Origin of the sequence: Gimesia alba (assembly GCF_007744675.1) — a bacterium.
Lineage (GTDB): Bacteria > Planctomycetota > Planctomycetia > Planctomycetales > Planctomycetaceae > Gimesia > Gimesia alba.
The window spans coordinates 6,943,259-7,173,944 of the sequence record NZ_CP036269.1 but is presented as its reverse complement, the minus strand read 5'-3'; the positions used below and the strand labels follow the sequence as shown (position 1 = coordinate 7,173,944).

Genomic DNA, 230,686 nt, shown 5'->3' with positions numbered 1-230,686 from the left:
ATGGCCGCGAGAAAGATATTCTGATTTATCGCTATGGACTGAATGCCCGAAATGAACCCCAGACACTTGAACAGGTTGGTGATCGTTTTGGTGTGACCAAGGAGCGGATCAGGCAGTTGGAGTCTCGTGCTCTGAAAAAATTACGGAGAATTACACAGGTAGAACGAGTTGAAATTCCGGGAATTTAAAGCAGGCTGATCAAGACCGGTTTTTCTGGTCTTATTAGTGAGTTCTCCCCTCAAACAGGCATGGTTCACAGAGCCATGCCTGTTTTTTTGTGACTTCCCTGAATACCGATCTTTACTGTTGTGAAATCGGTGGCTTGGGTGAATGCTGCTTTTGTTCTTGGTTTTCTTGAACTTAGAGGCAGAAATTGTGTCTTATCACTCACGTAGTCGAAATCAACCTTCTCTATGATGAAAAGCAGATTGCGTTGAGATGGAAAATCATAGGCCGTATAGGCATACAGCATTAAGAAAAGATAACATTTTTTGGAATCAGCCAGTCGTTCACACTTGCAAGCAAGTGCCTGATTGCTATATTGAGCTGCTTACTGAGTTTCGGCGGGGAAAGTACCTCTTTAGCCAGGCGAGTCGTTCAGGTTGCATGAGGCTTGAAGCCTGCTAGCTTAGTTTTAGATTGACAGGCTAGCGTAGCTCAATCGGCAGAGCATCGGTTTTGTAAACCGAAGGTTGTGGGTTCGATTCCCACCGCTAGCTCTTTAACCTGAAATTCTGGGCCTTTCTTTTTACTTAAAGTGGGTTCAGTGAACGGCTTATGATATCCAGCTTCGGCTGGTTGGGAGGGGGAATTCCCGAGCGGCCAAAGGGGTCAGACTGTAAATCTGATGGCTATGCCTTCGCAGGTTCGAATCCTGCTTCCCCCACTTATGAGTTGGAAATTGACTGAGTCACGGTTTTGCGGGTGTAGCTCAATGGTAGAGCCCCAGCCTTCCAAGCTGGTTGTGAGGGTTCGATTCCCTTCACCCGCTTTTTGATATAAACGCGTTTGGTTTTTAAGACAGAAAATGCTGCTGTGGCTCAGTCGGTAGAGCGCGTCCTTGGTAAGGACGAGGTCATGGGTTCAAGTCCCATCAGCAGCTTTTTTGAGTGAATTAAAATGTGGTTTTCAGGAGGTGTGTGCCTCTTGCGTGCGAGGGGTTACTCCTGTTTTTACCTCGCTATTTGTTTTGTTGGTTTTATTGTTTGGGTTTGGTTGTATGCCAGGCCTGAAAAAGGGGTTTTAAAGAGAGATGGCTAAGGAAGTCTTTGAGCGAACAAAGCCGCACGTAAACGTAGGTACGATTGGACACATCGACCATGGTAAGACAACCCTGACAACCGCTTTGCTGGCAGTGCAGAGCGAAAAGGGCCTTGCCCAGATGAAGAGTTATGCTGATGTTGCGAAGGGGGGAACCGTTCGTGACGATACTAAGACTGTGACAATTGCTGTGAGTCACGTGGAGTACGAAAGCGACACTCGTCACTACGCTCATATCGACTGTCCTGGTCACGCTGACTATATCAAGAACATGATCACCGGTGCTGCCCAGATGGATGGTGCCATTCTGGTGGTCTCTGCTGCTGACGGCCCAATGCCTCAGACGCGTGAGCACATTCTGTTGGCTCGTCAGGTAGATGTGCCTTCTCTGGTCGTCTTTCTAAATAAGTGTGACCTGGTCGACGATGAAGAGTTGCTCGAACTGGTTGAAATGGAAATCCGTGAGTTGCTGACCAAGTACGGTTTCCCCGGCGATGACATTACGATCGTTCGTGGAAATGCGAAAGGTGCACTCGATCATCCAGCTGATCCAGAATACAACGCCTGTATCGGCAATTTGATGGATGCTCTGGATGCTGACATTCCTGCTCCAGAACGTGAAGCAGACAAGGCGTTCTTAATGGCGATTGAAGACGTGTTCTCCATTGCTGGCCGTGGTACTGTTGTAACTGGTCGTATCGAGCAGGGTAAGATTACTGTTGGTGACAAAGTGGAAATCGTTGGTCTGCGTGATACGCAGGAAACGACTTGTACCGGCGTCGAAATGTTCCAGAAGACTTTGAATGAGGGTCTGGCTGGCGACAACGTGGGTATTCTGTTGCGTGGTACTAAGAAGGAAGACGTGGAGCGTGGTCAGGTATTGGCTGCTCCTGGTTCAATTCCTCCGCACACCAAATTCGAAGGTCAGGTTTACGTCCTGAGTAAAGAAGAAGGTGGTCGTCATACTCCGTTCTTCAACGGTTACCGTCCTCAGTTCTACTTCCGTACAACTGACGTGACTGGTTCTACAACATTGCTGGGTGGTGCAGAGATGTGTATGCCTGGTGATAATGTGGAAGTTGAAGTCGAGCTTGGTAAGCCAATCGCTATGTCAGAAGGTAGCCGCTTCGCGATTCGTGAAGGTGGTCGTACTGTTGGTTCTGGTGTTGTTACCAAGATCGTTGAGTAGTTAAAGAGTTGCTGCTTTTTGTGATTTACACGGTGTCCACTCTGTCTGATGACGGAGTGGACACCTTAAAGTTATAGTAGGTTTGTTGTACTGTTGTCCGTTGGGACCGAGGGCTGTTATGGCACGTGAATATGTTTGGTTAGAATGTACTGAGACCGGAATGCGAAATTATCGGGTCAGTAAGGAGACTCGTGGCACGGAACGGCTTTCGCTGATGAAGTACTGTCCCAAGTTGCGGAAGCATACATTGCATAAAGAGTCTCGCAAGAAGTAGGTTCTGCTGGCCTGGATTTTGTGACTGGTGTCAGGTCTTTGAGTTGCTTCCGGTGGTCAAAATGTTTGGTCGGTTCATGAGTTTGAACGGGTGTAGCTCAATTGGCAGAGCACTGGATTCCAAATCCAGCGGTTGGGGGTTCAAGTCCCTCCGCCCGTGTTTTTGTGTTGCATCTGCTGCGGGGCAATGAAGAGGTGGTTGCCTCTTGCTCTTTTATCTTAGTTTTTAACGGCAGGTTTGCGATTTTTAGTTCGCTTCTGTTCCTTATATTATTTAGTAAATTGGTCCAATGGCTAAATCCAAGACAGGACAAGCGTTTTCTGCCACTTTGGTGAGTGGTGGTTTGTATAAACGGAATCAGGGGCGTCTGGTGCGTCAGCTGACAGCAATTGGGCTGGTTGCGGTGGCCATTTTTGGTGCCTATTCTCTGTATAATGTTTTGCCGCTGGGGATGTCCGCCGGGGTGCAAAAAGGGATTGCGGTAGCAATTGTGGTTGTTTCGGCTTGGCTGGCCTATCGGGTGGTTAATTTCCCCCGGTTTGCTGACTTTCTGATTTCGGTGGAAGCTGAGATTAGTAAGGTGACCTGGGCGACCTGGGATCAGTTGTGGCGTTCGACGGCAGTTGTGATTGTCTTGATGTTTTTTCTGTCGTTTCTGCTCTTGGCATATGACATGTTCTGGCAGTTCCTCTTCAAGTGGAAATGGATCGGTTTTCTGCAGATTTGAGGAAGTAGCGATTCGGCTTTCGGTAGATAACAGAGATTTTTTGATCTCTGCTTCTTGAATAAATTGTGATTCCTGCTCATTATGGGCGATTCCTGCTTTTGGCAGTCGCTATTATTGTAGCTTCAGGGTAATTGTCAGGTGTTCGTATGTAACGGATCCTGTTGAAGGTGTCTCATGAGTAATGATTCGGGTTCTGATCTTGCCTCTGAAAATCCAGAGGGCTCTGAAAAACGCCTATGGTATGTGTTAAAAGTGCAAAGCAACCGCGAGAAATCAATTCGGGAGGCTTTGCTAAGAGGGATTAAGCGAGACGGTCTGGAAGAATATTTCGGAGAAATAATTATTCCGACCGAGAAGGTTGTTGAAACAAAGGGTGGTAAAAAGCGGGTTTTTGAGCGAAAGCTTTATCCTGGCTATCTCATGATTCAGGTGGAGCTGAATGATGACAGCTGGTACCTGGTTCGATCCACAAATGGAGTGGGGGACTTCACTGGCGCGGCAGGTAAGCCGATTCCCATGCAGGAGCACGAAATTGCTCGCATGCTGGGCCGTGAAGAGACCAAGGAAGAGACTCCTGTTAAGATTAAATTAGATTTTCAGACCGGTGATGTTGTCAAAATTAAAGATGGTACCTTTGAAGGGTTTGAGGGTACGATCGACAATATTGATGAGGCCAGTGGCAAGGTGACTGTTCTGATTGAAATTTTCAGCCGTCCTACTCCTACAGAGTTAGAGTACTGGCAGATTGAAAAGGTCTAATCGGGCTTTCGGGCTCCGTGTAAAATAGTTTGATTCACGTGTTTATAAAGTGTTTTGAAAGTCGGTCAAATGGCTAAGCAGCTTGTTGCAGAAGTAAAAGTTCAAATTCTCGGTGGTCAGGCAACTCCTGCTCCTCCTGTGGGTACGGCACTCGGTCCACACGGTGTTAATATTGGTCAGTTTGTCCAGCAGTTTAATGACCGAACCAAAGATATGGCCGGCACGACTGTTCCGGTTGTGATCAGCATTTTCAACGATCGCTCTTTTGACTTTGTTCTGAAGAGTCCCCCTGCTGCGGTACTCCTAAAGCAGGCTGCTCAGATCGCCAAAGGGTCTGGAAATCCTAAGAAGAACAAAGTGGGTAAAGTGACCGTCGACCAGTTGAAAGAAATTGCCAAGACCAAGTTTGAGGATCTGAATGCTCCCAATATTGATCAGGCAGCCAAGATTATTGCTGGGACTGCCCGTAGCATGGGGCTCGAAGTCGAGAAATAATCATTTGTCTTAAGGGCAAAGATTATTGGTGCCGGGTTCAGGCGATATTAAATAAACATAAAACGTTTTTCGGATAGAGAGTCATGGGAAAACAATCCAAGCGAACTAAATTTTATAATGAAAAGCTGGCCGGGCTTAGTTCTGCTGGTCTGGAAGAGGCTGTGGAGGCTTTAAAGTCTCTGGAGAGCGATCTGCCTGCAGCAATCAAGCCAGTGAAAATGGACCAGACGGTTGAGTTGGCTGTGCGATTGGGTGTCGATCCTCGTCAGGCAGACCAACTGGTGCGTGGCTCGATCATTCTGCCGCATGGTATTGGTAAAACACAGCGTGTTGTTGTGTTTGCCCAGGGTGCGAATCTGGAAGCAGCCGAGGCAGCCGGTGCTGATGCAGCTGGTGGCAAAGATCTGGCAGAGAAGATCAAGGGGGGCTGGCTTGATTTTGATGTGGCGATTGCAACACCGGATATGATGGGTGTTGTTGGTCCGCTGGGTCGTGTTCTGGGGCCACGAGGTTTGATGCCTTCGCCCCGCGCTGGGACTGTGACTCAAGATGTCGAGAATGCCGTGAAAGATTATAAGGCTGGTAAGGTTGAGTTTCGTGTGGACGCTGGCGGTAATGTGCATTGTCGCGTTGGTAAGCTATCGTTCGAAGCCAGCCAGTTAGTGGAGAATATTCAGGCGATGTTAAAGTATCTGGAATCATTGCGGCCTTCTTCTGTGAAAGGCGCTTATGTGCGGAATATTGCTATTTCGTCAACGATGAGCCCTGGAATCGGAATTGCACTTTAAAATCGTAAACACTCAGATTGTATTTGTAGCCAAAAATATTAACGAATAACTGTTTTCGGCGTTTAATGAGCTGGAAGAGATCTAATGAGTAAATTTGTAAAAGAGCTGATCATCTCGGAGATCGAATCCCAGATTGGCGAAGTTCGAGATTTCGTTGTTGTGGATTCTGCAAAGTTGGATGCGATTACCGATAACGGTTTTCGTCTTAAGTTGCAGGAGAAAGGGATTTCGACTCTGACGGTGAAGAATTCTCTGGCCCGTCGTGCCTTTGCCAACGCTGGCGTTGAAGGGTTGGAAGATGTCTTAAAGGGGCCTTCGACTCTCGTGTGGGGGGGCGAAGATATTGTCGCTCTCTCAAAAGAGATGTCGAAATGGGCTTCAGATATCGAAAATCTGGCGATCAAAGGCGGGTCCACAGAAGGAACCGCACTCACGTCAGATGATGTGACAAAACTAAGTAAGAGCCCTGGTCGAATGGAATTGATTGGCGAAATTGTTTCCCGGATCCTCGGACCTGGTGCACAATTAGCAGGGGCAATCAAAGGTCCCGGCGGGACCCTTGCCGGGCAGATTAAGACAATCTCTGAAGGGGATGAGTCATAAGTCGTTGACCCGTTTCAAGGCTTGTGGTTTGTGTCTTGAAATTTGTAGCAACTGCTGCTGAGGCAATGCAGCGTTGATTTGATTTACACTATTGAGAGATTCTATTTTACGCATTCGTGCGAAAGGAAAGAGAAGATGGCGACAGCCGAAGCAACAACTGAATTTGGTGAAGAGACCAAAGAACTGGGCGACAAAATTGCTGGATTGACATTGCTCCAGGCTAAAGAATTGGCTGAATACCTTGACGAAGTCCACGGTATCAAGGCTGCTGCCGGTGGTGCTGTCATGGTGGCTGGCGGTGGCGGTGGCGGCGATGCCGGCGGTGAAGCTGCTGCAGAAAAGACCGAATTTGACGTCATCCTGACTGGATTCGGCGACAGCAAGATTCCTGTGATTAAAGTCGTTCGTGGCGCAACAGGACTCGGTCTGAAGGAAGCAAAAGATCTGGTTGAAGGTGCTCCTAAACCACTGAAAGAAGGTATCTCGAAAGAAGATGCTGAAGCACTGGCTAAAGAAGTTGAAGAAGCAGGTGGTTCTGCTGAAGTAAAGTAAGTCGTCGTAAAAAAGCCATCTTAAGTTCACCTGTGCTGAGGCATCGTTTTGGCACAGGTTAGCTTCTGCCTGTACGGGTGGATATTTTTGGTTTTTTTTCGCGTGCAATTGAAGTGTTCTGTATCACCGTTTAGAATAAGTGACCGGCTGCTGTCTGGTGATTTTGTATCGGACGCAGCGATCATTGTTTGTGACTGTTTCTGCAGACGTGATTTCACTATTGCATGTTGTACTACTGCTTTATGTTTTTTGTAAGTTTATCTGCTTCGATCAGTCATCGTTTCAGTCCCATTTGGTCTAAGCAATCGACTCATTGCACTCTCTTTTGAATAGCAAAGTAGTATTGAGCGATTTATCAGGCTTTAATTTAGTCGAGCGATCCGCTCTTAATACAGCATTCGGGGCTGTAATCTCTCGAGGTACGCGCTGTTGTTCCTCGCTATTCTTGGCTTGTGCTCTGTCAGTTCGACATTGTCAGTTACGCAGGGCATTTCCACATCTGGCACCAGGTAAGTAGAAAAGATCATCTTAATGCCGATTCCAGCACAGCGAACGATCCCCACTCAATCCGTCAAAAATTTTGGTAAGATTGAACACAGTTTTGAGCTGTCTGATTTAACACAGATTCAGACAGACTCTTATGCCACTTTTCTTCAAGCTGATAAATCTCCTCGTGAGCGAAAGAATCAGGGGCTTGAAGAGATTTTGCGCGAAGTATTTCCCATTGAAAGTTATCAGGGGCAATATCAGCTAGAGTACGTAAAGTATGAGTTAGGAAAACCTCGCTACACGCCGACAGAGTGCCGTCAGTTACGATTGACATACGGTCGCCCCTTCCGCGTTTGGTTGCGTCTCGTGAAAGAGCAACCAATTGAAGAGGAAGTCTATCTTGGCGACTTGCCTGTCATGATTGGTGGCGGCGAATTCATCATCAACGGAGCCGAGCGTTGTATCGTCAGTCAGTTGCACCGTTCTCCCGGCGTTGACTTTGTGCTCAGTTCTGAGCCTGGTGAGAAGAAAGAGTATTCCTGCCGCGTGATTCCCGAACGGGGAAGTTGGATCGAACTGGTCGTCGGTAAGAAAGACACACTGGGCGTGCGGATTGACCAGAGTGGTAAATTCTCGGCCATGACGCTGTTGCGTGCGATGTCGAAAGATTACTCCTCAGACACGGATCTGGTAAAGCTGTTTTACGAGACCAAATCAGAAAAAGTGGCCTCGGGTGCTTCTGCTGAAAAACTGGTTGGAAAAATAGTCGCTGAAGATATCGTGTATCCCGCCGGCCACGATCGTTGTGGCGAGGTGATTCTGGATTGTTGTGGAACAATTACTGAAGAGCTGGTTGACGAAATCATTGACACCGGTCTGAAGAAAATTGAAGTGGTTGCGGAAGTCAACGACTTGCTGGTTCTGCAAAGTATTGCCGAAGATCCGACAGCGACTCACGAAGAAGCATTGCTGCGAATCTATTCACGTTTACGTCCGGGAAATCCACCGCAACTGGAACGGGCCATTGATCTGTTCAAGGAAAAATTCTTTGACGTCAATCGTTATCGATTGGGGCGCGTGGGGCGTTTCCGTATCAATCGCAAGTTCAAACAGGATGTGCCCGATACAGAGATGACGTTGCGTCCGGAAGACTTTATTAACTCCATTCGTTATCTGGTCCGTTTGCGGATTGGTGATGGCTCCGCTTATGTAGACGATATCGATAACCTCGGTAACCGTCGTTTGCGTACGATTGATGAATTGGCTTCCGATGAAATTCGTAAAGGATTCCTCAAGCTGCGTCGAACCGTACAGGAGCGTATGACACAAAAAGATGTCGAAGAGATGTCTCCCCGTACGCTGATTAACCCCAAGAGTGTCTCGGCGGCGATTGACTTCTTCTTTGGTCGTAGCGAATTGTCGCAGGTGGTTGACCAGACGAATCCACTTTCGATGTTAACACACGAACGTCGTCTGAGTGCGTTGGGGCCCGGTGGTTTGAACCGGAAACGTGCCGGCTTTGAGGTACGCGATGTGCATATTTCTCACTACGGACGAATTTGCCCGATTGAAACACCTGAAGGTACCAACATTGGTTTGATTTCCAGTTTGAGTATTTTCTCGAAGGTAGACGATTATGGGTTCCTGGTGACGCCCTATCGTTTTGTAAAGAATGGAAAGCTGACCGACGAAGTGCACTGGATGCGGGCCGATGAAGAGGCCGAAGTCCATGTGGCACCCGCCGACACACCCGTTGAGAACGGTAAATTCAGTGAAGACCGCGTGATGGCGCGCTTCCGCGATGACGTGGTCTGGATTGCTGCCGGCGATGTCGATTACATCGATGTCGACCCCGCACAGATGGTGGGGATTTCCGCTGGTCTGATTCCCTTCTTGGAACACGATGATGCGAACCGGGCTTTGATGGGTTCTAACATGCAACGGCAGGCCGTGCCTCTGTTGATCGCAGAACCGCCTCTGGTGGGTACCGGAATGGAAGTCGCTGTGGCTCAGAACTCAGGTATGGTGGTCAGAGCTGAAAAAGCCGGTAAGGTGACTTACGTTGACGGAAATGTGGTTGAAGTCAACGGTAAAAAATATCGTCTGCGAAAATACGAAGGTCTTAACGAGCGTACCTGCTTGAATCAGACGCCTGCCGTCAAGGTCGGTGATTCGGTCAAGAAAGGTCAGATCCTGTGTAACAGTGCTGCTGCATCAGACGGATTACTGGCGCTGGGCCGTAATGTGCTGGTAGGCTTCATGTCATGGGACGGTTACAACTTTGAAGACGCCATCATTCTTTCTGAGCGTCTGGTAAAAGAAGACGTTTACACTTCGATTCATATTGATGAATTTGATGTTGAGATTCGTGAAACGAAGCTGGGTCGTGAAGAGTTCACACGTGATATTCCCAATGTCAGCGAAAAGGCGTTGCGACATATTGGTGAAGACGGAATTATCAAAGTGGGAACTCGTGTTCGCCAGGGCGATATTCTGGTCGGAAAAGTTTCGCCGAAAGCCAAAGCTGAGTTGACACCGGAAGAAAAACTGTTGCACGCGATCTTTGGGCGTGCCGGCGAGGATGTCAAAAACGAATCGTTAGAGGCCTCCAGTGGTGTGGAAGGGATCGTAATTCACACCGAAAAATTTGCACGCCGCATGAGTCTGACTGATTACGAGCGTAAGCAGTATGATGAAGAACTCAAACAGGTCGAAGAAAAAGGTGACCAGGAAATCGCTGCAGAGTTCCGTGAGTTCCTGAAGACATTTGAAAGTGCATTAGGTCAACCTCTGGTTGATGATGATGGCCGTAAGATTCGTGACATTCTTGAGGATAAATTTGTTTCTCAGTATGCTCATGATTTTCTATCGCATTTAGATGATCTGGATATTCGAAGCCCGCAGAAAAAGGCAGACTGCCGGGCTGTGATCGATGATCTCTGGTCCAATGTGGAAGACGTAATTGATACCTGCGACCAGCGTGTTAACAGTATGAAACGTGGCGAAGAATTGCCGAACGGTGTGCTGCAGATGGTTAAAGTCTATGTCGCATCGAAACGTCAGATTTCCGTGGGTGACAAGATGGCTGGTCGTCACGGGAATAAAGGTGTGATTTCCAAAGTTCTGCCGATTGAGGATATGCCTTTTACGGAAGATGGAACTCCGATCGACATCATGTTGAATCCACTGGGGGTTCCGAGTCGTATGAATGTGGGGCAGATTCTGGAGACCCACCTTGGCTGGGCAGCCGAAAAGCATGGTTTTCGTGCTGTTTGTCCGGTATTTGACGGTGCAATGGAATCATTGATTCACGAGTATCTGGATTCAGCTGGTCTGCCTAAGGATGGAAAAGCACAGTTGTTTGATGGTCGTACTGGTGAACCCTACGAGCAGAAAACCACAGTGGGGCAGATTTACATGTTGAAGCTGCATCACCTTGTGGATGACAAAGTACATGCCCGTTCGACAGGTCCTTACTCTCTGATTACTCAACAACCATTGGGTGGTAAAGCCCGGTTTGGTGGTCAGCGATTTGGGGAAATGGAAGTGTGGGCTCTGGAAGCGTATGGTGCTGCTTATATTCTGCAGGAACTGCTGACAGTGAAGAGTGATGATGTCGAAGGCCGTACTAAGATTTATGAATCGATGGTGAACGGTGAAAATACATTAGAGGCCGGTACGCCAGCCAGCTTTGACGTGCTAAACAACGAAATTCGTGGACTTGGTTTGAATCTACAGCTGGAAAAAAATCCCGCTTGATGCGTTCTCAGGGATTAGAGAGTTGTGTCGAGGGTGGTTTTTTTTCAGGATCAATGTCTGATCATAAATAGTTCAGAAAATAAGGAGCGTGCACAGTGAGTGTTGCACAAACAGCTTACGAGCGAATTAACGATTACGGTTCCGTAAAAATTGGATTGGCCAGTCCACACGATATTCGGAGTTGGTCATTCGGCGAAGTGAAGAAACCGGAAACGATTAATTATCGAACCTATCGTCCCGAACGTGATGGATTATTCTGCGAACGAATTTTCGGTCCTGAAAAGGACTGGGAATGTGCCTGTGGTAAATACCGGGGTATGAAGTATAAAGGCATGATCTGCGACCGTTGTGGCGTCAAAGTGACACATAGTCGTGTTCGTAGAAAGCGTATGGGGCACATTGAGTTGGCAGCACCAATTGTGCATATCTGGTTCTTCAAATCGATGCCCAGCCGTCTGGGGGCGTTGTTGAATATGAAGACCACTGCTCTGGAAAAGGTGGTTTATTTCCAGGACTACGTCGTGACCGATCCCGGCGATACGCCGCTGGAAATGTGCCAGACGATGACTGAAGAGGAAGCACGTCAGAATCAGGCCAAGTATGGCCCCGGTTCGTTCGAGATTGAGATGGGGGCCGAAGCCATTAAAAAGCTTCTGATGAGCCTGAATCTTGTTGAGATTTCGGAACGACTTCGCAAAGAGTTATTTGAAACCGCCAGCCAGCAGAAACGCAAAGACTACATCAAACGTTTGAAAATCGTAGAGTCATTGCGTGACAGTGATAACCGTCCTGAGTGGATGGTGTTGGAAGTGATTCCGGTAATTCCACCCGACTTGCGTCCGCTGGTTCTGCTGGATTCCGGTAACTTCGCAACCAGCGATTTGAACGATCTTTATCGTAGAATTATCAATCGTAATAACCGTTTGAAAAAACTGGTTGATTTGAACGCTCCCGAAGTGATTGTGCGTAACGAAAAGCGCATGTTACAGCAGTCGGTAGACGCTTTGTTCGATAACAATCGTTGTAAGCGTCCTGTGCTGGGTTCTTCTAACCGGCCTCTGAAATCATTGACTGATATGATTAAAGGGAAGCAAGGACGTTTCCGTGAAAACCTGCTCGGGAAACGTGTCGATTATTCTGCACGAAGTGTGATCGTGGTTGGTCCGGAACTGAATCTGCATCAGTGTGGTCTGCCCAAGAAAATTGCACTCGAGCTGTTTCAGCCTTTTATTATTCGTCGTCTGAAGGACAGCGGGCACGCTGATACGATCAAATCAGCGAAGCGCATGTTGGAGCGTAAAGATGAGGACGTATGGGATATTCTCGACGAAGTGATTCAGAATCATCCCGTGCTTCTGAACCGCGCTCCGACGTTGCACCGTATGGGGATTCAGGCATTTGAGCCGATTCTTGTGGAAGGAAACGCGATCCGCGTCCATCCACTGGTGTGTGGTGGATTTAACGCCGACTTCGATGGTGACCAGATGGCGGTTCATTTGCCGCTATCAATCGAAGCGCAGGTGGAAGCAACAACTTTGATGCTGGCTACGAATAACATTTTCAGTCCGTCCGATGGTGCACCGATTATTCGTCCTTCTCAGGATATCGTGATGGGTTGCTATTATTTGACCTTGAAGAAGACGGAGCGGATGGGTGAAGGCATGATTTTCTCCGGTGTGAACGAAGTTCATGCCGCATTCCAGCAACGCAAGCTGGACCGTCATGCCATCATCAAAGTGCGAATGCCTTCCGATAAACGGATAAAAGGTGACGGCGCTGATGATTTCAAGATGGGAGGCTTAGTTGAAACGACGGTAGGACGTGTCATTTTCAATGATATTCTGCCTAAGAAGATGGCCTTCTATAACCTGACGATGAAAGGTCGCGATCTTTCAAACGTGATTTCTGACTGTTATCTGGAGCTCGGTCGTCGTGAAACGATTAACCTCCTCGACAAGATGAAGGAAACCGGATTTCGTGAATCTACGGCCAGTGGTCTTTCTTTCGCAACCAGCGATTTGAAAACGGCTCCCAATAAAGCCAAGGTGATTGGTGATTCGGAGAAAACAGTTCTGCAGAAGTCCAAGCTTTATGAACGTGGTTTGATTACATCTGAAGAACGTTATAACGAAGTGCTTGACACGTGGACGAAAGCTCGCGAGTTGATTACGACCTCCATGATGCATGAGTTGGAAAACGACTACCGTGACGAAGGTAAGTATGTGAATCCGATTTATCTGATGTCGAACTCCGGTGCTCGTGGTGGTATCGAACAGATGCGTCAGCTTGGTGGTATGCGTGGGCTGATGGCCAAGCCGAGTGGAGAAATTATTGAAACTCCGATTAAGGCAAATTTCCGTGAAGGATTGACCGTACTGGAGTATTTCAGTTCGACACACGGTGCCCGTAAAGGATTGGCCGATACAGCTCTGAAAACCGCAGACAGTGGTTACCTGACACGTAAACTGGCAGATATCTGTCAGAACGTCGTTGTAACAGAGCATGACTGTGGTACTGCTCAGGGTATGACACGCGGCGTTGTTTATCGTGGTGAAAAAGTGGAAATGAGTTTGACTGATGCGATTCGTGGTCGTGTCAGCCGAACCAACATTGTCGATCCGATTACCGACGAAGTCATCGTTCGCGAAAACGAACTGATCACCGTAGAAATTGCACGTCGCATTGAAGCGATGGGGCTGGAAAAGATTCAGGTCCGCAGCCCCATGACTTGTGAATCTTCACTCGGGATCTGCCGCCTGTGTTACGGGATGGACCTCTCAACCGGTTCGCTTGTCGAAGAAGGGTTGGCAGTTGGGATTATCGCCGCACAAAGTGTGGGTGAGCCTGGTACTCAGTTGACGATGCGTACGTTCCACATTGGGGGGACTGCTTCCCACGAAGTGGAAGAGCATGAAATTAAGACCCGCCGTGCTGGTAAAGCAACATTTGCACGGATCAGGTCTGTTGTGAACAATGAAGGTTTGAGCGTTGTATTGACGCGAAACGGTGAAGTTGTGATCAACGATCCTAAAGGTCGTGAACTGGAACGTTATACGATTCCCAACGGTGCAACTCTGATGGTGAATGAGGGAGATGAGTTGGCAGAAGGTCAAGTGATCTGTCAGTGGGACCCTCACTCGATCTCCATCCTTGCAGAAGTGGGTGGTCGTGTACGATTTGAAGAGTGTGTGGAAGGGAAGACCATTCGCACCGACAAAGACCCCAGTGGCCACATCCGCCGTTCGATTATTGAGCATAAGGGGGAGTTGCATCCACAAATTATCATCGAAGATGGTACAGGCAAGATTCTGGACTTCTATTATCTTCCTGAAAAGGCAAGTATCGAAGTAGAAGAAGGCCAGCAGATCACTGCAGGGACAGTTGTCGCCAAGAACCCTCGGGAATCTGCGGGTACCCAGGATATTACCGGTGGTTTGCCTCGTGTGACTGAGTTGTTCGAAGCAAGACGACCGAAAGATCCTTCCGTTCTAGCCGAGATCGATGGCGAAGTCGAATTCGTTCCTGAAAAGAAACGTGGAAAACGAATCGTTATCGTTCGCGGGGAAGATGGAACCGAAGTCGAACATGTGATTCCGCATGGTAAGCACCTTCTGGTTCACGCTGGTGATCTGGTCAAAGCCGGTGACGCTCTGGTGCGTGGTCCTCTGGTACCGCACGATATTTTACGTGTCAGTGGTACAGAAGCAGTTCAACAATATCTGCTGCACGAAATTCAGAGCGTGTATCGTGCTCAGCGTGTGACAATCGACGATAAGCATCTTGAAATCATAATTTCTCGCATGTTGAGTAAAGTAATGGTCGAAGATGTGGGTGATACAAACCTGCTACCAGGAATTGTCCTCGATAAGTTGACTTTCCAAAGGATCAATGAAGAGACGATTGCCTGCGTAAAAGTGGTTGATTCCGGTGATACGGACTTCCAGCCAGACGACCTGGTGCCACTAGCAACAATTGAAGAAGTAAATGCCCAGGTGGAACTGGCAGGTCAGGCTCCTGCCAGCTTTACCAAGCCTAAGCCGGCATCTGCCAGCTCTCAGCTGTTGGGGATTACCAAAGCCTCAGTGCAGAGTGAAAGTTTCATCTCAGCAGCCAGTTTCCAGGAAACTACAAAGGTGTTGACCGAAGCGGCACTTGCCGGTCGTGTCGATTATCTGGTGGGGCTGAAAGAAAATGTGATCCTCGGTCACCTGGTTCCAGCGGGAACCGGGTTCTATCAGCACCAGACTGCAGAAGTTCGTATTCGTCCAGAGGCTTTGGAAGAGCTGAAGGCTGAAAAAGAACGTATTCTGGCAGCACGGATGAGCCTGTTGAATGAAGTTCAGCCTGATAAACCCGTTCCATTGGGCGGCGGTCAGGAAACCGAGGAATATGGACAGGGGGGCGCGGATCCCTCAATGGAAAACGCTCCGCCAAGCCCTAATCCCTTTGATGAGTAAATAGAATGATCCGGCCTGGTTTCTGGTTGAAATCTCTTGACCTGGTTCCTGAAATGGACTTGTTGTGAGACTTGACGGATCAGATCAGGCTGGATACATTGTCTCGTTCCTCTCACTGCTGAGGGGCGTGAAAAGAGTGCGAAACAGGTGGCCATATGTATTTTTGGCTGCGTTTGAATAAAAGTGTTTATTGTAAGTTCATGATTTGAACGAAGATGGGTTGTCTCGATGCCAACGATTAATCAATTGATTCGTAAGCCAAGAAAAAAGCAGATTTCCAAGAGTAAAACTCCTCTGTTGGAAGGTTGTCCTCAGAAGCGTGGGGTCTGTTTACAGGTTAAGACAGTGACTCCGAAGAAGCCAAACTCCGCTCTGCGTAAAGTGGCTCGTGTTCGTCTTTCGAACGGAAAAGAGTTGACTGCTTATATCCCCGGTGAAGGCCATAACCTGCAGGAGCACTCGATTGTGCTCGTGCGTGGTGGTCGTGTTCGCGACTTGCCTGGTGTTCGCTATAAAGTGATCCGTGGTGTGCTCGATACGCTTGGTGTGAATGATCGTCGTCAGGCACGCAGCCGTTATGGTACGAAACGCCCCAAATAATCGTTCATTTAATTTTATTCATTAGTCAAATATTTGATTACATCTGTCAGTGTTCTTTGAGAGCATTGAGATTAAAGTCAGAGGAAATGTTGGAATGGGCAAGAAGTTTACTGCCAGTGCGACACAGCTAAAGCCGGATCCTCGGTTTAATTCACTGTTGGCTTCGAAGTTTGTTAACTGCTTGATGCATGATGGCAAAAAAAGCGTTGCACAAAACGTTTTTTATGATGCCTTGGAACGTATCAAAGAGCGTGTTCCCGATGTGGAACCGATCGAAGTCTTTACGCAGGCTGTCGAAAATGTAAAGCCCAGTGTTGAAGTGCGGTCAAAGCGAGTGGGTGGAGCAACCTATCAGGTTCCGACTCCCGTGAGCCCTAAGCGTCAGCAAACTCTGGCAATTCGCTGGATTCTGGCTGCCATTCGCGGGAAAAAAGGGCGTCCCATGGAGGTTCGCCTGGCTGATGAGATTTTGTCTGCTCATAAGCGGGAAGGTACCGCAATGACAACTCGCGAGAACATTCATCGAATGGCTGAAGCGAACAAGGCGTTTGCACATTTCGCCTTCTCTCGCTAAGGCAGTTATTACGACCATCTAGACGCACTGGTATGGCTTTTGGGCTATTACTTCGTGCGTCTTTTTTTTTGATATTGTAGATTCAGACTGATTTGTAAACGATATAGTCTACGGCGATAAGGTGTGGCACTGTTTGTGCTTGGTTTTAGTCAGAAATGTCTGTTTGTCTGAGTGCCGTTACGTTGATGATTTTGCAGATGGGATTGTAGGGAAAGATGTCAGCTTCAATAGAGAAAATCAGAAACATCGGCATCATTGCTCACATTGATGCCGGTAAGACGACAACGACCGAGAGAATCTTGTATTACGCAGGTGTGGTGCATCGGCCCGGTGGAGTCGATGAAGGTACGACTGCGACCGACTTTGATGCGGAAGAAGCGAAGCGTGGAATCACGATTTATTCAGCTGCGATTACCTGTCATTGGAAAGGGTATTCGATCAATATTATCGATACGCCCGGGCACGTGGATTTTACAGCTGAGGTGGAGCGCAGTCTGCGGGTTCTGGATGGTGCCGTTGTTGTATTCAGCGCAATGGAGGGTGTGGAAGCCCAAAGCGAAACAGTGTGGCGGCAGGCGGATAAATATAATGTGCCGCGCATCTGCTTTATTAATAAGATGGATCGTATTGGTGCCAGCTTTGATCGTACATTTCAGGAGATTAAGAAGCGGCTGCGAGCCAATCCCGTAGCATTGCAGATCCCCATCGGTGAAGGCTCAACTTCAACTGGTGTATCGTTTGAAGGGGTGATTGATCTGATCAAAATGAAATCCCTGTATTATGACTCGGAGTCAATGGGGGCGAAATTTGAGGTCGGGGAGATTGCAGACGAATATCTTGAGCAGGCTCAGGAATGGCGCAGCAAAATGTTGGAAGCGGTGGCAGAGCTGGATGAAAAAGTGCTCGAGCAATATTATGAAACCGAGGATATTCCCGAGGAAGACCTGTTGCGCCTTTTGAGAGAGGCGACGCTCAATGGGACTCTGCAACCGACGTTCTGTGGCTCTTCTTTAAATTATATTGGTGTGCAGCCCGTGCTGGATGCCGTTGGAGAGTTTTTGCCCAGTCCTTTGGATCGTCCGCCTGTGGAGGGGATTAATCCTCAGCCCAAAAAACGCAATGCAGAAGCGGGTGAGCCAACGTCGCGGGCGCCATCTGTGGATGAGCCGATGTGTGGGCTGGTCTTCAAGATTCAGGCCGACAAGCATGGCGATTTGTGTTTTATTCGCGTTTATTCAGGGCAGCTGAAAAGTGGAAGTCGTTTGCTGAATGCACGCACCGGCAAAAAGGAGTTGATCAGTCAGTTGTGGCGTGTGCATGCAGATGCACGGGAGAAGGTGGAGACCGACTGTATTGATGCGGGTGACATTGCCGGCGTGATTGGACCGAAAGAAGCCGTTACGGGGGATACGTTGTGTGATATTAAGCATCCGATCCTGCTTGAAAGTATTACGTTTCCTGAAACGGTGATTTCGATGGCGGTGGAGCCTGAGTCCAGTGCGGATCGAAAGAAGCTGGAGGAGACATTAAAAAAATTGTCCAGGCAGGACCCCACTTTTAAGGCAGTTACAAATGAAGAGACCGGGCAGACGATTGTCTCCGGGATGGGGGAGTTGCATCTTGAAGTTCTTCGTAATCGAATGCAAAAAGAATTCAACTTGAGTGTGCGGGTTCATAAGCCGCGAGTCAGTTATCGTGAAACGGTAACTGCGGTGACGGAAAAAGAAGTCGAATTCAATCGCCCTTCTTCAGGGGGAGATCTTTACTTCAAGGTGAAGCTGCGGTTGGAGCCTTTTGAGGGGGATGTACCCGTTTCAATTCTCAGCAGCCTGAAGCCGGGCGAGTTGGATCCTGAGTTGCATAAAGTGATGATGGAAACATTGAAAATGGGGGTTGAGGGCGGCGGCCAGGTAGGTTTTCCGCTGATGAATGTGCAGTTTGTTGTCCTGGATGCCCGGGTTCATGAGGGGGAAACGAATGAGGTGGCTGTGGAAGCCGCGGTCTCAGAGGCGTTGCATGGATGTATTAATGACGCAAAGATTCAATTGCTGGAACCGATCATGAAAATGGAAGTGGTGACGCCCGATGAATTTCGTGGGAACATTCAGGCGGATCTTAGTTCCCGGAATGCTGCTGTGTTGAATACGGAATGGCGCAGTGATTTATGTGTGATGGAGGTAGAGGCGCCTTTATCCCAATTGTTTGGCTATTCTACCCAGATTCGGAGTCTGTCTCAGGGACGCGCCTCGTTCTCGATGGAGCCCTTAAAGTATGCGGCGGCTCCTGCGAACGTGTTAAAAGAGATGATTGGATAATTTTTTAAAAATCATAGGGTTCTACGCTTGGTATCCAGTGGGGGAGAGTGTAACTTGTCTCCTCTGCGAAATTGGGAATCTGGATGCAGGTTTTCAAATGAACAGTAAGTGGTGTGCTTTTCTTGTGAGACTGTCAGAATTTCGAAAAAAGCGTTTTAAGCTTTGTTCGGGTTGTTGACAAGCGGAGAAGGTGTCATTACTATTGCTCGCTTCCCTGTTTGGGGGAAAGTGTCTAAATAGGGTAAGAGTCTAATTTTAGCGAAGGAATTTATTGGTGGCCGTTGCGAGTCAAGAGCGAATTCGAATTCGCATGGAAGCTTATGATCACTCCGTGTTGGACCAGTCGGCAGCAGATATTGTTGATACGGCGAAACGAACCGGTGCGATTGTGCATGGCCCCATTCCATTGCCGACGAGAGTTGAGCGATATACGGTTCTGAAGGGACCTCATATTGATAAAAAGTCTCGTGAGCAATTTGAAATTCGGACTCATAAGCGTTTGGTTGATATTTTGTCTCCAACCGGTAAGACGATTGATGCTTTGAATAAATTGTCTTTGCCTGCTGGGGTTGATATTAAAATTAAGGCGTCCGCTGGCGGAAACTAGTCTTTGTAGGTTTTCGTTATGATGCTCGCAGTTCTGGTGTATTTCCGGTTCTGCTTGATTGGTTAGGGATCCAGCGTTAGCTGGTGGTGCTATGCTTCTATCTGTCCTGGCGGGCAGGTTTCGTAGGAGCTTTGTTCCCGTTGTATTAAGGGTGATGAGTATGCCTGTCGGTCTACTGGGTAAAAAGGTCGGGATGACACAAGTTTATGATGATGGGGTGATGGTTCCCGTCACCGTGATTCAGGCTGGTCCTTGCCATGTTCTGCAGGTTCGTACGGTAGACACAGACGGGTACGAAGCGGTTCAGGTAGGTTTTGGTGACAAGCCTCGCCGGTTGTCAGCCCGAAGTGAACGTGGTCATGTTGCTGCTCTGGATAGTAAGCGGCAGAAGAAGCGTACCGAATCGGGTGTGGCGACCGTTGATAAAGCTGGTTGTGAACCGAAGCGATTTATTAAAGAATTTCGTACCGACGGCGAAGATCATGGCTGTGAAGTCGGAAATGAGCTGACGGTATCAGTTTTTTCTGACGTATCTCACATTGATGTGATCGGTACCAGCAAAGGACGTGGTTTTGCTGGTGTGATGAAAAGACATAACTTTTCTGGTCAACGTGCTTCACATGGTGTTAAGCGAGTGCATCGCCATGGTGGTTCGATTGGTCAGAGTGCGGATCCTTCACGGGTTATGAAGGGGACGCGAATGGGTGGTCGATATGGCGGCAAGCAGATTACTGTCAGGCATTTGAAAGTTGTTCGCGTTGATGAGGAGAATGGTCTTCTCTTGGTGCGGGGAGCAGTTCCAGGACCCAATGGTGGGGACTTGGTGATTCGTCATACTAATAAGTATTAGTTTTTGGTGTTTGAAGTAGTTATCTAGTTCTGCCTTAATAAATGGTGTCAAAATGATTTCTGTTGCAATTCAAGATAAATCTGGCAAAGAAGTGGGCAAATACGAGTTTGAGTCCACTGAGTTGGCCCGTGGTGTCAATCGTCAGTTGTTGCACGACGTTGTGGTGATGTACGAGGCAAATAAGCGGATTGGCTCTTCCAAAACCAAAAGTCGTGGCATGGTAGTCGGAAGTACCAAGAAGTTGTATCGGCAAAAGGGGACAGGTCGTGCCCGTGCTGGCGCTGCTCGGACTCCCGTTCGCCGTGGTGGTGGTCATACATTTGCGAAAACTCCTAAGGATTGGAGTTATCGCTTGCCTAAGAAGGCCGTCAAGCTGGCGACCCGGATGGCAATTTTAAGCAAATTTGAAGATGAGCAAGTGACGTTGATTGATGAATTAGCGTTGCAGGTTCCAAAGACAAAAGAGATTACAGGCGCATTGTCTGCATTAGGTTTGTCAAATACGACTTGTCTGTTGACGACCGGTGGACACGATCCCATCGTTTGGAAATCAGCTCGAAATATTGCAGGAGTGCAGGTTTCACCTGCCAGTGACTTGAATGCTTATGATGTCTTGCATCAGCGGCAAATGGTGCTGACCAAGTCTGCTTTAGATCAGTTACTTGGTCGGACTGAAGGTTAGTTCGGTAAGGTTTGTAGTTTAGTCATCCAGTCTGAGTATTGAGGTTAGTTGTTATGTCGGATGGTTCAAAAAAAGGCGTTCAGCTGGAGCCGTATCAGGTCGTCATCCGGCCATTGGTGACAGAAAAAGGGACTCATCTATCTGAGTCTTATAATACATATACGTTTGTTGTTGATAAGTCGGCTACAAAAACAGACATTAAAAAAGCTGTGTCTGACTTATGGAATGTACGAGTGGTTTCTGTTCGGACTCAAAACCGATTGGGTAAGCCACGACGTCATAAATATAAAGTTGGTTATACAAAGTCATGGAAAAAGGCGATTGTCGAGCTGCATGAGGATGATCGAATTTCATTCTTTTAAGCCTTGTTTTGTGTGAAGACTTACGCGAAACAGATTGATCTCCGGTTTTGAAACCAACAAAGTATTGAGGAACTAAATTATGGGAATCCGATTCTACAAGCCTGTCACACCAGGTCGGCGTGGTGCATCGGTGAGCGATTTTGCAGCGATTACAGATCGTAAAAAAGCTCCTGAGAAATCCCTGTTGAAACGGTATAAGAAAAAAGGCGGACGGAATAACCAGGGTGTGATTACTGCCCGGCATCGTGGTGGTGGACACAAGCGGATGTACCGTTTGATTGATTTTCGTCGTAATAAAGATGGTGTGCCAGCCAAGGTGAATGGTATTGAGTACGATCCCAACCGATCTGCTCGAATTGCGCTGTTGCATTATGTTGATGGTGAAAAACGATATATCCTGGCTCCGGAAGGTTTGGCTGCTGGGGATACCGTGATCAGTGGAGACAAGGTTGAACCTAATGTTGGTAACTGCATGCCTCTGGCAAGCATTCCCTTGGGATCGGCGATTCATAACATTGAAATGCAGCCTGGCCGAGGCGGTCAGCTGTGTCGGAGTGCCGGCACTTCAGCCGTACTGAATGCACGTGAAGAAAATTGGGCTCAGGTGACTCTGCCTTCTGGGGAAGTCAGACGTATTCCAAGCTCTTGTCGGGCAACGATTGGTGAAATTGGTAACTCAGAACATACAAAAGTGGTGCTGGGTAAAGCAGGTCGTAAACGTTGGATGGGGCGTCGTCCTCATGTTCGTGGAACTTGTATGAACCCGGTTGCTCACCCGATGGGTGGTGGTGAAGGTCGAAACTCAGGCGGCCGTCATCCCTGTAGCCCAACCGGTAAGCTTGCCAAAGGCGGAAAGACACGAAAGAAAAAGAAAGCTTCATCAAAGGCAATCATTCGACGTCGTAAATCACGTCGATATGGTCAGCTGAAGCTCTGATTATTGTAGTTTGAATTTAAAAGAATACGTATCTGTTTTCGATAATTGAGGACAAGTTTTATGGGTCGCTCTCTGAAAAAAGGGCCTTATGTTGATGTGAAACTTCTTAAGAAGATTGAGAAGTTGAACGAGTCGGGTAAAAAAGCACCGATCAAGACATGGGCTCGGGCTTCAACAATTGCTCCGGAATTTGTAGGTCATACATTTCTGGTGCATAACGGGCGCGCTCACCTAAGCGTGTATGTCACGGAAGAAATGGTTGGTCATAAGCTGGGTGAATTCTCACTGACACGTACCTTCCGCGGCCATACGATGAAGAAGAAATAAACGTTTGTGTTTGTTGTTATTTCGGTCGAGACGGCCGATAACCGATAAGAATTATGCAATAGTGAAGTGGAGTAATTGTCATGGGGCAAGTTCGAGCAATGCATCGATTTGCACGAATTTCAGCAACTAAGGTTCGTCCTTTTGCAGACCTGGTTCGTGGTATGACAGCTTCTGAAGGCTTGGATTCGTTGAAGTACATTCCAAACCGTGGAGCACGTTTCCTCGAAAAGGTAATCAAGAGTGCGATGGCCAATGCTGAAGACAAAGGTGCTCGGAACGTAGAAGGTTTGAAGATCACAGAAGCACGCGTTGATGGCGGGCCGATGTTCAAACGCATTCAACCCCGTGCACGAGGGATGGCCTACACGATTCGTCGTCGGATGTCACATATTCATGTTGCTATCGAAGCTCCTGAGCTTCCGTAGAACTGATTAAACTACTTTACATCACTGTTGTTAAAATTAGTCATTACTCAACCAGAAATACTTAAAGGATAACCTGTATCATGGGGCAAAAAGTTCGACCAACCGGATTTCGAGTCGGCGTGGTAGAAGACTGGAGAAGTCGCTGGTATGCCTCCAAGAAAGATTTTGGGGCATTGCTGGTTGAGGATCAGAAAGTACGGAAATTCATCCAGACCAAATATAAGTTTGCCGGCATTCCAAAGGTCGAGATCGAAAGAACTCGCGATCAGGTAGTCGTGCACTTATTCACAGCTCGCCCCGGGATCATCATTGGTCGTAAAGGGCAGGAAGTGGATCGGCTCAAGGCTGAATTGGAAGACCTGACCGGTCGTCGGATGGAATTGAAAATTATCGAAGTTGATAATGCACTGCAAAGTGCAGCATTGGTTGCAGAAGATATCGCGCAGCAGTTGTCAAAGCGTGGTAGCTTCCGAAGAACAATTAAACGTGCCCTGGACCAGGTAATGGAAACGGGCGTTCATGGAATTAAAATCGAGCTTTCCGGTCGATTGGGTGGAGCAGAAATGTCACGGCGTGAAAAAGCAAGCCGTGGTTCGATTCCACTCTCGACTTTGCAACGACATGTTGACTACGGATTTCGTGAGGCACACACCACCTTCGGAGTCATCGGAGTGAAAGTTTGGATTGACCTTGGTGATTATTCAGATGAGGAGAATCGCGATGGCTCTAATGCCAAAGCGGGTCAAGCACCGCAAAAGCCAAAGAGGACGCATAAAAGGTAATGCGACACGTGGTAACACTGTTGCCTTTGGTGAATGGGGCTTACAATCTCTGGACCCTGGGCACATAACAGCACAAACCATTGAAGCATGCCGAATTGCAGCGACACAATATGTTCGAGGTGAAGGTAAACTTTATATCCGGATCTTTCCTCAGAAGTCGGTCACGTCCCGTCCTCTGGAAACCCGTATGGGTAAAGGGAAAGGGGAGCCGGATCACTGGGTTGCCGTGATCAAGCCTGGAACAGTTTTGTTTGAGCTGTCGGGAGTTTCACACGAAGCGGCAAAACGTTGTTTCGCTCGTGTGGCACATAAGTTACCGGTTAATGTGAGATTAGTCGAACGTCGACCTTCCATTTAGTCTGGTCGATGACGGGTAGTAATAATTTTAAAACACTTTGGTCTGGTTTGAGTAGTTTCAGCCGGTCCGAAAAACATCATTGGGTTTTACTGATGACCAAAGCCAGCGAATTACGTGAGATGAATGATGAGCAATTATCATTTGCTCTCCAGGAAACACAAAAAGAGTTGTTTCAGTTGCGGTTTCAAGCAGCAACGGAACGTCTCGATGCACCGAGTAGCATTAAGCGGTTAAGGCGTGAGATTGCACGTGTTCAGACCATTCGTCGTGAACGTGAATTAAGTCAGCAAAAAGATGCTTAATCAGGCTCGTTGAGGTAAGAAAATGCGAAAAAAACTGACCGGTACCGTGGCTAGTGCCAAGATGGACAAGACATTACGGGTAGAAATTCAAAGACGATATCGTCACCCGATGTATGGTAAGACGGTTCGTGGACGTACTGTCTGTCACGTGCACGATGAGAAAAATGAAGCAGAAGAAGGGGATACTGTCGAAATTATCGAAGGTCGTCCTCGTTCGAAAACAAAGCGTTGGGATTTGATCCGAGTTGTAGAGAAGAAGAAAGACTAGAGTCTTTCAAAAGTGAACTTCAAATTCGGTTACTTTTATGTAGTACAAAGATAAGGTTAGCCTCATCTTTGGGTTGATAAGGAACAGGCAAAGCCATGATTCAGATGCAAACCGATCTGGATGTATGTGATAACTCGGGTGCTAAAGTCGCGCGTTGCATTAAAGTGCTGGGTGGAACAGGACGTCGGACTGCAGAAGTCGGCGACGTGATTGTTGTCAGTATTCAGAAAACATTGGCCGGTAGTAATATTAAAAAAGGTCAGGTTTTACGTGGCGTGATTGTTCGAACCAAGTATCCATGTCGTCGCGACGATGGAAGCTATGTAAAGTTTGACCGTAACGCGATGGTTTTACTGGATGGTGAGGGTAATCCTCGGGGAACACGTATTTTTGGCGCCGTCGCCCGAGAGCTTCGCGAACGCAAATATATGAAAATTATTAGCCTGGCAAACGAGGTAGTCTGAGAATGAAGATACGACGTGGCGATTCAGTAATTGTGATTACGGGCGCAGATGCAGGCGATACACCTCGGCGCGTGTTGAAGGTAGTAGCCGGTGGTCAGAAAGTAACCGTAGAAAATGTCAATCGTGTATTTAAGCACGTAAAACGCGGGCATCCCAAAAGTCCTCAAGGGGGACGTCTGGAGCTCGAAATGCCGATCGATATTTCCAATGTGAAATTTTATTGTGAAGCATGCAGCAAAGCGACCCGCATTGGTTACCGCTATGCAGACGATGGAAGCAAGGAACGGTTTTGCAAGTCCTGCAGTGCCGCTGTGGGAACCATCAGTCCTGCGAAAGCAAAATATCAGAAACAGTAATCAGATTTTGTAGTTTTCAGTAAGGAAGATTGTTCCGAAGTTCGGACAATCTGAAACAAAACAATGGCAATACCAACATTATTAAAACAATATCGTGATGAAATTGTTCCCGTCCTGAAAGACAAATTAGGACGAGCCAATGTGCACTCACTGCCACAAATTGAAAAAGTTGTGATCAGCATGGGGATTGGCTCTGCAAGTCAGGATCGGAAACGGCTTGTTGAAGTCGCCGAGCATATGACTCTGTTGGCCGGACAGAAAGCTCAGATTACACGTGCACGTAAATCAGTTGCTGGTTTCAAATTGCGAGAAGGCCAGGAAATTGGTTGTCGGGTGACTCTGCGAGGCACACGGATGTACGAGTTTCTGGAACGGCTGATTTCACTGGCATTGCCTCGTGTGCGTGACTTTCGCGGCGTAAATCCAAAAGCCTTTGATGGTGCCGGAAACTATAGTCTGGGTTTGAATGAACAAATGGTCTTCCTGGAAATTGATCCGGATTCCGTGCATTATACCCAGGGAATGAATATCACAATTGTGACCACCGCTGCCAACAACGAAGAAGGTTTTCTGTTGTTGAAAGAATTCGGCATGCCGTTTCGCAAGTAGTCGGTTTTGAATTGTCGCTGAATTATATAAAATACCAACCATATAGTAGATTAGTCGGAGAAAAACAGTGAGGGTAGCCAGCTAATGATGACAGACCCTATTGCAGACATGCTGACACGAATTCGTAATGCACTGCAGATTGAACGACCTTATGTAGATATCCCTGCCTCAAAAATTAAAGTGGCTATTGCTGCTGCTTTGCAACGTGAGGGATATGTTTGGGATTACGAAGTCATTGAGGACAGCCCGCAAAATGTGTTGCGAGTGAACTTGAAGTATGGTCCCAATGGCGAACGCGTGATTCAAAGAATCGTTCGTGAAAGTAAGCCTGGACGTCGTGCTTATCAGGATTTGCGGTCCATGCCGGAAGTTCTGCAGGGATTGGGAGTCAGTATTCTCTCAACCAGCAAAGGCGTGCTCAGCAATCGTGAAGCAAAAAAAGAGGGTGTCGGCGGCGAGTTACTCTGTACGATCTGGTAATTTAAAAGTGTATACAGGCTGGCTTGTTACGAGTCATGCATTTAATTTAACTGGAATTTGAACTTATGTCTCGAATCGGTAAAAAACCAATTCCTGTTCCCAGCGGAGTGGAAGTGAAGATTGATGGCGGCTCCATTTCCATCAAAGGAAAACATGGCGAGTTGTCGTTTACATACCATCCTTCCATGCAGGTGGAATTAGATTCGGAAGCTAATGTAGTCAATGTCATTCGTCCTAATGAAGAACGACAAAGCCGTGCTCTGCATGGTTTAACTCGCGCATTGATTGCGAATATGGTTCAGGGCGTTGAAACTCCTTTTGTGAAAAAACTGGAGATTCAAGGTGTTGGTTATCAAGCGACTTTGAATGGTCAGAAGCTGAGTCTCCAGGTGGGATTTGCCAATACGATCGTTCTGGAAGTTCCCAAAGGGGTCACCTGCGAACTTCCCAACAGTACAAACATTGTTGTGACCTCGGCAGATAAACATGCTGTTGGTCAGTTTGCTGCGAATATTCGTAGCGTACGTCCTCCTGAACCTTATAAAGGTAAGGGAATTCGTTATGAAGGTGAATATGTACGGCGTAAAGCTGGTAAAGCCTTTGCTAGCTAATGGCTTTCAACTGCCTGTTTAAGCAGTCTGTTAGCGGTCTGGCCTTGTGGCTGAACTGTTTTTAGAAAATGACGGTAAAATGAAATTAGAAAAAACCCTGAAAAAGCAGAAGAAACGACGTTCGTTCCGTATTCGCAACACGGTTCGCAGAACTGGTCGTTATCGACTCTCTGTTTATCGAAGCAACAATCATATTTATGCTCAGTTGATCGATGATACGGCAGGTGCCACATTGGTTTCCGCCAGCACAAAAGACAAGAGTATTGCTGGTGAAATCAAAAATGGTGGAAACATTGCTGCCGCCGAAAAAGTGGGAAAATTGATTGGCGAACGGGCCGTCGAAAAGGGAATTAAAGAGGTCGCTTTTGACCGTGGACCTTATCGATATCATGGGCGAGTTGCTGCCCTGGCTGATTCTGCCCGACAAGCGGGATTGGATTTTTAATAGAGACAACACTCAATACGGGTTGGAGAAGATACCGTGTCAAAAGAAGGTACAAAGCAAACGCCAGAAACAGTCATTCAAATCCGTCGCTGTGCCTGTGTGGTCAAAGGGGGCCGTCGGTTCAGCTTTACGGCATTGGTTGTGGTTGGCGACAAAGAAGGTCGTGTTGGCTGGGGATACGGAAAAGCCATCGAAGTACCTTTGGCAGTGGATAAAGCCGTCAAACAGGCCAATCGCAGTATGATTCAAGTGCCAATCGTGGAACACACCGTTCCCCACGAAGTCGTCGGACGATATGGATCTGCTCGCGTATTGCTCTTACCAGCTCGTCCTGGTACCGGTATTATTGCCGGAGCCGGTGTGCGTGCCGTTGTAGAAGCTGCCGGCATTACCGATATTTATACAAAGAGTCGTGGTTCCAATAATCCAATCAATGTGGTCAAAGCGACCATTGATGGACTCTCAAAACTGCGAACCCGAGATGATGTTGCACGCTTGAGAGGAGTAGAAGTCTAATGATTATTGATGACGTACACCGCGGAATTAAAAAGAATAAAAAACGGAAACGAGTTGGCCGTGGTCCTGGTTCAGGGCATGGTAAAACTTCGACCCGTGGTCATAATGGTTATGGGAGTCGTTCTGGTTCTTCACGCCGTACCAGCTTTGAAGGGGGACAGACCCCATTAGCGCTGCGTGTCGCCAAGCGAGGATTCAATAACAAACAGTTCGCCAAGAAAGTGGCTGTTGTGAATGTCTCTGCCTTGGAGCAGGCATTTGAAAGTGGTGCTGAAATCACCCCGGAAATTCTGGCTGCCAAAGGTCTGGCAAAAGGACGTTTCGATCAAGTGAAAATTTTAGGTAACGGCGATCTCAGCAAAAAGTTTTCTGTGGCCGCTCACTTGTTTTCCCAGTCAGCTGAAGAAAAAATTCAAGCTGCCGGGGGCACTGTCAGTCGAATTTTGTCATAAGTGGATTCATTCAAGGACTTGATTTCAGCAGTAAAAATACACGTTATTTTCGTTTGAAACGGATCTAAAACAGATCAAACCAAATCTTCTGCTGAATTATGACACAAAGGATCGCTACCCATGCTCGGTAAATTATTAGTTCTGTTCAAAATTCCCGAGCTGCGTAATAAAATCCTGCTGACACTGGGATTGCTGGCCGTCTATCGCATGGGGTTCTGGATTGCCCTCCCTTTTGTGGATCAGGCACAGCTTGCCGAAACGCTCAAAGATTTACAAAGCCAACAAGGCGGACTCGGGCAGGTGATGCAAGTCATCTCTTTGTTCTCTGCTTCTAATATTGGCCAGAGCACAATCTTCGGCCTGGGCATTATGCCATATATCTCAGCTTCCATTATCTTCCAGCTCATGGGGACGGTTTATCCGCCTCTGGAACGCCTTCAGAAAGAAGGCGAAGCAGGCCGGAAGAAAATTAATGAATATACACGGTATGCAACAGTCATTATCTGTCTGGTGCAAAGTTACTTCTGGATTCGAACACTGGCGGGCGGCTTTGGCTCCGGGACCAGTCTGATTCTGGATGGCTATCAGGGCTTCTATTACCAGATCGTGGCGACAATCACCATGACCACCGGTACCGTCTTTTTGATGTGGATCGGCGAACAGATCGACGCCTACGGAATTGGGAATGGGATCAGCTTATTGATTATGGCCGGGATTCTGGCGCGGATGCCTCAAGCGGGCTGGAGCCTGATTGAACCTGCCTTCGAGAAGGGAATCGCACTCGGTACTGATACCGGAATTGACCGGCTGTTGATCCTGGCACTGGTGTTTGTGTTCGTGGTGGTCTGGGTGATTGCGATCACTCAAGGTCAACGACGGATTCCAATTCAAAGCGCCAAGCATGTTCGTGGACGACGCGTTTCTGGCGGTCAACGTCAGTCGCTTCCACTAAGAGTCAATCAGGCGGGCGTGATGCCGATTATCTTCGCATCCAGTCTACTGATGTTCCCTTATTTTCTGTTCCATGCCATCAGTGAGTATTTTCCGACAATCACGTTTTGGGCGATGCTCGATGAAGCCTTCCAGCCAATGAGCCGTGGCTTTGTTTACACAATGTCTTATGTGGTATTGATTTACTTCTTCTGTTATTTCTGGACGGCGATTACATTTAACCCGAAAGATATGGCAGAAAATCTGAAAGATTACGGTTCTTTCATCCCCGGTTATCGACCAGGGGCTAGAACTGCCGCTTATCTCGAACAGGTAATGGTACGAATTACTTATGTAGGGGCAGCGTTTCTGTCACTGGTCGCGATTATTCCGACTCTGGTTTCGACCTGGTTGGGTGTCGACTTCCTGGTGGCGAGTTTTTACGGTGGAACCGGATTACTGATTGTGGTTTCTGTGGTGCTCGATCTGGTCAATAAAATTGACAGCCATCTGGTAATGCGAAACTATTCAGGACTACTTGAGAGCGATCTGTAAAGAATAAACGGGCCAGTCATCGCGAAATTCACCAAAAAAGGGGTGTTTCGCTTGTCGATTCAGGCATGCGACGTTTATAATTTCCTGATTCGCTCCGCTTCGGAAATTGTACAGGTTTGATACGAAGCCGGAGTTTGCTCATTTAATGAGCGTAATTATTTAAATTTACACGAGTTACACTGGGAGAGCAGTTCAGAATTGCTCTTTGTGTTCTCGAAAATCATGAACCAAAGTAATAGAGAAATCGTAGTACGATGAAAGTCCGAGCTAGTGTTAAGCGGATTTGTGAAAGCTGTAAAGTCATCAGACGGAAAGGTCGCGTTTACGTGATCTGCTCTTCCAACCCACGTCATAAGCAGCGACAAGGGTAATCGTCTCGAATTACGTCTTTTTGATTTGATCTCAGTTTTTACATCCAGCGGAGTGAAATAAAATGCCTCGTATTCTCGGTGTTGATATTCCGAATGATAAGCCTGTTTATGTTTCCCTGACCTACTTGTATGGAATCGGAAACGTGACTGCACTCAATATCTGCCACAAATTAGAAATCAATCCTCAGCTCAAAGCAAAAGACTTGACCGATGATGAGTTGAGTCGGATTGTGAATCTGCTGGATACCGAATATTCAGTGGAAGGGCAATTGCGTCGAGCCACACAACAGGATATCGCCCGTTTGCGAGATATTCAGTCCTATCGCGGCATTCGTCATCGTCGTGGTCTGCCTGTTCGAGGACAGAACACGCAAACCAATGCCCGCACACGCAAGGGTGGGAAGAAAACCGTTGCCGGTAAAAAGGGTGTTAAAGACGCCCGACACTAGGCCTCTGCGTTTTGAATACGCCGGACCTGGTTACTACGAACCGATCAGAAAAATAAATAGAATGTCGCTGTAAGTTTCCGCGACGTGATTTAACATCCCAAAATAATGAGTTTCAGTTTCTGAATCCATGCTGACAGAAACATCAGGAGTTGCAGAGTGGCTAAAGTCAAACGAAAAAAAGTGAAACGTCACATCACAAAAGCGATTGCTTACATCAAAGCAACGTTTAACAACACCACTGTCACAATTACCGATCTCAACGGCGATGTGCTTTGCTGGGCCACTGCGGGAACTTCTGGTTTCAAAGGCAGCCGCAAAAGCACACCGTTTGCCGCTCAGAGAGCAGCAGAAATCTGTGCAGAAAAAGCATCCAAGTTTGGTGTGAAAGAGATGGAAATTCGCGTCAAAGGACCTGGCTCCGGTCGCGAAAGTGCGATCACCGGTCTGCAGACAGCGGGCATTGCCATCCGGGCAATCGAAGATATCACGCCGCTGCCTCACAATGGCTGCCGCCCACCGAAAAAACGAAGAGTCTGAATCGTTACGTTGCAGACGATATAAAACAATTTTTGCGTAAGCAAAACAGGTTGGATTACAATAACTCACTAGAATGATGATTGCAAAATCAGGTTCTAATTGCTGTGTTCTTTGGAGATTATTTCAATGCGAATCCGTTGGCGAGGACTGGAATTACCAAGCCGTGTCATCCCTGACCGGGACTCAATGACATCTACTTATGGTATGTTTGTAGCCGAACCATTCGAGCGTGGATTCGGTGCAACAATTGCCAACAGTTTACGACGTATTCTGCTTTCCAGTCTGGAAGGCAGTTCTGTGACGCGTGTGAAAATTCAAGGCGTCCAGCACGAATTCACCACGATTCCCGGCGTCGTCGAAGACATCACCGAGATCTGTCTGAACCTGAAATCATTGATCGTCAAGAACTCCAGCTCTACCTCCAAAACACTGCGGATTGAAAAGCACGAGCGGGGCGTGGTCACCGGCGCTGATGTCATTACCGACGATCAGGTTGAAGTCATCAACAAAGATCTGGTGATTGCCACCATGACCGATGACGTTCCACTCAACATGGAACTGACTGTTGAGAACGGCCGCGGCTACTCTCCTGCTTCAGAACATTCACAGCACGAAGTCGAAGTCGGCGTCATCCCTCTGGATGCGACCTTCTCTCCCGTCGTTCGTGTACGATACCGCATTGAAGATACCCGCGTCGGTCAGCGTACCAACTACGATAAACTGATTCTGGAAATCTGGACCAACGGAACTGTCAAACCAGACATGGCTCTGGTGGAAGCTTCCAAGATTCTCCGGAAGCACCTCAATCCGTTTATTACCTACCGCGAGCCAGGTCCGGAAATGCCGCCCGAAGGTGGTCTCAAGGGAATGCTCGATACAACCGGTTACGCTCCCATCGATCTGGAACTGGAAGAAAAACTGAACCAGAGCTTGGCCGAGCTGAACCTTTCCGTGCGTGCAACCAACTGCCTCGAATCAGAAGGCATCAATACCGTTCGCGATCTGGTTGGCAAGTCGGAAGATCACCTGTTACACGTACGTAACTTCGGGGAAACAACACTGGTTGAAGTTCGCGAAAGACTGAGTCAAATTGGTCTGCGTCTGGGAATGAAAATCCCGAACTCATCATCACAATCGCGTTAATCCTGATTGATTTCGCGTTATCAGAATATAAACAACGAGTCATTTACTCTTAGCAATCAGAAGAATTCAGAGTTAAGACATGCGACACCGAATGAGAGGCCGAAAACTCGGCCGCAATGCATCACACCGTAAGGCTATGTTCCGCAATATGGCGGTAAGCCTCATTAAGACCGTGCGAATTGATGAGGAAGCAGAAAACGCTCCTAAAGTCTCAGGACGGATTACAACCACCGTTCAAAAGGCAAAGGAACTGCGTCCGTTCATCGAAAAGCTGATCACACTGGCTAAGAAAGCACAGCCGCATATTGAAAATGCAGCTCAGTTCGCGACCTCGGCTGATAAGAATTCCAGCGAGTGGAAAACCTGGCGTGAATCGGATCAGTGGAATCAGTGGAACCAGGCCATGGCTCCCGCGCTGAACTATCGCCGCCGTGCATTCGCCGATCTGCGTGATAACGAAGCCGTTGATATTCTGTTCGATGAACTCGCAGAACGATTCGCAGAACGGACCGGCGGATACACTCGCATCGTTCGTCTGGCAACCGTGCGTCTCGGCGATGCCGGAGTGCAGGCCATTATCGAATTCGTCGGCGAACGTGATCGCGTTAAACCAACTAGACGATCCGCCTCACTCGACACCAGCTCTGAAGCAGCCACAGAAGAACCTGAAGCCGCTACGGAAGAAGCTCCTGCCGAGGAAGCAGCAGAAGAATCAGCCGAAACCGCTGCCGAAGCCCCTGAAGGTGAAACTGCAGAAGCCGAAGAAGAGAAAAAAGACGAGTAATTCGTCGCAGCAAAGATTCGGCTTTGCTGAATCCGGCTTTCCCGCTAAAATTCTTAAGCTAAGAGTATTGTCAAATCTGATCATGCTCTTAGCTTTTTTTACGTCCGGAGAAATGATGATCAGCAATGCCCGGCTCAATCCGGACGGCAGGCAGACTACGGCTCGAACGCGAGTCGTTGTAACGTTGTAGCGGAAAGGATTCTGGCGCAGCATGTCTTCAAAGCAACCTTTTAATTTCAGTCATGCGATGTACGATCTGTGTGTCGATATTTCACGTCGGCTCCCGGAATTTCATCACGTCGATATGGATCGTATCGCGGTCGCCTTCGCGCAGGCCCGCCGCAATGTGCCTTACGGCATGCAGGCCAAACTCACGCCGCTCCGATTCGAAAACGGCGATCTTCAGACAACCCGTTACGGACGCAAGTGGACCGTGCAACGCATCTATCAGGATCAACAGGAAATGTTGTATATCCTGACATTTTACTTGCCCCGCTTTCTAAATCATTCGTTGGAAGAAAAACTGATCACCGTCGTCCATGAACTGTATCACATCAGCCCCGCGTTCGACGGCGACATCCGCCGCCTGGAAGGCCACTACCACGTGCATTCACACAGTCAGAAAGAATACGACGCCCACATGGCCGTCCTGGTGAAGCAATATTTAAAACTGAATCCGCCGCCGGCGTTGTACTCGTTTCTGAAATGCCGGTTCTCCACGCTCCAGAAAAAACATGGCGGCGTTGTTGGTCTACAGATCCCGATTCCCAAACTGATCCCCGTCGACGAATCGCGGTCCGCGTAGCGTTTCTCAATGTCACCGTTGATTTCAGGAAGAGGCCGCGCATGGCAACTCGATCACAGCTCGCAAAACAAATCAAAGACTCTGCGCAACTCTCGGGAACATTCACACTCCGTTCCGGCGCCACCTCAGACACATACTTCGATAAATATCTGTTTGAATCCGACCCGGTTTTGTTGAAGCAGATTGCCGAACAAATGGCTGACCTGCTTCCTCCCGAAACGGAAGTACTCGCCGGACTGGAGATGGGCGGGATTCCCGTCGTCAGCGTCTTGAGCCAGGTAACCGGTTTGCCCGCCGCCTTCATTCGCAAAGAAGCCAAAACATACGGCACCTGCAAATATGCAGAAGGCATCGACCTGGCCGGCAGAAAGGTCGTGCTGATAGAAGACGTCGTTTCCTCAGGCGGTGCGATTCTGGACGCGTTGACCAAACTCCGCTCCTCCGACATCGAGCCGGTGTGTGCCGTCTGTGTGATAGACCGCCAGACGGGGGGAGCCGAAGCGCTCCAGAATGAAAATCTGGAACTGCGGTCAGTGCTGACGATGCAAGACATCACAGGCGTTGCATAGGTACCGGGGTGGCTCATGCGAATTCCCGGCTGAACGAATCGCATAGAAGCGTCATTGTTTGTCGCATCTCGGTCCTGTAAACAGCCGGCTCGATTTTTAAGGGTTCCCCAAAAAGCCCCTGTTTTGTAGTGTTTGAACGCTGCTTGACAGTGCCGCGCCGATCCCGAACATGCGGAGATAGCGTCGCGTGCGCGAGCAAACAGATTTTTCACTACTGAAGAAACCGCACCCTGAAGAAATTCGCACCATAAAAGTCCCTGTGTAGAGCCACATTTCTCCAAATTCAGTCCGACTACTTCCCAATGCACCCCATCGCATCGATCGTCTTCAGAAGACATGAGCGACATCTCATGAGAGATCACACTGTGATCAGAGGACTTCATAAGTGGCCCCTTTTCCAATTCCAACTTTCCCCCGTCGCGGCCTTCCCCAAGATACAACGCCACCACAGTCAGCCAGCAAACCCACCAGACAAAAACAGAAACTGCATCCATGACAAAAACTCATCCTGCAAAAAACAACGCCATCCCCAAAGAGATCCAGAACAGGCCCGGCTTAAAAAAGCAACCTCTCCCGGAAACGAGGAAAACCTTCCTCTAAGGAACCGGCAAAGAATCATACCCGAGTGTCACGAAGCAGGGGAGCTACACATCGCGAACCGAGGTGCATGAGTCAGCACCATCAGCAATAGAAAAAACAGAGACGCATTTCCGAAGCGATCAGGCAGGATATCAGAAACAGCTCCAATTTGGTTCCGGACACCTTCATCTGTCCGGCAACGGAAATCGATGATGTTTCTTCCTCCGGCATCGATTAGAATGGAATCAGGTCGAAAGCCACTTACGAACGAAGATCAAGTACACGGAACTTTACAGATGTCTGAAATGAAACTGTTTCAGCGTTTTTCCTGGAAGCTGCTTAAGCATAAAGCTGTAATCACTTTTTTGCTGTTCGTCCTGCTCATCTACACGGCTGTCTCTTACACGTTTCTGGGTTACTTCGTCCCCGGTTGCGTGTTGTGGAGACCGCTCGAGTCCAAGGCAACATATCTCATTCGGTCCATTCTGTTTCTGAGTCGCGAATTCAAACATTCGCCGGACAGGTACCGTGCGTACGTGGATGAATTAAAAACTTTGGAATGGGTCAATGTCAGGGGAGAGCTGATGCCCCGTTATCTGAGATGCTCTCCGTTTATCGGTTCCCGTTCCATGTTTTGTGAGAAAGACATGGTTCGTCTCTGGCCCAGGGAGTTGAAGGCGGAATGCGAAGCGATCATCGCGAAACAGGAGCAACACCCGACGTTGACGGAACGCGAGTACTTGAACATTCTCTATTTACACTTCGATCTGTGCAGCAGCACGCATCCACGAATGAAGGAAGTGGTCTCAGGCAGTGATGCCAGCGAAACCTGTCTGAGAATCAGGGAGATTGTCAATCAGAAACCCTTCAACAAGGACGATTACATTTATAACGATTACATCATTAGGATGAAAAGCCTCATAGAAGATGTCTGCCCCACCGCAGTGGAATCGATGGGGAGCGCACCCGCCAGCGTATTACTCTCGATCTATCTCATCCGCCTGCAGAAGCTGGAATCAGGCACCCCCAAACCACCCGCGCAGGTAACAGAACGCATCTGGCAGCTGATCAGCCGTCTCTCCGAATTGGACGAATCAGAAACGATCACCATTGAGAACGAAGCCGGTGTCACCAGATTTGTCGTGGCAAAGACAGGCGAAGTGATCGCCGAATTAGAGAACAACAGACAGTAAACGCCCACCAACCGGGTAGCCCCGAATGCAATTCGGGGTGAGCGCAGCGAACAGGAAACCGTCAGAGTACTCCTTCGAACGCTCCTTCGAAAACCCCAACCCTCCAGACAAAGTCCCGGGTGCCATCTGTCGGCTTGCCCGACAGTGCTCAGCTGACCCACGCCCCAAACAAATTGACATCAGCCCCCCACCCCCACATAATCAAATTCATAAACCATCCTCCGTCACAAAAAACGCAAAGCTCGCTCACATGAACACACCCCTCCTGAAATTCGCACTCCTCATCTGCCTCCTGGTCATCACCGCCCCCAACTCCCTTCGCGCTGCACCCCAAACAGAAACCTACGGCCCCGCGCTGACTCCCCAAAAGGTCAACGGGATCGGCGCCTGCCAGGCCGTCGCTGTGGCAGGCAACCGCCTCTATGCCACCGGGCGCGGCAAGTTCCATGTGCTCGACATCTCCCAGCCCGAAAAACCGGTCCCGCTCGGCGAACTCTCCGGCCTGGGCAATACCCGCCAGCTCGTGATCAAAGACAACATCGCCTATATCACCGCCCGCCAGGATGGACTCTGGCTCGTCGATGTTTCCGATGCCAGCAATCCACAACTGCTGAGCCACTACGACACCGTTGAAATGGCCACCGGCATCTGTGTCTCCGGCTCTCTGGCCTTCGTCGCCACGCGGCAGTACGGCGTTGAAATCATTGACGTCTCCAACCCCCGCGCCCCGCAACATGTCAGCATGCTGAAAACGGGCGAAGCCCAGTCCTGCTGGTCCCGCGACGGCATCCTCTATATCGGCGACTGGGCGCCCCGGAAACTCGTCATCGCTGACGTCCGCAACCCGCGTCAGCCTAAGATCATCAGCGAAGCCCCTCTCGACGGTTTTGGCGACGGCGGCTGCCTCCGCGGAAACTATTGCTTCGCCGCCACCGGACACCATTCGCGGGCGAGCCGCGATGACGGCAAAGGGCACGGACTCGAAATCTTCAATGTCGCCGATCCCGAAAAGCCGACCTTCGTCTCCCGCGTCAAGTTCCCGGCCTCCTATCACATCACGAACGACATGTGGACCGCCCGCGTCGCCGGCGATCACTGTGTTGTCGCTGATACCTGGAACGGACTCTTCGTCGTCAACATTCACGACATGAAACAACCACGGATCGTCGCCCACGCTGTCCTGCCGCCCCGGTTAAAGAGTGACGACACGCCCGACCCCGTCGGCGGCATCGCCCTCGGCAAGGGAGTGATCTACGCCGCCGGCATCTTCACCGGACTCTACGTCGTCCCCGCGCCCGGTCTCGCCACTCCGGTCGTCCCCGAACAGGACCGGGCACCCGAACTGAAAGCCGCTTCAGACCAGGCCGGCGATCCCCGTTTCCTCACCTACCAGCCCGGCGGTCAGGTCCGTTCTGCGACCGTCGTGGGCGACATCGCCTGGGCCGCCTGCGGCAGTGCCGGAATTCATGCGGTGCAGCTCGGCAAAACGCTGGAGTCGGTCAGCGTGACCAAAGGTAAAGGCGAGGTCATGCACCTGGCCGTCTCCGGTTCGCGACTCTACGCCGCCGAGAACGACGCCGGGCTCGCCATCTACGACATCGGCCCCGAATTGAAACTGACCGAAATCGGTCGCCTCAGGTTGAAGAACCGCAATGTGAAACAGGTCGCCTGTCCCGCCCCCGGGCGGTTCGCCTTATACCACTGGGGCAGCTCCGCCGTCGAGATTGCCGACCTCCAGGATCCGGCCCACCCCCGTGTGGTCTTGAAGGATTCGCAGGTCGGCCTGTTCTACGGCGATCAGCTGGTCCCCGAACTGTTGGGGGGCCGTTACCTGGTCGCCTACTGGCACCGCAGCGGACCAGCCTGGTACGACGTCTCCGGCGAGAAGCCCGTTTACCAGGGCAACACACCCGACGAGCGGCGTTACAGCTTTACTGACGGTGCCTGTCTGCTGGGCGACCAACTGCTGCTCGTCAAACACGGCAAGCTGCAACTGTTAAACCCCGGCGACCAGCGCGAAGTCAGCCAGCTGCCCGCCATCACAGTCCCCGGCCATCGTCTCCGCGGCCGCCCCAGCACCAACGGCAAACAACTGGCCCTCTCCCGCCGCCCCGATCAACGTGTAGAACTCTTCGACATCACCGACCTCCAACACCCCAAACCCGTCGACGAATATGATCTCAAAGGCCACCCCGGTGCCTGCCGCTTCTGGAACAGCCAACTCCTGATCCCCGCGGGATATCAGGGGGTGTTGCTGGAACGAAAACCGAAGCCCTGAGAGGTGTACTTCCAAAAAAATTAGCTACCTCAAAATTCTATCCTAGTTTCGCTGGGTGGTTTTTTTGGGCTTGCTCAACGGTGTGAAAGAATTGACCTCTGCGGGAAAGTCAATCGTTTCCTATCGCCTCTACGATGGTGGGATCTCAGCGCTCCATCTGATGAATTCAATCAATTATTGTTTGAATGGCGAATTAGCAGTGGTATACATATGGGTTTGTGCGTATGTTTGTACCTGTAGGGGGGAGGCTTGGTTTTACATTTGACGTTTTTCAAGCCGTTATTCTCAGTTAATTATATGGTTAAAAGACTTATGTCAAAACGAAAATCATTCTTGGACATTACACAAAAATGGTCAGTATCAATGGATTCAGTTTTCAATGATATTGTTCATCTGCCTATTTGTGATAGGAGTGTTTTTGAAGACAACAATATGAGACCATTAGGTTTTCAATTTAACAAAGTCCGAAGTGAAATTACTGAGTTTGGTCGCGCCGATTTTACTGAAGGTTACAGCGAAGGTGATCAAATAATATCCGCAGATGATAAAGTACTACTTTACTGCTTCCTGCATATGAGGGGCCATTTTTGGTCGACATACGCTAATGATCTGCCCCTACGGACGGTACCAGTTGTAATGTTACAATTTTAAGTTGTTATCAGTGTCCGTATTTGCCAGTTGGAGCGTAGCGGAAGCTGGCAAATACGGGGCAATTGTTTCCGGGGCCGGTGGCTGATAGCCCAGCGAACTATGCGGCCTGATCGTATTGTATTCTTTTCTCCATCGTTCGATCAACACCTTCGCCTCCAGCAAAGTATCAAACATTTCTCCATTCAGCAGTTGGTCCCGCAAGGTTCCATTGAATGATTCCACATATCCATTCTCCCACGGACTTCCCGGCTTAATAAACAGAGTCTTCACATCGACACGTTTTAGCCACTCCCGCACTTTCTTTGCCGTGAACTCGGCTCCGTTGTCACTGCGAATGTAAGCCGGGGTTCCACGCAGAATGAACAGGTCGCTAAGTCGCTCCAAAACGTCTTCACTGTTGAGTCTGCGAGCGACATCAATCGACAGACATTCTCGACTGTATTCATCCATGATCACCAGCATCCGAAAACTCCGGCCATCAGAAGTCCGGTCCTGCACGAAGTCATAGCTCCACACATGGTCTTTGTAACGAGGACGCAGTCGAACACAGGAACCATCATTCAACCACAGTCGCCTCCGTTTTGGCTGTTTCTTAGGCACTTTCAGTCCTTCACGTCTCCAGAGTCGTTCAATTCGTTTGTGATTCACTTTCCACCCTTCCAGACAAAGTATCCCCCAGACTGTCCGATAACCATAACGGCCATACTGTGTTGCCAGTTCAATCATTCGTTTTACCAGTCGAGGTTCGTCATCAGGTATATAAGGCTCCCTTCTCTGAGTAGAACGAGGTTGCCCCAACACGCGGCAGGCCCGGCGTTCTGAAACGATATCAGGCCCCAGGGTATTACGAACATAACTAACAGCCTGACGTCTCTTGACCGGGCTCAAAAGTTTCCCGAAGCGGCTTCTTTCAAGATTGCCTTATCCAGTTCCGCATCTGCCAGCAGCCGCTTTAAGCGTGCATTTTCCTTTTCCAGGTCTTTGAGTCGTTTGGCCTGGTCGGTACGGATTCCACCGTATTCCTTACGCCAGCGGTAGTAAGTCTGATCGGTGATTCCCAGTTGTTTGCAGACCAGGCCAATCGTCTTACCATGAGCCAGTTCGACTTCCGCTTCACGAAGGTTCTGAATAATCTGCTCAACAGTAAATCGTTTTCTCGGCATTTCTCACTCTCCCTAAACAAGGCCCAAAATCGAAATGTTACCACATTTCAGGTGGACGCGGTTAAGGGGGCTAGATCACTAATTTACGAATGTGGAAGAAATATTTGTCAAAGGCGTTTACTGATTCCAATGTGTACTTTGTAGATATTGGATGTGGGCCTGGTACATCGGGACTCGCTTTTGCTGAATTATTTAAGGAAACACCATTTAGATACGTTGGCATAGATTTATCAAACAGTATGCGAAAAAAAGGCAAAACTTTACTTAATGCACTTAACGAGAAAACTAGCCATCAAAACATACTTAAAATTTATTTAACAAAAAGTATAGAAAAACTACCTGAGAACTTTCCTAAAAAAGCGGCGATAATATTCAATTTCTCCTTTTTCTTTGGTAGTAAATTTCTCAATAACGACTTATTAAAAACGTATGCAGAGAAAATCCTCAAAATTGTAAAAGGTAAAAATCAACCACGTGTGTTTATAAGTTACACTAATTCTCAATACTTGACTCATAGTAAGCGTTATTTTGAGTTTCTCAAATTACTTGGATTTGAGCAATCAAATGAAGAATTTATATCAGATTTGCAGAAGGTCACTATTAGTTACTACACTCGTAGAAAACTACTAGCTACTAAGAAGGATGAGACATTCTACAGAGAACTATTTGAGATGACTTAATTGATGAAGAATAAGCAACTACTACTATTTTCAGATTATGACAAATTATCAAATCAAATTCATCGCAACTATCTAAATGTCCCGGGTTTGATTTATTACGAAAGTTTTCTCGCGCCATCAGAACAGATAATTTGTCTTGAGACGCTCGATTGTCATACATGGCTAGGGGACCTTAAACGTCGAGTTCAACATTATGGCTACAGATATGACTATAAGGCTCGTCGTGTAGATCCATCTATGTATGTAGGACCATTGCCACCATTTGCAGCGAAGATTGCAGAGAAACTCGTTTTAACTGGCTTAGTATCTAAGAAACCAGATCAATTAATTATCAATGAATATAGACCAGGGCAAGGAATTGCTCCTCATGTAGATTGTGAACCTTGTTTTCAAGATGAAATTGCTACCATAAGTCTTGGTTCAGTTTATGAAATGGAACTGAGCGAGATCTCAACAGGGATCACGAAAAAAGTTGATCTTGAATTAGGAAGTTGTCTGGTTTTTACAGGTTGTTCTCGTTACGCCTGGAAACACGGGATTAGGCCACGTCTAACCGATAGAGGACGGAAGAGGGCGCGTCGCGTATCTCTGACATTCAGGAAAGTGATATTGGATGAGCGAAATAGAAAAGAGGTAGATGGTTAGATTATGCACACGAAGAGTCTAAGTAAGTAAGCAAGAAATCATACAAACAAAAATACTTTTCGGGTCATTGGATCAGAAAAGTCTTTAAGAGCATACCGTGGAAAACATTAAATATCACTTCTATCCTCGTACGGAACCACCACCCAGATTTGTAACTCAAATCATTAGAGGTTGTCTCATAACGTCAAAAAAAGTGAACGGTTTGGCGCGTCTTTTGCATGAAGTGTTCTCCTGAAAGGAGAATTTCTTATGTATATGACGCTGGTCTGGTGGCCCAAACGAAAACGGGTTTCCACAAAAACAGCGTCCAGGACGGAACGCCCGGTCGTTTTGACCGATAAACAATGGTCTTTAGTCGCAAAACTGTTTCCCTGGACTCCCCCTTCCAAAAAGGGAGGACGTCCAAAAGCCCATCCACGAGATTGCCTGGAAGGCATTCTCTGGATTTTGGTGACAGGAGCACGATGGAAAGATTTACCAAGAGAGTATCCCTCAAAAGCGACGTGCCATCGACGTTTCCAGCAATGGACGATCGAAGGGCGGCTCTTATCTGCCTGGCAAATCATCTTGGAACGAATGGATGATGCTGGCCAGATTGATTTCTCGGAAACCTTTGCTGATGGCACTTTTGCCTCGGCAAAAAAAGGGGTAGAAGAGTTGGCCCGACTCGTCGTGGCAAAGGCACAAAGGTCATGATTTTTGTCGATCGTCACGGGACACCTGTGGCGATCGACACAGAATCGGCCCGTCGTAGCGAAGTCAAGCTGATCGAACCGCTGCTTGAAAAAATCACATTGCAAAATCGACAACCCGAGCGACTTGTTTATGACAAAGCCGCCGATTCGGACTCGTTGCGCAAACGGCTGATGGAAAAGAATATCGATCTGATCTGCCCGCATCGAAAATCGAGAGTCAAACCGCCGACGCAAGATGGTCGAAAGCTTCCACGCTTCAAACGACGTTGGATTGTGGAACGCAGTATTGCCTGGCTCCACAACTATCGTCGCATTGTCACGCGCTGGGAATATCACGATTACCTCTACGAAAGCTTTGTAATTCTTGGGTGTTTATTTACACTATTAAAAAGGTTTTGAGATGCCCTCTAGTGCCTTTGAGAAACACTTACCAGAAATATCGACGGTCAATTTAAAAAAAGGACTCACTAGTGACGAAGTACTCACAAAAATACGTCCCGATTTGATTGATATTGGCTTTGAAGTTGAGAGTGGTAAGTCTCGAGATCAAAAGATTGAACGTCCTGTGTTTTATGGTGAGCAAGGACAACCAACTCTAAAGTATGAGATAGATGCATATCATGCTGGTTGGCGATGTGGTCTTGAAGTGGAAGCCGGGAGAGCTTGGATGGGAAATGCTGTTTATCGTGATCTAGTTCAAGCCATGGTCATGGTTCAAGTAGATATTTTGTCACTCGCAGTCCCACTTAGTTACAAATATAAATCTGGTGGTCGAGAGACTTCAAGCAGTGATTTCTTCAATACAAGGAATGTTGCAGAGGCATTGTTCGGACATTCTCGATTTGCGTTGCCATATAAATTATTACTAATCGGTTATTGAGAAGGATAAACTCAAGGTCCCATAATCTATTATTTTGGTTTTACATCCATAAATAGCAAATTAATCTGAAACTAAAGTGGGTTCATTTTATTCTTCGGTCGTTAGCTAAATGGGAATCTCCCAGGTATGTATTCGCTATTAAGTTCTTGAAGATATTCTGTTTGTTTTTTTTCAAGTTTATCTAAATGATCAAAATTAGAAGGTAATGCACGACGTTCAACTTCCAACATATACCAAGACACTGCATACAAAAATTTACGAGCCATTGCAGCAGTAATCCCCACACGAGTGCCTTCGTTTCCCTTCCACCAAGGACATCCTCCTATAAGTTTTTTATCAACAATACCATCGTTGTGAGCAATGCAATTTCGTAAACGACTTAGATGATAGAGTTCATCCCGAACCGTATCGTCCACTGGTCCATCATAGCCAAGAGAAGACAATACAGCTTCAAAACGTCCTACACCAGACTTAAGAGCCCCAGTACAATTTGCCTCAATTAATTCATAAAGATAATCTGCTTGCTCTTGGTTCGTCGTGTTAAGGAAATCAACGATAGGAGCTTTCAGTTTAGAGAATTCTTTACGCTGACGGACTTCAGGAACGTGTTCAATTACGTGACAGGAAATATCACGGATATAAGCTTCAAGGATTGACCAAAGTCGGATTGCAACCAAAGCATAGAGATCGTAGAAGTTCGGCGACTGCTCTTCAGCGTACTTCTCAAGAGGACTGGTGGATGGCTTCTCCTTAGCGATCGTCTTTAGAACAGGTATGTAATCACGTCCCAAACGAGCAACTTCAGCAAGCAACTGAAGGCGCCCAATTGCGTGCGCGTGTCTAAGATGAATCGCACTTATCGCATTGAGATGATTAGCGGCATTAGTTTTAGTATCGATGGGTTCTAACTCCCTGAAAATCCTGCATTGCAGTCTAACTTTATCTTATGGGATTGCGAATGTGTTTCTCAGAAGGAAGAAATGTAGCTGGACTTTATTGCATCCGAAATCTTCTATTTCATCCTTACTATAACCCTTTGAAGTATTCTGGTTGACCAATTGGTTGCATATTATTCAGATCCCAGCCAAACAAAATTAGATTAATACCAGAGTGTAACTGACTATTTACTTTGACCCCCTTAATTCCATGGGAAATCGCTGTTTTTGCAATAAACTGAGTAAGCAAATATGGCTCTGGATTTCCTTTTTTATTTTGCTGGACCAGCCCATCGCACCATAGTAATCCAGCAAACAAATCTGGTATCCATGATTTTCGAAACGAATCCGTTCGCAATGAAGGAGCTACTAGATCCACAATCGTATCAATTTTTGTAAGGTCGAATTGGAGAACCCAGATCTCCTCACCTAGCTTTTGATACTTCTCTGCTTCTGCAACAGCAGACTCTCGGTTCGATGCTAAGTAAAATGTAGGTTGGCCTGGGCTATTAAATCTCCCGTTACTCTGGGATGGTTCTGTTCGTGGAGAGAGTCGTTTAACTATTGGAGGACAATCACATTCAGGAATAGATTGTGCTCGCCACCAATGTCCTGATACTTCACATGTGGGAAATAATTCAAGCTGCTTGAATATTTCTTTACCAACATCATGCTTGGTTGCAATCTCTGGAGAGTGTTTTAAGACGTTAACAAATTCGTTGATTCGCTGATTATTTTCAGCAGCCCAATAACCGAATCTCTCTCCGGCATACTCATCGACTTGGATCTCAGGCGAGTCGATAACAATCAAAGTACATAGGTCGAGTTTATTTCCACAACTACAGGAGAGAAAGTGTGTTGTATCTTCACATAATTCCGCTGGAACGTAATTTTCTTCAAGAAATTCACCAAGTGACATATAACTATTCATAGCTTCATGGTATTGGCAAATCTCGCAACCATTAATGCGATCTCCCAACTCATTTGCCCAGCTTTCAGGATTTTTATCTCTCGGAATCATTATTTTTTACCTGAGTATTCTGTCACCCGTTTTGAGCCCAATCCTACAAACAATTGTAACTCACTGAAGGAGTAAAGTCACAAAACTCCTTTATCAAATCTATCTATTCTCTTATGTCGTCGGGGTTTCTGTGTTTCAAATTGTTGTTTTATAGGAAGTCACCATTGAGACGTTGGGAAATATCAATCCTGATATTTCTATTTGTTTTCGACCTGATTAAAATAAAGATTTATAGCAGAGTGTGGGTGTAACCGTAGTGTCTGCAAACGCTGACACTAAACCTATCACATCGGTTCATTAAATCCCCACCCCAAATTCCCTCCCCACAGTTGCCACCCGCCCCAATTTCGATTCTCATAGAACCACAGACACAATAATTCCCCCAGTCAGAAACCACGTGGCGACGCGTTGCCCCGTGCGTCTCTGCCTGCCCCCTGTTAATCGACTCCGCCTGAGGAACCCTATGATGCAGCTGTTACGGTCCACGTTGATTCTGTCTCTGGCCCTGGTCGCCTGCAGTCCTGACCTGTTGGCTCAGCAAACCGCAAAATTCGCTCCGGTGAAACCCGCCGGCGATCCGGCCACCTTCGGTGCGAATATTCAGCGGACGATGACGTTGCTGGCGACCAGTACGCCGGAGAAACGGAATCGGGTGCGGATTCTGTTTTATGGTCAGTCTGTGACCCGCAATCCGTGGTGGCAGGATGTGGCGGATGACCTGCGTCAGCGGTTTCCGCACGCCGACCTTGAAATCGAAAATCGGGCCATTGGCGGTTACGGAGGGCCGGTGCTGATCAACACCGCCGAATTTGATCTGTATCCTTTCTACCCGGATCTGGTGATCTTTCATGTCTGGGCCGGGGTGGAAAGCGGTCACCAGGAAAAAATCATCCGCCGCATCCGTCAGCGGACGACCGCTGAGGTTTTGCTCTGGACCAGTAATCTGCGGTGGCCGAAGACGGTGCCGCCGGACGGCGACCCGCAACATCCCGACGTGCTGGCCAAAGACGCGCAGGATCAGGCGATTTCCGATCTCTACCATCGTCTGGGGCGGGAACTCGATTGTGAAGTGGCCGACGTGCGGACCGGTATGCAGGGCTATCTGAAAAAAAATAACCTGGTGGTGAAAGACACGCTCCGCGACACGGTGCACCCGAACAAATTAGGGAACTTCCTCATCGCCGAACTGGTCAAGCCGCATCTGCGTTATGATGCCGGTTTTCCTGATGACAAATGGAAAGACCTCGTTACCGATGTCCCCGTAAATGACCCGCGTGTCCAGCACAAAGACGACGGCTCTCTGACGCTGAAGTTTAAGGGCAACCGCATCGACGTGATCGCGGCTCCGGGAGACGCGGCCCAAGCAGCCGTGCTGCTGGACGGGAAATCTCCTTCGCGGTTCCCGGAGCTCTATTATCACACGCGTCCCAGCCCGACGCCGGTCGCGGGACGTCCGGCTTTCAATCGCATCGATCATCGGGCCCCGCTGCAGGTGGAAACCTGGACCGCGCGCATCCTCGAATGCGATCTGGAAAAGGATGTGTTGCGGTATGAAGTCAGCGGTTCCCAAACGGGCCCCGACGGCACGGGCGATCACAAAACACGTTTTGTTTCCAACTCCGGTCGCGTGGTGATTGAACCCCGGATGTGGATGGTGAACTGGTCCCTGCGTTATCGCAAACAGAGTCTGCCGAAAGATTATAAGGTCACCTGGGAAACCAAACCTCTGTTTGTGGACGTCTGGGAATCGCCGACGGTCACAGACCCTGCCAAAGAATATTCCACGATGCTCGCGCAGGGCATGAAAAACGGCGACCACAGTCTAACCCTCACGCCAAAGGCCAAAGGCAAACTGCCGATCAAAGCCTTCCGGATCTACCGACCGCCGTTGAAAGTATCCACCCCGGAATAAAGGGGGGCGTGAAAAAAGTGGCAGGTTCATTTATCTTTGAAGCTGATACTTCCATTCTCTCAAATCCAGGGTTCATTCCACACCGGTGTCTCAATATCGGGCAGGAAGAAGGCGGGGATGCCGTCGCAGGTGGCGAAGGCAGTTTGGGGGCCGCATTGTCTGGCGAGGTTTTGGGCGATGCGGATGATGAGTGTGATGTCGCCGTGAAAGCTGAGAGACGGGCTTTGGTTTTGGGGATGGAGTCGTTCGATGCTGACGGATTCCTTCGGGCTGGTGTGGGTGCCGGCGAAGGCTTGGTTCATGACGGGATCGGCGGACTCGTATTCCCAGTCAACCGTTTCGATTGAATCGACCTGGGCGTGGAAGTCGTCTTCCGTGCCTTTTATCTGGAATGTGAAGCCGTCCAAGGATTCCAGTACCGCGGCGAGCTCGGCTTTGGTGACTGACCGCCCGTGGGGCGTCTCCAGCGAAATCGGCACGCCGCACTGCTGTCCCCATTCGAGAAATTCTTGTGTGACCGGGGCAAGAATGTAGCTGAAACTCATGCGGCATTCCCATTACTGGATGGTTGGATGACCAGACTCTTGTTGAGAGGAATGAGTATTGTATGTGGTCGTTAAGGCGTGTTTCAAGTTTTGTCTTGATGAGTGACCGAACGCGGTACTTGTCGGGTATATTGTCCTGAGCACTGTTGGCAAGCCGATGGTGCCATCGAACCGTGAATCGCTTTGCACAGCCGGTCGAGCCAGGCCTACCCAAAATAGTGGATAGGTGTGTTTTCTTTTCACCGTTGGGCAAGCCAACGGTGCCACCCACCGTGGCACATGGATGTGTTGTCTGGAACTGAAAATCGAAACTGTTCGTTTTTATTACTACGAAAGCGTACCTACTGTGAGCAGAATGGCGCTAGCCACCGTTTTTGTACCAGGAAACCGACCACAACAATGGCGGCTAGTGCCGACCCGCTCATGGTTTGTGAACGGATCGCTTCGAACAGAATCCGGGCTGTGGTTCATGGTTCTTTATCTACCACGAAAAGCACGAAAGGGCACGAACGGTTTATTGTGGTTCCGTTCGGAGATTTAGACAGCGTTGTGTCTCGACAGGCGGGCGAGCACATAGACTCGCCCCTACGAGGAAGTGAGATGTCACATCAAGGTCGGAATGGATGAACGTCTTTTTTATTTCTACCGTTATTCGATGGCACTTTCGCAATCACTCTTGCTCAGTTAAAGTCGAATCTTGAGAAACGAACATCGCTGGAACTGATTTGAGGTTTGCAGAATGCGGGAACTGAAACTGATTCAGATTAACGAATATGAATTAAGTGATCGCCAACGGTCTCAAATTCTGTCACTACTCAATGATTGTTTTCCCGGCTATTTCGAAGAACGGATTTTCTTTAAACAGATGTCGCAAGAAAGGCTCTTAGCCTATTCTGACGGAGACCTCGTCGGACATTTGGGGCTTGAGCATCGCGCGATCAGGATTGGCGATCAATGGGCTTCCATCTTTGGCATCGTCGACCTGTGTGTCAAAGAAGAAGCACGACGACAGGGAGTGGCGACGGAATTGCTGAGAGCGGTCGAGGAAAAAGCAGCCGCAAACGGCATCCACTTTTGTTTGCTGTTCGCCGATGAGCACAAACTGTATCAGAACGCTGGTTACACATTATTTCAAAATGATTGTGTCTGGTTCGGAATTGATGAAGGTCACAGTATTGGGTTGATCAAACGGAAATTGACGGATTGCATGCTGGTAAAGCGAATCTCTGGAGACATTCCCTGGGATGAAACACATATCGTCGATCTGTTGGGGCATCTGTTCTAAATCGAGCGGAAATTATTGGGGGCGTGAATTGCTTTGCACGGCCGGTCGGGCCGGACCGTGGCATACTGGTTTTTTCTTGGTTCAGTTGGTTTTCTTTTCACCGTTGGGCAAGCCAACGGTGCCACCCGACGTGGCACACGTTTTTTACTACCATGAAAAGCACGAAAGGATACGAACGGTTTATTGTGGTTCCTATTGGAGAGTCAGGCCAGATTGAATCTCACCAGGCGGGCGAGCACTTAGACACGCTCCTACCATAAAATTGTTGTTTTCTATTTCAGCGCATGCGAAAGCCGATGATTCTTTCACCCGGTTAGAATCATCGGCTTTGCTGGTGGGTAGTTTTGGATTCTGCTGGTTGATCAGCGAATCATGTTTTCTCTGATTTCTTATTCGGACTGTGGTCCGGCACAGCGGATCAGGTGGTCGTGGTCGATGTAAACGACTTCTTTGGTCTGATCGGTGTTCGAGAAAGGAACGGGCCAGTCTGAACGGATTGTTTTGTCGTAGTACACGGTGCACTTGTAGTGACAGTGGTGCTGGCGAGCAGGTCCGACCATGGGGTAGAAGCGGCATTCGCCAATGCGGTCTACAATAGGTTCGACCACCATGCGGACGTTATTGCGAGTCGTTTCTGCCAGGAACCAGACTCCGCCACCAGTTTTATCTGGCAGTGCTCTGATGACTTCATCAGGACTGGGAGGATCGAGACAGAACAGGGGAGCGTGTTCGCCTTCGACCGGATCCAGGATCTGGACTTTGTCGTAGCGTTCTTCTTCCCAGTATGTGTCTTCAATCAACTGTGACCAGTAGGCCGTCACAGGGATTAAAGGAGTGGTACGCCAGAAGACTGAGCCGGCGTAGGTCACTTCGATCGCACCTTTGAGCAGCGTACAACCGCTGGCATTCATTGTTAACAAGCAGGCACAGCCCAAAAGCAAAGCACGGCTGAATTGCTTCCCGATTTTGAACATCCTTCTTCCTCCGGGTGATTTTAACGAAGTTGATTTCAAAAGGAGAACTCCGTTTTCAGTGTTAGAGAGCATCTTGCTCTGGTAAGGAGATGTCATGTTCTGTCTCTTGGCATCCTGCCTGTTTCGCAAGAACATGATTCCATATTCTTCTTATCGGACTGTCTGTTCGACAATCTTGTGAGAATTTGACGATTTTAACGATTTAAAGGATAAATCTTGTGCTGAGTGTTGTTGGGGGAAAACGCGACTCAAGCCGCGGCTTCCGCCTATAAAAAAACCTTCCGGATGAGAGTTTCATTCCGGAAGGCTGTGTTATCTGATCCGTAAGCTGGTGATTACCAGTTTTTCGGATTCATGAACCACCACCAGCGATCGGTGCGTGGTCGGAAGTTTAATTTCCAGGATCCATCATCCCATTCGAGTTGAGCCTGTCGCCATCCCAGTGGAACTTGTGGGTAGGGATAGAATGGCCCGATGTAAGGGAATGCACTCGCACTGTATTGGCTTGGGTAGGCAACCTGTGCATAGTTTGGATAGTTTGCATAGGTCGGCCAAGCTGTTTCAGGCAGGTGAGGACTGTTGTAAACATTGTTTGCTCCCCCAATTCCAGGTTGAGGCGCCATTTGAGGTGCCATCTGTGGAGCTCCGGCTGGGCCGGGGTGAGGAGCCTGGTAGTTCATGTAGTTAGTTGGTTGAATCATGGAGGCCTGTCGGGGAGCTGCCTGCATCAGTTGCAGACGGTTTTCCACCTGTCGGACACCTGGAACCCGCTGGGCGATTTGTGTCGCCATTTGCTTTTCCTGAGGGCTGCCGATGGCTCCCTGAAGAATCGCAGTTCCATTTTTGAACCGAATTTCCACATCATGAGCTGAGGCCAGAGCTGGTCCCAACGCTTTTGCCAGCTGTTCTGCCATTTGCTGATTGTTCGCAGCACGGGCAGGAGCAGCCTGATAGGAAACAGGTTGAACGTTTGAACGTCGATTTTCAACCGATTGTTCAAACTGTGCCTGTTTCAGTCCACTTTTCAGAAACGGATCAGAAGCAGAGGCCTGAGTGATTTCCGCTGGTTTGCGGAACGGATTCAGACTTGATTTTCTAGATTCGGTTCCCAGAGTCGGCACCTGTCTTTGAGCCACATCCATGACTTCCAGTTGGTTGTCAACGCGAGAGACGCCGTCGATTCTTGAAATCAAGCTGGTTGCCTGAGCTTTTTGAGCGGCAGTCGGAATTTTACCCGAAAGTACTGCGACCCCTTTATTGTACTCGATTTCCATGTTGTAACCGGTCAGCCGGGCTTTTCGCAGAACGTTGGCAATTTCATTTGCCACTTTCTGATTGTTAGTAACACTGCCGGATACAGCGGTCGAACTAGACTGATCAGATTTCTTGCTGAAGAAATCCAAGGGTCCGGCCATTGTGATACCGGGAGTCACCGCCATGATCCCCAGCGTTAAGACCCACTTACGATACCGTTTCATGAACAACTCCGTTCCCAATTGAGTTTTGTGTTTTCGTCCATTACATCAAAGCTATATCAATTGTCTGGTTCACACGGTGAGTCATTCCTGCTGCGCAAACGAAACAATTAGATTGCTATCATGATTGATCGGTCATCGAGGTCCGGTTAAATAAGTTATTCTGATTATTTCGAAGAAATTGGTTAAATGTTCTTTATGGCTGCAGGGGGATGGACGTGGTAAGTTACTATTATATATAAAGATAGTGCTGATTTTAGTCTTTTGAATTTGTTGACAGACAGAATCGAGCACTGGAGCGTGGCTTGGTGGGAATGTGTCTGTATGTATATGGTTGGTTCAGTCAGAGCCTTGAGCTACTGATCGATTTAAGACGTGGTCAACATGGGACGGGGGTGTAGGAAGCTCATTTTCGAGTTCGAAATGCAAAAAAATGCGTTCTTCATGCACAGAGGAGTTCCTTGTGCGTAGTCATTCCAGAAATGAAATGTTATGCTAACTGGCTCAGGGGGTTCCCATTTCAACAATTAATAGAGTTCTATTTTACTAAAGAATAAACAATGGCTCGAAAGTCTCCAAGTCGTCTGGAAATGCGGCGTCAGGCAGAAGCTGCCGAAGCAGAAGAAAAAGCATCTCCGAAGAAGAAAAAAGCCGCCAAAAAAAAGAAGAAGGCTACTCGCAAGAAAAAAGCCGCCAAAGCGGAAGTCCGTCGTCGGTTGTTTTGGGGTGTTTTCACAGGCAGCATGAAAGAAGAGTCTCGTTTTCCTTATGATCAGCGAAGTGCTGCCGAGGAACGTATAGAGCAATTACGTGTGAAAAACGCGAAGAAGCTGTACTTCATTCAACCGATTAAAGAGCCTCTGGATGGGGAAGTTGCGGTTGCAAAAGTTCCCGTTGATGATATCGACGAGGAAGAAGAAGTCGCAAAACCTGTTGATGAAGCAGAAGCTGACGTAGACGAAGTCGACGACTCTGATGAATTGGAAGTAGAAGATGTCGATGCGGTCGATGACGAAGATGATCTCGATTAGGGGAAAGATATTGAAGCAATTCCGCTTTCCCGTAGTCATACAAAACAGATAAAATAATCCCTGCGATTCCGCTTTGCATCGCAGGGATTTTTTTATGTCCAGACTCAAATCGATTCATCACAGGTTGTTCACTCTTATTCGAGTTCAGAGAAAGTTCAGGGTATGACGGTTCTCATCAACTCCATTCGCTTCAAGGCCAGCCTGGCCTGTTTTATGCTCATCGCATTATTCTCAGGCATTTCTGCCTGTTCTCAAAGCCCTGCGCGGGAGGGGGAAGCCCAATCAGCTGAAACGGAAAGCAAGGCTGCCGGCGCTGTGGCTGTACAGGATCAGGAAGTCTGGCAGGTGATCTATGTGAATAACCAGCGAATCGGTTATGCCTATTCTCAAACTCGTGTTGATGACCGTGGGGAAAGCAAACGGATTCACAATCAAAATAATTCTTACCTGAAACTGAAGCGTTTCGGGCAAACGCTCAATATGGAGACGCATTTATCGACGACGGAAACGGCGAAGGGGGATCTGCTGTCTTACACATTTCAAATGAAAAACCCGCCGGCTGACTCGACTGTTTCAGAGGGTAAAGTCAAAGATGGTCACCTCACTGTCGAAACCAAAGTGGCCAATCAGGTGAATCGATCTCAGCTGAAGTGGGAATCGGCATTTCACTCTCCCAGCTATCTCGATCAAATGTTTAAAGCCGCTCCGATGCAGCCGGGGGAAAAGAAATCGTTCTCGATGTTGTTACCCGAATACAACAAAGTCTCGAAGGTCAGCCTGACGGCGCTCGATTATGAAACAGTAGAACTACATGGCGGCGTGGAAGAGAAATGTTTGCACGTCAAAATGAAGCAGGAACTGCTGCCTGGAATGGTCGTCGATTTGTACGTCACGAAAGAGGGGGAGATTCCCAAAACGGCGGCGGATTTTCTAGGGTCCTCCATGCTGACGTATATTGTCAGCAAAAAGGTCGCACTCGAAGAACTGTCGGGTGGGGAACTGGATCTGGCGGTGCAGACGTTGATCAAAGTCACGCCGATCCCGGGTGCGCATGATACGGAAAAGGTCGTTTATCAACTCACTCTGGACGACGGAGATCCTGCAGAGTTCCTGAAAAATGGCGATACCCAACAGGTAAAAAAGCGGGGGGAGCGGAGTGTGGAGCTAACCGTGGTGAAAGCGACGGTTCCCACCGAGTTTCCTGAAGCGAAAGTGGATGCCGAGTATGTTGGTCCAACTCAGTTTATCCAGTCGGATGACCCACGCGTGGAGAAGTATGCCGCCGACGCGGTCAAATCTGAGCAGAACCCCTGGAAACAGGCTACTTTGATGGAACGCTACGTGCATCAAAACCTGAAGAAGAAGAATTTTTCGACCGCACTGGCGTCCGCAGCAGAAGTGGCCAAGAACATGGAAGGAGACTGTACCGAGCATGCCGTCTTGCTGGCGGCGATGTTACGGGCACAAAAACTGCCTTCTCGTGTGGCGGTGGGCCTGGTTTATATACCAAGTCGTTCCAGTTTTGGCGGCCATATGTGGACTGAGGTATTTCTGGACAACCGCTGGATTCCCCTGGACGCCACTCTGGGAAAAGGGGGGATTGGCGCAGGACATATTAAACTGGCCGATTCAAGTCTGTCTGACAACGCCCCAGCCCCGCTGGCGATCTTTCTCCCCATCTTACAGGCGGTGGGCAAACTCTCGATCGAAGTGCTCGATATTGAAACGAAAACGACGCGCTGAATCGATGTCTGGCCGCTTCAACCAACAGACCTGGGTTGTAAGTCTTACATTTCACGGTTCAATCTCCCGGTTTTCGCTTTGCAAGAATTGCAATTTAACTTGTTGCGAAAAAATGCCCAGGGAAATCAAAAAAAGAATGCCCCTTGTTTTCAAGCGTTTTAGACCGATTGACGAAAAAAGGGGCAACGTTTCGAACTGATTGGCACGGTTGCTGCATTATGTCTGCTCTGGGTAAAGAGAGAGACCCATCGGATTTTAAAGAGTTGAGAGACTTTGAAATCCTAGAGAAGAGAGAGACAATCCTTCCGACCCGTGGAGGCGGGTCAGCCCACCCTGGGCCACTCCAACACATCATCCCCATCTTAGAGCCGAGAGAATTCCCGTATTCTCTCGGCCCTTTCTCATTAATAGGGGCGCGAAAATCGGGGCGCGAAAAGAAAACCCACATCGGAAGGTGTGCAAGCGGAGCAGGCAATCTCAGGCGTTGTCCGGGAGTGTCGGCAGTTCCCATTCTTCGTCGGTTTCATCTTCATTCATGCGCAAGGCATTGAAGGCGGCCCGCTGCTCTGCTTCTTTTTTGGTGGAGCCCCAGGCTGGCTCATATTGATGCTCGCCGATAATGGCGGAGACTTTGAAGAACTTGGAATGATCGGGACCTTTTTCATCCAGCAATTCATAAACAGGGGTCTGCGAGAACTTCTTCTGTGAATATTGCTGCAGCAGACTCTTATAGTTGAAACCATGTACAGAGCGAGATGCTTTCGCATTCTCGCGTTCAATCAGCGGGTCGAGAAAGTTGTGTACCGGCTCGATGCCGCCATCCAGGAAGATACCAGCAATGATGGCCTCAAACATTCCTGCTAATAACGATTCGGGGAGGGTCTCGGTCATCGCCAGCCCCTTGCCTACAAAAATAAACCGATCCAGTCCTTTTTCTCGTGCCAGTTTGGTACAGGTATTTCGACTGACGACGGCTGATTTGATTCGCGTGAGTTCTCCCTCAGGAGAATGGGGGAACTGGTGGAACAGTTTTTCGCAGACGATCGAACCGAGAATGGAGTCGCCCAGGAATTCGAGCCGTTCGTTCGAATCAATGCGTGTTTTGGCGGCAGAGGTATGTGTCAGGCAGCATTTTAATAATTCGCTATCCGAGAAGCGATACCCGAGATTTTGTTGACACTCTTCAAGGAGTTGATCGATCTCTGCGGGGCTGAGATCGTAGAGCATGCACATCGCCTCCTGTTAAATGTCGTTGAGGAACATCAAAAAATGAATCGATTTGTTTCAGAGAGACGGCCCGCAGGAAGGTATAAGGACCTTTCCTAAGTCTCTACAAATATTAACATTAGCATCGATTCGAAGAAAACAAAAAAGGGGAGATTCAGGGAATTGGGTGAAAAATATTCAGGTTTTCAGGGGTGAATTGGTTGCAAGTTCAGATTTTAAGTCGAGTTGACGGAGAGAAAATTCCCACTTTTTTTCCAAGCGGCCCCAACATATTCCCTGACTTGGCTCGTAGTATTAATCAGTCCAGCCGCTTGATGAATATGCAACGTTCAAAGATGTGCACACAGCAAGATCATATTTTCTAACTTTAAGGCAGATATGATCTTCGTAATTTTTGTAACAGAGTGATTTTTGAAAGGCAGATTTGGGATTTGAGTCAGGTGTCTTTTTTAGTATTAATTCCATAAAAGTGATGGCCTCAGGAATATCTTTAAGCCATTAAATGTAGGAGGTAATTTTGATGAAAGCGTTAACAGGAAATCGAAACTGGATGTTCGCTATCATAGGTAGCGCATGTCTGGTTGGCGCAGCGGTGGGGGTGGCTCAAAAAGATACGAGCACTGATATTCCCACGGCGGCGACCGTCAATGAATTGTCGAATGTATTCCGTGATATCAGTCGCAGAGCAATGCCAGCGATTGTCTCAATTGAAACGGTCAGCAAGACTTCAGAAGTCGCTGATTCAAAAGCGATGCCCTTTGATCAAAATTCACCCTTTCAGGATCTGTTTGAAAATGATCCCCGTTTCAAGGACATGTTCAAACAATTCCAGAACCAGCAAAATCAACCTCGGCGTCGGGCACCCCGAAAAATGGGAACTGGTTCCGGATTTATCATCAATAAGTCTGGTCTGGTGATGACCAACTCGCATGTGGTGAATGGTGCCGACGTTGTCAAAGTGACCTTGAATGATGGTCGTGTCTATACCGCAAGTGACATTCGGATGGACCCCCGTTCTGACGTGGCCGTGATTAAAATTGATGCACCAGATCTGAAAGCACTTCCCATGGGCGACAGTTCTAAAATGGAAATTGGTGACTGGGTGCTGGCGATTGGAAATCCCTTTGGGATCGGAATGAGTGTCACGAACGGGATCATTAGTGCCAAAGGTCGTGGACCGGGTATCAATGACCGCGAAGACTACCTGCAGACTGATGCTGCCATTAACCCTGGTAACAGTGGTGGTCCGCTGTTGAACTTGCGTGGTGAAGTCATTGGTATCAACACTGCCATTTCCAGTCGCAGTGGTGGATACGATGGTGTTGGATTCGCGATTCCTGTGAATATGGCACGCTGGGTCTCCGGTCAGTTAATTGATCACGGAGTTGTGAAACGCTCCTTCCTGGGTGTTGGCATTCAGCCAATCAGCAATGAACTGGCGAAATCCTTTGATATCAAAGTCGGCCAGGGTGCAATCATCACACAGGTGATGGAAGGTTCTCCTGCTGAAGCAGCCGGTTTGAAAACAGGCGACATTATTCTGAACTTTGCGACTAAGGATGTCTCCGGACCTCGTAACCTTCAGGGAATTGTGGAACAGTTGGTTGTTGGTAAATCCTACATGATGGAACTTTTAAGAGATGGCAAACGCATCAATAAAAATATCACCATGAAGGAAATGCCGAAGAGCTTCTCAGTCGCGAAAGATGAAAAACCTCTTGATGGTAAAAAGACAGAGAAGCCGAAAACGAGTGTCAATGAACTGAAGATTGAAGTTCAACCTTTAACCGAAGAACTGGCGAATCAGCTAGGCTACTCGGATCATGTGAAGGGAGTGGTGATCACTTCCGTCGAACCTGGTAGTGCTGCTGAAGAAGTTGGTTTAATGAAAGGTATGATTATTGAAAAGATTGGGACAACTGAAGTCTCTTCGATGGATCATTTCAATCAAGGATTGAAAGAAGCAAAAGGTAAGGACAGCGTATTGCTGCTGGTCAGAAACCACAGCGGTGCCCGATTTGTTGTGGTTCCTAAGAAGTAGTTTCAGGAATGTACTCTCCTGAAAGTGACTGGTGCAAGTCTCCGTCACAGGAGGCTTGTGCCAGCACCAGTAGCGGAAAGAGCCGTCCTCATTGATAATTCCTCACCGCATCGTATGCGGTTCCGCGTGACGTCTCGGTGGTATTCTTGGAGTACCATCGAGGCGTTTTTTTGTTGAAGTCAACTGGTTGCCTGCGGTGTTTCCGTTTCAGAAGGGGGTTCTGTTTCGATCTGATCGCTGTTGAATACGACTTCGATCAGCGTCGTCACGCCGCGATGCGATTTGGGATTGTAGCCTTTGCGTAGCTGGAGTCTCCAGACGAGCTCGCCTTTCAGATCATCGATTCCCGCTTCATTCGTGGCGACATACGTTTCGAAACTTTCACCCGGCTCCAAATTTTGTGGTTTCTCTTCCTGATTGATATTCTGATCTTTCAGATTCCATTCCCAAGAGGGGGGCATATCGTAAACCAGCACACGTTTACCGTCGGTCCGCTTCTGATCAACACGACTGACAAAGTTGTTCGCACGCAGTTGTGACTCCTGCGTCTTACCAGAGACACGCGTTAAAAGTAGTTTCTGGTCGAGTGGCTCGAAGGTCTGATCAGTTGAGACATTTTCGAATCGCAGGTAAAGCTTCAATACATCTTGCGAAGGTTTGCGGGTTTTGGTGGCGTCGCCGGTATAATGCTCGAACTCGAGTGGGCCACGCGTGACACGCAGCGGAGTCACCAGAATATTGCCGAACCGCCGCCCGGGGCCTCCCAGTATTAAAGTGTGGCCGGGAGGCAACTCCGCGTTTTCCGGAACCAGCTGCAGTGCGATTTCATCATTTTTGATTGGTGGTTTGAGATCGGGCAGGCTTTCCAGTTGATGTGGATCACCAAGATACTTCGCATATAACAACATCGCGACCATAATGGTGGCGGCGATGGCGTAGGTCAGTGTCAGCGTGAATAATCTTTTGGAGACAACTTTTGGTTTGCGGTAGTCTGCCGGCGCGGCCGGGCTTTCCGGTTCAGAAGCGGGTTCCTCTGTCTCCGCCGTTTCTGTTGTGGATTCTTCGGGTGCGGTTTCTGCTGCGGATGTTGTCTCTTCTTCCGGCGTGGATTCGGCGACTTCTGCGGAGTCCTCTTCTGCTGGTGTTTCGATTTCCTCTTCAGGATTCTCCGTTTCTGAAGTGGTGGTCGCTGACTCAGCTTCTGTGTCTGTTTCTTTAGACTCCTCACTTTGATCGGGAACAAAGGAGAACGGAGCCGATGATTCTGCTTCGGGCGCTGTCTCTGTCAGGTCGAAGTTGTCTTTGTCCTCTTCTGAGTTCAGATGTGCGAAAGCATGCACCGATTCCAGGCCGGCATTTTCTTCCGCTGTGGTTGCCGAGTCATTGTCTATGTCTGCGGTTTCGTCTACTGCGGCTTCGTCTGTTTCAGCTTCGTCTGCAGTGGCTTCATCTGCTACGGTTTCAGCAGCATCATCGGAACCGCCAGGCAGGAAGGAAAAGTTGCTTGCCGGACGCTTGGGTTGTTTCTTACTGGAATTGTTTTCATTCGCCCCAGGAAGAAATGCAAACGGTGAGGCTGCTTCACTGTCGGCAGAAGTCGCTTCCTCTGTTGACTGATCTTCCGTTTCTGCTTCCGCCTCCGTGATGGCAGGCGTGTCGGGATCCAGGGCTTTCGTTTCTTCTGTCTCCTCCGAGACCAGGACTGGTTCTTGGGTTTCCGGGTCGACTTGCAAGTGCTTCTCACAGAGCGGGCAGGCAACAACTTCTGCGACCTCTTCGATTTGGATGGAACCCCCACAAGCGGGGCAGGTAACATCAATACTCATCCATTTCTCCGGTTGATTTCATTACATATTAGGAAGGCGGCTGTGCCAGCAGACGATCAGGCAGAAATTCCATCTGTAGATCTCTGGTTTCAGACAGCCATGATCTGGTTGAGACATTGGCAAATCAGGAGTGCTCCTTGGCAAGCTGTCTCCAGTCTATTCTGTCCTGAGTCTGGTGGTGAAGCAAGTTCGACTGCCAATCAAAGGGGACAAAAGATAAAACGGGCACGGTTGTCCATTGTTGTATCTGCGCCGCATTTGAAGTCCGCGATTCATCGCTGAGTTCGGGATCGACGTCATTCAGAATCAGTCCGGCGATTGAAAAGCCGCGGTTCTGCAAGACTTCGATGGTTAACAGGCTATGATTGATGGTACCCAGGCCGGCACGTGCTACAATCAGAATCGGAAAGTTCAATGCGGCTGCGAAGTCAACAACCAGCAGATGTTCTGACAGAGGGCAGAGGATGCCGCCCACACCTTCGACGACTAGAAAGTCGACCTGGTCCTGCCACCAGAGGGCTCCCTGGCGTAACAACGCTTCATAAACCAGTTTGCCCTCTTTTTCTGCGGCGACCGGTGGTGCCAGTGGGGCGTGGAATGTTTGAGGGCAGATACGTTCTGCAGGAAATGTGCCACCGATTGCTTCAGTCAGCAGGGTGACATCTTCCCAGTATTGCTCTCCGGTCTGTTCTGCAGTGAGACTGCCGCTGCAGGCTGGTTTATATGCGCCTGTGCGTATTCCCTCGGACGTCAACTGTCTGGCGATGGCACTGGAAATATACGTTTTACCGACGCCCGTATCGGTGCCGACAATCATCAATCCGGGTATGCTTGGTGAGGTATTGTTCACGTTTTTTCCTGGTTTGTTCAGACATCTTGCCCGTATTATGGAACAACCGCTGGTCCCTGCTTGCGATCCGGTGGGTTTCGCTTTTATGATTCTATTATACAGAAGCCAGCGCTATCTGCATGGGGTGTGGAGTCAGTTTTCCGCACATCCGCAGACGCTGCAAGTAAGGCAAACTGGCATATACTCGAATTTCTTGAAGAGAATTCAGATCGACCAATGAAACGTAAAAGAGGATCCTCCGGCGGTGCCAGTCTCGATTCACTGCTGGATACGATGACGAATGTGGTTGGCATTCTGGTAATTCTGCTGACGGTGACTCAGTTAGGAGTCGGCGAGGCAGTCGAACGCATCAAAGAAGCGCTGCCAGAAATTACCGATGAAGATATGGAACGTTCCAAAAAAGAGGTGGAAGATCTCGATTCCCTGCTGAAGCTGGAAAAAGAGCAGTTGCAGACAGTCAAAGAGCTGACGCAGCAGAAGAAGGTCGTCAATATTGACGAACAGAAGAAGCTGGCGGAAAAGCTGAAGCAAGAGCTGGAGAAATTAAAAGAGATTCAGCTTAATATTGAAGAGCTGAAGAAGCAGATCGCGGAACGGGACAAAAAAGTGAAAACGATCGAGGAAACGATCGTTACGAAGGAAACCGAGCTTGCTGAGATCAAGGCCAAACTGGCCAAGACACCGGATCCGGGACCGACGCCGAATGCCAAGATTGTGAATCTGCCCAATCCCCGCGATGCACCCAAAGAAGCGAAGCCCGTGGAATATGTCTGCCACAATGGTCGGGTTTTGCGTGTGGAGATCCCGCTGCTACAGGCATTAGCGTTGAAAGCCATTGCCCAGAGCCGACTTGTGACGGCCCAAGAGCAAGCGGTGGACTGCGACAAGCTGGTCAAATTATTTGAAAACAAGAATGTAGGGAACCGTGACTGGCGCATTAAACTCAAGCCCGCCGGCGGTGTGCCTTACCTGATTTTGGAGCCACGTGAGGGGCGCGGGGATACATCGGAACGGCTCCGAAAACCATCGGCCCTGTTTCGGCAGGAACTGAAGCGAATCAATCCGCGGCTGTTTTATCTGAATTTTCGCGTTTGGTCGGACAGTTACGACGCCTATCTGGTTGCGCGGGAATATGCTGATCAGCGTGGTGTACTGGCGGGGTGGACAGCCTTGGACAGCAACTCTGAATTCCGGGTTCCGCTGGGGGGCAACCTCAAGCTGACTTGCGAAGGGTATGTTCCGCCCAAAACAACACCCAAGCCACCTGAGCCGGATTTGCTCCCCCCTCCCACAGAGCGGAAGCTACCTGGCAATAAAATCGACTAAGGTCATTTCAGGGAGCTTTGCCTTTTCGATGCGCGGTTCAAACTCCTGACTTTATTACTGCATGCGCTTTTCAAAAAATCAATGAACAGATTCGTACTGCTAGTCAAATATCTGCTCAAGCCCCTCCCATAAAGCAGGGGAGGCTCGGGCTGAGGTGTTTCCTTTGTTAACAAGGATCTACAAAGCTTTTGATGGGGAAGGCTTTTCTGTTTTCTCTATTTTAAACCGAAGTGCCCCGCTTTATGCTTCTCTAGATTTGCTAATCGTTACAGAGTCATGGTCGATTTGTGTTCGAAACCATCAGTCATTTTTGATCAAAAAGTAACTCGAACGTTTTCTCATGCTGCCCTCAACAGTCGGTCGATTCAGTCCTATGTGGCACTGAAAAAGAGCCCTGAGGAATCACAAAGTTCCTGTCTCAACACGAGGTTGAAAAGTCTGTGGTTGTAGAATCTTCCCACCAGTATTCTCTGGAAATCACTAAGGGAAAAACAAAATTTCCCATCCGTCCTCTTCAGGGGACTCGTCTGACGATTGGAGCAGGCACATGTTGTGGTCTCCAGTTAGCCGGCGATGGCATGCCGATCCTGCATACGGTAGTGCATCTTGAACCGGGGGAAGTCAAAATCGAAGCCATCGCTCCTCAACCAAAATTATTACTGAATGGGATCCCAGTTCAAACATCAGTCGTATCTGATGGCGATGTGATTACAATTGGGGCAATCGAATTTGTATTTCGTCTGTCCAGCCCACAAACAGCAACGCGCATTTCCACCGCTAGATTATCTGGCTCGCCGCTTGAGACGAGCGCACTTATCACCCCAGATAAAAAAAGAGATCACTCAATGACGAATGAAACTACTCTGAAGGACCTGTCAGCGTCTGAATTAATCGACCTGATCGAGCAGGATTTCCAATTGATTGAACAATATGAATCACGAAGGGAACAGGGAGCTGCTGCATTGCTGTCTCAGATTAAGCATCAGCAGGAAGAACAGGAAGAGCAGGTTGCCAACCAGGAAGTACTTTCCGAAGAAGAACAGATGGGGCTGCTGGCTGACCTGGAAGCGATGATGGAAGAACTGACAAGGTTCTCTGAAGAGTTACAACAACGAGCAGACCAACTCACCAGCCGCGAACAACACTATGAAGTTGCCGCTGCTTCCTTAATGGAAACACAGGAAAAACTGGCCTCGCAACTGGATCGCACATTGGACCACGTCGGTTCACTCAAAGACGACCAGAAAGAAGAAGATGGCCCGAAACGTGCGATTGCCTGATACATTATTATTTACATTCCCTCCTGTGTGAGTTCAGCAATTTGAATTCACACAGGATTTTTTTATGCCTGCTCAGTCAGAAATGATGCCAGGTAGTGTTGATTTATTGGTTTTGAGTGTGATTCTCATGATTGTAACCTTTCCGAGATCGGCATTAACCGCGGCTAACGCCGTGCAGCTGATCCGGTTTTTGGTGATTTCCCAGCCGGAATGACTTATTAGCCGAAGGGCGTTAGCCCCGGTTACTTCCATTTGCAAAGAGGCATTCGAATTAAGAAACGCTACCTTGAATCATGAGCATGCGCAGGCTCTTTTCTGAAAGCACGCAGGTAATGTGGGCTCATACGATCAAAGGCCTGTCGCTTGATTTCAGGATGCTTCGCGAAATCGCAGCGATGGCTTTTCGATGGTGACAATCGTATTGGGCAGCACGCTCTTCATCAACGAGACACTGGCGCCAATCACAGCATCCTGGCCGATCACCGTGTCGCCTCCGAGAATCGTCGCATTGGCATAAATAACGACGCCTCGTTCGATCGTGGGATGTCGTTTCTGTTCACGAATAATGCGGCCTTCCGAGTCTTTGGGAAAGCTCAAGGCACCCAGAGTGACCCCTTGATAGACTTTCACATTCTCGGCAATTTCGCAGGTCTCGCCAATCACAACACCGGTACCATGGTCAATGAAGAATGAGTTGCCGATGGTAGCACCGGGATGAATGTCGATTCCGGTTTGTGAGTGTGCCCATTCCGATAGCATGCGTGGGATGATAGGCACATCCATTTTGTACAATTCATGCGCGATACGATAGATGGTGATTGCTTCCAGGCCGGGATAGCAGAAGATGATTTCATCAAAGCAGGTCGCCGCCGGATCGCCATCGAGGGCAGCCTGGACGTCGGTCGCCAGAGCACGTCGGATTTCAGGAATCGTTTCCAGGAACTGGATCGTCTTCTTTTGACCTTCCGCCTCAAAATCGATCTTATGGAGTTCTTCGCAGTCGGCTCCATGCTTCTGAACATACTGGTGCCGCATCGCGCGGCCGATTTGTACTGTCAGAATATCATGCAGTGAATCAATGATATTTCCAACGTGATAAGTCACATTTCCCAAGTGCAGATTCTGACGACGGCTGTAGCCCGGAAAAATAACGTCTTTCAATTCCTGAGCCGCTTCGATGACGGCATCCTGACTTGGCAGAGGACAATGACCTAAATGATGAACCGTACCAATCTCATGATAGGTTTCTACAATGCGGTCAGTGATTTCGGGGAGTCGCTCTTTTTGCCGGAAATCCGTAGCCATTAGAATTTTCCTGCCTGTCGGTTAGGATCGAATTGGGTTCTGAAAACTGATGTCAGCCCTAGTAATTCAGGACACTGTGAGATCAGTAAAAGTTCTTTAAATTGCCTTAAGTTCCAAGCTTCTTCCCTGAATTCTATGCTTGCCAGTGAAATCACTACAAGTAGACAGGAAAAAAAAGGCCCTCTAGTCTCAAATCGGCGTCCCTGTAACCGGAAATTGAGAAATTCTCATAATCCGTTTAATTGGTGCAGGTATTATTGGGGAAGCGCGGAATTCTGCTACTGCTCATTCTCTGAGCTTCCGATTCAACAGGGCAGCTTTGTCCACTTGGTCCTACGTTGTAAGTGATGAAATAACAACATGATAAGGACTGTTTTTTGCAGTTTGCCCAAACTGAAAAATCTCCAAAGGGTTCAATCCTCACGTATAAAACCGCCGATAGACACTCTGATAGAGGTTCCTGAATCCTTCGTATCGCAACCATTGATATGACGAGTCCCCTTCCGACGGGAAAGAGATTGTGAATCATCCCACCAGATTGCTCCGCTGGCTTGCTCCGCCCGTTCGTCAGGAACGAGATGACTGGACGGCTCTACGTTCGCAGACGTCAGAGCCACTGAAATTTGACGACGCGGAATATACCATCCTGAGAAAACAGTATCAGGAACTGAACGAGCAAAATCAGGAACTGAAAATCGCCGGGCAACAACGGACGCTGATTCAGTTACATATCCGGGTGCAGGTCATTCTGCAGAGATGCCGGCTCTATCTGGATACGAATCCCACACATACGGTTTCGCAGCCGCAATTGCCGATTCTGGAGCGAATTTTGGATTATGTGCGACAGGAGCAGCAGTACATTCGGCAGCAGTTGCTCTTAAGCCAGACCTCATTGCATTATCTGAAACAATTGAAAGAGGCGACGCAGGAAATCTGGACGAAGTCATTTTGTAATCCGAACTATCTGCTCAATCTGATTCGGAAGATCAAAAATGATGACGTGCATCTGAATGATCCGGGGCAGATCTTGTTTTTATCATTCAATGATTTTCTGGATGTCGCCCATCAGAGTATGCCAGATGAGGATTTGCCAGTCTATGCACGCGGTCTCGAAGCAGCCCGCTTGATCAATTCCGTAAGCCGACAGGTGCGGGAATGGCGGGAAAATGAAGATTTGTTATTGATGGCAGGTTTATTACATGATTTTGGTTGGTTGATGCTGAAGCAAAATAAGACCGGCCTTTCCGACGATCAACAGAAAATCGTAGAGGATGAACGGGGAGAGCACCCTGTTCTGGGAGCAGCCTTAGTGGGAGGCGTGCGTGGTTTTCCGGGAGATTCGTATTTGTGCGAAGTTGTGTCACAACACCACGAGCGATTGGATGGAACCGGTTATCCACGTCGGTTGCACACTTCTGCACTCGGCGAGCACTCGCGGCAGATGGCGGTCGTCTGCCGCTTTCTGGAGTTGAAAAATAACCCGCGCGAATTGACGGCTGACGGAATCCGCAGTTTTGACAGTGAAGAAGCAGCCTTTGCCGCAGCACTGCAATTGTATCGAGAAACAAAGCGCGGTGAATGGGATGAGACCGTCGTCGATCAGATGTTGTCTACCCTGGATCCAAATTTGCCCGAAGAACTGCTTCAGGCCGATCAACATAATGACCCTTTTTCGCTCAGGCGGTTCCAGAACTATCGCCGTGATGTCTCAGAGTCACTGATACCGCCACCTCACTTTCATGCAGGCACTGATTTGACCAAAATGAAACCGAGGAACGAGAGCTAAGACAAATTGTCCTCATGCGTAGCGGGCCGGGCAACGCTGATGGGATCAACGGAACGTCAATACGCGACAACAAACCCGAACCCGGGCAAATGTAAGTTATGGCACAAAAGAACAACTCTCAAAGCGAAATTACCTTCGCCGCAGACGGGTACTGGGCAGAAGCACGAAAGCCGCTGGTCTGTCTGGTGTTTCTGGCGCCGTTGTTATTGATTTATGAGTTGGGCGTGATTTCGATGGGGGGAAGCCAGCCGGAGTTGATTCGCAATGGTGCCGACTACTGGATGCGGAGCTGGTTATCGCAACTGGGGCTCACACAAACATTTCTCCTGCCGGCACTGATTGTTGGCACCCTGTTGATGTGGCACATTGTGTTGAAGCATCCCTGGAAGTTTTCCGGCGAGACGCTGCTGGGGATGTTCGCCGAAAGTCTGTTGTTTGCGTTCTGTCTGATCATCTTAGGTCAGGTACAGGATCTGGCGTTTCAGCAATTACCGCAGCCGGTGACGATGTTTATCGAACGGGAGTCGGCTTCGCGCGTGGTCAGTTTTGTTGGAGCTGGCGTCTACGAAGAGGTTATGTTTCGTCTGCTGTTGCTGCCTCTGTGTTATCTGCTCTTTCGGGGGATGCTGCTTGAAGTGCGTCCCTCAGCCATTCTGGCGATTATTACAACGAGCCTGATCTTCTCACTGGCGCATTACATCGGAGCCTCAGGGGATCAGTTTTCGGTCTTCAGTTTCACGTTTCGAACAGTGGCAGGACTCTTCTTTGCTGGTCTGTTTTTTCTGCGTGGGTTCGGAATCACCGTCGGCGCGCACGCGACCTACGATGTCATCGTGGGAGTCATGCTGGTCTCAAGCCCGTAAGCGCGTGCTGCGTTTCAGGAATTACCAGAAGCGATAATAGCTGCGACCGTAGTAGCCCATGTTATAGCCGGACTGAAACACCAGACTCCCATACAAGGTCGGCCGATAAGGCCAGAGCCCGCAGCCTAACCCGTAATAGCTACCATAATATCCGGGGTAGTAGGACCACGGAGAACCGTAGTAGGCGCCCCAGTAAGGAGCATAGGTTCCCCAGTAGGGAGTGTAACTCCCCCACAATGGTGCATAACTTCCGCCGAACACACTGTAACTGCCGGCATAAGGCGAACAGTAGCAGGAAGAATACGCGTTCCAGGCACCGCAAAACCGACGGGGGTAGTATGTGTTATAGCCGTAATAGGAATAACTGCTGGCAGCCGGGTAGCCATAAAAACGATAGTAACCAGGGCGGTAGTATCGATAACTGGACGCCGCTGCGTAAGGGCGATATCGGTAGTTATACCGCCGGGCGCCATAACCATAGTATGTGGAACGGGGCACCGTATAGTTCCGATAATAACTGGATCGGGGGGAGTAGCGGTGGCGGTATGCCGAATGGTTGCGATAGCGGGCGCTGGCTGACGAAGAGTAATAAGGACTGCGATAGCCGGAAACAGAAACCGAGCGTGACGCCGCCTCAGACTGGGGATGATTCATTCCCAGTGTGCACCAGCAGAGACATAACAGCATGCAAAATCGTAAAGACAACACTTGATCGCCTATCATGGTTAGCGGTTACCCGTCTTCCCTGACGCTGATCAATGACATCCTTTTATATTGAATTTTGGTTTAAAATTCGAACAACGATTGCGTTTTGACCACGGCCAGTTCATCGGGGAACGTGTGAAACGCGTGGATCAACAGGCTCGACTGATTGGCTTCAAAATCAATGATGCTCAAAGCACCGGGAGTGAGCCGGCTTTCTGAAACAAAGTGATACGCCAAGTCGGCTCGTTCTGCATCCATCAAATATTCTTCATGCACGTTTTTGAAAATCGTATAGTCGAGTTCTTCCAGTTGATAGCTGACCTGATAATACAGTCCGGAATCCAACTGAACCGATTCGGATCGGCAACCTCGCACCGGTTTTTCCAGCAGACGTTTCTGGCTCGGCAGCGGATTTTGAAACGAAGTCAAAATCTCACACACCGATTTTTTCTGATGTTGAATACTGGCGATGTGGCCGGTTTCACAGATGCGTAACGTCGCAGAAAAATCTTTCTGCACCACTTCCACAGTAGCGCAAGTTGTGTAAAGTTCGGGATGGATGGAGCGCCCTATTAAGCGAAAGATTAAATCATTTACTTTCGGTCTGGCGGATCGGACACTCATTCTCGTGATTCCCAAAAAATGGAAATAGGTATTATATAACTACTTAACGATTTCTGAAGTCGATCAAACCCCATCGAATTCAGCCTCGGCTCCTCGAAATCATGCTCTGATTCTAAGCGATCGGAAGACCAATTCCAAACATGGTTTGATAAGAATTTCAAAGTCCCTTCTATTTTTAAGTTCGCTGAATTTGAGATTGACTTTGGGGGCGTCAATTGACTGTCGGCATCGAAGTTGAAAGTTCAACTTGACTCAATTACAAATGTAATTATACTTCTGCAATTACACTTGTACTTGAAGGGAGAGAAATGACCGAACGACCTGCCCTCTCCAAAGGGGAAATGGAAATTGCCCGTGCGTTATGGGACTTGAAACATGCAACAGTGCGTGAGGTGTTTGAAACGTTCCCCCAATCGCGAGGCATTGATTTCACAACCGTCCAGACCTACTTGCGCAGGCTGGAGAAGAAAGGCTATGTGAACGTCAAGCTTGATGGCCGCACGCGCATTTATTCGCCACGTGTCAAACCGCGCACGGTGATTCGGGAAACGGTCGACGATCTGGTCGACCGACTCTTTGCCGGCGAAACGTTTCCGTTAATGCAACATCTGATTGAAGACCGCAATGTCAGCCGTCAGGATCTGGATGCATTAAAGACCTTGCTGGACCAATTGACGGAGGAACGCGATGCATCTGAATGAGACGACGCTCGTGCATTTGGTCTGGCAGCAAGTCTGGCAATGCTCACTGCTGGTGCTCGTGGTCTTTCTGGTTTGCAAACTGATCCGCTTCCACCGTGCGCATCTGACGTTTCTGTTGTGGTTCCTGGTGCTGATCAAATTTATGACGCCGCCACTCTGGAGCAGTTCCAGCGGACTCTTTTGCTGGGTACAGGAGTCGCTGCAGCAAACCGCGACCGCAGACCCGCTGCTAGCGGAAGAGGGGGGACTCACGCTGACCGAATCGATCCGGCAATCTCTGGGGGATGATCTGAGTCAGCTACCCGCACTCGACTCACACGCCCGACGCACCAAGATCACAGTACATAATGATAATGGCGCTGTTCAGACAACCAGAAAGCATGACTCGAAAACAACCACCGTTCTTAACGCAAGCGAAAATCAAAAACCTGAAATACACACATCTGCCTGGACTTTCTTCCCTGTTTTATTGTGCCTCTGGTTGGGCATCGCGGCTCTGATCTTGACTGTAATGGGCGTTCGCTATGGACGCTGCTGGATCATGTTACGGCGATCGGGAACGCAGGCGCACCCGGAACTGGAAACGCTGCTCGCACGATTATGTGATGAACTGCAATTAAAACGCCGCGTCAGATTGTTAGTCACGAACAGTCGCCTCGGGCCAGCGGTGATTGGCCTGTTTTATCCGCTGATTGTTTTGCCCACGGCAATCACCCACGCGCGGACCATAAAAGATCTCGAACCGATCCTGGCACACGAACTGATTCACATTCGCCGCGGCGACCTGTGGTTTGGACTGTTCCAATTATTAACGTCGGTAGTCTGGTGGTTTCATCCGCTGGTCTGGTTCACGGGCCGCCGGTTGAAGCTGGAAATCGAACAGTGTTGCGATGAAGAAGTGCTGGCCGGATTGAACTGTGATCCACGAGTATATGCAAAATGTCTGCTGGAAGTATTGGAGCTAAAGCAGACCCTTAACACGGTACCCGTTGTGCCGGGCGTGCGTCCGGTGGAAATTACCTCAAAACGTCTGGAGCGAATTATGAAACTGGGACAAGGATGTCAAAAACGAACCCCCTGGTGGTGCTGGCTGGTGTTCGTCATGCTGTCAGCGATCGTGCTGCCCGGCGCCGCGTTTGTCGTGACGGCTGCCGACCCGCCTGAAAGGTTACGGGCGATAGATAAAACGTTGGTGACAGAGAAAACCGAGAGTACTGAGCTCAGCCAGCAGCCGGAAACGGGGCCAATCCAGTCGCTGCCTTTTTATGATGAGCTGAAACATGTCGTAAATTTGAATGAACGTTTCCGAGATATGTATTCAACCGATCTTCCTTATCTCTCGCCAGAGATTGATATGCGCGATTGGGTTTCTCGTTCGGTGAGTATTCGTGTTTATCCGATTAAGGAGTTGCTCGAACAGACCCGTCAGGCGGTGGGGGCTGTGGAAGCGGAATTGGTTTTAGAAAAAAAACTCAATTCACAGATTTTGAAAATCAGAGAGATCTGGGCTGCAAATCAGAAACCAGCTTCTAGTCCTGGAGCACCATTCTTTTTTGAAACAGTTCAAGTGCCACTAAAGGATGAGCGAAAGAAATACAAGATCGTAATCTATGGTGGAAGTTGTATTCGGAATGACCACCTGATTGTGTGGGCGAAGGATGAACTATATCACCGGCAAGTTGAACAGGCGTTGGCAGACCTGAAACCCGAAGAAATCTCGCCATTAGAACTGAAAACGAAATTGATTGCGGTTCCACGCAGCCTGCTGGACCAGATCAGCTCGAAACGGAAGAATACGAAAGTGTTTCAGGTGAAGCAGGTTCCGGCTACTGAAGGAGCGAAGCCGGGTGAACTTGTTTCCGTGGGGCCTGAAACGGTCAGTCGGACTTCTCTGGTTTGCGAAGTACTGGATCAAAAACGCTTTCATGAAATTCAACAAATGATACAGTCATCATCGCGCAGCCAGCTATTGTCGGCTCCACAGGTCAGGTTCATGGACGGACAGTCTGTTCAAATAGAAACGAAAAAACGTTCTGAGTTTAAGTCGAAATTTAAGGGGCGCGGACAGCAATTTTCCGTCGTCAATGCGGATGTCGGCCTTGATATGAATGTGACCTATTCCGAGAGGAAGGGGATCAATCAACGGGGGATGCTGGAATATCAGATCGCATATTCTGAAATCGGCGGTCTGAAAAAACAGAAAGTACTCGATCTAAAAATCGGTGAGGAACAGGAAATTGAGGTGCCATTAGTTGTTGAACGCCGTTTTAATGCTGCCAGCCTGATGAAACCGGGACAGATTTTGCTGGTAGGCGGCTTAGATCTGCAACAGGGCACGGAGGAACCGAACGTGCTATTAGTCATGTTCCAGCTGGAAAAGGTGCAGCCCGTTGAAACGGGTCAAGTGCTGCACGGCGTGGGCGTCAACAGCGACGCTGGCCTAACGGGATGGATTCAGCTTGATGAATCGAACTTTAAGAAGAAGCTGGTTACTGAGGTCTATCCGGTTGCCGATTTGGTGGTCCCCGTTCCACGTAAGCTTTCCATCCCGGGCAAGAAGCCCGACACAGCCCCACCGGTGCCGGAACCGCGGTTTGAACCATTGATCGAATTGATCAAACAGAATGTCACGTCGGATGCCTGGGACGAATCCAGGGAAGACTATAGTTCGATCATGCCTTATCCCAAAATGCTGGCACTGGTCGTGCGGCATACGCGGGAAGGGCATGAGCAACTGGCTGAGTTACTGATGAAGCTCAGGGCTGTTCAGGAAAAGATGTTGCAGTTGAATATGCAAGTTGTTGTTGTAGATGATATGCAGGCATGGCTCAAAGAGTGGGATCTGTCTCAATCCTATGAGGACCGAAAATTATTACAGCAGTTGCAGGCACACAACACCAATCACGGCATCGTGCTGAATTCAAAGCAGGTCGCATCAATGAAACAGATGTGGGAACAAAAGAAAGGCGTGAATCGTTTGCAACTGTCTAAGCTCACGCTATTCAATGGACAGTCCACAGAACTGAGTCTATTTGGTGAGCCTCCACCTGACGAAAAACCACAATATCGCGTTCAAGTACGACCGGAGTTACTGCAATATCAAACAGTTCGGCTTTCGTATATCATCAATGCCAAAGATGCACTGGATGCGCTCTCTCAGATCAACACGGCGATCATTCCCAAGGGAAAATCCGTATTGATCGATGTGACTGATCATATCACAGATAAAGAATCGGCATTCCTGTTCCAGCAATGGGTCCGTCAGACTCAACTGAGTTTTCCTAAAAAAAACAAACGTTGTTTTCTGCTGGTTACACCATCGGTGTTGAAAGTTTCTGATGCAGTTAAACAGCCGGCTACTCTCCCTCGCCCTTCACGTTGAACACCAGATACTGTCCGTCGGGGGTGAAGCAGACACCGCCGGTAATTCTGCCGTGGACTTTGATGTCGATCGGTTCGGGGGCTTTGTCTTCGGCGGGGTTAAACTTGTGTAATCGGCGCGGTTCGGTCTGCGGGCAGAACACGATCAGGTCTCCCTGGGGATGCCAGGCAAAGTCGTCATAGGGAGCCCGTTTGTTGTTATAATGCACCTTATAGCCTGCCTGTATGCCGTTGACACTGATGGTGGCGACGTCGTGCGTTTTGTCGGATGCCTTGCGGCCCTTGAAGCAGAGCCAGTTACTGTCAGGTGACCAGGTCATATTCCAGAACAGACTGGTGTAAGGGCTTTCGCCGGCGGGAAAGAGCTCGGTTTTCTTGTCTTCAATCAGATCATAAACCAGGATGGTGGCTCTGCCGCCGCTGAGAATTCGGTAGGCGATCTTTCTACCATCCGGTGACCACTGGGCACCCCAGCCTCTGGGGTCGATCATTTTACGATTCGTTCCGTCGGCGTTCATGATGACGATGCCGGCTGGCTTAGGTTGCGAGAAGACGATTCGCTTTCCTCCCGGCGACCAGTTGGGCATGGCGCCCGAGCCTAAAACTTTGAGATCACTGCCATCCGCGTTGGCGATGAGAATCTGCACGCTGGCAAATTTTTCTCCCTCCTGTATTTTCCAGCCATCAAAGGCGAGTTTCGTTCCGTCCGCTGTGAAATCCGGGGAACCCACCTGGTGGTAGTCTTCTGCTGTCAGATAAAGTTCGGGATGTTCGCCTTCCAGAGTCGCTTTGTAAAACCGGATTCGATTCACCTTTTGCGGCTCGTCTGCGATGGACTGCGAAAGCGAGAGACAGGTACAAAGAAAACCGGCAAGTAGGGCCGGGACGATTTTGGTGAGCGTATTCATCATCAATCCAGATCTCAGGTACTGTGGCGGTTGCCCTGCTGTTAATCTTGTTTGTCACGCATATTGAACAGCAGGTGCTGGCCATCGGGAGTGAAGCTGACGTCCCCGTTGATGTAGCCGTCGATTTTGATCTCAATCGGTTCGGGGGCTTTGTCTTCAGCGGGATTGAATTGGTGTAATTGACGTGGCTTGGAAGCCGGGCAGAAGACAATCATCTCTCCCTGAGGATGCCAGGCAAAGTCGGCATAGGGGGCGGCTTTATCGTTAAAATGAACCTTATAACCTTCCTTCATGCCGTTGGCATTGATGGTCGCGACATCGTAGGTTCGATTGTCGGTTCGGCGTCCTTTGAAGCAGAGCCAGTTACTGTCAGGAGACCAGGTCATGTTCCAGTACAGGCTGGAGTAGGGGCATTCACCTTCCGGGAACAGATCGGTTTTTGTGTCTTCAATTAAATCGTAGACCCGAAGATTCGTTCCGCTACCAGTCCGAGCGCTATAGGCGATTTTTTTGCCATCCGGTGACCACTGGGCGCCCCAGCCACGTTCTTCAATCATTTGTCGGTTGGAACCGTCGGCGTTCATCATGGCTACGCCATAAGGAGAAGATTGAGAGAACGCGATGCGATTACCGCCCGGCGACCAGCTGGGCATGGCACCCGGTCCCAGAACTTTGAAGTCGGTGCCATCCGCATTGACGACCATGATTTGAGAATTGGAGAATGACTCTCCCTCCTGCGATTTCCAGCCATCAAAGGCAAGCTTGGTTCCATCGGCTGAGAAGGCGGGAGAGCCAGTATTGTAATAGTCTTCCGCAAAGTAAAAGACCTTGGGCTCTTTACCCTCCGGCGTTGCAATGTGAAACCGGGTTCGTTTTAATGCCGGTTTTTCATCGGCGACTACCTGCGGGTTGACGTTATTGAAAATTGTGAAACAGATCAGACAACAGAGGCTGATATTCAGGGCCGGTTTCATCTTGTCTCCTCTTAAATATGATGTAAATAAACTCAGGCAGGTTGTGTTTAGTCGTTATAGCATCTTCCTGAGAGTGATCAAAGAAAAAACTGAAGTCAGTGTGATTTCTCCAGCCATCATGCGGTCGCTGATTACCAGTTGGACAAAAACGTCACGATCAGTTTCACTCAAAATCACAAGATCAATTTGGGAACTAAGTCGGGATTTTAAATAGTTTTGGAGAAACAGGTCAGGTCGGCTTGAGGTCTGAATCTGATCAAAGTAGCCTGATGTGAATCAAGCCGTCTTGTGAATGATGTCTGCTTTTTTGTTATTTCCTTCAGGAGTCACTCAATGAAGAATTCCAGTTTTGTCAATCGCGAGCTGATCTGTACGACTTTGATTGTATTGGCCGTGAGTGGGTTAGCTGCATGGGCCGCCAACAGCAAAACTGTACCCGATGCGGAATTTGCGAAGTCAACCGTCGATTTTGGAATCGTGGTCAGCGACTTGGATAAGTCGCTTAACTTTTATAAAAATGCATTGGGCTTAAAAGAACGTGAGCCGTTTGAGGTGACTCCGGCAATGGGAGGAGACTCAGGGCTGTCTGATAATCTGGCATTCAAGGTTTATCCGCTGGTACTGGAAAACGACAGCACCGCCACGAATGTCAAATTGATGCAGTTTAAAGACGCGCCTGGCAAGAAGGTCGATAATTCCTTTATCCACTCTTCGTTGGGAGTGAGTTATCTGACGATCTATGTGAAAGATACGACCGCCGCTTTGGAGCGGGCCAAGGCCTACGGAGTGAAACCGATTGCCAAAGGTCCGATCGCATTGCCGGAAGGATTCCCGAAAGGCATCTATCTGACGCTGTTGCGTGATCCTGACGGGAACCTGATTGAACTGGTCGGTCCCAAGAAGTAGACCGATCCCGTTCGAATCAACGCTGAATCCATGATGGCACTCTCTGGGTGCCATCATTTTTTCGTATTCATACCGTACTTCTTCATTTTGTTGTACAGCGTCACGCGGCTGATGCCCAGTGTTTTCGCCGTGTTCGTACGGCTGTAGTTGTTTTTGAACAGAGCCTGTTCAATCAACTCTTTTTCCGTGACCGCGACCTGGTCTCCCAAACGTTCGGAATCGTTTTTGGCATGACCGAGAACGACCGACGGATCATTGGTCGGGCCGACTTGTCCCATCAGAATATGCGACGGGAGATTCTCTTTCCGTAACACACCTTCGCGGCAGTAAATGACGGCCCGGCGGATCACGTTTTCCAGCTCACGCACGTTGCCCGGCCAGGGGTAGGAATGCAGGGCTTCCATGAATTCTTCGTCAATCCGATCAATCACGATTTTGTGTTTCGTTGACATCTGCCGTACGAAATCATTCGCCAGCGTAATGATATCTGCTTTACGTCTTCTTAACGGCAGCACATCGAATTTCAGCATATTCAATCGATAGTAAAGGTCAGGTCGGAATTTACCTTGCTCAACCAGAGGTTGCAGATCCATGTTACTGGCGACGACCAGACGGGCCTGATTGACGTGCGTCTTATTCGAGCCGATCGGTTCAAACTCTCCCGTTTCAATGACTCGCAACAGTTTGACCTGCTGTTCTGGTCCTAAAACGTCGATTTCGTCAAGCAGAATTGTCCCGCGACCCGCCGCTAGAAATTTACCATCTTTGTCGGCATGAGCACTCGTAAAAGCACCCCGCACATGGCCGAACAGTTCACTTTCAATCAAATCGTTCGGCAACGCACCACAGGCAACATTCAAAAACGGTTCATTGCGACGCGGAGAGACATCGTGAATCAATCGCGAGAGATACGTTTTACCGGCTCCGGTTTCACCAATCAACAATACGGTCACATCGTGTTGGGCGGCAATTTCCAGTTCATTCAACATGAGTTTCATCTCATGCGAGTTTGTTTCGAAGCGACGAGTGATGGCATGCGAATTGGCTGGCTCGGGAACGTTTCGTTCTGTCTTCGGTTCCACAGGCAGGTGAGTGGGGAGTTTACTTCCCATAGAGGATCCTCCGGATGTACCACTTTGAGTCGAGTTCATAGCGAGTGATTTCGAAACCACAACTTCTTCATCGGGATTCAGGCAGGAATCAATTTCCAGCAGCAGTTCTGCTTCACTGGCAAAACCTTTGATATGCAGGATCTTGCTGCAGGCGGCACGGCGTTCCAGAATTTCCGGACACTCTTCTTCCGTCAGCATGATCAGCTCTGCATCTGGCACGGTATTCTGAATCAGTTCCAGCAGCTGGTCTTCCTGGTGACCGCCGGAAATCAGAAACCGTAGATCGACGAGTACCGAATCGATGGTTTGCTCGCGGCAATGCCTGTGGCAATCTTCCAGGGTATTACACAGGATCAGGTGGAATGTTTTTTTGAAATGAGCAAGGATCTGCTGCTGAAGCACGGTGTCGTGTGTTACCAGAATCAGTGTGGGAAGTTCCATAGTGGCTTTCTCTATTTCAAAATACAAAAAGTGAATTCTCTGGATTGAAAAATCGGCAGTCACAGAAAACAGAGAAGGATCTGTCCTGTGTCTCCGTTTAACGAAGTGCTTCTGTTTTTAAACAAATGGAGTGCCAACTTGTTAAGGTTTTCAGACGTGCTGTGAATAAGTTGTTGTTTTGTAAAGGCTTGTGTAAAACAAAGTCATCGCCGACAGGCTGAGATTCTCGAAAGGGATGTGGCGAAAAGACATCAAACGTGGTGCACGTTGATTTTTATCAACAGAAAGCAACACGTAGATTTCAGGTGTGGGGCTTTCATGCGCATCTCGGCAGAATCCGAGTGGGTCTACTATTGGATGACGAATTCCCGCTTGTTAAACTTCAGAAAAGGACAGTCTTGAGCAGTATCTTCAATGGAGAGGAAAACACAGTGGCGAGCTTTGCAGTGATTCTGGCAGCAGCCGGCAAAAGTACGCGGTTTCGATCGAAGGGAGCTGATATTCTGGGGGCTGGACCCCAGAAAAAACCGTTCATGGATCTGAAAGGGCGTGCGGTCTGGGTGCGGTCGGCGGAAATCTTCTCGAATCGCGAAGATGTGAAGCAGTTGATCATTTCGGTTGCGGAAGAAGATATCGAATGGTTCAAGCAGAAGTTCCGACCGAATCTGGCATTTATGGAAATCGAAATCGTGGCCGGCGGTCAGGAACGCGCTGATTCGGTTCAGAATGCCTTGGCGCGAGTCAAAGCGGACATTGATTATGTTGCCATTCACGATGCGGCCCGGCCTTTGATCACCGATAAATGGGTGGGTGAAATTTTCACTGCAGCGGAAAAACATGACGCGGTGATTCCCGCTGTCCGTGTTTCCAGTACGCTCAAACGGGCCGACAAAGACCGGCAGATTGTGGAAACGGTCGACCGCACGGATCTCTGGGCGGCTCAGACACCCCAGGTCTTCAAACGCCAGTTGTTGCTGGACGCCTATGCACAACGTGGCGATGTTCAAGCCACTGATGAAGCCCAATTGATCGAAAATCTGGGGCATCCGGTAAAAATTGTCGAAGGCTCGCCCCTTAATCAGAAGATCACGACAGCCGCCGACTTCCGGATGGCCGAAGCATTGGTGAACGCCTTGCCGAAACCAAAGGGCATTCAGGCGCTGCATCCCTTTGCCGATGAAGAGCCGCACGGAATTCTTTAAGCAAATCATGAGAGTTCGGTGAAGCGTGGGGAAATTCTGTACCTTCAGTTTGAGGTGCAGCCACGGATTGGTTAGACTGACTTGTCCTCTCTTCAGGAGAGAATCGCGAAAGACAGCTTCTGATATTCGTCCTGTTCCCGATACCAGACACTTCTCCATCTAAAGGAAGCAACCATGAACTCGACCCCTGAAGCAGCCGAGGCTCCCGAACCAGCTCCGAAACCGAAAAAAAAGGTCAGCGCGCAACGTCGTATCGTTTCCTGGATCTTTATTGGGATTTTGCTGGCCATCGTGTTGTATGAATGGCGTGCGAAATCATCACAGGCCAATACGGTAAACAGCATGGAAGCAGCGATGGCAGAGGCCGGTGAAGTCGCGGAGTTCCCGTTTACCGAGTTTCAAGAGTTCAAACAGGGGACACCTTCCGAAGAAATTGATGAATCAGGGGCGATCCTGCGACAACATCATTATCGCTGGAATGGCATCTTCAAGACCTACGACTTGCGGGTGCTCGTCGATGAGCACGAGATGGTGGTTTCATTCGATACGCTTAAAGAAGGTGACACTGTTGGCGGTATCCGACGCATCTTAAAAAAGAACCTCCAAGCGTTGAAGGACAAGCAGATGAAGTTGATGGAACAATCCTCCGGCGGTGCCAAGCCCGCGGACGCAGAAAAGAAATAAACCGTTCCAGTTGTCTGCACGAATTTTTTGAAGAATTTTTGCTACCACGAAAAACACGAAACTGCGGGTGAGCCCGGATAGAATCCGGGCCGAGCGCAGCGAGCAGGAAATTGACAGTGTAATCGAACAATGAGGCTGTGAGTGTGAATTACACGATTGTTTCAATCGAGTAGGAAAATTCATTTTGAATCAGATGCGTGCTCCCTCAGTTTCCTGTTGTCTTCGACAACCCCGAATTACATTCGGGGTTACCCAGTGATGGGGAAAGCGTTCCTCACAAGCAAACGTGTAGGGCGAGTCTATGTGCTCGCTCGCCTTGTGAGGCACAATTCTGCCTGACTCTCTGGATGGGACAAGCTAAAACATGCGCACGCTGGTCCTGCATACGATGTTAACCCAGCGGGCGGCCACATAGGACCGCACCACATGAATCGGGTTGGAGGCGTTTCTCACAAGTAAACGTATTGGTGAGAACTGGAAAAAAAAGCCCGGAAACAGCGAACTGAATCCGGGCCTTCTATTTGAACGTTTCAAACGCTTACTCGTCGGTCACACAACCTTCGGAGGCGGACTTGACGTTTTTGATGTATTTATACAGCGTGCCGCGTGTGTATTTGAACGGGGGCGCCGTCCAGGTTTTGCGGCGTTCTTCGAGTTCTTCGTCGCTGACTTCCATATCCATCCGATTGTTCTCGGCGTCGATGGTGACTTTGTCTCCGGTCTTGACCAGAGCAATCGGCCCACCATCCTGTGCTTCGGGAGTGACGTGCCCGACGATGAAACCGTGTGAACCTCCGGAAAAACGACCATCGGTCAACAGGGCAACATCTTTACCCAACCCGGCGCCCATGATGGCAGAGGTCGGGGTCAACATCTCAGGCATGCCGGGTCCGCCTTTGGGACCTTCGTAGCGGATGATGATGACGTCGCCTTTATTGATTTTGTTTTCTTCCAGTGCTTTGAGCATGTCTTCTTCGGAATCGAACACATTCGCGGTCCCTTTGAAGACCAGACCTTCTTTACCGGTAATCTTGGCAACAGCACCCGTCGGTGCCAGATTCCCTTTGAGAATCTGCAGGTGTCCCGTTGGTTTGATCGGGTTTTCTACAGTGTGGATGATGTCCTGTCCTTCTTTGAGGCCGGGAAGTTCTGCCAGGTTCTCTGCCAGTGATTTACCGGTCACCGTCATGCAGTCACCGTTGATGAAGCCTTTTTCCAGCAGATATTTGAGCACAGCGGGCGTACCGCCCTGTTCCTGCAGGTCAGCCATGACGTATTTACCGCTGGGTTTGAAGTCGGCCAGTAATGGCACACGATCGCTAACCGCCTGGAAGTCGTCGATGGTCAGTTCGACGTCGACGGCACGGGCAATCGCCAGCATGTGCAGGACGGCATTCGTCGAACCACCGAGTGCGACGGTCAGGACCATCGCATTTTCAAATGCTTCGCGGGTCATGATGTCGCGGGGTTTTAAATCGAGTTCCAGAAGTTTTTTGATCGCAGCTCCAGCACGAATACATTCTTCCAGTTTTTCAGGATGCTCAGCGGGAATCGACGAACTGTAAGGCAGTGACATACCCAGCGCTTCAATGGCCGACGACATTGTGTTGGCGGTATACATGCCGCCGCAGGCACCCGCACCCGGACAGCTTTTCTGTACGATTTCCTTACGCGTATCATCGTCAATCGTGCCGGCGAGATACTCTCCGTAAGACTGGAATGCAGAGACAATATCCAGCTTCTGATTATTCAAACATCCGGGGGCGATCGTTCCACCATAAACCATCAGCGAAGGACGGTTGAAGCGGCCCATAGCAATCAGGCAGCCGGGCATGTTCTTATCACAGCCGGGGAGTGAGATGTTAGCATCATACCATTGAGCACAGGTGACGGTTTCAATGCTGTCGGCGATCAAGTCGCGGGACTGCAGCGAGTACGACATGCCGTCGGTACCCATCGAGATTCCGTCGCTCACACCAATCGTATTAAATCGCAGGCCTACCAGGCCGGCGGCTTCCACACCCTCTTTGACTTTGGCAGCCAGTTTGTTGAGGTGCATGTTACAGGAATTGCCTTCGTACCAGACGCTGGAAATTCCGACCTGGGCCTTGTTCATATCTTCTTCAGTCATGCCGGTGGCATACAGCATGGCCTGGGAAGCCCCTTGTGAACGGGGCTGAGTGATGCGGGAACTATAACGGTTCAAGATGGGTTGAGAATCGGATGACATCGACGTTTTTCCTCTGTAGTATTTTCGATAGCGATGGTTTGAGAAGCGGTATGGAATACCGGGCCTGAAGATGTTTCAGGCGTATGATCATGATTGCAGTCTGCCGGTTATTCCAGCAGTAGCTTCATTCGATAAGGGACTCGTTCGACACGAGGCAGAATTTGTGGTTGGTAGATTTCGGTATAAGCTTTCGCTTCGCGATGTGTTTTCCAGGCGTCTTCACTTTCCCAGTGCTCGACCAGCACAAAGGTAGCCGGTTCGCCTTCGGAGTGATAGACGTCAAATCGCAGGCAGCCTGGTTCGGTGCGGGAGAGTCGACAGGCTTCGGTCAGCAGTCCCTGAATTTCCTCTTCGTCGGAGGCATTTTTTAACGTGAGAATGACATTGAGACAAAACATGTTCGTGCTCTTGATTTCATTATTAAGGGCAGCAGGATCCAGGCAAGCGCAAAAAGTACGACTTGCTACTCTCTTTATCCAATACATTAACACTCCGCCGTCAGAAGTGACAGTAAAGCAGGATTCTTAAACCGCAGGGAACGGTAAATCTCTCGCACAGAGATGGAGTGATCGGAACGGGCACTGTTCCGATGGATATGTTGGAATTGTCAGAGTACGGGAGCTGCAAAGGATTTAGGGCGGCCCTAGGACTGGAAGAGTTTGTGGATTTTGTAGATTGAACAGTTCGTTCATCAAAAGGGGGCAAAAAATTCCAATTGGAGTCCACACTTGGATGACGCATTGTTTGTTGTCTGTTATCATTCCGACAAGAGGATGAGGCGAATGGATGACAGAAGCCCGTGGTCACAATCCACGATCAGGCTCTTTTGATTCATAAATAAGGGAGTACCAGGTGAGTAAAACAGAGACGGTAGAGTGGTTGGAATGGAAACGGCTTCCTTTATTTTCCCGGTATGATTCTGAAGCGTCCCTGGTGCAGATGTGCGACCGGTTGTTGGAAGAAGCGACGCGGCAGAAGTCGGGCAGCGATTTTATCCGACAGTTCCTGCCCCAGCTGGCGACGGAACTCTCCTGCCAGTGGTGCACTCTGATTGAACGGACACCAGAGTGGGAAACTCTGTTTGAGTTTGGCCGTAATGCCGCCGGTGGTTTTCCCGGTGCCTTGTGTGGTGAAGCATTAGACCGTGATGCCGCGGGCCTGTGTGCCGATGAAAAACGTGCGGACTGGTATTTCATGGCGGCCCCTCTGGGAGAGACCTGCCCTGGAACCGTGTTACTGGTGGGAGGACGGGATTTAACGGTTGATACACTCAGTGATGCCGTGATAGCGGCGCGGGTGCTCGGTTATGCGCTGTCCGTTGTCGAGCAGCGGGAAAAGAATCTGCGACGGGTTAATCGTCTCGAAACCACGTTGCATATCGCATCCAGTTTTTCCTCAGCCCGTGAAACACAGCCCCTGTTAGAGTTGATCGCGAAAGAAGCCACACGCTTACTGGACAGCGAGCGATCGAGTATTTTTATCTGGGATCAGGAACACAAGCAGGTCGTCGCCTGTCCGGCGCTCGGAGTGGAAGGCAACACGCTGCGTCTGCCCGATGATGTGGGAATTGTCGGCGACGTGATTCATAGCGGCGAGACGATTCGCGTTGATGATGCTTACAATGATGAGCGGTTCGATCCCAGTGTCGATAAATCGAGTGGGTTTAAGACGCACAACCTGTTGTGTGTTCCGTTGAAAAATAATGCCGGCGAACTGATCGGCGCGTTCGAGGTGATGAATAAGGAAAAAGGGAAGTCGGACTTCGACGACGACGATGCCCAAAGCCTGGCTGAGTTGGGCGTGCAGGCAGCGACGGCGTTGGAAAACACGCGCGAACTCGAACAGCTTTCCCGCAGCCGTGATCAGATGACCGAACAGGCGAAAGAGAAGGTGCAGATCATCGGAAAGAGTTCTGCGATCGCGGCGTTACGTTCGACAATCGAACGGTTAGCCGGCACTGATTTGCCTGTGCTGATTCTGGGTGAGAGTGGAACGGGGAAAGAGGTCGTCAGCCAGTCACTGCATTATCAGGGACCGCGGGCGAATACACCGTTCATCGCGGTGAACTGTGCGGCGCTGCCGGAAACGCTGCTTGAAAGTGAACTGTTTGGTCATGAAAAGGGTGCGTTTACCGATGCTCATGAAACGCGCGCAGGCAAGTTTGAATTGGCAGAAGGCGGGACGCTGTTCCTTGACGAGATCGGTGATATGACTCTGGGAGGTCAGGCGAAGCTGTTACGCGTGCTGGAGCAGAAAGTGATTACCCGCGTGGGGGGCTCGGAAAGTATTCCAATCAACGTCCGCGTGGTGGCTGCCACGAATGCCAAGCTGGCGGATGCGGTGCGCGATAAAAAATTCCGCGAGGATTTGTACTATCGTTTGAGTGTGGTCACGCTGGAATTGCCGCCGCTACGAGATCGGCCGGAAGATGTGATTCTGCTGGCAGAGTTTTTCCTGGCTCAGTTTTGTGCCCAGGCCAACCGCCGTGTGCTGAAAATTTCCGCGGAAGCCAAAAAACGATTGCAGGCACATCTCTGGCCTGGCAACGTGCGTGAGCTTCGCAATCTGATGGAACGTGTGGCGTTTCTGTGTGCCGGCGATCGTGTGGAAGTCGAAGACCTGGCGTTCATCCTGAGTCCGGCACGTGACTCGGTCGTTGATATGTCGGCTGATCTGAGTTTGAAAGAAGCCTCCCGCCGGTTTCAACAGGAATACATTCGCCGCACGATCAAACGCGTGGGCGGCAACATGAGTGAAACCGCCAAATGCCTGGGACTGCACCGTTCGAACCTGTACCGCAAAATGGGACAGTTAGGAATGCACGAAGCGAACGAAGGTGCCGACGACGAAGATTGATATACGGTTTTGTGTTTTTCGTCTCCTTGTGTTTTTATCATGTCGAATTGGTCTTGATATAACAGGTGGAAACCGTTGGTCGTTTTGCACGGCCGGACGAGCCGGGCCGTGGCACACGGGGAGTCTCATTCGCTGTGCGGTTTGAATTTCAGAGAAATATTCCTGACTCGTGTAACCGTAGGGTGCGGCCCTATGTGGCAGCCCGCAGGGTCAGGGTGGCGTGCAGGACCACGAACGAATGATTTATCTTGTCCCATCCTCAACGTGATACAAAGTTGTGTCCCGCCAGGCGGGCGAGCACATAGACTCGCCCCTACGGTTCAATCGCCAGATTGCATTCGGGTCTGATGGGCAGGGCAGGGGGCTTTATGCCGGTACTTCTTCGGATTCGTTGAATTCTTCCATGAGTTGATTGACGGCTTCCGACGAACCGAGCGCGAAGATGCTGTCGCCGGCATTCAGGATGGAAGTACTGGGGGGCGGCATTTGCGGTTCCTGTCCGGGTCGGCAGATACCGACAATCATGATGCCTTTGTTGCTGAAATCAGTTTCACTTAATTTTTTTCCGCAATACGGATTGGCTTCATGAATCTGGAGATCAGCCACCTGAAAACCGCCGATATGTTTACTGGCGACTTCGACGAAATCTTCGACGGCTGGGTGAATCATGAAACGCGCGATTTTGACGGCACCGCTCCGGAACGGACTGACGACGCGGTTCGCGCCGGCATGTTTGATTTTTTCGCCGGCTTTGTCATCACTGGCGCGGGCGATGATCTGAAATTCGGGGTTCAGCATGCGTGCGGTGAGTACGACGTAAACATTATCTGCGTCGCCGGGTAAGGCGGCAGCCAGAGCTTTTGCTTTCTCAATACCGGCACTTTTCAGAACAAAGTCATCGGTGGCGTCGCCGTGAATATGGAACCAGCCTTTGTCCTCACAGGCGAGCTGCAGGTGCTCTTCATTGCTGTCGATCACGACGAATGGTTTTTCCCGTTCGTGAAGATACTCACAGATCGATGCCCCCATGCGACCAATGCCACACACGATGTAATGGCTGTCTAAGTTTGAAATTGCTTTTTGCATTCGTCGTTTCTCCAGGACTGAACTCATTTGTTGACGAACGATCCACTGACCGAGCTGGGACACACTGTACGTGAAAATTCCCAAACCAAACATGAGATAAAAGATGATAAAAATCTTGCCGTTATCCGACAGGCTGACGGGGTCTTCGTAACCGACGGTCGTTGCCGTGATCACAATCATGTAGAGACTGTTGAGCCAGGAAGAGCCTTCGATCAGGCGAATTCCGACCGTTCCAAATATCGTAAACCCGACCAGCAGAAAGATGATGCGCAGAAAATGCGCCAGCGACTGCTTTTGCTGCTTCGTTTGATTCACGGATGAGAAGATCTGAAAGAACATGCGTGAGAGTTTACAGTCTGAAAAGAATTTTGGATAGAAGACTTGTTTTCCCGGGGGGTAATAATAACGATTCCGGCTGACCCAGGTCGCTCAACAGAAACTCAGCCGCCAGTAGTCCGCTCCGCACGGCGCCTTCCATCGTGGCAGGCCAGCCTGTAGAAGTCCAGTCTCCAGCGAGGTATAAACCGGCCACTTCGGTCTGTTGTGAAGGGCGTCGCTGTTCGACACCGGGTAAGACGGAAAAGACGGCCTGATGCTCGGTGACCATGCGACTGTGTGTCAGCTGGGCCTGTTTTGTTTCAGGCCAGATCCGGCTCAGTTCCTCAATCACGGCGTTGATGATGTTGGTCTGTGTCCGTCCCTGTCTGGCTTGTCCGGTCAGATCATGACTGGCGGAAATCACGATCTGATAGTAATAGCCTTGCTCTGCCGACTGCTGCATGATGCGACTGCGGTTGAACATCCACTGTGACAGGCAGTCCACAAAGACGGCGTGCGGGAGGTCGGTAATCTCGCGATCAAACCAGAGATGGACGCTGGTAATGGGGGCCCCCTCTAACTGTTCAATATCCGCTAAAGTATCACGCCCTTCAAATGATTCAGGCAGCAATTCCAGAACCCTCTGATGGGGCACCGCGATCACAGCCCGTTCGCAGGAGATTTGTCGCCCGTCGCGCAACTGTACGCCGATGACTCGGTTGTCCTCAAGTTCGATTCGGCTCACGCCGGTTTGAAGGTAGACTATGGCATCCTGATCCTGTAGCCGTTTGAGGATGGTCTCGCCGTACAATTGTTCGAGAGGTACCGTGGGAATCAAGACGTTCCAATTGTTGCGGGCGCGCAGAAAGCCATCGACAAAAACCTTGCGGGCATGCGAAAGGCTGATGCGGTCGAGCCGTTCGCTCAACGCACTGACGAGCACGACGTTCCAGAAACGGTCGATGGTATTTTGAGTCTGTCCCTGTTTTGCGAGCCAGGCGGCGATCGTTGGTTCATTCTGTTTGTCGACGGCGGTCAGAGCCAGTTGTTTCAGGCCTCGTGCCAGACTGATTTTCTCCTGCCAGGATAAGTAAGAAAGACCACCAAACGCCGGCAGTAAATGCAAGGGTGCGGGCAGCAGTGGATTTGCGGCAAAACGGTTGACTTTAAATGGCTGCTCGGTCGAGACAGAATCGGGAGTTTCAGGGCCGATGAAATAAAGTTGTTTTTCTCTGTGGAAGGAATCGGCGATGCCGACGGTTTCACAAAAACGATTGAACTCGTGACAGCACCCCATACTGACGTGCTGGCAGTTGTCGATCAGGTGCTGTGACTGTTTGTCTTCAAAGGAGCTGGCTCTGCCGCCCAGTCGGGGACGCGATTCAAACAGAGTGACCGGGATACTTCGGTCTGCAAGGGTCACCGCACAAGCCAGCCCGGCCAATCCGCCTCCGATGATGACGACTTCTGAGTGTTGGGCTCCCAATGACATTTCCTGACAAGCTCAAGTTGTTTTTAAGAAAACGACCCGGGCCTGTACATTGGGTCTGTTTTTCCTGAGATCTCTGGCTTAGTATGTGAGGATACCGAAATTAAGCCGTGATCCTAGAGGTGACTTTAGTGAAATCATGAAATATTTGGGGATTCAACAGATTCAAAGGCTGTCCACAGGCTGGCTGAAAACGGGGAGAAGCTTCGTGTATCCTCCCCGCTGTTCGCTGTGTGGTCTTGCTAGAATCTGCTCTGGAATGAATTGTGGCGTTCAGATTGAGCAGATTGCTCCCCTGGTGGAACAGGCGTGCGACCGGTGTGGTGCTCCCGTCGGTCCTCATCTGGACACCTCTGAAGGCTGCAGTTATTGCAAAACAGAACGTTTTTTATTCAAGCGTGCAATTGCATTGGGGAAATATCAGGGGCCGTTACGCGAAATCATCTTAAATCTGAAACAAAACCATGGTGCTCATCTGGGAGGGGATCTGGGGAGTCTGCTGTTCCAGCGGAATCGGGAAACCTTCGAGAAATTAGCGTCCAGCTTGATTATTCCGGTTCCCTTGCACTGGACATCGCGTCTCCACCGGACACACAATCCGGCCAGTATCATCGCAGAGGCGCTGTCGGGCCGCTTGCAAGCAAAATACTCCGGGAATATACTCGCGAAACGAAAACGAACTCCTGCACAGACCAGTTTGACGCCCTCAAACAGGAGAAAAAATTTGCGAGACGCGTTTGCAATTCGCAGACGCAAGCGGGTGGCCGGTCAAACAATTTTACTGGTTGACGATGTCATGACGACGGGATCAACCGCCAATGCTGCGACGCGAGTGCTGCTTGATGCAGGTGCTGCTGAAATCAATGTTGCTGTAATTGCCAGAGCACCTGGTTTGTAAATTAATCATATAGAATCTCCACGGAAAACGGTCGCCGTTTTTGTGGATACAATAGACAAGGCAAGTACTTCGATGGATTCGAGTACAACTCCCACTCCGGATGGGAAACCAGGCATTAAATCGGAGAAAAAAGCTATCGGCACAACCCACCGTTTTTTCCTGAGAGGATTGGCCATCAGCCTGCCTCCGATTCTGACGCTGGTGATCGTCATCTGGGTTTTGGGAGTCGTCAATGACTACATCATTGCCCCGACTACCACTACCGTACGATATTGCATCGCTTATTTTACCGATGCTTCTGAACCACGGGATGATTTCGTGGAATTGAATAATCTGCCGCCGCTGGAATATTGTCGCGACGATTATCTGATCAGTAAATCCCATCTCGCTGATGTGGAGGAGATTGAGAAAAAGGCCGGGGTCAACGGGATCAACCGCAATAAAATCATTCCTTATGCCTGGGTTCCGTTTGGGGATCGGGCGGTGCCTTACGCGGATTATCGTGAAGTTGCCAAGCGAATTCGGGCCTCCGATATGCCCACGACGGCGATGGGCCTGTATATGGAACTGGCGACGACCCGCTGGTTCAAAAGTCTGTTTCATTTAAGTGCGGTGGCGGTCGCGTTAACAATCGTGGCGTTGTATTTTCTGGGACGTTTCGTGACAGCCCGCATCGGTTCCTGGATGGTGATCAAATTCGAGCAAGGTGTGCTGGCCCGTCTACCAGTCGTGAGTAATGTCTATTCGTCCGTCAAACAGGTGACCGACTTTTTCTTCAGTGAGCGAACCGTCGATTACAGCCGTGTTATCGCAGTCGAATATCCCCGGCGGGGAATCTGGTCGCTGGGTTTTGTGACCGGGGACAGTATGCTGGAGATGACCGTGACGGCGGGCGAACCACTGGTGGCGATCCTGATCCCGACCTCTCCGATGCCGGTCACGGGTTATACCATGAGCGTTCCCAAGAGCGAAATTGTCGACCTGAATATCACCGTTGATCAGGCATTTCAGTTCTGTCTTTCATGTGGTGTGCTGGTGCCTCCTCAGCAGAAAGTGACAGATGAACTGTTAAGAGAAGAACTGGGCAAACGCTTGTTGGGCGATCGTAAACTGGCCGGATTCAAAGTGCAGATCGCACCACCAGAGCCGACCACTCAAACCTCGACGATAGAAGATGAGCACGCGACAACGGAAACCAAACCGGAAGAATCGTTGCCCGATCAACCTGACACTCCAGAAAAACCACCGGAAACCAATTGACCTGCTGCACCAGAGCAGATTGAACAACATGTCTTTAGAAAGTAATTGATGAATCAGACGTCTGAACAACGTCCTCTGCGGATTGCGACCCGTGCCAGCCGCCTGGCGCTCTGGCAAGCTTATTATGTTGCGGACCTGTTGAAATCGAAATCGATCGAACGCCCGATCGAAATTGTGCATATTACATCAGAAGGTGACCGGGACCTGACTTCCCCGCTGTCGGAATTCGGCGGACTGGGTGTATTTACGCGCGAAGTTCAGAAAGCGGTCCTTGATGGCCGCGCCGATCTTGCCGTTCACAGTTTGAAAGATCTGCCCACCGAACAGGCGCCCGGCTTACAGCTGGCGGGGATTCCCGAACGAGGTCCGCTGTATGATGTGCTGATCTTTCCACAAGATGCGGAAGCGGTGGAGCAACTTTCTGATCTACCTGCAGAGGCCCGGATCGGAACCGGCAGCTTGCGGCGACGAGCCCAAATGTTAAACCAGCGTGCGGATCTGCAGATGCAGGAAGTCCGCGGCAATGTGGAAACGCGTCTGAAAAAACTGGACGCGGGTGAATACGATGCGCTCTGTCTGGCGGAAGCGGGCATGGTTCGTCTGGAGCTACTGGAGCAGCGTACGTCGTTGTTACTGACTCCGCCGGAAGTTTATCCTGCGGTTGGACAAGGGGCGCTGGGAATTGAGTGCCGCGCCGATGACAGCGAAACAGCTTCATTCCTGAATGCGATTTCGGATCCATCAACCAAAGCCGCTACCACCGCCGAGCGAAGCCTGCTGGCGTTTCTGCGTGCCGGTTGCCATGCGCCGATTGGTGCGTTGTCCCGCATCGAAGACGACCGGCTGACTTTAGAAGCGGTTGTGTTAAGCGGCGACGGACAGGAGCGGATTACCGCGACCGCCAGTGGTACTTTTGACGAAGCGACCGAAATTGGAATTCAGGCCGCCCAAAAATTACTTGATGCAGGGGCAGGCCGTCTGATCTCAACGGACGAAGACTCCTGAAGGCTGATTTACGGGGCTCGCTGAACTCATTTCTGTGCCAGTTCAAAAATGAGCCGTCAAGGAAGAAAAGGTACCTGTAAATTATTTCCCTAATCTTCGGGAAATCGCCCCATAAGGGATGTCGATTCTGTTTTGAATTTGGTTTATAATCAAATCCGAATGGAGTGCCTACAATTTACCAATTCAGGAAGAGCGGAAGGTTACCGACATGGAACGTCACCCTTATCGCCCCGGCTTGTCCGGGATTATTGCGACAGAGACTGAGATATCCCAGGTTCAGGATGGATTGACCTATCGAGGGTATCCCATTGATGAGTTAGCCGGGGAAGCCTTGTTTATCGAAGTGGCTTACCTGCTCCTGCATGGCGAGCTTCCCAGCCATGAACAACTGGCTGACTTTCAAACGCTGTTGGTCGAAAGCGGTTCTCTTCCTCAACCGGTCATCGCTGCTGTCCAGGCGATTCCGTCCCATATCGATATGATGGAAGTCATTCGTACAGGAGTGAGTCTGCTGGCGCACTTCGATCCGCAAATGGAATACGGCATGTTCATGTCGGAAGTCTCGAATACTCAATACCTGCTGGCCATGCTGCCTCAGCTGATTTCCTACCGATACCATCAGGTCAACGGCTCAACGCCGGTCGAGCCGAATTTTCATCATTCCTACGCCGGCAGTTTCTGGTATATGCTCAAGGGAGATGAGCCTTCCCAACTGGAAGAAGAAGCATTTAACGCTGCTTTAATTATGTACGCTGATTACGGGTTGGCGCCTTCTACCTTTGCCGCACGTGTTGTGGCTTCTACGGGCAGTCCGCTGTATTCTGCCGTTTGTTCTGCCATCGGTTCGATCAACGGCCAGTTGCATTGCAGTTCCGGAGCAGGGGTTCTGGATGCGTTGCAGGAAGCGATGTACTCCGGCAATGCAAAAGACTGGGTTTGCCAGGAAATTACCAAAGGCAAACGGGTGCTGGGTTTTGAAAGTTCCCACCATAAAGCCCGCGATCCGCGGTCGGCTGTATTGAAAGACTATTGTTCTCAACTGGCAAATGCGTTGGGGCAATCAGAGATGGAAGCAGCCGCTGATACCATTGAAGAGATGATGGGCAAAATTCAGAAAGTCCATCCGCGCGTTGAATGGCATGCCAGCCGCCTGTTGCATTATCTCGGTTTTGAACCGGAACTATTCACACCGATCTTTACCGTTTCACGCTTAGTAGGCTGGATCGCGCATATTATTGAGCAGACAGAAAACAATCATCTGTATCAACCAATGTCGCGTTATGTGGGTATGGATCAGCGAAAATACAAGCCGCTGCCATTACGCAGCTGATTCCGCTTTGTCGGGATAGGTCATCTGCAATAGTATCGGCATCAGGACCAGGTCGCCAAACACACCGCCGATCATGGCGACACTCACCAGCGCCCCGAAATAAATCAGGGGAATGAAGTGCGACAAGGTGAGAACGCTGAAACCCGCGACCAGGGCACTCGTGGCATAAATAATAGCCCGGCCAACACTGTGATGCGTCGCCCTGAGAGCATCAACCGTGGTAGCACCGTGCGCGCGTTTTCTTAAGAAGCTGGAGATAAAGTGAATACTGGAATCGGTGGTGAGCCCCATGGAAACACTGGCAATCATCGCGGTGCCGATATTCAAAGTCAGTCCGCACCAACCCATGGCGCCAATGACAACGATAATAGGAAACAGGTTGGGGACCATGGAAATCAGTCCCAGTTTCAAGCTACGGAAAGCAAGTGACATAATTAACCAGATGCTGGTGGCGGCGAGCAGAAAGCTGTAGAGCTGGTCTTTTAGCAGGCTGTCGATCAGATAAGCGAGTAGAATAAAAATACCAGCTGCCTTGCCTGGTTTGTCGTGAACGGACTTCGCTTTCGAGTCAGCCTGTTTCGTTTCCGAACCGGGGAAATGTTTTTTTGCAAGGGCGTCGACTTTGTGAATCAGCGAGAGTTTCTCTTCGGCGGACTGTCGCTCGAGGGCACGTAAGACAATCCGCATCTGCCCCTGTTTGGCATTATAAAGGCTGCTTTCAAAATCGGCCTGCAGGTCTTTGATCATGTCCAGCTTGGACTGGATTGGATCGGAGGCGAACGGTTTTTTCGGCACAAAATCGAGCGTGTCAGTAATGGAGATCACTTTTGTCAGTTGTGTTTTGTTCGGAGGATTGACCTGACGCAGATCTTCGGCCAGAGCACGCACACGATCCAGATATTCTTCATTCAGACGAGGAGGTGCGGAGAAGTTGACTTCCCAGGTAGATGCGCCGCCGAGTCGGGTTTCGACGAAATCCAGTGCCTTGACGATCTCACTGGAGTCACGAAAGTTTTTACTGAAATCGGTTTCAATTGTTAACCGAGTGAATCCTACTGAGCAAAACAGGACAAACAGAAGCGTTCCCCACAGAATCCGTTTGGGATAACGTTCATTCATCTCAAATACCTTTTTGAGAGAACGCTCCAGGCCTTTATCGGACGAATGTTGCAAGGGGGCTCTCAGGTACCCCAATGAAATGCCGCCGGGTAACAATACAGTAGAGGCGATCAGAACCATCAGGGTGCCCAGTGCCATCATGATGCCGAAACTTCGGACGGGGGCAATTTCACTGGTCAGCAGCGAAAGGAATCCGGCAGCGGTGGTGGCACAAGTCCAGAAAATCGCAGGTAACAGTTCGACCATGGTCTGCCGGATGGCATCCGGGCGCGGGACATTCTGTCTCTGCAGTGCCTGAAAATGAACGGCGACATGCGCGACGGTGGCGATGCCGATGATTGTTACCAGAGAATTCAGCATAGAACTGACCATGCTCAGCTGTAAATTGCCGATGACAAGAACGGCTTCCGTCCACCAGATCGAACAGATCACGACCAGCAGCGGAAGTAAGACCCAGCGAAGTCGTCTAAACAAAATCAGCAGCACAACGGCGAGCAAGCTAAGCGACACTTTAAACAAAACGTCACCGTCTTCTTCCACATAGCGGAACATGTCATAAACCTGCACTGGCTCACCAACGACGTAAGCGCGGGGCTCGTGTGCATGTGCAAGTTCACGAATACGTTTGAATGTTTCACTGCGCGGGACGGGGGATTTGTCTTCGGGGAGCAGACGTAGAACGATAGCGGTGGTTTCATTGTCATCGCCGATCAGTACCCCGCGCGAGAGTTCGATCAGCTCATCCCGTTTTCTGCGAATCAAAATCCGAAGAATCAGATTGAGTTTCGAGGATGAGAGCGCATCTGCCAGATTCTGAGTGACATCCGCATTGATGCCCGGGACCTGACTGAGTTCCTGAGAAAAGCGGCGGACTTCTTCCAGAGGATTCTGTTTTTCAGCCTCTTCTGGCTGTTTCTGTTCTGCTTCTTTCGTGTCTTCCTGCTTCAGCAGATTCGGTACGGTGTAGGCAACGAAGACAAATTCATCGCCACCAAACAATTTTTTGCTTTCCAGGTAATCGAGTAGATGCTGGTCATCTTTGGCGTAGAGTGACTCGATTGATTGCTCGAATGTGAGCTTTGAAGCGGGAAAATAAGCGAAGCCAGTCAGGACCAGAAATGCGACCAGCAGGACCCAGCGGAGTTGATAGAGCAGGTTCACCCATGATTCCAGCCAGCTCTGCGGTTGACGACTCATAGGGGGAGACCATTTCCTGCTGCCTGCCAGGCAATACGATTAAAATTCGGCCCGTTGCAATGACTCAGGAATGCTTCCGATGCTCACGCAACACATCTACTCTTGTCGAACTATAGCTCACAGAAACCATGATTTCATTATAAAGTGATGGTTTTTTGCAACGTGTTGATTTTTTCCAACCTGAATACTTCAGAACCATTAGCATCGATATTTCCAGATATCTGGATCATTCCGCCCCGAGCCCACTTTCAGCCCCTACAGTCGTCAGAAATCTCATAAAAACCCCATCTCAAGTCGGGAGTGTCCCCTTGTTTCTAAAATGCGAAACCTGCATACTTGATGCAGTCTCCTACCGGTTAACTGCCGTGTTATCAAAGCTTTGAGGATCAAAGTGCCTGCTCAGGCAAATGTAAAAATCAAGCGGGCTGACTCGGGAACCGCCATTCACGTCTCTTTGGATTGATGTCTGTGACAAAACCTGGATTCTTAAGTATCGCCCTGCTGTTGCTCCTGATCCTGGCGGGGGGGCTGCGTCTGACAATGGTGGTTCTGCAGAGCGATCAACTAAAGCAAGACCGGGATGCTTACATCGCGATTGCCCGAAACCTGACGGAGGGAAACGGGTTCTCTTCCAGCAACCTTGGGCAGGAAACAGAAATTCGTCCGACTGCATTTCGGCCTCCGCTTTACCCGTGTCTGTTAGCAGTGATTTATTTTCTGAACGCAGGTTCGGTTGGTGTCGGCATTGTACAAATCATTCTGGGAATGCTCACTGTCTGGTTTACCTGGAAAGCGGGAAAAGCACTTCAAATGGAAGGAGCGGCTCTGGTGGCTGCTGCGATTGTCGCCACTGATCCGATTCTGCTGCAATATACAACCTATGCGATGACGGAAGTGCTCGCTGCATTTCTCACGAGTCTGTTACTCTTTTTATTGGTCACCAGTCTTTCAACAGATCCGGTGCCCTCCGAGACGCAGGCGCGGAAAACGCTTACTTTCTGGACTGGCATTGTCTGGGGACTGGCGATTCTGTGCCGCCCGACTTATCTGGCGTTCTTCGGCATTTGGCTGGTTTTCCGCTGTGCCAGCACGTTGTTACTCCATTTTCGCAGCGTTAAAACGGCTTTGATTGAACAAAGCGAACTGAAGCGACTTGCTGTCCTCGCTGCCGGTATCATGTTGGCGGTCTCTCCCTGGGTCATTCGCAATCTGCTGGTGTTTCAGTCTCCGATTCTGTCGACCACGCATGGCGGCTATACCTTGCTGCTGGGGAATAATCCGGTCTTTTACAAAGAAGTCGTCCAGCAACCGTGGGGCGCTGTCTGGTCAGGAAAAAGCCTGGATGTCTGGCAAAAAAGCCTGGAACAAGATATGGCGCAGACAGATCCGCCGATCAAAACAGAGCAGGAGCGAGATCGCTGGATGTATCAGCGGGCAAAACACAATATTGCGGAACAGACCGATTTATTCGTACAGGCTTGCCTGCTGCGATTGAAACGTTTCTGGAACATTTCTCCTCTGACAAGCTCCACCATTACCTCTCACTCGGTAATCGGCTGGGGCATCGCCGGTTATTACACTGCGATTCTATTCGGCTGTCTGGGCGGACTTTTTCTGGTAATCTGGAAGAGAGAGAAAAAATGGGAGCCGTTAATCTGGTTGCTTTTTAGTTTCACACTGGTGCATCTCTTCTATTGGACCAACATGCGAATGCGGGCTCCGCTCGTGCCGGCGATCGCCTTGTTGAGCGTTTATGGATGGTCTCAAACGGCTCGTTTTTTCAAATTCAGGACGGCTGCGAACGGGGCTGAAGTCAATCGTCATAAGGATTGACAGAGTAGTAGTTTATAACTCTTTTATGAACCACATCTGCCGGTCAACTGTTATTGACACTCTTTCGGAAAACGGCCTATAATCCGCGCCCATTTATCCTGGTCTCGCAGACGAAATTCGCGACTGCTGACCTCGACCCGTTATCCTGCGTTTTTTGTCGTCTCGGCAAAAGCAGGGTATTCAAACCAGACCATCCCCCTTCATCAGAAGATTGACCTACTCGGTTATCACTTCAGGAGTGCCCGTGTCGGGCGAGATTAATTCCGTTTCCCGGTATGTTTCGCACATCCTCTGGCGAGCATTTGTTTTAATAACAATGCTTGGCGGAGCGGCCACGATTGCGCCCGCACAGACCAGTTTCTTTGGTGCTCCCAAAGCCTCTTATGAAGAATCCGAGTACGAACCTTCTGAAGAAGAACCGATTGAAATCTCAGCCGAGTACTCGCAACAGTGGGAAGAAGATTTTGTCAAAGTCTCGATTCTGAAAGGCAACTGCCGTGTTCAGCAAGGCGATGCCGTATTGCGATCGCGGCAGATGGTGATCTGGCATCGTAAAACGAGAAAAACGGATCGTGTTTCTGTTTATCTCGAAGGAGAAGTTCGCGTTGATCTTCCCGGCGAGTCAAAAAGCGAAAACAGTTTGCTGGTCAATCTGGTTACGCAAAACGGGATCAAAGCCAAGATCAGGCGCCCTGCAGCGAACATCGCTTCCGATGACGATCCGTTGTTGAAGCGGGCCACACAGCGGCGTGGCATTCCCCATGATCATCAATTGAAACGAGCTCAGTTTATCGTTGAAAAAACGCCCCTGGAAGGTCCGGAATTCACTCCCTTGCCGGAGCCGGAACTGAATGTCGGCTTTCGTAGAATTCGATTGTTTCCCCGCAGTGCAGTTCCGTATAACGTTCAGAGTTTCCCGTCGACGCACACCGTTCCTCCCGAACAGATCTGGGTGATCACGGGGGGCGTGAATTTGTTGATCGACGGCATGAATGATCTGGGAATGGTCGATATGTCTGCCGACCGGATTATTATCTGGACGGACGGACGAGATGCACAGAGTTTTAATTCGGAAATCCGTCAGTCAAAAGAAACGCCTTTCGAAATCTATCTGGAAGGCAATATCGAAATTCGCCAAGGGACGTACTACCTGAAAGCAAACCGCGCCTTTTACGATGCCCGTGAAGGACGGGCCGTCATGCTGGACGCAGAACTCAAAACGCATCTCCCTGAACTGGGAGAAAATATTCGGGTTCGTGCCAGTCAGATTCGCCAGCTATCGAAGGGCGCTTATCTGGCACAAGATGCCTGGGCTACAGGCAGCCAGTTTGGAAAACCGGGATACCGAATTCAATCATCCGATATCTTTATCGAGGATCGCTATTCCACGCCCTGGATCGGTTCGGGAACTATGGAACTGGATCCACAAACAGGTCAACCGGTTCCCAATCGACGTGCCTGGATTTCGAGTTCCAATAACACATTCCAGATTGGCGATGTTCCATTGCTCTACCTGCCTTATGTGACCAGTCCTGTTGAAGACATCTATTTTCCAATCACCGGACTACGCTTTGGCAACGACCGCATCTTTGGTTTCCAGGTCGAAACTGAATGGGATATGTTCAAATTGCTGGGGCTCGAACGCCAACCGGGGACGAACTGGGAAGGTCAAGTCGATTACTACTCGTATCGCGGAGTTGGTATCGGGCAATCAGGCGATTATCAAGGAGAGAACCTGCTTGGGTTCGATAATGTTTTCAACGGCGGTGGGAAAATGTTTTATATCCATGATTCCGGTACGGATAATTTGGGTCTGGATCGTCGCGCCCTGGTTCCCTCAACAAGAGACCGCTATTTGATCAATCTGCAGCATCGCCAGGAATCTCCGTTTGGTATGACGTTGACCGGTGAAGGTGGCTTGATCTCTGACCGCAACTTTCAGGAAGAGTATTTCGAAACGGATTTTGATACAGCAAAAGATGTGGAAACGCTGCTGCACCTGAAACAGCAGCAGGAAAACTGGTCCTGGTCGGTGATTGGAAGGACCAAACTGAATAATTTCACAGATACAACCGACTGGCTACCTAAAGCAGATCTCTTCCTGCTGGGGGAACCGTTGTTCGGAAATCTGTTAAGCTGGACTTCGCATTCGTCTGTTGGTTACGGAAAATTAAAACCAGCCGCCGCTCCTTATAATCCTCAGCAGGATGTCTTCACACCACTGCCGTTCATTGCCGACTCACAAGGTCTGGTGGCGATGACACGGAATCAGTTGGAAGCGCCATTCAACCTGGGACCGTTCAAAATGGTTCCGTATGTCATGGGCGAAGCCGCTTATTGGGAGCAGGGCTTGCAACAACAGACAATTGATCGGCTTTACGGCTCGGCAGGTTTACGCGGCAGCATCCAGTTTGAACGCATTTTTGCCGATGTGTACAGTCCGTTTTTTAACTTGAATGGTCTGGCACATAAAATGTCATTGGAAGGCGATTACTCATTCAGCGATTCCAGTGAGAATCTGAGCAACATTGCGCAATACAACGAATTTGATGACAATGCACAGGAACGCTTCCGAGAACGACTGGTGATCAATACATTTGGCGGAGTCTTACCGCCTCAGTTTGATCCCCGGTTTTATGCTGTCAGAACCGGAGCAGGTCGTGGTGTGACAGACCCTTACTATGAAATGGTCGATGATCAACAGGTCTTACGCATGGCCTGGCGTCATCGTCTGCAAACAAAAACGGGGCCCCCCGATCAACAGCGTATTAAAGACTGGATGACCCTGGACCTTGAAGCTTCTTACTTTCCTGATGCACAGCGGGATAACTTTGGTGAAGACTTTGGTCTGCTCGGCGGACATTACCAATGGTTTCTTGGCGACCGTACCACCCTGGCGGCGAATGCCTACTACGATCTGTTCGACGGTGGGCAAGAACTCTGGGACGTCTCACTGACCAGCCAGCGAACCAATCGTCTGGCAGTGAATGTCGCGTTGCAGCAAATCAAAGGGGGTGGCGGTCTCGATAGCCAGATTTTATCAGCCAGCCTGAATTATATGATGAGTCAAAAATGGAGCGCCGGCATCAGCACCGCTTATGACCTGGGAGAGCACATCAATCGCGGACAGACACTCTCCATTACCAGGACGGGGGCTGATTTCCTCATGAGCCTGGGCATGACATACGACCAAAGTACCGGGAATGCGGGTATCGGCTTGACGATCATGCCACGTTTCGGAAACTTTGGCGGTGGGCCATCTGATTTTTCTTCCTTATTTAGTAGTGCAGCCCAATAAACAGGAATCTCGACGGTGATCAAAACACAAAATACTCAGATCAAAAAATTGCGTGCCGACTCGGGACGGAGTGAAGACACAGCGAAACTGCGGCCGGAATGGAGACAGCGTCTGGTTGACGCCGAACGAGGCATCACATTCGGAATTCGACTGGACAGCACGTTCTTCATCCACTTTTTCACCGGGAGTGCCGTCATTGCAGCCGCCATGCTGCTGGGGCTCTCGGCGACACATTGGGCGATTATTATCTTGTCAATGACAACCGTTCTCTGCGCCCAGATGTTCAATCAGGTCTTGAAATCGATCTGGAACCTGCTCGGTAAACAGCTACCAGAAGAATCGCAAAACATGTTCAAAGCGGGAACTGCTGCCGTCTGCGTCAGTATTGTGGGTTCTGTGATCACGATTGGTATCATTTTCAGTTCTGCGCTCTACCGCCTGTTATTTTAAACAGGTCTCGTCTGAGCCGAATTGGTCCCCGCTATTGCGAACCCTGTTTCGATTTCAGATAATCATCGTTCATTCCAATTTTTTCTTGCAATGCCGATGGTGACTTTTATGAATCTGTTTCGACGCTCCAGAACGCTTCTATTTCTCTTTACGATCTCTCTGCTTGCCTCTGGTAATCTCCACGCAGTCGACCTGATCAAACCCGATCCGCGCCTGCCTGAGACGACTCCCTGGGATTTAGAAGTGCTCAGCCAGGCGCCGCAATTTGAATGGGTCGATGAGAAATCGCCGGTCAGATCTCTGGTTTATCAAGGGTTAAACTATCATGGAAAACCTACAAAAGTTTTTGCCTATTATGCCTCTCCTCAAACACTGGGGCTAAAGGAATCTCAACCGGGACCGTATCCCGGCATCGTACTGATTCACGGCGGTGGAGGCACGGCTTTTAAAGAGTGGGCTGAACTCTGGGCGAAAAAAGGTTACGCCGCCATCGCCATGGACTTAGCCGGCAGTCGCCCCGCAGAAGATAAAAATCCACACAAAAAAGAAAACAGAACACGCCTACCAGCAGGGGGGCCGAATCAATCGCACGTCGAAAAGTTCGAAGCCGTTAAAGATGATCAGTCAGAACACTGGTGCTATCATGCCCCCGCAAACGCAATTTTAGCCCACTCTCTAATTCGTTCTTTTCCCGAAGTCATCAAAGACAAGACAGCAGTCACAGGCATTTCTTGGGGCGGCTATCTGACGTGTATTGTCGCCGGGCTCGACAATCGGTTCAAAGCAGCCGTTCCCGTTTATGGTTGCGGTTTTCTGGACAATCATTCGGTCTTTGAAAAATCAATTACACGTCTGCCTCCCGAAGATGCCAAACGCTGGATGCAGCTTTATGATCCAGGACACTATCTGCGTGCCGTCCAGATGCCCATTTTCTTCGTGAACGGCACCAATGATTTCGCATATTGGTTAAGCGCGTATCAGCGCAGTTATGAAGCCGTGGGTGAATCGACGCCGCGCAATATTCGCATCGAAGTCAAAATGCGGCACAGTCATCCGGCGGGTTGGGCGCCTGTAGAAATTGAACGATTTATCAGTGAAAAGTTGAAGAACGAGACGCCGCTGCCTGTCGTCAAAAAACCAGAAATCAAGGGGAAAGAGGTGATCGCTGAATTGGCGCAGCCGGTCAAAATCAAAACTGCCGTTTTGCAGTATACGACGGACGAAGGGCCCAACCCCGAACGAAAATGGCATTCGATTCCGCTGGAAGTAAACGGAACAAAGATTTCCGGCGCTGCGCCACCGGAAGGAACCAAAATCTGGTTTATCAACGTCACAGACGAAACGGGCGCCATGACATCCAGCCCACTAACGTCAAATTGATCGTGAATGCTTCAAGCTGCTGGTTTTTTTGAAACCTGGGGAGCGATCTTTTTGGTGACGTCTCCCTTTTTCTGCTTCAGGTCGAATAAGCCGAAGATTTCCGCAGCCGTCAGACTTCGCGATTCGCACGTGGTATCGCCGTCACCCAGGATAGACCGGAATAGTTCCCGTTTCTGTTCCAGCACCATATCAATGCGTTCTTCGATCGTGTTTTTACAGATGAACTTGGTGACGATCACCTGGGTTTTCTGTCCGATCCGGTGCGCGCGGTTAATCGCCTGATCTTCGATCGCTGGATTCCACCAGCGATCAAACAGAAATACATAGCCGGCAAACTGCAGATTCAAACCAACGGCTCCGGTTCCATAACTCATCAACAACAGGTGCGAGTTTGGGTCGTGTTTGAATTGATCGAGAATCGGCTCGCGCTGTTTGGTGGGAATGCCGCCGTGATAGACCAGTGTTCCAAATCGCTTCAAGCGTTCGGCCATAAAGTCCAGTGGTTTTGTCCATTGACTGAATAAGATGGCCTTGCCTCCACTGGCGGCAATCTCTTCCATGTCGGCTTCCAGTCGGTCCAGTTTCGAACTGTCGCCTGTCACCGGATCGAAGTTCGTAATCTGTTTCAAGCGTAACACCAGCTCAAACACGTGCTGGACGGTAATCGATTCTCCCATTTCATTCAGCTGGATTACACCATCTTTCTCAGCAGTCTCATAGGCATGCTTTTGCGCAGGGTTCAATTCGAGATAAGCCGGACGGTCGAGGCGGGGCGGCAAGTCGGTCATGACCAGATCTTTGGTACGCCTCAGAATGAATTCCTTCGAGAGTGTCTGTAGCTGTCGTAAATCGGGTGTCCCGCGGGGCGGGATGATTTCCATCCATTCAAATAACGACGCCATCTCTTCGTGACGATTTTCGATCGGTGTTCCCGTGAGTGCCCAGCTGCGTTTGCGGGGAATCGAACGTGCTACCCCTGCGGTACGGGAATCCCGATTTTTGATCCGCTGCGCTTCATCAAGAACCACGAGATCAAAGCGGGGAATGTTTTCTTCCCCCATCGTTTCAAAGTCTCGCGACATCGATTCGTAATTGGCAATCAGGATCGGAGTATTGGGCATCTCCCAGATCATCTTCCGCCGATTCGTATCGCCTTGCACAACAGTCACCGGCAGTTCTTCCGCCCAGAATTTAAACTCGCGCTGCCAGTTGGGAATCAGCGGTTTGGGACAGACCAGTAAGATCCGACGGACCTGACCGCTGCGCAATAACAGCCTGACTCCGGTGATGGTTTGCATGGTTTTTCCCAGCCCCATCTCATCGGCGAGTAATGCCGACTTTTGCGAAAACAGCCAGGCAATCCCCTCATATTGATATGGGAACGGCTCAAACGGCATCAGCAGTTCCTGACCCGCGAGCCAGGTTTGTAGAGGCGGCTGCAGTAGATAAAACAGACGGTCTTCGAGCGACAATGCATTCGACGGCGGTTTGAGACGCGTGGGCTTTTTGCCTTCGGTATTCTCAGGGTCTGCCACTTTGGGCCCTTTGATTGGCGTCAATTCTGTGCCAGACTCTTTTTCCTCCTGGGGAGGCATGAACTCCAGACCATCGGGAAAGGTCATCCCAAACGTCTTCACCCGCGGCCGCGTCGGCTTCCACTTCGGTTGTAAGCCAGCTCGTTCCAGCAACTCGACTGATGACGTTTCCAGATTGAACTTGCGCGTCAGCGCTCCATTCATACCCGAGGCAAATACAGACGCCGAGACCGACAATGGAATCGCACCGCTGCCTATTTGCTGCTGGAGAAAATCGCGATCAGCTTGCGAGATCGCGACGGATTCGGGTACAACGGGGCGCGGGAGAAAATGTGGGCCCCCCGTATGCCTGGTTGCGTTTCGTGTTTCAAGTTCGTTGTCTGATTGGATTCCTGAATCTTCCACGTATCCGCCTGATTAAAAACGAAGTGCCTTTGAATGAGTTCATCACGCCTGCTTGTAAAACGTCAACGGGAAGATCCCATTTTGACCGCTTCGTTTAAGGCTTCACGCACACGCTCAAAGGGTTCACCCAGATCGGCGTCGGTCGGAATATTTTTGCTGGTATTTTCAATGGCGGCTTTCCCCGTTTGATGAGCTGCGTCGAATCGCAGTCTGTTCCGACCGACCTGTTCACAGATGAAGTCGGCGTTTTCATCGAAAATTTGCTCGATATCTGACAAAATCGCGACGGGAATCGAAATATGATTCTGCAACTCCAGCGCCTGTTCCTGCTCAACCAGTACCAGATTCGGTTTGACGTTCATCTTCTCGACCAGAGTCCGGCCGATCACTTCACCCAGCAGAAACGGAACCAGCGTGGGACCGTATAACACCTCTTGTGTCCGGTTCGGTTTGACCGGAGTTGTGCATTGAAATTCCAGTGGTCTGCCAAAGTGATTGGTCACCAGTAAGCCCCCGATCAATGCGCCATCCGGGCATTCAATCGTCGTCAGGAATCCCAGTTTCAACTCTTTACTACCGTCCGCAACCATAAATTTCTCGTCTCCGGATGTCAGTTCTTATGTTGTCGTCTATGATCAGGCGATCCTGATTCTCATCTGAACCGTATTTCTTTCGTCAATCAGGACAACCCACTGTATCGATATCATCGTCCTCGCCATTTCATGACTTGAGTGCTTGTTGGAATGGTCATGTTAGATAGTTTCACTTCAATAACCCTTTAAATATCAACTGGTTCCAGAAGCGGCTCAAACACAGTTCCCGGGGATATTTTCTGTGCTGGAATCCCCGTTAGGTTGGAAATTCATTCAAGTTGCGGCAGAATAAGGGATATCTCGAAATAACCTCACTGACGCCCCTCAATAAATCAATTAAGCAATTTCATGAATGAGTCTCAAAACCTGCCGGAAAACCAAAGTCGGGAAGTAATCGAAGCACGCCAACTGCAACGGTTAAAAGAACTTGTGAAAGAGGTCTCTGCTTCCAATCCTTTCTGGCAGAACAAGTGGCAGGCGGTCGGGGTGACAGCAGAGTCAATTCAAAGCCTGTCCGACCTGCAGAAATTGCCGATCACGACGAAATCCGAACTGGTGGAAGATCATTCGTCACATCTCCCTTATGGAACGAACCTGACCTACCCGCTGGAACAATACACGCGGATGCACCAGACATCAGGAACCACCGGTTCCCCGATGCGCTGGCTGGATACCAAAGCCAGCTGGGACTGGTTTGGCGAATGCTGGGCGCAAATTTATCGGATCGTAGGCCTCTATCCAGAAGACCGGGTTTTCTTTCCTTTTTCATTCGGCCCCTTTATTGGATTCTGGGCCGCCTTTGAAGGTGCCACGCGGCTGGGCAATTTCTGTCTGGCGGGAGGCGGCATGGGAAGTGAAGCGCGGCTGCGCATGATTCTGGATAACAAAATCACCGCAGTCTGTTGTACGCCGACTTATGCGCTGCGACTGGCCGAAGTCGCTGAAGCAGAGAACATCAATCTCGCCGCCAGTCGTGTGCGGGCCTTGGTCGTCGCTGGCGAGCCGGGTGGAAACATCGAAGCGACCAAACTGCGGATTGGTCAGGCCTGGGGAGCGCGTGTCTTCGATCATTGGGGCATGACGGAAATTGGCGCGCTGGGAATTGAACCACTGGAAAATCCGGGAGGCTTGAACATTCTTGAAACCGAATGTATCGCCGAGATCGTGAATCCGGAAACACTCGCGCCCGTGGAACGGGGAGAGCAGGGGGAGTTAATCATCACGAACCTGGGTCGCATTGGCTCACCGCTGATTCGTTACCGTACCGGAGACCTGGTTTGCGAAGATACCGCCGCCTGTCCTTCCGGTCGTGCGTTACTGCGGCTGAAAGGAGGCATTCTGGGACGCGCTGATGACATGGTCATCATTCGCGGCAATAACGTTTTTCCTTCCAGTCTGGAAGCCATTCTTCGCACATTCGATCGTGTGGCAGAATATCGCATCGAAGTTCGCACGATCCGTTCGATGCAGCATATGAAAATTGAACTGGAGCCGATTGAATCCATCGCCACAGACGCCCAACAGCAACAACTTGTGAAAGAAGTCACGAGTGCGATTAAGGATCGTCTGAACTTTCAGGCTGAAGTCACGGCAGTACCTCCCAGCTCATTACCGCGTTTTGAGCTCAAAGGCCGCCGTTTCTTCAAAATTGACTGATTTCGCAATTGAACAGGGAATTTAGCAGGAACTCGCCTGCCATCCATGTTAGAATTTGAATTTGATTGACTTTATCGCACCAGCAAACAACCTCAAATACATCCAGCCGTCGCTCAAACCTTCCCGGAATAGACACCATGACAATATCCAGACGTCACCTGTTTTTGGCAGTACTCGTTTTAGCAGGGTTCTGCCTGCCGTTGAATCGAAGCGAAGCAGATACGCAAACGAAATCGCGTCCCAACATCCTGTTTCTGTTTAGTGATGACCAGCGGGCCGATGCCATCGCCGCTTATGACAATCCTCATATTCAAACGCCGAACCTGGATACGCTGGTGAAAACCGGTTTCAGTTTTCGGAACGCCTTTTGTATGGGCTCGATTCATGGAGCCGTCTGCCAACCCAGCCGTGCGATGTTGAACAGCGGACGCACACTCTATCATGTACCCATGGATCTGAAGGGAGTCATCACGCTGCCTCAATTATTGAAGCAGGCAGGTTACACCACATTCGGAACGGGGAAATGGCACAACCAGCGTGACTCATTCCAGAAGAGTTTCACAACCGGCACCGCTGCTTTTATCGGAGGCATGTCGAACCACTTAAAAGTTCCCGTCGTTGATTTGAAAAATGGAAAGTTTCAGAACAAACGGCAGGGCGCCAAGTTTTCGAGCGAACTGTTCGTCGATGCAGCCGTTGATTTCCTGAAGCAGCAGCCTCAAGACAAACCGTTCTATGCCTATGTCGCTTTCACAGCGCCGCACGATCCTCGTATGCCACCCGCTTCGGCAATGAAGCCTTATCAAAACGCACAGCCACCACTGCCGAAAAACTTCAAACCTCAGCATCCATTTAATAACGGCTGGATGACAGGGCGGGATGAAGCATTAACGGGTTGGCCGCGAAAGCCGGAAATCATTCGCGAGCAGCTGGCAGAATATTACGGCATGATTACGGACATGGACTCACACATCGGGCGGATCTTGAGCACGCTCAAAGACAAAGGGTTTGACAAGAATACGATTGTCGTGTTCTCTTCCGATCACGGGTTGGCACTGGGCAGTCATGGATTACTCGGAAAACAGAATCTGTATGAGCACAGCATGAAGGCGCCGTTGATTTTTAAAGGCCCCGGAATTCCACAAAATAAATCGAGCAACGCGCTCGTTTATCTCTATGACATCTTCCCGACGGTTTGTGATTTGACCCACATCACCGTTCCCCCCGGAGTCGAAGGATCAGACCTGGCGCCGATCTGGAGAGGTAAAACAGACCGTGTTCGTGATTCGCTGTTTACGACCTATGAAGACTTAATGCGGGCAGTTCGCGATGATCGCTGGAAACTGATTCGCTATCCGCAAATCAATAAGACGCAACTCTTTGATCTCAAAGAAGATCCTCATGAACTGAAGGATCTGTCCCAGAATCCGGGGCAAAAAGAACGGGTGCAGAAGATGCTGGCACAGTTGAAGGACTGGCAGAAAAAAACGGACGACAAGCAGCCGCTCACATCTGATCATCCCAAGCCGGAAAAAATCGATTTAACGGGACGCAAGCGAAAACCAGATCAGCACCAACCTGACTGGATCGTCAAAAAATACTTCGATTCTGAATGAAATCCATTTTCCAGCCATGCTATAATCGGAGTTCTCTCCACAAACGTAATCCAACCAGATAACAGAATTGATCTCTGAAATCAGTTCATAAAAGACTCACAAATTCTGAGGTAACCAAATGAAAGCTTTATTGGCAACAGTCACCCTGACTCTGTTGATTGCATCCACCACATTTGCCGGCAACTGGCCTGGCTGGCGCGGCCCGACTTCGAACGGCGTCGCAGAAGGAAGCGGCTATCCCGTTGCCTGGGACAGCTCCAAAAACATTCTCTGGGAAGTTGATTTTCCCGGCGTCAGCGGTTCGACTCCCGTGATCTGGGGCGATGATCTGTTTCTGACGACCACCTCCGAAGGAAAGAACCGTGTTCTCTGTCTGAATAAAAATACCGGCAAGAAAAAATGGGAAACAAACTTCGGAACCGAACGTGCAGGGAAACACAAAAAAGGAAGTGGCAGCAGCCCTTCGCCGGCCACCGACGATCAATTTGTCTTTGCCTACTTCAAGAGCGGCGATTTGGCTTGCCTCAACAAAGAAGGAAAAATTCTCTGGCAGAAAAATCTGCAGAAAGAATATGGCGAAGATACACTCTGGTGGGATCTGGGAACATCTCCCGTTTTGACGAATAACCTGGTTGTCATCGCCTGTATGCAGAGTGACAACTCTTATCTCGTCGCCTTTGATAAAGCCACTGGAAAAGAAGCCTGGAAGCAGGATCGGAATCTGGATGCTCCGGAAGAAGCCAACCAGAGCTATTCGACTCCCGTTGTCGTGAATCAGGATGGGAAAGAACTGATTTATGTACTTGGTGCCGATCACGTGACCGCCCATGATGCCGGTTCGGGTAAAGAACTCTGGCGGGCCGGCGGTTTGAATCCGACACAGCACAAATACTTCCGTTCGATTTCTTCCCCCGTTGTCAGCGACGGATTTCTGATTGCTCCTTACGCCCGCGGCGGTTCCGTGACGGGAATTAAGCTGGGCGGAAAAGGCGACGTGACCAAGTCTCATGTTGCCTGGACGAACGAAGCCAAGGGAGACTACTCTGACGTACCAACCCCCGCCGCCATCAATGGTCGCTTCTATATCTGTGCCGACAAAGGCGAGGTCCTCTGTTTTGATGTCAAAACCGGGAAGAAAATCTGGGGCGATCGCCTGCCTCGCAGCCGTCATAAATTCAGCGCCTCACCGATTCTGGCCGACGGTCACATTTACGTCACCCGTGAAGATGGTACGACCTTTGTTTTGGATCAAGGTGATCAATTCAAAGTCGTCTCCGAAAACCCGCTGGAAGGTTTCGCGCTGGCGACTCCTGTTTTCTCTGATGGAAAAATCTATCTGAAGATGACAGACAAACTTTACTGCATCGGCAAAAAATAATATGCCGCAGATGCTAAAAACTAGAGGGACAGGTTGATAGCCTGTCCCTCTTTTTTCGAATAATTTTCGACTAAATGAAACTAAGAAAGTCTCCTGGCAACAGACTCTGCTTTTGTTGGTCTCCCTCGCACACTCGTCTGGTTACCTGATTTTTAAATGGAAGCAACATGAATTCTGTATTTCGATTTGCATTAATCTTCAATCTCTGCCTGTTCCTTTATTGTGGTACGTCTCATGCAGAGGAACCAGCGAAACCCGAGACCGAACAGAAGGTGCAAGATCCTTTACGGTTGATTCTGCCTGAGATCATTTATGCGGTGCCCGGAATGGAAACCAACGTTTATTTTGACAACGTTTGTCTGGTGTTGAATCCCGCGAATTATGTGTTTGACGTGCACTGTAATAGAGGGCATTTACAGAATGAACGCTGGACATTTACCCCTGAAGAAAAAGAAATCGGCGATTACAAATTCACGTTAAATGTACTCGACCAGAAGAATCAGATCGTTGCTTCACAGGAATCAAGACTTCGAGTTGTTCCCCAAGATGCGGGAAAAGAGAAGACGGCCAGCATCCTGATGATTGGTGACAGTTTGACACACAACTCGATGTACCCGAAACACGTTCGCGATCTCAGTCAGAAATTTCAGGGACCTGCTCTTAAACTGATCGGCTCACATAATCCGAATAACGATCCCGGCGTCCAGCATGAAGGCTATGGTGGCTGGACCGCTGTTCGCTTTGCGACGCACTTCAAAGAGACAGCCCGTACGGGAAACTACCGAGAGCGGGGCAGCCCATTTTTATATGCAGATCAAGATGGGAAACCGAAGCTGGATTTCCCCCGTTACTGCAAAGAGTTCAACGCTGGATCAGCACCGGACCTGGTAACGATCTTCTTAGGCCCCAATGACGTTTACTCTGCCACCGATGAAACCATTGAAGAGCGAACGGATACGATGATCAATCACCTCGATATTCTGGTGAAGATGATTCACGATTATAGTCCCCAGACTAAAATCGGTGTGATGCTGCCGGTCCCTCCCGCGGCGACGCAGGATGCCTTCGGGACAACCAACGGTCGTCGACAGACGCGCTGGCAATATAAACGCAATCAGCATCGGGTGGTTGAACGCCTCGTTTCGCACTTCGGTGACAAACAGGACCAACAGATTTATCTTGTTCCGACCCACGTCAATCTGGATTGTGTGCACAACTATCCCGCGCGGAGCGTTCCCTGGAACGCTCATAACCCTGAGAAAACGGTACGGCAAAACAACGCCGTCCACCCGGCTGCCAGTGGTTACCTGCAGATCGGAGACAGTCTGTTTAGCTGGATTAAAGAAGTCTCAAAATAGTCGTTCCAACAAAAGAAGCGAAAGCGATCCCGATCCTGCTTACTGCTGATCCAGAGCAGGGAACGGGAATGTTTTCGAGGGAGTGCGGCCCGTTTTCATAATCGATTTGATACGAGCGACGACTTCCGGGTTCTGGTCAGCCACATCATGCTGCTCACCCGGATCGGTTTTGAGATTGTAAAGTTCAATCTTCATTTGCGGGTTCTTCTTCCGCAACAGGTTTTGTCGAACCCCTTTCCAGTCGCCCATGTGAACCGCCTGCTGGCCCGTGTAGGCCGGGAATTCCCAGTAGAGATATTCATGCTGTTTCTGCTGCTTTGGTTTGCCAAGCAACGTTGGTAGAAAACTGATGCCATCAATGTCAGCGGGTGCTTTGGTTCCTGTGATAGCGGCAATCGTCGGCATCACATCCCAGAAAGCAGATAGATGATCGGTGACTGCTCCCGGCTGAATATGACCGGGCCAACGTACGACGAGAGGCACGCGAATACCGCCTTCATACAGGCTGCCTTTAAACCCGCGCCAGGGGCCGGCTGATTCGAAGAACTCGGAATCCGATCCTCCCAGACGATCATAGGTAGGTCCATTATCAGACGTGAAAAACACAATCGTATTGTCGTCCAGTTTCAGTTCCTTCAAAAGATCCATGATCTGGCCGACGCCCTTGTCCATATGTGTGATCATGGCCGCATAGCCGGCTCGGGGATGCGGGTGTTTGATGTAGCCGCGGTGCTTGTATTTTTCTTCCGGAATTTTTCCTCGGTATTCAGCCAGTGATTCTTCGGGAGCCTGGATCGCCAGATGCGGAATCGCAAACGGTAGATACAGAAAGAACGGTCGATCTTGATTCTGGCGAATAAAGTCGAGCCCGTATTCTACAAATTTATCCTGCGAATGGGTTTTACCATATAAGGTCCGGTCGTTGCCCGGCAAAATTTCTTTCTCGTGATTCCGCCAGAGAAATTTGGGATAATGATTGTGTGCGTGAACCTGGCAGTTGAATCCATAAAACAGATCAAAGCCTTGCTTGTTCGGATCGCCGGTAGTCCCGAAATGTCCGAGTCCCCATTTACCCATGGCGCCGGTGGCATATTTTTTCTGCTTTAACATTTCCGCGATGGTGACTTCTGCATCGGGAATCGGATGCTGACCGGGATATTCCCACCCCTCTTTTTCTTTCATGTGCTGCACATACTGAGGTTTGCCATTATTCCGCACATAGGCGTGGCCGGGATGTTTGCCTGTGAGTAGATTGCAGCGGGAGGGAGCACAGACCGCATTGCCCGAATAGAATTGCGTAAAGCGAATTCCATCTTTGGCAATCTTGTCAATGTGCGGCGTTTTAATCCATTTCTGTCCGTAGCATCCCAGTTCCTGATAACCCAGGTCATCGGCGATGATGAAAACGATATTGGGCTCCCGCGTCTTTTCAGCAGAGAAAGCAGTATTTCCGGGGAGGAGGATCAGAGCCAAAAGGGAAAGCGTCAAAACGAATAATGTCGTTCTCGATTTCACTTCTAACGGATAACGCATTGTCGCAGCCTGCATGGTGATACCTCTGAGCGAGTCATTTAAGGGTTTGTGAAGTGGTTCCCGCTAGTATCAGGCACGTGTTCCGCCCGGTCAAGCGCGACGTCATCAGAATCGAACTCGATTAAATGAAAGACGGCGAAAAACAATGTACATTTCATCAAAGCAGGGAAGAATTAAATGATGGTCCGTAAACGACTTGCATCAATTGATATATCAAGGATCTTCACAGCGGTTTCGATTGCTCCGGCCTGGTGTTATGGGTTGTAAGTGCAATTATAAAAGAGGTTTGTGCCAAAGTCCCCCCCCCCTGGTCTCTGTGGTTTTTTGATGCGTGTGGTGCATGACACCTATACTCAGAATGCATTGGAATTATTAGATGTGCGTGTCCATAATTAACTGACGTTGATTCATCATTCCGCATGGAACACGTTCAATTTCAACCCAAATTCAAGGAGAGATCATGATCAAAACAACGCACTTCGCTCGTGTCATAGTGGGCTGTTCGGTGCTCTGCATCGCGACGGCCGGCTTCGCCCAGAAACATCCGCCCCTCACGAAAGACGGTGGGAAACAGGATATCAGTAAGTGCCCGGTGATGGGCGCACAAAAAAGTCCGTCCCAGAGACACACTGCGGCCGGGGGCATGTCAAACGGGGACTGGTGGCCGAATCAGTTGAATCTAGACATCCTGCATCAGAATTCACTCAAAAGTAATCCGATGGGGGAAGATTTTAATTACGCTGAAGAGTTTCAGAAGCTCGATTTGAAAGCAGTGAAGAAGGACATCAAAGAATTGATGACCACTTCTCAGGACTGGTGGCCCGCGGACTACGGTCACTATGGTCCGCTGTTCATTCGGATGGCCTGGCATAGTGCAGGTACCTACCGTGTCTCTGACGGTCGCGGCGGTGCATCGGATGGCACACAACGCTTTGCACCCCTCAACAGTTGGCCCGACAATGCAAACCTGGATAAGGCCCGTCGGTTGCTTTGGCCGATCAAACAAAAATATGGCCGGAAAATTTCATGGGCCGACCTGATGGTCTTAACCGGTAACTGCGCCCTGGAGTCAATGGGATTCAAGACATTTGGTTTTGCCGGAGGCCGTGCTGATGTCTGGGAACCACAAAAGGACGTTTACTGGGGACCGGAAAGCGAGTGGCTGGGGCGCCAGCGTTACAAAGATGATAAAAAACTCGATAACCCTCTCGCTGCGACACAGATGGGCTTGATCTACGTGAATCCGGAAGGGCCCGGTGGTAAGCCGGATCCGCTGGCATCAGCACAGGCGATTCGAGAAACCTTTGGCAACATGGCAATGAATGATGAAGAGACCGTAGCATTGATCGCCGGTGGTCACACCTTCGGAAAAGCACATGGTGCCGCCAGTCCCAAAGGAAACGTTGGCCCCGAACCTGAAGGCGCCAGTCTCGCGGAACAGGGGCTTGGCTGGAAGAACAAATTTGGAAAAGGCAATGCAGATGACACGATTACCAGTGGCCTGGAAGGAGCCTGGACTGCAACCCCGACAGAGTGGTCGAACGGCTATTTCAATAATCTGTTTGGCTACGAATGGGAACTGACGAAGAGCCCCGCTGGTGCGTACCAATGGACTCCCAAAGAGGAATCTGCGAAAGGAACTGTGCCGGATGCACACGATCCTTCCAAGTCTCACGCACCCATGATGTTCACGACTGACCTGGCTTTGAAGATGGATCCCGCTTATGGAAAGATTTCTAAGCGTTTCCATGAAAATCCGGATCAGTTCGCTAAGGCCTTCGCCAAGGCGTGGTACAAGCTGACTCACCGGGACATGGGGCCCGTTTCGCGCTGCCTCGGACCAGAAGTGCCCGAAGCACAATTGTGGCAAGACCCCGTTCCGGCCGTCGATCATAAATTGATCGATAAACAGGATGTCGCTGAGCTCAAAGCAAAAATCCTGGCTGCGGATCTGTCCGTTCCCGAGCTGGTTTCGACCGCATGGGCATCGGCGTCTACCTTCCGTGGCAGTGATATGCGTGGTGGTGCCAACGGGGCACGCATTCGTCTCGCTCCACAGAAAGACTGGAAAGCCAACGATCCAGCCACATTAGCAAAGGTCCTGCCAAAGCTGGAGCAAATTCAATCGGAATTCAACAGCGCTCAGTCAGACGGCAAAAAAGTCTCGCTGGCTGACCTGATTGTTCTGGGGGGATGTGCCGCGGTTGAGCAAGCGGCGAAGAAGGGCGGACATGAAGTTCAGGTTCCCTTCGCACCGGGTCGTACCGATGCGACACAGGAAATGACCGATGTAGCGTCATTCGCTGTGTTGGAACCGAAGGCAGACGGGTTTCGTAACTATCAGGATCATGGTACCGCTTATGACAGACCTGCAGAAGAAATGCTGGTCGATCGTGCCAATCTGCTGACGCTGACTGCGCCGGAAATGACTGCTCTGGTGGGCGGTATGCGGGTGCTGAATGCGAATTCCGGGAAATCGCCGCTGGGTGTGTTTACCAAGCGACCGGGAACGTTGAGCAATGACTTTTTCGTGAACCTGCTCGACATGAACACGAAATGGCAGAAGTCTCCCATGTGTGAGCACTTTTATGAAGGACGCGACCGCAAAACGGACCAGATGAAATGGATGGCCAGTTCGGTCGATCTTGTGTTCGGTTCGAACTCACAGTTGCGCGCCATCGCGGAAGTGTATGCCAGTGAAGACTCGCAGAAGAAGTTTGTCAATGACTTCGTAGCTGCCTGGACGAAGGTCATGAATCTGGATCGATTCGACCTTGATCCTGCTCTGAAGAAAGGAGAGAAGTCTGTAGCACTTCAACAACGCTAAGCGTTTCAGTTAGTGTTTGTTGACGGAATTTGTGGTTGTGAGATGGAGCAAGGTGACGAATCGACATGGATTCCACCTTGTTCCATTTTTTCACTCACTCTGCGATGGTACCGACCATCGATTAGCTTTTCTTCCAGTGATAGTCGTCCTGTTTTCGGAATCCATTCAGTACCAGCGAACCATCTTCAAGAAGATCCAGTGTACTGTATCCATTGTTCGACAGGCCCGACCCTTCGACCATCGCGACCATCGTGCAGTAATGGATGCCGCCAATCTCTGAATAGTGGTTCCGATGACTGTGTCCCTGAAAGACGGCTGCAACCTTACCTGATTGTTCCAGAACCTTGCGGACCTCAGATGAATTTTTAACCGCATGGGCATCGGTGTCTTTTAAATCGAGTGGCTGATGAGCAAAGATAATCGTGGGATGAGTGGTCTGCTTTAAGTCGGCCTGCAACCATTCCAGTTCTGGTGGGGGAACGTTGGCATCGGTCCATTTGAAATTGCGGCGACCGTACGGGGTGCCGTCACTTTTGAAACAGGAATCAAGTACGACAAAATGAAAGCCATTTTTGTCGAACGAATAATAAGAAGCTTTCTGACCGACGCCCTGCAGAAACTCCACTTTCTTTAACTGATCGACACAATGGTTTCCGAGGACATAGTGTTTGGGAAACGGCATCGCCGAGATCGCTTTGACGACTGTCTGTAGATGAACTTTTTCCTGCTCCAGTGATTCCCCTGAATCAATCAAGTCGCCATGAAAGACGACGAAATCGGGTTGATCACTTTGAAACTGCCCTACGACTTCTTTCAGTTTGGTTATCGTCTCGCGGTAATGACGAGAGCCGGCAGGCGGTTTGTCGGCGTAATGCAAATCGGTCACCAACCCGATACGCACGGTGCCTCGTTGTTTGGATTCCGCTGCCCGGGCTGATAACATTCCCAGCGCAGGCGAGGAAACTCCCGCCAGAAACAGGGTGCCATTTTTGAGGAAAGCACGTCTCCCCAGTGGTTCATTTTGCAGAAAAATCAGGTTTGCCATGAGGAGGACCTCGTTGTAAGGTGGGTTCTGGTGAATGTCCTAAGTCTCTATTTTGGCAGACATTTATGAAGAATCAATGACCAAAGAATGAATTCCAGCTCTTGAATTTCCTGAAAATTCAGAAATATTGTGATTGACATATCGTAATATCACGATATTATATACATGAGGTGACAAAGCTATGATTACAAAAGAAACCCCCGATTTTAACGGCCAGGCGCTGGAAGAGGCTGCAGAATGCCTCAAAGTTTTAGCGCACCCTGCCCGAATTCGAATTGTACAACTGCTTCTGCGCGGTCGCTATACTGTTGGTGAGCTTGCAGAAGACTGTGGTATTCCCAGCAACGTCGCGTCTGAGCATTTACGTCTGATGCAGCGGTGTGGGTTTTTCACAAGCGAACGTGAAGGCCGGAGCGTCTATTATCAGGTTGCCGAGCCCCATTTAAATAAAATGATGGCCTGCATTGAAGGACGTTTTTTTCAGAAGTGATCTTTTTTAAAACAATATGTCGTAAAATTACGACATGACGAGGTGAAAAAATGGCAGAAGTCAAAACAATCAAACCGGACGAGTTGGCCAAGCTGCATAAAGAAAAAGGCGTCGACGTGATTGACGTGCGAACGCCCGCGGAGTTTCGCGAAGTGCATGCGCCGATCGCCGTGAATATTCCTTTGGACAAATTGTGTGCAGATCACATTAAAGAACGGACCAATGGAAATGGCGACGCGACAGTCTATGTGATTTGTCAAAGCGGCAACCGTTCTTCGATGGCGTGTCAGAAGCTGCTTGAATCGGGCGTAACTAACGTCGTCAGCGTCGAGGGAGGTACGAAAGCCTGGGATCAATTGGGGCTGCCTGTGAATCGTGGCAAGAAGACGATTTCGCTGGAGCGACAGGTACGGATTGCCGCTGGCTTCCTGGTGCTGACCGGGGCGCTGTTAGGAATGTTTGTAAATCCCTGGTTCAGTGGTCTGTCGGCGTTTGTAGGAGCCGGTCTGATGTTTGCTGGAATTACCGATACCTGTGGAATGGCCATGATCCTCGCCAAGATGCCCTGGAATCAGGTTGCAACTGATGAAAAAGCACAGTGCAGTGTGTAAGAATCCATTCGAGAGAGAAGGAACTAAACCATGTTTTTTCAACGCTACTATTTAGATTGTTTATCGCTGGCGTCTTACATGATTGCTGATGAAAAAACGCGTGAGGCGGTGGTGATCGATCCCCAACGAGACATTGACATCTATCTGGAAGATGCCCGAGAACACGGATTTCAGATTAAGCATGTGATTTTGACTCACTTTCACGCTGACTTCATCGCCGGTCATATTGAGTTGAAGAAAGCCGTTGGCGCCCAGATCTATCTGGGAAGCAAAGGGGAAGCCGAGTTTCCGTATCAGCCACTCGCAGATGGTGATGAGCTCATACTGGGGGCGGTCAAATTAACCACACTGGAAACACCCGGTCATACTCCTGAGGGAATTTCCATGCTGGTTTATGATCTGGATGAAAACCCGGATCAACCCAAAATGATTTTAACAGGGGATACCCTGTTTCTGGGAGACGTCGGTCGCCCCGACCTGCTGGCATCGATTGGGGTGACGGCGCATGAGTTGGCCAGTATGTTGTATGACTCGTTGCATGACAAAATTCTGACGCTTCCCGATGAAACTCTGGTTTACCCGGCACATGGCGCTGGTTCCATGTGTGGGAAGCAGTTGAGTAGTGAAGCCGTGACGACTTTAGGCGAGCAGCGAAAATACAATTACGCACTTCAGCCCATGAGCAAAGAGGCGTTTATTGAAATGGTTACGACCGATCTTCCCGAAGCACCGCATTACTTTGTCCACGATGCGATCTTAAACCGGAAAGACCGGCAGACATTGAGCGAAGCCATCATCGCTTCATGGCACGCGTATTCTCTGGATGAAGTCCTGGAGATGCTGAAAAATGGCGCCCAGGTCATTGACGTCAGAGATGCCACTGAGTTTGCTGGAGCACACCTCAAAGGGAGCGTGAATATCGGCCTGGAGGGCCATTATGCAACCTGGGCTGGAACGATGCTCGATAAACAGGCTCCGATTGTCGTGATTGCCGAAGAGGAAGATCAGATTGAAGAAGCGATTATGCGGCTGGGCCGGATCGGCTTCGATCACGTCAAAGGGTACCTGAAAGAGGGGCTCAACAGTCTTCAGGATCATCCGGAACTGGTCTCGCAGACAAGGCGAATTTCGGCACAAGCGTTGAAGGAACTGGAAGAATCGACCACGATTCTCGATATTCGCTCCTCCTCGGAATGGGACGCGGGGCATATTGCCGGGAGTCTGAATATTCCCTTAAATCATTTAACAGAACGACTTGCCGAGATTCCGCAGGACAAGACCGTGATCGTACATTGTCAAGGCGGTTATCGTTCGTCGATCGCCGCCAGTCTGCTCGAAAAACAGGGGTACGACAATGTGATTGATCTGGTGGGCGGCTATAAAGCCTGGTCGATGACCACTGCCACATAATTTAATGAACGAGCAAAATATCGTTGCACGTTGAATAGAAAAACCTTTGCCCGATCCACTAAAATAGGGCAAAGGTTTTATTTTTTATTCAGCGATAGGTTTTCTAATGGTACTGCTGCCTGCTTCACGACCAAAACGGCATCTGAACGCCGCCGAAGGTTATCTCATGCTTGAGATGCACGAGCAGGCGTTGCGTGAACTTTCCCGCATCGACCCTGCTGATCGAGATTCCGAAAAATACAATCGACTGCTGGGGCAGGCACACCAGTTGGCAAAGCAGTATCCGGAAGCACTGGATGCTTATCAACGGGCCTATGATCTCGATCCGGAAAATTTGACTACGCTGATGGGCATGGCCTGGTGTTACAAACGCACCGATCAGTTGCCATTGGCCATTTCTGTGATGGAAGAAGCCTACCACAGCCACGCCGAAGAACCTGTGGTACTCTATAATCTGTCCTGTTATTTTGCGTTAGCCGGTGATAAAACAAACGCCCTGTCCTGGCTGGGACGCTCGTTGCGTATGGAACCCGGCTTATTGAAATTAATCGAAGAAGAACCAGACTTCGATTCGCTGCGCAGTGACAAAGATTTTCAGTTTATCGTAGAATCAGCAGGTGACAAAACTTCTCAGAAGTCATAGCCCGGCTGCGATTCGAGTTTGAATTAATCGGGATAAAACAACGACGGACCAGAAACACATCAATATGCAGGCACTTCAAGGAATCGAAAGCCACGATGATGGATATAGACACCAGCCGTTTAAAAGAGCACTGTGATCTGCTCTGCCGCACCACGCGCCCCGCGGAAAGTTCGGAACTGGAAGAGGCGCGCCGGTATGTCATTCGAGAATTAGCAGCCTCGGGTTGGGAAGTCGAGCGGCATCCGTTTCAGGCACAGGATTCCCTGCTGACGACCTTTTCCGGGCAAAACCTGATTGCGCGGCATCCAGGACTCTCCGCTCCCGATAAACCACAGTTTTGTATCGGCGCGCATCTCGACACCCGCCCTGAAACACCCGGAGCCGACGATAACACCAGTGCAGTCGCAACGCTGCTGGAACTGGGCAGACTGCTGCCTCTGTTTCAAGATTCAGATTGGAAATGGGGCGTCGAACTGGTTGCGTTTGACCTGGAAGAAAATGGGATGCTGGGTGGTGCAGAACATGCGCAGTTTCATCGGGGGCAACAGACCGATCTGCGCGGCATGGTTTCACTGGAAATGCTCGGATACTGTGATCCCACACCAGGCAGCCAGACTTTACCCAAGGAACTGGTGGGACTGTATCCGGATACGGGAGACTTCATCGCCGTGGTCGGAAATCAAAATTCAACAGCCCTCATCGAAACATTTCAAGCAGGCTTACAAAAAGTCACTGGACTGCCCGTAGAAGCATTACAGGTACCTGAGAATGGTGAAATGTTGCAGGCCACTCGTTTGAGTGACCATAGCCCGTTCTGGGATGCCGGCTATCCGGCGTTAATGATTACGGATACCAGTTTTCTGAGAAATCCGCACTACCATCAACCCACAGACACGGTCGATACGCTTGACTTTGAGTTCTTAACCAAGGTCGCACAGGGAAGCCTGGAAGCGGCCAAACAGATTCTGCATAGCGGATATTAAATTTGACACTTTTGTTTCATCCTTTCTGCTCACTAAGGAAGATATGATAGATCATGAACGATGCGACTCAGGAAAAAAAAGATCTTCTTACCATTACCGAACTTTCTAAACCAGAACGACGCGTACTCGGCGTTTTACTAGAGAAAGCGTTTACCACCCCCGACCAGTATCCGCTGACTTTGAAAGCGGTGACGACAGGCTGCAATCAAAAAAGTAACCGTGATCCGATTTCGCATTACAGTGAATCACAGGTTTTTGAAACTCTGGATGCACTTCGCGAAAAAGGCATCGTGGCGGTCGTACATTCAGACAGCGGCCGCACCGAACGGTATCGGCACTACATGCGGCACCGTTTTGAATTCACCGAACCGCAGCTTGCGATTCTGACAGAACTCTGGCTACGGGGCCGTCAAACTATGGGTGAACTCAGAGGCCGCGCCAGCCGCATGGTTCCGATTGAGACATTAGACCAGTTACGGGCGGAATTTAAAGGACTTCTGGATCGAAAATACGTACAATCGAATGGAAGCATTGAACGGCGTGGCATTGAAGTCGATCACAACTGGTACCAGGAAAAAGAAGGCAAGACACTGGGTTTTGAGTCAGCACCCGAAAATGAGCCAACTGAAGTTAAAAGTACATCAACTGCACCGCCTGTCGCACCAGCTGCTTCCAGCGAACTAACCGCGATGCGTGATGCGATTGAACAACTCCAGATCGAGAATCAATCACTCAAACAACAAATCAATACGCTGACAGAATCGCTTGAGCAATTGAACCAACAGTTTTCAGATCTAAAGCAGGAATTGGGAAGTTAACACGCTTCACTGAGATCCTTCCGGAGCGAGAGAATCATGATGAAAACACATCCTTACGCGTTCTGCACATTACTGATGCTGGTTTTCATCCCATTCAGTGGTGCCACATCTTGTAAAGCCGCGGAACGTCCGAATCTGGTTTCGATCGTTACTGATGACCAGGGACGTTGGGCCATGGGGCTGTATGGAAACAAACAAATTCATACTCCCCACATGGATCAAATCGGTCGAGAAGGAGCAATCTTTACAAATGCGTTTGTCGCGACCCCGGTCTGTTCTCCCAGTCGTGCCACGTTTCTCTCGGGGCGTTACCCGACGGAACTCAAAATCACAGATTATATATCTCCCGATGAAGCAAAAAGCGGCTTTGGACTGTCTGCGTCAACGTGGCCGCAAGTACTGCAGAAAAACGGATATCAGACTGCTTTGATTGGGAAATGGCATCTCGGCGAGCAGAACCGATTTCATCCCAGCCAGATGGGTTTCGATCACTTCATGGGCTTTCTTTCAGGGGGGACACGTCCCATGGATCCCACGTTGGAAATCAATGGAGAAACGAAAAAACGGAAAGGCCCTCTGCCCGATCTGCTGGTAGACGACGCCATCCAGTTCCTGCAGCAATCCAAGGACAAGCCGTTTGCCCTCTGCCTGCATTTTCGAGCACCGCACACACCCTACGGCCCCGTTCCCGATCAAGATGCAGCCCATTATCGGGGAATGGACATTGATGTTCCCATCGCACCAGGGGTGATTCCAGAACAGATCAAGAAATCGAATCAGGATTATTATGCCAGTATCTCATCAGTCGACCGTAATATCGGCAGGCTGCTGAAAGAACTTGACCGGTTGCAACTCTCAGATAATACGCTGGTGATTTTTACCAGTGACCACGGCTATAACAACGGGCGGCACGGTATCAGTACCAAAGGAAACGGCCACTGGCTTGCCGGGGGTGTGACTGGTCCTAAACGACCGAACATGTGGGATACCTCAATCCGGGTGCCTTTGGTCATGCGCTGGCCCAAAGTGATCAAACCGGGAACGCAATTTGATGAAATGGTTTCGAATGTCGATATGTTCAAATTTGTACTCGGTGCCTTGGACGTGCCCGTACCTGAGAACCTGACGTTACATGGGATCGACTATTCCCCGTTACTGTTTGGGAAACCAGTCAAGAACAGGACCGCTCTGTTTGGGCAATACGACCTGCACAATAACGGGCTGGCTTATCTGCGGATGATTCGTACTCCGCAATTCAAATTCGTCAAACATTATCGCGCCAAACGAATGGATGAATTGTATGATCTGGAAGCGGATCCGGGGGAAACGAAAAATTTGATCCGGAGACGGACCAATGCAAAATGGCAAAAAACGGCGGATTCACTGGAACAACAACTGATTGACTGGCAGAAATCGATCAAGGATCCGATCCTCGAACCTGCTTACCAGTAACAAGATAAGTACTTTCGATGAGGACAATTGTTTCCTGCTCTATTTTGAGAAGATTGGCGTTTTTTATTTAATATCCATCAACATTCAAACGGAATTCGTATAAAACCAGAATACGAACCGCTTTGGGAATCAATCTCACCTAAACTTTTGAGGACAAATATGCTTTCGATTTCTCGTATTAGCCTGATACTCTGTCTGCTGACAATCACTGTTGGCTGTCAGAAAGGCTCAGAACCAAGCGCTGAAAATTCTACCGCTTCATCTGCCAGTGAATCCACTCCCATGGATTCGGAAAAAGGAGCCCCCTCTGAAACAGAGACCGCTTCCAAGTCGGGTGAAACGAAAGAGGGGGACCCCGAGAAACCCAAGGCTCCCGAATTACCGACGAGTGTGAAGGGGACCTGGGTATTAATGCTGCCGCAGCAACAAAGCATGATGCCTCTGTACTTGTTCAAAATCACTCCCCCGGAAGCCTCTGCGGAGTCAGATAAAAAATCAGAAGAAGAACCCGCCGCAGTTGTGTTACTCTCCAAAGGTGCGGAAATTGCACCGGGAAAAATTATCTCATCCAAAGCGACTGAAAAGACGGTCGAATTTGAAGAAAGCCTGTTAAACGACGGTGAAGAATTTGTCCGTTTGAATTTTCAGGGCAAGTTGGATGGAGTTGCGATTCTGGGAACGATCTCTTTCAATAATGAAAGTAGTACTCCCGCCCTCCTGCTGCCGACCACTGAAAAAGATCTTTCCCGCATCAAGGAACCAATGCCTTCACCTGGTGCGCAGGAATTAATGCAGGCAATGCAATCGAAGGATGCATTCGAGCAGTTAAACGATTTTACTCAAAAGATGAAGACGGTTCCGCTGACAATGGATGCTTATCCAGCTCTGGTCGCCATTGCGCTCAGCCAGAAAAAGGATGCTAAAACGCTGGAAGAAATCATCAATCGTTATATCGAAACCGCTGGTATCTGGGGAAATCGACAACAGGTCAGTTCATTGATCAGTGTTGGTTCGATGTTAGCCCGAAGCGATTCTGATTCCAGTCTGGCAACAAAATATCTGGATCAGGCAGACAAGTTGATCAAAGAGGGCGTCAAACCCCTCAAAGGTTGGGACCTGGACATGGCGCTGGCCAAAGCACGTGTGGGCCTGAAATCTGACAACAAGGAGCAGATTCAGGAAGCCGGTAAACTGCTTCAGGCAGAGGAGAAAAAGCATCCACACAATCGTGAACTACTGGCAGAGCTGGTGAATTATGAAAAATCGCACGGTAGTGTCGATAAAGCGATTGATCATTTGGGAATTCTGGCCGGCTCTCCTCTGACAGGTCGAGAACGAAATTTGCTCTTTGCTTCCAAGCAAAATCCGGAAGCAGTCAAGTTCGAACATCCTCGAGATACGCTGACTGCACTCTGGAAAGAGAAACATGGTTCCACAGAAGGTCTTGACGAATATCTGACGAAATCATTCAAGCGCTTTCTGCAAAGTTATGTCTCCAAAGAAGCCAAGGACGTTGATTTAAAGAAAGGCAACCGTGTCTCGTTGATTGAGTTATTCACCGGTGCTTCCTGCCCACCCTGCGTCGCAGCCGATCTGGCTACTGGTGTCGTAGAAGCTTCCTTCCCAGACTCCAAAGTCATCGTGTTACGATATCATCAGCATATTCCTGCTCCTGATCCCCTCACCAATACGGATTCAGAAGCGCGGTTTATCCTCTATAACCATCGTGGAACTCCTTCTACCAATTTGAATGGTCAAATGGTTCCCGGAGTTGCCGGTGGAGTAGAACAGGTTGAATCTTCTTATCAACAGATTCTGGAAGCCTTGATTCCAGCGCTTTCCGAAAACACGGATGTCAAAATTGATCTGTCTGCTGTCGCAAAAGACGGCAAACTGGATCTTAAGGCAAATGTAACAGGCACGGATAAGATTAAAGAACCTCTGCGTCTGGTAGCGGTACTTGCGGAAGACGAACTGCACTTTGAAGCATCTAACGGGATCAACGTGCATGACATGATTGTACGATCCATGTTGAGCGAACCAACCGGCTTCCCTGCCGTTGATGGCAAATTGTCTCTGACAAAATCAGTGCCATTGAGTGATTTCAAGGGACGCCTCACAGATTATCTGTCTGCCTATGAAGAACGATCAAATGCAAACTTCACAGGTGCACCTCTTGCTCTGGAAAAACTCCACTTTGTTGTCTTCGTACAGGGAGAGCTTTCCAAAGACGTCTTCCAGGTTGCTTCGGTTCCGGTCTCCGGCACGCTTGATTATAAGACGGCCAAACCGAAACCAGCGCCAGAAAAAGCGAAGCCGACTCCTGCTCCGAAACCAGCTCCCAAACCAGAAAAGTCGGCAAAGCCGGAAGTAAAGAAAGAGGCCAAACCAGAAACAAAACCGGAAGCGAAGAAAGCAGCCAAGCCGGAATCAAAACCGGAGGCAAAGAAAGAAGAAAACTAATAACGCTTCTTCGTTGCTGAAGATCAGTTAATTAAAACAGGGCATGGACCACCCATGCCCTGTTTTATTTCAAGCCACTTTCAGCCAGGAGACTGTTCACTCTTCTTCAGCAGGTGGTGACGGTACCAGCTTCTCAATGATACCACTGCTGTTACTATCTGCCTCTTCATGAAAGACAGGTTTGCCGTCCAACATCAGTTTCGATGTGCGGGAGGGAAGCTGATCCCGCTGGATACGGCGAAACTGGGGAGAATGCTTGCCCATCCGGGTGTCTCTCTGGTCCATGATCACCCGGGCTGCTTCCCGTACTTCCGCATCGCTCAACCGGCTCAGGTTTCCGAGCTCTGCCAACGGTTCCAGGATTTTGGTTGCTTTCGCGACAGTGCTCTCCATCAGGACAATATCAAGCAACTCCCGTCGCATGCCTTTCATGGAAGCGACCTGTTCCTGCACCCGATCCTGCAGGTCTCCCAGCACTTCCAGCGTTTCAACCGCATCAACGACGCGTCCTGTCTCTGCCAGCAACTTAGCCTGAATCGTCATCAGCGATTGCAGGTTCGTACCGGCTTCCGCGACGTTCACATCTTCATCCGTCAGTGTTTTCTGCAGTGAGATTAACTGTTGCGTCGTTTTTTGTGCAGCAGTAATCGGCTCGGTTTGAGCCACCAGAGTTTCCTGCAGTGCAATCATTTTCTGGCTGTTCTCACGAGCCGCTTCCAGTTGCTGAGACTGATCTACAATCTGCTGCTTGAATTGGGTGAATTCATTAAAAGCAGTCTTGGCATCTTTGATGCCCGTTGATTGATTGATCGCCATTTTCTGCAACTTGATCATCTCTTCCAATGTGGAATGCGTCAGTTTCGTCTGGGCCGTCTGAGAAGCCAGCTGGTCCTGCATCGCCAGCATTTCATCCAATGTCATTCGGGCTTTCGACGTTAATTCATCCTGTTGCACTACACATTTCTGGAAATCATTGATCTTCTGAAAAGCAACCAGAGCCTGTTCTGTTTTGGCAGACTCTTTTTCCAGCAGGATTCGCAAGTCTCGAATCTCGGCCACTGCGGATTGAGCATCAGTAAGATGATTTGCCTGAGAATTTAAAACACTCAGCAAATTGTTGACCTGCCAGGCACTGGTTTTCGCACCGACCAGTTTATCCATATCCTGCTGAACAGCGACCAACTCTGTCTGCAGGTGGTTGATCTGGCTTAACATCGGACGTGCGACCATGAAGTACATGCCCAACAGGCCTGTCGCTACTCCCATCACCATCATCGTCCAGGTATTCTGACCAGTCGAGAACCGGGCGTTGGTGTCCAATCGATATTGTCGTTCCCCTGAACTTCTCAAGGCTCTATCTCCCAGCATTATGATTTAACACGGACATAAAAATGGCACATCCTGTAAGGTTTTACCATGCATCCCTGCAAAACCACATTCGCTGTATTATCTAATATCGCCATATTTACATTTGAAGTTTTCTCATTATTGAAAGAAAAGCGAGAACATTTGAAAAAAGTTTGGACTGTATCACCATTTGTGAGCTATGACCTTTTTCTGAATCATCATCCCAACTTGTTTCATAGCAATCACAATGTTAGGTTTGAATCATGAAACTCGACTCCCATTTCCGTTTTATCTCCAAGAGGAATATTGATGCTGGATATCCAAATTGAACAGGCAACTCTGAACGACTGTGAGATGATTACTGAATTTAACATTCAGCTGGCTCAGGAAACGGAAGCCAAATCGCTCGACAGAGAACTGGTTCGAACCGGTGTTGTGGAATCGCTCGGGGATACCCGCGGCTGTTGTTACTATGTGGCCCGTTATCAAGAGCGTGTCATCGGCCAGGTCATGTTTACGCGCGAATGGAGTGACTGGCGGAACGGTGAGTTCTGGTGGTTCCAAAGTGTCTTTGTTGATCCGGCCTTTCGGCGTCAGGGAGTCTTTCAGCAACTCTCTGCCCATATTCAGTCGCTGGCACAATCCAATCCGGATGTGGTCGGGCTGCGTCTGTATGTGGAACAGGAAAACGAACGTGCCCAATCGACCTACCGACAAATCGGGTTTGATTTTCCAGGATATCAGGTCATGGAAAAAATGCTGGAACGTTGACGCGTTCCGATTGTAGATGATATACCAGTTAGAGAATATATCGCGCGCTACTATTTGCTTGTCAATCACTCTCAGGAATCAATCCATGTCGGAATCAAATCGTCAGCCCAGTGAAGTACTGCTACATAAACATACCAGACGGGAATTTCGCGAACGGATGCAGTCAGGTGAGTTAAAGGCCTGTATCATCCCGGTCGCTGCCACCGAACAGCATCTGGAACATCTGGCGATGGAGCATGACTGGAGAAGCGTGATGCTGGTCGCAACCGAAGCCGCCCGGCTGCTGGCGCCGGAAGTGATCGTGGCACCTTCCATGAATATTGGCATCAGCGAACATCACATGAAGCATCCTGGAACGTTGTCTGCTTTGCCCGGAAGCTGGCTCAGTGTGTTGTTTGATACCATTCGCAGTATGCATCAAGCCGGCTTTGATAATATTCTTGTTCTGAATGGCCATGGCGGAAATATTGCCCCCTGCCTGGGAATGTGGGGGCAATTTCAACAGCGACTGGAGATCAATCTGCAGTTTGAATCGTACTGGAATCTGCTACCCGAAGAAGTGGCATTGGCGAATTTAAAAACCAAACGCTGGCCCGGTCATGCCCAGGAATTCGAGACTGCCTTTGCGATGGCAGCCTTCCCCGAAAATGTACGTATCGATGCCATGCAGGATCAGGAAGATCGGGAACCCTTAGAAGCCACGGCAGAGGCGGGTCAGAAAATGATCGATGAAATCGTCAAGCAGGTTTCACAATACGTGGCAGGTATGATCGATGGAACGAATGTAGCCGAGATTCCCCCGTTTCATACTTAATAGATCAAACGGGGGAACAGGCGGCGTGTCTATTTATTTTGCGGGCTCACATTGCGCCAGTGCTAATAAAGCATACGCGGTTGCCAGATTCGGATCGGCTTCGTACCAGCGTTCCGCTTTGTTCGTCCAGCTTCCGTTTTCGTGCTGCAGGCTGGCCAGATGGTTGATTAATTCTGCGCGCCAGTTGTGAACCTTGCCATCAGCTTCTTTGAATTGTTCTATCTTCAGCGCGTTGAGTGCTTTCGCGAACGTGTTGAAATAATAGTAGAGCCCCTGCTGGCCCATTCCCGGGTTTTCTTTTAAAGAGTAATGACGACGAATCCATTCGCTTGCGGCTTTGACTCGCTTGTCATTCTGATCCACTCCGGCATAGATCATGCTCTTGAGACCAGCGTACGTCATACTGCCATAAGAACGCAGGCCGCCATCGGGATTCTTTCCTGCCTGTGATGTCCCGCCGGCAGCAGGTGTATAATAGAAACCACCATCATTGATCTTGGACGAAAATGGAGTCGTATTGTGTTCCGATTCCAGGTTTTGTGTGCGCGAGACAAAGACCAGTGCTTTCTGAATTGCCGGATCATCCGATTTCACGCCTGCTTTACGCAGCGCTTCTATCAGATATTGTGTGTTGGAGAGATCAGGACGCTGATGGCCACCATAGCCGGCGCCTCCGAAGCTGGTATCAGAAGACTCCAGCCCTTCTCCTTTATCCCACTGCAGCCCTCTTAAAAACTTCTCTGCATTTTTGATAATGGTATCGTAACGTCCCCCCTGATTGGCGGCACTGAATGCCATGATGGAAATACAGGTTTCATAGTTACGGTGATTACTCTTGGCGTAATAAATGCCGCCATCCTTCTTGATGAAACCTTCCAGGCGTTTGAGCGCTTTCGCAACCACCGGATCGCTGGCGGGAACGCCGCTTTCCAGTAAAGCCGTGGTCACCAGAGCACTGATGCCAGGGACCGTTTCGGTCGTCCACAGCCCATCATCCAGCTGGCTGTTCTTCAGATAATTAATTCCCTTTTGCTGTTCTTTTTTCAAAGTCTGTAAATCGGCATTGCTCAGAACGGGTTCTGCGGCCACTGCGGTAGAAAATAAACCGGTCAGTAGCAGAGACCACAGGCTGGCGGCTCTCAGATTACGTCGAGACAAAAACATTAGTGGATCCTCACTCTCACTTTGAACTGTTTCTAATAGGGGCAATGTATCATCGAATTCAGAAATAGGGGCGTTAACAAATAAGCCGTCCAAGATGCGTTTTTATGTAGAACGACAACCGAATCGACGTTGTTCAACCTGGATGATACTCCGTATGATTTTCCGGCGGGTACAGTCAGATTATATCCAGACGCGAACAGGTTAGAAAACAGTGAAATGCAGATTTCATAAAAAAACGCGTGTGTATAGATAACAGTACTGACTCTGGACTATAATCACTGTACTTTAAGGGAATTTTCACAGGACTTTCTTCCCCGAAACCTTAAGCCGACATCTGTGTTTCATGACTTCGACAATGACGTTTACTGCAACATCCGAAACCGCAACCGATGTTCCACAGCGGGTAGATTCATTCCGGCACAACGTACTTGGTTTGGAGATGCAGGTTGAGACTCCAGAAAATGTGATTCTGACTTACCAACTCGCCGGCCCCGCACAACGCTATGTTGCTTATATGATCGATCTGGTCATCCGGGTGTTGATGGTGCTTGGAATGATGATCATCACACGCATGCTGGGAATTGTTCTACCAGGTACCGCGTTTGGGATGTTCCTGGTTTTCTCGTTTCTGAACACCTGGGGTTACTACACCATTTCTGAAGGTTTTTTTAAAGGGCAGTCGATTGGTAAACATTTCTGTGGCTTGCGGGTGATTCGTGATGAGGGTTATCCCATTACGTTCTGGCCGGCTTTATTACGAAACCTGGTTCGCAGTGCGGATGCGATTGTCTTTTATGGCATAGGCATCACCAGCATGCTGTTGACCCGACGTTTTCAAAGACTGGGCGATCTCGTGGCGGGAACCGTCGTGATTCAGGAACGTTCCCTGACGCTGCCTCGAAAACCGGTCATCCTCGATAAAATTCAGCCGTTGAATAAAAATGAAATCGGCAGCTTCCTGCCCCGCGATGAAGTTCTCTCTCTGATTGACGAATTTATTGGGCGCCGGCATGTTCTGACTTATGATCGTGGTCATGCGTTGGCGGCGATCCTGGCGAATAGTCTGGCAGAACGCTTGAACTATTCGGGTGATCCTAAAAAAGTGACTCATTATCCCATGGCATTTCTGGCGGCCGTCTATAAGACATTCAGTTTTGCAAAAGAGGAGGAAGAACAGGAAGCCGTCAACGCCTATCACGGTCTGGGTTCCCCTGCGGAGGTGAATCGTGAATAAGCACAAGTTCATTCAGGAGCGGCGACCTCATTGGAAACGGTTTGAAGCACTGCTTGAGAATGCTTCCAGAAAATCGATTTCCAAACTTCCGACAAAGGAGATTTCGAATTATTCACAACTGTTGCGTGAAGTCTCGCATGATTTAGCCACCATCCGATCACGGGGCTGGGGCCAGGATCTGATCTCCTACTTAAACGATCTGGTCGCCCGTGGTCATAACTTGTTTTACAGCGCACCTCCCGCAAATCTGGCGGGCGTCTATCACTATCTGGCATTTGAATTCCCTCGGCTCTTTCGCGCCAACATGGGTTATTTTCTTACAGCGTGTCTTTTGTTTTTCCTGCCTTTGGGAATCAGCTGGTGTGTGGTTCAGAATAATCCCAGTCTGGCGAGCAGGGTCATTCCAGCAGAAATGATGTCGCAATTCGATCAGATGTACGGTGAAGACAGCTCACTTAGTACAGAATCAGAGGAATCAGCCGAGGAGGGACAGGAGTCAGACGAGTCTGAAGAACTTCCACTTGGTAACTACGGCGACCAGCGCGCCTTGATGGCGGGATTTTATATCAACCATAATGTAGGAATTGCTTTGAAGTGCTTTGCACTGGGAATTTTACTGGGGATTGGCACTGTTTACACGCTGTTATTCAATGGCATCTATCTGGGAGCCGTTTCCGGCTATATTATCAGCCAGGGGAACGGGGACCGTTTTTTAAGCTTTGTCATCTCGCATGGGTCATTTGAATTGACGGCGATCGCCGTCGCAGGCGGTGCTGGACTGATGCTGGGAAATGCTCTGATTCATCCTGGTCAGAGAACCCGGTTTCAATCGCTGCAGGTACGTGGTCTCGAAGCCGTTCAGATAGCGGGGGGCGCTGCCGTCATGCTGGTCATTGCGGCATTCATTGAAGCGTTCTGGTCTCCTTCGGATGATATTCCGAGTAGCGTGAAATATATCGTGGGCAGCGGGCTCTGGTTGATTGTATTTATTTATCTGGGGTTTGCGGGGCTTCAATCAAATTCTCAACTCAAACCAGTTGGCAACAAGAGACAAGACAGCGCGGCTGAAACAGATTTGAACAGGGAACGGCAAGCATGAGATTTGAGAACGTCAATATTGCGCTGGTTCCCCGGAAAGGCCTGAATTGTGTGGATCTGGCGATCATGTTTTATGGTCGTTTTCTCATTCCGGTACTGAAACTCTGGGCGCTGTTTGCGATCCCGGCATGTACGCTGGTTTATCTGCTCAGCTATTATTTTCTGACAGATCTCAGAGCGGTAATCACTGTCGCCTATTTCTTCTCTTCACCGCTGGGAGTCCTTCTTACCTGGAGTACGGCGCTCTTTACGTTTGGAAATGAGACGGGGTTCCGCAGCTTGCGGAGCCAGTTCAATCCAAAACTGATTCCGTTAATACTGCGTTGTCTGTTTGATCGCGCGCTGTTCTTTATCGGTCCTGCGTTGATTTTATTCTCGGGAAATGTCCTGGTGTTGGCAGGATTGATCTATCTCTTCTTTCCCGGGATTTGGTTAGCCGTGCGAAATGGATTTCGGGTAGAACAGTCCTCTCTCCGTTTTGTCGGGGTCGCGTCCCAGGAAGGAAGCTCGCACGATCATCGCACGAAAGATCTGATTTCTCATGATTTTGGGGGACTCTTTGCACGTGGATTCTGGACCTTTTTTTTCTGCTATGTCGTCACGTTAGTGCTCTTTATTACATTTGATTATCTTTCCTATAAGTTACTGGATTTTCCCATTCTGATCGGGCAAATCCCTTTTCTTTTTGAAATGAACAATCTCGACGAGTCACTGACGAATATTCTGCTGCTGATGACGACGGACCCACGAGTGTTAACGGTCCTGACCGGTTTTATTCTGCTGGTCTATCCTATTGGTCGGCTGGCCTGGTTCTTTACGTATATCGATCTGCGCGTCCGTCTCGACTGCTGGGATATGGAGCTTCGGATGACTGAAGTTGCTCAGAACCTGAATTCCCGGGGAGCCAGTTCATGATAGTTCGTCGTTCCTTACACCAGACCTGCCGACATAAGACAAAATGTACGTTGTTTGTCACAGCCTGCTTGGCTCTGTTCACGGCGACCGCATTTGCACAAACGACAGTGGACGAATCGATTGACCTGTCTTCTCCTGACCGGGCCATGATCGAGCAGGATACCAAACAAATTTTGAACCGCCCCGAGTTTCGACACCTGACACGAGAGCGTCAGATTACCGGAGATGCCGCTTTTGACCTCGAGGATCTGGTCAAAGATCAGACGCAGTCAGAACCGCGGCAAGTTTCACCGGTTTTAGCCGGGATTGTAGGGATGATTTTTCGGGTTTTGTCTTATGCCGCCATCATCTGTGCCTGCGGTCTCATTCTGTTTTTACTCTATCGGTCTATAGCAGGTTTTCGCTACTCACGTCAATTAAAAGATGAGACCGATGACCGGCAATTGCAGGGAGAAGTTACGTTCGAACAGATCGTTTCACCGGCAGAGAGTGAGGTTTCAATCTACCTTGAACGTGCCAAAGCACTTGCCCAGACCGGTGACTACCACAATGCGATTATTCAGTTGATTTATGGGTCAATGAGTTTTATTGAACGGGCAGGCTGGATTCGATTTCGAAAAGGCTTGACCTATCGCGATTATCTCCGAGCCGCCCGCCCCCACGGTTTACCCGGCGATTCATTTCGCCAGATCATTCGCACCTATGAACCGCTGGGGTTCGGTCGTCGCGAAGCCACTAGAGAACACTTTGAAAGTACGCTCCAATTTTATGAATCAGCCTTCCAGAAAAAAGCGTGAACGCAGAAACGCCGGCTGGGTCTGGCTGTTTTTTCTGTGCCTCTTACTGCCGCTGCACCTTTGGTTTCCGGAGTTTGGAACCGGTGCGCTCGACGATTCTTATAGTTCGTCTGCCAGTGGAAAAAAAGCGTTTTATTTGTTACTACAAACGGAAACTTTCGGCACGGAACGAAACCGTGCTCCTTTGAACGTCTTGATTCAGTCACTGGATTATGATGAAACACTTTGTATTCTAGGGCCGGCCCGCTATCCCAGTCCACTCGAATGGTCGTCGCTGCTGGCTTGGGTGAATGAGGGAGGACGACTGGTGATTGCCGCGAATGACCAGCACCCGGAATTTGCAATCTCCTCGTTAGACATCAAAGTCCGCTACCTGGATGAAACCGAGCGTGAAAATATCCCGCGTGTGGAATCAGAAAAGAAGAATAAGACGCGTTTATCTTTTTCAAAAAACGATAGCCACACCCTGTTGGAAAGTCAGGCCACGACGGTTTTTCCTGATGCTCCTTCTATTATCTGGGAGACCAACGCGCAAGTTGAATCCCCCATGGGAGAGACACTGATTACGGCGGGAGATACGAAGCAGGCTGTGAAATTGCGTCACGGCATTGGTGAAGTCGTTGTCACCGCTTCCTCTAAACTCTTTTCGAATCAATCGATGGTTGATGGTGGGGGCGTTCCCGCGTATCGCTTGATTGAATCTGCGGGAGCAGCCGACTATGTGGTCGTTGATGAATCACTCAATGCTTCGGGAACCTCGAAAGTCGTGGCGCTATTAATCGATCCGACCTTCAGGCCTTTAACAATCCAGCTGTTGATTACGCTCTTAATTTATGGCTGGTGGCGCAGTATCCGATTTGGCCCGATCCTTTCGTCCCACATTCTCCCGCGGCATAACATCGTTTCTCACACAGACAATGTAGGAAACCTGCATTATAAAAAAGGAAACGGGCGGTTTTTGCTCTACGCATACGTCAAACAGTTATTCACACAGTTGCATCTCAGGAACTTACGGGGAGAAGAGCATCGTGTGATTGACCCCATTGCCCGGCGGATGAATGAAGATCCGGAACAAATCAAAATACTTCTGAAGCAGGCAGCGCAAATGACCAAATCAGAAAAAGTCGATCGTCATCAAATGGGCAATTTAATCCGTAAACTGTCTAAAATTCGTCAAGCAGCAAACCCCGGACATTCTCAAGATTAAACTACGAAAGCGTTTTTGTGATCACTTATCATACGATTGCCAAAGTCGGCGAGATTCCCGAAGGAGAAGGCCGAGCGTTTCATATCGAAGGTCTCATGATCGCCGTTTTCCTGAAGCAGGGAACATATACGGCCATCAATGATTTCTGCCCGCATCAGGGAGCACCACTTTCTACGGGATATGTTGATGACGAAGGCGCTGTCACCTGTCCCTGGCATGCGTGGCGATTTTGTATCAAAGATGGTACCTGGCTCGATAATCCCAAGTCCAAGCTGCACGTCCCCGTTTATCCGGTTCGCATTGAAGGAGACGAGATCCAGGTCGGACTCGAACTCCCTGCAGAAGAAACCGAATCGAACGAAACTCAAAGCTGACAGGAATCGCCCGGTTCCAACACAATGGGCTCTGCCGTTGTCTGTGCGCGAATTTGTTCTGCCCACGCGGTGGCATCCTGCTCAATCAACGGCCAGGTATTATAGTGCATCGGCATGACCCGCTTGGGAGCAATCAATTTTGTCGCCCGCACCGCATCTTCCGGCCCCATGGTGAAATTATCACCAATGGGTAAAATCGCCAGGTCCACCCCTTCTTCGCCGATCAAAGTCATATCGTAAAACAGCCCGGTATCTGCGGCGAAATAAATCGTGCCATCATTTAATTTCAACAGAATTCCGCAAGGACTGCCGCCATTACTTCCATCAGGTAACATCGAACCATGATGGGCGATTGTGAGTTTAACGGTTCCAAACTCGTATTGATGCGCGCCACCAATATGCTGTGGATGCACATTCTTCACGCCCTGCTTGCCCATCCAGTCGATAATTTCAAAATTGGCAATCACCAGGGCATTCGTGCGTTTGGCAATCTCAACCGTATCACCAACATGATCGCCGTGGCCATGACTGACGATGATTGCATCTGCAGTCGCTTCATTCGCCGAAATCGCGGCACTGGGATTCCCGGTCAGAAACGGGTCCAACAAAATCGTTTTACCGGCGGTTTCTATTTGGTAGGTGGAATGTCCCAGCCAGGTGATCTTCGTTGCCATGATAGCCTCTGTGGAATGGAGAAAGAAGTTAACTTGAATTTGACACCTGCAAGATACTACAGAATGACAATTGATTTCAAGCAGCTTGTTTCACATACAGATAAGCCAGAACAATTGCGCCTACAATGAAACAGCAAATCGCCAGCCCGGCAATCATTCCTGAGAGTAATAACCAGCCTGTTAAACCAGCCAGCATCAGGAGAATCCCCAGCCCTTTCTGAGCCACAGCAGATTGAAGATTACGAGACACACACCAGATCAAACCGATCAAAACCAGCGTCCAGATAACGGTCCAGAGTAGTGCCCCAACAAACTGATAGGTGTTTTCCGGTCGGACGCTTAATGCCAGCTTAGGTTGACCGTTGATCTTGCTAAACACAAGCTTCTGGCCATGCAGCGGAATATCAAAGTGCAACGAAATGCCCCCTGCTTGAGTCCAGGCGGCTTGTTGTCCTTGAGCTGTAGTTCCTTCCATCATCTGGGATTGACCAGCTTTGTCTCCGAAACCCTGTCGGGGAACGGAATGCCCAAACTTGATATCTGGAGTATACGCATCTGCGAGTGCTTCGTCCACATCATTCAACTGCTGCCATACATTGTTTTTACCATCTTCTGACATTGGCTGGTTTTTAAATTCTCTAGTACCAAATCGAACTCCCCCACCGAATCCTCCCATTGATGCTGAAGGTTCAGTTTGGATTTGATCGCTGAAATCTGATGGTGCCGCATTCGGCATTTCTGCCTGCTGTTGCATTCCCCTGGGAGCCTGAGAAAAATCATTCGCATTCTGAATGCTTTGCTGTCTTCTCAGAGCGCGGCTGTCAACAGCTTGGGGCGGAACCCCTTTTCCTTTGGCTCCTCCCTTTTTGTCAATCTCTTTTCTAAAGTAGAACCCTTTCAGTTGTGACTTCGATTCTGATGCTTTGCCTGACTGAAATTTTCCGGACAGGTCCCGGCTTTCTTGTTGATACGCGTCACGATTCGCATCGAATAATGTCGCACTATTCCCAATGACGAGTTGGTTAAATGTCTCTTCCGAGTCAAAGTCTGTCACACCATCCTTGCCCTGGCCTTTGGACAAGCCAAGCAGCTTCTTCTGTTGTGCCTGACGTTGTATCTCTCGCTGTTGAATCTCACCGATCTGCTCTTTGAGCCGTTCTTTCTGTTTCCCAGTATATGTTGTTGTATTCTGGTCCAGTTTTAATTCTAACTGCTTGAGGTTTTTAATCGCCCGACTGCGAACGCGGTCGCTTTTATTGCCAGTATAAACCGAATACAAATTTTCCACATCTTTGACCATGCTTGTCAGCGAGGTGTCACCGAGACCATTTCCATTGACTGGTGTCATATTGGTACGCGGATCATCCAGCAGTGCGGTCGCCGTATATTCATTTGGTACATAGACCGACCATTTGGTCTGTGCAACGGGAATCCCATACTCGGCATCTTCGGCGGGGATCACAACTTGTGGTGGCTGCAAATCAATATCAGCCGACTTCAAACGGAAGGTCCCTTGAGGCAAGGCGGCCGGCAACCGGCCTGACAGAATCAGATTGACTGAAAACGAGAGATCCGCCGCACTCGTTTTTGGTAATGCCAAGAGATATATGGCAGAGCCTGATTTTGCTTCCGCTGCATCTCCTTTTAACAGCACGGGAGCCGTCGGAATCCCTTTCACAAAGGCGCTTAAAACCTGTGTTTTATCAGGGAGCCTTACTGCCAGAAACTGTCGTGACCGATTGCGAATTCGATAGTCGGCATGCGTTTTCCAGCTACCATCATGAGCCAGAACCGTCGTCAGTTCTGCCATATTGACGGCCGCCGCGGCACCCTGGTCGGCTTGAAACTGTTGTGTTTGATAAAGAGGCGGTTTGCCATTAGGAATGATCCGTGCCAGTTCCATCGCCTGATTCGCGAGAGACTCATTGATGACTAAAGGCACTTCCTGACGATCGACAGAAATCAGACTATCCTGATTCAACAATGACAGTCGTGCCCAGGAATGATTGACCAGCATCAGAAAATGCTGTTGTATTTCCAGTTCCGTTGTTTGCGGGTCAACCTTACCACTGGTGTCCATAACACGGACTTGTGGGATTTCAATCTGACCGGAGGCGGGAGGAGACAACGTCGCATCAGCGGTGATGAAGTAAGACCCCTCGACCGAATCTTGCAGGTAAATCGTCCATTGCACAACGCTACCGCCGATCACACGCTTATCCACTTGCCGGATCGAGGCACCGCGAAAATCAAGATGCTCACCTAACCAGGCAGGAGTGGTGAACGACAACTCACTCGTTGCGGCCCCTTGAATCGACCAACGAATCGCTACCGTATGGCTCACCGAAACATTCCCAACCGTGGTCATCACCAGGGAATTCGCTGTAATCCCAGGCTGGGCCGGCGTCAGTGCCAGTTTAATCCACTCTGGAAGTTCGGCCGTCGATCGAAATGCAAATTGCGGCAGACGACTTTGTTGTGCTTTCAGCTCAGGTGATAAATCTGCTGCGGAAATCGAACGCCAGTCGTTTAATTCTGGTGCGCGGGCCACTAACGATTCATCACACCAGATTGCAAGATCGCTGCGTACAGATGATACTTCGAGCGGCGTCGGCATCATGACTTCCGCTTCCCCCTGATTCGCATCGCGGGGAATGACTCCCTCAAACACGATTTCCACCTGATTGGTTTTCAACTCTTTAAATTCGAAAACCAGCACTCGCATATCATCAGCATTCTGCTCAATGATATACCAGTCATCCAGACCTTCCGCATTGACGTTGAGTACCAGGTACTCTTCCGGCAGTTCCATCACAAACGTGGATTCGGGAATTCCTTTTAGCTGATAGCGGACTCGGCTGGAAAGACTCATCTTGCGCGGCGAGACTAGCACCGCATGCTCTGCAATCGCCTGCTTTTCGGGCTGCCGTCGCGAGACAGAAAATCGCAGTGTCAAAGGCCGTCGGGAGAACCGATAGGCCCATTGGGGGCTCAGGTTCGCTCCAGCAACCTTCAGTTGCGGGGAAGACGTTGCCGGATTCCGAAATTGGCCGGTATCGATTTGAATGGCCCCCGCGATTTCATCCGGTCGAACCTGAAACTGTGACTGGGCATACACGCCTACCGTCCCCGTTTCATTGGTGATCTCTTCGGGCACAATTTGAGGTAGATTCACGGCTCGCGTTTGTTTTCCAATTGATAATGGCTGGAAGGCAACCACATTGACGGTCGTTGTCTCTTTGACATCACGTCTTAAAAAGATCTTGATGCGGCGGGCATCACCCGAGCCGACTATTTCCCAGCCTCCGACATCGGGGCCGGTGATCGACTGAATCCGCAAATCTTCCGAAATCTTCAAACTTGCCTGATTGATTTGTCCCTGCCGGATGCGGTACTGATGCGTACTCTGCAGTTCCAGTCCTGCATCCTGAATGATGGTCGCCTGTGTTGACTGACAATGCACAATTCCCTGAATCGCGCCCCGTTCTTCAGCTGGTCTCCAGGCAATCTGAATTTCGCCCCCCTGATCCACGGGCAGTTCGAGCGTGGCTTTCTCACCTGCTGTCTGCTTGCGGTAGGAAGCTCTGGTTCCGGTCACACTCAGCACTGAAATTTTATCAGGAAGCTCCAACGTCAATCGTCCGCTGGCAACTGGATTCAAATCGATTTGAAAGCTGCCGGCAGGGCCTGTTTGCTGCGCAGGTAAATCAAACTTCAGATCTAACAGATGTAAACCAGGTTCTGAAATTACGAGGGAATAAAAATGTTCCGCTACTTTTTTCTTTCCGTTGAATCGATTTTGAGGGTGCGTCAGCAACGTGGCTGGTTTTCCGTCTAAGAGTGCGCTGCTGATCGCCGCTGGTCCTAATGGTACAGGCAGCGTGACCGGCTGTTTGCCAACCGTATGAATCACCAGACGCCCCTCGACATGCACGACGGCCTGCCCCGGTTCTGCCCCCGGTTTGATTTGAGCGGCATACAGTGCCTGGCTGACTGCTCCTAATGATGTGGTTGCTTGATCCACAGGCTGCCCGGGATGAGCCGCGTTCCAAAGCTTTTTGAACTCGTCCCGTGACAGAAAGATCCGCTGTGCATTTAAAGGATCAGAGCCGACTTCATAAGGAACTATCAAATCCTGAGGTGGGCGGGGAGGGATGACTGGTTTCTGCTGCGCAAAACTTGCTGCAGGATCACTCATCAACGTACCCAGCAGGATCAATGACGCGATGGTCGCCTTTGTTTTGTCTGTGCGACTCTGTAATCCTGTGAATTCAATGCGAAGCTGACGGACAAACCAGTCTAAGCCCCAGAACGTGATGCTCAGCAGGGTTCCCGAAAGGATGCCATCGAGCACCTCTTGAAACCAGACCGGGAACAGAGCACAGCAGGCAATCGGCACTAGAACTCCAACCAGAGCGATGAGTGATTTTCGCCAACCGGAAATCCCCCGCAAGAACCAGCACAGCCAGAGCATGCCTGCAATGACGGTCAGATAAATGCGATAACTTTTCTGTCGCTCCAGTAACGAAACTGTCAACGCTAACGGTTTCTGTTGTGGTTCCCCATAGTATTGAAATGCCAGTGATCGGAATCCTGCAGGTTCGGGTAATGGTGCTTCCACGGAGAGACGTCCTCCCAGAGCTCTGGCAGGAATGTCTGTCGCTGATTCACCGGCGGCCATTCCTTCGAATTCCGTTTCACCGACTTTGGTTATCGAAATTCGCGGCCCATCCTGTGGTCTACGTTCAAACACCTGCCCCCCTTCAATTCGTCGTTTGGATTTTTCAATCATGGGTTTCTCTGCCAGGTCTCCCGGTTGGACAAGTAAAGGGGTTTTGAAAGCATCCTCTTTTTTAGCAGCAGGCTTCGGGGCGACCTCATTCTCTACGAGATCTGGCAATGCAGGCGTGGCCTGAAAACTATCCATTGCTTCTTGCGCAGATCTGCCTGCAGTACTTAGGCTAAGATCTCCGCTTGGTGAGTTGGCAGGGACGCTCGCTTCCCCAGGACTTCTTTCAATACTTGATTGCAGGCTTCTCGCCTTTTGGGCACTAGGCAGCATCAGTACAAACAGCACGCAGAGAATAAGAAATCCGGCAATCAACGACACCGCATCAAGCATGCTTCCTTTGCGGAATACGTAAGCGCCGATCAAAATAATTCCGGTAACAATGAATACACAAAAGATCCTCCAGATGAAATCACCGGGTGAAAGCAGCGCGAGATGCTGACGTAGATATTCAATCATCCCCGGTCGCATGATAGGCAGGTCTGGTACAAAGTCTCCCGAACTCGCGGTAATTAAGAGTTCATCAGGATAAAGAATGGTCCAGGACTGATTCAGGATTTTCAAAGGCTGGGTTTTGCCGGTGCCATCGATGACTGCCAACTGAGGAGGTGTTTGTGAAAACTGTTTCGCTTCGTGTACCGGTGCGCGATTCGCATCATACAGTAGTTTCAATGTGTGACTGCCGTCGGTCTGTGTGTCGGACGAAATCGGAACAATGAAGGCCTTGCCGGTATTGCGGACTTCCACCGGGGTCCCATTCACCAGAGCAGACAGTAATTCGCCCTGTTCTGGCAAGACGACCTGCAACGCTTGAATGCCCACTGCGGAAAAGGAAACCAGAGATTCATTCTGCACTTCACCAGCGTGACCCAACACACTTTTTAGAGTCAATTGTTGTGCGATTGCTGTGGGAACCGCTGTCTGATCGAAGCGGGTTGCTTCCGCCTGTATCTCATGGCCGATGCCGACGAAGCGGTAAGCTGCCACAATACGTTCGCGTGGTTGATAAGCGACCGGCATCGGCAATTCCGCCGCATCAATGGCGGTCAGCGATTGTCCCCTGAGGCCCGTTGCTTGAATTTTCAAACGCTGATCTCCTTCTGCTTCAAAGGCGACCTCGCCATATTGACGATCGGCAGACATAATCTGCAATTGCGGGATCTTGACGACCTCCCCTTTTTTGCGAGGCTGTTCGACCGTTGCCATCAGGATCTGTTTTCCACTCAAACGGCGATCTATTTTCAATGTCCAGACGCGGACGCCGTTCTTGGGTTCGTCGGCTACCTGCTCGATGATTTTGCCTGCGGTTTTAATCAGGCGGAACTGCAAGTCCGTCCCTACATTTTCCGGGAGCGCCACCATGAGGGAGCGATAACTGCCCCGCTCCACATTTAGAGTTGCTTCGAAATGGGAAAACAGAGTGGTGGGATCGAGGCGTACATATTGCAAATGGTGAGCCGCTAACTGCAGTGGCTTACGTGAGACCGATAGACTGCCTGCGTAATTATTGTCCTGATACTGATATCCAAACCGCATATTGGGAATGCGTTCCTGCATCGGTTCCAGATTGGTCAAACTACTGGGAACTAGATCCCAGTCTTTGTCCGCATTGATGACCAGCGAACCTTCCAGGATTTTCGCTTGCGGCAATTCAATTTTGGGTAGCTCAAGCAATTGACTCTCTGCGTCAGGGGGCCAGTTATCCAGATCGCGGTGCGCCGTCACCACAATCTTAGCTTCGGTATTGGCGGAGAGTGCTTTGGAAAAAGGGAGTCGAATGAACTTGATGCCTGCTTCACGCGAAGATTCTTTCCAGTCGACAGGTTTGTTTTGCAGAGTCGCTCCCAGAATGGTCCACTCAGCGGGAACTTTCATCTGAAATTCAAACAGGGGGGCAAACAGACTTTCCACTGTTGTGACGAGTTGCAAATCCATCCCCTGTTCATTGATGTTGACCACAGTCGAAGCCGCCATCTGAACTTCGGAACGTTTTTCCTGAGTCACCAGAGTGATGTTAAACTTCTGCTGCCAGAAATCAAAATCCAGACCGGGATTTGTCAGCCTTCGTTCGGGCGCACCTTTGCGAGGGATCGGCTGGGGTAGTGCTTTACGTCTGACGTTATTTGTTCGTTCTACCTGCAGCCGCACTCCCAGTGGATAGCGAATCAAAACAGAGCCGACGTGCGAGTTGACTTTTTCAATCGCAAGATCGGGAACCTTCCAGGATTTTTCTGTTTCGGTTGTCATCACGCCGCGACAAATAATCTGCCGTTCCCCTTCAATGGGTTGCCGATAATTCAGGGTGATTTCCGTTCGGCTGCTGTCTTTGACGCTGTCATTCAGCTCCCATGATTCCAGGCCCGTTGATTCCACACTGACAATTTCCAGAGTTTGAGGCACACTGAGGACTACACGGTCCAGTGCCTGTCCATAAATATTGAGCGCCGTCTGTGCCTGCCAGGCCACTTTCCCCGGACTGACGGAAACACCAATGCCACTGCGGGCAAAGATCAGTGAATCGTTGGTCTGCTCACGGGCCTGCTCGGTGATTTTCAAACTGACCCGTGCCTCACCACCAATGGGAAATTCATAAACGCCTTTCTGGCCGTCCGGCGTAGATGATTTGACTTTGAGATCGTTGACAACCAGATGTTGTTTGGCGGGAATTTCCATCTTGAATTGGCTGGCAACCTGCGGCAGCAGTTGGAATTGAGCAACCTGATCACTGCCGACAGAATTGAGTGCTGCCGACATTTGTAATTTTAGCTGATGCTCACCTGGCCGTTGATTGAATAACTGTAATACCTGAATTTTCCCTGACGAACGCGCAATCATCGCCGGCTGTTGATCTACGGTTGCCGATTCCACTGCCAGTCCATTTAAGGGGAGATTGATTAACGTTAGTTTTTGCTGGAACTGCCGAAAGGAAATTGTTGCATCGATGATGATTTGATGGTCGACGACTTTGGCCTGATAGTCGGCTGCATAAATGACGGCATTCGTTTGCGGAAGTTCGACGCCGCCCGTGTTTGTCTCTGCCTGTTTTTTTAAGGCTTCATATTGTTTCCGTGGCAATAACACACCACTGCGATCGCGGGCGATGACAGCATCCAATTGGTCCACGGGAAGATAAACGGCAGTTTTCGGCCATTTCTGCGGAGCGGGAACAATCACACTTTTTTTTGCAGCCGGTTTCTGTGCCTGTGTGGTCTGCTGAAAGACGAGTGTCAGACAGGCGCAGCAACTCAATAGAGTGAGCAACCAGTCCTGTATACGGTTTTGATGAACCGGGAACCGTCGATGGTTTTTGCCTGACGCGGCTCGATTTATTTTATTTTGAATCATGGCGAACCTCATTGAAGTATATCGCTCACAGTAAGTCTTTGAATCATGTCACAAAACGGTGTCGCTGTTTGAACTATCGCCAATCTATTTCTTCTCCGATTGACCATCCAGGAAGTCATCAAAGATGCCCGGCGGTGGAATCACAGCACCCGTTGAGCCGGCCTTGTCGGTTTGGGAATCGAGTGAACCGGCCCGTGTCTCTGACGCGGGCATTGCATTACGGAGCCCTGAGAATGCATAGATGATCCACAGCCCCAGCATCGTGAGAATTCCAAAACGTGCGGCGTAGATACCGTTCAAAACGAGATTGGCATTGGTCAATGAGAACATTGCCAGAATGAACACGAGAAAAATCAGCAGGGTCAGTTTGTTCTGCCAACATCGGTTTCGCATCACAACAGCAATTCCCACCAGAGCACCGCTCAAGACCCAGGTAAGAACAGAGAGCTTCCACCAGGAAACGCTGATTTCGCTGCTGTCACCCAGACGTCGATATGTGAAGGCTCGACCCTCCGTCGGGAAATCGACGAGAGAACCACCAGACTTTCCGATCCACGAATCAAAGGCATTGCCCGTCACCAGCTGACCACCACGTTTGGGAATGAACCCAGAGAGATAGGGTTTATGCTCGGGCTCAAAGTCGTCAGACACGCTCACGAGAGCATACTGCTCGGGGACCCAAATGGCGGTTCTTAATTGTTGAACGACCACGTTCTCTGATTGCGTTCCGCCAAATCGAGGTAAAGGCAGTGTTAAATTTCCGCCCGGAGAATCTGTGATGCGCGGAACGGCTTTTGTAAATAACAGGCTGATCAGAAACGCCTGATCCGATGCCTGGTCACGAGCCACGTTCACAAAGTAGGTGGACCAGCCTTTTTCGCCCTGGCTCTCGTCTTTTTCCAGAGGGACCGGCTGGCCGGCGACAGTCACACTTAATGGCTCCATGCCTTCCGGTAACGCGACTTTCAATTGCTGGCGTTCACTCGATTTCATTAAGTACCGGCAACGATAGGTCGAACGCCCTTCTTTGCTCACCACGACCTCGACCAGCGATTTCAGAATGATCGTTTCAACGACTTCCTGAATTTTGTGCCGTGTGGATGCCAGTTCGAGAGTCACGGGTTGGGTGAAATAACGATACGCCAGAAATCCATCTTGGGGTAATAACTTCAACTCGCGAATATCAATCGGATCGAGTTGCTCATCGAGCTGCGCAGTCGATACAGAAAGCGTTTTTGATTTCTGGATCGAAATTTCCCCGTAGACACGGGACAGCGGAACATCGCGCGAGCGTTTGTTGTCATCCGATTTTTCCAGCCCGAGTACTTTCACAGGCTGTAACATGATTTTCTTCAGCGCGATTTCGCCCGAATCGTCCTCATCTTTCTCTTTCTGTTTCTCATCCGCTTTCTCTGCGTCCCCAGCGGTGTCGCCTTCTTTCACAGGCGCGGCTTTCGGGGCGAGCAATCCCGGCGTGATGTCATAGCGAACTTCCAGAACATAAGGTCCTTGTACATTTCGTTGTGTGGTTACCGTCCAGGTGACCCACCCGTCAACAGCCTGTTCAGAACGGCTTTTCTGTTTGATTGATGGTGCGGGAGCCGCAGACAGGGAGCGGATTTGAATCAGGTCAGCAATCGCTTCCGGCACAGCAAAGCGAAAGGTGTCGATGCCCGCATATTGTACCTGATAGGAAATTTTGCTTGTGACTTCGGCAATCTGTTCTTTAACGTCAACGCTGGTCGCAACGTCTGCGACAAGACGGGTCGGTTTGATGCGAATCTGAACTGGAATCACGACCGGCCGCCTGTTGTAATCCCACAATGACGCCAGTGACATACTTCCGGACTGCGATCTTCTGGCATTGGTCGCAGGTTGAGCCCCCACGACATCCGGGTTGTTAATGATCAGCTCCATCGATTCCGGCGCATAAATGGCAACCTGGCCTGTTTCCCGTTCGATGTTTGTGGGCTCCAGTAAGGGAACGTTGATTTTGGATTCCTGCTCCCCTTGTGTGAAATCCTGATGAGCGCGGATATGCAGTTTCAGTTTGCCCTGATACTTCTGCAGTAAGGAAACGGTCAACAGCCGCGATTGCTTGTCAAAATTGTATTCCTTTAGCCCTGCGACATTGACCGAATCAATCAGCAGCGGTTCGGGAACTTTCAATTGGAATGAAAAAATACCCGCTCGCTGAATATCGTATTCAAGCTGTGCCCCCAGCCTGATTTCATCTTCGCCGAAAAAGCACTCAGTCAACTGATTGACAAAAATTCGAGGTTCCAGAGGCTGTACGCTGATCTGTAACTGAGCTGACGGGTTAAAGAACCGATAGTAAACGGCATTGGCCCTTTGGATGCTTGCCGGGATGCCTGCTGCTTCACTACGGGTTACCCCTTCCATATTCGTGACGGAAAACGTCATACTTTCGCCGGGATCAATGGCGATCTGGCCACTCTCTCGGATGACATCCAGAGCATGGATCCCGTGGGTGGCGGAATCGGTTAGACCGAGAATATCAAACGGTTCTTCCGGAATGTCTTTTTCCGTGTGTACTTGGATTAAAGCACCATCCTGTAGCTTGTTGAGGAACTCGACCGAGATCACTTGCCGATCAGCGGCCTTTTCCACCTTCCAACTTTTGATTTTCGCATTCGGAGAAGAGAGATCCAGAATGCGGTCTTTGAGCGGCACCGCGATGCGTGCTGTCTGCAGATCGCCTCTAAGAACTTCGTATTTCAATGATGTTTGAGTGTGAACCAGGCCATCGCGAATCGAGACCAGCGTCGAATTCTCTACACTGGCCAGTAAATCCATTTCTGGTTTGGTACTTTCGCGAGGATACCAGAGCACACTGATTTGATCAGTGGCTCCCAACGTTGATTTGACGAGAGTTGCTTTGGGGGGAGACTTCGCAGGCAGGCGGACCAGTTGGGGAGTGATTTTGACTGTCTGATCGGCTTCTGGAATTGTTAATTCCAGCGTGGTAATTCCTACCGTCGGACAGACAAACTGGAAACTCCGCCCTTCCGGCGAATTTTTCACGCGCGTCAGCAGTTCGATCTGAACCTGATGCGCGCCTTTCTCTGAGAGTAGCAGCGAGTAACTCCCTTTACCGGTTCCCCGTAAAAAGACTTTGGAGTTTGCCGAACTCACTTTGCCAATCGCCGCATCACCGAAACGCAGGGGAACTTCGACCCAGGGATCACCCATGACTTGAATATTCAGTTCGCATTGAATGCGGGCCACATTTTCTTCCACGGTTCCTTGATAGGAAGCACTGGTGACAACCGCTTTGACGGGAAACTGAATTCCCCCCTCTTTGCCCAGGCCCGCCGACTCTGACCAGAGTTTTAGATACTCCAGATAAGGCATGAAAATGGTCGCGTCCGATTTATCGAACACATCCTTGATATTTTTAAACGGGACGTAAATCAGGCGATCCCAGTCATCCTGTTTTTCGGCTGATTTCTCATTTTCGCCTGTGGCTGGCTTATCTGCTTCAACCGTCGATTGTGCCAACAAAAAACGTGGCCCCGCCATTAAGGCACACGCCACGAACCCAAACAGAATAAATCGAGGTGTGAATCTCAGGTATCGCATATCACCCACCTTTTGTACATTATTCGATCTCCCTGTCCTTTTGTGAAAAGAGGTAACAAACAGGGTGATCGCGTAAAAAGCGTCAAATTCAGAGTTTATAGAAGCCAGTATAGTTTTTTTCGCATATTGTCTGGAAGATTGGACGTAAGTGAGACGAGTGAAATTGCGAAAAAAATGAAAATATTTCCAAGAAACGAAATAAGGGAAAAAGCCTGTTTGAGTTCACTTGCCCTCTGGGAAGACGATTGATGACGGGTTCTCGAACAGAGAAAACAGGTAACGTTGCGATCGTCGTTGAATGTCACGTCGTTTTTTTTCACTTCTCACACCCCCAGGCACTTCCCGCGTTTCTAACTTGCTTCCGATCTCCAACCCGTTTAAGTTGAATTGTTGCTACCAGATCCAGTCTGTCCAAAAGGATCTTTTCCCCGGTTCTGATACAGGAAGCCCGCCTTGATGTCGCATTTCAGTTTCAATCGATTTCTGTGTTTTCAATTGTTTGTTCTCTCAGGCATCTGTTGGGTGACGGGCTCCCCTCAATGGCTCTTAGCAGGTGAGCTGAAAATTGTTCCCTTCAATGCCGACGTGACCCCGGAACTGGGTGTTCCCGTCGCGTATGCGCCCGCCCGGAAAATTGTCACACCACTGTATGCCAGAGGCATTGTGCTCTTGTCTGATGAGCAACCGGTTGTCTTGTGTGCGGTTGATGCGATTGGAATCGGAAATACAGGCTATGATATCTGGCGTCAGGAATTGGCGAAGGCTGCCAATACGACGGCAGAGCGAGTCGCCTTGCATTCATTGCACCAGCACGATGCCCCCCGCTTCGACTTTGCCACCGGGAAACTGATGGAAGAACAGGGACTTGCCGGAAAAAACTACGACAATGCTTACAATCGAGAATGTATTCAGAAAGTGGTCGATGTCATTGCAGCGGGCTTGAAAGCCCCGCAAACGGTAACACACCTGGGAATTGGCAAAGCAAAAGTCGAAAAAGTCGCCTCGAACCGACGCCTGTTGGGAGGCGATGGCAAAGTCCGTTTGATGCGGTGGAGCAAATCAAAGTCGCCTGAGGCGATCAAAGCCCCCGAAGGAGTCATTGATCCCGTTCTACGTTCCATTAGCTTCTGGAATCAGGAGCATCCGATTGCCGTCTTAAACTATTATGCCACACATCCCCAAAGTTATTATGGCCAAGGCGATGTCAATTATGAATTTGTCGGCATGGCGCGAGAAGCCAGAAATAAAGCCCTGCCAGGTACGCTCAATGTGTACTTCAACGGTGCTGCGGGGAATGTGGCAGCTGGGAAATACAATGACGGTTCCACAAAAATGCGTCCCATCTTGGCCAGGCGTGTCGAACAGGCAATGCAGAAAGCGTTTGACAACCAGAAAAAGACAGAAGTGACTTCGGCTGACCTGCACTGGAAAACGGAAATGACCGCGTTGCCTGTTGCTTCTCATCTGGATTCGGAAAAATTAGCGGCAACGGTGAAAGATAAAACCAAAACTCCCAAAGAACGCGCCTCCGCCGCATTTCGGCTGGTCTGGTACCAGCGAGCCAGCGCAGGGCATCAGATTCCGATTACCTGCCTGCATTTGAAATCAGCGTCTATCTTGCATCTTCCGGGAGAGCTGTTCGTAGAATATCAGTTGAAAGCACAGGAATTTGCTCCCGAGCGAACTGTCTGCATGGCCGCTTATGGAGATTATGGCCCCGGATATATCTGCACCGAGATCGCGTATTCCCAGGGAGGCTATGAATCGAGTCCCGGTGCCAGCCTGGTCGCGCCGGAAGTGGAATCGGTTCTGATGAAAGTGATCCAGAAGCTGGTCACTTCTGCGCCAGCAAAGCCTTGAAGTGGGAACCGGCCGATAAACAAACTTTGTCAGCCGGCAACCGCATTCTCTGCGGTCGCTTAGTTTGCCACCGCAGAAAGTTTGGGAAGCAGGGTGACGGAACGTCGCAATACTTCTTTGCCTTTTGATTTAATGGAAACATAATAATTTCCAGGTTCCAGAGATTCAGGAGTGTAGACCTGAAAGGCACTGCGTAAATTCTCTCGCAGCACGATTTGACCACTGCGATGAACAATGCGTCCGTCTTCTTCACAGAAATGACAATCGATCCAGATGTCTTCATGTGGTGGATTCAGACAACATTGAACGAGAATCATTTCTCCGATCATGAATTCGGATTTACGATTGGTCAGCCAGCCTCCCACCATTTGGGTTCCGGTATCGACAGAAAGGAACTTGTCTTTTTGTTTCATTGTCTGTTCCGGTGCCAGCATTTCAGCCATCAGTTCCGGATCAACTTCATGCAGTGTCATCCGTCCTTCAGGTCGTCTCAGACCGTAGATGTCCTGTTGATGCTCGACATAAATGCTGAGAACTAACACCGCCACAATTCCTGTCACCCAGGCAGTAGGAGATTTCCAACCGGCAACCGGTTGAGGACGATACTTTTCAATAGCTGCTCCCAGGCTGGCTGCCGTTTGTTTCAGCCATCCTGCACGACGCACCAGTCGTCTGAATTGAGCAGAGATCCATTGCACATCACTTTCGGTCAGAAAGCAGAAATAAATCGAAATCGAGACCATCGGAAAGATGTAAAGTCCCAGAGAAAAGAGCGTACCAATATGGAAAGCAGCTCCCAGTCCCAGACCGAGAATGCGTCCCCATTTTCGCCAGACAACAAATACAAACGCGATTTCCCAGACAATGGCGACATAGGACATCACAGACAACATAATTGGATACATTGTCAGAAACTCACCCAATGGATGGGGGTTATTGTATCGTGACATCGCCCAGTAACTGATCTGGTCTCCTTCAAGATAACCGGGCGTGTGAAGTTTTGTGATCGCAGCGCCAAAATAAACCAGCGCGATCAAAATCTGCATCAATCGTTGAGGCCAAATCTCAGAACGAGGTAGCTCATGCTTGGTATACAGCGGCAGTGTTTTCTTTTCTCTCTTGCCTTTCAACCAGCTGTCAACGGACCAGATCGAACCACAGCGTGACAGTGAAAGTAAAAATAAGACATGGGTTGAGATGACGGAATACTTTGTCGCCATGCTGATGCAATCCATGAAACAGAAATACGTGTAAAGTGTTACGGAAGCGATCAGGGAGAACCGGGTCATCCAGCCGATACAGCTGCAGAACAGAAAAAATGCGAGTGCCGCAAATAGTCCGACGACAACCGTTCCCGGAAGGATTGGTAAAAAGTCATAATACCGAAATATTTCAGCCAAAGGTGCCGGCGCCCCATCTGCGGAAAACAGTTCCCGGGAGTAAGGCCATCTGGTGCAGACCGTGCCCAGTAAAACCATTGGAACCAGCATCCGGACTATGGCCAGTCCGTAGGGAACTTCTTCTGTGAAAAAGAAACGCTGGAAGCGATCACGAATTGAATGAGTGAGTGTGGGAACCACTTCTTTAGCATCCATGCTTGAAATCCTGATTGGTATTGTGACTCAAAATGGAGTGAACGGGGATGATTACTCTTACGACAGTCGTTCGCTTTAATTTCCGACTGGCGAAGCTAAATGAATGGGAACGTCAGGGTCATGCTGCGGGCTGGGGGGCTCAACGTGGCTACCCACGGTCGCAGCAAAGAAAGGACGTCCACGGTTCATATCGGCGATCAGCCGCGGGTTATCATTCACCTGCAGATATCGTTGTCGGGTCAGCCACGGCACATACGATTGTGCGATGACGCCTTCTGGCGTGATGACTTTTCTCAAACGATAATAGTTTTGAAAATCTTTAGGCTGTTCATAGCGTCGATCCCAGACCATATCGGGCAGGTTATACTTTTTACACCAGGCTTCTTCGATACACAGAATTCGCAGCATCGGCTCGTGTTCAGTTTTATCGAGCGTGTTCATAGCGATTCTCAACCAGGCATCGCCAGTCGTATCGTAATGACGCCGTCCCAAAGATCCATAGGGTTTATATTCACCCCAGGGCCCGGGAGCCAGCTCGTAATATTTCCCGCTGATTCCTTCACCGATAATATGGGTGCGAATCGAATATGCAGACCAGCCACAAAACATATCCCAGACAATGTAGTACATTCCGGGATGACTGCCGGTCCGAAAGGAAAAAGTATGGCAAAAGATGCCAAATAACAAAATTCCGACATAGCCGGTAATCGTCAGATAGGTGAGTCCGCGTTTAAATAATCGCATTCGAATAGCCTTCCCTGGCTCAACAATGAGATCAGTAATTCATAAAACACTGTGAAATAAGGCATCAGGCAAGTCTATCTGGCGTGAAACGCGACAGTAAAACCCGCAACATGCTTTTCAGGGTGGGCAATATCGTCGATCTTTGAATTCAGGTCAATAGCAACCTTTTTGTCCGATTTGTGGTTTCTAACATCGCCGACAGAAAATTAGCGGGCCACTTCCTGCTTCAGAATGGCAGCAAAAATCCCTTCCCAGGTATACTCTTCGGCTTCGGCGTTGATCTTCAAACCGACTTCTTCCGCGGCCTGCGTTGTGACCGGACTGATGCTGGCCAGTTTGATCGTATTTCCGATCTGTTCTCGGGCTTTCTCGGATAGCAGGCGGTGAAAATTCCGGGCGATCGAAGGGCTGCTTAATCCAATCCAGTTTAATTCCCCGGATTCCAGAAAATGGACAATTTCCGGATCCCAGGCGATCACATCGTGATTTTCATAAGCGACAATTTTATCCACGGTGGCAGAGACTTCTGCGAGTTCTGTCTGTAAAACTTCGCGTCCCCGATTCGCTCCCGCCCAGAGAATTTTTTGCTGACTCACCAGCGGTTTCAGCACGGCAGCCAGCTCTTCTGCCCGATAGTGGGCAGGAATGACATCCGCACGCAGGTGCCACGCGTTCAAAGCTTCGGCTGTGGAAGGACCAATTGTGGCTAGTTTCAGATGCGCCAGTTTTCTGGCATCAAAGCCGGTCTCCCATAATCGATTCAGGAAATACTGCACGCCGTTGGCACTGGTAAAGACGAGCCATTGATATTCGTCCAACCGCGCAATCGCATCATCGACGGGCTGCCAGTCTGCAGGAGCACTGATTTCAATCGTTGGTAAGAGCACAGGCTGTGCCCCCCAATTCAGCGCACGTTGAATCTCGGCTTCTGATTGTTCCCAAGGGCGGGTAATACCGATCCGAAGTCCAAACAATGGATTTTGCTCAAACCAGGAAATTTGATCACGCAGAGTAACACACTCACCAATGACAATCAGCGAGGGGGCCACTAATTCCGCTTTGCGAACCGCTTCCGGCAAATGAGCGACATCACTTTGAACCGTTTTCTGAGAAGGCGTCGTTCCCCGACTGATGACGGCGGCGGGTGTGTCTGCTGATTTTCCGGCCTGGATTAACGAAGACACGATGCGTTCAAGTTTATGCAGACCCATGTAAAATACGAGGGTTCCAGGGAACTTCGCTAGCGCATTGTAATCTAAGCTGGAGTCTTCTTTGCTGGGGTCTTCATGTCCGGTGATGAGTGCAACGGCCGAAGCGTGAGCACGGTGTGTGACAGAGATACCAGCATAACCGGCGGCAGCCGTGGCGGCAGTAATTCCGGGAACTACCTCAAACTCGATGCCGGCATTGCGCAGTGCTACTGCTTCTTCGCTACCACGACCGAAAATAAAAGGGTCGCCCCCTTTTAGGCGAACAACCGTTTTTCCTTCAAGGGCCGCGTCAATCAAACGTTGGTTGATTTCATCCTGCCGTAAGATGCGACGCTGATTCCATCCCTCGGAAACGCGGCAGGTGCGTTCCGCTTTTGAAGAAACATGATGCAGCAGCAAAGGATTGACGAGCCCGTCGTACAGAATCAAATCTGCCTGCTTGAGACACTCGATCCCTTTGAGGGTGATCAAACCGGGGTCACCAGGACCAGCGCCGACTAAATAGACTTTTCCTCCCGCCATCAGCTCTCTTTCACTCCGCAACCACTGTTTACTGATATCAATTAGCAAACCATCATTATAGCAGAGTTTGTAGAGATGGCGAGTTGGTTAGAAGTCATACCAGGTACCAAAGCCCACCATTCGTTCGGAATTCTGGAAGAAGGAATACTGCATGGTTTTTCCGTCCAGGTATTGAAAACCGATGCGGAACAGGTGGTTGTTTCGATCGCCGCGCCACTGCCAGCCAATCATGAAGTTCACATTACCGCCCCAATCCACTTCCTCACGCAAATATCCATTGATGGCCCAGAAAGGAGCCCCATAGATTCCGTTATGTTCGGCGGGACTGAACTCGGCACCAAATTGCAATTCCCAGGGTTCTGCTCCGCCGTCAGTATTGAATGCGTAGCCGATTTCGGCATACAACCTGAGATCAGGATCCACAAAATACCCACCCCCCAACACAAAGACATCACGTACATAGTTGATTCTCTGAAAACCGGGATGACGTTTAAGATACTCATCGCCGACATGGGCACTGGTATGATAATAAGCGAACTTGGCCTGATAGGCTCCCTGTCTCCAAGTCAGCGGGACACCGACCCGAAAATCAGCGGCATCCAGATCAAGTTCTTCTTCGATGTTCAAACGAGGTGGCCCTGCTCCTTCGACGTCAAGCTGCCAACCTTCCAGCACTTCATCGTTCATCGAACCATAGCGCAGCAATCCGACGCGCGCTCCTGCTTCCAGTTCCATCTGCCAGCCGATGTCTTTTTCATTCAGAACTGCCAGCGCCATTCGAGGTTCCTTGGGACCTGCTAAATAGGAAGTATAAAGCAGATCGGTCGGCAAGACTGTCCAACCCCAACAGCTTTCTCCACAGAGTTCGTCGATCGACTCGGTATAATTCCCCTCGGGATCGGGCATGCGTTCCAGTTCCGGATAGTTCAGATCGTCTGAAAATGCCTCAAAAGCGGATGGGTAATCTGTTTGCATTGCGCCCACCTGCCGGAGATGACTGGATTGGCCTCGGCGTGTTTGAGCACGGTTTTGGGAATAAAGAGGAGGCAGGCTTTGAGTAATATCCTGTTTCCAGCCTGCGGTCTGAACGGGATTGGTCTGATGTAAAGGCGCGCCCAGCTGTACCGGATTTTGTTGTTTCTGGGAATATTGTTGTTCCAGGTAGACTTGCGCCTGACTTGCCGGCTGATTACGCGGACTCTCTTGACGACCACCATAGGGTGAAGGTGCCATAAATGGCTTACTGCCTGAAGCCTGTTGTGCACTCAAGTTTCCACTCGTAGCGCATAACAAAAGCCCCAACAGGGTACGTTGTATGATTACTCTAATAAATAACCTCACTGGTGAGGCTCCTTATCGCGACCGTCAGCAGAAAAATGCTGCGAAAATATAATGTGTGAGGAGATCAGAAAAACTGAACGGAGAGACTGAGAGAGGCAGATTCACTGGACGTGAATAAGATGAGTGGGGGGAGTATAGCGAGAAATTCAAGAAGGGAAAAGGTGAATTCCGTCTTAGCGATCAACGAGAAAATAAGTTAGTTGAAAGATGGTAAGCGACAAATATGAAATGGTTTACAAAAATTAGTCTGTCGATAGAACACAAAAAAAGCCTCTTGGATCGTGTGAGATAATTCACAAAAAACAAGAGGCCGATTTTATTATTTGATATGTAGAGTGTTTTTATCGTTCAATTGCAGTGTCTGACCTGGTGCCAAATGCTTGACCACCATTCCCTGGTCGGAGAAGAAGCGAACCTGGGCTGAATAATAGAATTCATGTGACTCCCCCGTACGTAGCCGAAACGGACCGTTCCAAGGCATAGAAGGGCCTTTCAACTCATATAAAACGGGGGTGTTCGCTTTATTGACGATCTTGGTTGCCGACTTTTGAGTCCCTTCCAGAAGGGTAAAGTAGCAGGTGTTGTGTACCGGATCACGCTCTACGAACCAATGGTTTCTCACCTGATTGAGCCATGCGACGTCTGCCTTTTCTTCCTCTTCTTTCAGCTCATCAAAACGCTTATATTCTTCCAGAAGCAATCTGGCGACTTTAGCCGATTCTGACTTGGGATAGAGCCGAATCACCTTGCGGGCTATCCGCTTTTGTTGGGACAGTACCAGCTTTTGCACCCCTTTCAATAAGTCCTGGGCTGCTGCTTCCTGCTCTTGAGGCGTCATCTCAGTCTGCTCAGTATCGGGCGAAAAGGGATCTTTTTGAGCATGAGCAATCTGGCCCGAGCCTGTAAAATTGATCAACGCTGCCAACGCGAACACACGGCAGAGTTTAAGAGCGTTGTTTAAGAAAAAATCATTTGAATTCATTAATCACACCTCAGGTTCAGCAAATCTACTATGAAACACTTGTTTCAAGTTTACCCGCCAAACAGGGGCCAAGCTTTTTTCCAATAGAAATATCAGTGTTTTTTGACTTACATTTCAGAGTTTGTCTGATTTGTTGCCGTGAGAGTTACCACGGGCACATTCTTTATAAACTCCGTATTCGAGACAATTTAACAGACTCTCTCAGTTTATTTTTCTGATGGGGCAGCTAGAGAAGACAACGCAAGGCAATTTGAATAAAATGCAGATACGTGATGCAACAAATCTATCAGTCAGAGAATTTCAAGATCGTAGAGAAAGTGTTTCCTGAAATGACAAATTCTACCCGGCCTCAATACGGGCGTGTCTGGATGACTTTCCTGCGCAATTCTCTGATTCGTGAAATGACGTTTCGTGGCAATTTGATTATCACCATTGTCACGCGCGGATTCTGGTTTGCCGCCCAGCTGATTCTGTTTGATATCATTTACCGCAATGTCAATTCGATCAATGACTGGACTCGTGAGGAATATTTTGCCTTTATGGCAACAGGGATGCTGATCAATGCGATTGTGGAAACATTTTTCATGCCCAATTGCGCCAATTTCAGCGAGCTGATTCGAAACGGCAACCTGGATTTTGTATTGTTGAAACCCATTGATACTCAGTTTCTCGTTTCGTTCGAGAAGGTCAATCTGGCAATGCTGAATCAGGTTCTTCTGGCGGGAGCACTTTTATTCTATTCGATGTCACAAATCACAGATTTTGATCGGGGAATTCTCACGCTGCAGAATCTGATCCAATCAGGGGAATGGCTGACATTGTTGATAATCAGCTGCCAGGGGGCAGGTCAAATTATCATGTATTGTCTACTGTTGGCGATAGGGGTCGCCTTCTTTTACAGCCTGATGATTGCCCTGGCGAGCAGTAGCATCTGGTTTGGTCGTAATCAGGGGCTGTATGATTTCTGGTTTTATATTACAGTATTTGCCCGTTACCCGCGGAGTATTTACAGCGGCTCCCCGACAGGAGAGCTATTGCGATTTGCCTTCTCATATGTGATTCCCATTTTACTTGTAGTGACAGTTCCTGCGCGACAGTTGTTATCGAAAGCTCTGGAACCTTCCTGGATCACACTCGTATCCGTTTTTGTCACATTGGCGTTATTATTTATATCACGTTACATCTTCAACTGGTCTCTCAACAGCTATCGTAGCGCCAGTAGCTGATGATCTGAGTCTCACAATTAAACTGGAATCAGTTTTTATAGAGTAAACTATGAATATTGTAATTATGGGAGCGGGGACGGTTGGCACATTTGTGGCCGACACCCTTTGTGCCGAGCAACACAATGTTACCATTATCGACAAATCACGCAGTGCTTTGGAACTGGTAGAAGAACGAGTCGACGTCCAGACGATCTGTGGCTCTGCGTGTGACTCTGCAATCCTGTTTCAAGCCGGTGTCCTCGGAGCAGATCTTTGCCTGGCAGTAACCAGTCTGGATGAAGTCAACATGGTTGGTGCCAGTCTTGCGAAAGCAATGGGGTCCCGCCGCTGTGTGGCCCGTGTGTTCAATCATGCGTATCTCAACTTAAGTACCTTCGACTATCAACGGCACTTTAATATCGATCGCTTATTGAGCCTGGAATATTTGACCGCGCTCGAACTGGCGAAGCAAATTGGCGAGCCCGGTTTATTTGCAGTGGAAAATTTCGCACGGGGAGAAGTCGTCATTCAGGTTCTGGATGTGCAAAAGGGAGTCAAAGCAGATGGCGTATTATTGCGGAATCTGAATCTCCCCAGTGATGTCCGGGTTGGCCTGATTTCAGACGGAGTGAATACATCCATCGCAGGCGCGGATAACGTGATCGAAGCAGGTCAAATCGTAACGCTGATCGGTACACAGGAGCATATCGATAAAGTGCACCGCATGTTTCAACACAAACGAGCCGTGAAATTTCGTGTGATTATTGCCGGTGGTGGAAATATCGGTTTTAACCTTGCGCGGATTTTGCAGAAAAAAGAATATTCGGTCACGATTCTGGAAACAGATCCCGTTCGCTGTGAATTTCTTTCAAGGCACCTCGATTCCACAACAGTCCTGCACGCCGACGCAACCAGGCGAACAGAAATGGAAGAGGCCCGCGTTGGTAAAGCGGATGTGTTTATCGCAGCAACCGGTCGGGATGAAGACAATATTGTGTGTGGGGTCGAAGCCAAAGAGCTTGGAGCCAGCCGCATCATGAGTATTGTGCGGCGTCCCGATTATGCCAATGTTCTGACAAAACTGGGCATTGATGTTGCCGTCAGTCCACGCGAGGTGATTACGCGTCAGATTATGGGCATGGTCCATTCAGGTCCGATTATCAGCCACTCGGAAATTGGTGGAGGGAATTCGGCAATCCTCGAGCTCGAAGTTCGAAAGAACACTCCGATCACGCAGGCGTTATTGAAAGATCTGAAACTGAAACAGGCACTGATTGCCGCTGTGGTCAAAGAAGATTGCGTTCGGGTTCCTGGTGCCGAGGATCAGATTCAGGCGGGTGACACCGTCATTCTCTTGTGCGAACAGGATAACCTGAATGATATTCTGCCCCTGTTTAAGCCGGTCAAACAGTAGAACTGATACAAACGGACCCAGCAGAAAGATCTCCTGAGATTCTAGAACTCTCCCACGAAGTGTGCGAGATTCTGGCCTATACTTCACCTGCAGGATCTATATCTTTCCTCATGTCTGCAGCATTGATGATAATCCGCCGGGCCAAACAAGACAGGCAGCACCCATGACTGACCGTAGAAAATCGACTAGCCGACGTTCTGGAAACGAACGACGACAATATCAACGCACAAAATTCGAAACAGAAGTCAGTTTATTGAGGTCGGGCAGTTCTTCTGGTCAGGGGCCCATCAACGGTACTCTGTATGATGTTTCATCAAATGGGATTCGTATCCGATTGGATTTGCCACTATCCATTGGTGAATCGCTGCTTGTACAAGTCCATAACTCAGGCAAGCACCTTTTCAATTCGACCGCGAAAGTGGTCTGGCAAGAACAAGACCCGACCGGAAAATATTCGACCGGTTGTGAGTTATGTGTCTTATTGACTGAAAAGCAGGAAAAAACGCTGAGTGAGTTTATCGAGCAAAAAAACAGCCTGCACGATTTGCTGCCAAATTGAAAGTGGAAATGTGACTTTACACTTGAGCCCGGGCTAGCTGAGTGTGTAACCGTCGTCGGCGACGATTTCTTGTCCGCAAATATTTCGGGCTGCATCGGATGCCAGAAAGACGGCGACTTCCGCAATGTCTTCCGGTTTTCCAAATTTCTGAGAAATCAACCGACTGGCCACCGATTCTTCGACGCCCTTGAGCTGTTCTTCATCCAGCCCGACACTCTTCCAGATTGGGGTTGCAATCGGTCCCGGGGCGATCGCATTCACGCGAATTCCGCGAGGTCCTAATTCGGCCGCCAGAGTCTGAGTCAATGATTTCAAAGCCGCTTTCGAAGCAGAATAAGCGGCGACTCCGGGAAAGCCGACTTGCGTGAGATAGGTTGTGATAAAGATGACAGACGAACCCTCGTTCAAATCGGGCAAAAAAGTTCGCACAGTCTGAAACGCACCATGAAAATTGACGTCAAAAGTTTCATTGATCGCCTCACGGCTTGATTCTTCGATCGGTATGACCCGGGCAATTCCCGCATTAGGAACCAGAATATCAACCCGGCCAAATCGGCGCTTTGTTGCCTCGGCCAGTCGACTCAGATCGGCCTCACTGGTAACGTCGCCATCCACAACCAGAGTCCGCGCCGGAAACTCGGCTTCCAGTTCTTCCAGCAGTGCACTCCTTCTGGCAAATACAACCACTTTTGCACCCTCGTTCAGGTAATGCTCTGCGATCGAACGGCCAATGCCACTGCTGGCACCGGTAACAACAGCAACCTTATTGATCAAAAGATCGGTCATCTGAATCCTCTATTGAAATGCCCGGAACCTGAAAACGAGAAAGCGTAAACAGGGACTATCTATAGCAATTCAAAATTGAAACCGCAAGAGGGGTTTGAGCGATCAATGAATCAGGATGAATTCATTCGAGTTGAGGTAAGCCCAGTAGACATCTTGGTAGCTTTGCTGGACGGCGGATTGAAGCGGAACATTTCGAGCCGTCAGAAATTTAGTACGCTCTTTTACCAGACGCTTCAACTCTGTCAGCTCGCGTGAGGTGGGATAACGCGTCAACGCGGCCAGACTTAGTTTTCTGATTCTGGCATCTGGCGTGCGTTCCTTGAGTGCCTGCGTCAAAATCGTTCCATCCTGTTTGAAATCCAGGCTTCGTTTCACCAGAGACCCGTTCATCATTAACAGTGCCTGTGTGATGGTGCCGTCAAAGGTTGTGGTCTCGTCATTTTCTTCATTTTCAAGCGTATAGACAAACTGCTGCAGCCATTGATCGCGTTTCTGCATTTTGTTCCAGGCTGTCGAGTAGTTGGTCACAATCTGTGTCGGCTTGGCGGTGACTTGCAGAGAATCATAAAGCTGCTCTGCGGTCATCTGCTTGACATACATTCGACTGAAGTTCGGAGTGCTGCCGTCCTCGGGATTGTCGGCGACATTGTCTTCCAGAAAACGACTGCTGAGCCGATACGCATCCGACAGACAGATCCATTGAATCAGTTGTTTAATGTCATAGCCGCTATCGACAAATTGACGCGACAACTGGTCCAGTAACTCGGGATGGGTGGGGGAATTATGATAGCCCATGTCATCCACAGGTCGGGTGAATCCATAACCAAAGAAGTGAGCCCACATTCGATTGACCATGGCACGGGCCAACTGATTTGTTTTACCTGATGTCATTAATCGTGCCAGTTCCTGACGCCGATTCACGCCGGGAGCATCGGAGATTTTCACTCCCGCAAATTTCGGATAAGCGGGTTGCATCAAGCCTTGCCGGGTTTCATAAAATGTGGTTCCCCCTTTGGAAAGAGAGACCAATGCCAGTTTGGGTTCCTTAGCTTCGCCTTTCTCTCCCATGTTTTTCTTGCGGACTACTTTAGTCTGCTTGAAGAAACTGTTGATCTCCCAGAACTGGCTCTGCGTCGCATCATTGAACGGGTGGTTATGGCACTGGGTACATTGAATTTGTGTTCCCAGAAACAGGCGTGTGGTAATCGCGGTCGCAGGCACGGCTTCATTATTCAGATGTGCCAGTAAAAAGTTCGTGGCACCATTCGTATCCGCATCCCCTTCCGCAGAGACCAGATCATACACGATGTCGCTCCAAGGGCGGTTTTCGGCAAAACTTTGTACCAGAAAGTCCTGCAAGGCGCGGCGATTAATCTCACGAGACATAGACCGACCAATGAGTAAGCGTGTCCAGATCGTTGACCAGTTCGTGACATACGTCGGATTTTCAGTCAATTGTTTGACCAGCCGCTGATGTTTATCTGGCCGCGTCGATTTCAAAAACTGTTCTGCTTCGGTAGCCGTTGGAATGCGACCAATTACATCAAGATACACACGCCGGACCCACTCTTCATCGGAAGCAAAAGGGGAAGGTGAAATATTGGCGGCGGCCCATCCATCCTGAATCCGATGATTAATAAATGTGATGACGGCATCGTCAGAAGCACCTGTCGGTAATTGTTCTACCGGCGCTAACTGCTTCGGCTTGGCGGCAATCAAAGGCAGGTCGCTAAGCGATTGGGGAGAGTCACCCTGGTGGGAACGCAACATGGGATGCTGGGATGGTTCGACATGAATCGAACGACTGTGTTTCGTCGAGGGTACGGCAGCCAGGTTCTCGGAAGTACCATTGTTACCCGCAGGCATCGCATTCTCGTTCGGAGAATTATCGACCAGATTTGGTACATCGTCTTTTTTCAGCCATGAATTGATTACGACCATGAATGTCACCAGCAGACAGACTGATGTGATTCCCGCGACCCAGTGCTTTCTGCGCGGCGCTGTCGGACGTTTGATCGATTCGATGACTGTGATTTCACCGTCTTCTTCGACGGCTTCTACTTCAGCAATTTCTTCCTCAACAGCAGCTGCTACAGGAATCATCGCGTCAGCGCCCAAAGCCTGATCCCAGTATAAAGTGCCATGCAAGTGTGAATAATTCAGATAGAACTGCATCGCATCGGGATCGGAAAGTACAATTTCCTCCAGTCTGGCGCTCTCTTTTGCTGACAGACGTTCCTCGCACAATGCTTCCATAAGCAAAGAAAGCTCAGCTAATTCGATTTCTTTCTTACTCATGACTATAAGACTCTGCTGCAATATAGCGGTTAATACATTCAAATAGCGTACGTCTGACACGCCCTAACGACTGATAAACAGAATTTGCCGGGCGGCCTAATTCATCTGCCAGATCCTTCCCCTGGTTACTTCCCTGGTATCGTCTCTGAATCAGTTCTCGATCTTTCTTGCGTAATTTACTCAGGCAAAAAGTTAAGGCATTGCGACGCAGCTCAAAAATATCCTGACTCTCTTGCACGGCGTCCGCGACCTGAGAGACAAACTCGTCGCTGAATTGATGCTTGTCGCGTCCCCGTTTCTTGCGGAATTTCAAAATTTCGTAATGGGCAATCTGGCAGGCCCAGGCAAAAAAATTCGTGCCTACTTCAAACTGTTGTGCTTTTTTCCAGATGATCAAGTTCGTATTTTGGAGAATCTCCTCTGCTTCCAGCGGGTGTGGAATCATCGAAAGGATATATAAATAAATGCGTCGCTGATTTTGGGTAAACAACGCAATAAATTCACGCCCCTCGTCCGTTTCTGTATCCGGGAAAACAGGTTGATCGGTCGAACTTGTCAAAGTAATTCCAATTCGTTACGTCGATGTTGATCTACAGAAATTTCTTTCCTGGCCGACAATAAAACAGCGGAAGCACCCTCTTCGAGCGTCCGCTGTTTTATGGCTTGTCAAACTCACTGGCTGAAGTTCAGACTCAGTCAATCAAATCAATTCTTTGATCGGAGTTCCGCCATTGGCCAGCTTCATGGGACGACCGCGTTTAGATGTGTGTACGATGTCCAATGGAATGCCTAGCGAGTGAGCGACTGTTGCCCACAGATCGCCTGGTAGATAGCTCTTGCCTTCGATGCCGATTCCATCGCTGTCCGTTTTGCCGATCGCCTGACCGTTTTTCAGTCCGCCACCACCAACCATGGCAGTCCAGCTGGCGGCCCAGTGATCGCGACCGACGTTCTGGTTAATACGAGGAGTTCGGCCGAACTCACCCATACAAACGATGGTCACGTCGTCCAGCATCGCACGTTGCTTCAGGTCTGTGACAAGAGCTGAGATACCCTTATCCAACTGAGGCAGGTTCTGATTCTTCAAAGAATCAAACACACCCTGGTGCAAGTCCCAGCTGCCGACGGAAGCTGAAACTTCGATGAACGGTACACCAACTTCAACCAGACGCCGTGCCAGCAGTAATCCCTGACCAAAGTTGCCGGTTCCATAAGCTTCTTTTAAAGCTTCAGATTCCTGATCCACTTTGAAGGCTTCCATTTGCTTGGAAGTCATCAGGTTGACGGCTTTCTTGTAGATGTCCTTATGCGAGTTCGCAGATTCACCTCGTTTGGACTTAATGAATCCAGACTCCAGAACCTGCAGCATGTCAAGACGCTGGCCTAACCGCTGTTGTTCTGCCATATTTACTTCTGCGTTTTGAATGGTTCCATTGCTGGAAACAACAAACGGTGAATGAGACATTCCCAGGAATCCGGCACTGCCCCGGCTACCGCCGACGGAAATGAAGGATGGAATTTCCAGTTCTTTACGGCGTGAACCCAGCTCATAACTAACAACCGAACCAAAGGTGGGGTGAACCACGGTGGGGTTTGGTACATATGCAGAATGCATGTAGTATGTCCCACGAGCATGGTCGGCTTCGCGCGTGCTCATTGAGCGAATCAACGAGAGGTTATCCATGACCTGTGCTGTCTTAGGCATATGCTCAGAAATCTGCATATCCCCTTTGGTGCTGATCGGCTTGAACTCACCACCATTCTTTGAACCAGGCTTGAGGTCCCAGATATCAATTGTAGGCGGGCCACCGGCCATCCAGATCAGAATACAGGCTTTTTGCTGTTTCTTGACCTGATTGGCATTCGCTTCCAGGTGAGACAGAAAGTGCATCGTAGGAATCGCTGTCGCTGCTCCTGCGACATGCTTCATAAAGTGCCGACGCGTCATTCCGTAAGGATTGAGAATAGTCATAACGAATGCCCTTTTTTGGTTCTATAGTGATAAAAATTGTTTGTAAAAGATCGCGATGCGATACGTTGTTTCAATTTAATGGTTGAAGACAAACTCATTGGAGTTCAATAAGGCCCAGTAGAGGTCCTGGTACGCGGCTAATTTGTCCCGCGAACCGCCAATCAATTTCTGAGCACTCAGCAATTCACGACGATCAGGATAACGACTCAAAGTGGACAAAAACATTTTGCGAATTTTTGCCTGGTCGTTTCCTTTTTCCAGTAGCAGTTGATTCAGATAACTTCCGCGATCTGCGCTAATGGCGTTTTTAGTCAATTCGCCATTCATCATCATCAGTGCCTGTGGAATCGTGCCGTTAAACGTGGTGGAGTCATCGCCGGAATCATTATCGAATGCGACCATGAATTGACCCATCCATCGACGACGTTGTGCTTCAGCCCGTTCCCAGTTGGATTGTCCGGACTTATGAGCACCCGTCGCGACGATTAAAGAATCGTAGAGCTGCTCGGCTGTCATGTTCTTGACATACATATGCGAGAAGAGAGGGGTTTCTCCTCGCTCTGGACTGTCCATTTCATTGTTGCGACCAAACTGACTGGTCAAGTTGTATGCTTCACTATTACAGATCCAACGTGCCAGTTGTTTCAGATCGTAATCTTTCTTGACCAACTCTTCGGCCATCTTATTCAGTAGTTCCGGGTGAGAGGCGGGGTTATGCGGCCCCATATCATCCACGGGACGGGTAAACCCATAGCCCATGAAATAGCCCCACATCCGGTTTACAATTGCGGTCGCAATCAGCGGTTTTTCACCTTTGACAATTAATTTGGAAAATTCTTTACGACGTTCGACGCCGCTTGTTGGGTCGACTTTCACATCATCGAAAATCGGATAAGCAACCTGCATCAGTCCGGAACGTTTTTCATAATAGACGGGGCCGTTGAATCCAGTCGCGACGACTTCAGAATAGTCGTCGACCTGACGCCCTGTCTTGGGATCAGTCTTACGATGGTTGATACGTCGCATCTGGCGGAAGAAACTGTTGTATTCCCAGAACTGGTTCTGTTTCCAGTCATTAAACGGGTGATTGTGACACTGCGTGCATTGCACCTGGATACCCAGAAACAGACGTGTGGTTGCGGCTGTTACCTGAACCGCTTCATCATTGTTCTGCATTTGTGCCAGCAGGTAATTGACGGCACCATTCTCTTCAAAATGCCCTTCCGCAGTCACAAGGTCCTGGACAACCTCATCCCAGGGACGATTTTTTGCAAAGACTTCCCGCAGAAACTTCTGCATCCCGTTGCGGCTTACTCGTCGAGGAGTACGGCGACCAATAAGCAAATTCGTCCACACGTTTGTAAAGTTCTGCACATAAGCGGGGTCATCCAGCAGTTTATCGATGATCTTAGATCGCTTGGCAGGATCACGATCTTTGACAAATTTTTCGACTGTTTCTGCGGAAGGGATTTGACCAATGAGGTCCAGATGGACGCGACGTAACCATTCTTCATCAGAAGCGACGGGAGAGGGCTCCACTTCATTGTCTTCCCACCCCTGGCGAACACGTCCGTTGATGTAGTCAATGAAAGGATCAAATGCACCCGTAGAAAATGCCTTCGCCCTGCTTTCCGGAGGCGCGGCATCTACGAAGGACACCAGGGAACCGGCACAGATCACAAATGTAAAAACAACACAAAGTTGTTTAGAAAAACGACGCATTTTCATGTTCTCCACTGTATTCAAAAATGACAGGATGAACGCCCTGCAATATTCTCTATCGGCAACTCTCATTGAGACAAATTGCGAAAAGAAGATTGCCTCGCTACTGTATTAACTTCCTGGAAGACCAAAACATTCGAAGTGACTCTAAATAATATCAATATTTTATACGAATTGGTTCCTGAAAGAGTACTCAATTTTGCATAAAATCCAATCTAAATATCAAGCAAATCGGATGTAACTCCTATAACAGTGTCGTCAGGAATAGTCGCGTAAGGTATTGTATAGTTGAGGCTTACGAGAAGTTGATCGCTTTGTGAAACGGTCGCAGGCTTCGCTGACGCCCCTCAAATACCACTGGGAAGCTAAAAATGGTATACATACGAGTATAAATCACCCTTTTGTGTCCAGAAAAAGAGCCATGAAAAACCAATATCATTTCCAAGATCAGGTCGCCATCATTACCGGTGCCGGTAACGGGATCGGACGTGCCACCGCGATCATGATGGCCGAAGCCGGAGCTCATGTTTTTGCCGGCGATGTCCATCACCTTGAAGAGAACCGGGAAACATTTACCCGCTTGGGAATCACGGAAGTGATCTGTGACGTCCGGCAGGAATCCCAGGTTCAGTCTTTGATCGAACAGGCAGTCAATCAATATGGCCGGATCGACATTCTGGTCAACAATGCTGGTATTGGTTTGGTCAAACAAATTCATCAGGTTACCGAAGCCGAGTGGGATGCCTGCATCGATACCAATCTCAAAGGCACCTTTCTAGGCTGTAAGCATGCGATCAAATACATGCTGGCGACCGGCGGCGGTACCATTGTCAATACCGCCAGCAATGCCGGGCTGCTTCCTCGTGCACACGATCCTGTTTACTCTATCAGCAAACATGCTGTTGTCGCACTGACCGAAAGTCTGGGGCTCTGCCATGGGAAAGACAATATCCGGATCAATTGTGTCTGTCCGGGTCCGGTAGGCGAAACCGGTATGATGAATGTCGACATCGCCAATGCAGCCGACCCGGAAGGGCTAACGCAATCAATGATTCGTGCCAGCCCCATCGCTGCGGCCAACAAAAGAATGATCAGGCCACAAGAAGTCGCTTCTGCCATCTGCTACCTGGCTAGTAAGGATGCTTTAATGGTAAGCGGGACGGCGCTCCGCATCGATGGCGGAAAATCACTGGGTGTTCCACCACAGGGAATGTAGTCTTTGCCAGCTGTTTTTAAGCTTAACCGGCGTAGCAGGATGGAACGTGTTCTTTCAACAATGCAACCTGCTCATCGCTTAGCGGGGCGATCAGCTTGCAGTCGATGCGCCAGAATTCCTCGTCAAGGGGTGTCGCACGTACTACCGAAGCGGTGACGTCTAATGCAAACTTCACGCGCTGATCTTCGACATGCAGTTGCAGTTCATCCCGCAATGCAAACTCAGATCGAGAGGCGAATGAAAGCCCATTCTGGCTGACATTGATGGCATAGCCCTTCGCGCCCGGATGGTCTCCTGCTTCCGAGATCCCTTGCTCATCTTTACTGAATGCCAGGACAATGGCTTCACTGGTATGTCGCGGAAACTCGCGGCGTTCGAATGATTTGTTTTCTTTCAGTGGTACCGGAGCTGGAGAGTCGGTTTTCACGGGAGAATTCGCGCGGACTTTCGTCAGAATGCTGTTCCAGGAATACCCAGAATTACGCGAACGAACTTTTAATGGCCGTTTGGCACTGCCCAGGCATCGGTGAAAAGAGATCGGCTGGGTTGCCTGATCACTGGCAGGGGAAACGGGCTTTTCCGTTTTAACAGCACTTTCAGTAGGAGTAACCTGTGGCTCCACATCCATTAATATATTCATTGCGTATTAACCTGGCAAAAATGAGACAATATCTGTCCACAAGAACAGACCCAATGACGAGGGACTGCGGAATTGACCTGTTTAAACCTAGGTTACAAATGAGATAGGGTCAAAAAGGGAGCGTCCTTATTTTGAAACAAGCAGTATAAATCCTCGAAAATACCAAAATTTACGCTCGTTCAACCGATGAGGGGTGTCTCGCCTTTAACACCAAGAAATCTGAGCTAGGGTCAGGTGGCATAACCCCTATTATAGTAATGGCTTACTGCATAAGTGCGTAAAACGTCGAAAATTCGTGTGATTTCGCGATTGTCAGGTCGGCAACTAGCTTGAGAAACAGGTATCAGGAAATTATACTGCCACGTTTCCAATGACTCATAAGAATCGAATGAAGTTTTGTCGGTTCGATCATCGATAGGGGTTTCTATATTTAAACCGGTTTGACAATCACTCAAAAATTCGTGCGTCCTGCGGCAGACAAGCCTCTGCCCTCGGTTTACCTGATTTAACCCTTCCCTGACATGTAGCGAGATAATACTGGCATGCGATTTTCGCTCGTCGATCAAATATTAACACTGGAGAAAGGCAAGTCGATTACGGCTGTCAAAAACCTTTCTCTGGCAGAAGAATACCTGCAGGACCATTTTCCTGGTTTCGCCGTGATGCCGGGGGTGATGATGGTCGAATCGATCGTACAGGCTGGTGCCTGGTTGATGCGTTATACAAACGATTTTGAATACAGCACGATCCTGCTGAAACAAACGAAAGCCATCCGCTTTAACAGTTTTGTTACCCCGGGCAAGCAGTTGAAAGTCTCACTGAGCATACAAAAGTGGGAAGAGAATCTGTGTACCTTGAAAGCGACCAGCGAAGTCGAAGGGGAAACCGCCGTCAGTGGTCGTATTGTTCTGGAGCAATTTAATCTGCGGGACAAAACCCCTTCGATGGCAGAGAATGATGCAGATCGGATCAAAGATCTACAGGCACAGTTTGGCCAGCTTTGGAACCCCAACCGGCAAACCGCATCCTGAAATCGGGTTTGTCAGTACGGTCTGTATCTGTCAAAGTAAACTTGAGAATTTTAAATAACTAGATTTAGTTAGATTGGATTACGGAATGAAACTGGAAGGAAGAGTAGCGTTGGTAACCGGAGGCAGTCGCGGTATTGGAAAAGCCGTCGTAGAAGCCCTGGCCCGTGAAGGGGCAAAGGTTGCCTTTGTGTACCGTTCCAGTGCGGAAGCTGCAGAACAAATTGTGAAAGAACTGGCTGATCAAAACTGTGAAGCACTGGCTATTCAAGCCGACGTTGCCAATAAAGCAGAGGCAGACGCGGTTGTAGAACAGGTCATTGAGAAATGGGAAAAGATCGACATTCTGATCAATAATGCCGGCATCATCCGGGATGGGCTTCTGGCAACCATGTCAGCAGAAGACTGGCAAGCCGTCATTGATACGAACCTGACCAGCGTCTTCAATTTCTGTCAGGCCGTCACTCGCCCCATGATGTCCAAGCGATACGGACGCATTATTAACATGTCCAGTGTGGCCGCTCACTTTGGTAACTCCGGACAATCCAACTATGCTGCCAGTAAAGGGGGAATCATTGGATTCACCCGCTGCCTGGCGACCGAACTTGCGAAACGGGGAATTACGGTCAACGCGGTCGCTCCCGGTTTTATTGAAACAGACATGACCGTCGATGTGCGAAATGCAGCCGGCGATCAAATCAAGAAGCATATTCCCACCCGTCGTCTGGGTCTTCCGGAAGACATTGCCAATGCGGTCCTGTTTTTCGCGTGTGAAGACGCATCCTACGTTACCGGCCAAACACTGGCTGTAGACGGCGGATTAACGTTGGGTGGAATTTAATTTACGCCATTCCGAGACGGCTCGTCGCTGTTTTCGGGAGAACTATTTTGGGTTATCAGTATCTTTCGAATTGGGTCAATTCAACATATTGGTAACGAGAACTGTCGAAGCTATTCTTCTCGCCGAATAGTTTTTTAAATCAGGCTGGGTCGGCGAGACTAATCGACCATCAGGTCGAACCAAGGAGTAATTACAGATGCCAACTAGAGATGAAATCTTCGATTCCGTTCGTGAAACACTGGTGGACGCTCTCGGACTGGATGACGACGAAGTAGTGCCTGAAGCCACCCTGATGGGTGACCTCGGAGCCGAGTCGATTGACTTTCTTGATATCGCTTTCCGCTTGGAAAAAGCCTTCGATATCAAAATCCCACGTGGCGAACTGTTCCCCGAAAATATCGCTTCTTCTGATTCCGGTTTTGTCAAAGACGGTGTCTTCACCGAAGCTGGTATTGCAGAACTCCGCACCAAGATGCCTCATGCGGACATCGATTCTTTCGCGGACGATCCTAAAGTAGAAAAAATGCAGGATCTGTTTACTGTCGACATGCTGGTCAACTTCCTTGATGCACGACTTTCTTAATCAGGAACGGTTGTAAATTAAGAGGACTATCAGATGCAGGCACAGCTCACAATTGTGGGCTGTGCACCTTTTATTAGAATTGCACTGATACTAGCGGCAATCGGTTGACCGATCAGCCTTCCTCACCTGTGCCCCCAAGCTATCAAACTTAAAGGTTCATCAAAATGCGATGGTTCTGGATAGATCGCTTTATTGAATTCGAAAGTGGTTCTTACGCCAAGAGTGTCAAAAACGTCACACTGGCGGAAGAACATTTGCATGATCACTTTCCCGGCTTCCCGGTCATGCCCGGCTCTCTGATGATTGAAGGTCTGGCACAAACCGGAGGCATTCTGCTAGGCGAAATCCACGATTTTGAACATATCGTGATTCTGGCAAAAGTACCCAAAATGACCTTTCATAGCTGGGCCTGTCCGGGGGACCAGCTGATTTATACGGCGAAAATTACCAACGCCGGTGAAGAAGGAGGGGCAGTCGACGTGACTGCCATGGTCGGAGATCGTCTGGTGGCAGAAGGCAGCATCATCTTTGTTCACCTCGACCAGAGTGATTCCGAATTTGGCGCCATCGACCAGAAAAACTTCGTATTTTCGATGAATCTACTGGGTATTCTCGATGTCGGAAAAGCGGGAACCGGTGAAGAACAGGCGTAAGTCCGCTATTTTTGGAAGCTTGCTATGGAGGCCTTGATTCCAAATGGACTACAATAATAATTCAACTATTCAAGAACCGGATTGATTATCTGGCAGCAAATCACAGTCGACTGGGTCAGACAATACTGTGATTAGCCTGCTGTTACAAAATTCAAATTTATAAACAAGAATTCGAAGCTATGAACCGCCGCGTTGTGATCACAGGAATTGGCGCTATCACCCCCTTGGGAAAAACCGTGGAAGATACCTGGAAAGCACTCCAGGAATCCAAATGCGGAATCTCCAACATCACTCATTTTGATGCCTCGAATTTCCCAACCCGGTTTGCAGCCGAAGTCCATGACTTCCACCTGGAAGACTATGTCGACAACCTGGACCGCTTTGCATATTCCGGCCGCAATATTCGTTATGCCATTGGTGCTGCCACACAGGCCGTCAAAGATTCTGGCATTCTGGATGATGATTTTGATCCTGCCACATTCGGTGTGTATCTGGGGGCCGGTGAAGGGCAGCAAGACTTTTACACATTTATGAAGATTATCGCACAGGCGCAAAGTGATGGCGAGGTCGATCTGGAAAAGTTCACCAAAGTTGGACTGGAACAACTCAATCCACGCATCGAACTTGAGCAGGAACCCAATATGCCAGCCGGTCATCTGGCCAGTCTGTTCAATGCCCAGGGACCGAACCTGAACTGCCTGACTGCCTGTGCTGCTTCCAGCCAGGCGATCGGCGAAGCATCAGAACTAATTCGCCGAGGCGATGTCGATATCATGCTCTCAGGCGGTGCCCACAGCATGATTCACCCCTTTGGTGTGACCGGTTTTAGTCTACTGACCGCGCTTTCCACAAACAACGAAAACCCCGCACAAGCATCCCGCCCCTTCGATCGTAACCGCGATGGTTTTGTGTTAGGTGAAGGAGCCGGCATGATGATTTTAGAAGATCTGGAACGAGCTCAAAAACGGGGTGCTCGCATCTATGGAGAACTCGTTGGCTACGGTTCCAGTGCAGACGCCTACCGCGTGACCGATATTCATCCTGAAGGACGTGGCGCCATCAAGTGTATTAAAATGGCCATGAGCCATGCGAACGTGAATCCGGAAGACATTCATTACATCAATGCACACGGAACAAGTACGGCGGTAAACGATAAAGTCGAAACCAGAGCCATTAAAGGCGCACTGGGCGATACAGCTTATAAAGTTCCGGTTTCCAGTATCAAAAGTATGATGGGGCACTTAATTGCTGCAGCAGGAAGCGTGGAAGCCATCACCTGTCTGATGGCCATTCGCGATAACGTTGTGCCTCCCACCATCAACTATGAAACTCCCGACCCGGATTGTGACTTGGACTATATTCCCAACGAAGCACGCCAGCAAAATGTCACTACAACACTGTCCAACAGCTTTGGGTTTGGCGGTCAGAATATTTCACTGATTTTCTCGGAATTCAAAGACTAAACGGTTTTTATTTTCCAGATCAAAATGAAAGCAGCCACGACACTCAAGTGCAAACAGTTGCGCTGCGCTGAAATGGTCACTGGTCAATCGCGTTCGGCAGAATTAAGACCTTGATCAATTTGAGTCATAAAGAGTATACATCACCTAAAGACAAACGGAGCTTGTCTAGGGTCAGACAAGCAATATCACCTCCATGGAGACGGCAGTGAGTTGGTTGTTCTGGTGCACTCTGATCGCGATCACAGTAGAATTGGTCATTCAATTCTGCATTATTCGCGCTGCTTATCCCTTGCTGTTTGCTCCCATGCCAGACCGGTTTAATCTGGCGGGCACTCTCACAACACTGCCTGAAAACGATGAATCGATCAAGATTGAGGCAGTTTCATTCCCGACTTCGAATGGGCTGACGCTACGCGGTTTCCTCGCTACCCCGGAAAACTGTGATCCCCATCGGCTGATTCTGTTTTGTCACCCATTTAAATCAACGGGCAAAATCGCCTTGTTTCAATGTCGAGGCCTACTCGATGCCGGGTTTGCCGTTTTCACATTTGACTTTCGTAATCACGGAGAAAGCGATACCGACCCCCATTATGATTCGATTCACTGGCTATCCAACCATGAAATCAGTGATGTCGAAGCGGCCATTCGATATATCAGGCAACAGCCGCAATTAAATCAGCTGCCCCTTGGATTGTTTGGCATGAGCCGCGGTGCGGGAGCGGCATTGGCAGTCGCAGCACAGTCTCCTGAAATTCAGTTTGTTGCCTGTGAAGGTGCTTTCCTGAATGAGGAACTCTTTCTGGATCATGCCATTCGCTGGGGAGAACGATTTCTGCCTCGATTGTTTATTCAATTAGTGCCTACTTCTGAAGTGATCCGGGCATTTCGCTTGATGATCTGGTATTCACAGCGGCGACAGGGGTGCCGTTACATCAATCTGAAATCGTATCTCAGATCTCTGAAAACCCGAGAGCTGCTGTTTCTTGTGGGAGAAAACGACCGGAGTGTAGTCCCGCGGATGACCGAGCTGATTGTTCAAAAAATTCAATCTTCAAACGCCAGAGTTTGCTTGCTGCCGAAGGCCATTCATAACGCGGGCCGCTTTACTCAGCCCGACCAATTTGATGCTGCCTTAATCGATTTCTTCTCTCAAATGCCCCTGAAGTTATCGCAGCAGACGGAGTCGGAGTTTCGTTCTGATCCCGTTTCTCCATTCAGAAAACGTTCCGCATAAGTTCCCTAGTACTGCCTATTTGACAGCAAATATGCGTTTTTTGTTAAGGAATACAGCAGAGTCGTGCAGGAATCCATACGGTAGTAGCTCTTTAAGCATATTCTGAATAAGAACTTACGGCTATACGACTATTTCTATTTGATAATGGTATCTGATTTGCTATTAATTCTGTGAGAGCCCCAATGTGTTATGCATCAGAGGAGTTGGGGGGCAGGATTCACATAAATTCCCGCTGATGCGGCTGACTTCCGGAATATTTGGTGAGATGTATCATGGTCAATGCCAGATCTCAAGCTCCTTATCAATTACTGATTGCCGATGACGACTCCGGATTCCGTGATGTTCTCAAAGAGCTTTTAGCTCCTTACTTCAAACTGTTCGAAGCGGAGTCGGGTGAAGAAGCGGTGGAACTTGTCGAGCAAATCCACGTTGATATTGTGTTACTCGATATGCACATGGACGTTTTAACAGGGCTCGAAGCGGTCCGCATCATGAAGCAGACCAACGAGATTCTGCCCTGTATTCTGATTACTGCTGACGCCACTGAGGAATTACGACAGGACGCCAGTGCTGCGAATGCGTATGACGTTCTCGCTAAGCCAGTCAAACGACAGGAGTTAGTTACGACTGTTTCTCACGCCCTGGTCGACACGTATCACGATCCGGATGTGCCTTCCTGGTTAGGCAACTAGCCTGAATGATTCAGCGTCGTCGTTCTGCTCGCGTAATCTTCTTTCAGACGGAGAGCCGGCTTGGGTTCCTGAGTTCGTCCGCTGCTTTTTCTGTAGAATCGACTTCTCATAAATTGCAGAGTGAAGTACACTTCCAGTCGCAATTAATTTCGTAAAAGCATAACTGCCACCTGCATCCCATGTCGCTTTGTAGAACAAGAAACAGGCAGGTTGTGCGGCGGAAAGGAGTCTGCCATGCCATTCGTACCAATCAGGTTTATACACGCCAGCAATTTGCGCCTCGACCATCAACCTCAGGGGGTTGGTGCGGTCTCGAAAGAATCGCAGATCTGTCTCGAAGATTGCACTTTGATCACGTTCCAGGAGATCGTGAAATCGTGCCTGGAGCATGAGATTGACTTCCTGCTGCTGACGGGCAACACCTTTATCAATGAAGACCATAGTATCCGTGCCCGCATTGCATTACTGGATGGGTTCCAACAGCTGGCGTCTGAAAACATTCAAGTCTTTGTCATCCCCGGCCAACACGATCCATTGAGTGCCTGGGATTTACAATCCAACTGGCCTGGCAATGTCACATTTCTCTCTCCACAAGATCATGATACGCTTGATATTCTGCGCAATGAAGAAACCATCGCAACGCTGCAGGTACTGGGCTCAGCGCACCTCAAAAAACAGCAGTCTTTGAAATTAAATCAACGCAATCAGTTGTTCAATCAACATGACCAACGTGCGCTTTCCATCGGCCTGATAGCGGCAAATTCCCCCACGAGGCCAGTTGATTATTCTGGAGAGTCAAAGCAATCAATCCCGCTGACTCTTTCGAGTGACTTTCTGCCTGCCAACTGGCAAACGGATGAAATCAACGAGGTGGCCGTCGACTACATTGCACTCTGTAAGGGAACCCAACGGCATACGTTTGAAATGCACCCCGGTCTGGCCCATCATCCAGGCACTTCTCAGGGGCTCAATTTTGATGAACACAAACAGACTGGAGTCACCCTGGTTACTGTCGGATCAGAGGCGCAATTGGACCTGCGACTGCTCAAAGTCGCTGCGGTTCGCTGGTTGGTGGTCGAGCTCGATCTGGAACCGGAAACAACATCAAAGCAACTGAAGCAACTGATGAAAGAAGCTTTGCTATCACGTAAATCTGCCGGCCATGAAACGTTATGGATGGTCCGCTGGCACATCAAAGGCTCAGGTGATTTATTTGATTCGCTGAGAAGCTTCAAGTATCAGAGTGGCTGGAGCAGTGAACTGGCGATGGAGCTCAATGATCGTCTGCCTATCTTGCTGGAACAAGCTTTTTATCTTCAATACAGAGACGTGCATTCCAGCAGAACAGCATCTGATCTGGTACATCGATTTCAGCGACAAATTGAAGCATTCAAACGGGAATCGGAATCACCACTCAAGAATTTACTCACCCACACGACGCAGCTTGATCAGACTTGGCATGAACGCCTCGGTTCGCTCACTAATCAGATTGACGAGCAAGCCATCTTCAATTCAGCCATCCGAAATGGACAGACCTGGCTCAACATTACATCGGATGAGGAAGTACACTCATGAAAATAACCAGAATCCATGTCGACCAATTTGGAAACTGGCGCGATTTGAATCTTGCCCCCCTGAATGCGGGGATCAATGTTTTTTATGGCCCGAATGAAACCGGCAAATCAACCTTGATGCGCATGATCCGCGGCATCCTGTATGGCTTTCAGACAGAAGAAATCCGCGAACATTCTCGCGTTTCGAATGATGTTCCCTGGTCGGCTCTATTGGATATCAAACATCAGGGGCAACGCTACGAAATTCGACGCCAGACCAGCGCCAAAGGCAGAGGGCAGTTTTCGTTTCAGGGAGAATCAAGTAGCAGTTTAAACCAGGGTTTGCTGGCATCACTGCATGCCGGGGTGCCAGAAAATGTTTATGAAAACGTATTTGCCATCGGCTTAAATGAATTGCAGGAACTGGGAACGTTACACGGCGATCAGGTTGCCGAGCATATTTACGGCCTCTCCCTCGGCCCGGAAGGCCAGGCAATCCTGGATGCTTCCAGCCGTTTAAATCAATCCAGACAAACACTATTGAGCCGTGACTTCAAAAACGGAAAGCTGGTTGACCTGTATCAGCAGTTAGATGAGCTGAATTCCAAACTTGCCGACCTGGAACAACAGGCACAACGTTTTTTCAATTTATCGAGTGAATTGCAAAACTTGCGAGCAGAGTCAGACAGCCTTAAAAAACGGAAAACGGGTCTGCAATATCAGATCCGGGGACATCGTTTTCTGGATCGGGTCTGGAAACCCTGGCAGGAAGTACAAGACTTACATCAGAAATTAAAGCAGCTTCCCGTCGTTCATGATTTTCCGGATGGCGGCGTTGCTCAACTCGACGAATATGACCGCGAACTCAAACAGGCGGAAGCAAAACTGCTTGAGATAAAAGCGGAAATCAAACGGCTTCGCAATGAGATTGAGCAGTTTGAACTGGACAACGAGCTGCTCAACTTTGCACCGAATATTCAGAGTCTGGCCGATCAGAAAACCTGGATGGCTGATCTGGAGCAGCAGTATCAGGCAGGCGAATCGCAAGTTCGTGATCTGGAACAGACACTGAAACAACATCTGAAACCAAATCAGACACTCAGCGATATTACGCACATCAAAACCACGCCCGATAATAATCAACGATTGATTAACGCAGCCCGTGCTTATCGGCAGTCGGCAGGCAAACGAAAGAATGCACACCAGCGATACAAAAAAGTGTCTCGCAGATACCAGCAGACTTTAGCACAACTTCAGGAGCAATCGAGTCGACTGATTGACGGTCATTCTATTGACGAAGAATTGCAACGTGCCAGAGAGCGGATGAAACATCTGGAACGCCTGAGCCAATTACGCTTCCGAGAGTCCGAGCTTTTGATTCGTCAGGAATCGGTTAAGGAACAACTGGTGGGGCTGCAAAGTCACGCACGCATTCCCAGCTGGGCCAAGAAAACGTTGTTTGGTTTTGCCTTAGCTGGCATGCTCTTAATTGTTGCCGGTTTTTGGCGTGGCGTTTCGGATGCGGCTCTGATCGGTCTGATCTTCTGTCTCTCAGGTACGTTTTTAGGGGGGACGACCTGGGCGCTCAAAAAACATTTCGAAGTGGATCTCGATGATCAAAAGGAAACACTGCAGGATGAAATCTGGGCGCTCGACGTGCATCTGCGCGAAACACGACAAGAGATTGATCGCATTTTGGAAGACGAATACTTCTCGCTCAAGCTGATTAGGGAAGGTCACTCGCTGACCAGTCACAAGCATCAGTCCAAAGTCCCCTCCTTAAAATTCAATGATGAAAATATTTTGCGAACCGAATTGCTCCACGAACTTGCTTTGAAAATTGCAGAACTGGAACAGTTGAAAGTCGCGCAGGAGCGGTCGCAGAAAACCCGCCAGCTTTTGGTCAAACTGCGTAACCGATCCCAGGAAATTCAACGGCAGTTTAGCGGCAAACGCCATGAATGGTGTGAATGTCTCAAGCAACTGGGCTTAACAGAAACATTGAAACTTGATGAAGCATTCCAGATGTGGCATCAGGTTTCCAATGCCAATCTGTACGCGAATCAGCTCCATCAGGAACAGCAGCGGATCAAACCCATGGGCGATCTTATCGACATGTTTTATAGCCGCGTCAGAGATCTGGGGCTGCGTATGAATCGCGACCAGCATGATTTTGACCAACCATTTGAAGTGATTTCTGAATGGGAACGCGAACTCGATGCACTTTCCGGCCAGAGAAAAGAACGGACGCGTCTGCGTAAAGAAGAGAAGCGACTACACCAGGAAGCAGACGCACTGCAGTTGCAAATTCAGGAACTCAAACACAACCGCTCAGGCTTATTGATGCAAGGAAACGCAGCGAACCGGGAAGAATTCCTGCAACGCGCCGCTTCTTTGCAGGAACGCATTCAACTCGAAAAGCAGTTGGCGAATGCACAGACCGAGCTGGAGCATGTCAGTCGATCCGAACAGGAGATGGCGATTGTCGAAGATGACCTGCTGAATTTCAATCCGGACGAAAATGCCGAGCATCTGGAAATGTTGAATCTGGAACTGGAGGACATCGAACAGGATCTGGTGACCACCGCGGAGAACATGGGACGGCTCAAACAGGACTATCAAAATGCCAAAACCGATCGTAGTTCGGCTGAGTTACGCTTTCAACGGGAACAGATCCTCGAACAAATCAGACTGGCCGGCGAAGACTGGTTTACAGCCGAACTCTCCGCCGTGGGGCTGAACCAGTTACGCTCAGAATATGAACGCACCTCGCAACCGGAAACATTGGCGATCGCCTCGGACTATCTGCGTCAGTTAACCAATGGAAAATACACAAATATCTGGACGCCTCTCGGGGAACAGTTCCCGAAAATTGATGATGATCACGGGCACACGTTGACGGTGAGCGAATTAAGCAGCGGTACACGCGAGCAACTTTTCATGGCAATCCGCCTGGCGATGGTCGAACGTTTTCGCAATCAGGGAGTAGAGCTTCCGATCATTCTGGATGATGTTCTTGTGAATTTCGATCAGGAACGTACCACAGCCGCCATTGAAACATTAAATGCGGTCGCTAATAAAGGCCAGCAAATCCTGTTCTTCACCTGCCATCTGCACCTGACTCGTCTGTTTGAAGAGCATGGCAGTTCGCCTGTCTGGCTGCCTGAAACTCGTTCGCAGCGACCTCTTGCCTCTCATCCAGTCGAGCGACATATTGAAACTTCAAGTAACCACTCAAAATCAGAAAAACCGGAATACAGTCTGGACTGGTCGTCTCCTATTCAAAACCTGCAAGCTTTGAGTGATTCCCAGATCCAGGCAATGCAGCAGATTGGCATTCAGACCATTGGTGATTTTCTTGCTCGCAGTGCCGATCAGATTGCTGGAGAACTGCAACACGAACACCTGACAGCCGGACTGATTTTTGAATGGCAATCTCAGGCGAGACTGGCAGCGTGTATCCGTGGTGTCTCACCAGCAGAAGCAGCCCAGCTGGTTTCGTGTGGTATTACAGAAATTGACGAAGTCGCCACCATGCCTGTCAAAGAAATCTGGTCTTTTGTTGAATCCTGTCAAAATTCATCAAGAAACCTGAGTGATCCCCAGATCACACAGAAACGAGTAAAGCAATGGAGTCACTGGGCTCGTCAGGCACGAACTTATGATGCTGAGCACGCTGCTTCCTCTCCGCATTTAAAGACGCAGCAGGCAGAAACTTCCGGCGGAAAACGGGAATATCGGCGAGACAATTCTCACGCGGATGCGAACGATCAAAGCCCGATGATTCCCCCTTTCTATTTGGGACGTTCCATGCCCGTGGAAGAAGCCCCGTCCATTGGTCCCAAAACAGCGCACCGTCTCGAGAAAATTGGAATATTCACCGTCAATGATCTGTTGGAGTGCAATCCCGAATTTATTTCCAGGAAGCTCAAGGTGCGGCACATTAAAGAGCAGACGATTCGTCTGTGGAAAAAACAAACAAAACTGGTCTGCTGTATTCCCGGTCTGCGAGGTCATGACGCACAGATTCTGGTTGCCTGCGGTTTCTATGAACCGGAAACGATAGCCCGATCTTCGCCTCAAAAACTGTTCGAAAAAGTAAAGTCGTTTATCAAAACAAACCAGGGACAGCAGATTCTCCGCAACGGAAAAGAACCTGATTTCCAGGAAGTGTCAGACTGGATCAGCTGGTCGCAGCAAGCCAGAAAGCTGCGTGCTGCCTGATGCGGTTGAAGCTCAACTTTCATTTCCCAAATCAATCAGCGTCCGTCTTAATAAATTGAGGGCTGCTTTTGTAACCCGGCTTTTGGCAATCGCGCGATTCACGGTTAACCCGATTTCTTCAACCAATTCGATCCCCTCAGCCGCCAAAGCCACGAACGCTTGAGGAACGTTCTCGTTATCCTGCCAGGATTGATTCACGTCGAGAATAATCGACAATGCGAAATCGCTTGCATAGTTTTCACGCGTTGCTTTTGCCAGAGAAATCGCAGCGGCAGCATCCAACGTCTGTTGTTTGCTATCTGTCTGCAGAGACTCCTGATTGAGAATATTTTGAATTGTCGAGACCGTGCCACCGGCATAAAAATCGGCAGAACCAGCGACCTCGGTGAAGCGATACGATAACAAGCCGCCGGTCCCACACTCACATGTCGCCAGAGTCTGTACCCGCTGGCTCAGTAACGCCACTACAATGTGCTCCAGCTCCTCATCCTCATAGCCAAAGATATATTCGCCAATCCGCTGATGGATCAGTTCATACGTTTCTGATATTTTCTGTTCACAGGCTTCGACAGACTCACCCATCGCTTTGATTCGTAATGTAATGGTTGCTTCATGCGCGGTGATTCCCACTTCCGGATCTCGCCCGCGGCTGGTAATGTCACCGAGCAGTTCCTCCGTTTTCGATTCACCCACCCCAAAGCAATTGACGCGGGCGAAACGGATGATGTTGGTTCCACGCGAGAGCCGGGGAAGAACCGACTGATAAAACATTGGCTTCATTTCCGAAGGAACACCAGGCATGGCGGCGATGCAGCAGTCGGGTTTTGAATCAGTTCGTGGTACCTGCATCCAGATGCCCGGCGCTGTCCCGTGCAGGTTTGGGATCGCTTCGGCCCCTTCGGGAAACATCGCTTGAATTCGGTTGCGTTCAGGCATCTCCCGCGACCGTTTCTGAAACATGCTTTCAATGGTATGTAGCGATTCCTCATCCAGAACCAGATCCGCACTGATTAATTCTGCCATCGCCTGCCTCGTCAGGTCGTCCAGTGTCGGCCCCAGGCCTCCTGTGATCAGTACCAGATCTGACCGCTGCGAGGATAGACGCAGTTGATCTACAATTTCATCAATGTGATCGGCGATCGTGGTGTGAAAGTGCGTGGAAATGCCTACAGAAGCTAACTCCGTGCTCAGCCACTGGCTGTTCGTATCAAGTTTTTCACCATTGGTCAATTCACTGCCGAGGGCGATGATTTCTGCTTGCATTCGTTAATCCAACATTGAGACTAAAGAACCACGGGCTCCCGCTCTCTGCAATTCTGTTTTACACGCTGAGATTTATGACGTCATCTGCAGCGCTCGTTTATATTGTTCTATTGTGCTCTCGATCATCGTTTCGATACGAAATTCCTGCCTGACCAGTTCCCGTGACGATTCTCCCATTGCTCGTGCTTTGAGTGGGTCTTTTAATAACTTGAGAATACTATTCGCCAGAGCTTCACTGTTGGAAGGGGGAACCACCAGTCCGGTTTCGCCATCGCGAATCACAGAATAGATTCCACCGACACCGGTTGCAATCACCGGTTTTGCCAGTGCCATCGCTTCCAGCATAATCGTCCCCAGCCCTTGTCGCAGAGAGGCCAGGCAGAAGATATCCATCGCTTCGAGCGAAATCGAGAAGTCGTATAAGTTGGGAACGAACGTCACGTTTTCAGAAATTTCCAGATCACGTACTAAATGACGCAGGTTGCTTTCCTCGGGCCCTGCACCGGAAATCAGGAATTGTACTTCCGGATTTACTTCCAGCACGCGACTGGCGGCCCCTAGAAAATAAGGCAAGCCTTTGATCGCTTCTAAAGGCCCGGCAGTTCCCACGACAGGCTGATGGTCTTGCGACAAAACAGGGGAAAGATGCGAGTGATCGGGAACATCCACGCCGCTGGGAATAACTAACACAAAATCTTCCGGCAGCCCTGTGCGCGCGATGAGATCTTTTTTCACGGAGTCACTAACCGTAATGATTCCTTTGCACCAGCGCATATCAATGCGCAATTTTTCATCGCTCTGTAGATAGTCATTGACGGTTAATAGAAACGGACGCTTCAGTTTTCTGGCAAGCCATTGACCCTGCGGCAAAACATGCCGGGATTGGATATGAATCAAATCAGGCGGTTTCTTTTTTGTTTCCTGCTTTACTAATCGTAAAACAAGTTGTCCGAGAATCGGCACTCCCAGATTGCGATACTCGGTAATCTCCAGTTTGGAGCGCATACTGGGATCGACTTTTGATGCATCCGGGCAGACGACGCGTGTTTTAATGTCATAGACTGGCGCGTATTGTGCTAATCGCAGAGTGTAGGCAGACGTCCCCCGTAACTCAAAAGGGCCGGCAAACAGCAATACATCAATGGGGGGTGGATCTTCTTTACTCATTCACTCTTCTCGTAATTCAACCGTTTCAAACACGATCAAAGCGATGTGCTGTAACAGATCGCCCTCAGGAATGACGGCGTGATAAGGGAGGAGAAAGGATTTCATTTAAAATGATTGCCTGACGGAATGACTGAGGATCTCTTAACAGCGATCGGATTGCTTTACTGCCTCCCGTCTTTGATGCACGCTGCCTGGATTCATCTGCGTGGGAATCAGTTGTCTCTGAAAAATGTTTGCCAACTTTACTCTCAAGATGGCTGGTGAGCCGGGTTTCTACATGGGACTGCTGCTTCTTTTCAATGCGATCCCGTACCCCTCCCCTCATCCTTTTTTCTTGTTCTTGCGCTTTAATTTCAGCTCGCTCGCGATGTGATAAATGGGGCTTGGGTTCCGATGCTTCATTAGAACGGACGGCAGGTTTTTGAGTCTGTTGAGAGCGAGCTCGCTGCGGTTGAGATTTTCGTTGTTGACGTCTGCGGCGTTGTGGTTGCTGCTGAACGGAAGCCTGAGGTTCGAGGTCGGTCTCTTCAAAAAAATCGACCTCTGCTGGTTTCTCTTTTTTCTTAGGCTGCGGGTTCATCGCTTCCTGCAGAAATTTTTCTAACTCTTTCTGAAGAGCGGCTTTTTCTTTGACCTTCCCGGGCTGGGCTTTGTTCTTTTCCTTGGCCATATTGCTGATGGCGCTTGCTGCACTCACAAGCAGGAAGATGATCCCGACAATCACCCCCACCCAGTCAGCTGCCAATAATGGAATGTCCATGAACAAACTCCCGGTCTTTGATTTTTCGCAAGTAGCGTCTGACTTCCGTCAGGAAGACAGGCTTGAATCGTGCTTATGATGTAGGAGCCATTTCTCTTTCAGGAGTGGCAATCGAATCTCGCATTTTGGTGTCTGCCTGAATGTTTTTCAGTTCATAATAATCCTTCAGGCCCATTTTTTTGGTGCGGAATGCCTCGGCAATCGCTTTAGGAACTTGTGCCTCTGCCAGTACGACCTTAGCCCGATTCTCCTGAGTCAACGCGACCATTTCCTGTTCGCGGGCTTTCTGATCGGCACGACGTTGTTCTGCTTTCGCCTGAGCAACACGCATCTCCGCTTCGGCATGGTCTGCCTGCAGACGAGCACCAATATTTTCACCAACATCAATGTCGGCAATATCAATCGAAACAATCGTGTAGGCTGTCTGTTTCTCCAGGCCTTCATTCAATACGATCTGTGTAATTTTGTCGGGGTTTTCAAGTACCTTTTCATAGGTGTCTGTCGAACCAATGGCCTGCACAATCCCCTGGCCCACACGCGCGATCACGGTTTCTTCCGTCGCACCACCCACCAACTGTTTCAGGTTTGTTCGCACGGTCACACGGGCACGTACATTGAGCTGAATCCCATCACCGGCCACAGCGTCTAATGTCGCGTTGGTTTTACGGGGATCGGGACAATCAATCACCTTGGGATAGACGCTGGTTCGTACCGCGTCCAGAATATCACGCCCCGCCAGGTCAATCGCCTGGGCTGCCTGCCAGTCGAGTTCAATCTTCGCACGTTGAGCCGCAATCAAAGCCCGAATCACATTCGGAACATTTCCGCCCGCCAGGTAGTGTGCTTCGAGATTACGGGTAGAGATGTCATAGTGCCGCGTGACCCCCGACTGAATCGCCATGATTTTACTGCGAACAATGATTGTCGGATTCACTTTTTTAATGGTCATGATGACCAGATTCACGAAGCCAATACCGGCCTTCGTCATCTTACATTGAATCCACAGTCCGGCGTAGCGTGCGAAAACCGCAAAAAACACCAACGCCCCGAGAGAGACCACAACCCCCACAATCCAGGTGACAGTTGAACCATCTTCTACTGCTAAAAGATTCAAGGCGTTCATTCCGATTTCCTATCCTGAGAAAAATGTCGTTTCAAGTGTTGTAAACTGTCCGCTGAAACTGTCTTGCAATCCATCAATCAAAGAGAAAGCTATTGTAAAGAAATTCTGGGAAACCATCTAGAGACTACTGAAAAATCAAGTCTCCGGGATTTCGAAATCAAGTGCATCACCGGCAATGGTGTCACCCGATTGTGAGGTTTTCTGTTCTGGGAACTCCTTTTCCGCCGTTGGTTGTTTTTTGACTTTTACCACCAGCCTGGTCCCTTCTACGGCAATCACTTTCACGTCTGTCTGTGCTTCAATAATCATCCCCTGACTCTCGCAGTTTAGTCTTTCATGATCAACGAGTACAAAGCCGCTAGGGTTCAAAAGAGTTTGCGTTTTTCCCGTTTTTCCGATCAGAGACTGCAAATGTTCAGTCTCTTCCTGGAAGCCAGTGACCTCTTCCAGTGTCGGCACTTCGAGGATAACTTTCTTGCCCCAGGCCGTATTCGGAAAAAACTTGATGGCAAATCCCAGCGTGGCAGGGATCAGAACGATAACACTGGCAATGTAAGTCCACCATAGAGAAGGGCTCGTTCCCCACCAAGCCATCCAGGCAGCCCAGACCGAGCTGGCCATACATGTCAAAGCCAATACGGTGATCAGGCCCCCCGAGGGAAGAAAGATCTCTGCCACAAACAACATCAGTGTCACGACCAATGCCAGAATTGCAATCAGCGAATAATCCATTAGATCTGCAGACTTTCCGTAACTCGCACTGCCTGATTCTGGTTTCAAACCGGGCAGTACAGGAATTGGAATCTATCAATGAGAAACCGGAAACCGTGTAACTGAAGGAAGATGTACCTTGAGACACACTCTTCCTATTGTACCGGCTTTAAAAAGCAAGGCAAGACGCGAACGCGAAGAACCGGCTTCAGATGGATTTGTGCTCTGACGCAATACCAGCAGGCTAGATTCCACACCGATCACACAGCAGAGGCTGACAGGGATGGCAATAGGTCGGATCGGGCTGATCGCTCAAATCCACGATCCAGATATTGCGAAAACGAACCGGATTGGAATGGTCTTGCAGCTTGATGGGAAATAATTCAGGCCCTTCCTGTTTCCCGCCACCCGTTTTGGCAACGATCGAATAGTCCTGATGAATGGGAACCCCATTCTGCAGCACCGTGATATAGGCGTTTTTGATCTTTTTGCCGTCCGCATCAAATTTGGGAGCAACAAAGGCAATATCGTATGTCTGCCATGAGAGCGGCGGAAAACACATATTCACATCAGCTCGTTTCTGCTTATACAGCCCGCCACATTCATTTTCGACCCCTTCCAGGCCGAAGGAATCGAGGACTTGCACTTCATAGCGGCTCTGCAGATAGATGCCACTGTTACTGCGGGCCTGTCCGGTTGCATAAGGCATATAAGGCAAACGGAACTCAACATGCAGCCGAAAACTGCGATACTTCTTTTTCAATTCCGTCCCGACACTCAGCAGGCCTTCGTCCGTAATTTTGCCGTCTTTGAAATGTTCGACAGACGAACCATCAAACAACACCGTGGCTCCTTTGGGCGGCTTCGCACCCAGAGTGATACTGCTCCGCTGATATTTGGTAAGTTGCCCCAGTAGATGTCCATGAGAATCGCGCACATCAGCGATGCCTCCCTGTTTTACCTCTACCTGGAAGTTATCGTCTGTCAGCGTCAGCACATCACCCTGCCGTTTGCCGGATAATTCCTGTCGCTCCGAACGATCCCAGCCATTTCCGGGTAATCCGCCGTTGTAAAGAGAAGCGATGAAGTTTCCGTCTCCACGGGCCACGACCTGCAGACCGAGGGCACATTCACCGCACCACGAGCAGTCGGCTCCGATCAGGCCATAGTACTCGCCTTGATACTGGAAATCCTCGTCAACCTGTTTGATATCCAGAATGGCAAATTTCTTATCACCTTTCTTCGCCTGAGCGAATGCTTCTGATGATATCAGACAGTTGGCACAGAATAACCCGATAAGTGCGAGACGAAACATCAATTCTCCATCCTCTCTAAGAGTCTTAATCGAAACAAATCGACAATTTTACGCAGGCCACCATTCTGGGGTGAGACTCCACCATTTGCAAGTCTGGAATTGACGTTTGAATTTTCTAAATAGACTTGATCCATTGAACAGCAGATTTGTAAACGGAAGTTAACGCGCAACACTGTGTTTCCTGCAGATTCAGGAGGTTTATTTCCACAAATCGAACCGTTACGTTGTGACTCTACCCGGTTTTTGTCACAATAGTAGCCCAGTGCGAACCAGCGGGATCTCTGATTATCCTGTTTCCCGCCAAAACGATTGCTGCCTGCGGGCATTAGCAAACCCACCGTGATGACTCTGTCTATATAGAAAAGATGACTTATGAGATACGCCGTTTATGGATTGGTTGTCGTGCTTATCATTATTCACCAGGACAACTGGCTCTGGGATGACAAAAGGCTCATCTTGGGATTCATGCCCATTACCCTGCTCTATCAGGCAGGGATTTCCATGGGGGCCGCCTTTGTCTGGTTTCTCGCCACGAAATTTGCCTGGCCTCATCACCTTGAAGAAATCGCGCAAGAGTCTCCCGCACAAGAGTCACCCGCCCAGGAATCAGGAGAAACAGAATAATGACCCAGTTGGTAATCATCGGAATCTATTTAAGTTTACTGTTGTTTCTGGGTGTGTTTTCCAGCCGCCTGTTTAAGGGAACCAGTAAAGACTACATGCTGGCCAGCCACTCAATTGGTCCCTTTCTGTTGTTGATGTCGATCTTCGGAACCACGATGACCGCGTTTGCCTTGGTCGGCTCCAGTGGTGAAGCCTACAAAGAAGGCGTCGGCGTATACGGGATGCTGGCTTCCTCCAGCGGTATCATCCACTCGCTCTGCTTCTTCCTGCTAGGGATCAAACTCTGGTCCTGGGGGCATAAATACGGTTACACCACACAGATTCAATTCTTCCGCGAACGGCTTGAGAGCGATCGCATTGGAATTATTCTGTTCCCGATTCTCGTAGGTCTGGTGATTCCCTACCTCCTGATCGGCGTCATGTCATCCGGCGTGGTCATTAGCAGCATCACCGAAGGGGCGTTCGAAAATTCCTTCGCTGCCTACGACTACGGTGTGCCTCCCTGGCTGGGATCGCTGGTCATCAGCCTGGTCGTATTGATCTATGTCTTCTTTGGAGGGATGCGGGGAACCGCCTGGGCGAATACATTCCAGACCATCGTCTTCATGATTCTCGGCGTCGTCACCTTCTTCGTCATTTCCAGCAAACTGGGAGGTCTGCAGGCTGCCAGTCATGCGGTATTGGAAAGGAATCCGTCCAAGTTAATGCGGGCCGTCGATCCCAAAGACCGTGAACGATACGCGGAAAAGTATAAGACCTGGACGTTGATCGCAAAATACAACTACGCAACGCGGATTCTCAAAACCCTGAAACTGACTCCCGAACAAAAAGCGGAAGCGTATAAAGCGTTCAAGCCGCGAATGCCCAACTGGCAAAACACGGCCGAAGCCGTTTATGCCGCTGATAATAATCTGTATGAGTTAACTTCGGAAGAAGTCAATAAAGCGTTATTAACTCAAGATGACCGCGTCATGCCGGACCCCTTCCCCGAAAAGTATCAAATGGGGCTGATGTCGCACCATGAGTTGAAAGAATATCCACGGAAAGCCAACGCTGAAAAAGAAAAGGCGATGTTGATTTTCGGCGGAAAAATCGGGCATCCCACACACGATCTAGATCCAGATGATCCGTCCAAAGGGAAAAAATGGACGATCAAAAAAGCACTCGGCGTTTACCGTGCCAGCAACTGGGCTCCCGATGCACCGCATCCAATGAGTAAGCTCGTGTTTTTTACTTATTTCTTCGTCCCACTTTCGGTCGGCATGTTTCCGCATCTGTTCCAGCACTGGCTTACCGCACGCAGCGCGGGCACATTTAAGCTGCCCGTCGTCGCGCATCCGCTGTTCATTATGATCGTGTGGGTCCCCTGTGTGCTGGTTGGCGTCTGGGCAACTTCTGCTATGTTTAATGGGTCGCCTCTGTTTCCGCCTCACTTCCCGGCGAATGCCGTGCTGGCGGCGATGGTGAAGAAAATGACCTCGCCTGTCCTGGCCGGTTTCTTAACCGCAGGGATTCTGGCGGCGATTATGTCTTCGCTCGATAGTCAGTTCCTCTGTATCGGTACCATGTTTACCGAAGATATCGTCGTGCATTACGGCGGAAAAGATCGTTTTACAGATAAACAGGTTGTCTTGATGGCTCGCATGTTTATTATTCTGGTGGTCGCCATTACCTATGGATTCAGTCTGCTCGAACCGCGGCGGGTCTTTACGTTGGGGGTCTGGTGTTTCAGTGGATTTTCCAGCCTGTTCCCGATCATTTTTGCGGCGGTCTACTGGAAGAGATTGACCAAGGCCGGTGCTTACGCAGGCGTACTTGTGGCGATTGGATCCTGGCTCTACCTGTTTAAAGAAGCAAAGTATGCATTGAATCCGAATTATACGTTTTTGGGAATGATGCCGGTGGCCACAATGGTCGTCGCCTCTGCGACCGCCATGATTCTGGTTTCACTCATCACCAGACCACCCAGCAAAGAAACGCTGGTGCGGTTCTTCCCGGAAGATTAGATATGATCCTCTTCTATTTAATAACATAAATCTCAAGACAGGCTGTGACGAGCATTCACTTTTTCGTCACAGCCTGCTGTTTACTGACTTCAATCGAGTTCTACATGTCCTGTACTTTTAAAACAACGCGCCGTGTTGAATTTCACGAGACAGACATGGCCGGTATTGTCCACTTTTCCAACTTTTATAAGTACATGGAACAGGCCGAGCACGAGTATTTTCGCTCGCTGGGTCTGACGATTGTGGATAAACAGCAGGATGGTTCCGTGTTTGGCTGGCCTCGCGTCTCTGCACAATGCTCGTTTGAATCTCCCGCTTTTTATGGTGATCTACTCGAGATCCGTTTGTCCGTCGAACGTCTCGGGGTAAAATCGCTCACAATTGAATATGAGTTCTGGCGGGATCAAACGAAAATTGCCAAAGGACGCATGAAAACCGTCTGCTGTCACTTCACACACGGAAGTCCCATGAAGTCGATTGAAATCCCCGATTGGATTCAAAAGAAAATCGAAGATTCGATCGATCACGCTGAATAGTCTGTTTGTCAGGGATCAACATGAATCACTCCAACGACCAGCTCATTGTCCGCGAGTTAACGAAAACCTTTTCGATCGCAGCCGAATCACTGCCAATTCTGGCCGGTGTGAACCTCGAACTCAGCCGGGGAGATGCCCTCGCCATCACTGGCCCTTCCGGTTCAGGGAAAAGCACCCTGCTCTACATCCTCGGCGTTCTCGATCAACCCACGTCGGGCGAAGTCATTCAGTTCGGCCAGAATCCGTTCGTTCTGAACGCCAAAGAGCAGGCCGAATATCGCAATCAGAATGTCGGCTTCATCTTTCAAGACCACCATTTGATGCCGCAATTTTCGGTTCTGGAAAATGTGCTGATTCCTACTATGGTCAATCCGGACACAGCGAAGGATGCCGAAGAACACGCCCGCCATCTGCTGGAACGCGTGGGATTACAGGACCGCATGCATCATCGACCTGCACAGATTTCAGGCGGCGAACGACAACGCGTCGCGGTCTGTCGTGCTTTGATTAATAACCCCCGTCTCTTATTAGCCGATGAACCGACGGGGAATCTCGACCGCACCAATACCGAATCGATCGGCAAACTGCTGCTCGAAATCAATCAGGAACAGAATACGATTCTGATCTGCGTGACCCACAGCAGCGAACTGGCGGCTCTGTTCCCCCAACATCAGAGATTACGCGACGGACTGCTCGTGACCGAAGCCGTCTGATTTTCGATTTTCAATCTTCACAAGAGTTCGTGTTATGAACCAGACGCGATTTGTTATCCAAAGCCTGAAGTATTATTGGCGCACCAATCTGGCCGTACTGCTGGGAGTCATCGCTGCGACCGCCGTGATCGGGGGGGCTCTCATCGTCGGCGATTCCGTTCGCGCCAGTCTCAGGCAAATGACATTCGATCGGCTGGGACAGATCGACTTCGTCGTTTCCGGCCATCGCTTCTTTCGCGAACAACTCGCCGCTGATCTTGCGGAATCACCAGATCTACCCGACAACATCAAAACGATCGCCCCTGCTCTGCTGATGCGAGGCAGCCTGGAAAAAAATCGGGAAGACCAGCATCTACGTGTGGGGCAGGTCAATATCTTCGGCACCGACGAACGGCTCTGGTCGCTGCTCGAACATGGAAGTCAGACAGCGCCCACCGACGATGAAGCCATTCTCAATGCCCGCGTCGCAGAACAGCTCGAGGCTTCGGTTGGCGATGAAATCACGCTCTGGATCGAACTCCCTTCCGCGATTCCCCGAGACTCACTGCTCGGCGAGCGTGAAGAACAATCGGTCGAAATTACGCTCACGGTTACCGCGATTCTCGAAGAATCTTCCAAAGCGGGTCGCCTGGCGCTCATGCCCAACCAGCAGCTGCCGCTCGATCTCTTCGTTTCGTTAAGCACGCTCCAAGAGGCGTTAGACCTCGATGAAATCCAGGCTTCGCGTCGCAACCCCCAGTCGCGGCCCGCTCGCGTGAATTCCCTGTTTTTCAGTTCCGAGAATCCGGAAGCCGGCACGACACTCGCCGCGCTCGAAACCGCGAAGGACTTGGAAGCCGCTCTAAAAGCCACATTGAAACTCGAAGACCTGAATCTCAAAATCGCCCCCAACGAATCGTTCAAATACTTTTCGCTGGAAAGCGAACAGATGATTCTCGACCCGCAAATCGAACAGGCGGGCATCGAGGCAGCGAAGTCACTCAATCTCACAACGTCGCCGGTGATGGTGTATATCGCTAATGAAATCATGCCCGCCAAGCAGGATGATTCCAAGTCGTTGTTCTCCATGTATTCGATTATCGCGGGCGTTGAGTTTACCGAACAGCCTCCCTTTGGTCCTTTCCAATTCATCGGGGACAAACCAAAGTCGCCGCTCAAAGAAAATGAAATCGTTCTCAACGAATGGCTGGCGAAAGATTTGAACGCCAAAGTCGGCGATGACGTGCTCATGAAATATCATGTCGTCGGTTCCCGGGGAGAATTACCTGAAGTCGAGCAGACCTTTACCGTACGTGGCATCGTCGCCCTTGATGGAACGCCCGCCGCCGACCGGAAGCTGACGCCGGAAATGGAAGGCATCACCGACGCCGACACCTTCGGCGACTGGAAACAGCCCTTCCCCATGAAGCTCGACAAAGTTACCGATCGGGATGAAGAATACTGGGATCAATACAAAGCCACCCCCAAAGCGTTTGTCGCTTTGGAGACCGCACAAAACCTCTGGAACAGCCGGTATGGCAGTCTGACTTCATTACGTGTCGGCCCCCTGCCCGGGAAATCTTTGGAAGAATCGGCAAATGTGTTCGGCAAAGAAGTCCTCAAACAGGTTGACGTCTTCAAAATGGGCCTGACCGTCCAGCCCATCAAGTTTCTCGGCTTGATGGCCTCCAGTGGCACCACCGATTTCAGTGGCTTGTTTATCGGCTTCAGTTTCTTCATTATTCTTTCTGCGATTATTTTAATTCGTCTGCTGTTCAAACTGGGCATCGACCGCCGCGTCTCTTCCATTGGTCTCTTGTCGGCCGTCGGATTTACCCCTCAGCAAGTCAAACAGGTCATCTTCAAAGAAGCCTTCGCCGTCATTTTACTCGGAGGTATCCTCGGTATTGCCGCTGCCATTGGTTATGCCTCGTTGATGCTCTATGGCTTAAAAACCTGGTGGATCGGCGCGATTGGAACCCGCTTCCTGTTCCTCGAATTAACAGCAACCAGTATCATGGTCGGCTTATTAATTTCGGTCCTCTGCTCCCTCTTCGTGACCTGGCGTGCGATGGCCGAACTCAAACAACTCTCCATCCGCAGTCTGCTGGCGGGAGTCAATACACCGGAATCCAATAAAGTCAAAGATGCCCGCTACGTCGGTTATGTCTATAAAGCCTCATCCCTGCTCGCATTGATTCTGGTTCTAGCGACCGTCTCACTCCTCATTCCCAAACAGGAAGCCTTTTCCGGTTTCTCCTGGCGAACGGTTTCGTTTTTCCTCGTCGGTACACTCTCACTGATTTCCAGCGTCTTCTTTTTATCCAGCAGACTCAGAATTGAATCGGCGATCCCGATTAAAGGCACCGGCACACTCGCTTTAATCAAACTCGGCTTCCGCAACGCCGGCCGCTTTCGCCAGCGCAGTGTATTAACTACAGCGCTCATCGCGTCCGCGACGTTCGTACTCGTCTCCGTCGCCGCCGGCCATCGGAATCCGGCTGTGGAAACCCCCGATATCGATTCCGGTAACGGCGGTTTTACCATCGTTGCTGAATCTACGTCCCCGCTGATATTTGATCTGAATACGGCCGACGGTCGTGCTAAAACGCTGGTGAATATTCCCGACGATCCCGAGACACAAAAATTATTAAGCGAAATGACAGCGATTCCCTTTCGTGTGAAGCCGGGCGAAAACGCCAGCTGTCTGAATATTTATCAAACCAGTGTCCCCACCATTCTGGGAGTCCCGCAGGAACTGATCGAACGCGGCGGTTTCAAATTCGCCGACACACCCGGAGAAAATCCCTGGAAACTGTTGAACGAAAAACAAGAGGACGGCTCGATCCCCGCGCTCGGCGATATGAATACGTTAATGTATAGCCTGCATAAAGGCATCGGCGCCAGCGTCGGCATTCCTTCCGACGAACGCCCCGAACACAAATTGAAAATCAAAGGCATGTTTGACGGCAGCATTTTTCAGGGAGTCCTGCTTGTTTCCGAAACCGACTTCCAAAAACTGTTTCCCGAACAGGCCGGCTTTCAGTATTTTCTGATCGAAGTCCCTCCTGAAGACGCCTCGAAACTCTCGGGAATTCTGGAAACCGGCCTCACCGAATACGGCTTCGACTCTGACCTCGTCGCCAATCGACTGGCCGATTTTCTGGCCGTTCAAAATACCTACCTCTCTACTTTCCAGACGTTAGGGGGCCTGGGGCTGCTGCTGGGCACGCTGGGGTTGGCGACCGTGATGTTACGCAACGTCGTCGAACGCCGCAGCGAACTCGCATTGCTCCGCGCCATCGGCATGACGGGCAGCAACGTAGCGCTGATCGTGTTAGCGGAAAATGCGTTCTTACTCATCTGGGGGCTCCTCTCCGGAACGATCTCGGCTCTCTTGGCGATGCTGCCGCATCTGCTCTCCACGGGCGCTGATCTTCCCTGGGAAAGTGGGATTGTCATTTTGTCTGCCGTGTTGGTTGTGGGAATGCTGGCTGCTTTACTGGCTGTCGCCGATGCCGTCCGCGCACCCATTCTGGCGACGTTACGCGCTCAATAAGAGTTTGTACAGACCCGCTTTTCCCTGATTCATGCAATTTTTCATGCCTGTCGGGTGCTGTGAATTCAGAAACTTACTATTATAAAGCTCGATTAACTTGCCAACGGAAATGATCCCTCCCCTCCACGAATTCAGGAGTTTTTAACGATGTCAAAATGGACGATTGTCTTATTCTTTGTTGCTTGTGCTGCGCTCTCCTGGGGGAACTACGTGCCTCTGGTCCATATTGCCGCTCAAAAACTGCATAGTAACCTGCGGGCGTTCCTGTTTGTGGGAGTCGCTTACTTCCTGGTCGCCGTTCTGATTCCCGGCTTCTTCATCTTTGTGTTGGACAAAGACCCAACTGTGCGCGGCGTACCTAATTTTAATACCGGCCCGATCATGTGGGGCATCCTCGCCGGAACGGCCGGAGCCTTGGGGGCGTTGTTTGTCATTTTCGCTGTCACGACAGGTGGAAAAGGAGCCGCGATCTACGTCGCTCCTCTCGTATTTGCAGGTGCTCCGATTGTAAATACCATCGCTACAATCACCCTTTATCACCCTGCGAAAACAATGCCTGATCTCCGCTTCTTCCTGGGACTGGTCCTGGCCGCCGCCGGCGCTGCGATGGTCATGATCTATAAACCCGTCGACAAACCGGCCCCCATGACACCACCGGCGGCGGAAGCACCAGCCACCGATTCAACGTCGTAATTACATCACAGGCAATCTTTTCGATCGGTGTGGCTGGGTCAACCGGGTTAGAGATATTCAACAGGCTGACCTGCGGTGACATAACCATATATGCGAAATCCATGTTCCCATTGCTCACCGGGAACATGGATTTTTTTCAATGCCGCCAGCACGATCGCAGCCTCTGCTGCATTCTCGGTTTTGATTTCCACCCATTCAATATCCGCATAGCCTCCCTCAGAAAAATGGTAAACCCATTCCCTGTCCCAGTCAGAGATATAACCATTCTCCAGACAGCGCGTCCGCCATCTTGGACAAAAGTTCTTGATCTAATACATGGCCATTTGCAATTCACGCCACTTCGTATCATTCATCACGGGCTGCATTGTCGTTCTTTCACGCTTGTAGCTGATTGAGCTTAACCCCAGTCGCTCGGCATCTCTTCTCTATCAATGCTCTTTGTCCATTGATCTAAACGGTCTTTACCCGACCCCCAGAACTGTGAGCAGAGCGCGAGATATTTGAGCACAGCATCCTTTTCGCCTTTCTGCAGGAGCTCTTTCGCCAGGTTCATATCGGGACCGAAAGAATTCAGGTTTGGAGAGCCGGAAGATTCAGCTGCTTTGAGCAAACGCTGCTTGGCTGTCTCCACGTCCCCGGTTGCAAGTGCCAGCTTTCCGAGAGTGATATTTCCGTGGTGAATATGATTTTCACAATTCCATTCGGAGTCGCTCTGGCTCAGCATGAGTTCAGCATATGTCTTGGCTTTCTCCGTGTTTTCCGCGATCAAGGCCGCTTTTGCAAGTTGCTCAAGGAGTGCGGCTTGATCCAGACCTGTCGAATGATTGTATGCATTTTCCAATTCTTCCAGCGCTTTTATCGCTTCACTGTGTTTGTCCTTAACAGTCTTTGTGTTCGTATTCAGCGAATACAATTCGCCAAGCGCCGCAGACCATTTGGGATTTTCCTGATCAAGAGATTGTGCCTTGATGAGTGCTTCGTTTGCCAGATCCGGATCCGACAGCATGAAATACTTTGCCGCGTTCTCAAGTACGCTCAGATTCTCGGGATTGTTTTCCAGTTGATCGATCCAGACTTCTTTCCCTGCTGTATAGGCATCTGCATTCACCTTGGCATAGAGCAGACCGAACGGAGTTGCCAGAATATCACATTCGGGGGCATTCTGTATCAACCACAAAATGTTTTGCAGATTTGCTTTCAGCGCAGCGGGATCTTGAAGTTGTTTTTGAAAGTAATAACCCAGAAGCTAGATGCGCGAGTTCACATCGCTGGGATTCTGCTCCAACTCTTTTTCGAGTGACGCAGCTTCTGCTGCTGTCAGTCTGCTCCCCTCCATTGCCAGAATTCGATTTCTCACCGCTTTCACCCTCTCGATCGAATTATTTCAGTGGCAACAGTCTGCTTACGATTGTGACTTACGACTCAGTAGGGTCACAGCAGAATAAGCTACGATGGCAGCACCGCTGGCGGAGAGCGCAATCGCAATGAACAGCGACAGCCAGTAACCGGCAGAATCCAGAAAGGCATTTCGAATGATCGGGCTGATGAGAAAGCCAAATAGTAAGCCAATAAATAGACCCAGTTTTTGCTCTTTCAACAGCACCTGATAAGCCTTGGCAGGTTTCTCTTCGTTATCATTTGACATCACAAACCCCTTTCACCTCAGACAGTCATACCGTATTTTATATCTGCTATTCATATTAGCACGTGAGTCATGGTTGTCCAAACTAATTCAAGTAAACGGGCTAACTGATGCCGCGGTTCAATCAATTTGAGTAAATCGTTCAGACTGGCTTGTCGCAAAGTGGTTGAAAATGAAATTCGCTTGACGCGTGTGTGACTCATAGAAACCCCGTCTGCTCCCTGAAATTCAGGAGTATTTCTTCCTGTTGACACAGCGATCCCCTTTTTTAGCATGCGGAGATAACGTCGCGCGCGTGAGAGCGAGTACTTTTTTGCTGAACCAATCTGTCGGGTGTTGATATTCGCACTAGAAAAGTCTCTTGTTTCACACCCCTTTCTTTGACTCCCGCAGCACCACTTCGCGCTGTGTACTATCGCATCGTTCCACTTCACAGGCACTTCATTGTCGCTTTTCTGAACATCACGAAGTGTTCTCGGACTATCATAAGCGCATCGTCTCTTGACCTCATCACGCCGAACAGCATGATATGGCAAGCTGGAACAATAAAGCCGAAATTGATTCAAAGGACGAAAACGCATGACAGAAAACAAACGCAAAACAAGAACATACCTTTCAAAAGAGGATCGGGAACACGTCGTGCGACTGGTCAAAAAAATGCTGGGCATGGGTAAGTACTCGTCTGACATTAAACGGGCCGTCGCAGAGGAATTCCAACTTTCCCGCCGATCGGTCGAGCGTTACCTGAAACGGGCTCGCGAGGAAATGGTGTATCGCATGCAGGTGGAGCCCGACGTTCACCGCGCTGAGTCTTACTATTTTTACCGCAGTGTGATCAACAATCCCAACGTCCATCCCCGCGAACAACTCCGTGCCCGCGAACGCATGGATAAGTTGCTGGGATTGGAAATTCCCGTGGTCGTTCAGGCTGACTCTGACCTGTCTCCCGCCAAACTCAAGGCCATGAGCGACGAAGAATTCGACGCACTCTATGAAAAACGCATGAAATAAACCAAGCCAGATTCTATCAATCGCCACCAGTGGCACAATCTGAAAATCCAACAGCAGGTAGAGGGAAATTTCTACCATGAAAACACACGAAACGACACGAATGAGTATGGGAGCTCAGGACGGGAATTTATCTCTTGTAGACGGCATGGAGTTCAATCGAGATTCAAAATATCGATTTCATACTTGAGCTCGGGCATCCGCTTGAGCGTGGCGGTTGAAAGGCCCTGCTCGTCGGGGCCGGTGATCAAGGCATCGTAGTTCAACATCAGATCAAAGAGCCCGTGATACTCGAAACAGTTGTTGACAATCTCAAACAGGTTTTCCTGCTCAAGTGGAATTTCCAGATCTCGGACCTCGGATTCAAATTGGATTCCATCGGCATCTACTTCCAGTTTTTCATCGCACATGCCATATTCGTCGTAATGAAAAAAGCGGACGGTTTGATTCTGATTGCTGACCTCAAAGAAAAAGCCGCCGGTCTCGTTCATTTCGACAATCTCTTGAACCAGTTCTAATGTGTTCTGAGTGTCTGGATACGAAATAAGATAAGTACGTTCAATTCCCTTAAGCATCAGTGTTAAAAGAAACCGTTCTGGCAAAGGGATCGGCTCTCCTGCAATATCCCCCCAGGCAGCATCTAATTCGTTTTCTCTTTGTTCCACTGTATCAGGCCAGAGTGTCTCCAGTGAAAATCCCAGAGCGAATTGAATGTGTTCGTCAATCGCAGCGTAAGCATACTCACCCTCCAGTGAAGTAATTCCGTGCCAGAGTTGGGGCTGGTCCGAACTGAACGGTTTTTGCGAGCGAACCAACTCCGGTTCTTCCTCCCCTGCTGATTTCCACTCTTCCAGGTTTTCAAAAACGCGCGGTTTTTCCTTTTCGGGAAACCGGCAGGGAATATTGGGATCGGGGACAAAGACCGCCACTTGCCCTCGCGGAAATGCGCCCTCCCAGCCACAGGGATAACCGCCCGCCTGATAGATGGGAAACAGCGTTTCGTGCCGGAACGATTTGTCCTTGCCGAAAAGGGCCCTGCATTTACAGACCATATACAGGTCATCGGCAATGATATCGGACTCATCCTTAGTCAGGATTCCTTTGAGCTGGTCATTCACCAGGATAAAGAACTGCTTCCAGAGCTGATCGAACTGGGAAGTCAGAGAACTATCTAGCTCCTCAATATTTTTAAATTTTTCGGTTGTATCTCCGTAATTCATCATTTTACCGATGTCATTACGTAAAAGGTCGTCCCAGTCCGCGCGTTTGATATACGGTTCGTAATTATCCATGCAATCATTCAATGATTTCCGATACAGGTCGATCTCTTCGAATGTATGAATCTGCTTAATCTTGTAACCGGATGTTTCTGCAAGCTGCTGGTCGAAGGGAATCGACAGGAGCTTCCCCGACTGCACGAAGGCAATCACTTCCTGCACGTCTTCATTGTGCGGACCGAAGTTGAGTTGATCGAGTGGGGTTGTCATGAGTGTTCCTGTATATTTTCAGCCTGTTGACGACGAGCTTCGGCTCTTCTTTGTTTTCTTAATGCGTATTTTTGATCTCGCTTTTCTTTTTCCTTCTGTTTTTTCTGCCGATTTCTATTTGCTTCGTTCCATGCAAAAACGGATATGCATGTAAAGCAACAGTAAAGTCCCATCAATATACAGAGGGAATTGATGTAATATGTGAAAGGGGGTACCACGATCTGCCCTTCGTGTTTGTATGTTATCCTGTAAGGCGCCTGTTCAAGCAAAAGACCTGTTTCTCTGACAGGGCTGCCCAGGTTTAAATCAAAAATCAGAGGGATGACGCCAATCGTAACTCCAATGAACAGAAAAGTCAGTATTGCGAATAGACTGAGGCCGGAAATGTTTCGTTCTGGCTTTGAATATTTATTCAACTGCCCAGCGTTACACACAATCGTCAAGAGAAAACCGATGATAATAAACTTCATGACATGTTCGGGAGAGCAAATAAATAGGTCTGCAACCAACCCTGTTGCATATAAAGAAAAAACGAGGATACAAATTAATTTTGTCGAAAAACTGGCTCCGCTCATCATTCGATTCACCAATGACTAAGAATAGACAATGTAACTGGAACATTATCAGTCTGCTTACGACTGATAATGGAACTCTTTATAAGAACGCAATACTTTCGGCCAGAGATTGAAATAGTTTATTGGATTTTCGAATTCGATTTCTGTTTTAACTTAGGTGATCTTAAAGGTTTTCATTCAAACTTCTTCGCTGCCTGGTTGACCAGCTTTTTGATTTTGGGATGAGTGTGATCCAGATTGGCATAAAACACAGCGTCAGCACCACTACTCTTGGACTTGTAGGGGTTCGCGCCTGCATTGAGTAAAGCTTGAACAGACTCAAGATGTGCGAGATCGATTGCCCAGACCAAGGGGGCTCCTCCCTGACCTGCATCCAGCATCAATGAGGCATTTGCTTCGGCCAGAATTTGGATCATTTCAGGATCATTCTTCCAGACTGCGACTCCTAACGGTCTTACCCAGGTTAAACCGTGTCCGAAGTAGTGTGGATCTTCCTCCATCAGATTATAAGGTCTGGGTTCCTCGGCATTCGGATCCTCCACGCCAAAGCGGAATGATGTAGATATGGCATCCAGATTCGCACCCGATTTGATCAGTAATTCTGCCAGCTTGTGATGACCACACATGACCGCCATTGCCAGCGGAGTGACCTGGCCGGCAAAAGGGAGCAGATCGCCCCGATGATTCACATTCACTCCCTCTTTGATCAGCTTCCTGACCTCTGTGATTTTATTCTGTCTTACCAGACCCAGCAGATCATCAATTCTGGTGTCGAGCACACCAGCCTCAGTGATTGCTGCTTTAAAGTCCAGGTAGCGTTGATGCTTATCGCCCCAGCGAGGCTCGCTGTAAAGCTTCATTAGTTTGGTACTACCACTTTCCGTTTCTGCCTGCAGATTGGCACCTGCTTCGATGAGCCGCATTGTTACGTTCGCTGAGTGAAGCAGTTTTTTCTTCTCTTTTTGGGAATCATATCGATGAGATTTTAAGAAACCCCCAAAATGAATCGCCTGACGTCCTTCCGCATCTCGCAAATTCAGGTCAGTGCCTGCCTCCAGTAAGAGATTGATGAACTGCATCTCTTCGCGATCCACGGCGTCCATTAAGCAGGTTTTTTTCAGATCGCCGGGCCGATTCGGGTCGGCGCCATGTTCGAGCAGGAGAGACATCATCTTAGGAGACTTCCTGAACAGGGCTGTCGCCAGGGGATGGGCTTCTTTTAGTATTGGATTTGGATTTGCTCCCGCACTTAATAATGCCTCAGCAATTTTCAATGCGTTGAGGTCTACAGCGAGTTCCAATGGAGTGCTGTCGCTCTTATATTCTGTTTTAAACTTGGCATTGACCGGCACTCCTTTTTTGATCAAGGCCCGCACTGTTTTTAGAGATTTTTCCTCGATCGCCTGTTTCAATTCTGGATCAATTTTGGGCAAGCTGCGGCCTGGTTTTCGGCTGGGATACAGTGTGTCTTCTACCAGTTGTTTTGCAGTCTCTGACTGGGTCCGTTCAAACAGATATTTCGCGACCTGTTTTTTCTTCGCCAGAAATGCTCTTTCGAGTGGCGTCTGATAGACCTCATCCAGTTCGTCCGGGTCGGCTCCCTGTTCAATCAGCAGCTTGACCATCGGCAGACTCCCCTGCTCGGCTGCACGATGCAGGTATTCGTTGTCTTCCAGACGTCCCCAATACGTATTCTGGAATTCCTCGAAGGTCATGCCGTCTTCGAACAGATTCTTCAACGCGCGCGTTTTATTTTTCTCAACCAGTTCAAACACATCGCCCCAGTCGATGGTATCCATCGGTTCGCCCGTAAAAGGATTGATTGCCTGAGGGCGTTTCTTTTTACTGGTTTGTTTTTTTCGTGGCGCCGATTTCTTTTTGGCCATGCTGATCTGTCCCGGTTGTATCTCGAATGCAAGTATGCGCAAAGAACGATTTCATGAGTCGATGGAGACGAAAATACTCTGACGATGAGTTTATTTCAACTTGAGCAACAAGCGGGGATCGTCGGTGTAGATGCGTTCGATGCCCTGATTGAGGAGTTGTTGCATCAACTTTGGATTGTTGACGGTCCAGGCGCCTGGTTCGAGGCCGGCGGCTTTGATTTTTTGAATCTTCTCCGGGGTGATGCCCTGATAGTTCAGGACGAGGGCTTCGAAGCCGCGTTGTTTGGCGATTTTAATGTCGGCGTCGATGTCGGTTTCGGCGCCCCGGTCCCAGAAGACGGGAATCGCGGGGGCCAGTTGTTTTACCTGCGTCATATAAGTCAGGTTGCCGTCATTGAAGCCGACCCAGGGTTCCATTTTGAGCTGTTTCACCAGTGCGACCGCTTCTTTGACGCAGTCGGCTTTGGGCTGGAGAGAGACGCGGGTGCGGTGTTGCCGTTTGACCAGTTTTAAAACGTCTTCCAGAAGCGGCATCTGTTGGGGCGGACATTCCGGTTTTGTTTTCTGGTGCCGTTTGCGGAAGTCGGACGCGACATCGACGGTTTTCAGTTCGGCGTAAGTCGAGTCTGCAATCGTCAAATTTTTGTCGCCGACCCGCTGGGTGGTTTTGTCGTGCGTGACAACGATCTTGCCGTCTTTGGTGAGAAAGATGTCGAGTTCGAGCCAGTCCGCGCCGACTGCGATGCCACTTTCAAAAGCGGGCAACGTGTTCTCGGGATACGCGCTGGAATTGCCGCGATGGGCGGTGACGCCGTTGTTGAGAAATGAAGTCGCTTTCTGGTCTTCAGTGGCAGTGAGTGAGTTGAGTAGCAGACAATAGGCAAGGATCAGAGTGAGCAGTTTCATCTGGGGAGCAATCTCTTGATACAGTGACGCGGGGATGATTTTTCAACGCTCATCATGACACAGAGCGAAACGAAAACCAAGCGGGTCTGACCGGTTCTCGTGAATGCGGGCACAACTTAAAGAGAATTTCATAAACCACGCACAGGAGGTGCCAGTTAGTGTCTCTTAGCTTGCATTAACCTGTTAAAAGTATGTGAACCGGGGCTAACGCCCTGCGGCTAATGAGTCTATTGTGCGGTCAAAGTTCCTGAAAATTGGGGGTGACAGAAAACATCGGCCACTGTTAATTCTTTCCAGCTAAACGTTGAAGGCGTCTGAATCACGATCACGCATAGAACGATACAATAACACTACCTGGTTCAGAATCAGGCGATGATATCGTGCACGACGCGGGTTGGGAACTGATGCGTCAGGCGTTCTCCCAGGCCGTTGCGTTCGTAAACCAGCTTTTCGTGATCCATGCCGAGCAGGTGCAGGATGGTCGCGTGCCAGTCCTGAATGCTGACGCGATTCTCGACCGACGCGTAGCCGACTTCATCGGTGTTGCCGTAGACGAGGCCCCGTTTGACGCCGCCACCAGCCATCCAGGCTGAGAAACCATAGGGGCCATGATCACGTCCCGCGACGTTCATCTTGGCTGCGGAGGTGATCTGTGCGGTCGGCAGCCGACCGAATTCACCGCCCCAGAGGACCAGAGTATTATCCAGTAAACCGCGCTGACGAAGATCTTTCAGCAGACCGGCAATTGGAAGATCGGTCTGCCCGCAGGCGGTGCGAAGTGATTTATTGATATTGGAATGATTGTCCCAGATCTGGCCGCGGGTGTAGAGCTGCACGAAGCGGACGCCGTTTTCAACCAGGCGGCGGGCTAATAGACAACGGCGGCCGAAGCTGTCAGTCTCTTTCTCATCAATGCCGTACATCGCCAGCGTTTCCGGTGTCTCCTGTGAAATATCGAGTGTCTCGGTGGCTTCGAGCTGCATGTTGGCCGCCATCTCGTAGTTTTGGATACGGGCTTCGAGTTCCATCTGGCCGGGGCGCTGTTTCTGATGCAGTCGGTCGAGCTGTTTGAGCAAGTCCTGTTTGGTGCGGGCGACCTGATCGACGCTCGCATAATCGGGGGCCAGATTCAGCAGCGGCGAGCCGGTGGCTTTCATGCGGGTTCCCTGATACAGGGGCGAAAGATAGCCGGACATCCAGTTATCCACGTTGTTCGTCGGCAGGCGGTTACTGGGGTCGGCCAGTACAACATACGCGGGCAGGTTCTGATTTTCATTGCCCAGTCCATAAGTAATCCAGGAGCCGAATACCGGATGGCCGGGGAACGTCTGACCGGACTGCATTTTATAAATGGCGGGCTCGTGATTAGGGTGCACATTATACATCGAACGGACGATGGTCATCTCGTCGACTTCCTGTGCGAGATGCGGCAGTGCGTCAGAAACCCAAGCTCCCGCTTTTCCATGCTGCTTGAATTCAAACGGACTCTGCATCAACTTGCCGGTCCGGTCTTTTTCGAAAACCGCATTGCCCGTCAATTCGCGGGGCGCGGTTTTTCCATGAAACTTTTTCAGAGCCGGCTTGGGATCAAACAGATCGACCTGACTCGGGCCCCCCTGCATACAGAGATGAATCACCGATGTCGCACGCGGCGTGAAATGCGGGCGTTTGGGCGCCAGGTTTTCGGGAATGGGGGCCGGGTGAAACGGTTGCTTTTCGGCGGCTCGTAAAGCTTGCTGGCCAATGAGCGACGTTAACGCCACGCCGTATAGTCCGTCGGTCATGCGGTCGAAAAAACTGCGACGCGAGATTTCAGACATCAGCGAATTGTGTGATGGTAAAACAGGCATGGTTGTTTCAATCGATGTAAAGAAATTCGGCGGAGTTCAATAAAACGTGGCAATATTCGGTGAGGCCGTCGGGGGCGGCTTTGTCTTTCTGCTCCCCCTTCTCAGCAGGCTGCTCCAGCAGTTTGAGCGAGCTTAATGCCAGCTCCGTCTCTCCAGGGGAAGGGCTGCGTTGAAAAGCCAGCTGATAGGCGGTTTCAATCTGTTTTTCCGGATTGTTACCCGCTTGTTCCCGCACCTGTTTGGCAAACAGGTCGGCGAGGTCATGCACGAGTTTGTTATTCACCAGCAATAAAGGCTGTGAGACCACGGTCGAATTTTGACGCACCGTGCAATTCGGGTTCATCTGCGGCAGATCGAAGACTTCCAGGAACGTGGGCATTTCCTTACGACGATGGCGGACATACACACTCCGTCGCCAACCCTGCTCGCTTCGCTTCGATGTGACGAGGCCATCCGGTCGCACTTCCACAGCGGCGGGTGTTCCGAATCGGGTTTCATCGAGCTGACCGGCGGTGAAGATCAACGAATCGCGGAGTTCTTCTGCTTCCAGCCGACGCAGGGGCATTCGAGAGAGAAGCCGGTTTTCGGGGTCGGACTTCTGGTGTTCCGGAGTGATCGCAGACGACTGCCGATAGGCTTGTGACGTCATGATCAGGCGGTGTAGTTTTTTAAAGTGCCAGCCCTGTTTTACAAAATCGACAGACAGCCAGTCGAGCAGTTCCGGATGACTGGGCGGCGTTCCCAACGCACCAAAGTTATCCAGACTTTTGACAATGCCGGTGCCGAAATGTTTTTTCCAGACCCGATTCACGATCACGCGCGAGGTCAGTGGATGATCGGGCTGCGTCAGCCAGCGGGCAAAAGCCAGGCGGCGGCCCGTTTTTTCGGTTGTCTGTTTGATCGGTTCGACATGGTATGGTGAAATGCCGTCGGCAATCGCAGACGGCGGCCCCGGTTCCACGAGTCGCGTCGGCTGGTTTTCATCGCCCCGGCGATAGATGTAGGTCGGTGAAGGACGGCCGCGATCCCATAAGGCGCGGATCATCTCGGGTGTTTTTAACTTGCCTTTTAATGCTTTCAGTTGCTTATCGAGCTTTTTCTTTTCTGTCTTCTCAATTTTTTTGGCTTTGAGTTTGGCTTCAACGTCGGCAATCTCTTTTTCGATCGGCGCGTTAAACTCGTCGATGGCCCGTTGTTCTTCTTCGGGAATGATCGTCAACAAACGACTGCGAGCCCGCTTCCACTGATTGCTGAACGGTTGCGGCGTCATCCAGTCGTATTCATCATAGGCCCCTTTGAAGATGGCCATCACACGGTAATAATCGCGTTGCGGAATCGGATCGTATTTGTGACTGTGGCAACGAGCACAGTTCATGGTTAAGCCGAATACACTGCGGAAGAGGACATCGATTTCGTCTGAGATGACTTCCATCCGATCGGAAACACGGTTCACCGGATTGGCCGAAGTCCCATCCGGGGCCATGCGAAGGAAGCCGGTCGCAACCAGTTTTTCGATCACTTCCGGTGTAGCACTGTTCGGAGCGGCATAGTCAACGAGTTCATCGCCCGCCAGTTGTTCGGTGAGAAACTCATCGTAGGGTTTATCCTCGTCGAACGAGCGGATCACATAATCGCGATAACGGTATGCGTATTTGCGAATCAGATCAGCACTGCGTTTGCCTTCGGAGTCGGCATAGCCGGCCAGATCCAGCCAGAACCGACCCCACTTCTCGGCGTAGCGGGGAGATTCGAGGAGTCGGTCAATCAATGTTTCATAGGCATGGTCACTCTTATCGGCAAGGAACGCGCTGACTTCTTCCGGTGTCGGCGGCAGTCCTGTTAACGCGAACGTGGCGCGGCGGATGAGCGTGCGTTTGTCTGCTTCGGGAGAATACGAGAGGTTCTGTGCTTCCAGTTTTCGGAGCAGAAAGGCATCGATCGGATTTTTGACGAGCTCCGCATGCTGCACCGTGGGGGGCGTCGCCTGTTGCGGCGGTTGGAAAGACCAGAACTGACGGTCTTCTTTGGAAACCAGCGGGTCCTGGGCCAGGTTGATTTCCGCGGATTCGTTGACTTCGTTGAGCCCCTCTGCAATCCAGCTTTTGAGAGTGGTCAGCTCTTCGGCTGTCATCGGTTCAATGCCGGCACGGCTGATTTCCGCTTTGGGAGGACAGGTCTTTTCGACAATGTATTTGATCAGCAGACTTTCGTCCGGTTTACCCTTAATGACGGCTGCCCCGGCTTTGCCTCCCGCCAGCATATTGGCTTTCGATCGAACGTCGAGGCCCCCCTCCTGGTATTCGGGACCGTGACACATGGCACAGCGACGATACAGAATCGGCAGCACATCATGTTGTGAAAGGGCAGCCGTAGTTGTTGATTGTGGTTTCTCTTTGAAGTGTAAACCGGATTGAATCCACTGATGAATGGTTTTCAGTTCCTGTTTTGATAACGGCGGCGAACCTTCGGGAGGCATCGCACCATCGTGCAGGTATTCATACAGCAGACTTTCGTCCGGCTTGCCTGCGACCAGTCCTGCGCCCGACTCGCCCCCTTTCAGGAGACCGGCGGTTGAACTCAAATCGAACTCGGCTTTGCGATTTTTCTCACTATGACATTTCACACAATGTTTTTGAAAAATCGGCTGGACTGCGTCTTCATAAATGATATGTGAAGACGGCGAAGATTTCGCGGGTGCCTCGGCTGAGAATACGATTGACGGTACATTGAGAAAGACCATCAGACAGTTCAGCAGCAAACAAAATAATATACGCCGGGAAACGACCATTGCTGAATGTTTCTCGTCATTTGAGGATGGAACAGGCGGGAATGGTAACCGGTCTGGATTACCAAGGGACTCTTGCTGGTATCGACTCCGAACAGGGGATGGTGTTCCTGTTTTCGGAAGAAAGCTTATTATAACCGAAAACGCATCAGAAAAGTCAAGCGCGTTGGGAGATCTTACCAGAATTGCAGCGTTTTGGTTGTCGCCCCTGTTTTGCCTTGTTTGCACAATATGCAGAATCGGCACAAAGGGATGATAAATTCACAATCTTGTTGACTCTCAAATTTGAGGAAATTAGGATTGAGTTCAGTTGGAGGGGAGCGGATTCCCGCTGTTTCAATTTTCATTTTTCAGGAACCAATTTGATGATCAGATCGCGAATCATGAAAGCAGGCGTCGGTATCGTGGCGCTCTTGCTGTTGCTCACCGGAGGCCCGACGATACAGGCCGGCGTGACCAAAGATGCGGCGAGTAAGTATCTCAAAAATGTACAAAAGGGAAATCCCGGTTTTAAATCGGTAGGCAAGATTACATTTGGACCCGGCGGATTGCTGGTGGTGGCGGACCCTGCGAAAGCGACAATTACAGTCATTGATACTCACGATGTCGGACCCCTGAAGAAGCTGGAAAAAAAGATCCCGAAAATCGATGTCGCGGCAGCAGCCAGTCTGGGCGTCGAACCCGATCAGCTCATGATTGCCGACATGGCCGTCAATTCACAGAGCGGAAACGTGTATCTGTCAGTACGTCGTAAGACGGACGGACAGCCGGCGATTCTGGTGATCGATGCCCAAGGCAAGGTGAAGAACTTCGATCTCAACGAAGTCGATTATATTCAGGTCGCTCTGCCTGGTGGTAAAGATACGAAGATCCGCAACATCACCGGCGTGGCACTGGCCAGCGACCGTCTGCTGGCGGCGGCACAATCGAACGAAGAATTCGCCAACAAAATTTATTCGATTCCATTGCCTTTAACGCACGGCACGTCGGCTGATATCTACAGTGCCGAAACCTACCATGTGGCGCATCGCAAATGGGAAACGAGAGCACCGATTCAATCCTTCGTGCCCTATTCCAACAAAGGCAAGAATTATATTGTCGGTGCATTTTCCTGCACGCCGATTGCCAAGTTCCCGCTGGACGAACTGCAGTCAGGCAGCAAAGTCAAAGGGACGAGCGTCGTCGAACTCGGTTCGGGCAACCGTCCGCTCGATATGCTGACGTACGAAAGTGATGGCAAGGAATGGCTGCTGACCAACACGTTCCGTTTTCACTGGAAAAAGAGCATGTACGGCCCGAGTAAATGGTGGGGCGTGCGTGTGAATATGGACTACCTTGATGCGGAAGACGTCAACGAGGAAGCGGCCCGCCGCAATGTGAAGAAAAATGCAGGACCAGACGGCATTGAAATTGTCGAGCAGCTTTCTGGTGCGGTCCACATCGACAAGTTGCAGAAGAAAGAAATCGTGGTGCTGCGTGATAACGAAGGGCACCTCGATCTGGAAATTGCAGAACTGCCGTAAGTGATTTTTACGCGTAAATGCCAGGCTCTTTTCTGGTCTGTCCAAGGAGTAGGAAAGAGCCTGTTTTCAGGGGAAACTGAGCGGCACGGCGCTAGCCGCCGTTTGTGTGTTGGGACCCTGGTTCAAAAACGGTGGCTAGCGCCATTCCGCTCACAGGTAGTGAAAACTTATGGCAAAACTGCACGCGTTTATTGTGTCGAGATCGCTCTCTTATGCGTTGCTGTTCCTATTGGGAACAGTGATCTTGATTGATCAAACAAGTGCCGCCGGTGCGCAGGATGACAAACTGTTTCAACTTTCGATTGAAGCAAACGAAAACGATCCGCGGCTCTGTCTGTTCGTCGTAACAGCAGTGGATGAACGGCTCTGGACAACGCTCAATAATGCAGACGAGGAACAGTTCCAGCGTGTGCTCTCGTTGAAACGGGAATCACAGACGGACGCAAATCTCCCGGCGATGCTGGGCCGCTATCAAATTAAAGACCGGCGACTGGAATTCAAGCCCGCCTTTCCACTGGTGCGGGGAAGTCGATATCAGGTTGCCTTTAATCCCACTGCCTTAAAACTGACATCGAACAAAGAGGGGCGACGTTTGACGAAAACGGTTGCGATTCCCCTGCCCGATTCCCAGCCGCCGCGTGTGACCGCCGTCTATCCTTCGAGCAAACAACTGCCCGCGAATCATCTGAAGTTTTACATTCAGTTTTCCGAGCCGATGCAGCAGGGGGAGATCTTCGAATACTTTTCGCTGTACAACAAAACGCAAAAAAAACTGGTGCCCCGCCCGTTTCGGCATACGGAGCTCTGGTCTCCCGATGGCAAACAGTTGACGCTCTGGTTTCATCCCGGTCGGCAGAAGGTGGGTGTGAATCTGAATGTGGAGCTAGGAGCGATTCTCAACGAAGGGCAGGAATACGAATTGCGGATCAGCCCGAAATGGGCAGCGTTGTCGGGACATCCGCTGGGGACAGAGGTGAAAAAAACATTCACGGCGGTCGCCATGGATGAACGCCAGCCCGACATCTTTCAATGGAAGTCGATTAAACCCGCACCGGGAACGCGCGAGCCGCTTGTTTATGAACTGAATGAACCGCTGGATTACGCGCTACTCTTGAGCCAGTTGGCCGTAGCTGATTTCAACGGAAAGCCGGTTCCCGGAAAAATCGAACTGGCGGAGAATGAAACCGTCTGGCGATTCATTCCAAATAAGCCGTGGCAGGTGGGCGTTTATCAACTGGTGGTTGGTACGGTGATCGAAGATCTGGCGGGCAACAGCATCGCGCGTCCATTTGCCATTGATCTTTCCAAAAAACAGACGCCATCGAAGTCGGTCGGCGATTCCGTTACAATTCTCATTCCCATTAAATAGTCACTCTCTTTATTGTTAAGGTTCACTGATGCTGCGCTCATTCTTCGGTTTACTCATTCTCTGCTTGTGTTTATCCACGACACATGCCGCCGAAAAGACCAACATCGTCTTCATTCTGTCGGATGACCTTGGCTGGAAAGATCTGGTCTGTTATGGGGGCTCGCTGGCTGAGACGCCACACCTGGATCAGCTGGCTGCGGAAGGGATGAAATTTACGAATGCCTACTCCCCGGCCCCGATCTGCTCGGCTTCGCGAGCTTCGATTTTGACCGGAAAAACTCCCGCGCGATTGCATTTTGAATTTGTGACAAAGCCCGCTGGCGTTGATCCACCGTTCCGCGAATTGCTGCCACCTCCGTACACACAGGACCTCCCGTTGAAAGAGGTCACGCTGGGCGAAATGCTGCAGCAGGCAGACTATGCGACCGGCTTCTTCGGCAAGTGGCATGTCAACGAACATTTTAAACGTTATCTGGGCTGGAGCCCGACGCACGGCCCGAAACAGCAGGGTTTTCAGACGGCCGTCGAAACATTCGGCAGCCATCCCTATGCAAAGAAGTTCGACTGGAAACCAGGTGATTTCAAAACAAATGAATTCCCACCGGACGCGGTGACTGACAATGCCATCTCTTTTCTGAAACAAAAACGCGAGCAACCCTTCTTCCTGTATCTGTCTTACTTTCACGTGCATACGCCCGTTCGTTCGCCCACGGACTGGCTGATAGAGAAATACAAAGACAAAGCGGCCGCCGGTCCGGGCGAAGCAAAACGCCGCGCCCATTACGGTGCGTTCATTGAAACGCTGGATCATTACGTGGGTCAGGTTATGATGGCGCTGGATGAACAGGGACTCCGCGATTCGACATTGATTGTTTTCACATCCGATAACGGCGGCCATCCCGAGTATGCGGAGAACGGCCCATTGCGCGGGAGCAAATGGAACTTGTATGAAGCGGGTATTCGCGTGCCATTCCTGGTGCGTTGGCCGAAGCACGTTCAGGCTGGAAGTGTCTGTACGAAACCGGTGAGTGGCATCGATCTGTTTCCCACATTTTGTGAAGTCGCCGGCGGGAATTGTTCAAAGCTAACACTGGACGGCAAAAGTCTGGTCCCTTTGTTCGAAGGGAAATCAGCAGACTGGCCGACGCGTGCCCTGACGTGGCATTTTCCCTATTACCATCCGGAGAAAGGTTACAAGAAAGCGAAAGAGAGCATCGGCGTGAATGACTTCGCGGTCAGCAAGACACGACCGGTGTCGGCGATTCGTGTGGGAGACTCGAAGCTGCTGCAGTTTTACGAATCGGGAAAACGGGAGCTCTACGATTTGCGCAGTGATCCGGGTGAACAGCACGACTTGAGCAACAGCCAACCTGAGCGCACGGCGCAGCTGGGCGCGCAACTGAAACAGATGCTGCAGGATATGGACGCGCGGTATCCAACGGATCCATTTACGAATCAGCCCAAAACGGATTAACCGAGTTCCGCAATCGGACCGGCGGGGCCTTCGACCAGCGGTGTGGGACGCCCGCCCGGTTTGATCCAGTGGCCGTAGGGATCGATGCCCAGTTTCTTGAACACGGTCGCACCGAGGTCTCCGGGGCCGAGGCGACGTTCGGCGATTTCACCGCCGCGCCGATCGGTGGCGCCGATCACCTGCCCGCCGGGTACACCGGCTCCTGCAGCAAGCATCGACATGACCGGGGTCCAGTGACCACGGCCGTTGGTTTTGGTAATCACGGGGCCACGACCGAATTCGCCGAGGACCAGGACCAGGGTCGAATCGAGCAGACCCCGTTCTTCCAGATCGCTGACGAGCGTGGTGATGCCGTGATCAAGTACCGGGAGCATCGGTTTGAGACCTTTGACAATGCCGCCCCATTTCACTTCGTCGCCGTGGTGATCCCAATGGCCCCAGGCATCGCTCATCGTAATGAAGGTCACGCCGGCTTCGACAAGGCGGCGGGCCAGCAATGATTTTTGGCCAAACGAATGACTGCCATATTTCTGGCGGACCTTTTCTGGTTCCAGATTCACGTCAAAGGCTTTGGCGACATTGCCGGAAAGGACCATGTCGTAGGCTTCCTGCACATAACGATCCTGCAGGGAGAGTTCGGGCGAGAGCTCGGTATGTTGTCGTAGTTGATCGAACTGGCGGCGTAAGGCGTCGCGGTCTGTCAGACGGGATGAAGTCACACCAGCGGGCATGCCAAACTTGCCTGCGGCTTTCACGCCGTCGAGTGGTTCGTAGCGGTGACCCAGATGACCGGCACCGTAAATGTCTGAAACCATGCTGTCGGCCAATGCGACAAAGCCGGGCATGCCGGGAACATTCGGTCCGCGAAATTTCGCAGCGACCGAACCCATTGAGGGATAACCGCCGCCGTCTCGGTTGTCGTTGGTACGGCGTGATTTGGGATTGGCGGCCTGGAAGGTAGTCGGCGTATGATTGCTGGCGGTCGCATCCATCGAACGAATGATGGCGAACTTGTCCATCATCGCGGCCTGCTTCGGCATATGCTCGCAGATTTCGATGCCGTTTACTGAGGTCGAAATCGGATTAAAGGGCCCGCGAATTTCTTTGGGCGCCTGTGGTTTCAAATCCCACATATCCAATTGGCTCGGTCCGCCTGAGAGCCAGATCATGATCACGGACTTGGCTTGAATTTTCTGATTGGTCTGTGCCTGCGGTGCCGCGGTTGCCTGTTGCTTGAGTAATTCTGGCAATGTCAATCCTGCCAGGCCAGCCATGCCCGTCTGCAGAAACCAGCGACGGCTGCCGCTACGGATCAGATCGGAACCGGGGGCAAATGCTGAGAAGGAGCTTCCACTCTGGTGATGTCTTCCATGTGGATTATTGGGAAACGTACTTGGTTGGGACATCCGAATTCTCCCATACTCAAATCGAGGAATCGATTATTAATTAGGATTAGATAGAAAGCGGTGATTAAAATAAAAAAATCACGTCTCTCTCATTCCTGTGTGGTGAGCAGCTCAGGCAGGAACCTTCATATGCATCAGCATACACAAATATAATCGGATAGAACAACGTGAACCTGCCCTTAATTATTAAGAAAATTCACAAATCTGATCAAAGGGTCACGTGCTGGGCCGGTTATTACGTCAGTTTGAGGAGTTTAATCACGTTTTCACGGTAAATCTTTGAGAGAACCGCATCCGGAAGTTCGATCTTTTCGAAGAGTTCAAACTGGGGAACCTGCTGTCCCGGCGCGAGATAATCGGTGCCGAACAGAATGCGATCCTGACGGCGAATCAGAAATTCGGTTCCAAACTCCAGATCGCGGGAGATCGAATTCGCGCCGGAACCAGCGGAGAGATCGCCGTAGATATTGGGGTAACGACTCATCAGATCGTCAATCGCGCCGCCCGGTTTGACTTTGGATTTGGGATACCCGCCCAGTTCTTTCGGCGTGAGTCCACCGGAGATCGAAGCCCACCAACCGGGGCCGTGGCCGATGAAATTGAGTTCGGGGAATGTCTTGAGGGCGTTCTCCAGCCGCTTAAGGCCGGGCACATCTTTGCCTCGAATGTTATCAATATGAAACAGCAGCGGGATGCCGACTTCCTGACAGGCTTCGTAAACGCGCATCATTAGTGGGTCGTCAAAGTTGAGGCCCACCTTGTGTTCACCAAAACCTTTCGCCCCCTGATCGACCCAGGCTTGAATCATACCAACGAGTGACTTGACGCTGCCGGCGTGCGTGGTGCGTGGATCGACGGAGCAGAATGGAATCAATCGATCAGGATGCTGCTTCGCAGCTTCCAATACAGATTCGGTTGTCTGCAGATATTTGGTCGACTCAGGTGATGTCAGAGGCAGGACAACCGATTTCTCGATTTGATGCTCGTCCATCCAAGTGATCAATGCTTCGGGGGACAGATTCTTTTTCGGGTCGGTATACGTGCCGATGTGTGTGTGGACATCGATGATCCCGGTGCCCGCTTTGATATTTGGTTTAGCGGCGTTGAGGCTACGGGCAGACCATTGACCGGCGGCACAACCAAAGCCGGCGAGGAGCATTGATTTCGAAAATTCGCGTCGGGATAAATTCATGATGCATTCCTGTGGGTGGGAAGTTTGAAGGAAGGTCCACTTCTGGCGCACCTTCCATTCAAAACAACTGCTTCAGGAATTACAAGGCCGGTTTCCGATTTAACGGGGAACGCGGCGGCGGTTTTCGAATTTGACCTGTTTGACCCCTTTGGGTTTCTGGTTGGCCTGTTCAATGCGTTTGTGCAGATGATTGGCTAACCGTTTGCGAAGCTGTGCGGTCGCCGGATCATTGCCCAGATTTTTCATTTCCACCGTGTCGGTTTCGTGATCGTAGAGTTCGACGCCCTGCGCTCCTTTGTCGCCCCACTCTGTGTAACGGTAGCGTGGCGTGCGAATGCTGTAGCCGTTCGCGTACTGTGTTAACGCGGATTCGCGGGACGCGGTGGCAACGTCTTTCAGCGTGGGAACCTGACTGACGCCGGAAGTCGAAGCGGGCGTTTTCAACTCACAGAGCTCTGCCAATGTAGGATAAAAGTCAACCATTTCCGCTGGGGAAAGCGCCGTCTGCCCTTTGGCGGTGATTCCCGGACCGGCGATGATCATCGGCACGCGGGCCGCGTTTTCAAAGAGCGTTGTCTTCTGCCAGTGACCATGCTCGCCCATGTGATAGCCGTGATCAGAGGTGAAAACGATGATCGTATTGTCGTCGAGCCCGGTCTGTTTGAGCGTTTCCAGAATCTTTCCCAGTTGGGCATCGGCGAAGGTGATCGAAGCGTAATACGCCTGAATGGCCTGGCGAGACAGATTATCGGGAAGATTGATCTGATTCTTTTTGCGGGTGACTGATTTTTGGGCCGGCTTGGGAATCGTCTCTAGATAACCGTCTGGAATCTGGGGCACCTTGATCTTTTCAGTAGGATACATCTCGAAATAATTTTTGGGCGCCACATAAGGCGTGTGAGGTCGATAGAGGCCGACGGCGAGGAAGAACGGTTGTTTCTTCTTCGCGAATTGTTTGAGTTGGTCAACAGCGATATCAGCGGCGATGCCGTCGGTCTGTTCTTCATCGGTCCCGTCCGCGGCTAGCCAGCTGAGTGTGCCGCCAAAGCTGCCGGGAGTGAGGCTGAAAATCAGATCTTCATCATCGACATCGCGTCCGCGGGGATTAAAGGTCTGGTTCCAGGAATAGGGATCGTCGTGTCCACCGGTGCCGATGTGTTTGGGAACGTTGTAGTGATAAATTTTCCCGACACGGGTTGCGAAGTAGCCGTTGTTACGAAACATCTGCGACATCGTCTGCACGTTGGGCACATGCTCGCGAATATAAATGGCGTTGCGATGCACGAGCGTCTGATCGGGGTACATGCCGGTCATGAAGGAAGCCCGACTCGGTCCACAGAGCGGAAACTGACAGTAGGCATGTTCAAAGCGAACCCCCTGCTTCGCCAGCTGATCAATATTCGGTGATTTCACCTGCGGGTGCCCATAACAGCCGAGATCGCAGTTCAAGTCATCGCAGATCAGAAACAACACGTTGGTTTTGGGCTCGGCGGCTGAAGCCAGAGGCGTCACGCATAAAACGAGCAGTAATAGACAGAACACACGTGTGATAGATCGACCGAGGCTGTGGATCATGAATTCGCTCCGCTAGTGAGTTGTGGTTTTCTGATAAAGGCAGAATCAATCCTAGCAGAGCCTCCAGCTGATTTCAGCAAAGAATCTGGTAACTTTTCCAGGGTTTTCTGCGATGAATCAAGAATCGGATCACACAGACCTTTCCGCAGAACGTAGGAAAGCTTAGTGGAAATTGTTTTCTTTGCTTACAAACACCATTGATCGTGCGTACCCTACAAATTACTCTTGTTAAATAACTATTTTTTCTAACTGCAACAGGCTGATTTCATGACCGAGACGACCGCGATTCAATGCCCGCACTGCGGGGCTTCGTTTAAAGCAAAATCGAAAGCTGCTTTTGGCAAAAAGGTGGCTTGCCCGAAATGTCAGACTCCGTTTGTTGTTCCTGGCCCCAAAGCCGCACCCAAAAAAGTGAAAAAAAAGCAGAAGTCTGCGTCTTTGATGGATGCCTGGGGTGACGACGATTTGAACGAAGAGGCCCCTGTTCGCAAAGGGCCTTCGACGCGTAAACCTCAGCGATCTGGCAAGAGATCAAACAAGCAGCAGTCAGCAGGTAAGTCGACAATGGTGGTTGGTCTGCTGGTGATCGCGGTGATTGTTGGCGGGGGGGTGATGTTTATCGCTTCCCGCTCAACGTCATCTGATCAGAAAACGGAAAATCCGGCTCTGGCAGAGAGTGAGTCAGTAGAAACAGAGCCTGTTGCGAATGAGCCTGGTGAGACACCGGTTATGAAAACTCAGTCCAGCGAGACCGCTCCCGCTTCGAATCCAACAACGAAGCTGGTTTTTAAAATCGTCGCGATTCATGAAAATCTGGGAAAGATCATTCGCTACAGGAATAACCCGAACACGAACGAAGAGAAACAAATTAAACAGGCAGAAGGTGTAGCAGAAAGGTCATTGGCCTCAACACTCGGCGATAAGTTTCTCAATCAGATTAGTTTTCTGGACGTTGACTTAAAGAAGAAGGAACTTTCCTTTTCCATGCGGGAGCCGATTCCTGACAATCTGGTTCAAGACATCAACAGCGTTTCGTTTCAGATGGTTTCTGTCGCGCCCCTGAAGCAGTCGTTGCATGAAGAGCTCATTGAGAAACACGGTGCAGATAAGTTGATCGTCCATGAACTTGAGTTTCATCTGAGCAACATCATTCCTGAGTATAAAAAACAGCTCAATGAAAACTATGAACAAGGTTCAAAGGCATTGTATCAGGCGTTGAACGAGCAGTTTGAGCAGTCGGTACCTGAATATATCCCCAATTCACTGAAACTGGATCTGGAATACAAAAAATTAACATTCCAGGTGATCCAGCCTCCAGCATCCAATCTGGGAGTCCAGATCAATCAGTTATCAATGATTCCTGTGACGATTAGTGCGACGCCGTATCGTGATAGAGAAGTTCGCACGGAAGAACAGAAAAAGATCACCCAGGCCACTTATCAAATTGTCCTCAATGACTTCCATGAAAGAGCACTCGCTAATCAAAATTCCTACAATTTCTGGAGAAATTCTATAAACTATGAGTTGGAGGAAAATCTGGAAAGGCACGTTTCAGGTTATATCCTGGACACTCTCGATTTAGACCTGGGAAAAGGGACTGCCACATTTCAATTGGACCATCCTCCAGGGGAACTGTTCAGCGTTGAGTTTAACGGACTGATAGGGAATCAAGTGAAATTAGTTTACGAACCACTTTCGCTTGGTCCGCCAGAGCCCCCTTTTCAAACACCTGGCAGGCCGATGAAACAGGTCGTACTAAAAATTACTAACGCTGACGAGTACATCAGGGATCGATTGACAAATGAAATTAAACCGTTGACCCAAAATGATCTGCTTAACATTCATCGGGAAATAAACCGTCTGTTTCTATCTGACATTTCCTATTACATAGACGAATCAATTAGAATCGATTTTCAAAATATGCTACTGGGATTCCAAATTGATCGTGTGCCCCCCGGTGATTTTCTCAAGCAGATTCATTCCATTGGGTTTTTAAAACTTGAAGTGGATGACAAGATCGTTTCAATCGAAGACGTGGACTATGACCCAGAAGTATCCGAAAAAACGATGATATTCAGTTTCGTCAATAATGGCCAACGTCTGGCACAATTTGATGAAATCAATCAACAGAGATCAGCAGAAAATAACCTGCATGGTTTATCGAATTATATCTCCCGTTCTCTCCAAATGGATTTTCAGCAGGGAACATTCAAGATTCGACTACGAGCAGGGAGAAACGAAGCCGCTGAAATTCAAGCTGTTACGAACGGTTTAAATGCAATAAAGATCAGTTGTACTCATTTGAATACAATTCCTCCCAAGCCGGGAGGTCCTACTGGGAAGTCAATACCGGGAATGGTTTCAAATTCGAATCAACCTACCCCGATCGCCTCAGATCAGAATTTGAAAGTCACGATTCAATTTGGTCTATATAGCGGTCGAGGAAAAATGGCAAAGAGTGCACGAGATGTTTTGGATGGGTTTTCCTGGGTTGATCTGAAGTCGCTTAAAGTGGATGCAGCAAACAAAGAAATTTCGTTTAATACAACAGGGCCCATGAACGAGGCTGCCCTCGATCGTTTGCTCAAGCGACAAAAGTTTTATCAGTGCATCATCAAGAAGGAACCATTGCCTGAGGAAGCGGCGAAGGAATAACGGCAGTCGCTTAGCGGTGGGCTTTGGAAATGAAGGTTTCCATGACGGTCAGTGTTTCGGGGCTGACGTGATGTTCGATGCCTTCAGTATCGGTGGCTGCCGTTTCCTCACTGACGCCCAGCGCCACCAGAAAGCTGAAGACAATTTCATGGCGGTGCCGCGAATGCTTCGCCAGCCTGGCCCCTTTACTGGTTAATTCAACGGGGCTGTACGGTTCGGTCGTGGCATAGCCGTCACGTTGCAGACGGGCGACCGTGCGATTGACGGTAACATGACTGACGGCGAAATACTCCGACAGATCTTTGACCCGGCAGACGCCCTGCTCTTCGATGATTTCGGCGATGGCTTCAACATAGTCTTCCGCAATTTCCGTCGCATGGTCCACACGCGTGCGTTCATGCTGATTTTTCGGTTTCTTTTTTTTTGCCATCCTGTTAGCGCCTTCAGTCTCGATAAGTATTCGCGGGCTAATATCTTACCGAGATTTCAGACGATTTGACAGCCAAGAAAGAATGAAAATTCGGTGCAGTCGAATTCATGTAATCGACCAGGTGAGCGGAATGGCGCTAGCCACCGTTTTTGAACCAGGTATCCTAACTTAAAAACGGCGGCTAGCGCCGTTCCGCTCATAGTAGGTAGCAAACAATGTCATTTCAGTATAAACAAAAACCTCGGATACTCTTATCGGTTAAGAGTACCCGAGGTTCAATTGAAACACGCTTACGCTGACTTCAGTAAGCTGTCGTTTTTTTCAGAATGAATCGTGCCTTCTGTTAGTGTCAGGGTTCGTTTGGCGCATTCGGCCGCGGATAAATCGTGGGTGACCATCACGATCGTACGGCCTTCTGCGTTGAATTGCGCCAGAAATTCCATGACCTGATCTTTGGTCGCCGGGTCGAGATTCCCCGTAGGTTCATCGGCCAGAATTATCGACGGATCGTTGGCCAGCATGCGTGCCAGTGCCACGCGCTGTTGCTGACCCACGCTCAATTCGGCCGGCTTATGTTGCAGGCGATCCTGTAGACCCACTTTGTGAAGCAGTTCTTCCGCCCTTTGCTGCTGATACGTCTGATCTTTTTTAGCCAGCAGCATCGGGACCTGCACATTTTCCATCGCCGACAGATAGGGAATCAGGTTGAATGTCTGAAACACAAACCCGATTTTATTCTGTCGCAATGCGGCCCGTTTCTCGATCGGCAAATCGTAAACTGATTCTCCATCGAGCAGAATGCGCCCTTCCGAGGGAGCCGCCATGGCACCCAGAATGGAGAGCAGCGTTGTTTTTCCACTACCGCTGGGGCCGATGATGGCGACATAATCACCACTCGGAATTTCCAGGTTCGTGGAATTCAAAGCGACGACTTCGTCCTGCTTTTTGCGATAAATTTTTCGTACGGATTCTAACTGTAACATCGAATCAGACCTCCTTAAAGCAAATACAGGGATCGAGCTTCGCCGCCTGACGTGCCGGAAAATAACTGGCAAGCAGTGTGACCAGGACCGCAGTCCCTGCCGCCACCAGAGCCAGGCTGGGAATGGGCAGGACCGAAACATCGGCAAACGCAGGACCGAGGAACACGGCGAGCAGACTTCCCACGATATAACCCGTCAACCCACCTGCCAGCCCGAGCAAGACGGCTTTCGCCAGGAATAGACGTGTGACGAAACGGGGTGTCGCGCCCAGCGCCATCAACGTGCCGATCTCCCGGCGACGCTCGATCACATTCGCAAAGCTGGCGCTGGCCATGCTTGCTCCGCCGACGGCGATCAGAATCGCCAGGAACAGATACGACAAGTTGGTCATCATGCGATTGATCGAAACCTGTGTCTCGACCACATTCGCGATGGTGACAACCTTCGTGCCTGGCAGCAGTGATTGCAGGTCGCCCACCAAGCCGTTGGCGACGTCTTCACAGCAGCCCATGACTTCGATAATGTTGACAACCTGCCCTGATTTCGAGAGCCGTTGCACTGCGTGCAGATGCGCAAACACGCGGCTGTCATCCACAGTGCCCGTAGAAGGCAACACGGTCAGCACACTGAATTGGTCCCCCAGCAATTCCAGCGAGTCGCCGGCTTTGAGGTTATGAGAGTCAGCGAAGTCGGAACCGAGAATGACTTCGGACTGATTCAAATGCTGCAGAGCCCGCCGTTCGGCCAGGGCTTCGGGTGCGTCCTGATTTTCGTCAGCGACATTGATCTTGGCTTTGCAGCCTTCGTGCTTTTTGAAGAGCAGGCCGCCCCCCGACCAGGCATTCATCTTCTGAATTTCTGATTGAGGTAGAATGCCCGTCAGAATGACATTCTGGCCATTCAGTTCCGTTGGAACACAAAGCTTGGGCGTAATGGCTTCGACGCCGGTTAATCCCGCGAGTGCAAGTTCGGCGACATGTTCTTCCGGAATCGTTTCTTTATGCATGTCTGCGGCATAGTAGTCTTGCAGCGTGACTCCCTGGGGCAGAATGAGCACGTTCGCGCCGAGCTTATCCAGCTTGCCGGCGACTTCTTTTTCCGAAAAAATAGTGACGTTGCGGATGGCCACCAGAGCGGTCACACTCAACACAATCGCCAGCAGGCTGGCAATCATCGCGGTCGGACGCTCGCGCAGTTCCTTCCATATGATTGATCTCATGGTCATGAGAAATCCCCCTTGTCTGATGTGAAATGCGATTGATGGCGGGTTATTCCTTACAGTGTTTGCAGCCTTCAACGCCACAACCTTTGCCGGCCTTCTGCAATTCGGCAATCAACTGCTTGTGTGTCACATTGCCATTAAACATGCCGACCATCACTCCGGGAGGTGCCATGAAAACGACGGTCGCATTTTTATTATTCGCAGGCACTTCGAGTTCCTTCAGGAACGCCGATTCAGCAGGTTCGGTCGCCGAGACAGAAACAACTTCGACGACATCCTTGTAACAGGGAATTTCTTTGAAGTTCTGTACGCCCTGGAGAGACGCCGGTTTGCCGTCGGGGCTCACACACAGCAGAACCATCTTGCGGCTCTGTAAGGTCAGCATGCAACGTGCTTTGGCGGGTGAGACGAACGACTGCTGAATGTAGTCGGCGTTGATTTTTTTCACGAACGATCCGGTGACGGCGCCGTTCGGTGCAATCGCCAGCGTCAAAGGCATCGGAGCGCGGGAAACGCCGTACTCTTCGACAAGCTTTGCTTCAGCAGGATCATTGGTGTTGACGGCTGCGAATGTGGTCGTCTCTTTTTTATTTGCCAGGTTTTGCTGCAAACCGCTCCACATCGCTTTGGTAGCCTCATCCTGATTTTTCCAGAACATGATGAACGTGTATTTGTTCTGCTTTGACGCAGCGGCTCGAGAGGATTGAACTTTGCTCAGCGAGGCAACGCGCTGGACTTCCTGTGCTGATCCGACTGTGGTACTTGTAACAACAATGGCACAGACGATTAAAAATGCGATCACATTTCGCTGTGATGAACTGGATTTTAAGAACAGTAACATGAAACAAGACTCCTGAATTTTGTATGACTGATTTGTATTTATTTCAATTCGAGGTTCTGAGAACGGATCATTTCACATCTGATTGCCTTCGCCCCTCTTCTTTGAACTCATGCAGTAAAACGCACTGTTTACCTGAGCCGCAACAACGTTAAAGTCAGACTATTTTTCCCATCGTTCGTGTTCGCAAGCAGCGAATTCGTGGGACCTGTCTCTTAATGCAATCTGCATACCAACAAAGAAAACAGAAGTGAAAAGGCATTCTGACATGAGCCGGTCAGACAACGGGCAAGCGCGCCCTGCAAGAAATATCTAAATGCGCAACGGTACCATAATGGGCAGGCGGGAAGACTTCACATCACTGTTTTGAGAGGCGGCGGTGAATGTTGAAAGACAGCAGGGATCAACGACGACGCTCAAAGGGACCGTGACGCCACGCAGGTGAACGGCTGGCGTTGTCTGGGCAAACACGATCTCGGAAAGATGACAGAAACAGGGGCAATCATGATGTTCGTCATGACTTTGTGTCAGATCATTTTCGCAAGCCGGCCGTGAATGAGTACAGTGCGCGCAACAGGCAGGTGCGGAGACCGTCGCTTCCGATTCACCGTGTGCAGCATGCTCCCTGTCGGCGAATCCATGACCCCAGCAGACGGGGCACGGTTGCAGCAACAGGGCGATCAATAACAGGCGAATCAGCTTCATCTGAATCTCAAACTCAATTCGTGACGACGTGTGCTTTCGTTTTTTTTCCGTGAATCCTTCACCGGAAACTGTGATCAAAGTGACCACAAAACGAATCGGAGTGTATTTGCTTTTTATCGTCCCGCTGACTTCAACACCTTTACAGCAACTTGCTGTTTGAAGGGGGCAATTCCCCTTCGTACTGAAACAAATCGTTTGGATTTTGACCGACTCGCAACCGGCTAAGGCGCCCAGATTACCCAAGCTCAAAGCCAGGGGAGGCCATAAAGAAATCGTGGTCTCATTTCCGTCGGAGACAGCCATTCATGGGGGAAACGGTAAGCGTTCTGCTTAGGGAGATTGCTGAATCTGTTTCAGCAGCGAGGGAATGGGTACCTGATCGATGGCACTGGGGGCCCGCAGTCCTTTGCGTCCGTAGACGAAAATCACTAAACGGCCCTTACAGATGCCTCGATTTTCCCATGCACTGTTGAGTCGGCGTGCTTCTTCCGCATTGCTGCAGCAGAATGCATAAACAGCGCAGAAGCTGTCGAGGTCACCCAGGACGAATGGATTCATATAGATTCGCATGAGAGTCGCGTCGACAAATTTTAGTTCTGGAACATCAGTTAATCCAAGCTGGATCAAAATTTTCGCAGGCAATATTTCCTTAGGCATGGGCATCGGGAAGCCGTTGTCATACCGCATGAGGTACCAGCCGTCAGGAATTCGTTCCTCGGGCAGCGTGATGATGGCTGACTCGGCTGCGTATTTTCGGATTCGCGCCAGTTCCGAAGGACTCGGTTTGAACACCGGCTTCTGATGGGGAAGGATTTCCGGTATGTCGATTTTTGTGTGGGCTTTCTGTTTGGTTTCCGTTGCCCAGATTGCGTTTGCCGTCAGACCTGCCCCCAGTGCGACTGCCAGACTACTGACCGCCAGGAGCGGCAGCCAGACGAGTCGTGGTAGTACGAGCCGTATTTTGATAACTCGTCGCAGCAACAGGAGACTGAAGAGGAATCCCATGCCGGCTGTCATCACAAGTTGCGAGGGCAGGCCTTTCGAGGGCACTGGTGGTTTGAAGGCAGACGGCACCTCGACTCTGACACGCGTACCGTCCTGCGTGTAACGATAAACAACTGGCTCACTCTGTACCGGTCGCTCGGGTAAAATCACTGACTGCAGCATGGCCAATGACAAAAATGCGACAACCCATGACAAAAGACCGCCAATCAAGATGACGTGATAGCGCCGTGCGACCGGCTTGATGTCGACACTGTCCTCGCTGGAGACTGCGTTGCTGAATATAACATCACCCTTGTTCTGTTTTTGCCAGCGTTCAATCAGTTCCCAGACAGCAAGACCGGAGCACGCGACAAACCAGGACCAGAACAAAACCGTTCCGATTGAGAAACTGAAGAGTTCTTCGCGCGGCACACTCGACAGCCAGCTTACGGCAATGACGATGAAACAAGAGGCCCCGACCAGAATCTCCCATAAGGCCCACTGAGGTCGCTGTTCGGTCAACTGATCCGCGGCAGTTAGCGGTTGGTTGCGCAGCGTCCAGATGCGCCAGGCAAGCCGCACCGCAAGCGTCAGAAACAATGTGGCCATCAATCCAAATGCCACAACAAAACCGGGTCTTGCTGTGAATTTCGCGGGATCCTTTAAAGCCACAAGGCCGAACGTAATACCGACATAAGTCAACACAAACAGTCGCTGTTTCCAGTTGGCTGGAGGAATCGTCCAGGTCCAGCGTCGGAAGGGATACATTGGATGAGCGGCGTAATCGCGTCCGAAAGCCTGCGCTCGAAAGAGTTCACGGATCCAGGCCGGCGGTCGCATTAACAGGGCGATCCCGATAACCACAAACAATAGCAGAACCCAGCCTTTCAGAAACAGAAACAACCATACGTTACCGGCAATCGCCCCGAGCGTGACAGCAAATGGGAGCAGTCCTCCCGGCGTGGATTTGGCAACAGTCACGCCCACCCCGCCAATTCCGATCTTCGCCAACGATGCGGTGAGTGAATTCGACGCGGCCTGTGCAGAACTTTCTCCGAAGAACGACGTCACAGCCGCGATGGTTGTCATCACACCAAAGCTCCGGAGTCGGTTACGAACCTGTTCTATACCGCGTTGCAGCCGACGCGACATTGTCGCCTGAGTCACCCCAGTTGCTCTGCCACCTGTTGCTGTGTCTTGCCTTGCAGATAGTGCAGGACAATGGGCAATCGCAGGTCATCGGCTAACCCATTCAGGGCCCGGTCTATGAGTGGCTGAATTTCGCTCCACTCGGACGATTCCGTCATAACGATCGAAGAATTTGCTGCGACTTGTTCCCGGTGTGTTCTCCGCTTGCGCGACCGAACAATGTTTAACGATCGACTTGTCGCCGATGCGTGCAGCCATCCGGCAATGTTCTCTCGCACCATGTACGCTTTGCGGGTGAGTTCCAGAAAACACTCCTGACACAGATCTTCCGCCGTGTGCTTGTCGCCCGTCACGCGCAGACCGATACGGTAGACCATTCCCGCATACCGGTCTATCAGTTCCCGGAATGCGGCTGGATCGCCGTCTTGACAGTATCGATGAAGCAAAATTTCGTCTGTAGTCATTTCGTGTTTCCTCGGGTAGTGCGTCTGTATTTAACCTCTCTTAATAGATGACACCACCGACTACGAAAATATGCGGTAAGACTGTTACAATGACAGAAAAAGAGACGTATTGCCACCTAAATGCCCCGAAGAGCGGCACTCCCAAAATGCACAGAATGACGGTACAATGTGTTGAACAGGGAGTCATTTTTCTGTTCCTACCAGAGCGAGCTGTTTTTATTTCGTCTGACAGCAATGCGAGTGCCTGTTTAACACTTCGCAATCACAGAAAGGTTTTCTGGATGACAAATACGCTGGAGCTGGAATTTGAATCTGCGTATTCCCTCAGGCAGGAAGCCGAGGGGCTTTCCGAGCCGTCGGGGTTGGCGCTGGCGCCCGATGGTCGCCTCTGGACGGTTTGCGATGAGAGCCGCAAACTCTTTTGCATCGACAGACGGGGGCAGGTTGTATCGACACTGGACATCGACAATGCAGGACTGGAAGGTATCACCTTCGATGCGGAAGGACGCGTCTGGGTGGTCGATGAAGATGCTACCCGGATCATTATTTATGATCCGCAGACCGGAGAGGAAATTGCCGCCCGTAAACTGAAAAAACTGGTAGGATATTGCGCCGTCGCCGCCGATTTTAAAGGGCACAAAAACAAAGGCCTCGAGGGAATGACCTTTGACCCGCTACGCTCTGAAATATTGCTATTGAAGCAGGCGAGTCCGGGTTTACTGATTGCAATCACATCCCAGATGGACCGGATCACCGCCATTGATCGCCTGGACGAACAAAGTGGATTTACCGCCGACAACGTGAAATCAAAAAAGCTCCATTTTTCAGGCATGTGCTATGATGCGGCCCGCGATCTGTTCTGGATCGTGAGCGACAAAGCAGAGTGCATTTTCACCTTTGATCGCCGCCGCGGCACGGTGATTCAGAGCCTCGCATTGAAGAATACACAGACGGGCGACGCCATTCATGATGCGGAAGGAATCGCTGTCGACGTGGAGGCGCAACGGCTCTTTGTGGTCAGCGATACCAAGGCCGAACTGTATGTGTTTCGAATTGCAGAACAGTGATTCGGGAACGCACTCTCACAGATGTTTTTCTACAAACGCCCAGGCGGCCGCGTCGTTGAATTCGTGTCCCCCTTCGAAGACAACGTGCTCGAAGCGATTGTTGAGATTGAGTTTTTCATAAAACTTGGCAGCACGGGGCGCCAGTTGTTTGCCGGTTTCCCGGTGCGAAGCGTTATCACGTGAGCCGGCCTGAATCTGATGCGCCCGCGGGCAGATCAAGGCGACGAGGTCAGCGTCGTTGAACAGTGTGATCCGATCTTGAAATCGGAAGTCGCTGGGGACGGAGAGTTCGTCTTTCGCGTAGCGGCCTTCCTGCACGCCAAAATAACAACTGGAAACAGAAACTTTGATCCGAGGATCGACGGCGGGTGTGACCTGCGCGTAGTATCCGCCGTAAGAGAGACCCACCATCCCGATCCGGCTGGCATCAACGTCGGGGCGTTTGATCAGTTCATCGATGGCATACGTAATCTTGGCGATTTCGACGGCTGTGATGCTGGTGCCGATGAGTCGCATTCGGTCGTCAATCTGCCGGCGGATATCTTTCGGAAATTCATCGGCCCGAAACAGATGCTGCGGTGCATAAACCAGAAAGCCTCGTTTCACCGCGCCGCGGACCATGTCGTGATAGTTGGCCCCGCCGTTGAACAAGGCGACTTCCGGCGAACCGCCGCCCCCATGCATGGAAATGATCAACGGCGTTTTGCCTTTGGCCGATTTGGGCACGATGAAAATTCCTTCGGAATGCACGCCGGGTAGAATCGGGAACATCGCCCGGTAATACACGCCGATTGAGTCTTCACCTATCTTTGTGTAAGTTGCCGGTTTGTCCGGTCGCTTTCCAGGCGGCGGATAGCCGATGCTTGCACAGAACGCGGCTCGCAAAGGCTCTGCCGATTTCGCGAAGGCTGCGGGGGAAGAGTAATCGGGTTGAAACAACTTCTGAAACCGGCTGCGATCGGCGGCCATCAGTTTGATGTATTCATCCAGTTCCCGCGCCTGTTCATTGCGCAGCGGATTCGAATCGGCCACCTTCTGATTGAAGTACTCCGGTTGTTTAGAATCCGATTGTGCCTCTGCGAATGTGGGAATCACGATCCAGATTAACGCTAAAACCTGAGCCACCTTCATGTTTCTCTCCTTTTGATGTCGTTCAAAGATTGAAAATCAAACTTCGATTCTAACTGGGAGAATCAGTTGCGTCTATTGGGGGGAGGAATTATGAGTTATTGGGGTTAGAGAAAATACTTTGTTTCAAGGTGTATTCGGCACTGTCTGACAAGCCGATCAGTGGCACACGCTAGTGTGAAGAAGAGGGGACGAATAACTCTTTCCAACAAGTTCTATCGCGTTCGAAACCATATCCTGAGCGGAATGGCGCTAGGTAGCGTTTATTTATTAGTTCTGAGCGTGATTTTGTGGTCTATAGAGTTATCAATGTAAAAATTTACCGTGGCCGACAGTATGCTGTTGCTCTTGTTTTGAGGACTATGACCGCAGAAAAGACCCATTAGCCGCAGGGCGTTAGCCCCGGTTAGCCGTCTTTGGTAAGGCTAGTTTGAATTAATAAACGCTACCTAGCCACCGTTTTTGAACCAGCGTACCTGACACAAAACCGGCGGATAACGCCGACCCGCTCAGATACAAGGGGGCGACCCATGTGTCGCCCCGTTTTCGTGTGTTTCGTGGTAGTCGAAAAACAGCTCGCTCACGTTGTCTTCAATAAATCCAGTTTGTCGAACTGCTGACCCAAAACGGGTTGGCTGGGGATGTTCAGCCAGTCTTCGAGGATGGTGGCATAGACACTGCGGAAGTCGACGCCGAAGACGGGGTCGTCGTCGACCAGATTTTCCAGATCGGGGTCGGGGCCGTGAACTCCCGGTTTGAGATGGCTGCCGGCCAGGAAGACCGGGCCGGCGGTGCCGTGATCGGTACCTGCGCTGCCGTTTTCTTCCACGCGTCGGCCGAATTCTGAGAAGACCAGAACCAGCACGGGCCGATTCGGAACGTGTTTGTTGACATCGGTGATGAAGGCGCGGAGCGCGCGTGCCAATTCCCCTAATACATTACGATGATAAGGGAGCTGTTGCGAATGCGTATCGAAGCCTGTGTGCTCGGTGTAATACACGGGCGTGGAAAAACCGGCGCGGATCAGTTGGGCCATCATCCGGAGTCGTTCTGCCAGCGCGTTTTCGGGATACTTGACCGTGGTGGACTGATCGGGCTTGATTTTGCGGATCTGCTCGGCCGTCGTATGTACGGCGAGAGAACTTTGCAGGGCGGCTTGCAGGAGCGGGTTCGACGTGGAGCCCGCCCCATTTTTCCAGGCAGCGATCTGGGCCTGCTGTGTTTTTTGATCGAACAGGCCGTTGCTCTGTTTGAGCTGCGCAAGACTTTGAATCGAGGGCACCTGCACGCGGCTGCCGAGCAATGCCTTGGGCATTTCTCCAGCACCAATGTTTAATGCCTGCGCCGATTCTGTTTGTTGCGCGGTTGTAGAACGTTGATCGATGGCGCGGGCCAGCCAGCCGCCTCGGGTGTAGGCACTTTTTTTGTAATTCAATTTCTTGTCGACGGGAGCCGCATGCCAGATCGCCATCGATTCAAAATGCGAACGGTTGGGGTTGGGATAACCGACACTCTGAATAATGGCGGCCTGCTCTTTGTCGATGAGATGTTTCAGGCCCTTCAAAGAGGGATGTAAGCCAAGACGGTCATTCAGTCGATGCAGTTTGGCGTCGGCCAGTTGCAGCTTGGGTCGCAGCTTGCGGTAGGTTTCGTTGGTAAACGGGACGACGGTATTCAAGCCGTCATTGCCGCCCGTCAGTTGCAGGACGACCAGCACGCGGTCAGACGTCGGTTCCTGCCCCGCGGCGGCGAAGGCGGTTTGCTTCAGGAAGGTCGGAACGGAGGCGCTGGTAGCGAGCAGTGTGGAACCCAGTCCCAGAAATTCGCGACGGTTCAAATTCATGATGGTCTCCTATGCTAACTGAAATTCCGGTGTTTGTAACAACACCTGCAAAGCGGCGGTAAGTTGCCGCTGATCTCCATCTGCCAGGCGTTGGGCGAGTGCCGCCGATTCGGGGTTCAGATTGTTTTGCAGGAGCAACTTGGAAAATGATTCCACTGCCTGCGTCGGTTTCAGCGAATGTTCTTTGAGCCAGTGTGCGGGATCGTAAGCCTTTAAACCCGAAGTCTGACTACCGTTTAATAGATCGGCGGTCCAGTTGATTCTGGTCAGGGTGCAGTTCGTCGTGAGCCAGGCCGTGCCACCATCCCAACCTTTGACACTGGGTGGGTTAAACAGAGCCTGTCCCTGCTTGTCACAGTTCAGCGCCGCCAGCGGTAACAGGTTGGGAGTCCGCTTGGGTTCCAGTTGGCGAATCGTGCCGACACAGAATTCGACCGGCGACTTGATGCGCTGCCAATAGGCGGCGGGTGAGAAGAAGTGTTGTGAACGCAGAATGATGCCGACCACATGTTCGATGGAATAATTGCTGGCCCGCATCTGAATGGCCAGCGGTTCGATCAAGGTCTCATTGGGAACGGTGCTTTCGCTGACAAACCAGCGATAAAGACGGCGGCAGAGGTATCTGGCCGCCTCAGGCTGTTGAAGAATGATGCGAAAGATCTCTTCGCGTCGCCAGGGCCCCGTCTGTCCCATAAATGTTTTCGGACTGGTGTCGACCAACGTTTCGTCGTAGAAAAATTCGTTGGTCTCATTGAGCAGGGTATCGCGCCCCGGTTTCCAGCCGGTGAGTCCGCGGGCTGCTTCGCGAATGTCGGTCTCACTGTAGTGCCCTTCTCCGAGCGTGAAAAGTTCGAGCAGTTCCCGCGCGAAGTTTTCATTGGGGTGCTCTTTGTGATTGGCACCTCCATCGAGCCACTTCAACATCGCTGGGTCGGCTTCGATGGCTTGCAGCAGATCTCCAAATTTCCCGCGGGCATGCTGGCGAAAGAGCTCATTTTGATCCAGCATCAGCTTCAGGTTATAGACGCCCGACATCGCGGTCGCGAAGTGGTTATGCCAGAACAAGGTCAGTTTTTCTCCCAGCGGGTCACTACCGAAAGTCATCCGAAACATCCACCAGGACTGCAGGGGAGATAAACTTTCCGCCGACATAAAACCGGAACCGGAAGATTCAATAATGTTTTTGAGTGCGTCGGCCACCCGTTGGAATTTCTGGGACGCGGGCGGCGGATGCAGTAAACGATCAATGCTCGCCGCGGGTCCCGCTTTGAGATCGCGGTGCAGTTCTTGCCAGTTCGCGGCAAAACCGGCGCGGCGATGGAGGTGGGCCACCTTTTCCAGATTCCACGGATCGGCAGATGTCGGCACATAGGGTGCCCAGGGATCGGAGTCTGACTTCATCAATCTACCTCTTGAATCGGGAACGTCACAAGTTTCATTTTTGAACTCTGTTGTTTATTGCAGCTCCAGCACGACCTTACCCACATCGGTGGTTTCGCCGGGGCGAACGGTGAATTCGTAGCCGCTGGCCCAACGCCCTTTTTTGATAAACTGTAACTGGTACGTGGCACCGGGGATCAGGTCATTGACCGTCACGCGTCCCTCCGCGTTTGTTTTGGAAATTCGTTTAGGCCACAGAATGTTCTGCCAGAACAGATGCTCAAACCAGAGTGGTTGGTCAGGCTGGATGAAGGCAGTATTCGTTGCTCCCGGCGTTACGATGATCATCAATAATGGTTCATGATCTGCCAGTGGCTTTCCGTTATTATCTTCAAATTGAAACGTGGCCGCGCCGCATTGTTCTAACTGAATGGGGGCGTCGTCCGGAGGGAACTCGGTGACAATTTTTCCACAGTGATGTTTTAAATCGACGAACAGGAGCGGCAGTGATTTCTTCGAATGAAAACCGGGGAGTTCAAATTGCCCGTTTTCAAACAGTATTACAGGCAAGCTGGCATCGATTTCTTTTTTGAACGGAATGTAGGAACGGGCATACGCTTTTCCGTTCGCCGGCTGGCCATCGGGGCAAATGATTTTCTGTTTGAGTAATTCACCACGTTCTAAGATAATCTCCATTGGCTCAGGCTGAGCCGCTGGTTTGAGGTTGAGCCGGACTGCCGCGTCGTAATATTCACGCTGCAGCCCTGGTTTGCCGTAGTATTTGTCTCCCAGGCTGATCTCCTGATGCACGTAATCGAGCGTCGGCGCTGTGACGATCAGGTATCCGGGACCAGGCCAGACCGGCATCTGAAATCGCCCGTCTGCATCGGTGGCATACTTCATATCGGCGCCAAAAAAACGGCACTGCGACGTCTCATCAAACAGAGGATTATTGTATTCCTGTGATTCAAATGCGAGAGCCACTTTCGGGACCGGTTTTCCCGTCCCTTTTTCAGTGACTCTCCCTGATATTACAATACCGGTCCGCATTTTGATCGTTAAGTTCGCATCACTGAGTCTATTATTGGGCCATTTCCATTCATGTGCATGGAACAGATAAGCCGATTCCGAGGGAGGATACACGTGCAGGATATTTTGTCCCGATGGAAATAGTCCTCCGAGTGTTTCCCCACGTGCTACGCGAAAACTGCCGTCGGCCTTGGTACGCGTTGTTCGATAAGGTCGTTCGAGGATCATCACTTCAGCCCCGGCGATCGGCTGGCCCGTAGTTTCATCAATGACTTTTCCGTCCAGAAATTGTGCCGGCTTGAGCGCGACGCTGATTGGCTTATCAGAAATTTCTACATCTAATGCGTGCGCCCCTACCTGTTTGTCGTCAATTAAGAGTCTGAGCGTGGTTGTCGAAGTAGGGAGCATCGCTTCGACGTAGCCTTCGTCGTCGCTTTTGGTAAAGCGAGGCCACGCGGCGACCAGCGAGTCCGGCTTGGGGTGGCGAATATTGATATAAGAATTTTTGCCCAGGCTTATGCCGCTCAGGTAGGGTTCGATGCCGACAATCGGATTTCCAACCGTATCAATCAATTGTACGCGTACTTTTTTGGCAGCGGAAAGTTTGAGTTCGACATGATGGCGCGGCAGATGGGGATCAATGGTTTCTTTCGCCAGCAGACCGCCTGCGACGCTGGCGATGATCTGCATATCTTTGCGCGGACGGGAAATATCGTGTGGCAGCACGATCTGAAACCAGCCAGTCTCATTGGTTGTTGTCTGATGGGATTCGAAATCATCAACTCCCGGAATTCTGCGATGCCAGTTGGTGCCACGATTGTCAGTGAAGAGATCAATGTGTGCCCCCGACAGCGGTTCTCCGTCCGGCGAAAGAACCGTGCCGGTGATTCGCATCAGTTGATACTCTTCCGATCCGGTTTTTGGAGTCGCCGATGCTGGTTCCTTTTCTGCTGCCGTCAATAAGGACTCCACCTGCAGTGTGGGATGCACGATTCCCAATGTGATCACCAACAGAAGTGCCAGAGAAAGGCAGCCCAGTGTGCGGACGACTCCGACCTGGGCGCGACTGCGGCGAGTATCGAGAACTGCCAGCAGTCTGCCTTCGAGTTGGGATTTCCGAGCCATGCACAGCGCCGCCGTCGTGAAACGCGTTTGATTTGAAAGCTGATGGGCAATCTCCAGCAAGTGCGAGGCATAGACGGAGGGTTCCTGGCCGGCGAGTAAGACACAGTCGTCGCACGCGTGTTCGCGTTCGAGACGCATCTGACGAGCCGACCACCAGACGAGTGGATGAAACCAGAACAGCGCACAGCCGAGGCGGGCAATCATCTGCAGGGGCACATCGAAACGTTTGATATGCGCGAGTTCGTGCAGCAGAACCACCTGCCGTCGCTCTTCGTCCCAGTTGGCGGCATCATCGGGTAGCACGACACATGGGTGCCTCAGGCCGAACGTGATTGGCATCTGCTGAGGTCCGCCAGATAAAAGCGTGATGGTACGCTGTAAGCCGAGCCGGTGGCTCAATTCCGTCATCATTCGTTGCCAATCAGGGCTATCCAGAAGCTGCCCCTGTTTTCGCAGTCGCCCGTTTCCCCAGAGTCCCGTTATAAGCGGGAGCAACATCAGCAGGAAACCACCCAGCCAGATGAGTGCCAACGTGTGCTTTGACCAGTCGAATGTCGCTGGTTGAATGATTTTCGGAATGGGAGCGGGGGTTGAAGCAACCGCATGATGCGTTTCCTGTTCGAAAACGGCGGGAACCAGTTGAGACTGAAGTGTGGGTTCGGTTTGATCCACGGCGCGTGTGATCTTTGGAGTCATCGGCAGCGCTGACGGCTCGGGCTCAATGCCTGAAGGAACCGAAGTAGTAACAGGGATTGCGTCGGGAATCGCGTCTTCGCTTTTTTCCGCTTGCCAGGAACGGGGGATGACCTGCCAGTTCCAGCCGGGAGCAAACAGTGTCACCGGCGGCAGGATCAGCAGGGCCAGGAATAACAGGGTCC

Annotated in this window: 189 protein-coding genes and 5 tRNA genes (2 of these 194 cut by a window edge); 125 read left to right on the top strand and 69 right to left on the bottom strand. The window is 49.9% G+C overall.

Annotated elements, in window-relative coordinates; all coding sequences use genetic code 11:
* From Pan241w_RS26835 to Pan241w_RS26600, 48 genes are all read left to right on the top strand, one after another.
* Positions 1-188: the 3' portion of a sigma-70 family RNA polymerase sigma factor gene (locus Pan241w_RS26835; RefSeq protein WP_145222141.1), read on the top strand. 1,483 nt of this gene lie to the left of the window's left edge; the window shows 188 of its 1,671 coding nt (coding positions 1,484-1,671); its start codon lies beyond the left edge, outside the window; it ends in the stop codon at positions 186-188.
* Between the two features lie 458 nt (positions 189-646).
* Positions 647-719: transfer RNA gene (locus Pan241w_RS26830), tRNA-Thr, on the top strand.
* 85 nt (positions 720-804) lie between these two features.
* A tRNA-Tyr gene (locus tag Pan241w_RS26825) sits at positions 805-886 on the top strand.
* 34 nt (positions 887-920) lie between these two features.
* Positions 921-991, top strand: a tRNA-Gly gene (locus tag Pan241w_RS26820).
* 38 nt (positions 992-1,029) lie between these two features.
* Positions 1,030-1,102 (top strand) — tRNA-Thr (locus tag Pan241w_RS26815).
* 150 nt (positions 1,103-1,252) lie between these two features.
* Complete coding sequence (gene tuf / locus Pan241w_RS26810) at positions 1,253-2,449, top strand: elongation factor Tu (protein WP_145222138.1); 1,197 nt, start codon at positions 1,253-1,255, stop codon at positions 2,447-2,449.
* A gap of 118 nt (positions 2,450-2,567) precedes the next feature.
* Positions 2,568-2,723 (top strand): 50S ribosomal protein L33, encoded by a 156-nt coding sequence (gene rpmG, locus Pan241w_RS26805; RefSeq protein ID WP_145222136.1) that lies wholly within the window; start codon positions 2,568-2,570, stop codon positions 2,721-2,723.
* 86 nt (positions 2,724-2,809) lie between these two features.
* Positions 2,810-2,882: transfer RNA gene (locus Pan241w_RS26800), tRNA-Trp, on the top strand.
* 130 nt (positions 2,883-3,012) lie between these two features.
* The gene (secE, locus tag Pan241w_RS26795) at positions 3,013-3,450 is read left to right on the top strand and encodes a preprotein translocase subunit SecE (protein WP_145222133.1); all 438 of its coding nucleotides are present in this window, start codon (positions 3,013-3,015) and stop codon (positions 3,448-3,450) included.
* A 174-nt stretch (positions 3,451-3,624) separates the two neighbouring features.
* Complete coding sequence (nusG, locus tag Pan241w_RS26790) at positions 3,625-4,209, top strand: transcription termination/antitermination protein NusG (protein ID WP_145222129.1); 585 nt, start codon at positions 3,625-3,627, stop codon at positions 4,207-4,209.
* A 69-nt stretch (positions 4,210-4,278) separates the two neighbouring features.
* Positions 4,279-4,704 (top strand): 50S ribosomal protein L11, encoded by a 426-nt coding sequence (gene rplK / locus Pan241w_RS26785; RefSeq protein ID WP_145222126.1) that lies wholly within the window; start codon positions 4,279-4,281, stop codon positions 4,702-4,704.
* Positions 4,705-4,787: 83 nt separating this feature from the next.
* Positions 4,788-5,492, top strand: a complete 705-nt coding sequence (gene rplA, locus Pan241w_RS26780; RefSeq protein ID WP_145222123.1) for a 50S ribosomal protein L1 — start codon at positions 4,788-4,790, stop codon at positions 5,490-5,492.
* 84 nt (positions 5,493-5,576) lie between these two features.
* Positions 5,577-6,095 carry a 50S ribosomal protein L10 gene (gene rplJ, locus Pan241w_RS26775; protein WP_145222120.1) on the top strand — a complete coding sequence of 173 codons (519 nt, stop codon included), beginning with the start codon at positions 5,577-5,579 and terminating at the stop codon, positions 6,093-6,095.
* 135 nt (positions 6,096-6,230) lie between these two features.
* Entirely contained in the window at positions 6,231-6,647 is a 417-nt protein-coding gene (gene rplL / locus Pan241w_RS26770; RefSeq protein ID WP_145222117.1) for a 50S ribosomal protein L7/L12, read from the top strand.
* A 531-nt stretch (positions 6,648-7,178) separates the two neighbouring features.
* Positions 7,179-10,895: a DNA-directed RNA polymerase subunit beta gene (rpoB, locus tag Pan241w_RS26765; RefSeq protein ID WP_145222114.1), complete on the top strand. Its 3,717-nt coding sequence runs from the start codon at positions 7,179-7,181 to the stop codon at positions 10,893-10,895.
* A gap of 95 nt (positions 10,896-10,990) precedes the next feature.
* Positions 10,991-15,352: a DNA-directed RNA polymerase subunit beta' gene (gene rpoC / locus Pan241w_RS26760; protein ID WP_145222111.1), complete on the top strand. Its 4,362-nt coding sequence runs from the start codon at positions 10,991-10,993 to the stop codon at positions 15,350-15,352.
* 228 nt (positions 15,353-15,580) lie between these two features.
* A complete protein-coding gene (gene rpsL / locus Pan241w_RS26755) occupies positions 15,581-15,952 on the top strand; it encodes a 30S ribosomal protein S12 (protein ID WP_002649821.1) in 372 nt (123 codons plus the stop codon).
* Between the two features lie 94 nt (positions 15,953-16,046).
* Positions 16,047-16,526 carry a 30S ribosomal protein S7 gene (gene rpsG, locus Pan241w_RS26750; protein WP_145222108.1) on the top strand — a complete coding sequence of 160 codons (480 nt, stop codon included), beginning with the start codon at positions 16,047-16,049 and terminating at the stop codon, positions 16,524-16,526.
* Positions 16,527-16,741: 215 nt separating this feature from the next.
* A complete protein-coding gene (fusA, locus tag Pan241w_RS26745) occupies positions 16,742-18,841 on the top strand; it encodes an elongation factor G (protein ID WP_145222105.1) in 2,100 nt (699 codons plus the stop codon).
* Positions 18,842-19,115: 274 nt separating this feature from the next.
* Positions 19,116-19,448 carry a 30S ribosomal protein S10 gene (gene rpsJ / locus Pan241w_RS26740; protein WP_145044987.1) on the top strand — a complete coding sequence of 111 codons (333 nt, stop codon included), beginning with the start codon at positions 19,116-19,118 and terminating at the stop codon, positions 19,446-19,448.
* A 160-nt stretch (positions 19,449-19,608) separates the two neighbouring features.
* Complete coding sequence (gene rplC, locus Pan241w_RS26735) at positions 19,609-20,298, top strand: 50S ribosomal protein L3 (RefSeq protein WP_145222102.1); 690 nt, start codon at positions 19,609-19,611, stop codon at positions 20,296-20,298.
* 52 nt (positions 20,299-20,350) lie between these two features.
* On the top strand, positions 20,351-20,980 hold the full coding sequence (gene rplD / locus Pan241w_RS26730) for a 50S ribosomal protein L4 (protein ID WP_145222099.1): 630 nt from the start codon (positions 20,351-20,353) through the stop codon (positions 20,978-20,980).
* A gap of 53 nt (positions 20,981-21,033) precedes the next feature.
* Positions 21,034-21,342 (top strand): 50S ribosomal protein L23, encoded by a 309-nt coding sequence (gene rplW / locus Pan241w_RS26725; RefSeq protein WP_145222097.1) that lies wholly within the window; start codon positions 21,034-21,036, stop codon positions 21,340-21,342.
* 79 nt (positions 21,343-21,421) lie between these two features.
* A complete protein-coding gene (rplB, locus tag Pan241w_RS26720) occupies positions 21,422-22,279 on the top strand; it encodes a 50S ribosomal protein L2 (protein WP_145222094.1) in 858 nt (285 codons plus the stop codon).
* Between the two features lie 60 nt (positions 22,280-22,339).
* Entirely contained in the window at positions 22,340-22,606 is a 267-nt protein-coding gene (gene rpsS / locus Pan241w_RS26715) for a 30S ribosomal protein S19 (RefSeq protein WP_145222091.1), read from the top strand.
* An 80-nt stretch (positions 22,607-22,686) separates the two neighbouring features.
* The gene (gene rplV, locus Pan241w_RS26710; RefSeq protein WP_145222088.1) at positions 22,687-23,031 is read left to right on the top strand and encodes a 50S ribosomal protein L22; all 345 of its coding nucleotides are present in this window, start codon (positions 22,687-22,689) and stop codon (positions 23,029-23,031) included.
* Positions 23,032-23,111: 80 nt separating this feature from the next.
* Positions 23,112-23,813, top strand: a complete 702-nt coding sequence (gene rpsC, locus Pan241w_RS26705) for a 30S ribosomal protein S3 (RefSeq protein WP_145222085.1) — start codon at positions 23,112-23,114, stop codon at positions 23,811-23,813.
* Positions 23,752-24,171 (top strand): 50S ribosomal protein L16, encoded by a 420-nt coding sequence (rplP, locus tag Pan241w_RS26700; RefSeq protein ID WP_145222082.1) that lies wholly within the window; start codon positions 23,752-23,754, stop codon positions 24,169-24,171. The genes rpsC and rplP overlap by 62 nt, the downstream gene beginning before the upstream one ends.
* Before the next feature lie 92 nt (positions 24,172-24,263).
* On the top strand, positions 24,264-24,473 hold the full coding sequence (gene rpmC / locus Pan241w_RS26695; RefSeq protein ID WP_145222079.1) for a 50S ribosomal protein L29: 210 nt from the start codon (positions 24,264-24,266) through the stop codon (positions 24,471-24,473).
* Between the two features lie 22 nt (positions 24,474-24,495).
* The gene (gene rpsQ, locus Pan241w_RS26690) at positions 24,496-24,741 is read left to right on the top strand and encodes a 30S ribosomal protein S17 (protein WP_145222076.1); all 246 of its coding nucleotides are present in this window, start codon (positions 24,496-24,498) and stop codon (positions 24,739-24,741) included.
* A 95-nt stretch (positions 24,742-24,836) separates the two neighbouring features.
* Complete coding sequence (rplN, locus tag Pan241w_RS26685; RefSeq protein WP_145222073.1) at positions 24,837-25,205, top strand: 50S ribosomal protein L14; 369 nt, start codon at positions 24,837-24,839, stop codon at positions 25,203-25,205.
* A gap of 2 nt (positions 25,206-25,207) precedes the next feature.
* Positions 25,208-25,561 (top strand): 50S ribosomal protein L24, encoded by a 354-nt coding sequence (gene rplX, locus Pan241w_RS26680; RefSeq protein WP_145222070.1) that lies wholly within the window; start codon positions 25,208-25,210, stop codon positions 25,559-25,561.
* A 63-nt stretch (positions 25,562-25,624) separates the two neighbouring features.
* The gene (gene rplE / locus Pan241w_RS26675; protein WP_145222067.1) at positions 25,625-26,170 is read left to right on the top strand and encodes a 50S ribosomal protein L5; all 546 of its coding nucleotides are present in this window, start codon (positions 25,625-25,627) and stop codon (positions 26,168-26,170) included.
* A gap of 84 nt (positions 26,171-26,254) precedes the next feature.
* Entirely contained in the window at positions 26,255-26,650 is a 396-nt protein-coding gene (gene rpsH / locus Pan241w_RS26670; RefSeq protein WP_145222064.1) for a 30S ribosomal protein S8, read from the top strand.
* A gap of 65 nt (positions 26,651-26,715) precedes the next feature.
* A complete protein-coding gene (gene rplF / locus Pan241w_RS26665) occupies positions 26,716-27,261 on the top strand; it encodes a 50S ribosomal protein L6 (RefSeq protein WP_145222062.1) in 546 nt (181 codons plus the stop codon).
* A 79-nt stretch (positions 27,262-27,340) separates the two neighbouring features.
* Positions 27,341-27,706 carry a 50S ribosomal protein L18 gene (rplR, locus tag Pan241w_RS26660; RefSeq protein WP_145222059.1) on the top strand — a complete coding sequence of 122 codons (366 nt, stop codon included), beginning with the start codon at positions 27,341-27,343 and terminating at the stop codon, positions 27,704-27,706.
* Between the two features lie 36 nt (positions 27,707-27,742).
* Positions 27,743-28,222 carry a 30S ribosomal protein S5 gene (gene rpsE, locus Pan241w_RS26655; protein WP_145222056.1) on the top strand — a complete coding sequence of 160 codons (480 nt, stop codon included), beginning with the start codon at positions 27,743-27,745 and terminating at the stop codon, positions 28,220-28,222.
* The gene (gene rplO / locus Pan241w_RS26650) at positions 28,222-28,674 is read left to right on the top strand and encodes a 50S ribosomal protein L15 (protein WP_145222053.1); all 453 of its coding nucleotides are present in this window, start codon (positions 28,222-28,224) and stop codon (positions 28,672-28,674) included. The genes rpsE and rplO overlap by 1 nt, the downstream gene beginning before the upstream one ends.
* 120 nt (positions 28,675-28,794) lie before the next feature.
* Complete coding sequence (gene secY / locus Pan241w_RS26645) at positions 28,795-30,159, top strand: preprotein translocase subunit SecY (protein WP_145222050.1); 1,365 nt, start codon at positions 28,795-28,797, stop codon at positions 30,157-30,159.
* A gap of 254 nt (positions 30,160-30,413) precedes the next feature.
* Positions 30,414-30,530 carry a 50S ribosomal protein L36 gene (gene rpmJ, locus Pan241w_RS26640; RefSeq protein WP_144980856.1) on the top strand — a complete coding sequence of 39 codons (117 nt, stop codon included), beginning with the start codon at positions 30,414-30,416 and terminating at the stop codon, positions 30,528-30,530.
* A 62-nt stretch (positions 30,531-30,592) separates the two neighbouring features.
* Positions 30,593-30,979, top strand: coding sequence for a 30S ribosomal protein S13 (gene rpsM / locus Pan241w_RS26635; RefSeq protein ID WP_145222047.1), 387 nt, complete (start codon positions 30,593-30,595; stop codon positions 30,977-30,979).
* A gap of 156 nt (positions 30,980-31,135) precedes the next feature.
* The gene (rpsK, locus tag Pan241w_RS26630; RefSeq protein WP_145222044.1) at positions 31,136-31,516 is read left to right on the top strand and encodes a 30S ribosomal protein S11; all 381 of its coding nucleotides are present in this window, start codon (positions 31,136-31,138) and stop codon (positions 31,514-31,516) included.
* A 126-nt stretch (positions 31,517-31,642) separates the two neighbouring features.
* Complete coding sequence (locus Pan241w_RS26625; RefSeq protein ID WP_198000178.1) at positions 31,643-32,659, top strand: DNA-directed RNA polymerase subunit alpha; 1,017 nt, start codon at positions 31,643-31,645, stop codon at positions 32,657-32,659.
* Between the two features lie 79 nt (positions 32,660-32,738).
* Complete coding sequence (locus Pan241w_RS26620) at positions 32,739-33,443, top strand: bL17 family ribosomal protein (RefSeq protein ID WP_198000177.1); 705 nt, start codon at positions 32,739-32,741, stop codon at positions 33,441-33,443.
* A 211-nt stretch (positions 33,444-33,654) separates the two neighbouring features.
* A complete protein-coding gene (locus Pan241w_RS26615; RefSeq protein WP_145222041.1) occupies positions 33,655-34,248 on the top strand; it encodes a putative metallopeptidase in 594 nt (197 codons plus the stop codon).
* 41 nt (positions 34,249-34,289) lie between these two features.
* The gene (gene pyrE, locus Pan241w_RS26610) at positions 34,290-34,817 is read left to right on the top strand and encodes an orotate phosphoribosyltransferase (protein ID WP_145222038.1); all 528 of its coding nucleotides are present in this window, start codon (positions 34,290-34,292) and stop codon (positions 34,815-34,817) included.
* Positions 34,818-35,692: 875 nt separating this feature from the next.
* Positions 35,693-36,589 carry a hypothetical protein gene (locus tag Pan241w_RS26605; RefSeq protein WP_145222035.1) on the top strand — a complete coding sequence of 299 codons (897 nt, stop codon included), beginning with the start codon at positions 35,693-35,695 and terminating at the stop codon, positions 36,587-36,589.
* A gap of 250 nt (positions 36,590-36,839) precedes the next feature.
* The gene (locus tag Pan241w_RS26600) at positions 36,840-38,867 is read left to right on the top strand and encodes an LVIVD repeat-containing protein (RefSeq protein ID WP_198000176.1); all 2,028 of its coding nucleotides are present in this window, start codon (positions 36,840-36,842) and stop codon (positions 38,865-38,867) included.
* Between the two features lie 639 nt (positions 38,868-39,506).
* Here Pan241w_RS26600 and Pan241w_RS26595 read toward each other — a convergent pair.
* A protein-coding gene (locus Pan241w_RS26595; RefSeq protein ID WP_145221457.1) for an IS3 family transposase occupies positions 39,507-40,681 on the bottom strand; the annotation gives its coding sequence in 2 pieces (ribosomal slippage) (positions 39,507-40,417 and positions 40,417-40,681; 1,176 coding nt in all).
* A gap of 104 nt (positions 40,682-40,785) precedes the next feature.
* Between Pan241w_RS26595 and Pan241w_RS26590 the strand changes: the two genes are divergently transcribed.
* The 5 genes from Pan241w_RS26590 to Pan241w_RS26570 all read left to right on the top strand — a co-directional run bounded on the left by Pan241w_RS26590 (position 40,786) and on the right by Pan241w_RS26570 (position 43,581).
* The gene (locus Pan241w_RS26590; protein WP_198000175.1) at positions 40,786-41,361 is read left to right on the top strand and encodes a class I SAM-dependent methyltransferase; all 576 of its coding nucleotides are present in this window, start codon (positions 40,786-40,788) and stop codon (positions 41,359-41,361) included.
* Between the two features lie 3 nt (positions 41,362-41,364).
* Complete coding sequence (locus Pan241w_RS26585; protein WP_145222027.1) at positions 41,365-42,006, top strand: alpha-ketoglutarate-dependent dioxygenase AlkB; 642 nt, start codon at positions 41,365-41,367, stop codon at positions 42,004-42,006.
* A 249-nt stretch (positions 42,007-42,255) separates the two neighbouring features.
* Positions 42,256-42,702, top strand: a complete 447-nt coding sequence (locus Pan241w_RS26580; protein ID WP_145209666.1) for a transposase — start codon at positions 42,256-42,258, stop codon at positions 42,700-42,702.
* Positions 42,699-43,100, top strand: a complete 402-nt coding sequence (locus Pan241w_RS26575) for a transposase (protein WP_145209663.1) — start codon at positions 42,699-42,701, stop codon at positions 43,098-43,100. The genes Pan241w_RS26580 and Pan241w_RS26575 overlap by 4 nt, the downstream gene beginning before the upstream one ends.
* A gap of 1 nt (position 43,101) precedes the next feature.
* The gene (locus Pan241w_RS26570; protein ID WP_145222024.1) at positions 43,102-43,581 is read left to right on the top strand and encodes a hypothetical protein; all 480 of its coding nucleotides are present in this window, start codon (positions 43,102-43,104) and stop codon (positions 43,579-43,581) included.
* A 101-nt stretch (positions 43,582-43,682) separates the two neighbouring features.
* Here the strand turns inward: Pan241w_RS26570 and Pan241w_RS26565 are convergent, their stop codons facing one another.
* Both Pan241w_RS26565 and Pan241w_RS26560 read right to left on the bottom strand, forming a co-directional pair.
* The gene (locus Pan241w_RS26565; protein ID WP_145222021.1) at positions 43,683-44,393 is read right to left on the bottom strand and encodes a hypothetical protein; all 711 of its coding nucleotides are present in this window, start codon (positions 44,391-44,393) and stop codon (positions 43,683-43,685) included.
* 214 nt (positions 44,394-44,607) lie between these two features.
* Complete coding sequence (locus Pan241w_RS26560; protein WP_145222018.1) at positions 44,608-45,537, bottom strand: RES family NAD+ phosphorylase; 930 nt, start codon at positions 45,535-45,537, stop codon at positions 44,608-44,610.
* A 463-nt stretch (positions 45,538-46,000) separates the two neighbouring features.
* Between Pan241w_RS26560 and Pan241w_RS26555 the strand changes: the two genes are divergently transcribed.
* Positions 46,001-47,449: an SGNH/GDSL hydrolase family protein gene (locus tag Pan241w_RS26555; RefSeq protein WP_145222015.1), complete on the top strand. Its 1,449-nt coding sequence runs from the start codon at positions 46,001-46,003 to the stop codon at positions 47,447-47,449.
* Positions 47,450-47,508: 59 nt separating this feature from the next.
* On the opposite strand, the gene Pan241w_RS26550 is transcribed toward Pan241w_RS26555, so the two are convergent.
* Positions 47,509-47,994: a hypothetical protein gene (locus tag Pan241w_RS26550; RefSeq protein WP_145222012.1), complete on the bottom strand. Its 486-nt coding sequence runs from the start codon at positions 47,992-47,994 to the stop codon at positions 47,509-47,511.
* A gap of 739 nt (positions 47,995-48,733) precedes the next feature.
* On the opposite strand from Pan241w_RS26550, the gene Pan241w_RS26545 reads away from it, so the two are divergent.
* Positions 48,734-49,279, top strand: coding sequence for a GNAT family N-acetyltransferase (locus Pan241w_RS26545; protein ID WP_145222009.1), 546 nt, complete (start codon positions 48,734-48,736; stop codon positions 49,277-49,279).
* Positions 49,280-49,668: 389 nt separating this feature from the next.
* Here the strand turns inward: Pan241w_RS26545 and Pan241w_RS26540 are convergent, their stop codons facing one another.
* Positions 49,669-50,253, bottom strand: coding sequence for a hypothetical protein (locus tag Pan241w_RS26540; RefSeq protein WP_145222006.1), 585 nt, complete (start codon positions 50,251-50,253; stop codon positions 49,669-49,671).
* 335 nt (positions 50,254-50,588) lie between these two features.
* Positions 50,589-51,731 (bottom strand): BON domain-containing protein, encoded by a 1,143-nt coding sequence (locus tag Pan241w_RS26535; protein WP_145222003.1) that lies wholly within the window; start codon positions 51,729-51,731, stop codon positions 50,589-50,591.
* A gap of 557 nt (positions 51,732-52,288) precedes the next feature.
* Here Pan241w_RS26535 and Pan241w_RS26530 point away from each other — a divergent pair.
* Complete coding sequence (locus Pan241w_RS26530) at positions 52,289-52,759, top strand: hypothetical protein (protein ID WP_145222000.1); 471 nt, start codon at positions 52,289-52,291, stop codon at positions 52,757-52,759.
* A gap of 162 nt (positions 52,760-52,921) precedes the next feature.
* Positions 52,922-54,502: a transglutaminase-like domain-containing protein gene (locus tag Pan241w_RS26525; RefSeq protein ID WP_145221997.1), complete on the top strand. Its 1,581-nt coding sequence runs from the start codon at positions 52,922-52,924 to the stop codon at positions 54,500-54,502.
* 477 nt (positions 54,503-54,979) lie between these two features.
* Here the strand turns inward: Pan241w_RS26525 and rnc are convergent, their stop codons facing one another.
* Positions 54,980-55,729, bottom strand: a complete 750-nt coding sequence (rnc, locus tag Pan241w_RS26520; protein WP_145221993.1) for a ribonuclease III — start codon at positions 55,727-55,729, stop codon at positions 54,980-54,982.
* A gap of 520 nt (positions 55,730-56,249) precedes the next feature.
* Here rnc and Pan241w_RS26515 point away from each other — a divergent pair.
* Positions 56,250-57,770 carry a Do family serine endopeptidase gene (locus Pan241w_RS26515; RefSeq protein ID WP_145221991.1) on the top strand — a complete coding sequence of 507 codons (1,521 nt, stop codon included), beginning with the start codon at positions 56,250-56,252 and terminating at the stop codon, positions 57,768-57,770.
* 179 nt (positions 57,771-57,949) lie between these two features.
* On the opposite strand, the gene Pan241w_RS26510 is transcribed toward Pan241w_RS26515, so the two are convergent.
* Both Pan241w_RS26510 and bioD read right to left on the bottom strand, forming a co-directional pair.
* A complete protein-coding gene (locus tag Pan241w_RS26510) occupies positions 57,950-59,596 on the bottom strand; it encodes a hypothetical protein (protein WP_145221988.1) in 1,647 nt (548 codons plus the stop codon).
* Positions 59,597-59,720: 124 nt separating this feature from the next.
* Positions 59,721-60,446, bottom strand: coding sequence for a dethiobiotin synthase (gene bioD, locus Pan241w_RS26505; RefSeq protein WP_145221985.1), 726 nt, complete (start codon positions 60,444-60,446; stop codon positions 59,721-59,723).
* Positions 60,447-60,662: 216 nt separating this feature from the next.
* Here bioD and Pan241w_RS26500 point away from each other — a divergent pair, with 216 nt between their 5' ends.
* The 3 genes from Pan241w_RS26500 (at position 60,663) to Pan241w_RS29525 (ending at position 63,266) form a co-directional block, all read left to right on the top strand.
* Positions 60,663-61,772 carry a coiled-coil domain-containing protein gene (locus tag Pan241w_RS26500; RefSeq protein WP_145221982.1) on the top strand — a complete coding sequence of 370 codons (1,110 nt, stop codon included), beginning with the start codon at positions 60,663-60,665 and terminating at the stop codon, positions 61,770-61,772.
* Positions 61,773-62,212: 440 nt separating this feature from the next.
* Positions 62,213-63,052 (top strand): FHA domain-containing protein, encoded by an 840-nt coding sequence (locus Pan241w_RS26495; RefSeq protein WP_145221979.1) that lies wholly within the window; start codon positions 62,213-62,215, stop codon positions 63,050-63,052.
* A 64-nt stretch (positions 63,053-63,116) separates the two neighbouring features.
* Complete coding sequence (locus tag Pan241w_RS29525) at positions 63,117-63,266, top strand: hypothetical protein (RefSeq protein ID WP_198000174.1); 150 nt, start codon at positions 63,117-63,119, stop codon at positions 63,264-63,266.
* A 155-nt stretch (positions 63,267-63,421) separates the two neighbouring features.
* On the opposite strand, the gene Pan241w_RS26490 is transcribed toward Pan241w_RS29525, so the two are convergent.
* Complete coding sequence (locus Pan241w_RS26490; protein WP_145221976.1) at positions 63,422-64,357, bottom strand: serine O-acetyltransferase; 936 nt, start codon at positions 64,355-64,357, stop codon at positions 63,422-63,424.
* A 520-nt stretch (positions 64,358-64,877) separates the two neighbouring features.
* Here Pan241w_RS26490 and Pan241w_RS26485 point away from each other — a divergent pair.
* Positions 64,878-66,143 carry an HD-GYP domain-containing protein gene (locus Pan241w_RS26485; RefSeq protein ID WP_145221973.1) on the top strand — a complete coding sequence of 422 codons (1,266 nt, stop codon included), beginning with the start codon at positions 64,878-64,880 and terminating at the stop codon, positions 66,141-66,143.
* A gap of 98 nt (positions 66,144-66,241) precedes the next feature.
* The gene (locus tag Pan241w_RS26480; protein WP_145221970.1) at positions 66,242-67,006 is read left to right on the top strand and encodes a CPBP family intramembrane glutamic endopeptidase; all 765 of its coding nucleotides are present in this window, start codon (positions 66,242-66,244) and stop codon (positions 67,004-67,006) included.
* A gap of 21 nt (positions 67,007-67,027) precedes the next feature.
* Here Pan241w_RS26480 and Pan241w_RS26475 read toward each other — a convergent pair whose 3' ends face one another.
* Together Pan241w_RS26475 and Pan241w_RS26470 are read right to left on the bottom strand one after the other, a co-directional pair.
* Positions 67,028-67,729: a hypothetical protein gene (locus Pan241w_RS26475; RefSeq protein WP_145221967.1), complete on the bottom strand. Its 702-nt coding sequence runs from the start codon at positions 67,727-67,729 to the stop codon at positions 67,028-67,030.
* Positions 67,730-67,792: 63 nt separating this feature from the next.
* Positions 67,793-68,335: a DUF2617 family protein gene (locus Pan241w_RS26470; protein ID WP_145221964.1), complete on the bottom strand. Its 543-nt coding sequence runs from the start codon at positions 68,333-68,335 to the stop codon at positions 67,793-67,795.
* A 308-nt stretch (positions 68,336-68,643) separates the two neighbouring features.
* Between Pan241w_RS26470 and Pan241w_RS26465 the strand changes: the two genes are divergently transcribed.
* Together Pan241w_RS26465 and Pan241w_RS26460 are read left to right on the top strand one after the other, a co-directional pair.
* Positions 68,644-69,036, top strand: coding sequence for a BlaI/MecI/CopY family transcriptional regulator (locus Pan241w_RS26465; protein ID WP_145221961.1), 393 nt, complete (start codon positions 68,644-68,646; stop codon positions 69,034-69,036).
* On the top strand, positions 69,023-72,418 hold the full coding sequence (locus tag Pan241w_RS26460) for a M56 family metallopeptidase (protein WP_145221958.1): 3,396 nt from the start codon (positions 69,023-69,025) through the stop codon (positions 72,416-72,418). The genes Pan241w_RS26465 and Pan241w_RS26460 overlap by 14 nt, the downstream gene beginning before the upstream one ends.
* Here the strand turns inward: Pan241w_RS26460 and Pan241w_RS26455 are convergent.
* Positions 72,393-73,328 (bottom strand): TolB family protein, encoded by a 936-nt coding sequence (locus Pan241w_RS26455; protein WP_232107284.1) that lies wholly within the window; start codon positions 73,326-73,328, stop codon positions 72,393-72,395. The two genes, Pan241w_RS26460 and Pan241w_RS26455, sit on opposite strands and share 26 nt — an antisense overlap.
* Before the next feature lie 38 nt (positions 73,329-73,366).
* Positions 73,367-74,299, bottom strand: a complete 933-nt coding sequence (locus tag Pan241w_RS26450; protein WP_145221955.1) for a TolB family protein — start codon at positions 74,297-74,299, stop codon at positions 73,367-73,369.
* A 333-nt stretch (positions 74,300-74,632) separates the two neighbouring features.
* On the opposite strand from Pan241w_RS26450, the gene Pan241w_RS26445 reads away from it, so the two are divergent.
* Positions 74,633-75,205, top strand: coding sequence for a VOC family protein (locus Pan241w_RS26445; protein WP_145221952.1), 573 nt, complete (start codon positions 74,633-74,635; stop codon positions 75,203-75,205).
* A gap of 53 nt (positions 75,206-75,258) precedes the next feature.
* Here the strand turns inward: Pan241w_RS26445 and Pan241w_RS26440 are convergent, their stop codons facing one another.
* Positions 75,259-76,758, bottom strand: coding sequence for a sigma-54 dependent transcriptional regulator (locus Pan241w_RS26440; RefSeq protein WP_145221950.1), 1,500 nt, complete (start codon positions 76,756-76,758; stop codon positions 75,259-75,261).
* 431 nt (positions 76,759-77,189) lie between these two features.
* Between Pan241w_RS26440 and ispD the strand changes: the two genes are divergently transcribed.
* Complete coding sequence (gene ispD / locus Pan241w_RS26435) at positions 77,190-77,960, top strand: 2-C-methyl-D-erythritol 4-phosphate cytidylyltransferase (protein WP_145221947.1); 771 nt, start codon at positions 77,190-77,192, stop codon at positions 77,958-77,960.
* A 174-nt stretch (positions 77,961-78,134) separates the two neighbouring features.
* Complete coding sequence (locus Pan241w_RS26430; protein ID WP_145221944.1) at positions 78,135-78,644, top strand: hypothetical protein; 510 nt, start codon at positions 78,135-78,137, stop codon at positions 78,642-78,644.
* Between the two features lie 538 nt (positions 78,645-79,182).
* Here Pan241w_RS26430 and ilvD read toward each other — a convergent pair.
* Positions 79,183-80,874, bottom strand: a complete 1,692-nt coding sequence (gene ilvD, locus Pan241w_RS26425; protein WP_145221941.1) for a dihydroxy-acid dehydratase — start codon at positions 80,872-80,874, stop codon at positions 79,183-79,185.
* Between the two features lie 107 nt (positions 80,875-80,981).
* Positions 80,982-81,272 carry a putative quinol monooxygenase gene (locus Pan241w_RS26420; protein WP_145221938.1) on the bottom strand — a complete coding sequence of 97 codons (291 nt, stop codon included), beginning with the start codon at positions 81,270-81,272 and terminating at the stop codon, positions 80,982-80,984.
* Positions 81,273-81,726: 454 nt separating this feature from the next.
* Here Pan241w_RS26420 and Pan241w_RS26415 point away from each other — a divergent pair, with 454 nt between their 5' ends.
* Positions 81,727-83,730 carry a sigma-54-dependent Fis family transcriptional regulator gene (locus tag Pan241w_RS26415; protein ID WP_232107283.1) on the top strand — a complete coding sequence of 668 codons (2,004 nt, stop codon included), beginning with the start codon at positions 81,727-81,729 and terminating at the stop codon, positions 83,728-83,730.
* 366 nt (positions 83,731-84,096) lie between these two features.
* Here the strand turns inward: Pan241w_RS26415 and Pan241w_RS26410 are convergent, their stop codons facing one another.
* A complete protein-coding gene (locus Pan241w_RS26410) occupies positions 84,097-85,131 on the bottom strand; it encodes a potassium channel family protein (protein ID WP_198000172.1) in 1,035 nt (344 codons plus the stop codon).
* A 34-nt stretch (positions 85,132-85,165) separates the two neighbouring features.
* Positions 85,166-86,620: a hydroxysqualene dehydroxylase HpnE gene (hpnE, locus tag Pan241w_RS26405; protein ID WP_198000171.1), complete on the bottom strand. Its 1,455-nt coding sequence runs from the start codon at positions 86,618-86,620 to the stop codon at positions 85,166-85,168.
* 262 nt (positions 86,621-86,882) lie between these two features.
* Here hpnE and Pan241w_RS26400 point away from each other — a divergent pair, with 262 nt between their 5' ends.
* The 4 genes from Pan241w_RS26400 to Pan241w_RS26385 all read left to right on the top strand — a co-directional run bounded on the left by Pan241w_RS26400 (position 86,883) and on the right by Pan241w_RS26385 (position 91,116).
* A complete protein-coding gene (locus Pan241w_RS26400) occupies positions 86,883-87,521 on the top strand; it encodes a ComF family protein (RefSeq protein ID WP_198000170.1) in 639 nt (212 codons plus the stop codon).
* Between the two features lie 72 nt (positions 87,522-87,593).
* Positions 87,594-88,781 carry a DUF502 domain-containing protein gene (locus Pan241w_RS26395; RefSeq protein WP_145221923.1) on the top strand — a complete coding sequence of 396 codons (1,188 nt, stop codon included), beginning with the start codon at positions 87,594-87,596 and terminating at the stop codon, positions 88,779-88,781.
* Between the two features lie 48 nt (positions 88,782-88,829).
* A complete protein-coding gene (hemC, locus tag Pan241w_RS26390; RefSeq protein ID WP_145221920.1) occupies positions 88,830-89,786 on the top strand; it encodes a hydroxymethylbilane synthase in 957 nt (318 codons plus the stop codon).
* 208 nt (positions 89,787-89,994) lie between these two features.
* Positions 89,995-91,116, top strand: a complete 1,122-nt coding sequence (locus tag Pan241w_RS26385; RefSeq protein WP_145221917.1) for a citrate/2-methylcitrate synthase — start codon at positions 89,995-89,997, stop codon at positions 91,114-91,116.
* Here Pan241w_RS26385 and Pan241w_RS26380 read toward each other — a convergent pair.
* The gene (locus tag Pan241w_RS26380; RefSeq protein WP_145221914.1) at positions 91,105-93,432 is read right to left on the bottom strand and encodes an efflux RND transporter permease subunit; all 2,328 of its coding nucleotides are present in this window, start codon (positions 93,430-93,432) and stop codon (positions 91,105-91,107) included. The two genes, Pan241w_RS26385 and Pan241w_RS26380, sit on opposite strands and share 12 nt — an antisense overlap.
* 468 nt (positions 93,433-93,900) lie before the next feature.
* Between Pan241w_RS26380 and Pan241w_RS26375 the strand changes: the two genes are divergently transcribed.
* The 4 genes from Pan241w_RS26375 to Pan241w_RS26360 all read left to right on the top strand — a co-directional run bounded on the left by Pan241w_RS26375 (position 93,901) and on the right by Pan241w_RS26360 (position 100,393).
* A complete protein-coding gene (locus tag Pan241w_RS26375; RefSeq protein ID WP_198000169.1) occupies positions 93,901-95,265 on the top strand; it encodes a glycosyltransferase family 39 protein in 1,365 nt (454 codons plus the stop codon).
* A gap of 244 nt (positions 95,266-95,509) precedes the next feature.
* Positions 95,510-98,563 carry an LPS-assembly protein LptD gene (locus tag Pan241w_RS26370; RefSeq protein WP_145221908.1) on the top strand — a complete coding sequence of 1,018 codons (3,054 nt, stop codon included), beginning with the start codon at positions 95,510-95,512 and terminating at the stop codon, positions 98,561-98,563.
* A 15-nt stretch (positions 98,564-98,578) separates the two neighbouring features.
* Complete coding sequence (locus Pan241w_RS26365) at positions 98,579-99,013, top strand: diacylglycerol kinase (protein ID WP_198000168.1); 435 nt, start codon at positions 98,579-98,581, stop codon at positions 99,011-99,013.
* A 108-nt stretch (positions 99,014-99,121) separates the two neighbouring features.
* Complete coding sequence (locus Pan241w_RS26360; RefSeq protein WP_145221902.1) at positions 99,122-100,393, top strand: alpha/beta hydrolase family protein; 1,272 nt, start codon at positions 99,122-99,124, stop codon at positions 100,391-100,393.
* Positions 100,394-100,404: 11 nt separating this feature from the next.
* Here Pan241w_RS26360 and Pan241w_RS26355 read toward each other — a convergent pair whose 3' ends face one another.
* Positions 100,405-102,333, bottom strand: coding sequence for a DEAD/DEAH box helicase (locus tag Pan241w_RS26355; RefSeq protein ID WP_145221899.1), 1,929 nt, complete (start codon positions 102,331-102,333; stop codon positions 100,405-100,407).
* Between the two features lie 62 nt (positions 102,334-102,395).
* On the bottom strand, positions 102,396-102,923 hold the full coding sequence (locus tag Pan241w_RS26350) for a hypothetical protein (protein ID WP_145221896.1): 528 nt from the start codon (positions 102,921-102,923) through the stop codon (positions 102,396-102,398).
* A gap of 351 nt (positions 102,924-103,274) precedes the next feature.
* Between Pan241w_RS26350 and Pan241w_RS26345 the strand changes: the two genes are divergently transcribed.
* The 4 genes from Pan241w_RS26345 (at position 103,275) to Pan241w_RS26330 (ending at position 108,934) form a co-directional block, all read left to right on the top strand.
* On the top strand, positions 103,275-104,582 hold the full coding sequence (locus Pan241w_RS26345; protein ID WP_145221893.1) for a phenylacetate--CoA ligase family protein: 1,308 nt from the start codon (positions 103,275-103,277) through the stop codon (positions 104,580-104,582).
* 137 nt (positions 104,583-104,719) lie between these two features.
* Positions 104,720-106,198 (top strand): sulfatase-like hydrolase/transferase, encoded by a 1,479-nt coding sequence (locus tag Pan241w_RS26340; protein ID WP_145221890.1) that lies wholly within the window; start codon positions 104,720-104,722, stop codon positions 106,196-106,198.
* Positions 106,199-106,316: 118 nt separating this feature from the next.
* Entirely contained in the window at positions 106,317-107,576 is a 1,260-nt protein-coding gene (locus Pan241w_RS26335) for an outer membrane protein assembly factor BamB family protein (RefSeq protein WP_145221887.1), read from the top strand.
* 167 nt (positions 107,577-107,743) lie between these two features.
* Complete coding sequence (locus Pan241w_RS26330; RefSeq protein WP_145221884.1) at positions 107,744-108,934, top strand: SGNH/GDSL hydrolase family protein; 1,191 nt, start codon at positions 107,744-107,746, stop codon at positions 108,932-108,934.
* A gap of 39 nt (positions 108,935-108,973) precedes the next feature.
* Here Pan241w_RS26330 and Pan241w_RS26325 read toward each other — a convergent pair whose 3' ends face one another.
* Positions 108,974-110,467, bottom strand: coding sequence for an arylsulfatase (locus tag Pan241w_RS26325; RefSeq protein ID WP_198000167.1), 1,494 nt, complete (start codon positions 110,465-110,467; stop codon positions 108,974-108,976).
* Positions 110,468-110,927: 460 nt separating this feature from the next.
* Here Pan241w_RS26325 and katG point away from each other — a divergent pair, with 460 nt between their 5' ends.
* Positions 110,928-113,294 carry a catalase/peroxidase HPI gene (gene katG, locus Pan241w_RS26320; protein ID WP_232107282.1) on the top strand — a complete coding sequence of 789 codons (2,367 nt, stop codon included), beginning with the start codon at positions 110,928-110,930 and terminating at the stop codon, positions 113,292-113,294.
* Between the two features lie 121 nt (positions 113,295-113,415).
* Here the strand turns inward: katG and Pan241w_RS26315 are convergent, their stop codons facing one another.
* Complete coding sequence (locus Pan241w_RS26315) at positions 113,416-114,339, bottom strand: metallophosphoesterase family protein (RefSeq protein WP_145221878.1); 924 nt, start codon at positions 114,337-114,339, stop codon at positions 113,416-113,418.
* Positions 114,340-114,520: 181 nt separating this feature from the next.
* Here Pan241w_RS26315 and Pan241w_RS26310 point away from each other — a divergent pair, with 181 nt between their 5' ends.
* The 8 genes from Pan241w_RS26310 to Pan241w_RS26275 all read left to right on the top strand — a co-directional run bounded on the left by Pan241w_RS26310 (position 114,521) and on the right by Pan241w_RS26275 (position 123,209).
* On the top strand, positions 114,521-114,829 hold the full coding sequence (locus Pan241w_RS26310) for an ArsR/SmtB family transcription factor (protein WP_145221875.1): 309 nt from the start codon (positions 114,521-114,523) through the stop codon (positions 114,827-114,829).
* 50 nt (positions 114,830-114,879) lie between these two features.
* On the top strand, positions 114,880-115,440 hold the full coding sequence (locus Pan241w_RS26305) for a rhodanese-like domain-containing protein (protein ID WP_145221872.1): 561 nt from the start codon (positions 114,880-114,882) through the stop codon (positions 115,438-115,440).
* 30 nt (positions 115,441-115,470) lie between these two features.
* A complete protein-coding gene (locus Pan241w_RS26300) occupies positions 115,471-116,850 on the top strand; it encodes an MBL fold metallo-hydrolase (RefSeq protein ID WP_145221869.1) in 1,380 nt (459 codons plus the stop codon).
* 106 nt (positions 116,851-116,956) lie between these two features.
* A complete protein-coding gene (locus tag Pan241w_RS26295; protein ID WP_145221866.1) occupies positions 116,957-117,493 on the top strand; it encodes a tetratricopeptide repeat protein in 537 nt (178 codons plus the stop codon).
* 95 nt (positions 117,494-117,588) lie between these two features.
* Positions 117,589-118,476: a M28 family peptidase gene (locus Pan241w_RS26290; RefSeq protein WP_145221863.1), complete on the top strand. Its 888-nt coding sequence runs from the start codon at positions 117,589-117,591 to the stop codon at positions 118,474-118,476.
* Positions 118,477-118,529: 53 nt separating this feature from the next.
* The gene (locus Pan241w_RS26285; RefSeq protein ID WP_145221861.1) at positions 118,530-119,294 is read left to right on the top strand and encodes a DUF480 domain-containing protein; all 765 of its coding nucleotides are present in this window, start codon (positions 118,530-118,532) and stop codon (positions 119,292-119,294) included.
* 36 nt (positions 119,295-119,330) lie between these two features.
* Positions 119,331-120,746: a sulfatase family protein gene (locus tag Pan241w_RS26280; RefSeq protein ID WP_232107281.1), complete on the top strand. Its 1,416-nt coding sequence runs from the start codon at positions 119,331-119,333 to the stop codon at positions 120,744-120,746.
* A gap of 282 nt (positions 120,747-121,028) precedes the next feature.
* A complete protein-coding gene (locus Pan241w_RS26275) occupies positions 121,029-123,209 on the top strand; it encodes a hypothetical protein (RefSeq protein WP_145221858.1) in 2,181 nt (726 codons plus the stop codon).
* Positions 123,210-123,305: 96 nt separating this feature from the next.
* Here the strand turns inward: Pan241w_RS26275 and Pan241w_RS26270 are convergent, their stop codons facing one another.
* On the bottom strand, positions 123,306-124,559 hold the full coding sequence (locus Pan241w_RS26270; protein WP_145221855.1) for a hypothetical protein: 1,254 nt from the start codon (positions 124,557-124,559) through the stop codon (positions 123,306-123,308).
* A gap of 306 nt (positions 124,560-124,865) precedes the next feature.
* Here Pan241w_RS26270 and Pan241w_RS26265 point away from each other — a divergent pair, with 306 nt between their 5' ends.
* Both Pan241w_RS26265 and Pan241w_RS26260 read left to right on the top strand, forming a co-directional pair.
* Positions 124,866-125,327 (top strand): GNAT family N-acetyltransferase, encoded by a 462-nt coding sequence (locus Pan241w_RS26265; protein ID WP_145221853.1) that lies wholly within the window; start codon positions 124,866-124,868, stop codon positions 125,325-125,327.
* An 85-nt stretch (positions 125,328-125,412) separates the two neighbouring features.
* Positions 125,413-126,141, top strand: a complete 729-nt coding sequence (locus Pan241w_RS26260) for a creatininase family protein (RefSeq protein ID WP_145221850.1) — start codon at positions 125,413-125,415, stop codon at positions 126,139-126,141.
* Positions 126,142-126,174: 33 nt separating this feature from the next.
* Here Pan241w_RS26260 and Pan241w_RS26255 read toward each other — a convergent pair whose 3' ends face one another.
* Entirely contained in the window at positions 126,175-127,305 is a 1,131-nt protein-coding gene (locus Pan241w_RS26255) for a prenyltransferase/squalene oxidase repeat-containing protein (RefSeq protein ID WP_145221847.1), read from the bottom strand.
* 355 nt (positions 127,306-127,660) lie between these two features.
* Here Pan241w_RS26255 and Pan241w_RS26250 point away from each other — a divergent pair, with 355 nt between their 5' ends.
* The 6 genes from Pan241w_RS26250 to Pan241w_RS26225 are packed head-to-tail and all read left to right on the top strand — an operon-like array spanning position 127,661 to position 132,930.
* Complete coding sequence (locus Pan241w_RS26250) at positions 127,661-128,539, top strand: RDD family protein (RefSeq protein ID WP_198000166.1); 879 nt, start codon at positions 127,661-127,663, stop codon at positions 128,537-128,539.
* Entirely contained in the window at positions 128,532-129,638 is a 1,107-nt protein-coding gene (locus Pan241w_RS26245) for a stage II sporulation protein M (protein ID WP_145221841.1), read from the top strand. Before Pan241w_RS26250 ends, Pan241w_RS26245 begins: the two co-directional genes overlap by 8 nt.
* Positions 129,635-130,552 (top strand): hypothetical protein, encoded by a 918-nt coding sequence (locus Pan241w_RS26240; protein ID WP_145221838.1) that lies wholly within the window; start codon positions 129,635-129,637, stop codon positions 130,550-130,552. Before Pan241w_RS26245 ends, Pan241w_RS26240 begins: the two co-directional genes overlap by 4 nt.
* On the top strand, positions 130,549-131,349 hold the full coding sequence (locus tag Pan241w_RS26235; RefSeq protein WP_145221835.1) for a DUF4129 domain-containing protein: 801 nt from the start codon (positions 130,549-130,551) through the stop codon (positions 131,347-131,349). The genes Pan241w_RS26240 and Pan241w_RS26235 overlap by 4 nt, the downstream gene beginning before the upstream one ends.
* Entirely contained in the window at positions 131,321-132,556 is a 1,236-nt protein-coding gene (locus tag Pan241w_RS26230; protein ID WP_145221832.1) for a DUF4350 domain-containing protein, read from the top strand. The genes Pan241w_RS26235 and Pan241w_RS26230 overlap by 29 nt, the downstream gene beginning before the upstream one ends.
* 17 nt (positions 132,557-132,573) lie before the next feature.
* The gene (locus Pan241w_RS26225; protein ID WP_145221829.1) at positions 132,574-132,930 is read left to right on the top strand and encodes a Rieske (2Fe-2S) protein; all 357 of its coding nucleotides are present in this window, start codon (positions 132,574-132,576) and stop codon (positions 132,928-132,930) included.
* On the opposite strand, the gene Pan241w_RS26220 is transcribed toward Pan241w_RS26225, so the two are convergent.
* From Pan241w_RS26220 to Pan241w_RS26210, 3 genes are all read right to left on the bottom strand, one after another.
* Positions 132,921-133,604, bottom strand: coding sequence for a metal-dependent hydrolase (locus tag Pan241w_RS26220; RefSeq protein WP_145221827.1), 684 nt, complete (start codon positions 133,602-133,604; stop codon positions 132,921-132,923). The two genes, Pan241w_RS26225 and Pan241w_RS26220, sit on opposite strands and share 10 nt — an antisense overlap.
* 76 nt (positions 133,605-133,680) lie before the next feature.
* Positions 133,681-141,738: a hypothetical protein gene (locus tag Pan241w_RS26215; protein ID WP_145221824.1), complete on the bottom strand. Its 8,058-nt coding sequence runs from the start codon at positions 141,736-141,738 to the stop codon at positions 133,681-133,683.
* Between the two features lie 84 nt (positions 141,739-141,822).
* Positions 141,823-145,341 (bottom strand): hypothetical protein, encoded by a 3,519-nt coding sequence (locus Pan241w_RS26210; protein ID WP_145221821.1) that lies wholly within the window; start codon positions 145,339-145,341, stop codon positions 141,823-141,825.
* A 456-nt stretch (positions 145,342-145,797) separates the two neighbouring features.
* Between Pan241w_RS26210 and Pan241w_RS26205 the strand changes: the two genes are divergently transcribed.
* The gene (locus Pan241w_RS26205) at positions 145,798-147,201 is read left to right on the top strand and encodes a hypothetical protein (RefSeq protein ID WP_198000165.1); all 1,404 of its coding nucleotides are present in this window, start codon (positions 145,798-145,800) and stop codon (positions 147,199-147,201) included.
* A 59-nt stretch (positions 147,202-147,260) separates the two neighbouring features.
* Here the strand turns inward: Pan241w_RS26205 and Pan241w_RS26200 are convergent, their stop codons facing one another.
* The 5 genes from Pan241w_RS26200 to Pan241w_RS26180 all read right to left on the bottom strand — a co-directional run bounded on the left by Pan241w_RS26200 (position 147,261) and on the right by Pan241w_RS26180 (position 153,596).
* The gene (locus Pan241w_RS26200) at positions 147,261-148,796 is read right to left on the bottom strand and encodes an HTTM domain-containing protein (protein WP_145221818.1); all 1,536 of its coding nucleotides are present in this window, start codon (positions 148,794-148,796) and stop codon (positions 147,261-147,263) included.
* Positions 148,797-148,871: 75 nt separating this feature from the next.
* Positions 148,872-149,540: a hypothetical protein gene (locus Pan241w_RS26195; RefSeq protein ID WP_145221815.1), complete on the bottom strand. Its 669-nt coding sequence runs from the start codon at positions 149,538-149,540 to the stop codon at positions 148,872-148,874.
* Between the two features lie 206 nt (positions 149,541-149,746).
* Entirely contained in the window at positions 149,747-151,273 is a 1,527-nt protein-coding gene (gene cobA / locus Pan241w_RS26190) for a uroporphyrinogen-III C-methyltransferase (protein WP_145221812.1), read from the bottom strand.
* 87 nt (positions 151,274-151,360) lie between these two features.
* Positions 151,361-152,506, bottom strand: coding sequence for a DUF1207 domain-containing protein (locus Pan241w_RS26185; protein ID WP_145221809.1), 1,146 nt, complete (start codon positions 152,504-152,506; stop codon positions 151,361-151,363).
* 427 nt (positions 152,507-152,933) lie between these two features.
* Entirely contained in the window at positions 152,934-153,596 is a 663-nt protein-coding gene (locus tag Pan241w_RS26180; RefSeq protein ID WP_145221806.1) for a hypothetical protein, read from the bottom strand.
* Positions 153,597-153,925: 329 nt separating this feature from the next.
* Here Pan241w_RS26180 and Pan241w_RS26175 point away from each other — a divergent pair, with 329 nt between their 5' ends.
* The 3 genes from Pan241w_RS26175 to Pan241w_RS26165 all read left to right on the top strand — a co-directional run bounded on the left by Pan241w_RS26175 (position 153,926) and on the right by Pan241w_RS26165 (position 156,774).
* Complete coding sequence (locus Pan241w_RS26175) at positions 153,926-154,822, top strand: ABC transporter permease (RefSeq protein ID WP_145221803.1); 897 nt, start codon at positions 153,926-153,928, stop codon at positions 154,820-154,822.
* 49 nt (positions 154,823-154,871) lie between these two features.
* Positions 154,872-156,215 carry a Trk system potassium transporter TrkA gene (trkA, locus tag Pan241w_RS26170; protein ID WP_145221800.1) on the top strand — a complete coding sequence of 448 codons (1,344 nt, stop codon included), beginning with the start codon at positions 154,872-154,874 and terminating at the stop codon, positions 156,213-156,215.
* Between the two features lie 163 nt (positions 156,216-156,378).
* Complete coding sequence (locus tag Pan241w_RS26165) at positions 156,379-156,774, top strand: PilZ domain-containing protein (RefSeq protein WP_145221798.1); 396 nt, start codon at positions 156,379-156,381, stop codon at positions 156,772-156,774.
* A gap of 33 nt (positions 156,775-156,807) precedes the next feature.
* Here the strand turns inward: Pan241w_RS26165 and Pan241w_RS26160 are convergent, their stop codons facing one another.
* From Pan241w_RS26160 to Pan241w_RS26140, 5 genes are all read right to left on the bottom strand, one after another.
* On the bottom strand, positions 156,808-157,560 hold the full coding sequence (locus Pan241w_RS26160; protein WP_145221795.1) for an SDR family NAD(P)-dependent oxidoreductase: 753 nt from the start codon (positions 157,558-157,560) through the stop codon (positions 156,808-156,810).
* A 102-nt stretch (positions 157,561-157,662) separates the two neighbouring features.
* On the bottom strand, positions 157,663-159,858 hold the full coding sequence (locus Pan241w_RS26155; RefSeq protein WP_145221793.1) for a DUF1549 and DUF1553 domain-containing protein: 2,196 nt from the start codon (positions 159,856-159,858) through the stop codon (positions 157,663-157,665).
* A complete protein-coding gene (locus Pan241w_RS26150; protein WP_145221790.1) occupies positions 159,851-160,417 on the bottom strand; it encodes a sigma-70 family RNA polymerase sigma factor in 567 nt (188 codons plus the stop codon). The genes Pan241w_RS26155 and Pan241w_RS26150 overlap by 8 nt, the downstream gene beginning before the upstream one ends.
* A gap of 141 nt (positions 160,418-160,558) precedes the next feature.
* Positions 160,559-161,830 carry a DUF1501 domain-containing protein gene (locus Pan241w_RS26145; protein WP_145221787.1) on the bottom strand — a complete coding sequence of 424 codons (1,272 nt, stop codon included), beginning with the start codon at positions 161,828-161,830 and terminating at the stop codon, positions 160,559-160,561.
* 75 nt (positions 161,831-161,905) lie between these two features.
* Entirely contained in the window at positions 161,906-163,552 is a 1,647-nt protein-coding gene (locus Pan241w_RS26140; protein WP_145221784.1) for a DUF1549 domain-containing protein, read from the bottom strand.
* A gap of 421 nt (positions 163,553-163,973) precedes the next feature.
* Between Pan241w_RS26140 and Pan241w_RS26135 the strand changes: the two genes are divergently transcribed.
* Positions 163,974-164,768, top strand: a complete 795-nt coding sequence (locus Pan241w_RS26135) for an SDR family NAD(P)-dependent oxidoreductase (RefSeq protein ID WP_145221781.1) — start codon at positions 163,974-163,976, stop codon at positions 164,766-164,768.
* A gap of 22 nt (positions 164,769-164,790) precedes the next feature.
* Here the strand turns inward: Pan241w_RS26135 and Pan241w_RS26130 are convergent, their stop codons facing one another.
* On the bottom strand, positions 164,791-165,408 hold the full coding sequence (locus Pan241w_RS26130) for a PilZ domain-containing protein (RefSeq protein ID WP_145221778.1): 618 nt from the start codon (positions 165,406-165,408) through the stop codon (positions 164,791-164,793).
* Positions 165,409-165,950: 542 nt separating this feature from the next.
* Between Pan241w_RS26130 and Pan241w_RS26125 the strand changes: the two genes are divergently transcribed.
* The 9 genes from Pan241w_RS26125 to Pan241w_RS26085 all read left to right on the top strand — a co-directional run bounded on the left by Pan241w_RS26125 (position 165,951) and on the right by Pan241w_RS26085 (position 177,679).
* A complete protein-coding gene (locus Pan241w_RS26125) occupies positions 165,951-166,439 on the top strand; it encodes a 3-hydroxyacyl-ACP dehydratase FabZ family protein (RefSeq protein WP_145221775.1) in 489 nt (162 codons plus the stop codon).
* A gap of 85 nt (positions 166,440-166,524) precedes the next feature.
* The gene (gene fabG, locus Pan241w_RS26120) at positions 166,525-167,277 is read left to right on the top strand and encodes a 3-oxoacyl-[acyl-carrier-protein] reductase (protein ID WP_145221772.1); all 753 of its coding nucleotides are present in this window, start codon (positions 166,525-166,527) and stop codon (positions 167,275-167,277) included.
* Between the two features lie 196 nt (positions 167,278-167,473).
* Entirely contained in the window at positions 167,474-167,860 is a 387-nt protein-coding gene (locus Pan241w_RS26115; protein WP_145221769.1) for an acyl carrier protein, read from the top strand.
* A gap of 164 nt (positions 167,861-168,024) precedes the next feature.
* Positions 168,025-168,513 carry a 3-hydroxyacyl-ACP dehydratase FabZ family protein gene (locus Pan241w_RS26110; protein WP_145221766.1) on the top strand — a complete coding sequence of 163 codons (489 nt, stop codon included), beginning with the start codon at positions 168,025-168,027 and terminating at the stop codon, positions 168,511-168,513.
* Positions 168,514-168,692: 179 nt separating this feature from the next.
* A complete protein-coding gene (fabF, locus tag Pan241w_RS26105; RefSeq protein ID WP_145221763.1) occupies positions 168,693-169,976 on the top strand; it encodes a beta-ketoacyl-ACP synthase II in 1,284 nt (427 codons plus the stop codon).
* 205 nt (positions 169,977-170,181) lie between these two features.
* Complete coding sequence (locus Pan241w_RS26100) at positions 170,182-171,210, top strand: alpha/beta hydrolase (protein ID WP_198000164.1); 1,029 nt, start codon at positions 170,182-170,184, stop codon at positions 171,208-171,210.
* 272 nt (positions 171,211-171,482) lie between these two features.
* Positions 171,483-171,902 carry a response regulator gene (locus Pan241w_RS26095; protein ID WP_145221757.1) on the top strand — a complete coding sequence of 140 codons (420 nt, stop codon included), beginning with the start codon at positions 171,483-171,485 and terminating at the stop codon, positions 171,900-171,902.
* 234 nt (positions 171,903-172,136) lie between these two features.
* Complete coding sequence (locus Pan241w_RS26090; RefSeq protein WP_145221754.1) at positions 172,137-173,477, top strand: metallophosphoesterase family protein; 1,341 nt, start codon at positions 172,137-172,139, stop codon at positions 173,475-173,477.
* On the top strand, positions 173,474-177,679 hold the full coding sequence (locus tag Pan241w_RS26085) for a DUF4332 domain-containing protein (protein ID WP_145221751.1): 4,206 nt from the start codon (positions 173,474-173,476) through the stop codon (positions 177,677-177,679). Before Pan241w_RS26090 ends, Pan241w_RS26085 begins: the two co-directional genes overlap by 4 nt.
* Before the next feature lie 12 nt (positions 177,680-177,691).
* On the opposite strand, the gene Pan241w_RS26080 is transcribed toward Pan241w_RS26085, so the two are convergent.
* The 6 genes from Pan241w_RS26080 to Pan241w_RS26055 all read right to left on the bottom strand — a co-directional run bounded on the left by Pan241w_RS26080 (position 177,692) and on the right by Pan241w_RS26055 (position 184,018).
* On the bottom strand, positions 177,692-178,942 hold the full coding sequence (locus Pan241w_RS26080; RefSeq protein ID WP_145221748.1) for a CinA family nicotinamide mononucleotide deamidase-related protein: 1,251 nt from the start codon (positions 178,940-178,942) through the stop codon (positions 177,692-177,694).
* Between the two features lie 72 nt (positions 178,943-179,014).
* Positions 179,015-180,109, bottom strand: coding sequence for a glycosyltransferase family 4 protein (locus Pan241w_RS26075; RefSeq protein ID WP_145221745.1), 1,095 nt, complete (start codon positions 180,107-180,109; stop codon positions 179,015-179,017).
* Positions 180,110-180,173: 64 nt separating this feature from the next.
* Positions 180,174-180,869, bottom strand: coding sequence for a hypothetical protein (locus Pan241w_RS26070; protein WP_145221742.1), 696 nt, complete (start codon positions 180,867-180,869; stop codon positions 180,174-180,176).
* 73 nt (positions 180,870-180,942) lie between these two features.
* A complete protein-coding gene (gene floA / locus Pan241w_RS26065; protein ID WP_198000163.1) occupies positions 180,943-181,992 on the bottom strand; it encodes a flotillin-like protein FloA in 1,050 nt (349 codons plus the stop codon).
* A gap of 135 nt (positions 181,993-182,127) precedes the next feature.
* On the bottom strand, positions 182,128-182,724 hold the full coding sequence (locus Pan241w_RS26060; protein WP_145221739.1) for an NfeD family protein: 597 nt from the start codon (positions 182,722-182,724) through the stop codon (positions 182,128-182,130).
* Between the two features lie 223 nt (positions 182,725-182,947).
* Positions 182,948-184,018: a 3-keto-disaccharide hydrolase gene (locus Pan241w_RS26055; protein WP_145221738.1), complete on the bottom strand. Its 1,071-nt coding sequence runs from the start codon at positions 184,016-184,018 to the stop codon at positions 182,948-182,950.
* Between the two features lie 372 nt (positions 184,019-184,390).
* On the opposite strand from Pan241w_RS26055, the gene Pan241w_RS26050 reads away from it, so the two are divergent.
* The 6 genes from Pan241w_RS26050 (at position 184,391) to Pan241w_RS26025 (ending at position 192,128) form a co-directional block, all read left to right on the top strand.
* On the top strand, positions 184,391-184,642 hold the full coding sequence (locus tag Pan241w_RS26050; RefSeq protein ID WP_145221735.1) for a DUF3311 domain-containing protein: 252 nt from the start codon (positions 184,391-184,393) through the stop codon (positions 184,640-184,642).
* A complete protein-coding gene (locus tag Pan241w_RS26045; protein ID WP_145221732.1) occupies positions 184,642-186,648 on the top strand; it encodes a sodium:solute symporter family protein in 2,007 nt (668 codons plus the stop codon). The genes Pan241w_RS26050 and Pan241w_RS26045 overlap by 1 nt, the downstream gene beginning before the upstream one ends.
* 104 nt (positions 186,649-186,752) lie before the next feature.
* A complete protein-coding gene (locus Pan241w_RS26040; RefSeq protein WP_145221729.1) occupies positions 186,753-187,184 on the top strand; it encodes an acyl-CoA thioesterase in 432 nt (143 codons plus the stop codon).
* Between the two features lie 20 nt (positions 187,185-187,204).
* Positions 187,205-187,897, top strand: a complete 693-nt coding sequence (locus Pan241w_RS26035; RefSeq protein WP_145221726.1) for an ABC transporter ATP-binding protein — start codon at positions 187,205-187,207, stop codon at positions 187,895-187,897.
* A gap of 34 nt (positions 187,898-187,931) precedes the next feature.
* On the top strand, positions 187,932-191,435 hold the full coding sequence (locus Pan241w_RS26030) for an FtsX-like permease family protein (RefSeq protein ID WP_145221723.1): 3,504 nt from the start codon (positions 187,932-187,934) through the stop codon (positions 191,433-191,435).
* Positions 191,436-191,582: 147 nt separating this feature from the next.
* A complete protein-coding gene (locus Pan241w_RS26025) occupies positions 191,583-192,128 on the top strand; it encodes a hypothetical protein (RefSeq protein WP_145221720.1) in 546 nt (181 codons plus the stop codon).
* 47 nt (positions 192,129-192,175) lie between these two features.
* Here the strand turns inward: Pan241w_RS26025 and Pan241w_RS29985 are convergent, their stop codons facing one another.
* The 3 genes from Pan241w_RS29985 to Pan241w_RS26010 form a co-directional block, all read right to left on the bottom strand.
* A complete protein-coding gene (locus Pan241w_RS29985; RefSeq protein ID WP_315940516.1) occupies positions 192,176-192,436 on the bottom strand; it encodes a DUF6678 family protein in 261 nt (86 codons plus the stop codon).
* An 89-nt stretch (positions 192,437-192,525) separates the two neighbouring features.
* Positions 192,526-193,305, bottom strand: a complete 780-nt coding sequence (locus tag Pan241w_RS26015) for a tetratricopeptide repeat protein (protein WP_145221717.1) — start codon at positions 193,303-193,305, stop codon at positions 192,526-192,528.
* Between the two features lie 225 nt (positions 193,306-193,530).
* On the bottom strand, positions 193,531-193,773 hold the full coding sequence (locus Pan241w_RS26010; RefSeq protein WP_145221714.1) for a hypothetical protein: 243 nt from the start codon (positions 193,771-193,773) through the stop codon (positions 193,531-193,533).
* A gap of 576 nt (positions 193,774-194,349) precedes the next feature.
* On the opposite strand from Pan241w_RS26010, the gene Pan241w_RS26005 reads away from it, so the two are divergent.
* Positions 194,350-194,781 (top strand): sugar-binding transcriptional regulator, encoded by a 432-nt coding sequence (locus Pan241w_RS26005; RefSeq protein WP_145221712.1) that lies wholly within the window; start codon positions 194,350-194,352, stop codon positions 194,779-194,781.
* Positions 194,782-194,933: 152 nt separating this feature from the next.
* Here the strand turns inward: Pan241w_RS26005 and Pan241w_RS26000 are convergent, their stop codons facing one another.
* From Pan241w_RS26000 to Pan241w_RS25975, 6 genes are all read right to left on the bottom strand, one after another.
* Positions 194,934-196,265 carry a hypothetical protein gene (locus Pan241w_RS26000; protein WP_145221709.1) on the bottom strand — a complete coding sequence of 444 codons (1,332 nt, stop codon included), beginning with the start codon at positions 196,263-196,265 and terminating at the stop codon, positions 194,934-194,936.
* Positions 196,262-196,843, bottom strand: coding sequence for a hypothetical protein (locus Pan241w_RS25995; RefSeq protein WP_145221706.1), 582 nt, complete (start codon positions 196,841-196,843; stop codon positions 196,262-196,264). Before Pan241w_RS25995 ends, Pan241w_RS26000 begins: the two co-directional genes overlap by 4 nt.
* Positions 196,844-197,013: 170 nt before the next feature.
* Positions 197,014-198,726 carry an ankyrin repeat domain-containing protein gene (locus Pan241w_RS25990; protein ID WP_145221703.1) on the bottom strand — a complete coding sequence of 571 codons (1,713 nt, stop codon included), beginning with the start codon at positions 198,724-198,726 and terminating at the stop codon, positions 197,014-197,016.
* Between the two features lie 90 nt (positions 198,727-198,816).
* Entirely contained in the window at positions 198,817-199,632 is an 816-nt protein-coding gene (locus Pan241w_RS25985; protein WP_145221700.1) for a glycerophosphodiester phosphodiesterase, read from the bottom strand.
* 365 nt (positions 199,633-199,997) lie between these two features.
* Positions 199,998-201,452, bottom strand: coding sequence for a DUF1501 domain-containing protein (locus Pan241w_RS25980; protein WP_232107279.1), 1,455 nt, complete (start codon positions 201,450-201,452; stop codon positions 199,998-200,000).
* 37 nt (positions 201,453-201,489) lie between these two features.
* Positions 201,490-204,222, bottom strand: a complete 2,733-nt coding sequence (locus Pan241w_RS25975) for a PSD1 and planctomycete cytochrome C domain-containing protein (RefSeq protein ID WP_198000161.1) — start codon at positions 204,220-204,222, stop codon at positions 201,490-201,492.
* 47 nt (positions 204,223-204,269) lie between these two features.
* On the opposite strand from Pan241w_RS25975, the gene Pan241w_RS29960 reads away from it, so the two are divergent.
* From Pan241w_RS29960 to Pan241w_RS25960, 4 genes are all read left to right on the top strand, one after another.
* The gene (locus Pan241w_RS29960) at positions 204,270-204,404 is read left to right on the top strand and encodes a hypothetical protein (protein WP_261344275.1); all 135 of its coding nucleotides are present in this window, start codon (positions 204,270-204,272) and stop codon (positions 204,402-204,404) included.
* A 228-nt stretch (positions 204,405-204,632) separates the two neighbouring features.
* Positions 204,633-205,790: a hypothetical protein gene (locus Pan241w_RS25970; protein WP_145221691.1), complete on the top strand. Its 1,158-nt coding sequence runs from the start codon at positions 204,633-204,635 to the stop codon at positions 205,788-205,790.
* A gap of 169 nt (positions 205,791-205,959) precedes the next feature.
* Positions 205,960-207,159: an Ig-like domain-containing protein gene (locus Pan241w_RS25965; protein ID WP_145221688.1), complete on the top strand. Its 1,200-nt coding sequence runs from the start codon at positions 205,960-205,962 to the stop codon at positions 207,157-207,159.
* A gap of 28 nt (positions 207,160-207,187) precedes the next feature.
* A complete protein-coding gene (locus Pan241w_RS25960) occupies positions 207,188-208,633 on the top strand; it encodes a sulfatase (protein WP_145221685.1) in 1,446 nt (481 codons plus the stop codon).
* Here the strand turns inward: Pan241w_RS25960 and Pan241w_RS25955 are convergent.
* The 3 genes from Pan241w_RS25955 to Pan241w_RS25945 all read right to left on the bottom strand — a co-directional run bounded on the left by Pan241w_RS25955 (position 208,630) and on the right by Pan241w_RS25945 (position 212,806).
* Positions 208,630-210,039 carry a DUF1501 domain-containing protein gene (locus Pan241w_RS25955; protein ID WP_145221682.1) on the bottom strand — a complete coding sequence of 470 codons (1,410 nt, stop codon included), beginning with the start codon at positions 210,037-210,039 and terminating at the stop codon, positions 208,630-208,632. The genes Pan241w_RS25960 and Pan241w_RS25955 overlap by 4 nt on opposite strands.
* A 235-nt stretch (positions 210,040-210,274) precedes the next feature.
* Positions 210,275-211,231: an amidohydrolase family protein gene (locus Pan241w_RS25950; protein ID WP_145221679.1), complete on the bottom strand. Its 957-nt coding sequence runs from the start codon at positions 211,229-211,231 to the stop codon at positions 210,275-210,277.
* 99 nt (positions 211,232-211,330) lie between these two features.
* Complete coding sequence (locus Pan241w_RS25945) at positions 211,331-212,806, bottom strand: sulfatase (RefSeq protein ID WP_145221676.1); 1,476 nt, start codon at positions 212,804-212,806, stop codon at positions 211,331-211,333.
* Between the two features lie 267 nt (positions 212,807-213,073).
* Between Pan241w_RS25945 and Pan241w_RS25940 the strand changes: the two genes are divergently transcribed.
* Positions 213,074-215,461 (top strand): MJ0042-type zinc finger domain-containing protein, encoded by a 2,388-nt coding sequence (locus tag Pan241w_RS25940; RefSeq protein WP_145221673.1) that lies wholly within the window; start codon positions 213,074-213,076, stop codon positions 215,459-215,461.
* 10 nt (positions 215,462-215,471) lie between these two features.
* Here the strand turns inward: Pan241w_RS25940 and mntR are convergent, their stop codons facing one another.
* The 7 genes from mntR to Pan241w_RS25905 all read right to left on the bottom strand — a co-directional run bounded on the left by mntR (position 215,472) and on the right by Pan241w_RS25905 (position 222,236).
* Complete coding sequence (gene mntR, locus Pan241w_RS25935) at positions 215,472-215,891, bottom strand: manganese-binding transcriptional regulator MntR (RefSeq protein ID WP_145221670.1); 420 nt, start codon at positions 215,889-215,891, stop codon at positions 215,472-215,474.
* A 290-nt stretch (positions 215,892-216,181) separates the two neighbouring features.
* Positions 216,182-216,874, bottom strand: a complete 693-nt coding sequence (locus Pan241w_RS25930; protein ID WP_145221667.1) for an ABC transporter ATP-binding protein — start codon at positions 216,872-216,874, stop codon at positions 216,182-216,184.
* A 4-nt stretch (positions 216,875-216,878) separates the two neighbouring features.
* Complete coding sequence (locus tag Pan241w_RS25925; protein WP_232107278.1) at positions 216,879-218,093, bottom strand: ABC transporter permease; 1,215 nt, start codon at positions 218,091-218,093, stop codon at positions 216,879-216,881.
* Between the two features lie 49 nt (positions 218,094-218,142).
* On the bottom strand, positions 218,143-218,937 hold the full coding sequence (locus Pan241w_RS25920; protein ID WP_232107277.1) for a hypothetical protein: 795 nt from the start codon (positions 218,935-218,937) through the stop codon (positions 218,143-218,145).
* 309 nt (positions 218,938-219,246) lie between these two features.
* Positions 219,247-219,942, bottom strand: coding sequence for a hypothetical protein (locus Pan241w_RS25915; RefSeq protein ID WP_145221661.1), 696 nt, complete (start codon positions 219,940-219,942; stop codon positions 219,247-219,249).
* A gap of 27 nt (positions 219,943-219,969) precedes the next feature.
* The gene (locus tag Pan241w_RS25910) at positions 219,970-221,775 is read right to left on the bottom strand and encodes a hypothetical protein (RefSeq protein ID WP_232107276.1); all 1,806 of its coding nucleotides are present in this window, start codon (positions 221,773-221,775) and stop codon (positions 219,970-219,972) included.
* 11 nt (positions 221,776-221,786) lie between these two features.
* Positions 221,787-222,236: an RNA polymerase sigma factor gene (locus Pan241w_RS25905; RefSeq protein WP_145221655.1), complete on the bottom strand. Its 450-nt coding sequence runs from the start codon at positions 222,234-222,236 to the stop codon at positions 221,787-221,789.
* A 281-nt stretch (positions 222,237-222,517) separates the two neighbouring features.
* Here Pan241w_RS25905 and Pan241w_RS25900 point away from each other — a divergent pair, with 281 nt between their 5' ends.
* Complete coding sequence (locus Pan241w_RS25900) at positions 222,518-223,303, top strand: SdiA-regulated domain-containing protein (protein ID WP_198000160.1); 786 nt, start codon at positions 222,518-222,520, stop codon at positions 223,301-223,303.
* Positions 223,304-223,318: 15 nt separating this feature from the next.
* On the opposite strand, the gene Pan241w_RS25895 is transcribed toward Pan241w_RS25900, so the two are convergent.
* The 4 genes from Pan241w_RS25895 to Pan241w_RS25880 all read right to left on the bottom strand — a co-directional run.
* Positions 223,319-224,434, bottom strand: coding sequence for an alpha/beta hydrolase family protein (locus Pan241w_RS25895; RefSeq protein ID WP_145221649.1), 1,116 nt, complete (start codon positions 224,432-224,434; stop codon positions 223,319-223,321).
* Between the two features lie 577 nt (positions 224,435-225,011).
* Complete coding sequence (locus Pan241w_RS25890) at positions 225,012-226,274, bottom strand: DUF1501 domain-containing protein (protein WP_145221646.1); 1,263 nt, start codon at positions 226,272-226,274, stop codon at positions 225,012-225,014.
* A 9-nt stretch (positions 226,275-226,283) separates the two neighbouring features.
* The gene (locus Pan241w_RS25885) at positions 226,284-227,675 is read right to left on the bottom strand and encodes a DUF1800 domain-containing protein (protein ID WP_145221643.1); all 1,392 of its coding nucleotides are present in this window, start codon (positions 227,673-227,675) and stop codon (positions 226,284-226,286) included.
* Between the two features lie 54 nt (positions 227,676-227,729).
* Positions 227,730-230,686, bottom strand: the 3' portion of a protein-coding gene (locus Pan241w_RS25880) for a M56 family metallopeptidase (RefSeq protein WP_145221640.1). Its footprint extends 112 nt past the window's final position; 2,957 of the gene's 3,069 nt are visible here — the last part of the coding sequence; its start codon lies off the right edge, out of view; the stop codon is at positions 227,730-227,732.

Bases quoted from the DNA above. Each gene is read 5' to 3' on its own strand.
- Pan241w_RS25900 (WP_198000160.1), top strand. From the start codon at position 222,518: ATGACAAATACGCTGGAGCTGGAATTTGAATCTGCGTATTCCCTCAGG.
- rpsH (WP_145222064.1), top strand. From the start codon at position 26,255: ATGATGACAGACCCTATTGCAGACATGCTGACACGAATTCGTAATGCA.
- rplX (WP_145222070.1), top strand. From the start codon at position 25,208: ATGAAGATACGACGTGGCGATTCAGTAATTGTGATTACGGGCGCAGAT.
- rpsM (WP_145222047.1), top strand. From the start codon at position 30,593: ATGCCTCGTATTCTCGGTGTTGATATTCCGAATGATAAGCCTGTTTAT.
- Pan241w_RS26285 (WP_145221861.1), top strand. From the start codon at position 118,530: ATGAACGATGCGACTCAGGAAAAAAAAGATCTTCTTACCATTACCGAA.
- Pan241w_RS26155 (WP_145221793.1), bottom strand. From the start codon at position 159,858: ATGAGTAAGAAAGAAATCGAATTAGCTGAGCTTTCTTTGCTTATGGAA.
- pyrE (WP_145222038.1), top strand. From the start codon at position 34,290: ATGGCAACTCGATCACAGCTCGCAAAACAAATCAAAGACTCTGCGCAA.
- Pan241w_RS26510 (WP_145221988.1), bottom strand. From the start codon at position 59,596: ATGAGTATTGATGTTACCTGCCCCGCTTGTGGGGGTTCCATCCAAATC.
- fabG (WP_145221772.1), top strand. From the start codon at position 166,525: ATGAAACTGGAAGGAAGAGTAGCGTTGGTAACCGGAGGCAGTCGCGGT.
- rplE (WP_145222067.1), top strand. From the start codon at position 25,625: ATGGCAATACCAACATTATTAAAACAATATCGTGATGAAATTGTTCCC.
- rplO (WP_145222053.1), top strand. From the start codon at position 28,222: ATGATTATTGATGACGTACACCGCGGAATTAAAAAGAATAAAAAACGG.
- Pan241w_RS26470 (WP_145221964.1), bottom strand. From the start codon at position 68,335: ATGAGTGTCCGATCCGCCAGACCGAAAGTAAATGATTTAATCTTTCGC.
- Pan241w_RS26580 (WP_145209666.1), top strand. From the start codon at position 42,256: ATGTATATGACGCTGGTCTGGTGGCCCAAACGAAAACGGGTTTCCACA.
- tuf (WP_145222138.1), top strand. From the start codon at position 1,253: ATGGCTAAGGAAGTCTTTGAGCGAACAAAGCCGCACGTAAACGTAGGT.
- Pan241w_RS26300 (WP_145221869.1), top strand. From the start codon at position 115,471: ATGTTTTTTCAACGCTACTATTTAGATTGTTTATCGCTGGCGTCTTAC.
- Pan241w_RS26490 (WP_145221976.1), bottom strand. From the start codon at position 64,357: ATGGCTACGGATTTCCGGCAAAAAGAGCGACTCCCCGAAATCACTGAC.
- Pan241w_RS26085 (WP_145221751.1), top strand. From the start codon at position 173,474: ATGAAAATAACCAGAATCCATGTCGACCAATTTGGAAACTGGCGCGAT.
- nusG (WP_145222129.1), top strand. From the start codon at position 3,625: ATGAGTAATGATTCGGGTTCTGATCTTGCCTCTGAAAATCCAGAGGGC.
- Pan241w_RS26195 (WP_145221815.1), bottom strand. From the start codon at position 149,540: ATGCGATTATTTAAACGCGGACTCACCTATCTGACGATTACCGGCTAT.
- Pan241w_RS26625 (WP_198000178.1), top strand. From the start codon at position 31,643: ATGCGAATCCGTTGGCGAGGACTGGAATTACCAAGCCGTGTCATCCCT.
- Pan241w_RS26125 (WP_145221775.1), top strand. From the start codon at position 165,951: ATGCGATTTTCGCTCGTCGATCAAATATTAACACTGGAGAAAGGCAAG.
- Pan241w_RS26235 (WP_145221835.1), top strand. From the start codon at position 130,549: ATGATAGTTCGTCGTTCCTTACACCAGACCTGCCGACATAAGACAAAA.
- Pan241w_RS26000 (WP_145221709.1), bottom strand. From the start codon at position 196,265: ATGACAACCCCACTCGATCAACTCAACTTCGGTCCGCACAATGAAGAC.
- Pan241w_RS26115 (WP_145221769.1), top strand. From the start codon at position 167,474: ATGCCAACTAGAGATGAAATCTTCGATTCCGTTCGTGAAACACTGGTG.
- Pan241w_RS26480 (WP_145221970.1), top strand. From the start codon at position 66,242: ATGGCACAAAAGAACAACTCTCAAAGCGAAATTACCTTCGCCGCAGAC.
- Pan241w_RS26395 (WP_145221923.1), top strand. From the start codon at position 87,594: ATGGATTCGAGTACAACTCCCACTCCGGATGGGAAACCAGGCATTAAA.
- Pan241w_RS26515 (WP_145221991.1), top strand. From the start codon at position 56,250: ATGAAAGCGTTAACAGGAAATCGAAACTGGATGTTCGCTATCATAGGT.
- Pan241w_RS26280 (WP_232107281.1), top strand. From the start codon at position 119,331: ATGATGAAAACACATCCTTACGCGTTCTGCACATTACTGATGCTGGTT.
- Pan241w_RS26445 (WP_145221952.1), top strand. From the start codon at position 74,633: ATGAAGAATTCCAGTTTTGTCAATCGCGAGCTGATCTGTACGACTTTG.
- trkA (WP_145221800.1), top strand. From the start codon at position 154,872: ATGAATATTGTAATTATGGGAGCGGGGACGGTTGGCACATTTGTGGCC.
- rpsC (WP_145222085.1), top strand. From the start codon at position 23,112: ATGGGGCAAAAAGTTCGACCAACCGGATTTCGAGTCGGCGTGGTAGAA.
- Pan241w_RS26240 (WP_145221838.1), top strand. From the start codon at position 129,635: ATGAGATTTGAGAACGTCAATATTGCGCTGGTTCCCCGGAAAGGCCTG.
- rpsL (WP_002649821.1), top strand. From the start codon at position 15,581: ATGCCAACGATTAATCAATTGATTCGTAAGCCAAGAAAAAAGCAGATT.
- Pan241w_RS26330 (WP_145221884.1), top strand. From the start codon at position 107,744: ATGAATTCTGTATTTCGATTTGCATTAATCTTCAATCTCTGCCTGTTC.
- rpsG (WP_145222108.1), top strand. From the start codon at position 16,047: ATGGGCAAGAAGTTTACTGCCAGTGCGACACAGCTAAAGCCGGATCCT.
- Pan241w_RS26545 (WP_145222009.1), top strand. From the start codon at position 48,734: ATGCGGGAACTGAAACTGATTCAGATTAACGAATATGAATTAAGTGAT.
- fusA (WP_145222105.1), top strand. From the start codon at position 16,742: ATGTCAGCTTCAATAGAGAAAATCAGAAACATCGGCATCATTGCTCAC.
- rplR (WP_145222059.1), top strand. From the start codon at position 27,341: ATGAAATTAGAAAAAACCCTGAAAAAGCAGAAGAAACGACGTTCGTTC.
- Pan241w_RS26450 (WP_145221955.1), bottom strand. From the start codon at position 74,299: ATGAAACCGGCCCTGAATATCAGCCTCTGTTGTCTGATCTGTTTCACA.
- Pan241w_RS25920 (WP_232107277.1), bottom strand. From the start codon at position 218,937: ATGTTACTGTTCTTAAAATCCAGTTCATCACAGCGAAATGTGATCGCA.
- Pan241w_RS25975 (WP_198000161.1), bottom strand. From the start codon at position 204,222: ATGGTCTTTCTCAATGTACCGTCAATCGTATTCTCAGCCGAGGCACCC.
- Pan241w_RS26500 (WP_145221982.1), top strand. From the start codon at position 60,663: ATGAAACGTAAAAGAGGATCCTCCGGCGGTGCCAGTCTCGATTCACTG.
- Pan241w_RS26110 (WP_145221766.1), top strand. From the start codon at position 168,025: ATGCGATGGTTCTGGATAGATCGCTTTATTGAATTCGAAAGTGGTTCT.
- Pan241w_RS26230 (WP_145221832.1), top strand. From the start codon at position 131,321: ATGAATCAGCCTTCCAGAAAAAAGCGTGAACGCAGAAACGCCGGCTGG.
- Pan241w_RS26530 (WP_145222000.1), top strand. From the start codon at position 52,289: ATGGCTCGAAAGTCTCCAAGTCGTCTGGAAATGCGGCGTCAGGCAGAA.
- Pan241w_RS26400 (WP_198000170.1), top strand. From the start codon at position 86,883: ATGAATTGTGGCGTTCAGATTGAGCAGATTGCTCCCCTGGTGGAACAG.
- Pan241w_RS26275 (WP_145221858.1), top strand. From the start codon at position 121,029: ATGGATTCGGAAAAAGGAGCCCCCTCTGAAACAGAGACCGCTTCCAAG.
- Pan241w_RS26440 (WP_145221950.1), bottom strand. From the start codon at position 76,758: ATGGAACTTCCCACACTGATTCTGGTAACACACGACACCGTGCTTCAG.
- Pan241w_RS26340 (WP_145221890.1), top strand. From the start codon at position 104,720: ATGACAATATCCAGACGTCACCTGTTTTTGGCAGTACTCGTTTTAGCA.
- Pan241w_RS26260 (WP_145221850.1), top strand. From the start codon at position 125,413: ATGTCGGAATCAAATCGTCAGCCCAGTGAAGTACTGCTACATAAACAT.
- Pan241w_RS26070 (WP_145221742.1), bottom strand. From the start codon at position 180,869: ATGGACATTCCATTATTGGCAGCTGACTGGGTGGGGGTGATTGTCGGG.
- Pan241w_RS26295 (WP_145221866.1), top strand. From the start codon at position 116,957: ATGGTACTGCTGCCTGCTTCACGACCAAAACGGCATCTGAACGCCGCC.
- Pan241w_RS26045 (WP_145221732.1), top strand. From the start codon at position 184,642: ATGACCCAGTTGGTAATCATCGGAATCTATTTAAGTTTACTGTTGTTT.
- Pan241w_RS26075 (WP_145221745.1), bottom strand. From the start codon at position 180,109: ATGAGTAAAGAAGATCCACCCCCCATTGATGTATTGCTGTTTGCCGGC.
- Pan241w_RS26350 (WP_145221896.1), bottom strand. From the start codon at position 102,923: ATGGTTGCGGACGGTAGTAAAGAGTTGAAACTGGGATTCCTGACGACG.
- Pan241w_RS26005 (WP_145221712.1), top strand. From the start codon at position 194,350: ATGACAGAAAACAAACGCAAAACAAGAACATACCTTTCAAAAGAGGAT.
- rplV (WP_145222088.1), top strand. From the start codon at position 22,687: ATGGGGCAAGTTCGAGCAATGCATCGATTTGCACGAATTTCAGCAACT.
- Pan241w_RS26250 (WP_198000166.1), top strand. From the start codon at position 127,661: ATGACGTTTACTGCAACATCCGAAACCGCAACCGATGTTCCACAGCGG.
- Pan241w_RS26605 (WP_145222035.1), top strand. From the start codon at position 35,693: ATGTCTGAAATGAAACTGTTTCAGCGTTTTTCCTGGAAGCTGCTTAAG.
- Pan241w_RS26215 (WP_145221824.1), bottom strand. From the start codon at position 141,738: ATGATTCAAAATAAAATAAATCGAGCCGCGTCAGGCAAAAACCATCGA.
- Pan241w_RS26180 (WP_145221806.1), bottom strand. From the start codon at position 153,596: ATGAATTCAAATGATTTTTTCTTAAACAACGCTCTTAAACTCTGCCGT.
- Pan241w_RS25940 (WP_145221673.1), top strand. From the start codon at position 213,074: ATGACCGAGACGACCGCGATTCAATGCCCGCACTGCGGGGCTTCGTTT.
- secE (WP_145222133.1), top strand. From the start codon at position 3,013: ATGGCTAAATCCAAGACAGGACAAGCGTTTTCTGCCACTTTGGTGAGT.
- Pan241w_RS26030 (WP_145221723.1), top strand. From the start codon at position 187,932: ATGAACCAGACGCGATTTGTTATCCAAAGCCTGAAGTATTATTGGCGC.
- Pan241w_RS25970 (WP_145221691.1), top strand. From the start codon at position 204,633: ATGATCAGATCGCGAATCATGAAAGCAGGCGTCGGTATCGTGGCGCTC.
- Pan241w_RS25955 (WP_145221682.1), bottom strand. From the start codon at position 210,039: ATGTCCCAACCAAGTACGTTTCCCAATAATCCACATGGAAGACATCAC.
- Pan241w_RS25890 (WP_145221646.1), bottom strand. From the start codon at position 226,274: ATGAATTTGAACCGTCGCGAATTTCTGGGACTGGGTTCCACACTGCTC.
- rplJ (WP_145222120.1), top strand. From the start codon at position 5,577: ATGAGTAAATTTGTAAAAGAGCTGATCATCTCGGAGATCGAATCCCAG.
- Pan241w_RS26185 (WP_145221809.1), bottom strand. From the start codon at position 152,506: ATGGCACCTTCACCCTATGGTGGTCGTCAAGAGAGTCCGCGTAATCAG.
- rpmJ (WP_144980856.1), top strand. From the start codon at position 30,414: ATGAAAGTCCGAGCTAGTGTTAAGCGGATTTGTGAAAGCTGTAAAGTC.
- secY (WP_145222050.1), top strand. From the start codon at position 28,795: ATGCTCGGTAAATTATTAGTTCTGTTCAAAATTCCCGAGCTGCGTAAT.
- Pan241w_RS26210 (WP_145221821.1), bottom strand. From the start codon at position 145,341: ATGCGATACCTGAGATTCACACCTCGATTTATTCTGTTTGGGTTCGTG.
- Pan241w_RS25910 (WP_232107276.1), bottom strand. From the start codon at position 221,775: ATGTCGCGTCGGCTGCAACGCGGTATAGAACAGGTTCGTAACCGACTC.
- rplB (WP_145222094.1), top strand. From the start codon at position 21,422: ATGGGAATCCGATTCTACAAGCCTGTCACACCAGGTCGGCGTGGTGCA.
- Pan241w_RS25915 (WP_145221661.1), bottom strand. From the start codon at position 219,942: ATGGCTGTCTCCGACGGAAATGAGACCACGATTTCTTTATGGCCTCCC.
- Pan241w_RS25925 (WP_232107278.1), bottom strand. From the start codon at position 218,093: ATGAGATCAATCATATGGAAGGAACTGCGCGAGCGTCCGACCGCGATG.
- Pan241w_RS26535 (WP_145222003.1), bottom strand. From the start codon at position 51,731: ATGAAACGGTATCGTAAGTGGGTCTTAACGCTGGGGATCATGGCGGTG.
- rpmG (WP_145222136.1), top strand. From the start codon at position 2,568: ATGGCACGTGAATATGTTTGGTTAGAATGTACTGAGACCGGAATGCGA.
- Pan241w_RS26560 (WP_145222018.1), bottom strand. From the start codon at position 45,537: ATGATTCCGAGAGATAAAAATCCTGAAAGCTGGGCAAATGAGTTGGGA.
- Pan241w_RS26575 (WP_145209663.1), top strand. From the start codon at position 42,699: ATGATTTTTGTCGATCGTCACGGGACACCTGTGGCGATCGACACAGAA.
- Pan241w_RS26145 (WP_145221787.1), bottom strand. From the start codon at position 161,830: ATGACTATTCTCAATCCTTACGGAATGACGCGTCGGCACTTTATGAAG.
- rpsS (WP_145222091.1), top strand. From the start codon at position 22,340: ATGGGTCGCTCTCTGAAAAAAGGGCCTTATGTTGATGTGAAACTTCTT.
- rpoB (WP_145222114.1), top strand. From the start codon at position 7,179: ATGCCGATTCCAGCACAGCGAACGATCCCCACTCAATCCGTCAAAAAT.
- Pan241w_RS26325 (WP_198000167.1), bottom strand. From the start codon at position 110,467: ATGCGTTATCCGTTAGAAGTGAAATCGAGAACGACATTATTCGTTTTG.
- Pan241w_RS26455 (WP_232107284.1), bottom strand. From the start codon at position 73,328: ATGATGAATACGCTCACCAAAATCGTCCCGGCCCTACTTGCCGGTTTT.
- Pan241w_RS26335 (WP_145221887.1), top strand. From the start codon at position 106,317: ATGAAAGCTTTATTGGCAACAGTCACCCTGACTCTGTTGATTGCATCC.
- Pan241w_RS25895 (WP_145221649.1), bottom strand. From the start codon at position 224,434: ATGAAGGTGGCTCAGGTTTTAGCGTTAATCTGGATCGTGATTCCCACA.
- Pan241w_RS26290 (WP_145221863.1), top strand. From the start codon at position 117,589: ATGATGGATATAGACACCAGCCGTTTAAAAGAGCACTGTGATCTGCTC.
- Pan241w_RS26380 (WP_145221914.1), bottom strand. From the start codon at position 93,432: ATGAGTCGTCAACCGCAGAGCTGGCTGGAATCATGGGTGAACCTGCTC.
- Pan241w_RS26585 (WP_145222027.1), top strand. From the start codon at position 41,365: ATGAAGAATAAGCAACTACTACTATTTTCAGATTATGACAAATTATCA.
- Pan241w_RS26265 (WP_145221853.1), top strand. From the start codon at position 124,866: ATGCTGGATATCCAAATTGAACAGGCAACTCTGAACGACTGTGAGATG.
- Pan241w_RS26555 (WP_145222015.1), top strand. From the start codon at position 46,001: ATGATGCAGCTGTTACGGTCCACGTTGATTCTGTCTCTGGCCCTGGTC.
- Pan241w_RS26050 (WP_145221735.1), top strand. From the start codon at position 184,391: ATGAGATACGCCGTTTATGGATTGGTTGTCGTGCTTATCATTATTCAC.
- rplN (WP_145222073.1), top strand. From the start codon at position 24,837: ATGATTCAGATGCAAACCGATCTGGATGTATGTGATAACTCGGGTGCT.
- Pan241w_RS26135 (WP_145221781.1), top strand. From the start codon at position 163,974: ATGAAAAACCAATATCATTTCCAAGATCAGGTCGCCATCATTACCGGT.
- Pan241w_RS26095 (WP_145221757.1), top strand. From the start codon at position 171,483: ATGGTCAATGCCAGATCTCAAGCTCCTTATCAATTACTGATTGCCGAT.
- Pan241w_RS26345 (WP_145221893.1), top strand. From the start codon at position 103,275: ATGAATGAGTCTCAAAACCTGCCGGAAAACCAAAGTCGGGAAGTAATC.
- hemC (WP_145221920.1), top strand. From the start codon at position 88,830: ATGAATCAGACGTCTGAACAACGTCCTCTGCGGATTGCGACCCGTGCC.
- Pan241w_RS26035 (WP_145221726.1), top strand. From the start codon at position 187,205: ATGAATCACTCCAACGACCAGCTCATTGTCCGCGAGTTAACGAAAACC.
- rplF (WP_145222062.1), top strand. From the start codon at position 26,716: ATGTCTCGAATCGGTAAAAAACCAATTCCTGTTCCCAGCGGAGTGGAA.
- Pan241w_RS25905 (WP_145221655.1), bottom strand. From the start codon at position 222,236: ATGACTACAGACGAAATTTTGCTTCATCGATACTGTCAAGACGGCGAT.
- Pan241w_RS25885 (WP_145221643.1), bottom strand. From the start codon at position 227,675: ATGAAGTCAGACTCCGATCCCTGGGCACCCTATGTGCCGACATCTGCC.
- Pan241w_RS26010 (WP_145221714.1), bottom strand. From the start codon at position 193,773: ATGTCAAATGATAACGAAGAGAAACCTGCCAAGGCTTATCAGGTGCTG.
- rplK (WP_145222126.1), top strand. From the start codon at position 4,279: ATGGCTAAGCAGCTTGTTGCAGAAGTAAAAGTTCAAATTCTCGGTGGT.
- Pan241w_RS25965 (WP_145221688.1), top strand. From the start codon at position 205,960: ATGGCAAAACTGCACGCGTTTATTGTGTCGAGATCGCTCTCTTATGCG.
- rpmC (WP_145222079.1), top strand. From the start codon at position 24,264: ATGACCAAAGCCAGCGAATTACGTGAGATGAATGATGAGCAATTATCA.
- rpsQ (WP_145222076.1), top strand. From the start codon at position 24,496: ATGCGAAAAAAACTGACCGGTACCGTGGCTAGTGCCAAGATGGACAAG.
- Pan241w_RS26200 (WP_145221818.1), bottom strand. From the start codon at position 148,796: ATGGATGCTAAAGAAGTGGTTCCCACACTCACTCATTCAATTCGTGAT.
- Pan241w_RS26220 (WP_145221827.1), bottom strand. From the start codon at position 133,604: ATGGCAACGAAGATCACCTGGCTGGGACATTCCACCTACCAAATAGAA.
- Pan241w_RS26160 (WP_145221795.1), bottom strand. From the start codon at position 157,560: ATGACCGATCTTTTGATCAATAAGGTTGCTGTTGTTACCGGTGCCAGC.
- Pan241w_RS26475 (WP_145221967.1), bottom strand. From the start codon at position 67,729: ATGATAGGCGATCAAGTGTTGTCTTTACGATTTTGCATGCTGTTATGT.
- Pan241w_RS26465 (WP_145221961.1), top strand. From the start codon at position 68,644: ATGACCGAACGACCTGCCCTCTCCAAAGGGGAAATGGAAATTGCCCGT.
- Pan241w_RS26570 (WP_145222024.1), top strand. From the start codon at position 43,102: ATGCCCTCTAGTGCCTTTGAGAAACACTTACCAGAAATATCGACGGTC.
- cobA (WP_145221812.1), bottom strand. From the start codon at position 151,273: ATGGCGGGAGGAAAAGTCTATTTAGTCGGCGCTGGTCCTGGTGACCCC.
- Pan241w_RS26130 (WP_145221778.1), bottom strand. From the start codon at position 165,408: ATGAATATATTAATGGATGTGGAGCCACAGGTTACTCCTACTGAAAGT.
- Pan241w_RS25930 (WP_145221667.1), bottom strand. From the start codon at position 216,874: ATGTTACAGTTAGAATCCGTACGAAAAATTTATCGCAAAAAGCAGGAC.
- Pan241w_RS26040 (WP_145221729.1), top strand. From the start codon at position 186,753: ATGTCCTGTACTTTTAAAACAACGCGCCGTGTTGAATTTCACGAGACA.
- Pan241w_RS26080 (WP_145221748.1), bottom strand. From the start codon at position 178,942: ATGCAAGCAGAAATCATCGCCCTCGGCAGTGAATTGACCAATGGTGAA.
- floA (WP_198000163.1), bottom strand. From the start codon at position 181,992: ATGAACGCCTTGAATCTTTTAGCAGTAGAAGATGGTTCAACTGTCACC.
- Pan241w_RS26420 (WP_145221938.1), bottom strand. From the start codon at position 81,272: ATGTTTTGTCTCAATGTCATTCTCACGTTAAAAAATGCCTCCGACGAA.
- Pan241w_RS26165 (WP_145221798.1), top strand. From the start codon at position 156,379: ATGACTGACCGTAGAAAATCGACTAGCCGACGTTCTGGAAACGAACGA.
- Pan241w_RS26385 (WP_145221917.1), top strand. From the start codon at position 89,995: ATGGAACGTCACCCTTATCGCCCCGGCTTGTCCGGGATTATTGCGACA.
- Pan241w_RS26060 (WP_145221739.1), bottom strand. From the start codon at position 182,724: ATGGATTATTCGCTGATTGCAATTCTGGCATTGGTCGTGACACTGATG.
- rplD (WP_145222099.1), top strand. From the start codon at position 20,351: ATGATTTCTGTTGCAATTCAAGATAAATCTGGCAAAGAAGTGGGCAAA.
- mntR (WP_145221670.1), bottom strand. From the start codon at position 215,891: ATGGCAAAAAAAAAGAAACCGAAAAATCAGCATGAACGCACGCGTGTG.
- rnc (WP_145221993.1), bottom strand. From the start codon at position 55,729: ATGCTCTACGATCTCAGCCCCGCAGAGATCGATCAACTCCTTGAAGAG.
- Pan241w_RS26090 (WP_145221754.1), top strand. From the start codon at position 172,137: ATGCCATTCGTACCAATCAGGTTTATACACGCCAGCAATTTGCGCCTC.
- Pan241w_RS26525 (WP_145221997.1), top strand. From the start codon at position 52,922: ATGACGGTTCTCATCAACTCCATTCGCTTCAAGGCCAGCCTGGCCTGT.
- Pan241w_RS26255 (WP_145221847.1), bottom strand. From the start codon at position 127,305: ATGTTTTTGTCTCGACGTAATCTGAGAGCCGCCAGCCTGTGGTCTCTG.
- Pan241w_RS25990 (WP_145221703.1), bottom strand. From the start codon at position 198,726: ATGGCCAAAAAGAAATCGGCGCCACGAAAAAAACAAACCAGTAAAAAG.
- Pan241w_RS25995 (WP_145221706.1), bottom strand. From the start codon at position 196,843: ATGATGAGCGGAGCCAGTTTTTCGACAAAATTAATTTGTATCCTCGTT.
- Pan241w_RS26540 (WP_145222006.1), bottom strand. From the start codon at position 50,253: ATGTTCAAAATCGGGAAGCAATTCAGCCGTGCTTTGCTTTTGGGCTGT.
- Pan241w_RS26615 (WP_145222041.1), top strand. From the start codon at position 33,655: ATGTCTTCAAAGCAACCTTTTAATTTCAGTCATGCGATGTACGATCTG.
- Pan241w_RS26175 (WP_145221803.1), top strand. From the start codon at position 153,926: ATGACAAATTCTACCCGGCCTCAATACGGGCGTGTCTGGATGACTTTC.
- Pan241w_RS25980 (WP_232107279.1), bottom strand. From the start codon at position 201,452: ATGTCTGAAATCTCGCGTCGCAGTTTTTTCGACCGCATGACCGACGGA.
- Pan241w_RS26140 (WP_145221784.1), bottom strand. From the start codon at position 163,552: ATGCGTCGTTTTTCTAAACAACTTTGTGTTGTTTTTACATTTGTGATC.
- Pan241w_RS26550 (WP_145222012.1), bottom strand. From the start codon at position 47,994: ATGAGTTTCAGCTACATTCTTGCCCCGGTCACACAAGAATTTCTCGAA.
- katG (WP_232107282.1), top strand. From the start codon at position 110,928: ATGATCAAAACAACGCACTTCGCTCGTGTCATAGTGGGCTGTTCGGTG.
- rplW (WP_145222097.1), top strand. From the start codon at position 21,034: ATGTCGGATGGTTCAAAAAAAGGCGTTCAGCTGGAGCCGTATCAGGTC.
- Pan241w_RS25950 (WP_145221679.1), bottom strand. From the start codon at position 211,231: ATGAATTTATCCCGACGCGAATTTTCGAAATCAATGCTCCTCGCCGGC.
- Pan241w_RS26430 (WP_145221944.1), top strand. From the start codon at position 78,135: ATGAACTCGACCCCTGAAGCAGCCGAGGCTCCCGAACCAGCTCCGAAA.
- rplC (WP_145222102.1), top strand. From the start codon at position 19,609: ATGCCTGTCGGTCTACTGGGTAAAAAGGTCGGGATGACACAAGTTTAT.
- Pan241w_RS26315 (WP_145221878.1), bottom strand. From the start codon at position 114,339: ATGGCAAACCTGATTTTTCTGCAAAATGAACCACTGGGGAGACGTGCT.
- Pan241w_RS25985 (WP_145221700.1), bottom strand. From the start codon at position 199,632: ATGAAACTGCTCACTCTGATCCTTGCCTATTGTCTGCTACTCAACTCA.
- Pan241w_RS26620 (WP_198000177.1), top strand. From the start codon at position 32,739: ATGCGACACCGAATGAGAGGCCGAAAACTCGGCCGCAATGCATCACAC.
- Pan241w_RS26360 (WP_145221902.1), top strand. From the start codon at position 99,122: ATGAATCTGTTTCGACGCTCCAGAACGCTTCTATTTCTCTTTACGATC.
- Pan241w_RS29525 (WP_198000174.1), top strand. From the start codon at position 63,117: ATGCCTGCTCAGTCAGAAATGATGCCAGGTAGTGTTGATTTATTGGTT.
- Pan241w_RS26025 (WP_145221720.1), top strand. From the start codon at position 191,583: ATGTCAAAATGGACGATTGTCTTATTCTTTGTTGCTTGTGCTGCGCTC.
- Pan241w_RS26055 (WP_145221738.1), bottom strand. From the start codon at position 184,018: ATGTTTCGTCTCGCACTTATCGGGTTATTCTGTGCCAACTGTCTGATA.
- Pan241w_RS26310 (WP_145221875.1), top strand. From the start codon at position 114,521: ATGATTACAAAAGAAACCCCCGATTTTAACGGCCAGGCGCTGGAAGAG.
- rplP (WP_145222082.1), top strand. From the start codon at position 23,752: ATGGCTCTAATGCCAAAGCGGGTCAAGCACCGCAAAAGCCAAAGAGGA.
- fabF (WP_145221763.1), top strand. From the start codon at position 168,693: ATGAACCGCCGCGTTGTGATCACAGGAATTGGCGCTATCACCCCCTTG.
- Pan241w_RS26460 (WP_145221958.1), top strand. From the start codon at position 69,023: ATGCATCTGAATGAGACGACGCTCGTGCATTTGGTCTGGCAGCAAGTC.
- Pan241w_RS25945 (WP_145221676.1), bottom strand. From the start codon at position 212,806: ATGATCCACAGCCTCGGTCGATCTATCACACGTGTGTTCTGTCTATTA.
- rplL (WP_145222117.1), top strand. From the start codon at position 6,231: ATGGCGACAGCCGAAGCAACAACTGAATTTGGTGAAGAGACCAAAGAA.
- Pan241w_RS26600 (WP_198000176.1), top strand. From the start codon at position 36,840: ATGAACACACCCCTCCTGAAATTCGCACTCCTCATCTGCCTCCTGGTC.
- ilvD (WP_145221941.1), bottom strand. From the start codon at position 80,874: ATGTCATCCGATTCTCAACCCATCTTGAACCGTTATAGTTCCCGCATC.
- Pan241w_RS26305 (WP_145221872.1), top strand. From the start codon at position 114,880: ATGGCAGAAGTCAAAACAATCAAACCGGACGAGTTGGCCAAGCTGCAT.
- Pan241w_RS26205 (WP_198000165.1), top strand. From the start codon at position 145,798: ATGTCGCATTTCAGTTTCAATCGATTTCTGTGTTTTCAATTGTTTGTT.
- Pan241w_RS25960 (WP_145221685.1), top strand. From the start codon at position 207,188: ATGCTGCGCTCATTCTTCGGTTTACTCATTCTCTGCTTGTGTTTATCC.
- rplA (WP_145222123.1), top strand. From the start codon at position 4,788: ATGGGAAAACAATCCAAGCGAACTAAATTTTATAATGAAAAGCTGGCC.